Raw genomic sequence first — 230,686 nt, 5'->3', positions numbered from 1 at the left:
AATGTAACACACCTTGTCAAAAGGGGCATCTTCGCGAACTTTAGCGACTGCAATCTCAGGCAACACGGTGTAATTGGAGAATGTAGAAGTGCCCATGTAATGAAATAAGGAATCACCGCCCAGCGAAAAACGGCTGCTGCCGTCAGGCATAACACCACGCCCTTGCGTAGTACGAATTGCCTGACAGAGGTTAGTTTTGCCGCTGGTACAATATTCACATTGGCGGCATTCTGGCGTGTACAAGGGAATAACATGGTCTCCCGACCTTAAAGAAGTAACACCCTCTCCGGTTTCTACTACCACGCCGGCACCCTCGTGCCCAAGTATCGCGGGAAAGAGTCCTTCTGGATCGGCGCCTGACAAGGTAAATTCGTCAGTATGACAAATACCAGTGGCTTTGATTTCCACCAACACTTCACCCGCTCTGGGACCATCCAAATTAACGGTTTCAACGGTAAGTGGTTGCCCAGCGGCAGTTGCAATAGCTGCTTGTGTCTGCATTACTTTCTCCTCTTGTTGATTATGTAGTATCAATCACAACAGGCAATAATTGTAGCCCATTTTAATATTTTATAATGCGTGCTAATCGTCAAAAAGCGTAACTAACATAACGTCAGTCATCAAAAATTCAAAAGCCACTTTATCAATATCCGCAACTAAAAAACAATGGCGATTCAAAGGATTTTTGTCGGGCTTGTAGCTTATCGTCGGTTATCAATGCGATAAGATTTGGCTCAAAAATAGCTGGGTGCGCTCGTTCTGAGGATTATTAAAAAATTCTTCTGGCTCATTTTCTTCCACAATTTGTCCCTCATCCATGAAAATCACGCGGTTTGCCACTGTGCGAGCAAAACCCATCTCGTGAGTCACACAAATCATGGTCATTCCTTCTTGAGCCAATTCAATCATCACGTCCAACACTTCCTTAATCATTTCCGGATCTAGCGCCGACGTCGGTTCATCAAATAACATGATTTTGGGCTTCATGCACAAAGAACGAGCAATCGCCACTCGTTGCTGCTGACCACCCGATAATTGTCCCGGATATTTTTCCGCCTGCTCGGGAATGCGCACCCGCTCCAGATAATGCATCGCAGTTGCTTCAGCTTCCTTTTTAGGCGTGTTGCGAACCCAAATCGGCGCCAAGGTAAGATTTTGCAACACAGTTAAATGCGGAAACAAGTTAAAGTGCTGAAATACCATACCCACTTCGCGGCGGATTTCATCTATGTGTTTAAGGTCATCATTAAGCTCTATACCATCCACCACTATAGAGCCTTCTTGATGTGCTTCCAAGCGATTAATACAACGAATCATTGTAGACTTGCCGCTACCCGATGGACCACACACAACGATGCGTTCACCGGCGTGTACCTTCAAATTAATATCCCGCAATACATGAAATTGCCCATACCATTTGTTAACCTTATCCAAACAAATGCAGGGTTCACCAGAATTCTCAGCTTTTTGCGTGCTTAACATGATTATTGTTCTCTTTCTCTTTGAGTTTATCTTTTGTGACCAGTGTGCAACTTGGCTTCTATGTGCTGGCTGTATTTTGACATACCGTAACAGCACGTAAAATAAATTGCAGCCGAAAACACATAGGCTTCCAACTCGTAGCCTTTCCAATTAGATGAACGGGCCGCTGCTTCGGCCATTCTAAGCATATCAAATAAACCGATAATTAGCACTAACGTAGTGTCTTTAAATAGCTCAATAAACGTATTGACGATTCCGGGAATCGCAACTTTCATTGCTTGAGGCAAAATAATCAATCCGTTTTTCTTCCAATACCCCATTCCCATGGCGTCAGCTGCCTCGTACTGACCGCGAGGAATAGCTTGCAAACCACCACGGATAGCTTCCGCCATATAAGCCGATTGAAACAGGGTAATACCAACCATCGCCCGCGCCACTTTATCAAAATCCACTTCGGCCGGGAAAAACAACGGCAACAGATTGGAGGCCATGAACAGTACGGTAATTAGTGGTGCAGCCCGCCACATTTCAATATAAAACACGCTGATGGTACGAATGATCGACATTTTTGAGCGGCGACCCAGTGCAAATACGATACCCAATGGTAAAGCTGCGACAATTCCCACTGAAGCCAGCATAAAGGTCAGCATGAAACCGCCCCACTGGTCGCTGCTGGCTACTGGTAGCCCTAGCCACTCTCCGTGCACCAGCGCAAAAGCAAAAAATGGAAACACGAAAATAATAATCGCACCCAGCTTCATTTTGTGACGAAACCCGTTAATAAACAGCGGTATTATCAAGGCGATAAGCGATGCAAACATCAACACTGGACGCCAAACTTGGTCGGTGTGACCGCTGTAATATAACCCGAACATCAATTGTAAAAACCGCACCCGAATAAAAGTCCAACAAGCACCTGGTGCGTCTACTTCATTACCGTTAGCGTCGGTGATTTTGCAAGCAGACGAATCGCCACCACTCCAAGTAGCATTAAACAGTAACCAATTGAGTGACACTGGAATAATGTTGTACAACAGCAATAAAGACAGAAAAGTTAGACCGATATTAAGTGGCGTTGACAAAAGGTTAAGGCGAATCCAACCGATTAGTCCGGTTGTAGCTATCGGTGCTGGCCGCGCTGGAAGGGAAATAAAACGAATAGTCACTGTTAACGCTCCTCTAGCTGCACTCGCCGATTGTAGGCGTTAAGCAGTGCAGATGTGAGAAAAGAAAGTAACCAGTACACACCAATTGTCACCATCATAATTACCAGCGCTTGACCAGTTTGATTGAGCGCAATACCCGACCATACGTTGACGAGGTCGGGATAACCAACGGCAACTGCCAGTGATGAATTTTTGGTCAAATTTAAAAATTGGCTGATTGTCGGCGGAACAATTACCCGCATAGCCTGCGGAATTATTATTAATTGCAGAGTAATTCGACGATACAACCCTAAAGAGGAAGCAGCTTCAGATTGCCCATGCGATACGGCGAGAATTCCACCACGTACGTTTTCAGCAATAAAAGCGGCGGTATACACTGTTAGCCCAAACCACAACACAAAAGCCGTTAAAGGCACCCGCCCACCACCGCGATAATTGAGTCCTTTTAGTTGAGGATAATTAAATGACAAATGCTCACCAGCCAGAAAAACACCAGTGGACAAAAACGCGGCAATAATCGCCAGCGATACAAAAAATACTGGAAACATTTTTCCAGTTGTATCTTTCCGTCGTTGAGCCCAACGGCACATAAATACAATCGCGACAATAGCGCTGACAAGAGCGGCAATTAACAATACAGCGCTTGCAATGGAAAATTGTGGTGACGGATAATATAAACCAGCTTTGTTCAGAAAAAACATTTCACCCCAGGTCCAGCTGTTTCTCACCACCGGCGCCAACGGTAAAAATACTACAAAGTTCCAAAATAATAACTGCAATAACAATGGTGTATTACGAAACCATTCAATGTAAAGACCAACAAAACGGGAAACCAACCAGTTAGGAGATAAACGCAACACGCCAACCACAAAACCCAACACAGCGGCAGAAATAATCCCTAAAATGCTAATAAAAACAGTATTTTGAATGCCTATAACAAGCACTTCCCAATACAGGCTTTCCCCTAGCTCAAAGCTCCAAAAAGGAAAGAATTTTTCTGGAATGGCAAACGGCGCGATGTCATCAAAAAAATGAAATCCGGTTTTTATACCGCGTTCTTCCAGATTTTTGTTCGTGTTGTTGGCAATTGTAAAAATTACCCATAGCAAAAAAAGCACCGCCGTACTTTGAAAAAATATTGACCGCACTTTGGGGTCTCGAAGCAAGGGAATACCCGGCGTTCTAAAAAAACGGCTAATTCCTTTGTTAGTAGGTATAGGTGCCATTTTTTTCTCTCTCTCTCTCTAATGGCTGTTGTGCAGAAAAACCCACACAAAAAACGGGCGGCAAAAGCCGCCCGTTCATAATATCAAATAATTAGCGAACAGGTGGGGCGTATATCAAACCGCCACGGCTCCACAAATCATTGGGGCTACCAGCGCGAGTAAGACCGAGCGGAGTATTTTCGCCCACATTGGCCTCATAAATTTCGCCATAGTTACCTACCTGCTTGACAGCTTGATAGAAGCAATCCTTAGAAAGCTTGTCGCTGATTAACTGACAGCTATCGCCTTCTAACCCGAGTAAACGGAGGACGGATGGATCTTCACTGCTTCTCATTTGGTCAGCGTTGGCGGAAGAAACACCCAACTCTTCAGCGTTCATCATTGCCCACAACGTCCATTTAACAGTGTTAAACCAAGCATCATCACCTTGACGAACAACCGGACCCAAAGGCTCTTTGGAGATTGTTTCCGGCAACACTTGGGCACTAGATGGATCGGCCAACTCACTGCGAATAGCCGCTAATTGGGATTTGTCAGATGTCAATACGTCACAAGCACCACCTTCAAAACCCTCGCGTGTTTGCACTGAGGTTTCATAGGCGACTAATTCAAAGTCCATTTTATTGGAGCGGAAGTAATCAGCGAGATTGATTTCTGTGGTGGTACCTGATTGCACACACACACGGGCACCATCCAACTCTTTGGCACTGTTAACCCCGAGATCTTTTTTAGCCATGAAAGCCTGCCCGTCAATAAAATTATAGTAGGTAAAATTAAGACCTAAGGAAGCGTCACGGGTCAACGTGTGCGTCGTGTTGCGGGACAGCACGTCAATTTCACCTGAAGACAGGGCGGTAAAACGCTCTTTTGCTGTCAGTGGCACAAACTTGACACTTTCACGGTCACCCAACACAGCAGCGGCGACCGCATAGCATACGTCTGCATCAATGCCGCGTATTTTGCCTGCGTCATCCGGAGCGGAAAAGCCCGGCAACCCGCCGTCAACGCCACAAATTACGTGTCCCCGATTTTGCACATCTTCCAATGTACCAGCGGAAGCACCACTACTGACTACTAAAGCGCCAGCTGCAAGCCAAGCTTGCCATGTTTCATGTTTCATAATTCTATGCCTTTTGTTTTTTATAGAAATCAAAAATAGGAAACACCGCTTTACCATGCTTCCTCCAAGTTACTCATATTATATAGGAATATTTTACTAAGTCTCCAAATTTTTAGAACATTCAAAAACAGGCATCAGGCACGGCCTTTTGATATCTGAAAATGCTTATTCATATCCGACAGGACTGTTTATTCCTTATATTCGCACACCCTCTGCAGCCAACTTGTTGTAGATTTAAGCGGCTTCTTTGTCTACTTTGCCTTTCACAGCAGTTGTCTGTATAAGCCGGTTCAGGCGACGCTTGACACGCGCAACCGTATTCGGATGCAACATTTCTTTTCTTGCGGCCTTATCGGCAATTGATTGCATAACATGAAAAGCCGCACGACCTTCCTCAGCATTACCCGCGCAAGCACGAACTTTTTTAACAGCAGTACGATAACGGGAGCGAATCGCCTGCCCACGTTTGTGTCTAGTGAGCGCTTGCCGCGCCCGTTTTTCTGATTGTTTAGTATTAGCCATAGTTTAAAAATTTGAAATTCTATCACGCTTCCACTTATTTCCACGCGCTCACATTACTTTTTATGCTCGCATTCGTAACCCACTGGGGTCATACAAAGGTCGCAAAGACGCTTCAGCGACAAACCGCTTACCTGCTATTTCTATTTCATAGGCTGATGACAGCAACTCCGTCGCCGTTTCATTACATCCACAACGCACATAGCCTAATCCAATCGCTGCTCCCAAATGATGACCATAATTACCACTAGTAATGTAACCTGCCACTTCGTCGTCACGCAAGATAGGTTCATTGTGGTACAACAACGGTTGAGAATCACGCAGTTTAAATTGCATCAACCGCCGCGTAAGCCCAGTTTCACGCTTTTTAATGACTGCGTCTTTGCCGATAAAATCACCCAAAGCCGTGCTTGCTTTATCAACACTGACGGCAAAACCCAGTCCTGCTTCCAGCACGTGGTCGCGACCACAAACGTCGTGACCAAAATGGCGGAATCCTTTTTCCAAACGACAAGAATCTAAAGCGTGCATCCCGCACCACATCGCCTCTGTTGGCGCTTTTTCTGTCAGTGTTTCAAATACATGTGCAGCCATGTCCACCGACACGTATAGCTCCCATCCCAATTCACCAGCAAATGATACGCGATGAGCACGAACTACAGTATGACCAATTTCCACTTCCTGTGTGGTGCCAAAGGGAAATGTGTCATCCAACGGTTGCGCTATGGACAAAGACAAAAAATCACGCGCCGCTGGCCCTGTGACGAGTATTACGGCCTCCATTACCGTAGTATCCATCACCATACACTGCGCCTGCGGCGGTGTTTGCTGTTGAATCCAAGCCATATCACGCCGCACAGTTGCTGCCGGAGTTACTACCAAAAATTCATCATAGCTAATCCGAGCAACAGTTACGTCGGATTCCACACCACCATCAACGTTAAGAAACGGCGTGTATGCTATGCGCCCCACCGGCAAAGCGACATCATTGGCGGCGATACGCTGTAACACTGCTTCGGCATCGACCCCGCTCACACGAATTTTACCAAAGCTACTAAGGTCAAATAGTGCCACTCCATTGCGCACTGCATGATGTTCAGCCGCCTGGCGGGCAAACCAATTTTGCCGTTGCCAACTGTATTCGTAGGCTGGTTTTTTCCCAACGCGCAATTCATCAGCAGACAAAAACCAATTAGCTCGCTCCCACCCAGCAAGCTCACCAAAACATGCTCCACGCACCGCTAGTTGTGTATGTAACGGCGAACGTCGTACACCACGGGCGGTCGCAAATTGTCGGTATGGAAAATGGTCAGCGTATAACAACCCCAACGTTTCACTCACCCGCTCGCGCAAATAGCGACAGTTCCGCTGAAAGGGCATCATACGAGCAATATCCAATTCCGTCGCATCTAGCTGAGGACGCCCATCAACCATCCATTCGGCTAACATCATCCCAGCACCGCCAGCGGATTGAATTCCTACTGAATTAAACCCAGCGGCAACGTAAAAATTCTTAAGTTCCGGTGCTTCACCCAGCAAGAAACGGTCATCGGGAGTAAAGCTTTCCGGTCCGTTAAAAAACAATTGAATGCCGGCTTTTTCAAGCATCGGCAACCGCGCGAGCGCTTTTTCCAAAACTGGCTCAAAATGCGCATAGTCTTCGGGTAACGATTCAAAAGAAAAATTTTCAGGTATGCCTTTCATACCCCACGGCTTGGCATCTGGCTCAAAAGCCCCAAGTAAAATTTTGCCTGCGTCTTCCTTATAGTACGACCATTCGTCAGGCACCCGCAACATCGGCAGTTCGCCTACTTCATCAATAGGTTCAGTGACAATATAAAAATGCTCACAAGCGTGTAGTGGCACAGCAACACCAGCCAACTCCCCGACAGTACGCGCCCACATGCCGGCAGCATTTACAACACATTCACAACTTATTGGCCCTTGGTTCGTCATTACGCCAGTTATGCATCCATTGTTGTGGTGAATAGCGGTCACTTTCACCCCCTCCAACAAAGTTGCCCCACCGTCACGCGCAGCTTTGGCAAGCGCTAATGTGACATTCACCGGATCGACCTGCGCATCTTCAGGCAACCAGATAGCACCAGCAATATCATCGGTGCGCAATCCCGGATACAGCGAGGCAATACTTGTCGGCGATCGCTCTTCCGCTGGAACGCCAAACGCCTTAGCCGCCGACACACTACGCCGCAACTCCTCCAGTCGTTCTTGAGTAAGTGCCAAGGCAATAGATCCACGTTTTTTATAACCGATATCTATACCCGTTTCTTTTTCCAGCCGTTGGTACAATTCATGACCATATTGCGCCAATTTTGTCATTGTTTCCGTTGGGCGTAGACGCGGCATCAGCCCAGCAGCATGCCAAGTAGTACCGCAAGAGAACTGCTTACGTTCCAGTAACACAACGTCATGCCAGCCTAATTTGGCCAAATGATAGGCGACTGAACAGCCGACCACGCCGCCCCCGATAACCACTGCCCTTGCCTGTGTTGGGATTTGCACGTTATTTTCCTTTCTATTTAGCGTAGGCAAAATTATACGATTTTTGCTAGGCTGCAGAGGCGTTATACGCAGATAGTAGCCATTACTCAAATGTTAAATTTAAAAATAATTTGCCCTTAGTTTGGCAGCGAAAAAATCAATTAGTTAATTTTTGTTTGAGCAGCCGACTTATGATGCTCATGTCGGCACCGACAAGCGTATTTTTAAGTTGTCCCATTACTTTTCCCATATCACGCATAGAAGAAGCTCCACAGTTAGTAATGGCGGCTTCCACAGCTTGTTCTAATTCTTTTTCGTCCAGTTGCGGCGGCAAAAACGGCTCCAAAATAGTAATTTCTTCACGCTCACGAGCAGCCAACTCATCGCGCCCAGCACTGCCATATTGCGTTGCCGACTCACGGCGTTGTTTGATTAACTTTTGAGTAACCGCGACAAAATCAGATTCCTCCACTGGCTTGCCAGAATCTATTTCTGTTTTTTTAACCGCAGCCAGCAACATACGAAAAACGTCTACGCGTAACTGGTCGCCCGCTTTCATCGCTACTTGCACTTCTTTTTGCAAGCGCTGAGCGGGAGTCGGTGGAGCAGTTGAATCGGAGGAAGCACTCACCGAAAACAGGCAAACTATTGCAAATCAGTATTTGCGGGTAGGAAGAGAACGCATTCGCAATTTGCGACGCAATCGCTTAACGGCGGCAATTTTCAACCGTTTACGGCGAGTAGTTGGTTTTTCAAAGGCCATGCGCATACGCATTTCGGTCAATAGCCCAGAGCGCTCAACCTGCCGTTTGAAACGGCGCATGCCGCCTTCAAACGATTCGTTTTCACTAATACTGACATGAGGCATTCGGTTATTAATCTCCTTTTTCAATAAAAAACCCTTTATTCTACCAGTTGATAGCGTTCAAAGAATATATGAACTACGCAATTTTACTAAAATCTACACAACGGCATTGAATTTAGCAAAACATGTCCAGTCTAAATTCGGAACAGGTAAACCGCTCGCGACGTGAGCTGAAAGTAGAAAATAATTGTCACACCGCACCAGAACGGTGCAGTAAATCGGCAACCGCTTCGGCAATAAGCCTATAACCTTGCGCGTTAGGATGCAAGTAATCAGATTTTAAATTCTCGTCATGCAACACCGATTTTAAAATACTATCTTCTATCCATAAATCGTATGCTGACGCCAACTGCGCATACAACGGATGATTGGATGGCCACAGCGACGGGCGCGGCACACTGATAACGACTACCCGAGCGTTGGTATCGTGAACAATTTGTATCATGCGTTCTAGATTGTCTACTGTGACCTTTTCAGGGTATTTTTTTAAAAAATCATTGCCGCCGCTACAAATAATCACCAGGGCTGGGCGCACTTTCCGCAGTATCTCAGGTAGCCGCTTGAGGGCATCAACAGTGGTTTCACCAGATGCGCCAGCGACAACAACACGGCGACTGATTAGCCCCTGCAATTGTGCCGGATAAGACTCGCCGGCAGACACGCCATACCCAACAGTCAAGCTGTCTCCAAAAGCCAATACCACATCATCATCAGCCAAGAGTGGTAAAGACGGTGGTGAAGTGCAACCGGTTAAAAATATTAACAAGCATGCCAATAACGGATGGACTATTTTCATAGTTACATATTACCAGTTAAAGATATCACTCAATCATTAGTTAGCTGTGAGTTAAAATGCGTTTCATGAAAAAAATTTTCGCTCTGTGCTTGTTAGTTTTACTGACTGGTTGTGCTGTACCAAAAATTGCGCCAACAAAGCACCTTGTCATAACGTGGGAAGCCATGCCCGGCTGGACAACGGATAATCATGCCGCCGCGATACCCGCATTTTTGCGCAGTTGCGAAAAAATTCGGGAACAAAATAAATGGCGCCACATTTGCGCGGCGGCGGCAGCATTGCCGAAAAATGTTGATGATGACACGGCACGATTATTTTTTGAAAAATATTTTATGCCCCAACAACTGCTACAAAAAGACAATTCCGAAATTGGGCTTGTTACTGGCTATTACGAGCCGCTGTTACAAGGTGCACTGCAACCTTCAGCACGTTATCAATACCCGATATACGCCCGTCCCGATGATTTGTTGACCATAGAATTGGGCGTGGCGTACCCATCATTGCAAAAACGCAAATTACGCGGCCGACTGGCAAACGGCAAAATAATCCCCTACCACTCACGCGCCGACATTAATGGCGAAAGCAATCCGCTTGCCGGTCACGAATTACTGTGGGTAGATGATAAAGTAGCTTTGTTTTTTTTACATATACAAGGCTCAGGGCTGGTGCAGCTACCTAATGGCGACATTATTGGAGTTGGCTATACCGACCAAAACGGTCATGTTTATCTCTCAATTGGACGGCTGCTGGCACAACGCGGTGACATGGAATTGGAAGATGTTAACTTGTTTTCCATTCGCCAATGGCTAGAACAAAATCCGCAACGTGCCGATGAACTACTTCACTCTAACCCCAGTTACATTTTTTTCACCCGTCGTGATGCGGTCGCCGAAGGTCCTATTGGCTCACTTGGAGTAACACTCACGCCGGAACGAAGTTTGGCGGTGGATAATGAAAAAATTACACTGGGAGCACCGGTGTGGCTGGATACCGTCATGCCCGACGATGGCAAGACGCCACTACAACAATTAATGATGGCACAAGATACCGGCGGCGCGATTAATGGTGACATCCGCGCCGATGTGTTTTGGGGACGCGGCACCCGCGCCGAAAAAATGGCAGGATTGATGAAAACGCACGGACGTTTGTACGTACTCATACCCAAAGCCGATTTGAATATTAATAAACCTGAATAATTTATCATTCAATGTTAACTCACCTTCCATCAGCGGTAAGGCTTCAATCTATTCGAAATTTGGTTAGCGTTTTATTAATTAGGCAATTAGTTCTGCCGTTTGTATATCTCACTCATTACGCAAAAAATCTCCGCTGCGACCGCCTTGTTTTTTGATTAATCGCACATTTTCAATAACCATACCTTTATCCACCGCTTTCATCATGTCGTATACTGTTAGCAGTCCTGCTTGAACCGCGGTCAAGGCTTCCATTTCCACGCCGGTCTTGGCAGTAGCCGTAACCGATGCTTCACACTCCACCAAGCTATGTTGCGCGTCCAGAAAAAATTCCACCCGCACTGACTCAAGTGGTAAGATGTGGCACAACGGTATCCACTCTGCTGTTCTTTTTGCCGCTTGAATGGCAGCAATTCGCGCCACAGCCAGCACATCGCCTTTGGAAACATTGCCACCAGCAAGCAACTCAAAAGCCTCCACCGACAACCGAATACGGCCACCAGCAACAGCGTGACGACGAGTAACGGCTTTCTCACCAACATCCACCATTTGCGCCTGCCCACGCACGTCCAAGTGGCTAAGTTCTTTTGTCATGATATATAATTTCTTAGTGCCAAAGCAGCTAATTATACTTTTGCTCACTGCTGTTATGACGGTTTCTTTTCCTGCCGCCGCCATCGGCGCCAGAGATTTTTTTCCGCAAAGCGAAATGCCCGCTGCCGTGCGAGAGCGACTAATGAACAAAATTTTGGGGCGAGTGCGCATCACCGATCCGGCTTTTGACGATTATTTCCAGCGCATCAGCATCGAGCTCGCTCCCGAAGATAACTATTTAATTACCACCGCTAACATTGACCAGGTTAACGCTTTTGCCTATTTTGGCGGTTGCATCGTCATAATGAAAGGCATATGGAAATTAGCTAGCAATGAAGATGGTTTTGTAGGCATCGTCGCTCACGAAATGGCACACGTTAAACAAGATCATTTTCGGCGTACCAAAGAAGTACAGGAAACAATCACCGCAATAACGATACCGCTACTCATCGCTGGACTGCTATCAGACAGTTCCGAAGTGCGTAATGCCGTTGTTAGCGGTAGCGCCGGCATTATTACCGGTCAGCTATATGCACATTCACGCGAACTGGAACATGAAGCCGACGTACTAGGATTGGAAATGATGGCTAACTCTGGCCACAACGGACAATATCTGGCTGAGTTACTGGGCAAACTGTCCGGCGGTGGTGCCGAATATGTTTCCACCCACCCAGCGCCGCTGCGCCGTGCTGCATACATCAAAGACCGCCTGCTCTCCTCGCCTATTCGGGGCGAAAAAAACAGTCTGGATTTTCTTTTGTTAAAAGAAAAACTTTCGCTAAGCGGTGTGCCCGAAGACGAAAAAAATACTAAGCAGCGAATGCTGGCGCAAGCAACCAGCGACAAAAAAACCGCATTGCAATTTGCCCTATTGGCACTGGCCATAAAAACCCGCGACAAAGTGCTGGCACAAAGCATGTTTGATTCCTTACAGCCGGTGGCACATCCTTTTGTTGTCGCTGAGCGCGCAGAATATTTAAGCCGTCTCGGCGGTAATAACAAACAAGCACTGGCTATTTTGGCTCAAGCTCGCCGCGATTTTCCCGAGTCGGCCGCGTTGGGTGTGCGGCAGCTTATCGTTATGCGACGGGCAAATGATTATCGCAATTTACTAAAAACCTACAAGGCCATGCCCAAGGTATTGCGCGAGCGTAGCGATACTCTACGCGAAGCTTCGCAAGCGGCAGCAACGCTCAAACAACGAGGATATGCTAATTTATTACTAGCGAAAGCACACGCCGCACAGGGCTATTTTGAGTTGGCCGAGCGACAACTTACCATCGCCGAAAAATACAAAATGAAACCCAATTTGTTGCTAGCAGTTTCAACTCTCAGCAAGCAAATCAAAAAAGAAATAGAAATATTAAAAGAAAAATCGTAAGCGCTATACGAGCTATACGATGGCGCAAACGTTCAACCTAAGCGCAGTCCACCAAAGCATTATCCAAAAACTGGTGCCCGTATTTGAGATGTATTTTGCTTTTAAGGAAAATTCGATACAAATCGGCATCAATTTCTCCTTCATCGCTCATACTTTGCATAATATCAAGCACTCTGGATAGCGTCATTTTTCTACTACGATAGGGACGGTCCGGAGCGCTCAACCCTTCAAAACGGTCAGCAATGCCAAGAATGCGAGAAGGTATGGACAATTCGCTGGCAGACAACCGGTTAGGATAGCCGGCGCCGTTCATTTTTTCGTGATGGTTACCCGCATATTCAACCACCCGAGAATATTTTTTTGGCCAAGGAATGGACGACAGTAGGCGAATTGTGATACTCGCATGCTCTTCCATAATTTTGCGTTCCCGTGGATTGAGCGTCCCACGCAAAATTTGTAAATCTGACAAATCTTTTCTCGCTACCACTTTTTCTCGTCCATCTTGTTCATCATTTTTTTCGGTGGGCGGCTGTGTATGGGCAATAACACGGCTAGAAATGTTTTCTAGCTTGTTCATAACTTCTTCATCCATAAACAAATTGCCGGTGTTAACTTCCTTAAGCAAATCAATATCAGAATTGAGTTGCGACACATCAGACTCCTTGGAGGAAGGCAGCAAATCTTTGCGTCCTGCAGCAATAACATTCTTTTTGAGCGCGTCCAGTTCTTCAGAAATACGCCACATGTGCAACCGATCAATCAAATGCTCAATACGATCGGTGAGTGTGAATAATTTGGTTGGTTTTTCCAAAATATGATCAGGAGTGATGATTTTTCCCACATCGTGCAACAAGGCCGCCATTTTGAGCGCCTCTCGGTCCGATGTTGACATTTCAAAATCGACCATCTCCTGCTCAACGGCGTCAGCCAGCATCATAGTCACCTCGGTCACACGGTAACAGTGACCGGAAGTATGCGGTGATTTTTCATCAATCGCCATACCGACCATGCGCACGATAGCACCGAGCAAATTTTGCCCTTCTTTAATCAGCAAAGCATTATTAAGTGAAATGGTAATGTGACCGGCAAGCGTGTTCAAAAATCTCAAATAATCATCTTCAAAGCACTTCGGGTCCGGGTTAATAACCTGCAGCACACCGATAGGAGTGTCATCCGAGGTGGCATGAAGTGGAAATGCGATGAGGCTTCTAGTCTGATAATTGTTACTTTCGTCAAAGGCTTTCACTCCTGAAAAATCAAACCGCGATTCGGCATTGATGTCAGGCACGGCAATTGTTTGCCTTTGCAAAAATGCGGAGGCGGAAATTTTAGCCGACTGGGTACTATCCCCTTCTTGTAGCGGCACTTCAATAAAACCACTCACTGCCAACGGGTCAAATTCACTTACCACACTGTGAATATCAAGCACTTGGTTAGTCAGCAACACAGCCTTGAGTGTGTTGTATTTATTGTCGTGCATGTAGAGTGTCCCGCCATCGGCACCGCTTGACGCGCAGACAATATTAATTACACTTTGAAATAGTTCAGGGAATTTTTTACCGCTAGATAACTCGTGTGCGACTTCTATGAGGATATTTAGCTGTTTTTCTTTTTCGGAAAGCATAAAATAAGCCTTTTTGAACTAAGTTTAAAAGTCACCGAACGCTATAAGGAGCTAGGCACAGCCAGCACACACAGAAAAATCGCGCATTAGCGCGGCTTTTGCGCTTTTTTGGCACCAAGTTTCTCACGAATACGTGCAGACTTGCCGCTACGTTCACGCAGATAATACAATTTTGAGCGCCGCACATCGCCATGACGCACTATTTGGATACTTTCAATTAACGGCGAATAAGTCTGAAAAGTACGCTCCATTGCTTCGCCGGAAGAAGTGCGGCGAACAATGAAAGATTCGTTGATACCACGGTTACGACGAGCAATTACCATGCCTTCAAAAGCCTGAATTCGGCGAGTGCTACCGTCAACCACATGGGTTCGCACGGAAACGACATCACCGGAGAAAAAAGACGGAATTGTCTTGTTGAGGCGGGTGAGTTCTTCTTGATTGAGTTGTTCAATAATATTGTTCATTAGATAAGATATTAAAAGATGTTAGAGGCTTACCGATTGACAAGTAATTATACGCTAGAAGCCCAAGCTTAGACAACAAAATCCTTCTTCAGTAATCGCAAATCAGTTATGCCTCAAAAAAGGCGCCACAGCAACAATTCGTTTTTGCAACAGTTATAAATTAGGACACATCTACATTCTCGCCGGTCAATCGCCGATGATAGAAAAGATAAGACCGACAATTATTGAATAAGAACATCAACCTACACGTCTGAATAATAATATGACGGACACTCATTCTTACTTTCATACCCGTTCAAATTATGGAGAAAATTTTCCGAATCAATGGCAATAATTCGTGCCAAATGTCATTTTCAAGGCAAAGCACTGTACAATTAGCAGTCAACAATTACTTTTGTTGCATTTTTTGCAGCAGACTTTTTAAATAACAAAGGAAATAAAAATGTCAGAATCAATCTCCGGAACCGTCAAATGGTTCGATGACTCCAAAGGATTTGGCTTTATAGCGCCAGATAATGGGGGGAAGGACGTATTTGTTCATTTCAGAGCTATCGCCAGCAATTCATCCGGTCGCAAAACATTGCGCGAAGGACAAAAAGTTACTATGGATATCAACGAAGGTCCTAAAGGGTTACTTGCTGAAAACGTAACGCCCCTGTAAGTTATCGTCCTGCGGAGTTGCAGCGCGTAATACTTGCGACACCATTCATCTGCGCACCTGTTTGCATTACATAATCGTATTCGGTAGTATTCTATTGCCAACGGAGTCTGCTATTTATGTCCAACTACCAAAACTTCAAAAAAAGCGGTGCCTTTTTTGGTGGCAATGCCCCTTTTGTCGAAGAAATTTATGAGCGCTATGCGCAAGACCCCGCCAGTGTGGACGATTCTTGGCGGCGGTTTTTTGAAAATGTCCGCCCCGACGGCAACATTCCCAGCTATCATTCGCTTGCTAAAAACATTGCCGCACGCTCAACAGAGCGGCTGGTTAACTCCGTTGCTGACAGTACAGACAATGGCAAACAGGCTGCTGTTAACCGACTAACAAGCCGTTACCGCTTTTTGGGAGCCCGCGTTGCCACCATCAATCCGTTGCAATACGACACTCCTGAATTACTTGATTTACAACCGGAAACGCACGGTCTCGGCGGTGCCGACATGGATACTATTTTTGCCACTGATATTCGCGGATTGGGCGGACAAGCATCGTTGCGCAATATTTTATCTATCCTCAAAAAAGCCTATTGCGGCTCTATGGTGGTGGAATTCACTCACATCAGCCGCCAAGACCGCCGAGTTTGGTTGCGCGAACGCATAGAAACACCTCGTCCCACGCTTTCATCTGACAACAAAAAGCGACTACTGGAACGCCTCCTTGCTGCGGAATTACTAGAAAAATACCTACACACCCGCTATGTCGGGCAAAAGCGCTTTTCACTGGAAGGCGGCGATACATTAATTCCCATGTTGGATACGTTGCTTAATCTATCACTTGACGGCGGCATGAAAGAAGTCGTCATTGGCATGGCACATCGTGGGCGGTTAAATGTATTGGTTAACATTCTCGGCAAACATCCCTCAGAATTGTTTATGGAATTTGAGGGCAAGCACAAAGCAGTATCGGGCTCCGGCGATGTGAAGTACCACATGGGATTTTCCAGCGCTTATCGGGCACGCGGCAAGGAAATGCATTTGGCGTTGGCATTTAATCCCTCGCACCTTGAAATCGCCAACCCAGCAGTAGAAGGTTCGGTACGCGCCCGCCAAGATCGGCGCGGTGATGCTCGACGCAAAACCGTATTGCCGGTACTTATCCACGGCGACGCGGCATTTGCTGGTCAAGGCGTAGTCATGGAAACACTTAATTTTTCACAAGTTCGCGGTTTCAAAAACGGTGGCACTGTTAACATTATTATTAACAATCAAATTGGCTTTACTACCTCCACCCCCGATGATGCGCGCTCCACATTCTTTTGTTCCGACGTGGCCAAAATGATTGAAGCACCAATTTTTCACGTGCATTGCGATGATATTGAAGGTGCCGCCTACGCGATTGAGACAGCGCTGGCTTATCGCCAAAAATTTGGTGAAGATGTGGTTGTTGACTTGGTATGCTTTCGTCGCCACGGTCATAACGAACAAGACGAACCCTTCATGACTCAGCCGTTTATGTACCAAAAAATTGCCAAGCATCCAGGCTCACCAGCAATTTATACTCGCCAGTTACAAGAAGAAGGCGTTGTCAGCAAAGATGATATTGAACAAATCAGTAAAACTTATAGAAAACAATTGGAACTCAATGATTCGGCTAGTACCAATGCCATACCCTCTTCCGAGAATAAATTTGTAGACTGGCACGCATTTCAAAAACCCAAGCAAGAGTGGGATTGGGCACCTGCCAAACCAGTGTCAATGAAAAAGATTTCCACTATGGCGCAAAAACTTTCCACTTTGCCGGACAATTTTTCCCCTCACTTACAACTAAAAAAACTTGTCGCCACACGCGCCGACATGGCTGCCGGCAAACGTCCACTAGATTGGGGGATGGCTGAGAATATGGCTTATGCCATGCTGCTGGATGCCGGCTATGCCGTGCGTTTGTCCGGACAAGACTGTGGACGCGGCACTTTTGCCCATCGCCACGCTGTCTGGCATGATCAACAACGCGAAAAGCGCGATGGCGGTGCTTATGTGCCACTACGCAATTTGTTTGCCGATCAGCCAGATTTCTTGGTGATTGATTCCATTCTCTCCGAAGAGGCCGTTCTTGCTTTTGAGTATGGCTATTCCACCACCGACCCCAATCGTCTTGTTGTTTGGGAAGCACAATTTGGCGATTTTGCTAACGGTGCACAAGTAGTCATTGACCAGTTTATTTCTTCCGGCGAAGCTAAGTGGGGACGGTTTTGTAATTTAGTACTATTGCTGCCGCACGGTTACGAAGGACAGGGGCCTGAACATTCATCGGCTCGCATAGAACGTTATCTACAACTGTGTGCTGAATACAATATGCAAGTGTGCGTACCCTCCTCACCGGCACAAATTTATCACTTGTTGTTACGGCAAATGCTTCGTCCACTGCGCTTTCCTTTGGTGGTTATCACACCCAAAAGTCTGTTGCGCCATCCCGAAGCGGTGTCATCACTCAAAGATTTAGCGAACGGACGTTTTATGCCGGTGCTACCGGAAACAGATAAGACCATCAAACCTACCGCCGTCAAACGCGTAGTGCTATGCGCGGGGAAAATTTATTATGAATTACTGGCCACCCGCCGCGAACGCAAAATTAAGAACATCGCGATTATGCGACTGGAGCAGCTATATCCATTTCCGCATGAACAGGTAGAACTCGAAATTGCTCAATACAAAAACGCCGACTATGTAGTCTGGTGCCAAGAAGAGCCCGGCAATCAAGGTGCGTGGCACCGCATTCAGCACTATCTACGCCGACATTTGCGCAAAGGACAATCTCTGACCTATGCTTTGCGCCCGTCAGCAGCATCCACCGCCGCTGGCTATGGCGACATGCACCGAAAACAACAGCAGGACGTCATTGATGCTGCACTTGACATCAACTCTACCGTAGGCTAGTTTATTAATGTTAAAGAAAGACGTCCATGATTGAAGTCAAAGTTCCAGAATTATCCGAATCGGTTTCCGAAGCCGTCCTTTTGGATTGGCAAAAAAATCCCGGCGATGCAGTACACGAAGGCGACGTTTTGATGTCTGTAGAAACCGACAAAATCGTGCTGGAAGTCTATGCCCCGTGCGACGAGTTACGTAACACACACAAAACGGTAGGAAATTCGGTTACCAGCAGCGAATTACTAGCGAGCATCGACGATTCTGCTAAACCCACCTCTGAGCCAATCAAATCCACCACAACCACTAAAAAAAGGAGTTCCCTCCATGATTGAAATCAAAGTTCCAGAATTATCCGAATCGGTTTCCGAAGCCGTCCTCTTGGATTGGCAAAAAAATCCCGGCGACGCAGTACACGAAGGCGATATTTTGGTGTCTGTAGAAACCGACAAAATCGTGCTGGAAGTCTATGCCCCGTGCGATGGTGAGTTACGTAATACACACAAAACGGCAGGAGATTCCGTTGTCAGCGGCGAATTACTAGCAAGCATTGACAACTCTGCCAAACCCACCGCCGAACCGACCACAACTACATCAATAGTTACAAAACCAGCAAAACAAGCTACCCCCGCTATGCCTTCCGCAAAAAAAATTGCTGCCGAACAAGGTGTGGACCTGCGACAAGTTGAAGGAAGCGGCAAGGGAGGTCGCATTACCAAAGGTGATGTGCTCATTGCGACCAGCGGTGGCGGCGCTCGTAATGAACAACGAGTACCAATGACCAAACTACGCACTCGAATTGCTGAACGCCTAATGCAATCACAAAATGACACTGCATCGCTAACGACATTTAACGAAGTAAACATGCAGACAGTAATTGATTTGCGCACCGCCTATCGTGACACTTTTGAGAAAAAGCACGGCGTCAAACTGGGCTTTATGTCATTTTTTGTCAAAGCAGTGGTGCAGGCACTACAACAGTATCCAGTCATTAATGCCTCGGTTGACGGCAATGACATTGTTTATCACGAATACTACGACATTGGTGTCGCAGTCGGCACCCCACGCGGATTAGTCGTGCCTATACTCAAAAATGCCGAGCATCTATCTATGGCAGACGTCGAAAAAAATATTTCCGACTTCGGCGCTCGAGCGCAAACAGGCGCGCTAACGATGGAAGAAATTACAGGCGGCACTTTTTCTATCACTAACGGCGGCGTATTTGGTTCTCTGCTATCCACACCGATTATCAACCCACCACAAAGCGCAATTTTGGGCATTCACGCTACTAAACCGCGACCAATCGCAGAAAACGGTGAAGTAGTGATTCGCCCGATGAACTATCTTGCTTTGTCATATGATCACCGCGTAATAGACGGTCGGGAGGCGGTATTATTTTTGGTTGCCGTCAAAGAGGCCCTAGAAAACCCGGCTCGTATGTTATTAAATGTTTAACCTTAGTTCGCAAAAGCGCCGTCTAGGTGTGTGATTACTACTATTTAAACAGCCGTATTAACTTATGACCTTATGCAAAATTCGCTAGGTCACTCTTATAGCATTCATTGCGCCACTGTTTTTCAAATTTCAAAAAATAGTCTACTGTGCTAATTTTGCGCAAAATTAATTAACTCTTGCATAAAAGCATTTGAGTCATTAAGGATAATTTATTATAAATGACAATCGTTTGCGTAGCTGTTAATGTGCGCGTGTATGCGCTGTTTGACTATATCGTTCCTAGTGAAATTGACACTGCCGTCTCACTAATCGGGCGACGAGTGCGGGTCCCGCTTGGGACTCGCCAAACCGTCGGCATTGTTATGGAATGTAAAAAATATTCTGCCGTGCCAATCACAAAGCTCAAAAAAATATTGGAAACGTATGATGATATGCCACCGCTGCCGACAGCAACGCTTAATTTAATTCGTTTCTGTGCCGAGTACTATCACTGCCCCGTTGGCATTGCCGCTGCTGCTGCCGTGCCAACCTTTTTTCGTCGCCCTAGTGTTTGTCGGCTACCGATGGGTTATCGATTAACGGAAAAAATCATAGCACTGCCGCCACATCGCAAAAAAGCGCTCCACGTATGCGAATGGTTACAAGACAATGGCTGTCAAACAGCGGCAGCGATTGGAGCCGCAACAGACGCTGGAACATCATTATTGTCGCGATTAGTTAAGGAAGGTTTCCTAGAACGCGGTATACATTGGCCGTTACCCCCCCTCGGCACCGCCGACACGCCGCCTACATTAACTTCGGCACAAGCGCGAGTACTGGCGGCGGCACAAGTTAACGGGTGGAACACCCCGCAGTTGCTGTTTGGTGACACCGGCTCGGGCAAGACCGAAGTGTATATGCAACTCGCCGCCAAAGCACTAGACGCAGGTGGTCAAATTTTAATTCTTGCTCCCGAAATTCATCTTACACCGCAAATGGAGGAGAACTTTCGCAGCCGTTTTCCCACGTGTCGCTTATGTATTCTACATAGCGGACTGGCTGATGGAGAACGGGCGCATCGTTGGCTAATGGCATTGTCGGGACAAGCTGATATTGTTCTTGGCACACGATTAGCCGTTTTCACTCCGCTACCTAGACTTAAGTTAATAGTGGTGGATGAAGAGCATGATGAATCTTACAAACAGGATGAGGGGCTACCCTTTTCCGCACGTGATTTGGCGGTGTGGCGCGCTAAACATGAAAAAGCAGCACTCGTTTGCGGTTCAGCAACGCCGTCTTTGGAAAGTTACGAAAATACCCGTAGCGGACGCTACCAATTGTTACGCTTAGATGCCCGAGTACACAAAGCAGACATTCATGTCGCGCTCACGCCAGAGGAAGGAACTTTATTTCACGGCATGTCCCAGCCTTTTTTAGTCGCGTTGGGGGAAGCGCTAAACACCGGCGGGCAAGCACTAATATTTATTAATCGCCGCGGTTATGCTCCAACGCTAGTGTGCGGACAATGCCGCTGGACAGCCTTTTGCGAGAGTTGTGAAACTAATATGACCTTGCACCGGCGCGAAGGACGCCTACTATGCCACCGCTGCGGCGCGGCGCGGCAGATGCCACTACGCTGTGAAGGTTGCGGTAACAGGTTGACAGCGGCGGGTTCCGGTACCCAGCGCATAGAAGAAGCGTTGACACGCCGTTTCGCGCTACCAGTGCTACGGCTAGACAGTGATTCACTCAGCCGCCGCGACAGCTTTGCACAGCAACGTGAAGCTATCGCCAAAGGAAAAGCACCGTTGTTGGTCGGCACCCAAATCGTCGCCAAAGGACACAATTTCCCACATTTGTCATTTATCGGAATTTTAAATGCAGACAGCGGCTTATCATCGGCAGATTTTCGCGCCGAAGAACGGTTATTGATGCTATTGCGCCAAGTTATTGGTCGTGGCACGCGCAACCCCGCGGGCTGCCGAGTGTTAATTCAAACTTGCCAGACCGAACATCCGTTTTATAAAGACTTGCTTGCCGACAATTTAGAATCCTGCTGGAAACGACTACTAACAGAACGAAAACGAGCACAATTACCTCCCTATGCACATATTGCTGTGCTACGTGCCTCCGCAACCACCGAAAAACACGTGTGTAACTTTTTAGACAACGCAGTTATAGCGGCGCGCGCGATTACCTCGTCGCCGGTAATCGTATATGATCCGGTGCCAGCACCAGTTGCAAAAGCAGCAGGACGCTGGCGGTGGCAATTGGCAACACAATCAGTATCTCGCCCAGCACTACATCAATTTTTAAGTGCGTGGATAGAAAACCTTCCTGCCGCCGGTGCGGTACGCTGGCATTTAGATATAGACCCTGCGGCTATTTGAACACAACGTATTACCGCTGACGGTTGTTAGCGGCAAATGGGTGGTACAATATTAATTTTATTATGTTCAATTCATCGCTCACTATGCACGGCACCACCATTCTTTGCGTCCATCGGGACGGAAACGTGGCAATGGGCGGTGATGGGCAGGTCACGCTAGGCGACACCATTATCAAATCATCAGCGAGAAAGGTGCATCGGCTAGCCAATGATACAGTGCTCGCCGGTTTTGCTGGCGCCACAGCGGACGCTTTTACTCTTTTGGAACGTTTTGAAAAACGACTTGAATCTAATCACGGGCGACTCGCAAAAGCGGCAGAAGACTTAGCGCGCGACTGGCGTACCGACCGCGTGCTGCGCCGTTTGGAAGCTATGCTGATGATTGCCGATCGCAAGGATTTGTTGGTATTATCGGGATTGGGCGATGTGCTCTCTCCTGAAGCAGGAATTATTGCTATCGGTAGCGGTGCCGGTTTTGCCGAAGCATCAGCACGAGCACTCGCTGACAATACTGACTTACCGCCAACTGAGATTGTCAAAAAATCTATGGCTATCGCCGGTAACATGTGTGTGTACACCAATGACCATGTTTTGATAGAAACATTAACAACCGATAATTCTTAAATCTCACACCAATATTATTTTGCCTAATATAGAAAAAAATGTGAATGAAGAACCGTTGAGTATGGAAGAACTGACGCCGCGCCGTATCGTGCGTGAGCTTGACCGTTATATTGTCGGGCAAAGTGCGGCAAAACGCACCGTTGCATTAGCGCTACGCAACCGCTGGCGGCGCATGCAAGTAGAGCTACCATTGCGTGACGAAATTGTACCCAAAAATATTTTGATGATGGGTCCCACAGGCGTCGGCAAAACTGAAATTTCGCGACGACTAGCGCGGTTGACGGGCGCTCCGTTTATCAAAGTAGAAGCAACCAAATTTACCGAAGTCGGCTATGTTGGACGCGACGTAGATTCTATTATCCGCGATTTACTGGAAGTAGCAGTGGAAAACGCTCGCGCTGAGTGCGCCGAGGAAGTGCGCGAAAAAGCCGAGCAACGTGCCGAAGAACGGGTATTGGACGCACTATTGCCCGGCAGTGACGAGGATGCGGCAGCAACACGGGAAAAATTGCGCCTCAAACTCCGCCGTGGCGATTTAGATGAGAAAGAAGTTGAAATCGAAATTAGTGCCATGCCTATGGTAGAAATGCAGGCACCACCGGGTATGGAAGAAATGGCTTCACAATTTCAGCAAATGCTACAGTCCGTAGCCCGTGAACGCCGAAAAAAACGCCGCTTGGATGTTGTTGATGCTTTTGACATGATTGTTGAAGAGGAAATTAACGAACTTGTGGACATGAATGACGTCAAAGACATCGCCATTGATAGCGTAGAAAATAACGGCATTGTGTTTATTGACGAAATTGACAAAATCGCTGATAATGATGCGCGATCCGACGTATCACGCCACGGTGTGCAACGCGACTTGCTGCCACTGGTAGAAGGCACCACAGTGTCTACCCGTTTTGGTAATGTCCACACTGACCACATTTTATTTGTTGCCAGCGGCGCTTTTCATTATTGCAGTCCTTCCGACTTGATTCCTGAATTACAGGGACGCTTTCCCTTGCGGGTAGAGTTGGCAGCATTAACGGTTGACGATTTTAAACAAATTTTAGATGGCACCGACGCTTGCCTGACTCGCCAGTATGAAGCGTTAATGGCCACCGAAAAAATCACATTAAAATTCGTCAAAGGCGGTGTGACTAGTCTTGCCGAAACTGCATGGCAAGTCAATGACAACGGTGAAAACATCGGTGCTCGGCGGCTGTACACACTGATTGAAAAACTGCTGGAAGAAGTGTCATTTGAAGCAGACAAAATGACAGGTCAAACTGTGACAGTAGATACGGAAATGGTTAATGATCGGTTAGCCACATTGGCACAAAATCGCGGCCGTGCCCGCTACGTGCTGTAATTCTAGTAACACTAGAATGCCTCCAAATATTAACACCACCTCACACACTGGATTTATTCCTTACATTAAAAATCTCGCTATTGCAGCAGTAACAGCATGTATCAGCGTGTTGCAAAGTGGTGATTTAAGGTTGAACTTGCCCCTAAAAAAGCTTATGATATTTGATGTTTGATAAATTTGAGGCCCTGAAATGAAAAAAACATTAACGTTAATTTTGGCGACGGCACTGTCTGCTTCCATGGTAATTGCGTCTGCAGCAACAGCGGCAACGGCGATGGCCTTGCCTGATTTTACGGCATTAATAAAAAACAGTGCTGATGCGGTAGTCAGCGTCAGCGCAACACGCGAAGTAGCAGCCGGAAAAGGACATAGTAAAGCATTGCCTTTCCCACGCGGATTATTCCCGCCCGACTTGTTCCCCCCTGATTTTTGGGAACGGCAGCAACCACGACGCGGCGCACCTCATCATTTTCAGCACTCCGCCGGTTCCGGATTTATCATTGATGCCGATGGCTATGTGATGACCAATGCTCACGTTATCGCCAACATGGACAAGATTGTTATCACCCTCAAAGACGGCGATGATTATGAAGCCGAGGTGGTAGGCATAGACGAGCGTACTGACATCGCGCTACTCAAAATCGAATCAAAAAAACCGCTGCCGGTAGCACGCATTGGTGATTCCGATGAAGTACAAGTAGGACAGTGGGTAGCGGCACTGGGCTCGCCGTACGGGTTAGACCAAACACTCACCGCTGGCATCATCAGCGCCTTGGGACGACGATTGCCCTCCGAAGCATATGTACCGTTTATTCAAACCGATGCCGCCGTTAATCCTGGTAACTCCGGCGGCCCGCTAATGGATTTGGAAGGTAACGTCATCGGCATTAACTCGCAAATTGTTTCGCCGGTACGCGCCTTTGTCGGTGCATCGTTCGCCATTCCCATCAATGTTGCCATGCGCATCCAAGCACGCCTGCGCACCGACGGTGTGGTACGACGCGGGCGGCTCGGTGTAGCCTATACCGAGGTATCTCCATCAACCGCCGAAGGTTTTGGTCTGGATAAACCGCGCGGTGCGTTAATTAACGATGTAGTCAAAGGCAGTGCCGCCGACAATGCAGGTCTACAAGGCGGCGATATTATTTTACAATTTAACGATGAACTCATAAATTCTTCGGTATCGCTACCCGTCATTGTCGGCGACACCCCACCGGGAACAACGGTAACTATGTCTGTCTGGCGTGATGGTGGCGAATTAGAAATAGTAGCAGTGTTGGATTCGCTGGACGACACGATCCCAAAAACAATTTTGGGACTAACACTGGAAGATCTGGATGATAATTTCAAACGCGAAACCGGGTTGCATTTTGGTGTGCTTGTCAAAGAAATATCCGGCAGCAGAGGCGCACCAGAAGGTATAAATCAATTTCGTCCTAATGACATAATTACGCATTTACTGGTTAACAAACGCCGCCGTCCAATAGAAAACCAATCAGCCCTAGCTGCCGGAATCAAGGAAAATAAAGAATCCGCCATTGTATTTTTTGTTTGGCGCAACGGTCGCAATATTATCTTTACTGTGCAAACTGATAATTAAGATGCGGTAGGCGGCGAATTTTTTCGTCACCACTACTGACCGGCAGGGCAATACAAGTGGTAAAATTCGGCTGCGGGATGGAGCAGACCGGTAGCTCGTCAGGCTCATAACCTGAAGGTCGTAGGTTCAAATCCTACTCCCGCATCCGTTTTGGCTGGCGTTTGATAATCACTCTTACGCCTATCTCTTCAACAACACAAAACCAATACTTTCTTTCGTTTCTTGCACTCAACATCCAATTTTCGTGATTTATGAAAGCGGGTTAATCAATCTTTCATAACTATAGTTGCCTTTTCCTCTAGCGCCCCGCAAGCATCTTGCTGGTTATAGTCAAGTAATATTATTTTTCTTCCTGTCTTATAAGTTATGTGTCAGCAAAATTTAAACGAGCATTGCCACATATCGGTATAATTTCTGCGTTATGGCACGTTATTCAATATTTTCACTAGCGCGCAACGCTATTAATTATCATCAAAACTGGCCTCGTGCTTGGCGCAATCCCGAACCACAATCGTCTTATGATTATGTCATCGTTGGCGGCGGTGGACACGGGTTGGCAACGGCTTATTATCTAGCAAAAGAACACCACGTTGGACGCATCGCCGTCGTAGAAAAAGGCTGGCTCGGTGGCGGCAATACCGGACGTAACACCACTATCATTCGTTCCAATTATCTACTGGATGAATCAGCAGGGCTATACAACCACGCCATTAAACTGTGGCACACGTTGTCAATGGAACTCAATTTTAATGTCATGTTTTCGCCGCGCGGCTTGCTACATTTGGCACACACACTCAGCGATTTACGCGAAATTGGGCGGCGAGGTCATTCCAACTACGCCAACGGCGTGGATGCGGAAATGCTCACCCCCGAACAGGTACAAAAGTGGGTACCGTTTATCAATTTGCATGGTCGTTTTCCAGTGCTAGGCGCCATTTTACAACGACGTGGCGGTATTGCTCGCCATGATGCAGTAGCGTGGGGCTATGCTCGCGCCGCCGATGCTTTGGGCGTAGACATTATCCAAAATTGTGAAGTTACCGGATTTGACACCACTGGCGGAACACTTACCGGTGTCCAAACCACTCGTGGGCGCATCGGCGTAAATAAAGCGGCTGGCGTGGTGCCAGCGGGACACGCCGGCGTGCTAGCTGCCATGGCGGGTTTTCGTTTACCTATAGAAACCGTTCCGCTGCAAGCATTTGTTTCCGAACCGATAGCGCCGATACTTGACTGCGTCGTCATGTCCAACACGGTACATGCCTATATTAGCCAATCAGACAAAGGGGAACTAGTCATGGGTGGTGGTTCCGACCCTTACAATTCCTACACGCAACGCGGCAGTTTTCATCAAATTGAACATGTTGTCGCCCCCATTGTAGAACTGTATCCAATATTTTCCCGCGTCAATATGCTACGCCAGTGGGCAGGTATTGCAGACATTACGCCCGACCGCTCGCCGATTTTGTCAGCAACGCCGGTGAAAAAATTGTTTTTCAACTGCGGCTGGGGAACTGGCGGATTCAAATCTACACCGGGCAGTGGTCATACATTTGCCGAGACACTAGCACGCGGCGAAGCAAGCGCCCTAGCCGCGCCATTTTCTTTAGAACGTTTTATTACTGGGCGACTGGTTGACGAGGCAGCAGCAGCGGCGGTAGCTCATTAACAGCTGGTGGATTTATATCATCACACCTAGTGCCGTGATTATTTTTTTCGCCTAACATCAAGATGATGAATTCTCATCATCGTCATCATAAAATTGTGGCGTGCCGGGCGTGACACGAAACCATTTACCCATATTGGTATAAAAACGTTCGGCCAGCGCTAACGCCAAAAAAAGAATCAACCCAATACTGATAATTAGCCCTAAAGCCGTCCCAAAACTACCTTCTTCGCTCCCCACATCAACAAATTGCGCCGCCACGTACAACAACATTAAAGCGATAATTTCACGCACAATATTATTTCTCTAGTAGTTGATAGTCAGCGGCGGCTTCGTTCCCCAACCAACGACGCAACTGCACAATTTTTGGGATATCCCAAGTACTTTTGAGACCGTACACATAGCAACTTGAATCTGCATTAATTTTAAAATCAAACGGGTCCACTAATCGCTGTTGACGCATATCCTCCATTACTAGCGATGAACGTGCCAAAGCAATACCCTGCCCCTCAACAGCGGCTTGTAATGCCAAATCACTTTGCGTAAAAAAATGCCCCCACCTCAGGTCAACGGTGTCCGCCGCATCAGTGTGCTGCAACCATGTCTTCCAGTTAAGATTGCGACTGCTAGAAACTTCGGTTTCATCATGCAACAAAGTGTGATGTCGCAAATCAGCAGGCTCACGCAACGGCTTATCGATATGCTCAAGATATGCTGGACTGCAAACGGCAAACAACTGTTCACGCCACAACAGCTGCCAACTTAAAGAAGGTGCAACCGGCGGCGACGGCAAATTAACTACCGCCAATTCAGCATTTTCGTGTTCCACATCAATAGTGTGATTAACCGAACGAATAGTCATTTGAATAGAGGGCTCACACGCATAAAAACGATTTAGGCGAGGAATTAACCATTTGGACGCAAAAGAAGCCAACACGCCAAACACAATGCGGTGTGCAATATTGCCCGAAATGATTCCGTTAACAGCGCGGGCAATGGATTCCAGTGCCTCATCAGAAGCCTCATACAAAAAACGCCCCTCTTCAGTAAGCGTCAGTTTGTGCTTTTGCCGCAAAAAAAGCGGCGATCCAATGTGTTCTTCTATTTGCTTGATGCGCTGGCTAACTGCACTTTGCGTGACATTCAAGCGCGATGCCGCTCCAGTAAAACTGTTTTCCTTAACCGCTTCTCGAAAAACACGAATGGCGGTGAGCGGGTATAAGCTTACATGGCGCATTGGATCATTGTCTTTTTTTTCTGTCACGATATTTTTTCAGTATAGCGAGTGGAAGGAATTTTTCACAACTTTCATTTTATATGTTAAATCTCACTTGGTATAAAAATATTGCTGTTAATTCATCGTGCATGAAACGCCTACGTTTTTTAGAATTAACCCGCAAGAGTAAAAAACCAATCTCAACGGAAAAAGTCTATCCCAATTTATTACCATGAAAAAAATTGAATTTCTTTCAGCTGTTCATTAAATTTAACGATAACAAGTGGCGAGAAAGTCTATAAGCCGGATTCTGTCAAGAACGACCATTTATCTGGGAGTACCGTTACCGACACCCTCTTGCGGCCTACCCGAAACGACGCGAGCCGCGCCATAGTTCCTGTTTGGCCTTGCTCCAAATGGGGTTTACCCTGCCACGGGCGTTACCGCTCGTGCGGTGCGCTCTTACCGCACCATTTCACCCTTGCCGCCGCCTTTTCAGACGATGGCGGTTTGTTTTCTGTGGCACTTTCCGTCGCCTCACGGCGCCCGGGCGTTACCCGGCATTTTGCTCTGCGGAGTCCGGACTTTCCTCCCGCGGAAAAAATAACCGCAGGCGGTCGTTTAACTCACTCGCCACAAACATTATAACTGCCGTCGGCAACGGAAAAGAATCACGAAATTGTTTTTATCACACACCGTCACATCAAAACTATCACGCGAGCGTGCATTTAAATTAACCAATTCAGTAATAATTACGGCTCTCTACAATTTACCAAACTGTATTTCTGTAAATAAAAATTACTGGTTGTTAATTTTTCGTGCTAATTGAATAAATCCATCATACAGTAGCGACGCATGGAAGTTCATTTCTCGCATGTTAGTGGTGGCAAGATTGTCAATTTCTGTCAGTGCATTTACGCCGAGTTCTTTTTCTAGCGCACTTTTATATTCTGGTATAGCACCCCAACTGCGCACAGTATCAGCACGAATTTCTACATGAAACTGCACACCATATGCGTGCGACCGATAGCGGAATGCTTGATATTTTGTATTCGATGAAGAAGCAAGTAACGTAACATGCGGATGGTTTTCCAGATTAGAAATTTCATATGAATGCCACTGCAAAGCCTTGACAGATTTGGGGAAAGTGCTAAACAATTTATCTTGCTTAGCTTCGGTGGAAAGATGCACGTCCAACACGCCGATTTCGGGCAGAGTAGAGCGCACGATATCTCCACCCACTGCCTCGCCCAATAACTGACAACCCAGACAAACACCCAAGAAAGGCTTTTGCTGCTCAACAACAAATTCACGTATACGTTGTTTTTCATCTATTAACCATGGATATTCTGCTTCCATCCAAGTATCCATAGGACCGCCCATACATATCATGCCGTCATATGAGTCCAGATGATTAGGTATTTTTTCACCTTCATCCAACTCAACAACGTGCATACGATGATCATCGCGAATCATTAAATCTTTAAGATACCCAAGATCTTCTAACCGTAAGTGTTGTAAAATTAAAAAATTCATCGTTTAATTAATAATCCAAATTTAATTATTCAATCTGTATTTTTATCTGCGTAGATTATAGGTGGTTAATGTCAACGAATCAAATTCTATTTAATCATCAACCGGCTTGTATATTTGTGTAGGCATCGATAAAAATATTCCGCAGGAACGCGTTTGAAAAGTCATTATTCGCACTGTGGAAAATAAAAAAACGCTAATCGCCGTTCATACAAACGCTACAACAATCGCAGCAATAGCGCAAATGCTCATAGCGATAATTTCTAATGGGCGCAGCTTTTCTCGAAAAACAGTGCGCCCCAACACATAAGCTAATGGTAATTCTACCTGTGCCAGCGTTTTCACATAAGCTGGATTCGTAAGCGCAAAAGCCGTCGCCCAACCAATACTACCCAAAAAACCGCTTACTCCGACCGCCAGCGCATGCCCTCTTGCCTGCCACAAACGACGAAACGGCGCACCCGAACGAAAGCACAAAACAATCCCCAACAATAAGGTTTGTAACAACAACATGACTGCTAGCGTCATCGCCGCCGCCGCCAATGGGTCAGCATCACCCAAAGCAAAAATCGCTTGGCGAACGAAAAGCCCTGTAAGCGCAAAAGCCGTTCCGGAGCAAATGCCTATTGCCGCTGTTTGCCAACTGCCACCACGCGGTAACATGAGCGCAATGCCGATACCGCCCAGCGCAACACCGTACATTCCCAACAAAGATAAATCTTCACCGAAAAAAAGCGAGCCCAAAAGTGCAACTTGCACTGCTTCAGTTTTAGAAAACGCCGTGCAAACGGCAAATTCACGCCTCGAAAACAGCGCCACCAACATGATAGTAGCAATAATTTGTAATACTCCAGCAATCGCTGCCGCAGTAAAAAACTGACTATTGACAACGGGTAATGCTAATCCCGATGCTACAAGTAAGACGAGATACAATGGCGCCAGCGGTAGAGCAAAACCGAATCGCGCCCATGTAACCGCGTAATCGTCCATGTCGGTTTTGAGCGCTTTTTGCCAGCCAGTGCGGACAGTTTGCATGGCAGCGGCAAACAACGTGATGGGAACCCATAATTCCATGGCGATTATTTTTTATCTGACAGATTTGTCTACTCTTCGCACAACGCCCGCAATGCCGCCGCTTGTGGTAATGCCAGTCGCCGTCGATAGTACTTATTGTTGGGCTCACCATGAAATAGCCCAGCCAACGCCGACACATATTGCGACCACGTGCGCGGCGGCGACTGTGCCGCTTTTTCCAACATATAACGCAATGCAGCACAACGCTCCGGTGGCGTGATACCAAAGATATTTCGCGCCACCGCTGCCAACATATACGGGCTCCGAACCACGGCGCGGCCCAACATGACGCCGTCCATTTTTATTAAATGTCGTAAAGCTTCTTCCACCGTGTTAATACCGCCGTTAATAATAATTGACTTGTCACCAATGGACTCTTTGAGTCGATACGCCCGCGCATAATCTAGCGGCGGCACTGTGCGGTTTTGCGCTGGATTTAATCCATCTAGCCAGGCACGTCGGGCGTGCACCACCAGTGCTCGTGCACCAGCAGCAAACACCCGACGACAAAAGTCATCCAATGCCGTTTCCGCATCCATATCGTCTACCGCCAAACGGCATTTGACGGTTACCGGGACTTGCACCGCTGCCGCCATTGCCTCCACACATCTCGCCATTAATTCTGGCGTTTTCATCAAACTTGCGCCAAAGTGCCCACACCGTACCCGCGGACTGGGACAACCACAATTAAAATTAATTTCCGCCGCGCCCATGGCTTCTGCAATACGCGCCGCTTCCGCAAGTCGATCCGGAGAAGCCCCACCCAATTGCACCACTACCGGTTGCTGTTCTGCCGGCAATTTTAATAATTGTTCACGCCGACCGTAGATAACAGCTTCCGCCGTTAACATTTCGGTGTATAGCAATGCTGGCGGACACAAAAAACGCCATAATTGGCGTGCTGGAAAATGAGAATACCGCATCATCGGTGCAACGGAGAAACGGTGAGCGACAGCAAGCACAGGTGCTTACTCTTGAACTCGCAAATTACGCTGCCTCTGGCCAACAGCGTCGGCTAGCTGACGCAACATGTCCACCGTCACATCCCAGCCTACACAAGCGTCAGTTACACTTTGACCGTACACCAACTCCTGACCTTGGACAATTTCTTGATTACCTTCCACCAAATTACTTTCAATCATTGCACCAATAATGCGCATGTCGCCGGCATTCATCTGCCGAGCGATGTCAGCGACAACTTCCGGCTGGCGACGAAAATTTTTACCACTGTTGGCGTGAGAACAATCCACCATCACTCGTGCCGGCAGACCTGATTTAGACAGCAATGTTGACGCCTGCTCAATGTGTTCGCTGTCATGATTTGGCTGCCCGTTGCCGCCTCGCAAAATAATATGACAGTGCTTATTACCTTTAGTTGTAGAAATAGCCATTTGTCCTTCTTTGGTCACCGATAAAAAATGGTGAGGTCGGCTAGCAGAACGCACGGCATCAGCGGCAATTTGCATGTTACCGCCAGTGCCATTTTTAAACCCGACAGGACATGATAACCCAGATGCTAACTCGCGGTGACACTGGCTTTCGGTAGTGCGCGCGCCAATCGCACCCCAACTAATGATATCAGCGTAATACTGGGGAGAAATAACATCTAAAAATTCGGTGGCACAGGGCAGATGCATGCGATTTAATTGCAATAAAATATCGCGTGCCAAATGCAACCCTTCATTGATAGCATAAGTACCATTTAGGTGAGGGTCGTTGATTAATCCTTTCCAGCCGATGGTAGTACGCGGCTTTTCAAAATATACCCGCATTATCACCACCAATCGGCGCGACAATTCTGTCGCTAATTCAGCAAGACGAGCTCCGTATTCCAGCGCTACCTCGCGATTGTGAATGGAACACGGTCCAACAATCACAAGTAGTCGATCGTCGCCACCATGAATAATACGTTCCACCGCTTGGCGCGATTGCATAATATGAGCAGCAGTGTCATCATCTACTGGTTGCTTATCTAGCAGCGCACGCGGCGTTACCAACTTTCGCGTGTCGGTAATGCGAATATCGTCTATTTCTGGGTGACTCATCATGCCTCCTGTGCAAAAAATCAATTTTACTCGCTTTGCGGCGGCAATACGGAAAATCCAAAAGGAATACAAACGCAAAATAATATTTATCCGAATCAGCATAGCAAATAAAAATTAATTATTAGAAAATACAAATTACATTCTCTGTGTTGTAAAAACAAAAAATTTTTAGATTAGCAAATTAATAAATTCTTATCCCTTTAAAATTTTGGTATTACAATCACCGTATGACAACAAACTCAAACAATTTTGCAGATTTTTTGATTGCAGCAGCCAAACAAAAAAGGCGGCGCATTGTATTACCTGAGAGTGGCGATTCTCGCGTGCTTGCGGCAGCGGCAAAAGCGCAATTGACAGGTATTGCCGACTGTATATTGCTAGGAGAGACAGCAACCGTATGCCGCCACGCAGATGAGGCGGGAATTGACCTGCCAACAAGTGTCGCCGTTGAAACACCCAATATTGATCAATTGGCGCCATTGTTAGCAAAATGGCGGGCGCACAAAGGACTAACGGAGGAGGCAGCAAGAGTTTGGTTACAAACAGACGCTACCGCCGCCGCCGCCGCTATGGTACGAGCACAGGAGGCCGACGGCATGGTCGCAGGAGCAGCAACCACGTCAGCAGCAGTGCTCAGACCAGTGTTACAAATTATCGGTCCTGCCAAAGATGCTGATTTAGTGTCTTCTTGCTTTCTGATGTGTTTACCGCAAGGCATTAAGATATTTGCAGATTGTGCGCTCAATGTTCGTCCGACCGCAGCACAACTAAGCAGTATTGCCGTGCAAAGCGCGCAAACCGCCGTACATTTTGGTGTTTCACCTGTGGTGGCTTTACTAAGTTATGCCACCGGTGATAGTGCCACAAGCGATGAAGTGGCACGCGTGAGCGAAGCGACCACACTGACGCAAGCACTGCTACCCGATATTCCTGTGGCAGGACCCATTCAGTATGATGCAGCAGTGTCGCCTATAATCGCCTCACAAAAAGCTCCACAATGGAAAGCGGCGGGGAAGGCGACGGTGCTGGTTTTTCCTGACGTAGCTTCTGGCAACATTACCTACAAAGCAGTGCAGCAAACAGCAAAAATTGTCGCCATTGGTCCGCTCATGCAAGGACTAGCGGCACCGGCCAACGACCTATCTCGCGGCGCCACAGTAAATGACATTTGTTACACTATTGCTGCAACGGCGGCGCAGGGATAACCCAATTCATTGCTCAACGAAAAACAACCTGTTTGACTGCGAGAAAGTCATATACAATGATCTTTGCATAATAATACGTAAAGTTAAAAAAGGCATTTTTGCAGATAGTTAGCTATCAAGAAATGCCATAGGAGGTCAAACACGTTGATGATAAAAATATAATAATGGAAATTTTGTGGATAAATTTTTGATTGTAGGTGGCGGTGGCCGAGAGGCCGCTTTTGCACGACAGCTAGCCAAAGACAGTATGGTATACGCTGTGATGGCACACAACAACCCAACGATTGTGGACTGTGCTCAACAAACTGGCGGCGCAGTTTGTTTGGGGAATATTAATGACGGTGAATTGGTGGCAGACTTTGCTGCCGCACAAGCCATTGACTATGTATTTGTCAATGCTGACAATCCGCTTCAAGCCGGCGTGGTTGACACACTACTGGCGGCGGGAATCAGTACCGCCGGCCCCACTCGCGAAGGCGCACGCATTGAATGGGACAAAATTTATGCCATGGAAATTATGGCGCGTTTATTTCCCGAAGTAACGCCATTTTTTAAAATTATCACAACAGCAAGTGATATTGCCGGTGCGCAAAAAAGTTTTGCCGAGGCAGGTAAGGAAATCGTAGTCAAACCGCAGGGATTGACCGGTGGCAAAGGCGTTAAAGTAATGGGTGAGCACTTGTCCGATGAAGCTGCAGCAGCAGATTACACTGCACAATTGCTGGCAACCGGGAACAAAGTGCTGTGGGTAGAAAAATTGCGCGGAGTTGAATTTACCATAATGGGGTTGACCGACGGTAACACTGTAATTGCGGCACCGGCAACTTATGATTACCCCTATCGCTACGCAGGAAACATCGGTGCTGGTACCGGTGGTATGGGTTGCTTTTCCGCTGCCGACGGGTGTCTCCCTTTTTTGTCTCCCACCAACGCGAAAGCCTGTGAAACCATGATGCGCTCTGTTGTTGCCGATATGAGAGCGTACGATTTGCACTTTAATGGCGTAATCAACGGCGGTTTTTTTCTGACCGCAGACGGTATTAAGTTTATGGAATTTAACGCTCGTTTTGGCGACCCTGAGTGCATTAACGTACTGTCATTACTGGAATCTTCATTTACCGATATTATCCGAGCCTTTGCCGACGGCACACTAGCAACAACGAGGATAAATTTTGCTCCACAAGCCAGCGTAGTGAAATATTTAGTTTCTCCCTCTTACCCAGAAAAAGGCGATCCAGTAACATTTACCTTACCAGTAGCACAGTTAGAAGCGCACGGCTTGTCAGTGTTATTTTCGGCGGCGGTAAAAACAGGAGAAACCGCCTATCAAACCGTTTCTTCATCGCGCGTGGCGGCAGTAAGCGCAATGGCTGCCGATATTGCCACTGCCGCCGCGAAAATCAATGACAATCTGGAAACGTATTTTGACGGCACCTTGGACTATCGCATTGATATTGGAACAGCAGAAGATTTAGCAGCGCTAACACGTCAAGTTACGAACTTGCAACTCTAATGCTGATTTTTCCACCTCATTGGCTCACCCAATAACGATTATGCAAGCACTTTTTTTTGCTAATTGGAAAATGCACGGTGATACCGCTTTTGTCAATGAATGGACAGCAAAATTTGTTCCACCACCAAACTGCCAAATTGTGGTTTGCCCACCGTTACCTTATCTCGCCACTGTACGGGCTGCCTTGCCGACAATGGTAGCGATAGGAGCGCAAAACGTCGCCCGCTGGATCGATAATGGCACTTATACTGGAGAAGTCTCGGCACGCATGGCTGCCGATTCAGGATGTCGTTATGCGCTGATTGGTCACTCCGAACGGCGAGTACTGCTGCATGAAACGGATAAAGATTGCGCTGCCAAAATTGCTGCCACCGTTACCGCCGGGATGTGCCCAGTGTTGTGCGTGGGAGAAAGCATCGAAGAACGAGCTGCCGGCAAGACAGATGACGTTATTCATCGGCAACTGCAAGCGCTGTCGGCATCAGGAGTGAAATTAACCGAAGCAGTGATAGCCTATGAACCGGTGTGGGCGATTGGGAGCGGTAATACACCCACAGTTGATGAAATTGCACGAGTGCGGCGACATCTTCGCCAGTGGTTAATTACTGAAAATCCCACGATTGGAGATAAAATACCACTTCTGTACGGTGGTAGCGTTTCGCTCAGTAACGTCGACATGTTAGGACAATCCGACATGAATGGCGGTTTAGTGGGTGGTGCGTCTTTACAACCGACGCTGTTTTCCGATATTTGCGCCCACAGCGGCATTAATAGATAAATCAATGAAAATATTTTTGTTATCAATTACTATTGTTTCTTCCTTACTCATGGTGGGCGTTATCCTTTTACAACAAGGCAAAGGCGTAGGCATGGGTGCCTCGTTTGGACGTGGTGCACAAGGCGGTCTGTACGACACTGCCAGTAAAGCCAATTTTCTTACTCGCACCACTTCCGCACTAGCTACCTTATTTTTGTTGTCATCGCTTGCACTAAGTTTTTATTTGGGCGAAAGCGGCAAAGGAGTACTGGAAGAGTTGCAATCCGGACAGCCAGCAATTGAAGTGCCGGAAGCGGTTGAGGAGCTAACCCCAAAAGAACCCGTAGCACCGGTGGCGCCAGAATAATGACAATATGCCGATGTGGTGAAATTGGTAGACACGCTGTCTTGAGGGGGCAGTGGAGGTTACTCCGTGCCAGTTCGAGTCTGGCCATCGGCACCAACGGCAAATGTTCGCCGTGCGGAAGTGTGTAATTAATCATGTTGGAGGAATATTTTCCTATTCTTGTTTTTCTCGGTGTTGCCCTTGTTATCGGCGTGGCACCGATTATGCTCGGCATGTTGTTGGGGCCGCGACGGGCAAATGCGCAAAAAAATGCACCTTACGAATGTGGTTTTGAACCTTTTGAAGATGCGCGAATGAAATTTGACGTGCGCTATTATCTCATCGCTATTTTGTTTATTTTGTTTGATTTAGAAGTTTTATTTCTTTTGCCGTGGGCCATAGAACTCAAAAGCGGCACGTTGGGTGCGCTAGGTTTTTGGGGAATGATGCTGTTTCTTACTGTATTGATTATTGGCTTTGTATACGAATGGAGAAAAGGCGCACTGGAATGGGAGTAACCACGTTGAGTCCAGAAGACACATTGTCGCCTTCAGCACGACCGCCAGCAGATGTCGGCGCGTTACTTTCAGAGCGCGGGCATTTCACGACCACTGTGGATAGCCTGACTAACTGGGCACGCACCGGTTCCATGTGGCCGATGACCTTTGGTCTTGCTTGCTGCTCCATAGAAATGATGCATTCCGCTGCGTCACGTTATGATTTAGATCGTTTTGGCGTTATTTTCCGCCCCAGTCCGCGCCAATCCGATGTCATGATTGTTGCCGGCACATTGTGTAACAAAATGGCCCCTGCACTCAGACGAGTGTATGATCAAATGAGCGAGCCACGCTGGGTGATTTCCATGGGCTCCTGCGCCAACGGCGGTGGTTATTATCATTATTCCTATTCCGTAGTGCGCGGATGTGATCGCATTGTTCCGGTGGATATATATGTGCCGGGATGTCCGCCCACGGCAGAAGCCTTGCTGTTTGGCATTGTGCAATTACAAAAGAAAATTCGCCGTTCCAACACATTTTCCAGAAGCTAAAAACTAATACAAACAGTGAACCGATACCGAAAAAAATCGGCCAAAACCACCACCGCTACCTCCCATCAAAATAACGGTGGCAAGGGTAACAACCATAATAATGGTGACAATAACGTTAGCAAAAATAACAACGGTACCCACAACAAACAAAATAATGACACTGCGCGAGCGGCACCATTTTTGTATTTTCCGCCAGAACGCGTAGGCTTGTGGCCAACGCAATTTGTTGACGCTGCGGTCAAACCTTACCGTTTGGTACCACGCAATTGGCGACAAGAATTACCGCATGCGCTGTTGGTGTTTTTGGCTGTCGCTTTTTTGTACGGCTATACCACGCCACGATTGGTGGCATTAGAAGACGACGGGCTGTTCATCGCAAACATGCATTATTTTGGCGTAGCACATCCGCCTGGCTATCCCATTCACACTTTCTTAGGCGGAATTTTTTACCATTTACTACCGTTTGGCACTCCAGCGTTCAAAGGGCATTTTTTCAGTGGTTTTACCGGTGCTATCGCCTGTTCGGCTATTTACGCCACTATTGCTATGTTAGTTCGAGGTCGTATCTTTGCGTATTTAGGTGGTCTTGCCTACGGCGCATCCGACACTTTTTGGTCTCAGGCTATTATCGCCGAGGTGTACACACTTAACTCCATGTTCTTTTTTATTGTGCTAGCACTGTGTGTACGCTATGCTGGGCATATCGGACGAGCCGGGCGCAACCACAATCGATTGTTTATGGCCATCACTTTTATTTACGGGCTGGGATTAGCAAATCACTATCCGATTCTAGGACTGGGAAGCATTGGCTTAGGCATGATAGTGTTATCGCAACTTCGCAATATCCTACCGCGTGCAGTTAAGGGCCTCTGTTTTTTGATGTTAGGTGCGTTTCCGCCGTATTTGTGGATGGTATGGCGTTCATTAGATCCGTCGCCAGCTAACTTTTACGGTCCCATTGATTTTTTGGGACTGGTTAAAGAAAAATACCCAGATGCCGTAGATTTTGGTTTCTATGCTTTGCGCAAAGGCTATTCCGGCGTAGACAAACAGGCAGGAGTAGGACTTGAAGACAAACTAATTTTTGGTGAGGCGCTAGGCAATGACATGCTGTGGCAATTTACACCAGTGGGATTTATCTTTGTGGTTTTGGGCTTTTACGCAATGGCGCGATCGCGCTACAACTGGCTGTGGTTATCGCTGCTTACCAGTTGGTTTATGAGCAGTGTGCTGTTGGTATTTTTGCTGGATTTCAAAGCTGGCTACATCTGGTTAGCGGCATTTCGCGTTTACCATTTGTTGGCGTTCGGCATCATGGCGATTTGGCTGGCGTTGGGTGCTGCTTGGCTAGTGGACAAACTGCGTTTTTTACCGGAAATTATGCGCCGACAAATGGGATTTTTAATTATTCTAGCGGTTGTTGGCTCCTCGCTCGTTGCACACTGGGATCTCAATAACCGTCACGATTATCGTTGGGCACATGATTTGGCGATGGCAAAAATCAGCAGCGTAGAACCCAACGCAGCGCTATTTTTATTTGATGATTTGGATTTGCCGGTAGGATATATCCACTATGTAGAGGGCGTTCGGTCAGATTTGGAAGTGTACAACGATCAAGGGCTGGTGTACGGCAAACGTCTGTATTCTCCACTCATTCCAAATACCACCCCCAAAAATCGTCCTGACGTCCGCAGCAAGGCAACTATTGTTCAAGAGTTTGCTCGCAAAACAGACCGCCCTATTTACTACCATACGGCTAGGACCAATCTTCATAAAAACGCACAGGTTGGTTCCGACATGACAGGCTTTTTCCGTCGGGTCAATCGCACCGGACCAGCTGACCGGATTATTCTTTCAGATTCGCTACTAAAATGGCTAAATAGCAATGCCGACTTACATGGCAAAATTACCGACCGCTGGACGCGCCAACAGCATTACAGCACGGTAGCACAGCTGGTAAATGCAGTGCAGGTAGCGGCATATAGCGGTTTTAAAATCAATGACATTTGGCAAGAGGTGATTGATCGATCGCTGGACAAAAACGCCTTAGCACGATTAAATTCTAATCAGCAACGGCTGAATTTTGGTCGCATGGACAAGGAAGGTATGGCGCGCGAGCTAGTGTGGCTGGAACGTTTTGACCCCACCCGAGAAGATTTATTAGAACCTAGAATGCGCGGTCTTTTTTATACGCAAAAAGCGCTGATATCTAGAAATTTGGAGACAGTGGACGATGAGGAATATGAGGCAATTTTGCAACAAGGTATAGCGCAACACGATGCCGCCGACAATCCTGCAGTACAGTATCTACTCTCGCACTACCATAAAAAAGAGCAGCACTGCGATTTCATCCATCTAATTGAGCGCTTGTACCCAAATGCCGAAAATATTCCCAAAAATATGCTACGCCCATTGCGTAAAGCACGCAAAGAAGAAGTTTGTGTTTAATTTTTATTTGGGATACGGATGTCCACGCAAGATACAATCGGCACGAAATATTTGCTCCACAAATACCAACCTTGCCACAGTATGAGCAAACGTCAACGGCGATAACGACAAACACGCGTCAGCCCTTTCGCGCACCAATGGCGGCGGTCCTGACACCCCACCCAGCACAAAAAATAACGGACGCACCTCTTGCATGCGAGTTTCCAAAAAAACAGAAAAAGCGTCACTATCACACTGTCTACCGGCAGCGTCCAACAATATCAATTGCGCGTTGTCCGGCAAACGAGACAATACAATCGCTGCTTCTTTGGCAGGGGGTGCTGGTTTAATAGTCTCTGTATGCAGACGAAATATTTTCAGGCGAACCGCATAGTCTGCCTCCAGTCCCGTCAACCAGCCGGGGACACGTGCCGACACGGCTATAAGATGCACAGCTCTCAGGACGCAGTTTCCTCAAATCCCCATAAATTTTCCAAATCGTAAACTGCACGCGCTTCAGCCAACATCACATGCGCCACTACGCTACCCGCATCCACTAAAAGCCAACTGTGATCGCTGGAATCTTCTTTGTGTTGTCTTTTAACGCCCGCGTTCTTGAGAGCACGGCGAAGTCGTTCCGCCAAAGCTGACGCATGGCGCGATGACGATGCAGTGACAACAACAAGCCAGTCAAATAGACCACCTGACTGCCGAGACGCTGGCAGCACCACAATACCTTCACCTTTACCATCTTCCAGTGTTTGTCGCACGAGCGACAAAATGTCGTTTTCAACCTGCATATAACTCCTGTTGTTGAATTTCTGTCAACACGGACAACGGCAGCAAATGCGTTACCGACTGTCTTTTTTTCAATCGCTGTCGGATGTTGGTAGAAGACACTGCTGGAGCACCAGACCGCCAAAAAAACACCCGCCCGCAATTGCCGATAAGTTGTTGTGAGCGAGTGACCACTCGGCAACGCATGCGCACCATTGACCGTGGGCGAACAGCACCATGGCGCGCGGCCACTACTACATTCGTGAGACTTAATATTCGCTGCCAACACCGCCAACGGTGAAACTGCGCGAATGAATCGGCACCTATGATTAACAACGGAGCTCGTCCATGTCGGCGCCGCAATCGTTGTAATGTACGCAACGTCCAATGAACATTGCTACCCGGCGGCTCATCTCGTCCAACAACCACATCGGCAACATTTTGTAATGCCAGTTCACACATTACAACTCTCGCCACCCATGGCGCTCTTGGCTGGGGACGGTGGGGGGGAACACCGTTTGGAATCACGCGCACCGTTTGCACTGGCAACTCCTGCAATGCTTTCCGCGCTAGCCAAATATGACCATAATGCGGGGGGTCAAAAGTTCCTCCCAAAAAAGCCATTTTTTTAACCATGCATCTCTCCAGACTGAAACGACTCCCATGACAGACAATTGTGGCATTGCCAAGCAAAATTACCCGTCTCATAGCCGCAATTTTCACAACGATAACGCCGTTTGAGAGTGACCGCCTGCGTTAACGCTCGCCATAAATCGCGCTCATCGCCAACGGCTTGTTGTTCTTTCTCTCCGCTCCACGCCGCCGCTGCCGCCAAACCTAACCCATGCTTAAGATTGTCGCCTGCCAGATTTGCTTCCATACCACGCGCCGCCATCGCCTGATAAACAGCTTCAAACAGAAGCGACGATGGATAATGCTGCAACCAACGCAACATTTCGTCAATCCCTGCCGTTATTTTTTGTTGCGATTCGTACGCCGCCATAGCGCCTTCCACAGCGCACCACAAATAACGCGAATTTTGCCCTTCTACCGCAGTATAACGAGCCACCGCAGACTCATAATTTTGTTCCGCAACACTCATATCTCCAAGCATGATACCAGCCCGAGCGCAATTGCTATAAGCAACTAGCGCGGCTTCCAACAATTGACGTTTTTCATCAACGACAGTTTTTCGGCTGGCACATTCACACAAAAGATGCGCCCTTGTCGTCCGCCGCATCAACGATGCTTCTTTAGACATGTTATCCAATACGTCAAGCGCTCCCGAATAATCGCACGCACGCTGACGAATTTCTAGCAACATGCCACCAACGCGCTCACGATAATCGTCATCTTTGATCATAGCAGCATGTTTTTCCGCCACATCCAAAAAACCCATTTGAAAATAATCGCCAGCAAGTTCCCATAGCGCTCGCTTTCGGTCAGCAGCGGAAAGGTCCTCACGCTCACATAATTGTTGATGCACTTCTAGCGCCCGCCGGTACTCACCTCGACGCCGCGATAAATCACCAATCGCAAACTGTAATTCGGCAGATTGCGGATCCAGCGGCTGTGCTCGCAAAAAAGCATCTAGTGCGCGTTTTTTTTGGTCACGCAACAAATGCGATAACCCTTTGAGATAGGCGTGCGGCAATTCACGCCCGCTTTTGCGAATATCCCGAATATCCAGACGAGCTGAAAACCAGCCCAGCAAAAACACCAGCGGCAACGCCAACAAAAACCATTCAATTGCAATTGCCATGCCCGCTACTGAGCGCTACACGCTAAGCTCAACCACGCTGATTGGCTTTTGAACGCAACAACCGACCGGCTCTAAAACGGGGGATTTGCCGAGCCGGCACTTCAACCATCTCACCGTTAAGAGGGTTACGTAACAGACGCACGTCAAAATTAGTGAGAAAAAAACTACCGAATTTTCGAATTTCCACTCGCCGACCCTCAATGAGGGCATTCACAATTAGGGAAAAAATTTTTTGCGTCATGTCGCTGACAACTTCAGCCGGTAAATGAGGAAACTTTTTCCGCATAATATCCACAAGAAACTGCTTGTGTGTGCTCATTCGTCGTCATTTGGCGCCTGTTCCGCCTGTCTTTCTGCTTCTTCTTTTGTTTCCAAAATTTTAGCCTGCAACAAAGCACCTAATGTGTTACCCGCCGGTGACCGTTGTTTACGCTCTTGCGTAGCCAGTTCACGCTGGCGACGACCTTTTTCTTTAAGCGACAAAATAGCTTGACGATTGCGCATGTCAGTATCTATGAGTAGAAATTCGCGCTCTTCGCCCTCTTTAATATGGTCACTCATATTTTCCACATGTTGCTCAGCAATTTCACTAATAGGCAAAAAGCCACGCACACCATTTTCTAGATTAACCTGCGCACCTTTTTCGGCAAAAACAGCAATCGTTCCACGCACCATAGCTCCACGCAAATACTCTTCACAAAAAGCGCCAAAACCACCATCCTGCAGTTGTTTAATGCTCAAGCTAATACGCTCACGTTCGGCATCAATTGCCACCACAACCATTTCCACTTCCTGCCCTTTACTGTAATCGCGTACCGCCTCTTCGCCGCTTTTCTCATACGACAATTCTGACATACGCACTAAACCATCAATATCGCCGGACAGTTCAACAAAAAGACCAAATTCACTAATGGAGCGCACTTTACCGTTAACTTTGTCGCCCTTGCGATAAGCCACAGCAAATTCTTGCCACGGATTAGGCTGGCACTGTTTGATCCCCAAAGAAATACGACGGCGTTCTGTATCAATTTCCAACACCATGATTTCCACTTCATCGCCCGCGCTATACAGTTTGGAAGGATTAGGATTTTTGCGCGTCCAACTCATCTCTGAAGTGTGCACCAGCCCCTGAACTCCGTCTTCCACTTCCACAAAGATACCATACTCCAAAACGCGCGTGACTTTACCGAAAGCGCGCGAATTTACTGGATGGGCACGACTGAAAAATTCCCACGGATTAGGTTGCAAATGCTTCATGCCTAACGATACATGATTTTTTTCCTTGTCAATTGCCAGCACCATAACTTCCACCTCATCGCCACGGCTCAAAACTTCGTTAACTGAAGAGGTGTGTTTCCACGAAATATCGGTGATGTGTAACAATCCGTAAATTCCGGGAGAGATTTCTACAAAAGCGCCGTATTCCACGATCGCGCGCACGGTGCCGGTAAACCGGGCACCTTCTTTTATTTCGGCGATAGCATTGCTGTCTTTGACTTCCAGCATAGTTTGCTCAATAACGGCACGACGCGACACTACAATACTGTTGCGTGCAACATGTACCTTGATAGGGCGAAATTCTAAGCGTTGACCCAAAAGGGAGTTAGGGTCTTCCAGTGGAAAAACATCCACCAGCGAACCGGGTAAAAAGGCTCGCAGACTTTCTATCATCACCGAATAACCTCCTTTGATGCGATTAACCACCACGCCTTCCACCACGCCTTCATTTTCCATCGCTTCCATAATCTTCTGCCACGCGTGTTTGCGGCGAGTCTGACGGCGCGATAGTACCGCTTCACCAAGGCCATTTTCTAAAAGCTCAATTTCCACTTCAACTTGGTCGCCGATAGCAACTTCCAATTGCTCATCTTCAAGATAAAATTCTTCAAGAGGGATGTGCGCTTCGGATTTAAGTCCGGCATTAACTACTACATAATTATCGTTAATGTCACGCACATGGGCGAGAAGATCTGTCCCTTCTTCTAAACGACGTTCTTTGGAAACCGCTTCAAACAGCTCGGCAAAAGTTTGACTCATATTATTATTAATCTCCTTGTGGGAAACAAAATGGCGAAAAAGAGCAGCGCGCAATAAAATCTTTTGCCAGCTGGGAAGCTAACTCTTCCGGTGTACACTGTGTGGAGTCAATCCGTAAAGAATCCGCCGCTGCTCGCAAAGGAGATTGTGCGCGACAGGAGTCCTGCTCATCCCGCCGCCTTAAATCTAAAAAAATGTCTTTCATTGTACCATGCATTCCACATTCCTGTAATTGCTGCCAACGTCTACGCGCTCGTTCGTTAATATCGGCGGTTAAAAAAACTTTCAGCACCGCGTCAGGAAACACCACCGTACCCATATCGCGCCCATCTGCCACCAATCCCGGCGGACGCAACTGTGTCCGCTGTAAAGGCAATAATGCTGCACGTACCCCGGCAATAGCTGCCAATTGTGACGCCGCCGCGCCCACCGCTTCATCACCGATATTAGGACTTTGCATCAGTGATGACAGCGTCGCCTCATTTTTCACCAGCGTCCCCGCTAAATACAGCATATCCGCCTCATCATCCAGTGCAAGATTGCTCTGCAGTGCTAGCATGCCAGCAGCACGATAAATTTTTCCAGAATCTAAACAATTAAAGCCCAAATACTGAGCCAATAACCGAGCTACTGTCCCTTTCCCAGAAGCAGCCGGACCATCAATAGTAATAACCGGCACTAATGCGGCCACAACACCACTCCCCACACCACCATTGCGATAAGGATAGACAAAAATACAGCGGCACTACCGCAATCTTTAGCCTTTGCTGCCAGCGGGTGTTTGTTTTGTTGAGCTACCAAATCTACTGCAGCTTCCAAAGCAGTATTGAGCACTTCCACTACCAATACCAGCAGCACGGTGCCTACGAGCAGCGCCCGCTCCACCGAATCGGACGTCAACCAAAACGCCAACGGCAATAACAACACTGCCACTGCCAATTCCTGACGGAAAGCGGGTTCATCGCGCCAAGTAGCCTGCAGCCCACGCCATGAAAAAATTGCTGCCTTTTTTAGGCGCCGCCCGTTAAGAACGTCCATTGCGTATTGAGGATGTCCAATCATTCCGGAAAGCGTAGGCGCCGGGATCCCCTTCACGACGCATTACGGCAAGCAATCGGCGAGCAGCAGCCGGCGCCATAGATATTCCATAACGCGAATGACCCGTATTGAGATAAAAATTGCACAATTTCGGATGGCGGTCAATTACTGGAATATTATCATGTAGCATCGGTCGCAATCCTGACCACGCGTTAATTGGTGGAGTACGCCGAAGTGCTGGAAATAATTCACAGGCTCTTCGATGCAAGGCAGCAATGACAACAGCAGTAGTACGATTATCAAAACCAACATCTTCGCATGTGGAACCAACCAACAAACCGTCGGAACGCGGCGACAGATATAATCCGTCTTCCTCGCGTAATACGGTGCAAAGCAACGGTTTATCCGGCGCATACAGCAGAATTTGTCCACGCATCGGCGTTACCGGTGGCGCAGGCGGCGGGCACAAAGCTTCACTAGCAGCACCGGCACACAACACATAAGCGCTTCCCTGCAATATAGATCCATCCTGCAACCGCACCACTTTTGCTCTATCGCCAGACACTTCTACTTGTTGCACCGCCGGATAAAATGCCACACCATATTGTCGCAACGTATAACGCAAGGCTTTCAATAGTAATCGCGGTTGCAATTGGGCAATGGCAGGTAGCCACTCCCCATAACCGTCAGTAGCTAACAACGGTGCCAGCCAACGTACCGGCACGGCAGTAGAGTAGTTTTCTTTACGCCAAGCAGCCAATCGCTGTGAATTTTTAGACGGCAAAACCAACATGCCAGCACGATTCCAATTGCAATCAATACCACTTAATTTTTGCACTTCGTTAATAATACTAAACAACATTGTCACACTCGTTTTTATGAGTTCTGACACGGCATCAGCATAACCCCACGGCGGTAACGGCGACAAAATCCCACCTGCCGCCCATGATGCTTGAGGAATACCAGCGTCGGCAACGACAATCCGAGCACCGGTTTTATACAGTTCCAGTGCTGTGAGCATGCCCACCAGACCGCCACCAATAATCACATAATCTGCTTGCCCGCTCAATGCCGTTCCACTATTTTTTGTTGCAGCAAAGATTTCGGCGCCATAAAAACAATATTTTCTTCTGCACCACTCATTTCTTGCACAACACAATTGGAAATGGCATGCAGTTTCAACCAGCGCACCAAATCGCGCACCAATGCATCGGGAGCAGAAGCGCCGGCAGTCACGCCCACTACCGCGACATTACACAACCAATCTTCCTGCATTTCGGCAGCATCATTTACCAAATACGCGTGGGTGCCAGCCTGTTGCGCTACCTCGCACAAGCGGTTAGAGTTAGAGCTAGTTTGCGAACCGACAACCAATATCAAATCACAGCGAGCTGCCATTTTTTTGACTGCGTCCTGTCGGTTTTGAGTCGCATAACAAATATCATCCTGTCGCGGCGCGCGAATGTTGGGAAAGCGGGTACGCAAAACAGCTACCAATCGCGCAGTATCATCTACCGACAGCGTAGTTTGAGTTACATATGCCAACCGTTCTGGGTTGCTCACTTGCAACGCTATCGCGTCTTTTTCATCTTCCACCAAATACACTCCATCATCCGCCTGCCCAAGTGTACCTTCCACTTCTGGATGCCCACGGTGGCCAACCATAATGATTTCATAATCGGCAGCACGCAAACGGCTGACTTCACTGTGGACTTTGGTAACCAACGGACAAGTGGCATCATAAATGTATTGTTGGCGAGCGGCAGCAGTACAACGCACCGCTTGTGAAACGCCATGCGCTGAATACACTAACACTGCACCAAACGGTGCTTCGGTCGGAGTTTCCACAAAAATCACGCCACGCTGCTCAAAGTTTTCCACCACATGTCGGTTATGCACGATTTCATGCTTGACATACACGGGTGCTCCATGCTTTTGCAGCACCCGCTCAACAATATCAATGGCGCGCTCTACACCGGCGCAAAAACCGCGCGGTTTGGCAAGCCATATTTGTTTTAACATAGCCGTTATTGTATGCGTGTCCGCCGCCAGCCGCCAAGCGAAAACGACTTACTCCGCTCACCAAGTCTTGTATAATATTAAATAATTTATTCCTCGATAGCTCAGCTGGTAGAGCATGCGGCTGTTAACCGCACTGTCGTAGGTTCGAGTCCTACTCGGGGAACCACCTGTTTGCACCAGTAGCTAGGCAAGCAGCACAAGCGGTGGCCACGTTTAAACAACCCGCCTCTCCTACCACGGTAGGAATACGTGCCAGTAAGTCGCAATTTTCAACAGTCAACCGCCGCAAACCGCTACCTTCATCTCCAAACACCCAACATATTGGCGACGATGAAGTCGGCGTAGCATCTACCAATGATATTTTTGCGTCTTCACAGGCACCCACCACAAACCAGCCAGCTTGTTTAATTTCCGTTAGTGCACGACGCAAATTAGTTACCCGATGCAGCGGCACAAATGCCGCCGCACCACAAGAAGCTTTTGCTGCCGCTGCTGATAATGGCGCACTACGGCGACTCGGCATGACGACGGCAGCAACGGCAAAAGCCCGGCCTACACGCAATACCGCTCCCAAATTGCGCGGATCGGTTACACCGTCCAACACGACTAACGGCGCTTCGGCCCGCCTCAACAACTGTCGCCAATCAGCGACAGGCGGCTCGGCCAAACCGGCAACACCTTGATGTTGAGAATTATCAGATAATCGCACAAGTTCAACGTCGGCAACTTGGCGAATCGGAATCGATTTTTTTTCAGCCTTATAAAGAATCTCTTGTACTCGGCTGTTACTGGTATGCGTTACCAGCAAGTAGCGCAAACGACCCGCTTCCAGCATGGCACTGACGGTTCGTACCCCGCAGACAGTTATACTGCCGGCATTATCAGATGATGCAGCAAATACTGCCTTTTTTGACCGCGCTCGCATAGGCGCATTCTAACCGTGACGCGCTCACTGTGCTATATTTTTATTAATGAAAGCCATACCAAAAAAACGTGCCGCCTCACGTGAAGAAAAGCAACACAATCAAGTTGTCAACGCACATCATTCATCGCGCCGAGCATTCTGCAGCGGTCTACTCGCAGCAACGGGAGCAATAGCGTTTCCCGCAATCGGAGGTTACAACGCCAAAGTGACTGTGATTGGCGGTGGTTTTGGCGGCGCTATTGCAGCCAAACAATTAAAAATATTGAACCCCAACTTGGCAGTCACACTCATTGAACAACATAAGGCCTATTACACTTGTCCACTCAGCAACTTAGTCCTCGCCGGCGTTGTGCCGGTAAAAACTATTTGCCATAAATATACAACTCTAAGCCAGCACGGTGTACGTGTAGTGCATGGACGAGCTCAAAAAACAGGAAACGGTAGCGTAATATTAACGGACGGATCACAAGTGCCGTATGATCGTGTACTAGTGGCGCCGGGCATTGATTTTTATAATAATCGACTGCCTGGTTATTCGGCTAAAGATACCGCCCGCATCCCTCATGCTTGGCGGGCGGGCGAACAAACCACGATCTTGCGCCGTCAACTGGAAGCAATGCCCGACGGTGGGGTAGTAATCATTATGCCGCCACCACCACCGTACCGCTGCCCACCCGCGCCATACGAACGCACCGGGCTTATCGCTCACTATCTGCAACTCCATAAACCAGCCTGCAAAATATTAATTTTAGACAGCAAAGAAGGATTTTCTCAGCAAACACTTTTTACCGACGGATGGGAAAATTTTTACGGTGATATGATTGAATGGCGTTCGGCGGAAGCCGGCGGACTAGTAGAAGCGATTGACATCAACCGCATGATGGTAAAAACCGAATTTGGCGAAGAACGAGGGGACGTAATTAATTACATCCCACCACAACATGCCGGCGAAATAGCCATTAATTCCGGCCTGACCGACGACAGTGGCTGGTGCCCGATTAATACACTAACCTTTGAATCCACGCAGATTGCAGGAGTGCATGTTATCGGCGACGCCGCCCACGCTGGACGTATGACCAAATCGGGGTATTCAGCCAGCGCCCAAGGCAAAGCGGCAGCTGCGGCCATTGTCAACCTGCTACAAAATAATGCCCCACCAACATCAAATTTGGATAATATCTGCCACAGCCTTGTAACACCAGATTATGGGATTTCGGTAACATCAGCATATCGTGCTGATGGTCAAACCATTGTACCCATAGACAAAGCCACCAGTATGAGTCCCAGAAAAGCAAGCGCTGAGATTCGCCACCAAGAAGCCCGCCAAGCACGTGCGTGGTACGACTCAATTACAGCAGAAATGTTTGGCTAAAACCACCGATAACGTCCCCCATTTTTGATTCGAACATCAACACCGTTAACTCAATATTCACTACTCCCCTACAATACGGACTATGAAAAAAGAACTCAAATCGTTTCAAGAATCATTGATTCGCAGTGTCATTAATACTCGCATTTATGATTTGGTGCGCGAAACACCGCTAACCACAATGCCGGCCTTATCCGCGCAAGTTAGCAATAAGATATTGATTAAGCGTGAAGATATGCATTCCGTTTTTTCTTTTAAAATTCGCGGAGCCTATCATAAAATGACGCGCTTGCCGGCAGCACGGCTCAAAAAAGGAGTGATTGCTGCATCTGCTGGCAATCACGCTCAAGGAGTTGCCTTGTCTGCACAAAAACTGGGCTGCCGCGCTTCTATTTTTATGCCACGCCATGCTCAGCGCATTAAAGTGGAAGCAGTGCGAGCGAGAGGGGCAAAAGTAGTACTAACCGGCGACAGTTTTGATGATGCTAATTTGACGGCGCAACAAACAGCCAGAGAAACCGGCGCCGTGTTTATTCCACCATTTGACGACAAGGATATTATCGCCGGCAATGGCACTATCGCTGCTGAAATTCTGCGTCAACACCCAGCGCCGTTACAGGCAATATTTTGCGCTATCGGTGGAGGCGGTCTGATAACCGGCATAGCGGCTTACGTAAAGGCCTTACGTCCCGATGTGCGCATCATTGGCGTAGAAGCAGAAGAATCGGCTTCCATGCACGCTTCTTTGGTTGCGGGACGACGGGTTCAGCTACCACAGGTTGGCGCTTTTGCCGATGCCGTAGCGGTCAAACAGCCGGGGCGATTACCGTTTGCTTTTGCTCGTGAATTGCTGGACGATGTTATTGTAGTCAACAACGACGCGTTGTGTGCTGCAGTAAAAGACTTATATGAAGACACGCGAGTGATTTTTGAACCTGGTGGTGCACTGGCCATCGCCGGCCTCAAGCGCTATGCTGCCCGAAATCGGTGGCGAAATAAAAACCTGATTGCCTTAGCCTGTGGCGCCAACATGAATTTTGACCGTTTGCGTTTTATTGCCGAGCGTGCAGAAGTAGGAGAACAACGCGAAGCGCTGTTCGCAGTGACGATTTCCGAACGACCAGGCAGTTTTCGCCAGTTTTGCGCCTTACTGGAAAAACGCAATATCACCGAATTTAACTATCGCATGGATGACCCCAATAAGGCGCATATTTTTGTCGGCGTAGAGATTCAAGGTACCGCTGAACGTCGCCAGTTACTACAAAAGTTGCGCGCACACAATCTGCCAACTATTGATTTAACCGATGATGAAATGGCAAAAACACACATCCGCCACATGGTAGGAGGACGCGCTCCCGCTACCAACGAATTGCTGTATCGTTTTGAGTACCCCGAAAAACCAGGAGCGCTGATGAAATTTCTCAACACCTTGGGAATCTCTAGATTTAACTGGAATATTAGTTTATTCCACTACCGCAACAACGGTGCTGATGCTGGTCGAGTTTTGGTGGGAATGCAAGTACCTCCGGCGGAGAGAAAACAGTTTGACAAATTTTTGCGCGACGTGGGTTATCCCCACACGTTGGAAGTAAATAACCCGGCGTACCGACTGTTTTTAGAAGGACAACGTTAATAAAACATTCACTATTCGCTGTCTTTTTTTTCTCCAGCAAAAACCACCAACACCAATACAACTGCGCCAACGGTGATAGCAGAATCAGCAATATTAAACGCTGGCCAATGATACGTGCCAATATGTATATCTATAAAATCTACTACATAACCCTGTCGCACGCGGTCAATTACATTACCCACTGCCCCACCGAGAATCAAAATAAGCGCAGTGATTTCTATCGGACGAGTAGCACGTTGCAACCAAACAAGTAATATCACACAAATAAAAAAAGACGCCGCCAGCAATAACCAACGCCCCCAGTCGCCAACATTAGCGAGAAAACTAAATGCAGCACCGGTGTTTTCGGCGTACACCAGACGCAAAAATGGTGTTAACTCAATCGATTGCTGAGTCAGCGATGAATGCACTACCAACCACTTAGTCCACTGGTCAGCAACGACAATAATCAACACTACCAGCACCGCTCGCCATTGCCACACGCGCATGCGTTTTTGAATCTAATACACTCTAAACAAAACGACGACCACCATCGCTACCACTCAATGTTGCCACGCAGCGGCCACACAATTCTGCATGCACTACGTGTACACCAATATCGGCTTCGTGGTGCCAACAACGCGCGCATTTTGTGTGTGCCGACTTGCGCACCGTAACTGCTGGCGTTGAGTCCGGTTGCTCCACGAAAGATACGGCAGAAACAATAAACGCATGTCGAGCCTCGCTTCCGAGCGATTGTAGTGAAGATAGCGAATCTGCGTCACCAGCAAACTCCACTTCCGCCTCCAATGACGAACGAATGTTACCGGCAGCGCGCTGAACTTCAATTTCACGTAGCGCCAACGCACGCCACTCATCAATCGCCATCCATTTTTTTGCCAATACTTCGCCATCATCTGCCTGCGGCAATGACGCCTCCCACGTATGCAATAGAGGGCTGTCTTCTTCATCACCGACTAACGCCCGCCACGCTTCATCGGCGGTAAAGCACAATACCGGCGCTATCGCTTTAATCAGCAACTCAGTAATGTGATACAACGCACTTTGTGCCGAACGGCGGGAATGAGAATTTTGCGGGCAAGTGTACAACCGGTCTTTGAGAATATCCAAATAAAAGCTACCCAGCTCCACAGAACAAAAACGATGTAACCGCCTAACCGCCTCGTGGAAATCATAATTGTCATAGTGCGCAACAATGGCTTGACGAAATATTTCAGTGCGCCCTAGCATGAGTCGGTCTATTTCCAACATATCATCGGGCACGACAATATCCGCTTGCGGACTAAAATCTGACACATTCACAAGCAGAAAGCGCACCGTATTACGCACCCGTCGATAGATTTCAATCACTCTGTTGAGAATCTCATCCGACAGCGAAATCTCACCGCCGTAATCAGAACTTCCCACCCACAGACGCAAAATATCCGCGCCCTTATCGTTAATAATATCTTCTGGTGACATGGCATTACCCAATGATTTACTCATTTTTCGACCGTCACCAGCAATGACAAAACCATGTGTGAGAACCTGCCGGTAGGGCGCGCGTCCATGCGTTGCGCAACCGGTCATTAGCGAAGACTGAAACCAACCACGATGCTGGTCAGATCCTTCCAGATACATATCAGGGCGAGATGCCTCGTCACCCGTCCAACCCATCACAGCGTAGTGGGTTGCACCGGAATCGAACCACACATCCAGCGTGTCGCGGACTTTGTCATAGTTGTCAGCCTCATCACCCAGCACAGCTTTGGTGCTGATAGCAAACCAAGCTTCAATACCTCCTTGCTCAACAATCCCCGCCGCTTGCTCAACAATCTCAGCGGTGCGCGGGTGCAATTGCCCAGTTTCCTTGTGCAGGAAAAAAGGAATCGGCACATTCCAAAAGCGTTGCCGAGATAAACACCAGTTAGGACGCCCAGCCACCATCGCATCTATACGATTTTTTCCCCACGGTGGACAAAATGTCGTTTCCGCAATCGCCTGTCGCGCGGTCTCGCGTAGTGTGCGGCCTTCGGCAAACGGCACATCCATATCCATAAACCACTGCCAATCGGTACGAAATACAATTGGTGATTTATGCCGCCAACACTTGGGATAAGAGTGTGAATAATTTTCACGTGCTAATAAATGGCCGCTCTGTGCCAGCATATCGGCAATGTGCAGCACCGCATCTTGCGCTTTCATACCCCCAAACAACGGCAGTGAGGCAATAAAATATCCGCCACCGTCTACTGGTGACTCCAACGGTAGCCCGTGTTTGATGCCTACATTAAAATCATCTTCGCCATGTGCCGGCGCAGTATGCACCAAACCAGTACCGACTTCGGCAGTCACGTGCTCACCAGTCAATAACATTGACTCACGTTCATAAAAAGGATGACGAAAAGCTAACCCACCCAACGCCGCACCTTTGGCACGCCCGATAATTGTTGCCGCTGCCATGTTCCAGCGTGCCAGCGATGCCTCGCGTAGGTTTTCCGCAACGATAAACCGGCGCTTATCGGTGGTTTCCACCAGCACATATTCCAATTCTGGATGCACAACAATAGCACGATTGGCCGGTAGTGTCCAGGTGGTGGTAGTCCAGATAACGGCAAATACCGACGTTTTGCTGGCGACACCAAAAACGTGATTAACTGCAACACTATCGGCGGCAGCAAAAGCCACATCCACCGCCAGCGATTGGTGATCTTCGTATTCTATTTCTGCTTCGGCCAATGCTGATTCGCAATTCACACACCACGACACCGACTTTAATCGATGCGAGATAAGACCACGCTTATAAATGTTACCCAGCATACGGATAATGCCAGCTTCGGTAGAAACGTCCATCGTTTTATATGGATTATTCCAGTCACCAAACACGCCCATACGGATAAAACCTGCTTTTTGCCGAACAATTTGTGTTTCGGCAAAGGTGCGACATTGGCGGCGAAAAGCATCTGGGTTCGCGCGGTCGCCACCGCTTTTTTCTACTTGATGCTCAATGGGCAATCCGTGACAATCCCAACCGGGTTTGTAGGGTGCATCATAACCAGCCAGCGTCTTTGAGCGGACAATAATATCTTTGAGTACTTTGTTGACGACGTGACCGACATGCAAATCACCATTGGCGTAAGGAGGTCCATCATGCAATACAAAAGTTTTACGTCCACGCGCAGTTTTTCGTACCTGCTGATATAACTGCCGACGCTCCCAAGCGGCCAGCATATCTGGCTCGCGTTTAGCCAAATTCCCTCGCATGGGAAAAGGCGAATCAAATAGATTGAGAGTTTCGGCGTATTTTTTAGACATGAAGAACGAAATTATAAATCAGGCGTTTCCGGCAGACGGCAACTAATTTTCTAACAATCAACCAGTAACAAAGAAACATCAACCGTTTCACTCATTTCCCACATCATCGTACGCCGAGTGTCCATTATAATTTAGTCTGAGCGCGGGTGTGGTCCAATGGTAGAACATCAGCTTCCCATGCTGAGAGCGAGGGTTCGATTCCCTTCACCCGCTCCAATTTCGAATTAAGGTTTAGTGCTGGGAGGCTCATCTTTGCGCACTCGCAAAAAAACTGGAAACCGCGGCTTACCGTTGTTGGTCAGCCCCTGATATTTGTATGTTACAACAGCACCAACAGGCGGTGGGGACAATCGCTGTTCATTAGAAAAACCGGTTCCCACGTGAAATGTCGTGCCGTTAGGCATCTGCAATCCCAAACTGCCGAGCATGCCCAAAAACTTTCCCTTCCCCGGATGATGCGCAATAACCACCGCCTCAGCGTCATTAAATAACTTGAGCTTAAGCAAGTCATTGCTACGCCCGCCGCGATAAAGTGAATCTTTACGCCGAAGCATCAGTCCCTCGCCGCCAGTGTTTACCACTTGTTTCATACGTTGCATAAGCGTTTTTTTGTCTGCCACTTCGATTTGTTTTACCACTTTCAAATATGGCGTATTAGCAACAGTGACAGTTTCCTGCAACAATTGTAGGCGATTGCTAAAATCACCACCTGCCTCAGGCATGTCAAAAACCATGTAACCAATTTCACTCCAGCCATCATGCGGTTGAACGCGGCGCACCGTACCGCTGATAAAGTCAAATTGCCCGCGACCACTCCACAACTCTCCGTCTAGCGGCGCGTCCGGAAAATTTTTAACAAACCACGTCGGTGCTGTAAACACATTGCCTTTGCGCGAAATCAGTTTTTTACCGTCCCAATAGGCACGCACGCCGTCCAGTTTTTCACTCACATAATAATCGGATAAATTAATGTCATCGCGATAGTTATTTGCTAGCAACAAATCAACCGGTTCACCAGCGGCAACTGGCAACACCAACAATACGACAAAAATACAAAATAATTGCCTTATAACATTGCCGATGCGATACCGCGCTTGTCTAAAGAAAACCCGATTCATCCCGCAAGCATTCTAGCTTAACCGCATATTCACGAATAAAAGATAGAGTAGCAATGAAAATTTGAAATTTTTCTTTCTAAAAAAACACCCCCATACATGCCTGTTAATATCTGGCTCTTTTATAATTTTCACTATATTTGCAACGACTCATTCACCGCCCACCGCGGTTTTACAATTCACTCTCCGAAAATACCGAAGATTACTAACTTCGCTCACCACCGACATTAAGCGCATCCACTCGAATTGTCGGTTGACCCACACCTACCGGCACCCATTGACCGTTTTTGCCGCAATTACCGATACCCGGATCTAACGCAAAATCACTTCCCACCATGGAAATATGCGGCATTATGGCAGGGCCGTTGCCAATAATCGTTGCACCCTTAACCGTCGCACCCAGTTTTCCGTTTTCAATCAATTGTGCTGTAGAACAACCAAACACAAAATTGCCATTGGTAATGTCCACTTCGCCACCGTTGAAATCAGCGGCATACAATCCGCGATCAACCGAAGCGATAATTTCTTCTGGCGCGTGTTTACCTGCCGGCATAAACGTGTTGGTCATACGTGGCATCGGCGGATGCGCATAAGACTCTCGGCGACCGTTACCAGTAGGCGCAGCCTTCATTAGTCTAGCGTTAGCAATGTCTTGCATGTAACGGCAGAGAATACCGTCTTCTATTAGAGTCGTTGCCTGTGTTGGCGTTCCTTCATCATCACACGACAAAGATCCTCGTCGACCGTCAATATCGCCGGCGTCCACTACTGTCACACCAGGAGCAGCCACACGTTCGCCAATTCGCCCAGAAAAAGCGGACTGTTCTTTACGGTTAAAATCACCTTCCAAACCATGTCCAACCGCTTCGTGGAGAATAACGCCAGCCCAACCCGGCCCTAATACAACGGGCATTACGCCAGCGGGGGCTGGCTCGGCTTCCAATTTTTGTGCCGCTTGTTGAACGGCGTGCAAAACAATGTGATGCACCACACTCTCGCTAAAATATTCAAAATTGTGCCGGCCTCCGCCACCGCTACTGCCAATTTCGCGCTTACCTCCACCAGCAATAATAACTTGCACACTCAATCGCACCATTGGACGAATGTCCGCCGCCGCCACACCATCAGCGCGAACCACCAGTACTGTATCGTGTGCCGCCGCCACACTAGCGATTACATTTTCCACTCGCGGATCGGCAGCACGAGCCAAAGCATCAACTTTTTTAAGCAATGAAATTTTGTCAGCATCCGCCGTCATTACTATCGGATTAGTAACGGCAAAACGCGGCGGTGCAGCAGTTGGTTGCTCAACTTCACCCATAACAAGCGTGCCGCCATGGGCTTTGGCAACGCGCGCCACACGACTAATATCAGCGATAGTTGCCCGCGCAATAATGTCACTACTAGCGCAAGCGGTGGTCTCACCATGCAAAGCGCGCAAGCCAATACCACGATCTTCGTTGTAATGTCCCGTTTTAACTTTGCCGTCTTCTAATTGCCAGCCTTCACGAATGCTGTGCTGTACATATACGTCAAGCCAATCCAACCCGTGTGCCTCCATCGCTAATTGCTGCCGCACTTTTTCCACAGTTAAATCAGCGGGAGCCAGTAGTAACGTTTCCGCCTGTGAAAGAGTGTCATTCATTGTTATTCCTTTGTTATTAGTAGGATTAATTTGCTATCAGCCATTATATCGTTATGATCATCGGGCATTTATATAAACAGTGCCGTGTCCGCATTATCCGACAAGCTGATGGAATAGCGCAAATATACGACATTATTTAATTAAGCGATGACTGAGTGCGGGTAGGCGCTGGCGATGCTCTTCGCGCTGGGCCGCATTGATTTCAGAAAAAATAACGCAATTGCTATCACCATCTGCCCGAGCAAGGACATTACCCCAATGGTCAATAAGCATACTATTGCCATAAGTTTTTCTCCCTCCCAGATGAACGCCGGCTTGTGCCGGTGCCAATACATGAGCGAGATTTTCTACTGCCCGAGCACGCAACAAAACCTCCCAATGCGCCGCACCAGTTTCGCGAGTAAACGCAGAAGGAACGATAATAATATCCGGTTGCTCCATAGCTCGAAATAATTCGGGAAAACGTAAGTCATAACATACTGCCAATCCGATGCGTCCCAGCTCCGTGTCCACCACCGTAACCGTGTCGCCCGGAATGATAGTAACGGTTTCATCTATAGTCTGTTTATGTCCAGAAAAACGAAACAAATGTATTTTGTCATAACGCGCCAACCGAGTACCGTCCGGTCCGTATAGCAGACAAGATGAAAAAACACGCCCGCTACCAGCATCGATAGGCAATGTGCCACCAACGATGTACATGCGGTGTGTTGCCGCCGATCGCGACAAAAAGTTTTGTATAGGACCGTCATCATCTTTTTCGGCAATGCTCAATTTAAACGTTTCATCCGCAGCAATAAGCGGAAAAAATTCCGGCAACGCAGCCAATTGTGCACCACCAGCGGCAGCTTGTTGTAACAAGTCATTAGCTAGTGCCAAGTTGGCAGCAACCTCACCGCCGGAATTCATTTGTAAACAAGCAACGGTAACTATTTTTTTCATTCGATAATTGTATCTTGTTGCGTGCCACCGCTGTGATACCTACGATACAAACTGAAACTCAGTGTTGCTTTATTGACATAAAAATCGACTAACGCCTGCGCAATAATAACAATATTATTAATTCTAAAAGGAAATCACAATGATCGAATCAGCCACAAAGAAAATAGTCGTTGCTATTATCGCTGTTAGCGCCTTGGCGGTTGGCGGTGTTGCTACGGCAAAATTCAACAAAAACGGAAACGACAAAATGATATCTCGTGTTTCCGAAAAATTGGATTTGAACGACCAGCAAGAACAACAGTTAGCTAACATTCTAAAAGAAACACGAGAATATCGCCAAAAAATATATGACCAAACACGTGACGAAGTGCGCGCCACACTGAGCAAAGACTCGCTGAGCAAAGAAGACGCCCTAGGGTTGTTGAAAATGCATCAACAGCGACATGATGATATGCAGGAATATATGGCGGAAAAATTATCAGATTTTCACGCTGTTTTGACCAAGGAACAACGTCAGAAAGCCACGGATGTATTACTGTCTTTCGTTTCTCGTGGCCACATGGGACATCACGGTAAGCACGGTAAGCACGGTGATCATGGCAATAAATGGAATCACGAAGAACATTAATTTTATCCCTCCTGGCGGGTGAGCTATTGTAGTCCGCCCGCTTTTTGTCATTCCTTTGAAAAAAATCAATTCCCGATATCCGAAAGTTATTTTTTTTCGCAGGTTACCTAAAGCACATTCATTGATTACCAAATGGTAACGTTTTCTCCTTGCTGCCGCAACTGATCACTACGTTGCTGTAAAAAACGTTGGAATTCCGGCTCACGACGATAAGCACCACTAGCCACATAATCAAGCACAGAGCTCAGATGAAAATCACGCAAATATCCGTCAACACGAAATTGCTCGGTTCCGCTTTCATCCAAAAAAATAATGGCTGGAACAAATGCGACTTGCTTATCAAGTACCCACTGTGATGCCGTTTGGTCGCCGCTCATGGTATTGTCACGACCAAATAAATCTAACCGCACATAAGCAAAGGCTTCGTGCCATTGTTTAGCTTTGTCACTTGACAAAAAATTCTGCCACTCGTTACAAATTGAACAGCTACTTTGGGTAACTAGCACTGCCGTCATTTTTGAGGGCGATGACAAATTATATGGTGGTGCAGAAAATGGTGGCGCCAAATCGGGCAAGGCAGTGACCTTTTCATCTTGTTTTGCCTGCTGTCGCCAATAGTCAGCAAAAGAAACGCCATCTGTCAGATCGCTCAATACATAGTGCAGCGCCGACAAAAAACGTGGTGGCGATTGATAGCCAGCAATGCGCAATACTTCGTTGCCCTCGTCATCCAAAAATAGCAAGGTCGGAGTAAATTGAATATTCAATCGTCGCGCGAGTGTTTTTTCGATGTATTCTTCGCCATCAATCCACACTGCATCCAAATCACCAAACATGTTCACTGCAACCGAATCAAATTTTTCTTTGAGCAGTGAGACAATTTCAGCTTGGTGAAAATTGTCATCATGCAGCTTTTTACAATAAGGACAACCGTCTTGTCCAAAATATACCATCAGCTGTTTGCCCTCCGCCGCTGCCTCGCTAATGTCTTCAGGGAAATCCAAAAAAGACGACTTAAACCAAGATGGAGTATCTCGCGTCACCACATAATCACCCGCCGACTCTTGCGCCGTCGCCAACAATGATATTGCCATTGCCAAGAAAAAACACAACGATTTAGACATACTGTTGCTTCCTGTTTTGTTTAATATAATCAGCGCGACGTTTATCAACCACTTAACTCGTCGCACAGACACTTGCTTTTTTTGATGCCTCACTTCATGCTACAAAAGACATTACTTGTCCAGTCCCACTAAACGCCGGGCACCAACGCCTATCGCCGTCCCGACAAACGCAAAAAATAGCCACAACCAGCCGTGAGCGCTTCCCGAAGACAAAGCACTGATATAGGAACCGATATTACAACCATAGCTGATTTGCGCACCATAACCCATGATAACACCACCGGACAAAGACAATAATAGGCGCTTACCTCCACCAAAAGAAAGAGAGAATTTACCTGCGGCAACCGCGGCAACAACAACTCCCAACAACATGCTAACCGTTGTTACTAGCTGCGTTCCTTCAAACCAACCGCTGTGCAAAGCATCTGAACCAGTTGCAAAACGCGACCAATAATCCCAAAATTCAATGTCTTCGTATCCCAAAATAAATAACGTTTTAGCACCCAATATACTCAGTCCATTGATAATTCCCCACGGCTGTTTTGCCAGCGCAAGCAGTATGATTGATAACAATGCCAAAATAATGGCGCCCACATAAAGCGACATTCGCTTTGGCGGAGGCGCTGATGAATTACTTGGTAACGGTAAGGTCAACGATGCCAAAATAACAACTATCCCCATAGCAATAATAGCTAACGCACCCCAAATACCCCATTCACCATAAAAAGAAAAAGAGGTAGCCGCCGGCAGCTCCTGCCAAAATTCAGCTTGTTCTGCGGCAACAATCGCACCTGCAATAAAGCCAGCAATTGATATGAACGGTACGGTACCGCCTTGACCTGCACCGACAATAGAGCCTGAAGTACAAGCACCACCCAACTGCATACCAACACCAAACAATAAAGCACCAACGGCAATTCCGGTGGTAAGCGGTCGTACATTCATCACGGCGTACACATCGCCGCCGCCGATATTGCCACTCAACCACGCAAAAGGCAAAGCGGCTAACGCAATCCATAACATTTGCGCCCGCAACCCGGTGCCATCCCCCCGCGTAAACAACACTCGCCACGTATAGCTAAAACCAAATTGACAACGAAAAAATACCACGCCGATAGCCAAACCAGTTATAGCCAAAGCAGATTTTTGCCAGCCATAAGCGATATATAAAAAAACAATGAACCCACCGCTCAACATCCACATGGCAATACCAAATAGACGGTAAACCCAGTTAGCTGCTACAAAATCAATTATATTTTTTGATAGTGTTGAGATCATCCGAATAAGTAAGTAATTCGGTATAGCCAAAAATGGCGATAACAAATTTTCATCATATTACAAAAAAATATATTATATTATTTATTTATTCTTTAATGTAATTATTGCTCAATTAATATCCGCTTACCAACCCCGACCACCGATTATCAGCGGTCAATTATTTTTCTGTTGAGTAGAAACTGTGTGCGTTGGCTAGGAGATGCAGCTACTTTTTAGCAATGGCTAAGCCGAACGATACAGCTTAGTCATGACAAATTCGCGATGACCCAATACTTCGGCAGCGGTCAAGCGGCCATTAGCAGTCTGACGAATATTGTCAATCAGCACATCGCCAGCAGCGTCCAATGTCATTTCACGACGTAAAATACCGGAGACATCCACATCAATATGCTCTGACATGGTACGCACGGTGCGCGGGTTCGCACTAATTTTGATTACTGGCACAATCGGGTTGCCGACAACATTGCCTTGCCCGGTGGGAAAGGTGTGAACTACATAGCCCGCCGCCGCCATCAACGTCACACACTCTGCCGCCGCCGATGAAGTATCCATAAAATACAGTCCTGCTCCTTTTGCAGGAGACTCTGCCGGTCCTAACGCATCTATATAGCGAGAGGTTCGTCCGATTTTTTCTAGATTACCCAGCGCTTTTTCTTCAATAGTAGACAGTCCGCCTTCTATGTTGCCCTTTGTCGGTTGTGATTCGGACAAATCGGATATTTTGTGCGCTTCAATAACTTCTTCTTGATAGGCATTGAATATTTGCATGAATTTTTCGCCGGCGGCATCGCTGGCAGCGCGAGCGCGGCATAGATGCTCGGCACCAGTGAGTTCCGACGTTTCGCCGAACACACCATAAATCCCTTTGGGCAGAAGTTTGTCGTACATATTACCCACCGTTGGGCAAGAACCCAAACCGGTGGTTGGGTCGGATTCACCGCATTTGGTGGAAATCCATAATTCGGACAAATCGCACTCTTCACGCAGCTGACCGGTGGCTGCGTGGACAAATTCTTTAGCTTTACGTGAAGCGGCAGCGACGGTATTAATATCGCCATTGCGCCCAATAGAAAAAGCTGCTACTGGTTTGCCGGTTTCAGCAATGCCATCAGCGACGCGCTGCGTCCAGCCAGGCTCAATGCCGATAACAACACAAGCTGCAATGTTGGGATTGCTTCCGGCACCGATAATGGTGCGAAAATGCAATTCCAAATCAGCGCCAAATTGCAAACGCCCATAGGCGTGCGGTAACGCCGTCGTACCTTGAATATGTGCCGCAACTGCTTCACAGGCCGCGTTAGAAATATCGTCTACTGGCAAAATGGCTACCATGTTGCGCACGCCGACACGACCGTTTTCACGCCGATAACCCCAAAATGTTGAATCTGTCATTATTTCTCCTATTTCACCAGCGCTTAGTTTTTAAATTATGCACATGTACATAGCCACCTTTAGTAACATCGGCAGTCATTTTGCCGATATCCTCGCCGTATTTAATAACCGTATCGCCTTGACGCAAGTCAGCAAGAGCAATTTTGTGCCCAAGTGGGGCAGCGGCGGTAACTGTAAGTTTGAATTCAGAATTATCTTCGGTAATCACACAAAGCACTTCGGTGTTAGCAGTCAACTCTTCCGTCACTACCACACCAACGTTGTCTTTATGATGGTGAATAAGCAAATGTGGCACGTTCATTTAATTTAACCTTTCCATATATATTGACCTAGGGGTTGCCAAGGCAGCGTGAAATGATGATTATAATCTATGTCTATTAATGCAGGGATTAGGCGGTCACTAACAGAGTGAACGCTTTTTGTTTAATTTCAATATTTTCAATCTGTATTTCTGTGTTTTGCGCGCATTAAAAGCAGCTAATAACGAAAGCAAAAAGCTTTACTAAATGCAAAAATTGCGTGGTGGAACGCGGAAGCCTATAATTAAAAAATGAGCGAAAAAGCGATTTTTGCTGCCGGTTGCTTTTGGGGAGTAGAAGCAACTTTTCAAAACATAACTGGGGTAAGCGACTCTCGCGTTGGTTATATCGGTGGCACAATTTCTGAACCCACTTATAAACAAGTCTGCGCGGGCGACACTGGTCATGCCGAAGCGATAGAAATTATATTTAATCCGCAAACGGTACCCTATGAGGAGTTGCTGGCGCAATTTTGGCAGCTACATGACCCCACTCAACAAAACCGGCAAGGACCGGATGTGGGCAGCCAATACCGTTCGGCAATTTTTTATTTGACTGATGCGCAACGACGAGCAGCGGAACAATCCAAAATCGCGGCGCAAGCGGGATTTTCGCGCCCGATTGCAACACAAATTACCGCCGCCGACACATTTTGGCCGGCAGAAGACTATCACCAATCTTATGTGCAAAAACGCCGCGGTGGTTTTTTCAGCTGAATATTCCGAACATGCGCGTCACGCCATGCAGCAAGCGCTAGAACTGGCCGTCACTGCGGCAACAGACGGCGAAGTGCCGGTAGGAGCCGTGATTTACGATAACGATGGCACAATTATTGGCGAAGGATACAACCGTGTGATTGCAAACAGTGACGTATCGGCACATGCTGAAATGGCCGCATTGCGAGCCGCCTGCCGGGTGCGGCACAATTATCGCCTACCTGATTGCCATTTAGCGGTAACTTTAGAGCCGTGTGCGATGTGTGCGGGAGCAATATTTCATGCTCGGCTGCGATCCGTCATTTATGCAACGGCCGATCCAAAAACCGGCGCGTTGGGAAGCGTTAGCGCCTTGCACAAAGAACGAAAATTCAATCATCATACCGAGGTTGCGAGCGGACTGTATGCCGATGAGGCAGCAGCAGTACTACGTGATTTCTTCCGGCAGCGACGATGAAAGAAATTGTTATTAATCTGGCAGCACAATCGCTACAATTGTTTGAAAATAATGATTTGCTGCGGCATTATTCTGTATCCACTGCTGCTAACGGCGCCGGAGAGCGCGTGAACAGTTTTCAAACGCCGCGCGGGCGACACACCATTCACACCAAAATCGGCGCTAATATGCCGATAAATACCGTTTTTCGAGGACGGCAACCCACTGGAGAAATTTATTCGCCACAACTAACTAACCAACAACCAGACCGAGACTGGATACTTACGCGCATTTTATGGTTAGCCGGTTGTGAACCAAATAAAAATCAGGGTGGTGATGTAGATACGCTAAGCCGCCATATTTATATTCACGGCACGCCAGATTCAACAACACTAGGCATCCCCAGTTCTCATGGCTGCGTGCGCATGGCAAATTTGGAAATTGTGGAACTTTTTGATTTGGTGGAAACTAGCGTGTCAGTAAATATCGTAGAAGCAGAATAACCTTTATATTTATCAATGTACAGAACAGACATTGACGGTTGCGACACCATTGTTGTCTTCTAATGCATAGCGTCCACCAGCAACAATTTGACCGGCAGCTTCGGCCTGTGCCAGCGGTTCCATAATATGTTCACGGATAAGTCTCTCTAACGGACGGGCTCCCATCGCAGCAGAAAACCCGTCCGCTAGTAGGCGCACTCGCAAGCGGCGGCCAACATTGATATGGATTTTTTTGTCTACTAGCAAACGGTGACTAAGTTCTTTCAAGCGCAGACTCAAAATGCGCGACAACGTTGCCTTACCCAACGGCGTAAACCGTACGACGGCATCTAAGCGATTGCGAAATTCGGGAGAAAGTTGGCGCGATAACGCTTCCGTACCTGCCTGTGCGGCATCATCACGAGAAAAACCGACAGGCGCGCGCTCCCACTGTGCTGCGCCGGCATTAGTAGTCATTACCAAAATAGCACCGGAAAAATCAGCACGGCGCCCAGCATTGTCGGTAAGCACTCCATAATCCATTACCTGCAAAAGTATATTGAGCACGTCAGGGTGCGCTTTTTCAATTTCATCTAGCAATACGACAGCATTAGGATGATGGGAAATCCTTTCCACTAATTGACCACTTTGTTCGTAACCTACATACCCAGGAGGCGCGCCAATGAGGCGCGATACGGCATGCGCTTCCATGCACTCAGACATATCAAATCGCAACAACGATACACCCAAAAAACCGGCCAATCGACGGCTCATTTCGGTCTTGCCGACACCAGTGGGGCCTGCAAACAAAAAGGCGCCAGCGGTGCGAGTGCTATCGTGATAGCCCAGCTGTAATCGTAATACCGCATTGGCGAGCACTTTTGCTGCTTCTGGTTGGTCAATAACGGCAGATGCCAGTTGTTGTTCCAAGCCGCGCAAATGTCGGCCATGGTCAGCGGCGCGCTGTGGCAACCCTGCCGCTGCAGTCGCTGCGGTGGCAATGGCGTCATCGTCAACCGGCGTTTTACCACCCGCGAAACGCCGTTGAGCACCAGCGTCATCCAACACGTCAATGGCTTTGTCAGGCAAAAAACGCGAAGGCAAAAAACGACGAGAATAGTGTACCGCAGAAGCTGCTGCAGTCGGCGCGTAAATGACTTTGTGATGCGCCGACAATCGTTCAATAATACCGTTAAGGATAACTGTCAATTCTGCATCTTTAGGTTCGTCAATATGTATTTTTTGAAACCGCCGCGCCAACGCCGCCTCTTTTTCAAAAATACGGCGATATTCGGAAAAGGTCGTGGCTCCAATACAGCGAATTCCACTACCGCCAAGTACCGGTTTGAGAATGTTGGCTGCATCCAAATTGTTGCCAGAAACAGCGCCAGCGCCAATGAGTGTGTGAATTTCATCAATAAACATAACTGCGTTGGTGTGGGCACGGCATCTTTCTATGAGTTGGTGCAGCCGTTGCTCAAAATCACCGCGGTATTTAGTCCCTGCCACTAAATCGCCGATGGAGACCGAAAACAACTTCATGCCGGCTAGCGCTTCCGGCGCCTGTTGTGCTGCCGCCGCGTACGCTAGTTTGTGTACCACAGCGGTTTTTCCAACTCCCGACTCACCAACAAGCAGTGGATTATTTTTGTATTTACGACTAAGTATGCGTATCAATTCCTGCACTTCTTCTTCACGTCCTAACGGCGCGTCAATTTCACCGGCGGCGGCAAGCGCTACTAGATCATTATCGGTGTTAAGCTTAGTCTCATCGGATTTGAATTTTTCTGCTTGTTCGCTAGTGTGTGCCAGCACCGCCAGCCGTTCTACTCCATTTTTTTTTAAGAAATAGGCAGCATGTGAGCCGGGCTCCGCAAACACCGCCGCCAAAACATGCGCGCCAGATGCCTTGGCATGGGCATGATTGCGCGTTTGCGAAATTGCTCGCTTGAGCACTCGCTGAAAGCTGGCAGTAGGGGAAGGAGAGCATCCAGGCGTGTGCACTACCCGTGATTCCAAAAAATGTTCCAAATCTTGTCGCAAACTTTGCACATCGGCACGGCAAGAAGTTAAGCACTGGCGTACGGATGAATTATCAATTAGTACCAGTACCAAATGCTCAACGGTAATGACTTCTAAGCCACGCCGCCGCGCATCAGCGTGGGTAAAGTTAATGTTTTCTTCTAACTCTTGCGTAATCATAATGTTTTATAAAACAACGTCCGCTATGAGTGGTTGATATAAAACTACTTGCTCTAGCATGTTGGGCACTGACCCTGTCCAAAAAACAAAAACTAGCAAGCGCCGTTTGAGATTAAAGTATAATACATATTTACCGTTGCAAGCTGATTTGTCTCAATAAAAGCCGGTTTCATCGGCAACCATTAACTATGTCATCCATAAATCCCATCAAACGCTTGTCGGCGGGGGCACAGTTACGGCAGGCAGCACAACAGCACGCACCGCTCCTTATGCCGGGCGTGATTAACGGTTATTGCGCTAGGATGGCCGAAAGAGCGGGTTTTGATTCTTTATATTTATCCGGTGGTGGCGTAGCCGCGGCGATGGGACTTCCCGATTTGGCAGTGACAACACTGCAAGACGTGATAATTGACGCCGAGCGTATTACCGCCGCCTCCGAGCTTCCCCTACTGGTAGATGCGGATACCGGCTTTGGCACTTGGCTCAATATTGCCCGCACGGTCAAATCACTCACTCGTTCCGGTGCCGCCGGCATTCACTTAGAAGATCAAGCGCAGGCCAAACGTTGTGGTCATCGCCCTAACAAAACGCTGGTAACAGCGGAAGAAATGACCGACCGGGTGCGTGCCGCGGTAGACGCCCGTCCTGATGATTCTTTTGTCATTATGGCGCGTACTGATGCACTGGCATCAGAGTCGCATACACAAGCATTAGAACGCGCCTGTGCCTATGCCGAAGCCGGCGCCGATATGATTTTTGTTGAAGCTGCCAATACCTTGGACGATTATCGCGCTTTTAAAGAGACCTGCCAAAAACCGATTTTGGCTAACATTACTGAGTTTGGTCACACTCCGCTTTTCACGGCACAAGAATTGGCGGATGCTGGTGTGAACATCATGTTGTTTCCATTGTCGGCATTTAGATCTATGAATAAAGCGGCACTTGATACGTATCGTGTAATTCGCCGCGAGGGCAGCCAGCAGGCGGTTTTAGATGGTATGCAAACGCGCGAAGAATTGTATGATTATTTAAACTATCATGCTTGCGAACAAAAAATGGATAGCCTTTTTGGAGAAAAATAATGACGCGAAATACTGATGGATTACGTGGCGTAAGCGCCGGACGTACAGCAATTGCAACATGTGGGAAAGCCGGTCGTGGATTAACTTACCGCGGCTATTCAATTGAAGAATTAGCAGCACACGCTAGTTTTGAAGAAACGGCGTGGCTACTCTTACACGGCGAATTACCTACAGTAACCGAATTAGTTGCATTCAAAAAGCGCTTGCGTAAACTGCGCGGGCTACCGCCAACAGTACGTGAAACGCTTGAGAAAATCCCCGCCACTGCTCGTCCGATGGATGTTATGCGCACTGCCTGTTCAATATTAGGCACGATAGAGCCGGAAGGTGATTTTTCACGACAAATAGATGTAGCAGAACGCTTGTTAGCTTTTTTTCCAAGTGCTTTGGGATATTGGTATCGTTTTGTGCAACATGGCGAACGCATTGATACCAACACCGATGATGACAATATCGCTACCCAATTATTGCACTTGATTAAAGGCACTCCGCCGCTCGCTGACGAAACGTCGGCGATGGACGTATCGCTAGTACTATACGCCGAGCACGAATTTAACGCTTCCACTTTTTCCGCCCGTGTAGTAACGGCGACGCTATCAGATTTCCATTCAGCAGTAACGGCGGCGATTGGCGCACTAAGCGGACCATTGCACGGCGGCGCCAACGAGTGGGCAATGACACTAATTGAACGCTTTGACTCTCCTGTGGACGCTGTTACTAACATTGACGCCATGCTGGCGCGCAAGGAAAAAATCATGGGTTTCGGTCACGCCGTATACTCGGTGTGCGATCCACGCAACGAAATTATTAAAACGCAATCACAACGATTATCTCAGGGGCATCCAAATGAGAAATTATTTGCCGTGTCGGAAGCTATTGAACAAAAAATGTGGGCTAAAAAGAAAATGTTTCCAAATCTGGATTTTTACAGCGCCTCAGCCTATCATTTTATGGGAGTACCAACGTCGCTATTTACCCCATTGTTTGTAGTTTCACGCATTAGCGGTTGGGCGGCACACATTATCGAACAACGTGCCGATAACCGTTTGATTCGACCAGCTGCCGATTATGTCGGTCCGGATGACCGGCCTTTCATCGCTATTGAACAAAGAGAAAATTCACAATAATGACTTTGACTGACAAAGATAATTACTTATCAAATTCAGTTACCGAATCTGATATTCCCACTGCCACAATTTCTCATCCGCCAGACACCTCGGCAACCGAACTACTAAAAAGCGCGACCCCTACTACCGACGGCGGTCATGAAATAAGAGAGATGAATCCGCCACCGCAAGCGCCAGCCGTAAAGGATAGTCTGCAGAAATGGTGGTATTACGCGATTTTTGCCGCATCGGGTTTTTCAGCTTTGATTTATGAATCACTATGGACTCGTTATCTTAAAATTTTTCTTGGTCATGCTGCTTATGCGCAGGCACTAGTACTGGCGATATTTTTGCTGGGATTGGCCGGCGGCTCGGCATTGGTAGCGCGTTTTAGTACTCGCCTGACACGCCCACTGCTTGCCTATGTTGCGGTGGAAGCGGTGCTGGCCTTGGCAGCAATATATTTTCACCATATTTATGTTGCTACACTGGATTGGGCACTCAATTTTGCACTGCCTGCCACGCAAACCATAGAAGCGGCAACGCTCCTCAAATGGGGACTGGCAGCAGCACTAATATTTCCACAAGCGTTATTGCTGGGTGCCACGTTTCCATTGCTTAGTGCCGGCATGCTTCGACTGTGGGACAAACGACCAGGCGAAATTATCGCCATGCTGTACTTTACTAATTTCCTCGGCGCGGCAATTGGCGTGCTGTGCAACAGCTTTTTATTATTGCCAGCATTAGGGCTGCCCGGCGCCGGCGCCGTTGGCAGCATGATTAATTTTGCCATTGCTGCTCTTGTGTGGATACTCATACTCCGCTACGGAGAAGGCAAACAACCACCACCACCTGCTATCAGTTATCCTTATAAACTTTCTCGTTTAGAATGGATTTTGATTGTGGTTGCGGCCGTTACCGGCTTGTCATCGTTTATTTACGAAATTATGTGGGTACGCATGATTTCCCTGCTGCTCGGTGCTTCTACTCATTCCTTTGAAATTGTGCTAGGAGTGTTTATTGCCGGGTTAGCCTTAGGCAGTTTGTTGGTCAAGCAACGCATTGATAAAGTCGCTGAACCGCTGGTGTTGCTTGGCAGCATTCAAGTAGTTATGGGTTGCTTAGCAATGGTTTCTTTGCTCGCATATCCGTTTTTATTTGAACAATACATTGCTCAATGGTCAACAGAAGCGCGCGATACGACGGCTTATGTCAAGCACCTTTTGTTTGGTGCTGGGTTGGCGACGGCGCTGATGCTACCAGTAACCATTTGTGCAGGCATGACGTTGCCCCTTATTACACGGCTTTTGATGGCTCAGCGCGGCGAAGCGTCTTTAGGTATTGTTTATGCTGCCAATACTATCGGCTCTATTATTGGTGTTTTTCTGGCGGTACACGTGCTGCTTACTCATGTTGGTGTCAAAAACGGCATACTCATCGGTGCTCTGGCCGATGTGCTGCTAGGAATAGGATTGTTTGCTTATGTCGGTCGGCGACTGTTTTCTTTTACGGCGACAAGTTTTACAACAGCGGTACTGGCTGTTACCTTGTTGTTTGGAAATATTCCGCTGCAATACGCCGCCGCTGGGGTCTTCCGCCACGGACAGGCGATAGGAGAAAACCAGAAAATTGTTTTTTATCGCGATGGAAAAACCGCCTCAATATCGGTGTTGGAGCGAACAAACGGACTTAAGAGCGACAAATCTATCCGCACCAACGGCAAAATTGATGCGGCGATTGTATACGATAACCAATCAGACAATTACAGCAGTGACGAGATGACGATGACAATGTTGGGATTATTACCACTGTTAGCACGTCCAGATGCGCGTACTGCTGCCAATATAGGGTTTGGTAGTGGGTTAACTACACGCACTTTGCTGCAATCTTCTAAATTGCAGCGTGTGGACAACATTGAGATTGAACCAATGGTCATAGCGGGAGCTCAACAAATGGGAGAAAAAGTTGCGCCGGTATTTTCTGATCCGCGTAATCATTTTATTATTGATGATGCTAAGAGTGCTTTTATTCGTACCGGGGGGAAATACGATATTATTGTTTCTGGACCTTCCAACCCGTGGATTAGTGGCGTTGCTAGCCTATTTACCAAAGAATTTTATCGCCGCGTGCGCACCTCGCTGGCTCAAGATGGCGTTTTTGTGCAATGGACACCACTTTACGAAAGTTCGCCGCAATTAGTTGCTTCCATTGCCCGCGCATTGAGCGAAGAATTTTCCGATTTTAGAATGTATTTATCCTCAAGTAGCGATTTGGTAATTATCACGGTGGCGGATGGACAAGTGCCACCACTATTATCTGCCATTTTTGCTGACGATAACGCCCGTGAATTTTTTGGATATTATGGATTTCATAGCGCTCCCGATGTTGAGCAATTGTTTGTAGGCGATAAAAAACATATGTTGCCCTATTACGAATCGTTTAATACACCGGCTAATTCTGATTATTTCCCCTATTTAGAACACCATGCTCCTTTGTCTTTCTTTACTAAGACTCACTATATATGGCCAAATGTTCGGTCATTACCGGTGCCAGTAATGGAAATGGCAGGAGACTGGAAAATGTCACCGGAAGCAGTTGCCGCCCTTCCTCGTTCCCCATTGGCAAATGAAATCGCTTCGGCGCGTAAGTTGTTCGCTTCTTTAAAGGAAGAAAACGGCGAGTTGATCCGCCTTATCAATGCAATGCAATCATTATCCTGCTACAGTAATCGTCATGATACAACAGAAAATGAGGAGGAGAACACGGTTATCAAAAGATCTGAACACGGTTCTGACAACCCAGAAAGCAAGGTAGATTTAACCCTTTCTTCCACAAACTCCGAAGAAGAAGAGAATAACGCGGATATGGCCGCCAATAACAATAATGGAAACAACGCCGGCAAATATATGCTGAGTGTCAGCTCGCTCATTACTCGACTAATGCCGCATATTAGCCGAGAAAACATGCTCGTTGTTTGGGAGCTATTGGAAGAAGAAGGGTGCGTTGCTGAACAGTTAGCAGATGCGGGATCAATTGCCGGTATTTACACACAATTTTGGCGAGCGCTTTCCTTACGTGACGCCACCACCCTAGCCGACACGACACAGGAATTATTTTCGTATTCCGACTTCAATACCCAATCAGGGCAAATTGTATTACTGTCAGCAATGGCTGCACAATATCAATTAGGAAATTACTCACGTGTACTATCGCTTATCAACCAATTACCGCTGGTTAATCCTACGATTCACCACGCCACACGATTTATTGCCGCTCAAGCGGCGACAAAAATATAATTTATAAAAAACAATTATGTCTAACCAGTCTGATTCCAATATTCGTCCACAGCCAGACGCCGACATCATTCGTATCATGGACTACGTTTATCGTAGCACACCGTCTGCGCCCGCTTTACAAACAGCACAACTGTGCCTGATGGACAGCATTGGCTGCGCTTTAATGGCGTTGTCGTATGATGCCTGCACGCGCCATTTAGGACCCATCGTGCCGGGAGCAACGCTTGCGGACGGCGCACGAGTGATTGGTACAACGCATCAACTAGATCCAGTAAAGGCAGCCTTTGACAATGGTGCGCTTATTCGCTGGCTGGACTTTAACGATACATGGCTAGCAGCAGAGTGGGGACACCCGTCCGATAATCTAGGCGGCATTTTAGCTACTGCTGATTATCTGTCTCGTCGTGGTGGCGAATTAACCGTAGCCGATGTACTGGAAATGATGGTTAAAGCACACGAAATTCAGGGAGTTCTAGCTCTGGAAAACAGTTTCAATCGTGTTGGCTTAGACCACGTAGTTCTAGTGAAAGTGGCTTCTACCGCTGTGTGTGCCCGCTTGCTGGGCGCCAACAAAGAACAAGCCGTTGCCGCCATATCGCACGCATGGGCTGACGGGCAGTCATTACGCGTGTATCGTCATGCACCCAACACAGGCAGCCGTAAATCATGGGCGGCGGGAGATGCCACTAGCCGCGGTTTGCGTTTGGCACTCATGGCAATGGCGGGAGAAACGTCCATCCCTGGAGCACTGAGCGCGCCAACGTGGGGATTTTCCGATGTATCTTTTGGTGGAAACCCCTTGGTTGTTAATCGAGAATATGGTTCTTACGTGATGGAAAATATATTGTTTAAGGTGTCTTTTCCAGCAGAATTTCACGCTCAAACTGCTGCTGAATGTGCCATGCGGCTGCATACATCCGTCGCTAATAAAATAAACGACATTGCGCGAGTGCGTATTGAAACGCAAGAGTCCGCCGTGCGCATTATCAGCAAAACAGGTCCTCTGCATAACCCAGCAGACCGCGACCACTGCATTCAATACATGACTGCTGTGCCACTGATTTTTGGCCGCCTCACCGCCGCTGACTATGAGGATACAATCGCCGACAATCCATTAATTGACTCTTTACGCGACAAAATGGAAGTGGTGGAAAATACTCAATACAGCCGCGACTACCTAAATCCAGATAAACGCTCCATTGCCAATGCTGTACAGGTATTTTTTAAAGACGGGACAGCGAGCGAACGGATAGAAATAGAATATCCGCTCGGACACAAACGGCGACGGCAAGAAAGCATCCCACACTTACAAGCCAAATTTGCCGGCGCTTTGGAGTCGATTTTTACGCCACCACATTGTGCAAAAATTGTTGGTCTATTTGCCGATGACGCGCGCCTACACCAATTACCAGTACGCGATTTTTGCGATTTGTTGGCGACAGGAAAAAATTAATTCATGCCAATAAAGCGCGCCTATCAGACGCTTTCACACTTTTTTGCGACAGAAATTGCCGGCGGAATTTGCCTATTTATTGCCGCTTTATTAGCTATGTTAATGGCCAACAGCGAGCTCCGTTCCGCTTACGCGCATTTTTTGCACGTGCCGATTGGCGTGGTACTGGGCGAGCAGACTTTTTCTCTTTCTTTGACGCACTTTATCAACGACGGTCTTATGGCGCTTTTCTTTTTGCTGGTGGGATTAGAAATTAAGCGTGAGTTAGTAGAAGGCGAATTGTCTTCACGGGCGCAAGCAATGTTGCCAGCGGTTGCGGCGGCAGGTGGGATGGCAGGACCAGCACTCATTTATGCCTTTTTCAATTGGGATGATTCAATCGCTATGCGCGGTTGGGCAATCCCCACCGCCACCGACATCGCATTCTCGCTGGGTGTATTGTCATTGTTGGGCAAACGAGTGCCATTGGCGCTCAAAGTTTTTCTTTTGGCAGTGGCAGTTATTGACGATTTAGGCGCAATTGCGATTATCGCGGTTTTTTATACCAGCGACTTGTCAACAGTGCCTCTGCTGCTGTCACTATTGATTATTGTCGGTTTGGGGACTCTTAATCGATATGAAGTTTGTTCACGAACACCATATCTGTTGCTGGGAGGAATTTTGTGGGTTTGCGTACTGCAATCCGGTGTACACGCCACGTTGGCTGGGGTAGCTGTTGCTTTTACTGTACCACTACGGATGACTGGAAACAAAAAATCACCATTGCCGAAGCTGGAACACGATTTGCACACAATGGTAACTTTTTTAATTTTGCCTCTTTTTGCCTTTGCCAACGCCGGCGTCAATTTTTCCGGCTTATCACCGTCGGTATTACTCAATCCGCTGCCGTTGGGTATCACAATGGGGCTCTTGGCGGGCAAGGCCATCGGCATCACCGGCACCGTATGGCTGATGGTCAAAAGTGGCGCCGCAACATTACCGCGCGACTGCTCGTGGCTGGCGATGATGGGACTTTCCCTGCTGTGCGGAATTGGTTTTACAGTGTCTTTGTTTATCGGTAACCTAGCGTTTGCCGAAGGCAACCTTGATATGGTGAACTTTGTCAAACTTGGTGTGATTTTTGGTTCATCCATTGCTGGTGTGTTAGGATATTTAATGTTGCGTTTCATCGCTTTACCCAGTTTATCCCTTGATAAATAGCCGACAGCAGAAAATATTAGTAAAAGCCTGAAAAACAAATCTAAAAAAAGCGGTAATATCACCAACCGTACAAGCTCCTTATGCAAAATATTTATTTTTGCCTGCCAGCTGTTAATCGGCAGTTTGACGAATTTTCTCTAGCTCAATATCAATAACCCTCACTTGCTAAGAGATTAACGTCAACGATAAAAATACCAGTACAGCTACAAAGTTATTCAAATACCTATCCTCTTTTTTAAAAATATCTTTCCCGACGCATTTGATAACCCTCAGTATAGCGCTTGTACATAGCCACAGATAGCGCCATGTTGGCGTGAAGAAAAAGCCAAAAAACGCCGCCGACGGTGACCGCTTTCAACCATAGTTCATCAATATCCCAAGGCAGAACGACGGAGGCAAAAACAAGCAACCCATTATTGATAAATAAAGAGCAAAAAATAATTTCTAAAATTTTTGTTTTTGTCAAGTCCATGGCTTCGTGCGTACTTAATTGCCAACCATCGGCGTATGCCGGTATTCTAATGCATGCACGATAAGCATAAATCCATAATGCCACCATGCCAATAATAAAAAATCCAACAAAAACACGAGAACTAAACAGAACAACGATTATTCCCGTTTGATGAACACTATGCTCTTCCTCAATTTTTGCGTTCGCGCGTTGATAAATCAAGTTTTGTGTGAATTCGGACAAAACTTGAGCTCGGTCGGCCATAATCATAATAAGCACGCCCAGCAACAGAAAAAAAATGCCTATGAAAACAAGAAAATCACTATGAGCTCGCTTCCAAAGCAATGTTTCCATAAAAAGAGGAGGAGCATGTGGGTCTAGCATAAGCCGCATGCTGACAAAGACATAAAGGATACCAAAAAATAAAATGATGCAAAAAGCCCCCAACGCCAGTGGTATGGGCGGCATCGACTCATAAACGTGAAAGTAAGCTGCCGCCAAAACGTCAAATACCAGCAGTGTAGGAACCGCGTAATAGAAAGATTTGGCTGCGTTGTAAACGGCAATGTAAATCGTCTGAAAAATAAGCGCTATCATAAAAACCTTTAAAAAAATTTATCCCAATATTTATAAAACAAAAAAATTAATACTCATTAATCGCCACACCCGCAAGATAATTTGCCATGATGCCCCGTCTATTCCGAATACCTAAAACGGTTTGACAACAACCAACCAGACAACAACTAACAACACCAACGGCGGAATTTCATTAAAAATCCGAAAAAATCGCCCACTGTGTGGCGTCCCGCCTATGACAAAACGCCGCACTACAACGCCACAATAAATATGATATAACACCAGCAGCAGCACCAGCAGCAGTTTTATACCAATCCATCCTCCTTGATAATTTGGCAGCAACAACAATCCACAAATTAACGTCACCACCATTGACGGCAACATAATACGCCAATACAATCGCGATTCCATAAGGCAAAAACGCTGGCGGCTGATGTCATCTTCGGCTTCCGTATGATACACAAATAACCGCGGCAAATATAGTAGTCCCGCGTACCAGAAGACAACGGCGGCAATATGAAGCACTTTAATCGTCAACATAAATATTTAAAATAGCTCCTATAGTGGATTTCTTTCGCCCAAAAATACAATTATCATAAACATCAAGACATTAATCGGGTGTATTGCAAGGCGTAAGGTGCAGTGCATCATCATTATAAGGATGCGCATTGGCAACACTTTCGTTCAGTTCTACTCCCAAGCCGGGTGCGGTAGGAACGGTAACATAACCATCTTCCCACTGCAATGGAACACTAAGAATATCGGCATGGAACCCACCAAATGTATGAATACTTTCTAATATAAGAAAATTAGGTATCGCAGCGGCCAAGTGAATATTTGCCGCCGCTTCTATGGGACCACAATAACAGTGTGGTGCCAATTGCGTATAGTAGGTTTCGGCCAAAGCGGCAACTTTTTTCATTTCTCCGATACCACCCATGCGCCCCAACGCCGGCTGCAAAATAGCTGCACCCCCAGCTTCCAGCAGACGGGCAAACTCTTGTTTAGTGCAAAGACGCTCACCAGTAGCAATAGGAATACGTGTCGCCTGCGCTACTTTTGCCATGGCAGTAGGGTTTTCTGGAGGCACTGGTTCTTCCAGCCATAGCGGATCATATGGCTCCAGCCGGCGCGCCAATCTCAGCGCTGCTGCCGGTGTCATTTGTCCATGCGTCCCAATAAGTAAATCGCAAGAATCGCCCACTGCCTCACGCATTTTTCGCACTATCGTTTCAGCGCGACTGAGTTCTGCCAATGACAACTGGCGCGGATCAAAAGCACTATAAGTATCAATCGGGTCAAATTTGACAGCGGTAAAACCGTGCTTGACATATGCCGTCGCTCGTTCGGCAGCTAAATCAGAATCAGTGTACACGCAGCCGGTATCGCCGTCTTCAGGATAAAGATAAGAATAGCTACGCAGCCGTTCGCGCACTGGCCCTCCCAGCAATCGACATACCGGTTGTTCCAGCGCTTTACCAACTATGTCCCAACAGGCAGTCTCCACCGCACTCAATACAGCAACCAACGACGCGTCCGGACGTTGCGTGTAATTACGCGAATACACAATACGGTACAGTCGTTCAGTGGCAAATGGATCAGAACCAAATACATGACGTTCACAAACATCGGCAATCATTGCTTCCAATGCCTGCGGATGAAATGGTGCACCGTACAATTCGCCGACACCGCTGATACCGTTGTCGGTAGTGAGTTTGACAAATACCCAATAGCTTCCTCCCCTTGACGGTGGCGGATTTGCAACAACAAATGTTTTAGCGTCAGTGATTTTCATAAAAAACAGCAACTCAGAAATTATAGTGTGCTGCCAAAAGGCAACCTGTACCACACTACAAAAGCTGCATTATATATTGAGTACAGCTGCCGCCAGGCTAAGCACGCGGTCTTTTCTTTTCCGGATCATAAAAAGGAAATTTAACCACCACAGCCGGAATGCGTTTTTGATGACCGTCTAATTTACCGACTTCTACTTGAGTACCAATGTCCGCATACTCGATGGCGATACGGCACAATGCCAAATTTTTACCCAACAACGGCGAGCGCACGGCACTAGTAACAATGCCCACCTGTTGGCGACCGACGCGCACACAATCACCGTGCAATGCCAATTCTTCTCCCGCCAACTCCAATCCAACAAGTACGCGTTGCGGATTTTCACAGCGGCGCAACAAAGCATCGCGACCAATAAAATCGTCATTTTTTTGCGCAGGTACTGCAAAACCGATTCCAGCTTCATAAGGATCCGTCTGGTCATCAAATTCATGGCCAGCGAAAATCAATCCCGCCTCCACACGAACCATATCTAGCGCCGTCAATCCCATCGGCACGATACCGTGTGGTGCTCCGGCTGCCATAACTTTATCCCACACCGCCGGCGCGTCTGTTGGGTGACAGAAAATCTCATACCCCAACTCACCAGTATAACCCGTACGCGATACCAACACCGGCAATCCGCGCTCATCACCCAACCGCCCTATAGTAAAACGAAACCATGTTAATTCCGTCAACGCTGGTTGATGCGGATGCGTCCATATGATGTCACGCAAAATATCTCGGCTTAACGGCCCCTGTACCGATAAATTGTGCAAATGGTCAGTAGAAGTTTTAACCAAAACATTCAGTTCCAATTTTGCTGCTTGTTTGCGCAACCACTCACCGCCATAATCATTACCTCCAACCCAGCGAAACACATCGTCGCCTAAACGAAATACCGTACCATCATCTATCATCGTTCCGGTGTCATAACACATAGCGGTGTACACCACTTGACCGACAGCAAGCCGCCGCATGTTACGCGTCAGGCAGTACTGCAGCAGTGCTTCCGCATCCGGACCAACAATTTCAAATTTACGCAATACCGATAGGTCAACGGCCACGGCCTTTTCACGGCAAGCCCAATATTCGTCCAGCGCCCCACGAGCAGAAAAACCCGCCGGAAGCCAATAGCCATTACTTTCAACAAATTCCCTCGTCAGTGCTGCCGTACGAGGATGAAATCCAGTCTCTTTTGTCATTTCCGCCTCCGAATCGGGACGCTTGCGAAACCACACCGAACGGCGAGCACGCAACGATTTATCATAAGTACGAAGGTGTATGTCTGTCGGATTCCAGCCGTTGGCTGGATCTATATCATCCGGGCAAGCAGATGACACGCACACCAAGTCAGTCAATGCCCGCAGTAAAACATAGTCACCGGGACGCGACCACGGCTCATCCGAACAAAAATTTTCGCCGCAGTCTATATTCGTATTAAAAAAGAAATTCATCGCCATCCAGCCTTGCCGCGGCTCCACTCCATAAGGCTCAAGCTCAGTATTAAAATTATCAGAACAATTAACGTGCCCAGGATAGCCCATATCTTCATAATATTTAGCACAACAAGCGATACCAAAAGCATCATGGCGGTTGCAAGTGTCCTGCACAATTTCTACCAGCGGCTCAAAATTGTAATCATAATATTTGGCATGCACTCCCGGCGTCGGATATGCGCGCCTCATAAGCGTCCGGCTGACAGTCAAATCCAAACAGCGCTCCTTACCTTTTTCCAATGCTGCCAGAGAGAACGCTTGAAAATCAGCGCATTGGCGACCTTCCACATCAATAAGCTGAATCCAATCGCCCGCATTAACGCGGTAAGCCTTGGCAGTAGCGCTGTGCACGCGGCAATCCAGCTTTGGCTCCGCTAAAGGTTCGGGCAACGGCGGAGAAATATTTTCAGCAGCAGTGTGAGCGCGCTCAACAAACGCCAGCAAAGGCGTAGGTGGATGAGATTCATCCACTATCATGTTATCCCCCGGCGCAGCGATAACAACAAACGCGTCATTACTCGCAACAAAAACAGCTTCGACACCGGCTGGACTTTCTTTGCCAAAGCAATCAATAGAAACAGCACTATTTAAATTAATGCCGGTTTTATCCAACACAGTCTGTAAGCGATTACCATACGCAAGCATTTTTTTTAGCCCCTCGGCACGACCATTAGCTGCGGTGTCAAGCAAGCCCGAATCACAGTCTCCTTGTGGACGAAAGGGCACAATTTCCGCTGGCTGACCACCTTCAACATCTACCAGCCGCAACGTATCGCCACTAAACAAACGTAATACCAACAATCCAGCACCGGCAACTTCATAACGCTCCGTGCCGGTTGGTAACGCCGTAATTCCAGGATGATACACACGTTGTGACTCTCGTATAAAACGAGGCGTGACGGTTTTTTCTAACATAACATAAATAATAGCATAAAGACAGACCCTGCGATTTTCAAAACATTAATGTTGCTTAAAATCTCAATATGTTATCGTGATTTAAGAGTTATATTCCTAACCGCTTAATGGTTTCGTTTAACACACTATTGTCGGGTTCACGCACTGCCGCCTCCTCAAATATTCGTTGTGCTTGATGTTTATTGCCCAGCATCCAATGCACTTCGCCGAGATGAGCGGCAATTTCGGTGGGAGGCGGCGAACCTTTTGCCGCAGCTTGCTGCAAAAAATTAAGTGCTTTCAATAATTTGCCTTGCCGATACAGCACCCAGCCCATGCTATCTAAGATATTTCGGTCATTGCTGTCAATACTCAGAGCGCGTTTGATATATTTTTCTGCTGTTTCTAAATTGCGATTATGGTCGGCCATCACATATCCCAGCGCATTCCAGCCATCAGCGCGTTGCGGATGTAGCCGCGTCATTTCCCGTAGCGTGTCTAAGGCACCATCAATGTCTCCGATGCTTTCTGCAAGCAGCGACTGGCTATAAAGCAAATCAGGGTTCTCCGGTGAGGTTCGACGTGCTGCAACGATGCGGTCGTACGACGCTTTCACGCCTTCCATTTCTTCCAATAAATTCGCTGCCGTCATTTCGCGCAACATAAATTCATGATCGTTAGCGACGGCAGATTTATTGAGAATGTCAAGCGCTTCTTGAAAATTTCCATTATTGCGAGAAATTCGAACCAGTCCCAAACGAGCATGAAAAAACTGTGACGAAATTTTTTCATAATATCTTTCAGCGCGCACCAGCATTCCCAAGGACTCAAAAAATTGCCCAGTCTGCAATGCGGATTCCGATGCAACAACAACAGCTTCCAGCAACGGTTGTCGCCAATTTACATTGCCTTCAGAAAACAGCCGGTAAGCATGGACTAAAGATGCCTCGGTACAACCGTCCGCCCAGCCAGCACAGCCGGAATCACGGTATTTTTCCAATTGCGCTAGCGCCGGAGCGGAATTTCGAGCAGAAAGCCCTGCCAGCCTCGCCCGCAAAAGATAAAAATCTATTTCTTTTCCGCCTCGTTTGAGCCCTTCTGCAATGGCACTTTCCGCCAATGCCCACTCCTCCGCCACAAGAGCCAAATTTACTACAAACAGTCGCCCCTCTACCGTCTGACTCAACTGGCGATTACCAATTGCTGCGGCTTGCTGCTTGTCGGGAGCTCTACGTAATAATTCAAATAATTCTTCATCAGTTGCCTGACCCGCAAGTTTAGCTAAAATCAATTCGGCTCGATGATAGCGTTCCTGCCATAATAAAATAGCAGTTTGCCAATTCAATGCCGCCTTGCCGCCGCCAAAATCTTCCCACTGCCGAGCGTATTTCAATGCTGCTTCAGGCATTTTAGCGCGCCATGCTTCTTGTGAGGCATCGCGCATCAAATTCGCATCTTTCAAAATTTTTCCCAATCGGGCAAAAGTTTCCGCCGCTTCATCGTGCCGACCGTTGGCAGACAAAAACAAAGCACGCATGGCATCCGTCATGTTGTCGCCGCTATTAGCCACTGCCACTGGCGTAAGAAACAACAGAAAAGCCAGCAAAATACGCAACATTTTTTTCATAAAGCGAATAACCCAAAGGTGGCCAAAGACGGATTTGAACCGCCGACACAAGGATTTTCAGTCCTCTGCTCTACCGACTGAGCTATTTGGCCACTTGCCAACAGGAAAATAGTATTATATATTTTTTACTATTCGCTAGAAGGATATACTGAAAAAGACATCCAGATTAGGAAGTTTAGGCATTACCGAAGTAATGACAGCTATGCTGTCTCTTGCGCCAATCTTGCGGCAATACCACAATAATCACGCGGGGTCAGCGCTAACAGGCGCGCTTTAGCGCCATCACTAACTGGCAATTTGTGAATGAACGCCTGTAACCGTTCTTTATCTACGGTTGCACCGCGGGAGAATTCTTTGAGTTGCTCGTACGCATTGTCACCGGCGTTTTCCGCGCGAATAACTGTTTGCACGGCTTCTGCCAACACCTGCCAGTTAGCATCCAAGTCGTTTTCTAGCACTTGCCGATTAAGGGTTACTCTTTGTAGTCCACGCAAAACGGCACTCCAAGCCAATAATGTGTGACCAAAGGCGGTGCCGATATTGCGCAAAACGGTAGAATCGCTCAAATCACGCTGCCAACGGGAAACCGGTAATTTGTCAGAAAAATGTGAAAACAAAGCGTTAGCGACACCGATATTGCCCTCGGCATTTTCAAAGTCAATAGGATTGATTTTGTGCGGCATCGTGGAAGAGCCGACTTCGCCCGCCACAGCCTGCTGAACGAAATAATCTAGTGCAATGTAGCCCCACATATCGCGGCAAAAATCCAGCAAAATAATGTTAACACCGCGCAGCAAACCAAACAAATCGGCTAAGTCATCATAAGGCTCAATCTGCGTGGTGTGAGAAGCAAACCGTAATCCCTGCGATTCCACAAAAGTTTTGGCAATACGCGGCCAATCCAAATCCGCCCGAGCAACAATGTGAGCGTTGTAATTTCCTACGGCGCCGTTCATTTTTCCGGGTAACCGACAAATAGCAATTTTTTGTGCCCGCGGACTCAGACGGGCTGCAAAATTAGCAAATTCTTTTCCCACCGTAGTCGGTGATGCTGGTTGTCCGTGTGTGCGTGCTAGCATTGGCTGGGTAGCACATTTATCAGCGCGCTGTCGCAGTGCACTAATAATATCTGCTAATGCCGGCGACATGGTTTCTTGTAGGGCACCGGTAACCATCCGCGCCAGCGCGATATTGTTAATATCCCACGATGTGCAGCCAAAATGTGTCAGTGGGCACAACTCCGTTAGCCTCAGCTCCTGCAGACGTGTGGTCAACCAATATTCCACCGCCTTAACATCGTGCCGCGTAGTTTTTTCAATGTCCTTAATAGCCGCTGCAGCATTGTCATCCACAACAATGCTATTCAGCTTTGCTAAATCTGTATCGCGAGAAAAATCAAACAGTGGCGCCAGCGTTTTAAGCCACGCCAGTTCAATTCCCGCTCGCTGGCGAATGAGTGCGCTTTCACTAAAATGCGCCGCCAACGGCGCAACTTGTTGCTTATAACGCCCGTCTAAAGGACTGAGTGCACCAAGCAAAATACTCACGATTTAGGCACGTTGTTATTCGCCGCTGGCAATTTTTCTGTATTCGGCGTGATACCACGAACGCTACTGACCAACCGACTACCGGCGGACTCGGCACGTCGTACGCTACGCCACGCTGCACTCACTTGGTCTCCAACTTCGCTAAGACGATTTTCAAAATATTGTGCCTCATGCATGATACCGGAAACCGATTCACTTATTTGCTGTAGCTGCTGTTGCGCTCGATAATCTTTAATAGCCATATTGGCGGTGTTGAGTACGGCCAGCAACGTGGTGGGTGACACCAGCCAAATGCGACGTGAAATTGCCAGTTCAACGGCATCACGATGGTCGGCGTGAATGTCGGCAAAAGCGGCTTCGGAAGCAACAAACAACAACGTGTTTTTAACATCCGCCACACCTTTCATCTGTTCAGCGACATAATGGATACGCTCCGTAACATCCTTTCCAAAAGCCACTCTTTTTTCGTCCCGCACAACAGCGCTAACATCGGCAGCACGGGAATCAATAAAAGTCTGCAACGGCAAATCGGCGTCAATCACAACGGTTTCCCGCGGTTCAGCAAAACGTACCAGCGCTGCCGCCTTGTTGCCATTGGTCAGCGGCGCATCCAGTTGGTAGTGTTCCGAAGGTAGTGTTTGCGCTAGCAAATCGGACAGTTGTTGACGGGCAGGTGGAAGCCCGGCAGTATCATTGCGTACTGCTAAAATCCGTGACAGCGCTTGAACATTATCACCAAAGTCAAGCATGCGAGTACCGGCGGCAGATAGTTCGGACAATTGTTCACGCAAATTGCCAATAGAACCCAATGCTTCCGACCAGCGCTCCCGAATGCCGGCGTCCATCTTGTTTTCTAGCAACGCCAGTTTAGCGTCCACTTCTGCAGTAAGGCGGTCAACCGCCTGCGCCACCGTTTCTGACATGGAAGCTACCGCGGCTTGAAGTTGGTCGCGGTCTTTGCGGGAATCGGCGGCAATGTCCACCAACGCCTTATCTCGCATATCCTGCAACTGTGCACGAATACTTTCTCCAATGGTGGCAAATTGATCATGCAAGTACATTCCTTGCGTTTCCGTATCCGCTTGCAGTTTCTTTAGGGCGTCTTTGACATCGGTGTTTGCTCCCAATTGCCGACACGCATCGGTGATTCCTTCCAAATGTACCTGCGCCCCCTGAAGCATTTGCTGTGTTTTTTCGGTAAGTGCGGTAAGCTCCAATCTTATTTGCTTCGCCTCGCGTTTTTGAGTTATTTCAATTACCGATTTTATTTCCTTGAGGGCATGTACTTCCATTTCATCAATACGCTGGGTAACGGTGGATCTCACTTCTCTCACTTGCACTGAGGCCCTTTTTTCTATGCTGGAAGTCTTGCTAATCAAATACAGTAACAAAAGCAGCAACAAAAGCATACCGCTCAAAGCAAGGGCAGGGAAATTTTCAATTAATCCAATGATAACTTGCATGATATTTTTTGTTCCCCGCACCTAAAAAATGCGGTTTCTAATTTTATACTATGCTGATAACTATTTTCATGATTATGCGGAATCCTTCCACATAATAAATCATAACACCCAAAAGCATGGCGCAATCAAAATACCACATTTCTACTTTTCGGCTTTGACAAAAACATGTGCAAAGTCAACAATTCGTGTCGTAGCATTAATTTAGGAGATAGTTATAGAATACGGTCAATTCTCAATTGGAGATTTATCCTGACAGTCGTGCTAAATTCAAAAACAAAAATATTATGAACAATTTACTTTATAAAATTCATGGTTGCCTTCATCAAAACATTGATATTGCACAAGTGTTACCGATTATTAATAGTATCCTATCCGACGCGCAAATGGATGAAGCATACGCAACCATTTGCCAGTGGGAAAATTATCACCCGACACCGTTGTGTGCATTAGACAATACCGCAGCTCAATTCGGCTTGCGCAAAGTTTATTACAAAGACGAGTCTCTTCGGTTTGATTTGTCATCGTTTAAAGCACTGGGCGGTGCCTATGCGGTAGAAAAGCTCGTCCAACAACACCGTCAAACTGGCGGAACTGACTACACTGTTACCACTGCCACTGACGGCAATCATGGTCGTTCTGTCGCTTGGGGAGCGGCTCGTGCTGGATGCAAAGCTAAAATTTTTGTTCATCGGCACGTCAGCAAGGAACGAACAGCGGCAATTGCCGCTTATGGCGCAGAAATCATCCGCACGGATGGCAATTATGATGATTCCGTCAACGAATGCGCTCGCTTCGCTGCCGACAACGATTGGCAAATTGTTTCTGACACTTCGTGGGAAGGCTATACTGCCGTCCCCACGTTAATTATGGCAGGGTACTCCGTTTTAGTTCGCGAATTGCTGGAGCAACTAGATGCGCAGAAACCAACCCATGTTATTGTTCCCGCCGGTGTTGGTGGATTACTGGCGGCCGTTGCTGCTTGTCTTGCGCGTTTTGTGCAACCGTTTCCACGCCTTATTGCTGTGGAATCCGTTTATGCTGACTGTTTATTGCAAAGCGCCAAAAATCGGGCACTTACAACGGTTGATATTCAACAGGAAACACTAATGGCGGGTTTGTCTTGTGGCTGTCCGTCACTTCTGGCGTGGGAAATTGCGGCTGCTACCACAAGTGATTTTATTTCCATAGATGACGCCGCCATCGGAACAACTATGCGCCGACTGGCAGCTGGTGACTATGGCACACCGCTTGTTGGTGGTGAATGTTCAGCCGGTGGGTTAACCGCTTTACAAGCAATGAGCCAACTTAGCTGGGATGAAAAACGCGAGTTTGCCTTGAATGAGGATTCTGTTGTCTTATTATTCGGCACCGAAGGCATAACTGATGAAAGCGCTTATCGGCAATTAACCCAATAGTGTTCAAACGCGGTTTCACCGAACAAGAGTACCGGCGGCGCTGCGCCGCCGCACAAGAATTTATGACGACTACCGACGTAGACGTTTTATTACTAACAACTGAAGCTGAATTGTTTTATTTCAGCGGTTTTTATACCCCCTTCTGGCGCTCTCCTACCCGCCCTTGGTTTTTGTTACTACCGCGCACCGGCAAACCAATTGCCGTAATTCCATCAATCGGTGAAGCCTTGATGAAAAATTGCCATGTCGAATCTATTTTTACTTGGGTGGCACCACATGCTGACGATGAGGGCATTTCTTTGCTTGCAAAGCAGTTACAACAACAAAACGCTTTGCGTATCGGTATGATGAGCGGCCGACAAAGCCATTTACGAATGCCGCAACAAGATTTTCAGCAACTGCAGCAAAAAATTCCAGACAGTATTTTTATAGATGTTACCGTTGCGATTCATGCTGTTAGGCAGTGCAAATCAGTAGCGGAAATTGAAAAAATTGAGCATGTTTGCGACGTGGTAAGCACCGTGTTTGAACAGGTTCCCGAATGGCTACAAATCGGTATGACAGCACGTGAGGCACACCGGCGGTTCAAAATAGAATGCTTGTTAGCCGGCGTGGATGACGTTAATTATCTTGCTTGCGGCAACGGCGCTGGTGGCTATGTGGACATTATCTCGCCTCCCGATGACACGCTGCTAAAAGATGGCGATATTTTTATGTTGGATGCCGGCTGTGTGATAGATGGCTATTATTGTGATTTCAATCGCAATTACGCTTTAGGACGCATCAGTACCAAAAGCCGCCAAGCCTATGATACGCTGTGGCGGGCGACAGAAGCCGTACTCGCCGCCGCCAAACCCAGTACGCGATGTTGTGATTTGTTTTTTGCCATGAACGACGTCATTCGCGTCGCTGGCTATGACACCGCTAGTGCTGGACGTTACGGACACGGCGTCGGCATAGAATTAACAGAAACACCATCCCTCGTTGAATGGGATAAAACACCACTACGCCCAGGAATGGTTATCGCAATAGAGCCATCGCTGATTTATGCTGATGGGATGACGATGGTGCATGAAGAAAATATTGTCATTACTGATACAACAGCGAGGTTACTGACTCACCGTGCCAGCAAAAAAATGCCGCTTATCTCATCTATCGAGTCAATTTAATGTTAAAGATGAAAAATTTACCTTATCGCCTGACAGAAACGCAGCGACGATTATTGGGATTAATCGTCCTGCAGACAGACGAAACAGTAGAGAGCGACTGTCGGCAATTATTTTCCGCCAACCCAACCGTGAATTTACTACACACTCGTATTGCCGTTAACGACATTGTCTCTGTGGACAATCTGGTGGCAATGAAAACACATCTGACCGAAGCATTAGCATTATTTCCGGAGGGAAAGGCGTTTGATGCTATTGGCTACGCCTGCACGTCGGCGGCAGCCGTCATCGGTGAGGCGGAGGTTGAGCGGTTAATAAAAAACGCCGTTAACACCGCTTTCGTAACCAACCCATTAACGGCAGCCAAAGCGGCGTTGGCACACTTGCAAGCAAAACGCATTGCTTATCTGTCACCCTATACCGAAAATATTTCATTGATGATGTGCCAAGCACTGACCACAAGCGGTTTAGAGATTGTTGCCGCAGGTACCTTTAACCAGCACAGCGACAAAAAAGTTGCTGCTATTGACGCGCCAAGCATCTGCAGGGCAGTGGAGGAACTCACACGTAAAACAGCGGTCGATGTCGTTTTTATTTCTTGCACTAATCTGCAATGTATGGACGTTATTCAGTTCTGTCAAAAACAATTCAAAACAACTGTATTGTCCAGTAATTTAGTTTTAATCTGGCACTTAGCAAAGCTTAGCGGATCGACTCTCCCAAAATTGTGTCAATTCTGAGCAATCTACCGTTATCCCACATTATGATGCCTGGATTAGGTAATAGTTACCCTGCACTAAAAACAATTAATTACGCTCGCAGTGGTAGTCGATAATGTCTTTTTTGTGTTGCTGCATACAGCGCATTGATTAATGCCGGTGCGATAGGAGGCGTTCCCGGCTCACCCACACCGGTTGGCGCCGCTTCCGACGGCACAATATGTACCTCAATATCCGGCATTTGATTAATTCTCAACACCTTGTAGTCATGAAAATTAGACTGAACTACTTTACCGTCTTGCAGCGTAATTTCACCGGTAAGTGCTGCTGCCAAACCATAACCGATGCCGCTTTCCATTTGGGCACGCACAATATCCGGATTAACCGCCAGCCCACAGTCCACCGCGCAGATAACGCGCTCAACGCGAACTTTTTTGTCGTCCGTTAACGATATTTCTACCACCTGCGCAACAACGCTATTAAACGACTCGTGAACGGCAACGCCACGATAACGTCCGGCCACCGCCGGCTTATCCCAACCTGCTTTATTTGCCGCTAAAGCAAGCACAGCACGGTGACGCGGATGCTTAGACAGCAATTGCAATCGAAAATCAATAGGCTCTTTGCCAGCGGCGGCGGCTAGTTCGTCTATAAACGTTTCCGTTGAATAGGCGGTGTGCGTAGATCCGACGGAACGCCACCATAGCACTGGAACACCAATTTTTGGTGAATGCAATTCCACACGTATATTAGGTATGTCATAAGGCAGATTAACCGCTCCCTCAACAGAAGTAATGTCAATGCCGTTTTTAATAACAGAAGTAATGTCAATGTCGTTTTTAATTAAAGAAGTACTGGATGCAATAGATTGCCCGACAATTCGATGCTCCCACGCAATTAACTGCCCATCCTCGTCCAACCCTGCCCGCAATTTGTGAAAATACATCGGCCGATAGTATCCACCACGCATATCGTCTTCCCGAGTCCAAACCAACTTAATGGGAGTCCCCTTTTTGGCTTTGGCGATATTCACAGCTTCTAGCACATAGTCCGATTTTGGATTACCTCGACGACCAAAACTGCCGCCCGCGTAGAGTGTATTAATTTTCACGTTTTCGGGAGGAATGTTTAATAACGCCGCTACCGAATATTGATCGCCCGTCTGCATTTGCCCTCCGTTCCATATTTCACAGGCATTATCTGTCACCAGCGCGGCGCAGTTGAGCGGCTCCATCGCGGCATGAGCTAAAAAAGGAAACTCGTATTCTGCTTCCAGCACGGTTTTTGCCGTCGGCATAGCACTTCCAGCATTACCCACATTAACTGCCAACATACCGGGTTCTTGTGCCATTTTTTTATATTCGGTCATTAGCTGCCCAGAACTTATTTTGACTGCCTCAGTTTCATCCCAATCAATAAGCAACTTATCTCTTCCTTTTTTTGCTGTCCAAAAATCTTTGGCCAACACCGCCACCCCGGAAGCAATGGACACCACATCCTCCACACCCGGAACAGCTTTGGCAGCATCGGCATTAACAGCGCGCACTGTTGCGCCAAATAGCGGCGGATGAGCAACGACTGCAGTCAACAACCCTGCCGTTTTAAAATCCTGCGTGTACAACGCGGAACCATCTGTTTTTCCGGTATCTTTGCGCGAAACGTTTTTTCCAATATAAATAAAATCCTGTGGGCTTTTAAGTTTAATAAGCTCCAGGGGCGGCGGCGATTGTTGCGCCGCTGCTTCCGCCAATTCGCCAAATGTCGCTTGACGTTGTGAAGCAGTGTGGCTAACAAGTCCACGATTAACTAGAATTTGTTCGGGTGAAATGCCCCATTGTTTTGCCGCTGCAGCAACCAACATCGCCCGCATTGCAGCACCTACCTGCCGCATTTGCATAAAAGAATTAGCCATAGCAGTGCTACCACCCGTGCCCTGCATAGGCCCCCAAAGCAAATTGTTATACAACTTGGCATCGGCAGGCGCACCGACAGATTCTATTTGGTCCCAATCAGCATCCAACTCCTCGGCGACAAGAGTCGCAAGCCCTGTATAAGTACCTTGTCCCATTTCCAAATGCTTCATAACAACCGTTACGATGTTATCCACTCCAATACGAATAAATGCAGACGGTTTAACAGCCCCTTCGGTTGCAGATTGAGCCACCGCTAGGCGCGGATAAAAAACGCCCACAGCAAAACCTGCCCCAGCAATGGAAACAGATTTCAAGAAATGACGTCGCCCTGAGTTAACTGAATTAAAAGTGTTGGTTAAATATGCAAGATTTTTCATGTATTCCTTTTCAGGCGTTTTTCAAACTGACAGCAGCTTCTTTGATTGCCTGACGAATGCGTACATAAGTAGCACAACGACAAATATTGCCTGCCATTGCAGTGTTAATAGCCTCATCGGAAGGATTGGCGTTGCCGGCAAGCAATGCCGTTGCCGACATAATCTGTCCCGATTGGCAATATCCGCATTGCGGCACTCGTTCTTTTTCCCATGCGGCTTGCACCGCTTGAGCTTCTTTAGATTGCAGCCCTTCGATCGTACGCACTTTGCGCGAGCCAACTGCAGAAATAGGCGTAACGCAAGAACGTACTGGTTGGTCGTCCAAATGCACCGTGCAGGCGCCACATAGTGCCATGCCACAGCCGTACTTAGTTCCGGTTAATTCAAGATAATCACGTAACGCCCATAGTAATGGCGTATCAGGCGATGCGTCAACCGTATGTTCTTTGTCATTGACGGTTAATGTGACGGGCATATTTTTCTCCACAGTTAATCAAAATTAATCAAAATATTGAAGTCTTCCACAGGCTTCCCTAAAACTATACTCTGACTATAACATAAACGCAAGCGCGTTTGGCTATCATTGAATAATCTACGGAATTTTTTTATTGCTAGATATTAATTGCCTATCTTTTTCATCGCTCTCTATTCTTATTTAATTTGATTTACAAGCCCCATGTATTATGTTTTGATAATTATCTTTATCATTTCAGCAATTTAAGTGTACAGTCAATATTATTACGCATTTTTTTATTACCTCAACGGCACTCTTTTTGTCTTTTTTTAATGTAATTTTTAAACCTTTTGTACAGGAAGTTAATGTGAACGTAGATGACTCGACAACCCAATTGCTGTTCTGATTTTTACCGTGCGTTGTGCTATATTAGAAAGCGTTTTTTTAAATTTATTAGGAGAGATTAACAATGAAAACAATTTTTAACAAATTTATTATCTGCACGGCAGCGGCGGCATTGCTTTATCAACCGGTATTGGCTGACGATTGCAGCACAGTACGCTTTTCCGATGTTGGCTGGACAGATATCACCGCCACCACTGCACTTACCACAGAAGTTCTAGAAGGGCTAGGTTATCAAACTGACGTTAAGGTGCTGTCGGTACCAGTTACCTACAAAGGCTTGGAAAACTCCGACATAGACATATTTTTAGGTAATTGGATGCCCACTATGGAAGGCGACCTTGCGCCCTACCGTGACAAAGGCGCAGTTGACGTACTACCGCTTGCTAATTTAGAAGGTGCGAAATATACCTTTGCCGTACCCGCATATACCGCCGCCAAAGGGTTAAACGATTTTGCCAACATCTCAGATTTCAAAGAGTCGATGGACGGAAAAATTTATGGCATTGAACCAGGCAACGACGGTAATCGCCTGATTTTGGATATGATAGAAAAAGACGCATTTAGCCTTGGTGACTTTGAACTGGTGGAATCATCGGAGCAAGGTATGCTAGCGCAAGTAGCACGTGCCGCTAAAAACAAGCAAGACATCGTCTTTTTGGGCTGGGCACCACACCCAATGAATAATAATTTTGAACTCGTTTATTTATCCGGCGGCGATGATTATTTTGGTCCAAATTACGGCGGCGCCTCGGTGTTCACCAATACCCGCAAAGACTATGTAAAAGAATGCCCCAATGTTGGCGTGTTGCTAAATAACCTGCAATTTACGCTAACCATGGAAGGGGCTATTATGGGAGCGATTTTGGATCACGGTCAAGAACCACGTGCCGCCGCACACGACTGGCTACAACAAAATCCTAATGTGTTGGATGGATGGCTAAAAGGTGTTAAAACAATAACCGGTAACGACGGCTTGGCAGCAGTAAAAACCGCGCTAGAAATCAAATAATAACGATTAGCGAGCGGTCGAGAAAAAGCTATGGCCGAAGAAAACACGGCGCGGTGGCTAACCGATTACAAGCTACCGCTGGGAGACGGTGCCAAAGCCGGCGTCAACTGGCTGACTGACAACGCCGGCACGTTATTTGACTCATTAGCCGTTGCTTTGGAGCATGGCATTGACGCGCTCTTGTGGCTACTCCAAACGCCGTCACCGTTAGCATTAATCACTTTGCTTGCGATTCTGGTGCACTTATTACACCGCCGCTGGTTACTAACGCTCTTTGTGGTGGCGGGAATGTTATTAATTGTTAATCAAGGCTATTGGAAAGAAACCACACAAACTCTAGCCTTGGTTTTGGCATCAGCTTTTATTTGCATGGCTGTCGGCGTGCCGCTAGGTGTTGCCGCCGCGCGGAGACCTTGGTTGTATGCAATTTTGCGTCCGATATTAGATTTTATGCAGACTATCCCCACTTTTGTTTACTTAATCCCAGCGCTAATTTTATTTGGTCTGGGACCGGTTCCAGGGCTTATTGCCACAGTAATTTTTGCCATGCCGGCACCGATTCGCATGACACATTTGGGCGTGTCTTCAACACCCAAAATACTGCTAGAAGTCGGCGATGCCTTTGGCTGCTCACCTTGGGAGCGACTCGTCAAAATAGAATTTCCACACGCATTGCCACAAATGTTGGCTGGACTCACGCAAGCAATCATGCTGTCATTGTCCATGGTGGTCATTGCCGCTTTGGTTGGCGCCGGCGGACTGGGAGTGCCCATACTTAGAGCACTCAATCAAGTCAATATCGGCAAAGGTTTTGAAAGCGGTATTATTATCGTCATCATTGCCATCATATTGGACAGGGCATGCCGGTTGCGACAACCGCGGCGCAATAATTAGATACCAGCTGTTTTTTTAATAATTTTTTCTTTCCCCGCTTTACGGCGGGTTTTGAGCATAGGCTTCAGATATTTTCCGGTCAGGCTTTCTTTAACATCCGCTACTTGTTCTGGCGTACCAGAAGCGATCAATCGACCGCCGCCAGCACCGCCTTTAGGACCCAAATCCAAAATCCAATCAGCGGTTTTTACCACGTCTAAATTGTGTTCTATCACCACCACGGTATTGCCTTCGTCGCGCAAGCGATGCAACGTTTTGAGCAGTAAATCCACATCATAAAAATGCAATCCCGTAGTAGGCTCATCCAATACGTACAGCGTCTTACCTGTGCCTCGCTTAGACAATTCCAATGATAATTTAACCCGTTGTGCCTCACCGCCGGACAATGTAGTTGCCGACTGACCCAACCGGATATAGCTCAGCCCAACGTCATGCAAAGTCTGCAAGCGACGGGCAACGGATGGCACATTAGAGAAAAAAGCCAATCCTTCGTCCACCGTCATATCTAACACGTCATGAATGTTTTTACCTCGATAGCGGACTTCTAAGGTTTCGCGGTTGTAACGCTGTCCCTGACAAACATCGCAAGTAACAAAAACATCGGGGAGAAAATGCATTTCTATACGCATAACACCATCACCTTCACAGTTTTCACAGCGCCCGCCAGCAACATTGAACGAAAATCGCCCTACTGCATAGCCACGCTCACGCGCCAGCGGCAGTCCCGAAAAAAGGTCGCGAATGGCTGTAAAAAATCCGGTGTAGGTGGCTGGATTAGAACGCGGCGTGCGCCCAATCGGACTTTGGTCTACCACCACAATTTTTTCCACCTGTTTAATATTGGTAATGTCACGGTGCATAAGTGGTTCATCGCCGCTGCCGTGCAAATGCCTACGCATAACACGTACTAAAATATCGCGCACCAGTGTGGATTTACCAGAACCGGAAACGCCGGTTACGCACGTCAACAGTCCCAATGGGAAAGTGAAATTTCCACCTTTGAGATTATTGCCACTAGCACCACGCACGGTGAGTTCCGTTTTTGGAGAATGCCGGCGCGCGGGCAAAGCAATATGCCGCACGCCACTCAAAAATTGTCCGGTAAGCGATCGTTTGCACCGAATGATTTTTTCTACCGAACCAGCGGCAACAACCTCACCACCATGCACACCAGCTAGTGGACCCATGTCCACCAAATAATCCGCCGCGCGAATCGCTTCTTCATCGTGCTCTACGACAATCACCGTGTTTTTAAGATCGCGTAACCGCATCAATGTTTGCAGTAAACGAGTGTTATCGTGCTGGTGTAGGCCAATGGAAGGTTCATCCAACACATAAGTTACACCGGTGAGCCCTGAACCTACTTGGCTGGCCAGCCGAATACGTTGTGCCTCGCCGCCGGATAACGTGTTGGCAGCACGTGCGAGCGACAGATAATCCAGTCCGACATTAACCATGAAACTCACGCGCTCACGAATCTCGCGCACTACTCGTTCGGCGATAGCAGCGTCGGTTTTATCTAACTGCAGCGCGTCAAAAAATGCCGCCAGTTCATTGAGCGGCATGGTCGAAATTTCGTGAATGCCACACTCGCCGATTTTTACCGCCAAGGCGTCAGGTGACAGACGGTGTCCCTTGCAAGAATCACAACGACGAGCGGAAATATAGCGAGCAAACTCCTCACGCACGTGATAAGAATCGGTATCACGCCACCGCCGTTCCATGTTAGGAATAATTCCCTCAAAAGGTTTGTTGCGTCGATGTTCACGATTTTTGCGGGCACTCTCGCCACTTTTGAATCGATAAACAGTGGGCACATTTTCCTTGCCACTACCGTAAAGTATGATTTGACGCACTTTGGCGGACAAGTCGTTAAACGGCATTTGTATATCAAAATTGTACTTGTCGGCAACCGCCTGCATCAGAGTGAACAAGTACGGATTGCGGCGATCCCAACCGCGAATCGCGCCGGCAGCAAGAGACAAATCGCCGTTTTCTACTACTAACGCAGGGTCAAACGTAGAGATTGTCCCTAGTCCATCACATTGCGAACAGGCGCTTTTAGGATTGTTAAAAGAAAATAGTTTAGGTTCCAATTCGGGCGGTGCATAGCCGCATTTGGGGCAAGCATGGCGGGTAGAAAAGGTATGAATACCACCGTCTTCCATTTCCAAAACATGTAACCGACCATCACCGAAACGCGCCTCGGTTTCTACTGATTCTACCAACCGTTGTTGGTTGTCAGCGTCTGGACGCAGTCGGTCCACTACAACCTCAATAGTATGCTTGACAGTCTTTGCCAGCGTGGGAATTTCTTCTAAGTCATAAATACGACCATCCACACGCACACGCGAAAAACCTTTGGCGGCAATGTCGCGAAAGATTTCCAAGTGCTCACCGCGACGGTCAATAATAAGTGGTGACAAAATTGCCAGCCGCTTGTTTGTCAATGTAGCGCACAAAAAATCCACCACACGAGCAGTGGTTTGAGCTTGCAAAGCAATGCCGTGGCGTGGACAGTGCGGCTTACCGATACGGGCGTACAGCAAACGTAGATAATCATGAATTTCGGTTATAGTACCGACGGTTGAACGAGGGTTGTGAGAAGCGCTCTTTTGGTCAATGGAAATAGTAGGCGATAGCCCCTCAATGGCGTCCATGTCGGGCTTGTCCATCACTTGCAAAAATTGCCGCGCATAAGCCGATAGCGACTCCACATAACGCCTCTGTCCTTCAGCAAAAATGGTGTCAAAAGCCAGCGAAGATTTCCCAGATCCGGAAACACCGGTAACGACAATCATGCAGTCGCGCGGCAGCTCAACGGTGACATTTTTTAGATTATGGGCACGGGCTCCAACAACGCGAATTTTTTTCATGGGAATCTTTGATTCTAAAATATTAAACCAACATATTCCAAGCGTGCTAGTGACGGGCTGTACAATGGCACCTTATGCTCCCCCGCAAAGAGCTACTGTGTGTTGGCGTTCTCGCTGGTGCAATGTTTTTTCGCATGTTTGGTGTTTTCATCATACTGCCCGTAGCGGCCCTCGCCGCCGCCGCCTTACCTGACGGTAGTAGCGGCTGGATGATGGGTTTGGTGGTTGGCGGTTATGGCATCACTCAAGCACTAATGCAAATTCCCACTGGTGTGATGGCCGATCGTTGGGGGAGAAAACCGGTATTAATAGGCGCGCTACTGGTATTTGCCGCCGGCGGTTTTGTTGCAGCAGCGGCGGACAACGTATGGGAGTTAATTGCCGGTCGTCTATTGCAAGGTAGCGGTGCAGTAGCGGCGGTGGCAGCTGCGTGGATTGCCGACATCACCGCGCCGGAACGGCGCGCGCGGGCCATGCTGGTTTATGGCGCAGCTATTGCGCTGGCTTTTACCGTGTCGTTGCCAGTTGCCCCACCGCTTGCCGGATGGCTCGGCTCTAGCGGACTTTTTGCCTTAGCCGGCATTTTGGGTGTGACATCAGCAGTGGCAGTGTCGTTGTTACCTCCACCAACCGCACAAGCGACGAATTCTGATAAAAATAGCGCCGTTACCGCCGCCGTGTGGCCTTATGCAGCAGGTGCGTTTGTCGCCCACTATGTGTTTTCGTCGCTATTTTTGAGGCTGCCGGCAGCGCTCAATGATTTTTTTCCTCTAGCCGAGCATTGGCGGGTGTATGCGCCGGCATTGCTGGCGGCAATTGTTATCGGTGTCCCTATAGTAATTAAAGAACGTCGATTTGCATTGCCTCTGGCAGCAGTTTTACTATTACCCGGCGCGATAATGACGATAGATAGCTGGCTGGCGGCAACAATTGGTTTGACGATATTTTTCACCGGTTTTATTATTATGGAAGCGCAACTGCCGGCGCGAGCTAGTCGCACCGCACCAGCACAACGACGTGGCGAAGCAATGGGCGTAGTGATGACAGCGGAGTTTTTAGGCTTGTTCGCCGGTGCCGCAATATCAGGATTGATCACCGATGTTGCCGGAGAAACAACGGCACAATGGGTGGCGGCACTATTGATTTTTTGCTGGTTTGCGATAATATCGCGTAAGAAACAGTAAGTGTAAAAGACTTTTCTGTTTAAATTAAACAGTTAATGCTTTTTACACCACTTATTATTAATTGAAACAATCGAAAAACAAGGTACTATCATGGCTGCAAAAGGCACTATTAATAAAGCAATTATTGTTGGTAACATGGGTGGCGACCCAGAGTTGCGCAACCTCCCAGACGGCAGTTCGTTAGTCAATTTTAATTTAGCTACCACCGAGACATTTCCCGACAAACAAAACCCACAGCAAAAAATTGAAAAAACTGAATGGCACCGAGTGGTGTTTTTTGGTCGCGCTGCCGAGTTGATTCACGAATATTGCCGCAAAGGCTCAAAATTGTACGTAGAAGGCACTCTACAAACCCGAAAATGGCAAGACCGCGAAGGCAATGACCGCTATTCCACCGAAATTCGCGGGCGCGATTTTACTTTTCTCAATTCACGCAGTGAAAGCGGCGGCAATAACTATGGCGGTGGTGGTAACCATCAAAGCAGTCGGCCAAGTACAAAAGATAATTTTGACGACATGGATGACGTACCGTTCTAAAGTTTAATGCAACACACACCACATACCGACGGCGATTATCGCCGCAACAGGAGTTTATATGTTTGATTATTTCAATGGATTAACCGATTTTTCGTGGGGCATATTAGTTCTCATTGTTCTTGGCATGACACACATCACCATTGCCTCGGTGACAATATTTTTACACCGCTGCCAAGCACATCGTTCACTTACTTTGCATCCTATCGTGGCGCATTTTTTTCGTTTTTGGCTGTGGCTGACTACGGGCACTATTACCCGCCAGTGGACGGCAATTCATCGTAAGCACCACGCCAAAGTGGAAACCGAAGATGACCCTCATAGCCCGCAAGTGTTAGGAATCTGGAGTGTGTTGTTTGGTGGTGTGCTGTGCTATGTACGCGAAAAAAATAATGCCGATACCATCACACGCTACGGCTATGGCACTCCCGATGACTGGATAGAACACAATGTATACTCGCACTTTCCAAAAACTGGCGTAATTTCTATGCTGGCTTTCAATCTACTGATGTTTGGCTTGCCTGCCGGCTTGATTATGTGGGGAATACAAATGATATGGATACCGTTTTGGGCAGCGGGTGTGATTAATGGCATCGGTCACTATTGGGGATATCGGAATTTTCAGCCTCAGGATGAAAGCCGCAACATCGTGCCACTGGGAGTGTTTATCGGTGGCGAAGAATTGCACAATAACCACCATGCGTTTCCTACATCGGCTAAGCTGTCCAACCGTTGGTACGAATTTGACGTCGGCTGGCTGTATATTCGCCTACTAGAAAAAATGGGACTAGCCAGAGTTAAGCGCGTAGCACCTAAACTATTGTCGTCTGACAGCCGCGCCACTTGCGATTTGGATACCTTGCAAGCTGTCATCGCCAATCGCTTAGAAGTAGTGATGCGTTTTTCACACATCATGAAAAAAACCTGTCACCACGAGCTAGCGGTATTGCGCAACAAGGTCGCCAGCAAAAACCTCCCCAGCAGCAAGGCACTTAATGACTGGCTGCACGGCATGGAAAGTCGGCTAACACAGGTAGACAAAAAAGCAATTGCAACATTACTAGAAAAAAGTGCCGTCATGCAAAAAGTAGCATCTATGCGCAAAGAGCTCACCATGCTGTGGGAAGACCGCAGTCTGACCGCAGAACAAATGATGACGAGTCTGCGTGAATGGTGTGCCAATGCCGAAAAAAGCGGCATCGCGGCACTACAGACGTTTGCCCGAGAATTGCACGGCTATCGGATTAACCAAGCCTAAACGGCGACAACGATACGAGGCGCATTGCTCACACGCCAGCCGTCAAGAAAATTTTTACCCTGTATTAATAAGTAAAAATAAAAAGCGGACGGGCAAATAATTACCCGTCGCTTGTATTTAGCTGATTGCTTACTTGGCAGATTTTTCCTCGAACTGCGCGCTTTCGGTTGAGCCAGACATTGCTGTGAGCGATGACCGACCACCAGCAACAATCTGCGTTACCGTATCAAAATAACCAGCACCAACTTCACGTTGATGTTTAACTGCGGTAAATCCTCGTGCTTGGGCGGCAAACTCTTTTTCTTGTAAGGCAACAAAAGCAGTCATGCCGTTCGCACGATAGTTGTCAGCCAAATCAAACATGCCGTAATTGAGGGCGTGAAAGCCTGCCAATGTGATGAACTGAAATTTGTAACCCATCTTGCCGAGTTCGCGCTGAAAGCGTGCGATATCAGTATCGTTCAAATTTTTACGCCAATTAAACGACGGCGAACAGTTGTAAGCCAATAATTTTCTGGGGAATTTATCATGTACCGCGTCGGCAAAACGTTGTGCATCGGCCAAATTAGGCGTTGCTGTTTCACACCACAGAAGGTCAGCATATGGTGCATAAGAAAGCGCCCGAGCAATGGCGGCATCCAACCCATTACGCAGTTGATAAAAGCCCTCGCTACTACGCGCTTTCTCGCGATTAATGAAAGGCTCATCAGCAGGATCGCAATCGGCAGTAATCAATTGTGCCGCTTCGGCGTCGGTTCGGGCAAATAGCAACGTGGGAACACCAGCGACATCAGCCGCCAGCCGCGCTGCAATCAGCTTGGACACCGCCTCCTGTGTTGGTACCAAGACTTTGCCGCCCATATGACCGCATTTTTTGGCCGACGCTAATTGATCTTCAAAATGTACTCCAGAAGCTCCAGCGTCAATCATTGCTGACATCAGCTCATAAGCGTTAAGCACGCCACCAAAGCCCGCTTCGGCGTCGGCGACAATTGGCAACAGCCAGTCAGTTTTGTCGGCGTTGCCTTCTGAAACATCAATTTGATCAGCGCGTAATAGGCAGTTATTGATGCGTCGCACCACTGAAGGCACACTATCAGCTGGGTACAACGATTGATCGGGATACATCTGTCCGGCATTGTTGGCATCTGCCGCCACTTGCCAGCCGGATAAATAAACCGCCCGTAACCCTGCACGTGCCTGTTGCATTGCTTGATTGCCGGTTAATGCCCCCAACGAGTTGACGTAAGAGTCACCGCCCTCGTTAACGCGTTGCCAGAGTTTTTCCGCACCCAGCCGCGCCAGCGTGTGCTCCACCATAACGCTACCACGCAGGCGCAACACGTCTTCTGCCGAGTAGGGGCGTTCAATATTTTGCCAGCGGGGGTTTTCGCGCCACTCTTGTTGTAATTTTTCAACTGCTTGTTGCATGGTTTTACTTTCTAGATAAATAAAAAACAAAATTATTGCAGTGCAATATACAAGAAAAAGGAAGGAAAATCAAGAAAAAGCGCCCTTTTTTACTTTTTACGCCGTTTTTATTTATAAACTGAATTTAATAAAAACATTAATCTTGCGGCGCAATATAAAATTGGCATTAGTTATTTTTTAGCTAATTTTGGACATGCTCAAACAAAGCGGTGCCGTACCTAGCAATAAGTTGTTGCTCTTCGGCAAACAATTTCTCTTCCCGATAAAAACTTAGCGCTCGCTGTACAACAGCACTTTGTGCATCAGGCAACAATGCAGCAGCTGCAGCGTGATGTTTGATGGCAGTGGACAGCAGGTCTTCATTACGTGGGCTAACAGCAGCATACAAGTCACCTAAAGCAGACAACAACCGCGCCTGATTGCGGCGACTTAACATCCCACTGGCTGCTAGTGTCGCCATTTCATCAACACGACGACGGCTGATAAGTAAATCCGTCTTATCACGCAAAAATTCCACTTCTGCTAATAAACCATGCGGCGTTTGGCGCGTTTCACTTAGCAGTTCCCTCCATTGTTCGGGTAACTGCAGACGTGCTCTCAATTGAAGCATAGTACGGGTAGCGTCTTCAATCGCTTTGCCAGTAAATTCGCGGGCACGCTGATCATTTAATGGATAATCACTATTTATTAACCTACGCAACCACACTACCACTGCAGGATGGTTCACCACCCGTCTTTTTTCGCTCAGGCAGGAAAACAGCAAATGCTCATCTGACTGCCAAGAGGCATCAAACAACACAAACACGTTGTAGCATAAGGCATTGTGGCGGGCATAAACATTGACAGCGCGCACCTCATTTTCATATGCCAATGTGTTTGGTGCGTATAGACGTGGACCGGCATAGTAAACTTCAAACACATAAGGATTTGGTGCTGGTAACACGGCTACATCAGGGCGAATATTTTCGGTAATTTGCAGGTACTTGGCAAACTTGAATTGGGATGGATAAGGTATCCATCCACCAGCAGGCAAAACATCAAAAAAAGCACGAATACCATCCTCAGCTAGCGTATGTTGCCGCCGATCATTGGCGGAAAAATTCAACCCCAACGCCAGCACCGCACAAATCACCGGCGCAAATTGATAATACCGTCGACCCGCAAACGCTAACGCTGACCACACGCAAACAACAGCATACGGTAGCAAGGGATAGACTGAAAAAATTTGCTCTTGCAAGGCATCGTACAATACATCCAACCGCCATATTAATATTACTGTTCCGGTGAGAAACATCACTGTTAGTGCTGTTGCCAGCGACAACGACAATAACCTCCACTGCCTTAAAAAACCGATAACCGCCAAAATACCACCCAACACGCCAATTTCTCCCCACAATACGCGATGCCCAACAAATTGTAAAAAAGCGATTTTGTCCGCCACTCCTGCACCGCCGTGTTTATCACTGGCAAAGTGCACTTGCCGCGACACGATTTGCCAAAATGATTCCCAATCATTAGGTGCAAAGGGCACTCCCAAATATGCTACTGGATGGTGTGCGCGCCAGACAAGATACGCATAAGGTAGCAATCCTAATGCTATTGCAGTAACAGTAGCTGCTAGTGTTTGCGGATGGCACAGCACGCGCCACGCCGACTTGCGAACCGACCACAGCACGAGCGGTAACGCTACCCCTGCCAGCACAAATAGCGGCCAATGGTTAGACAACCCTAACGCACAAACAAAAAACAAAGCCACCATTAATTTTGGCGATTGTGGAACGTCACGCAGCCGCAACGCAAGATAAAACGCAGTCAAAAATAGCAAAGCATTCAGTGCATAAACTTCTTGAATATTCCCCTGTGACCAAAACGTCGCCGACACCCCATACAACACCGCACCACCCCAAGCAACAATAATACAGCCAGATAGCTGGTAAATAATCAAGGCCAATACCACGCACGCCATTGCGGCACATAGCGCCGAAAACAGCATTGCGCCTATCGCAGGATCTATACCAGGGATGTTAGCGAAAGGATAACAAGCGAGAGCATAAAGAGGGTACCCCGGTGCATGCGCGATGTCTGCATTGAGACAACTTAAGGTCAGGAAAACCGAATCTTCAAACCCGATACTCGGCGCAGCAGTAAAAACATATAGCGCTAGTAAGGCAAAACCGATAACAATTAGGGAAAATCGAGGCATGCCAAATTATAAAGTAGTCACCTTAGGCAAATAAAAATTTAATATATAAACATTCATTTATATTCATTTATAATCTATTAAATTATGAAATATTTTCCGTTTTTCTTTGACATGAATGGTCGCCGTACGCTCATTGTCGGAGGAGGCGAGGTTGCCGCAAGAAAATCTGAGTTACTCATTCAGGCAGGTGCGCAACCTTTTGTTGTGGCACCGACAATCATTCCGAAGTTAACTGAAGCCGTACACGCAGCAGGCGGGAGCACATGTCAACGTCAATATGTAGCGACAGACATGAAAGATTGCTCTATTGTGATATCAGCTACCGATGATGAAGCACTCAACCAACAGGTATTTTCTGATGCAAGGGCACAACGTATACCAGTTAACGTAGTAGATAACCCTGCATTATGCGATTTCATTTTCCCCGCTATTATTGACCGCTCGCCGTTAACGGTGGCCGTGTCCTCATCGGGAGCCTCTCCTGTTCTAGCACGACGGATACGTGCGCGTATAGAAGAAATGCTACCCGCAAATATTGGACGATTAGCAATATTTTGTCGCCGTTTTCGCGATACCGTTAAAGTAGCTTTACCCGCCACACGCCGGCGATTATTTTGGGAAAAATTTCTAGACGGCACAGCGGCGGAAGCAATACTCACTGGCAATGAGACAGACGGGGAAAAACAACTACAGAAAGAGTTAGAGCATTTCTCTCGCCGGCATGTTTCCAAAGGCACAGTGTACCTTATCGGCGCCGGCCCAGGAGATCCGGATTTGCTGACTTTTCGTGCCCACCGCTTGCTACAGCAAGCTGATGTGGTTATCTATGATCGGTTGGTATCACCAGCAATATTAGATTTAGCACGACGCGACGCAAAAAAAATATTTGTTGGCAAACAACGTAACTATTGCACTTCAACGCAAGAGGAAATTAATACGCTGCTCAATCACTATGCACAACACGGGCAATGTGTAGCCCGTCTTAAAGGCGGAGATCCGTTTATTTTTGGCCGAGGAGGCGAAGAACTACTAGCGTTGCACGCTGCCGGCATTGAGGTAGAAGTAGTAGCAGGAATTACTGCGGCCAGCGGCTGCGCCGCCGCCGCCGGCATTCCGCTGACACACCGGCAGTGCGCACACGGAGTTCGTTTTGCCACCGCCTATCAGCGCGGCATGGATGATAGCGCCCATTGGCAACGTCTGGCCGAAGATAAAAATTGCACCTTAGTGTTTTATATGAGCGGCACTAACTTGGCATCGATAGCGAAAAAATTAATCCATAGTGGCCGCTCACCGAATACGCCAGTTGCGGTCATTTGCGCCGGTTCCACACCAGCACAAAGAATTATCACAGGGAAATTAGACAATATTAACCAGCGTACACATGCACTATTGACATCACCGACGCTAATTATCATTGGTGACGTAGTCGCCTTACATCAAGCATCAGAAAATAATTCCCATCTTCCCTCCTCTTTTGCTTACAGAAATAATCATGCTATCTTCAAAACATTTGCAAACGGTTGAACACCTCACTGGCCAGCTTAATTCTGACCAGCTAGCATGGTTAAGCGGCTATTTGGCTGGCATCCATAAACACTCCAGCACGACGCTGATCACACCAGACGTCACGACAACACAGACTGCCGACACGCCAGTGGTAACCGTGCTCTACGGCTCCCAAAGCGGAAATGGCAAAACAATAGCTGACGAACTGGTGACCACTATCAACGCCCGTGGCTTAAAAGCAATAGCCTTTTCTTCAATAGATTACAAAACTGCACGCCTCAAAAAAGAACGATTTTTATTGGTCGTTATCAGCACGCACGGTGAAGGAGAACCACCGGACGCGGCAACCGCTTTCTATACCTTTTTGCATAGCGCGCGCGCTCCTGAGCTTCCTGATTTGCGTTACTCAGTGCTAGCACTAGGCGATAGCAGTTATGAGTTTTTCTGCCAAACTGGTCGTGATATCGACGCTCGCCTCTCTGCACTAGGAGCTTCACCACTGACCAAGCGTGTGGAATGTGATGCGGACTTCGAACGTGAGGCAACCTTATGGAAAAAAGAAATTACAGAAGCACTTATCCAAACAACGACACCAACCGCACTACCAAACAGCAGTGCTGATGTACTTACTTTAGAGCAGTCACAATGCATCATTGCTCCCGTATCTGCCTATGATAGGCAGCATCCATTTTCCTCACCTTTATTGGAAAATATCCTGCTCACATCACCGTCACGCCAGACACGTCATTTAGAATTTTCCCTAGAAGGATCGGAACTTCGCTTCACTCCTGGAGATTGCTTGGGAGTGTGGCCACGAAATCCGCAAGCATTGGCCGAACAGACCGCTGCCACATTGAAATTAAATTGGGACGCTGTCGTTATACTGGAAGATGAAAAGGCTACCGCTGCCCAATGGCTACAACAACGGCTAGAAATCACTTTTTTGACTCCAGCTGTATTGGCAAACTATCATACTATTGTCGGAGGAGATACCTTAGCAACACTAGTGAATGATCGCACGGCGGCACTGCGATATTTAAAAGGCCGATATCTACTGGATGTGTTGACTGATTTTCCACCTTCCACCGATGACGGCACAAAGGTATTAGGTTGCCTAAGACGCTTAACCCCACGACTGTATTCGCTGGCTTCCTCTCTGTTCGCCCGAGAAAACGAAGCACATATATTAATTGCACAGGAGCGTTATAGCGGTTTTGATGACAGCTCGCGCACTGGGGTATGTTCTGACCACCTGATACGCCTAACACCTGGAGATACTGCTCAAGTATTCATACAAAAAAACGATAATTTTCGCTTGCCAGCCAATGACAACACACCACTTATTATGATTAGCGCTGGCACCGGCGTGGCGCCTTTTCGTTCCTTTATGGAAGAACGTGAAGAACGCTGTGCTAAAGGTAAAAATTGGCTATTTTTTGGTGAACGCCGCCGCCGCGAAGATTTTTATTACCAAACCGAATGGCAGGAAAAAATAAAAAATGGAGCACTCAACAAATTGAGCGCCGCTTTCTCGCGCGACAACTCCCATAAAACGTATGTGCAAGACAAAATACGCGAGCAAGGCGAAGAATTTTGGAAATGGTTGAAAAGTGGCGCTTACGTTTATATTTGTGGCAGCGACTCACCAATGGCGAAGGATGTCCACCAAGTGCTGACAGACGTTATTGAAGAACACGGCGGTATATCAGGCAGTGATTATTTAGCACACCTACGCGAATCGGGAAGGTACCAACGCGATGTCTATTAAACTCCCTTCCCCTAAACAACCTGACGCGCTAGCAGAAAACCCATCTCCCGTAGAAATCATAAAAGATAGCAGTGATTATCTACGCGGCGATATTACCGACGGCCTTACCGACAATCTTACCGGAGCCATTGGCACGAGCGATCAAACGTTGATTAAATTTCACGGTATTTACCAACAAGATAATCGTGATGTGAGGATGGAGCGAGCAGCGCGCAAATTAGAACCGGATTATTCGTTTATGCTTCGCCTACGCATACCAGGGGGGCTCATTACTCCAGCGCAGTGGCTCGCTGTTAACAGCGTCGCCAACGAATTAACAGAAACCGGTAGTATTCGACTGACTACTCGGCAGACTCTACAATTTCACGGCATTCCCAAAGAAAATTTACGCTCACTTGTAGCCACTTGCGAGCATCGTTTACTAGATTCTATTGCTGCCTGCGGAGACGTTAATCGCAATGTTATGTGTACACCACATGCTGAACTATCGCCGACGCACACTGCAGCCTACGATATAGCAACAGCAATTAGCCGACGACTCTTACCTGCTACACGCGCCTATTACGAAATCTGGTTAGGAGAAGAAAACCTAACTGGCGGCATTACCGAAGAACCGCTTTACGGAAAGCACTATTTGCCGCGTAAGTTCAAAATTGGAATTGCCATACCGCCATCCAACGATATAGACGTCTATTCACAAGATATTGGTTTTGTCTCTGTAGTAAAAAATAACTCACTGCACGGCTTTAATATCATCATTGGAGGGGGGTTAGGCATGACTCACAGCGATACCCGTACTTACCCCCGCGTAGGCGATGATATCGGTTTTTGCACGCCTAAACAGGCAATTGATGTAGCTTGGCACCTCGTCGCTATTCAGCGCGACTATGGTAATCGCAGTGACCGTAAATTATCACGCTTCAAATATACAGTCGCGCGATTGGGAGCAGCGACTATAAAGGCCGAGCTGGACAAAAGGTTGGGATTTGCACTAGAGCCCTCAGTGCCAGTACAGTGGATGCACCGCGGTGATTATTTGGGCTGGCACCGACGGCCAGATGGAAAATGGGATTTGACGCTGTTCGTAGAGAATGGCCGCTTAGCGGCAGAAACATCACTTAAAAATGCCTTGTCTGAAGCGGCGGCGCTTGATTGTTGTTCGTTGCTAATAACTCCCAATCAGAACATCATGCTTATTAATATCGCCGACAGTGATCGTATCCGTGTAGAAGCGGTATTTTCCCGCCGTAAATTATCTATAGAAGATAACACAACATTGTCAGGATTACGTCGCAATGCTATGGCTTGCGTCTCCATGCCTACTTGTCCGCTAGCAATGGCTGAAGCTGAGCGCTATATGCCAACCTTGCTAACCCGTTTAGAAAACGAAGTGACCACACTTAATTTAAGACAGAACGACATAATCATCCGCATGACGGGCTGCCCTAATGGTTGTGCCCGCCCTTATTTAGGAGAAATCGGTTTAGTTGGCAAATCACCTGGACGCTACAACTTGTACTTAGGAGCCTCTTATGGCGGTGATCGTTTATCATCGTTAGTCGGTAAAAACCTTAATGAAGAAGGGATTGTTGCTTTCTTGCGCCCACTGCTTGAAAAGTACGCCAACCAACGGCAAGATGATGAACGATTTGGCGATTTTTTAGTCCGTACGGGTCATGTTAAAGCCCCGCAATGCGGGGCTGATTTTCATCCTTAAAATTTAATACCCCCAAATAATTAACCTGACTTTCTGTACAACCGTTCAAATAAAACAACTTCATTTTTTGGACAGTTCGGAAGTTTTGTTGCCGTGTTCTCCGTACGCAGAAACATGTCGCCTGCCAGAGGTGACTGTTATGAGTAATTTTATACGGCACAGGTCGGCAATGATAAACTCCGCTGCGCCATATCTTATGGATTCCTTTCTTAACTTGCTAAACCCTCACCAACGTGAAGCCGTTTGCCATAATGGCGAAGGCTTGTTGGTACTCGCAGGTGCAGGAACTGGCAAAACGCGAGTACTGACCAGCCGCATTGCTTGGCTTTTATCAGAAGGACACTGCCAGTCTCGCGATATCATGGCGGTAACTTTCACAAACAAAGCAGCAAAAGAAATGCGGGAGCGACTGGAAGTAATGGTAGCGTTTGGCTTTTCTGGCTTGACACTGGGAACTTTTCACGGCATCTGCCATCGGCTATTACGACGCCATGCCGTTGCTGCCGGAGTAGACAAAAATTTTCAAATTATGGACAGCAGCGACCAGTTGACCTTTATTCGCCGACTGTTGCGTGAAAAACAAGTTGATGAAAAAGAATTTCCGCCCACCGAGTGCCGTAGCTACATTAACGCTGCCAAAGAAAACGGAGTGCGCGCTGCCGCCGCGCCAGTACCACACAAGCGCGCTGCCGCTATGCGTGAGTTGTACAGCTGGTATGAAGAATCCTGCCGACGAGAGCACAAAGCAGATTTTGCCGAATTACTGTTGGCGGTGGTGGAATTGTTGCGCAAAGACGCCGATTTGCGCACTCACTATGCCCGCCGTTTTCTCCATATCTTGGTAGATGAATTTCAAGACACCAATGCTTTGCAATATGAGTGGCTAAAATTGTTGGATTCTGGCGACAATCACTTTTTCGCCGTGGGCGACGATGATCAATCTATTTACGCTTTTCGCGGTGCCGACCCGGGTAACATGCTACGGTTTCAAGAAGAATTACGCTCCAACACTATTGTCCGTTTAGAGCAAAATTACCGCTCTACTGGCAATATTTTGCATGCTGCCAATCGTCTTATTGCTACTAACCATAACCGCATTGGCAAGAATCTCAAAACCGATCAAGGCGGTGGTGCGCCAATCAATATTATTCGTGCGACAAAAGACATTGAAGAAGCAGCAAACATTGTCATCGCTACTAAGCAACTACTGGAGACGAACATGGTAGCAGACGAAGTCGCCGTGCTGTATCGCACCAATGCTCAAAGCCGCCTGCTGGAACAAGCAATGATTGAATACGCTATTCCTTACCGCATTTACGGCGGCACCCGTTTTTATGAGCGACTCGAAGTCAAACACGCGCTTGCCTACCTGCGCTTGATAGCAGGAGATGACCGTGATGCTTTAATACGTGTGATTAATATGCCGCCACGCGGCATCGGCACCCGAGCGATAGAAAAATTGCAAGAAACTGCAACCCAAATGGGCAGTAACCTGTTTGCCGCTCTGGAAGCAGTGCAGATTCCTAAAATTGGACAATTTGCCGCTCTATTACGGAAAATCCGCGCCTTGTATGCGAGCGGTGCTGATTTGCCAACATTAGCGCGGGCGGCGATAGAACAAAGCGGCCTGCTAGAGCATTATTCAGCCAAAACCGAAGATACCGAAAGAGCAGAAAATTTACGCGAATTCGTCAACGGCGCCGTGTTGTTTCAAACAAGCGAGACGGACAACGAAGACAATTCACCATTGTTACAATTCATCGCCAATGCCGTGCTGGAATCCGGCGAGGCTCAAGGAGCACCAAGCAACGCCGTCAATTTAATGACCATACACGCGGCTAAGGGATTAGAATTCATGCACGTTTTTGTCGCCGGTTTGGAAGAGGGCTTGTTTCCCACCTCACAAAGTTTAAATTCAATCAATACGGCAGCAATTGAAGAAGAACGCCGCCTTATGTATGTGGCCCTCACCCGTGCGCGCCGTGAATTATCTTTACACTATGCCGGCAGTCGACAAGTGTACGGTGAAACCAAATATCTGCCGCCATCACGTTTTTTGAATGAATTACCCGCAGACTGTCTGTCCACGGATGCGGTAGACACACTGGCTACGCCGGTTCCTTCAATTACTTCTGTGCCACAACCGTCTTTCCAACGCACACGACTGCCACGTCCACCAATGCCGACAGACGAAGACAACATACCAGACATGCGCTATCGCGCCGGCGACACCGTACTTCACCCGCGCTATGGCAAGGGCGTAGTGATTCGACGTCAAGGTAACGGCGATGATTTACAAGTGCAAGTAACATTCAAAAAATTGGGAATCAAGACATTCAAAGCCGCGCTAGCACCACTAAAAAAAATTAGCGGCTAATAGCTTTTTGTTTTTTTGTTGGCGAATGAGTTATATTTGCTTCCTGTTTCTTACGTCCTCTGAAAAAAATAAACTAATGAAATCAACAGCGGTGTCTTCATAATGCTCCCCACTATTTACGCCTCATGAATGCTACTACCATTTTGTCATTACTGCTGGCAGCGACGCTGATAGGAGTTGGCTGGCTATGGCGGCGCAATGGGCAGCTAAGCAAAAAAAACGGCCAGTTGCAAACTGATTTAGCCACATCACAAACGCGACTACAAAACGAAATTCAGCATCGCGAACAAAGTGAAGCAGCAGCAGCGGAATGGTACGAAAAATATGATCAAGGTCGTGAAGCGCAAGCGCAAGCGCAGACGACAGCAAGCAGTGCTGAAGCCAAAGCAGACGCCGCACAACAGCAGGTAGCACTACAAACAAACGAATTGACAGAATTGCGAGAGCGAGTGCATCAGGATACAGCGAAAATATCTCAGCTCAAAACGGAATTGGACAACGCTCGAACGCAGGAAAAAGAAAAAATTGATTTTCTCAGCGAAACAACAGAGCGAATGCAAATACAATTTAAAACCCTAGCACAGGGAGTGTTGGATGAGAAAAGTCGCGTTTTTGATAAACACAGCGAAAAAGCATTGGCGCCATTACGGGAAAAATTGGAACAATTTCGCCGCCGCGTGGATGAAATTTATGGGGAAGAAACTCGCGAACGGGCGGCACTAAAAAACGAAATTAAAAACTTACATGACAACGCCGTTAAAATCGGTGAAGACGCCACCAACCTAACGCGCGCACTCAAAGGCGACAAAAAAATACAAGGAGACTGGGGCGAGCTGACGCTGGCACGGTTGTTGGAAGAATCCGGTTTGCGTGAAGGCGAAAGCTATCGCACCCAAGAATCTTTTCGCGATGAAGACGGCAATTTGCAGCGCCCCGATGTCATTATCGATCTTCCAGAAAATCGACACTTAATTGTAGATTCCAAAGTGTCACTGGTGGACTATATGAACGCCGTTGCTACCGATAATGACAACGACCGCAATATCGCTATTGATCGCCACGTACAAGCAATACGCAGACATGTGGAAGATTTATCAAAACGGCATTATCAGCACATTAAAGACATTCGCACACCGGACTTTGTATTTATGTTTATGCCGCAAGAAGCGGCGTTTTTTGCCGCGCTCAACGCCGATCCGCAATTGTTTTCCGATGCCTACAACAAAAAAATTATTTTCTGCGCGCCAACCACTCTGTTAGCAACCTTGCGCACAGTAGAACGTATTTGGCAATTGGAGCGACAAAATAAAAATGCTGAAGATATCGCGCGGCGCGGCGGCGCCTTGTATGACAAACTGTGTGGTTTTGTGGAAGACATGGAAAAACTTGACAAAACGCTTACCGGTGCCCGCAACGCCTATGACGCAGCACTTGGCAAGCTAAGCAAAGGACAAGGAAACGTCATACGACAAGCCGAACAACTACGCGACATGGGAGTGCGCACGAAAAAACAATTACCCTCAAGTTTTGCTGAAGATGATGAAGGCACAGAAAAATTAAATTAATTTAGATGTAACTGATAACCTGATAGTCGGCTGGGTATTATTTTAGCCACTCGCAAAAGCAGGCACCGGTAAACAATTGCCACCGTTTAATGTACCGTTAAATGATGATTAATGGCACAAAAAGTTAACAACAATCACCAGACAATTTCCTTCCGGCGGTTCTAAAAAAATCACATCTTGAGATTCATCAATCCCCGCACCGCTTGTTGCAAATCAGCCGGTAGCACGACAAATTTGCCATTTTCGGAAGCACCCATAGAACGAATTGCTTCCACATAACGTTGCCCTAGCAAAAATGTTAGCGATAAGGACTCGTCATTGGTCGTTTCGCGCACCAACATAATTGCTTTTTTTGATGCTTCGGCCAATGCCACTTCGGCATCGGCATCACGCTTAGCCGATTCAAAGCGCCCCTCAGCTTCCAAAATAGCCGATTGCTTAGCACCCTCAGCGCGAGTTACCATCGCTTTGCGATCACGCTCCGCTGCTGCTTGCTGTTCCATAGCTTGCTGCATGGATTGCGATGGCTGAATGTCTTGAATTTCCACCGTTTTTAATGTAATACCCCAACCAGTCATGTCTTCGGCAATCATTCCCTGTAACCTAGCTTTGATATGCTCACGCGAAGACAACGCCTCGTCCAGCGTCATTTCGCCAATAATGGAACGTAACGCTGTTTGCACTAAATTGCGGACCGCAATGCGAAAATCCACTACACCGTACATACATGACACCGGATCGGTGATTTTAATAAACGACACAGCGTTGGTCATAATAACAGCATTGTCGGAAGTGATAACTTCTTGTTTGTCAATATCCAAAACAATGTCTTTGGTTATAACGCGGTAGGCCACACGATCAAATATTGGCACAATGAAAGAAAGCCCTGGAGACAAGGTACGCTGATAACGGCCAAAACGCTCCACTATCCATTCCTCTCCCTGCGACACTGTACGCACACCGTTGGCGACAAGCACCAACAGCAAAATAAAAAACCCAATATTGACAATAAGCATATTTTTATTCCTTTTCTTTAGCGACAACCACAGCATCATCACCGACATTGTCAGCCACCACTTTTTCGCCCGGGTGTAGCGGCTGCTGTGACACAAAATTCCACAAATCACGTCCACCAATAGGACGTTGTAGGCGCATCAAACCTTGTCCATCGTTAAATCGCACTACAATTCCAACACAACCAGGCAGTTCACGCTTGGCTTCCTCTATCAACCGTCGGCTGCGCTGCGGACGCAAAAAGAAAATCCACAGCCCCAAAAATATTAATGCAAATATGCCAAACGAAGCAATTTGTGCCGCCATCGACAATTCAGGAAAAAACACCAGCAATATTGCCACTGTCAACGCGCCAATACCAAACCAAATAATGTAGTAAACATTGATAAGTAATACATCAAGCGTCAGCAACAAGCTACCGACAATCGCCCAATGCCACCACAATAAATTAATATTTTCCATTACAATCCAGAGAGTTACCTTTTATTTACCTATTATTACACGATTTCAGATACACTTTATCCTCCAAATAAACACGCAACTGTTCTATCAATTAATAAAATTTCGCTCAATTATTTTTATCAAAAAACTAACCACATCATAAGATTTTTTATTGTACATTCCACGCTTGCCGCATCATACCAATACCTTGACCGCTGTGTTGCTGAGCAACGGCAATATCTGCCACCGTCATGCCACCTAAAGCATATACCGGCAATCCAGCAGTAGTCGCAAATTCAGCAAATCGCTCCCAACCTAAAGGTGTGGCTTTCACGTGAGTCAGTGTTTTGTTTACCGGTGATAACACAACAAAATCCAATCCTAATGTCACCGCCTTAGCAATGTCGGCCTCATGGTGGCACGATGCCGCCGCCCACAAAAAATCAGGGCGTCTATCACACACTGCCAGCTTACCAGAGCTCAAATGCACACCATCTGCTTGCACATCGCGCGCCAATTGCTCATCGTCATTAATTAACAACAGCGCTTGATGTGCTCGGCACAACGTCGCCGCTGTCGTTGCCAAGTGTCGCCGCCCCTCGGCAGAAATATTTTTATCACGTAATTGCACCAACTTCAGCCTATTCGCCAATGCCGCTTGCATGCGTTTTATCATTTCCTCCACACCAAAAATTTCCGCCGCCGTCACAGCGCACACCGATGGCAAAGACAACCATTTCCACAAGGACAGATTAGCCGGCAACAATGGTGACGGCGATTGGGCAAGCAGCGTCCATTGCCATTGCTGACCTTCGGCTGCATACGGAACGCCAGCATAAGCGCGCACATGAAAAAAATGCAACATAACATTACCATGTGGATATTGATGACGACGACGCAGCCACGGCTGTAATGTAGTGACAGTAATACCCAATTCTTCCTGCAACTCCCGACACAATGCTTGCGCAGGTGTTTCGCCGAACTGAATTTTTCCTCCGGGAAATTCCCAGTAACCAGAAAAAGTTTGCTGTGGGCGTCGCCGCTGCATCAACACTTCGTTATCACCGCGCCAAATGATGCCGACAGCGGCGTGCGTATCAGTCACTTTTAGCAGCACAGGCAATAGCAAAGTGGCGCGCCACACGCCCGCTCACGGAACCGCGACGGTCCGCCCACAACCGCGCCTCGCCCAACCGCGCCGCGGTCACAGCGACGCCATACTCGCCGAGCCAGTGGCGCACTAACTGTTCATATTCTTGCACTGTCGGCGCGCAAAACGGTATCCACAAACCAAACCGATCAGAAAGTGAAATTTTTTCTTCATTCGTTTCACCGGGATGAATTTCGTCACCTCCGGAATAACCTTCTAGATTTTCGTCATAGTTTTCTGAAATGAGATGGCGACGGTTAGACGTAGAATACACTCGCAAATTGTCAGTGCCGCTAAATCCGCCTTCAAGAGCGCTTTTGAGACGCTGAAACAAAGTGCTGGTGTTAGACCGACCGAATGACAAATCGTCGCAGTACAGTATGAATTTTTCCCGCCGCATCGCAAGTGCCGGCAAAATTGCTGGCAACTGCGCCAGCCCTGCTGCATCGCATTCAATTAAACGCAACCCACTATCAGCGTGACGAGAAAACACTCCTCGCACCACCGATGACTTGCCAGTACCGCGCGGCCCAGTCAGCAATACGTGACAGGATGGAGCACCACGCAAAAAACAACGAGTATTGGCGTCAACAAGCGCAATTTGCTTGTCCAGCCCACGCAATTTATCAAGCGACTCAAATTGTGGTCGTTCAATTGCAGTTAATCTTCCACCCAACGGCGCCGCTTCCCATCGCCAGCAGCAAGCATTATCAAAATCCTCCGCCCTCGGCGCAATTCCTTGCCGTTCCAATGCGATGGCGATACGCTCTAACACTACTGCAATGCGCGCTTCTTTCATTTCAACTGCGGTAGGCGGCGTTAATTTCAATATAGCGGGCGGTTAAATCGCAAGTTTTGAGCGTCGCCTCATAAGCACCTTTCCCCAAACCAATCACAATCATTATTTCATCCATCGCTAACACTGCTGCCGTTTTTTCTTCACAATATTCGGAATGTAGACCGCCATTGAAAAGTACCGGTGTGCTGTCGACATGCATAGTGACACAATCTGGCACAAAATTACCGCCGGCGTTACCAATAGCCATAAGAAACCGTCCGACATTAGCATCACCGGCCGCCAGTGCGGTTTTGACCAACGGCGAGCAGGCAACCGCGCGAGCAACACGCAAACACGTTTCTTTGTCACTCCCACCATACACGCGAATGGTGACGAGTTTGCTTGCACCTTCGCCGTCACGGACAATACATTCGGCCAAATGAGCGCAAACGCCGGCAATGGCATCACGCACGACGGTGTGATTGCCGTCTCCAGCTTTACCAGTGGCAATGAGCATAAATGAATCATTGGTAGACGTGTCACCATCTACACTGATGGCGTTAAAAGTGTCGTCAACAATGTCACGCTGCCACTGCGCCAATAACGGTGCCGGAATAGCGGCATCGGTGGCAACAAATGCCAGCATAGTCGCCATGTTGGGATGAATCATGCCTGAGCCTTTTGCAATACCGGTTACGGTAATCGTGTTACCGTTAATTTGCACTTGGCGGCTTATTCCTTTGGTCACCGTGTCGGTAGTCATAATGGCACTTGCAGCCGCCAGCCAGTTGTCATGAATTAATTTGCCAGCACAACGCTGTAAGCCGCGCGCATAATTTTCCATCGGCAGCGGTTCCATAATCACACCAGTAGAAAATGGCAAAATTTGCCGCGCCTCACAGCCCAACAAATTAGCAAGCAAGCGGCAAGATTCTTGGGCATCATGCAACCCTCGTCCCAAAGTGCCAGCATTGGCGATACCGGCATTAATTGCCAGACCGCGAATGTCGCCATTCGTCTTGTCCACACCCAAATGCGTACGGCAAACTTGCACCGGCGGTGCTGGATAGCGATTTTGCGTGAATACTCCGGAAACGGTCGCACCAGCGTCTATAGCCAACACGGTCAAATCATCACGATTTTTGGACTTAATCGCCCGCGTTGATGCCAAACGCACTCCAGCGATTGGTTCAAGAACTGACGGCGGTGAAAGATTAACCGCCATATTTGGTGCCCGGAGCCGGACTCGAACCGGCACGCCGTATGAGGGCAATGGATTTTAAGTCCATCGTGTCTACCTATTTCACCATCCGGGCAAGTACATTGGAGGCGGGAGTCGGAATCGAACCGGCGTACACGGCTTTGCAGGCCGCTGCATAACCACTCTGCCATCCCGCCTTAGCAACTGTGAGCGCATAAACATAAAATCTTTCGCGGACAAACATGGAGCGGGAGACGAGATTCGAACTCGCGACCTCAACCTTGGCAAGGTTGCGCTCTACCAGCTGAGCTACTCCCGCCGCGCGCAAATAATCAAAAACGAAATTATAAGTAATATCTACCTACTTGCACAAGCGCCAGTGTCTGACCGTCTTGACTAGCTGACTAACTGCCCGGTACCCAATTAGTCCCCGCCAGCGGCACACCGGCCATCGCCGCCGCCTCAACAGTAACTGCTGCTAAATCTTCGGGCTCTAAATTGTGTACATGTGATTTACCGTTGGCGCGTGCTAACGTTTGTGCTTCCATTGTCAACACGCGTAAATAGTTAGCCAGTCGTCGCCCTGCCGCTTCGGGATTAACTCGCTTCATCAACTCAGCATCCTGCGTAGTAATACCGGCAGGATCTGTGCCGTCTTGATAATCTTCCCAAAACCCAGCCGCCGACCCCAAAGCCTGATATTCTTCATCATACTGTGGCGCATTGTCACCAATAGCAATAAGTGCCGCTGTACCGACAGAAACTGCATCTGCTCCCATTGCCAGTGCTTTAGCCACATCGGAACCGGAACGAATGCCGCCAGCGACAACCAATTGTACCGTGCGATGCATGTTCGCTTCTTTGAGCGCCGCTACTGCCTGCCGTACTGCCGCCAAAGTGGGAATCCCCACGTGCTCTATAAACACTTCCTGTGTTGCCGCTGTGCCACCTTGCATACCGTCCATCACTACCACGTCAGCGCCCGCTTTGACCGCCAGTAGCGTGTCGTAATAGGGGCGGGACGCGCCACACTTAACATAAATCGGTTTTTCCCACGCAGTAATCTCACGCAATTCTCTAATTTTAATAGCCAAATCGTCCGGTCCGGTCCAATCAGGATGACGGCAAGCCGAACGTTGGTCAATACCTTCCGGCAAGTCACGCATTTGTGCCACGCGCGCGCTAATTTTTTGCCCCAGCAACATGCCACCCCCACCGGGCTTGGCACCTTGACCCACAACTACCTCAATAGCATCGGCACGGCGCAAGTCATCTGGATTCATGCCGTAGCGCGACGGTAAATATTGATACACCAATATTTGTGAATGCTCTCGCTCTTCCGTAGTCATACCACCATCGCCGGTGGTGGTAGAAGTACCCATCGCGCTAGCACCACGCCCCAATGCTTCTTTGGCGTTGGCTGATAGAGAGCCAAAACTCATGCCGGCGATAGTAATTGGGATTTTTAAGCGCACCGGCTTTTTGGCGTAGCGCGCTCCCAACGTGACTTCAGTACCGCAATGCTCACGATATCCTTCCAACGGATAGCGCGACATAGATGCACCCAAAAACACTAAATCATCAAAAGATGGAACTGCCCGTTTTGCCCCGCCACCGCGAATGCGATACAACCCTGTTTTTGCCGCCCGCCGAATGTCGTCAATAATTCGACGATTAAATGTGTGCGATTCTTTAAGTGACCAATTATCTGACATATTATTTTAGTATGCGCCTGCGTTATCAATATTGAAATGATATAGTTGGCGCACCGAACCATAGCGTTTAAAATCATCAAGATTAACTTCTGGTGCTCCTGCGGCGGCAAGCAACTCACGCAATTCATCTCGGTGTTCATCTCGCATGTCTTTTTGCACACAATCCGCCCCCAACTTATCAGCCTTGCCACGCACGTAAATGCGCGCTTCGTAAATAGAATCACCCAGTGCTTCACCAGCATCGCCAAACACCACCAGTCGTCCGCGCTGCGCCATAAACATACTCATGTGCCCGACATCGCCAAACACCACAATATCCGCCCCTTTCAGCGAAATACCACATCGTGCCGCCGCATTACCTTCTACCACCAACAAACCGCCGTGCGCGGTCGCACCTGCCGATTGGCTTGCATCGCCCGTCACCCGCACGGTTCCCGACATCATATTTTCGGCAACACCGGCGCCTGCATTACCCTCAATGATGACGGTTGCTTGTTTGTTCATACCAGCGCAATAATAACCAACGTGCCCCGCAATGCGCACAGTCAACGGCGCATTCAAACCACACGCCAGCGTATGAGCGCCTTGCGGACGCAAAATACGAAAATCAGTCACCTTTTCTGGGGCTTGTAACCGACGATTAATGGCGGATAAATCATCCAGTTCCAGCTCCAATATTCCCGACGTAGCGTTCACGCTGCTTGTCCTTCCCAACTGTACACCACTGCCGGTTCTGGCTCCCACAGCTTGGCACTATCGATATTTGGTAAGCTAGAAAGCGCGCGAAATTCGGAACCAAAAGCCACATAATCGTCTGTTTCGGCGAGCACTGCGGGCTTACAGGCAATGGGATCACGCAAAACGGCAAAGCCGCCGCCGGTGCCAGCGACAAAAGTAAAAAAGCCATCCAAATCATTTAAGCTGTCTTCCAGTGCCTGATGCAAGCTTCTTCCTGCCTGCAGTCGGCTGGCGATATAAGCAGCACCCACTTCGGTGTCATTTTCTGTTTTAAAAACAACGCCTTCATGCGCGGTTAATTTTTCGCGTAATCGGTTATGATTAGAGAGCGATCCGTTATGCACCAAACACAAATCATAACCGGTAGAAAACGGATGTGAGCCAGCAGTAGTAACGGCACTTTCCGTCGCCATGCGAGTGTGACCAATGGCGTGTGTTCCCGCCATGCCGGCAACACCAAAAGACTCGCATACGTGCGCCGGCAAGCCGGTCTCTTTGTAAATTTCTATTACATCGCCAACGCCTACAATGTCAATTTGCGGGCAATCTGCGCGTAAAAAATCCGCCAATGCTACAGCATCTGCCGTTTTTAATACCGTGTGAGAGCCACGCTGTCGCACGACAATTTCGGCACCGATTTGCGCTTGCGCACGGGCGACTAACACAGCCCAATCAAAAGCCGCATCCGGGTGGACGCAAGTAACTTTACCGCCATCTGCTGTGTGGGCATGATACACCGCTACACCAGCACTATCGGGGCCGCGATCAGTCATTTCAATTAGCATAGGTGAGAATAGTGCACCCAGCTGTTGTCGCCATGTTTCGTTTTTTAAGAATAACCCAACAATACCGCACATCGTTATGCCGCCCCAAAGCCTCCTCCCGGCAACTCCCGGAAGGAAAAAATTACGTATCCCACGATGTCAGTAGCGGTCTATTGAGCGCGAAACAGCATCCGGCGTCGCACTTGCGATGTCTTCGGCAATTTCGCGGTTTTCACTTTTAATTTGTACGACGTGCCAGCCAATCCAAAATGCCACGCCGATGATGGTCATTAGCACTTCAGAGCCCTGAAATGGATAAATCGCACCAACTTCAGCTAAATCTACCGCCCAACTATCATATCCAATTGTTGACATGTTATGTGTCCTTTCCTATAAAAACTATGATTATTTTGCTGCTTCGTCGTGATCAGCTCGCTTAATTTCGTCCACTGCCTGCTGATAAGCCGCTTCTGAGGAAAAATCAAGTCCCATGATTTCAATTTCACGCGGCACCCGCAACATTCCAAAAGAAGCTAATATTTTAGACACTATAAAAGCAGGTAAGAAGCCCAGCACAAAAAACATAATAATGGCGCCCAAAAATTGCCCCAAAGGATTAATCGTAGCATAGCCCTCATAAGGTGAGGACGGCGCCCCCCAAAGCAAAAAGCCGGCGATGATCAATCCGATGAATCCGGCATAACCGTGTACCGCTACAGCACCGACCGCATCATCTATTTTGTATTTGCGCTCCACCCAATAGTGCATCTTGTAGGCGATAACCACACCAATGGCGGCGACAATCATCGCTTGAATGGGATGATACAAGTCGTTGCCAGCGGATGCAGTAATAACGCCGGCAAGTCCGCCGGAATAAGTCCAAAAAGCATCGCCCTTGGAAACGCAATAAGCAGCCATCAAACCACCCGACAACGACATGAGAAAATTGAAAGTAATCGCGCCCAAAGTAGTTGGTGCTAAATAGATATTGGTTGCTGTCCACGTTGTACCCGTAACTTCACCACCAATGCCTTCGGGAGAGATAAGCGGTACATTACACGCTGCATAAAATCCCCAAAAACCAGTGTAAATCAAAAATAGTCCCACCGTGGCGAACCAAGTATTATGTGGCGGAATATCGCGCGGTGTCCCATCGGCGCTAAATTTCCCGATACGCGGACCAAGTACAACTAGCACGCCCAGTGCAAAACCACCGGCAATGGCGTGAATCACTCCAGACGCATAAGCATCGTGATAGCCTAGAAGTTTAACCATCCAACCGTTAGCACTCCAGCCCCATGCGGCATCAATAATCCACATCACAGAGCCAATGAGCACCGCTAAAATCCAAAAGGCACCAGATCGAATACGTTCAATTACAGAACCGGAAACAATGGATGCTGCTGTCCACGAAAACAGCAAAAATGCTGCCCAAAACACGCCCGTAATACGGTCACCCAGGTGGGCGGACATGTTCTCAGACCACGGCGCATTTGCTGCCGCCGCATCCCACTCCACGCCACCGGTAATAAAAGGACCATTAGGAAAAGCCCAGTATATCCACCAACCAAAGAAGAAAAAGGTAATAGTTATGAGTGGAATAAGCATGGTGTTTTTCATCAAAGTGTGCGCGTGATTACGCCGCCGTGATGCTCCCACCTCGTACATGCAAAATCCGACATGAATTAAAAACATAAAAACCACCGTCACCCAGTAATAAAACTCGGTAAATACGGTTGTCAGTGCATTAATATTAGAATCCATACTGCCTCTCTCTTTCTAAATAAAAAATTATTTGTTAACAATCTAGTGTGTTCTGTCGTTCCCAGTCGGACAAGTGGCGGTTGTATTCATTCCACTCTTCCATTTTGAGTTTGACATAACTAGCAATTACGTCTTTATTAAAAGCACTGCTCAAAACCTTGCTTTGTTTTAAGTTGCGCAAGGCGTCCAGCAAATTTAATGGTAATTGGCGAGCATTTTTTACTTTGTGTCCTTCGGTATACATATTAATATTAAGTTTTTTGCCTGGATTGCGGTCATTTTCCACGCCGTCTAACCCCGCAGCAATGAGTCCCGCTTGGAGAAGATACGGATTGACAGCACCATCCATCAGGCGAAATTCAAAACGCCCAGCGTCGGGAATGCGTACCATGTGAGTACGATTGTTGCCGCTATAAGTAATACTAGTCGGCGCCCACGTAGCACCAGATAACGTACGCGGCGCATTAATACGTTTGTATGAATTCACCGTCGGATTGAACCAACCACACAAAGCTGAAGCCGAGTGCATCACACCGCCCAAAAATTGATAAGCCATCGGTGACAATCCCTCTTCGTCAGAACCAGCAAAATGATTGATTTTGCCTTTTTTGTCCCACACCGACATATGACAGTGGCAACCGTTGCCGGTAAGATTAATAAAAGGTTTAGGCATAAAGGTTGCACGTAAACCATGATTTTCGGCGACAGATTTCACCATAAATTTAAAAAAAACGTGCCGGTCAGCGGTCACTAGAGCATCATCATAATCCCAATTCATCTCAAATTGACCGTTAGCGTCCTCGTGATCGTTTTGGTAGGGACCCCAGCCCAAATCCAGCATGGCATCACATATTTCTTTAATCACGTCATAACGCCGCATCAACGCTGACGAGTCGTAACAGGGTTTTTTCTGTGTGTCGCGAGAATCAGCAAGCGCCGTACCATCAGCATTGACAAGAAAATATTCACATTCCACTCCGCTCATAGGACGCCAATTTTTGGCAGCAGCACGCTTGAGCTGGTTTTTAAGCATTACCCGCGGCGAGGCGACAACTTCTCTTCCTGCCATCCACAAATCCGCCGCCAGCCAGCCAACCTCGGGTTTCCACGGCAGCTGAATCAATGAGGCTGGATCGGGAAGGGCAAACATATCGGGATGAGCCGGTGTCATATCCAGCCAACTAGCAAAGCCTGCAAAACCAGCTCCATTTTTTTGCATATCGGCAATGGCGGCCGCTGGCGCAAGCTTGGAGCGCGCAACGCCAAACATATCAGTAAAACCAATTAAGAAATATTTAATACCACGGCTTTTAGCCTGCTGAGCCAGATCGATTACTCTCTCCTGAATCATCTGTTTTGCCACAAATCTCTCCTCTCTTGGCATTACATTTATTCGGGTTATATCACATTTTCATAAAATTCCACCTGAAAACCAAAAAACATTTCCGTAAAATTCAATTTAATTGAACTTAATTTAAATTAAATTGCTGCAGTTATTTTTCTTGTCCAACCACCTTGCTTTTTACAAAAAAACTCGGCTTTATAAATCAATAACTAACAGGCTCTCTGAAGCAACTATAAAAATAACTCCACGTACAAAACTATTCGCTATTCTAAACCAAGAAATTCAGCGTATTCATAAGCTGAGCGGGTGCAAATGCTATTAAAATAACATTATGCTATCGGACGTATTCCCGCCGGCCAACGCGATGCAATCTTTGCATAATGCCGGCATTTTTCGTCCAATAGATATGCTGCTGCATTTTCCGCTACGCTACGAAGATTGGCAAACGCCGCTTCCGATAGCACACTTGCGTAACGGCGAAACCGCACTAGTAGCAGGAGAAATAACTGATGCTCGCGAACTTGGCCGCCGAGGTGGACGGCGACAATTACTGGTGGTATTGTGTGATGAAGCGGGAGACCTTTTAACGCTGCGCTTTTTTCATGTCACACCAGCCTTGTCTCGCTCCATGACCGTAGGGCGACAACTGCGCGTGCGAGGAGCACCACGTCGCACCGCCGGCTGGGAAATGGCGCATCCGCAAATTCAATCCGCAGCCGCAACCGCTGGCATCATGTCAATGTATCCGGCGCTGGGAAAATTATCACAGCCGCTCTTGCGGCAACTGGTTCCGCAGGCATTGGCGGCAACAGAATGGCGTGAAACCGTTCCTACCGCTTGGCGTAATTTTACTGGCGGCGAATGGACAACAAAAGATGCTTTTGCTGTAATACATCAGCCGTCGCCAAAAGACGTTACCTCCATACAAAAAAGAGAACACCCAGTCTGGCAGCGACTGCGGTTTGATGAATTGCTAGCGCATCAAATTATATTGCGGGCACAATACCGCCGAAATCGCTGCCGCCGTGCACCAGCGCTAAAACCGCCATCAGAATGGGACGCCCCTTTACGTGAAGCATTGCCGTTTACGCTCACCAGCGCACAACAAAAAGCTATCAGTGAAGTTTGCGATGACATTTTCCAAGAGCGCCCGATGCGGCGCTTGCTACAAGGCGATGTTGGTAGCGGCAAGACGGTAGTAGCCGCTTTTGCATGTTTGGCTGCAGCAAAAAGCGGCTTTACCGCAGTACTGCTGGCGCCGACGGAAATTTTAGCAGTCCAACATTACACAACGCTGTCATCACTTTTCGCAACCGCTGGTGTGCAATGCGAGTTATTGACCGGCGCAGTGCGCGGTAAAAAAAGGCGTGAAGCAATGTCACGGTTGCGTTTTGGGCTTTCACAAGTGGCAGTAGGGACTCACGCGTTGTTTCAAGAAGACACCAACATTGAGCGATTAGGCGTGTTGATAATTGATGAACAACACCGTTTTGGTGTAGCACAACGTAGCGCTATTGCGGTCCGCCAGTCGGGCGCTTTACACCAATTAATGATGAGCGCCACACCTATTCCCCGAACGCTAGCAATGAGCATCTTTGCCGATATGGATATCAGCGTGCTGGACGAAAAACCCGCAGGCAGACGCCCAGTGAGCACTTACTTAACAAACCGAGGACGTCGCCATGAGGTGCTAGTACGGGTAGCACAACAAGTTAAAAATGGCGGCGGCGTTTATTGGGTATGTCCGCTTATTGTCGAATCGGAAGTATCGGATTTGCAAGACGTTTCCACTTGGCTGGAAGAAGTCCGCGATAGGCATCCCGAACTTTGTCCGGAAATATTACACGGTCGCATGAAAGCAGAAGAAAAATTAGCAGTGATTGAACGTTTTCGCCAAGGAGAAACGCGCATGTTGATTGCCACTACCGTCATAGAAGTGGGCGTGGATGTGCCGCAGGCAGATATTATGGTGATTGACCACGCCGAACGCATGGGTTTATCGCAATTGCATCAGCTACGCGGTCGTGTCGGACGCGGTGGGCAAGACGGCGTATGTATGTTACTGTATGCGGAAGAATTATCTGACACGGCATTGGCGCGGCTTAAAATATTACGCGCTACTGATGACGGATTTAAAATTGCGCAGAAAGATTTATTGTTACGTGGTCCGGGAGAATGGCTGGGAACACGACAAAGTGGCTTACCAGCACTGCGTGTGGCAAGGCTTAACGAAGACTTAAAATTGATCGCCGCCGCCGGCAAGGCTGCCACTTGGATGTTGGAACATGACCGCAACGGCTGCGCTCACCACGTACGCCGCTGGCTAGGTGGACGACGTAAAACAGCTCCTTAAAATTTCATTCATAGCACCGTTGAAACATCTTCACGCACCGACAGGTATTGCTTTTATTTCCACAACACCAATAATAAAGCGATAACGATTAACACCGTTAACATGATGCGCACAGTCTTGTCGGAAGAACGACGCAACATGCGGCTGGCAAAAGGAATCGCCAGCAAAGATCCCGCCGACATAGTAAGCGCCATAGGATAATTAATTTGCCCACCTTTCGCGTACACCAATGCCGTTACTAACGACAATGCCAGCGCAATAATGACGGAAGAACCCACCACTCGTTTGGGTGACTCAGCAGACAATAAAAATAACGCCGGCACAATCAGCACACCACCACCAATGCCCGTTGCGCCCATTACCAGCCCAATAAAAAACCCGGCAGCAATTAACAGCGGCAACGATGACACCGCCGCCGACTTAGGTTTGAACTGTGCCGCCAGTAAAGAAAACGCAATAACCATCGCCACTACATAGCGCAAAATTTCCTGCATTCGTGGTGCTGATTCGGCAACATTAGAATAATAATTAACTGCCGCAGCGGTGATTAATACTCCCGGAATAGCTGATAGGCTAATGATAACGGCCAACCGCCCACTTACATTGCGAATGCGAATATGTTCTATGCCGGCCATAACTTTAGTCAACGTTGCATAAACGCTAGCGGTGCCAATAGCTACCGACAACGGCAATCCAAAAAAAGCGACAATGACTGGAATCACCAATACGCCACCGCCAACACCGCTGTAAAAAATTAAAAATCCGATTATGATTCCACACAGTAAATGCGGTAGCGCACCAACGACAAACTCTTCCATTAATATGCCATTATCATGTTAAATAATGATTCTAACACTAGCAAAAAATACGTTGTAAGACACTTTGTTCCGTTGATTGAAATATCACCATCCCTATCTCGCCCACTCAATATCGTGCTACCTAAGGGGGTACAATTCCAATTTTCCACTACTTTGCATTTTATTAAACTACAATCGTGAACACTACTTCTGTTACAGGCGTTATTCTTGCCGGCGGCTTAGCGCGGCGCATGGGGGGTGGCGACAAAGGTTTGCTCGTGGCGGGCGGACAATCGCTAACCGCCTGGGTGTTAGCACGTTTACAACCGCAAGTGGATGAAGTACTCATCAACGCCAACCGCCATGTTGATGAATATGCTCAATTTGGTCGCGTAGTTCGCGATGTCGCTCCCGATTTTGCCGGTCCATTAGCTGGCATTCACGCTGGCATGAGTGCCAGCAACAACGAATGGCTACTATCTGTACCTTGCGATTCGCCGTTTTTACCGACACATTTAGCTTCACAATTACGCTCCGCCGTCGACCACGCTAATGCTGATATTGCAATTGCCGCTACTACCGAACGCCCGCAGCCAGTTTTTATGCTAGCACGCTGTGCGTTAGTGGACGATTTGGCAACGTATCTGAACAGCGGCGGACGCAAGATAGACCAGTGGTATCCACGCCATCGTTTTGTGGAATCCACATTTACTGATAGTGCTGCTTTTGCCAATGTCAACACACCGGAAGAGTTGGCAACGGCACACTGTACCCTCACACAATGAAACACGCACCTCCAAACGATAACGTGCCTCGTTGCGGTTGGGTGAAGGGTGGCAACGCGCTATATTATGATTATCACGACAATGAATGGGGCGTGCCGGTGCATGATGACCAACGCCACTTTGAATTTTTAATATTAGAAGGTATGCAGGCAGGTTTAAGTTGGGCGACGGTGCTTAACAAACGAGAAAATTACCGCCGTGCATTCGCTAATTTTATTCCTCAACAGGTCGCACTATTCTCTGATAAAAAAATAGCCTCACTGCTACAAAATGCTGGCTTGATTCGTAACCGGCTAAAAATTCACGCCGCCGTCAACAATGCTCGCTGTTTTTTGAACATTATAGAAGAATTTGATTCCTTTGATGCTTATGTCTGGCGTTTTGTAGGTGGCAAGCCTATCCAAAATCACTGGCAATGCTTGACCGACGTTCCGGCTATCAGCAGAGAATCAAAAGCACTTTCTGCTGACTTAAAAAAACGCGGCTTCAAATTTGTAGGCGACACCATCATATACGCCCACATGCAAGGCGTCGGTATGGTGAACGACCACGAAGTCCGCTGTTTTCGCCATCAGCAGTGTGCAGTAATGGCCTAACTACCACGTGGACATCACAGATGTTTTTGCCGCCGATGGCCCACTGGCACGCGATATAAGCGGCTATCGCCCGCGCCAAGGGCAGATTGAAATGGCTCAGGCAGTGGCAACAATGGACGGAGCGCAGATATTGGAAGCCGGCACTGGCATAGGAAAAACTTTTGCTTATCTAGCGCCAATTATTCAAAACGGTCTATCGGCAGTTATTTCAACCGGCACTCGCGCTCTGCAAGACCAGCTTTATTTGCGTGACATCCCTTTTCTTACCCAAGCGTTGGGACGACGCACCCGCGTAACCATGCTCAAGGGACGGAGAAATTATCTGTGCCGTCACAATCTATCCAGTTCTGGCGCAACACAGCTATTTGATGACGAAAACGGCGATTGGCAGCGAGTTTTACAGTTTTCCGAACAAGATGAAGAAGGTGACATTCGTGGTGTAACCGGTGTGCCGGCGTCTTCTCCGGTCTGGCAGGCAGCGGTTTCCACTCGCGAAACTTGCCAAGTACAAGGGTGCAAATATTTCAATAATTGTTTTTTGTATCGCGCCCGCGCCCGCGCCCGTGAAGCCGACATTGTTGTAGTTAATCATCATTTGTTTTTAGCCGACATGCGACTGCGTGAAGAAGATGTCACCGAATTACTACCGACTCGTGATGTAGCAGTATTTGATGAAGCGCACATGCTACCCGCACTGGCACCATCATATTTTGGTGAGACGTTGTCGTCGGCAAAACTTTTTCGCTTGCTATCCGAAATTGACCGACAAAGCGCTCGCAACGAACTGCCCCCAGGTTTCGCACCACTTTGCCGGCAATGGCGCGAAGCGCTAGGGCTGCTATTAGAAGAAACCTACAAATTTAACGAATTGTCACTGCCGGCGCGTACAGCACTGGCGGCGAACGACTGGCGGCGAGCGGCAACAATTTTACATAAAACAATGGAAACGCTGCGCGATGCCGCAATTAATGATTCTGACAAAAGTGAATGGCTTGCCTCCGTAGCCGCCCGTATCGCCACCTATGCCGCACAACTCGCACGCTGGTTACAGTTATCAGAAGACAGTGTGGCCGACACCGCTCCCGCCGAAGAAGGAGAATTACAAAATGACGCAGTACCTTTCGTCTGCTGGCTACGCCGTGAAGAAAATAATTTATCGTTGCACGCTTCACCAGTGTCGGGACGCGAAATATTTCGCCGCGCGTGGGAGTCTTGCAAAAACGTAGTGCTGACATCGGCAACCCTCACCATCAGAGGCGGCTTTGAAAATTTTCAAGAAGAAATGGGGCTGGAAAATGCACAAACTAAAACGTGGCCAAGCCCTTTTGATTATGCTCGCCGCGCTATATTTTATCAACCGCCCGACATGCCGTTACCAAACGATGTCACTCATACAGCGGCGGTAGCACGCGCCGCCGCACCGCTCATCATCGCTAATGGCGGCCGCGCTTTTGTGCTATTTTCTAGCCTACGCGCTTTGAACGAAGGCGCAGACCGGCTGGCGGAATTGCTGGGCGATAAATACGAAATATTAAAGCAGGGCAGTGCTCCCAATGATGCGCTGTTGCGGCGCTTTTGTGAAACAGATAACGCCGTGCTAGCTGGTAGCTTATCCTTTTGGCAGGGAGTAGACGTCAAGGGCGGTGCCTTATCGTTGGTCGTTGTAGACAAAATCCCGTTCACGCCACCATCCGACCCGTTGCTGTCGGCACGAGATGGCTGGCGGCGGCGGCGTGGTGAAAATCCGTTTTTACACAACCAACTACCGCCGGCGGCTATTTTAATGAAGCAGGTGGCGGGCCGGTTAATGCGCGATTTCACCGATTGGGGTGTTTTTATGGCCTGCGATCCGCGACTGGCAACACGCAACTACGGTCGGGTGATTGTAGATTCTCTACCGCCCATGCAGCGAACGACAAACGAAAAAATGGTTTGTGATTTTTTGCAGGAAATGAAAAAAATTAACGCCGCAAGCTAATACTCTGCTCGCCACATTTTCCCTGTGATGCACTGATACACGATATAAATTCAAAGAATAAAAAATGAAAATAGCCGAATTTATTATCAAAAACGTTCACTGTTTTAATGGGAGAAAACAGCACCGAAAAAAGCACAGTACATAGAATAAAGAAAAGAGACAGCAAAGTAATTGTTAGATCGTTTGAGAATGTAAGCGCTAAGCGAGGTTTTACAACCCTATCAACGGTTATGACAAATTAATAGTAAATCATTTAATTAAAGAAAGCGTTTGAGTAATACTAAAAATAGGCTATAACGAGACTTTCCGCCACAGCAAGAAACATATTGACAGCTATGTAACCGAGGGGAACTAACAAATAAACACAAAAGATAGAAGGAGCAGTTTGTTTGGAAAAAACATTGCTTATAAGAAATTGATAGTTAATTATAACGGCTGAAAAAGAATTAGAAAATACATTAAAGCTGAGTATTTATGACTGAAAAAAAATTATTATGAGAATAAAATAAAAAAGAATAACTCAAGTAACCCAAATTAGATGATATGAAAGCTGTCAAGTTAACGGGATAATCCCCAAAATTTTTATTACCGGAGAAACTCTCATGAACAAACCATGGAAACCTGATGATTGTGGAATTGTCATCCCTTATTTAATCGTTCGCGATTCACTTGCTACCGCCAAATTTTACGAATCCGCTTTTGGATTTGTTCGTCAAAATGTCATGTCCGGACCAAACGGAAAAATCTATCATATAGATATGACTCACTACGGTGAGGCAGTCATCATGTTTTCCCCCGAAGACGCCCCCTATGTTGGTGACAAAAAATCGCCCGCCACCAGCGGAGTTAATTCACCCGCTAATATGTATGTGTATTTTGAAGATGTGGATGCCGCTTTTAAACGCGCCGTTGCCGCCGGTGCCATCGCCGGTTGCGAACCAGCGGATATGTTTTGGGGTGATCGCATATGCAGCGTCACCGACCCCGACGGCTACGAATGGTCGCTAGCAACCAAAGTCGGTGAATTTGACGAGTCCAAAATGCCAAATTTTGACGCCGAATAATCCGCACAACATTCCGTCCACCAAAGAGAAACAGCGGCGGCTTCAAAAGACTAGCGAAACATTGGCAATCTGCGATTACTTTAATTAAAGTAAAAGATTACGCTGGCAACCTCGCACCTCTTGCACTCGCAGCAAACTGATAAAATTGCTTCCTTATGAAACGCTCTGTTTTCTTTATTTCTGACAGCACTGGCATAACAGTAGAAGCACTGGGGCGCAGTGTACTGTCACAATTTGATGGCGTTACGTTTGCCGAACAAACTCTCGCATTTGTTGACACTCCGCAAAAAGCCGCCGATACCGTCCGACAAATCCAAGCCGCCAGCGAACACGATGGTGCCCGTCCGCTTATTTTTTATACTTTTGCCGACGAAATACTGGCTGACGTCATCCGTCAAAGCGGCGCGCTCACCATGGATTGTTTAGAAATTTTTGTTCGTCCCATTGAAGAAGAGCTTGGTATCACTGCTTTACACTCTGCGGGGCGCGCGCATTCTATGCGCGACCGTGACTATCAGCGACGCATTGACGCGCTCAACTTCGCCATGGGCTTTGATGATGGTGCCCGCTTGCAGGGACTACACAACGCTGACATTGTCCTCATCGGTGTATCACGTTCGGGGAAAACACCAACATCGCTGTATTTAGCTCTGCATTTTGGCGTTTTTGCAGCCAACTATCCGTTAGTTGATGAAGACTTGGCGGATGACGCTATTCCCACTACGCTTGCGCCCTATAAAAATAAACTTTACGGCCTAACCATAGAACCAACGCGGCTAACACAAATTCGCGAACAAAGACGCCCCGGCAGCCAATACGCCAAATCCGAAAAATGCGAACGCGAAGTCCGTGCGGCGTTACGACTGTACAAAGCAAACGGCATTCCATATCTAGATACCACTAACCGTTCGGTAGAAGAACTATCCTCCAAAATCCTAAAAGAATCCGCCTTGTTGCGACAAGCGGGTGGATAACATGATAAAACTATCTACACGCGGGCTGCTAGCCGCTGCGGCACCGTTAGCATTACTTGTTATTGTTGCCGGTGCTTTTACCCGTTTGTCCGACGCCGGATTGGGATGTCCTGACTGGCCCGCTTGTTATGGACAACTTATCGGTGTGCCGGATGCCGCTACCGCTGCTGCCCACTCACCAGATTGGCCTCTGGATCCGCGCAAAGCATGGATTGAAGTCGGCCACCGTTATATCGCCGGTCTGCTAGGTTTGGTGTTGTTTGCCGCCGCCGTACTATCTCTGCGCTCTACTCCTACTGGTGGAAAAGTTATGCGCAACTATGCACCAACTGTGCTGGCTGTGTTGGTAGCCGGACAAGCATTGCTGGGAATGCTAACCGTCACCGATAGATTGCGTCCGCTCGTGGTATCGTCACACCTGTTAGGCGGATTATTAATTATTGCCACCATTGCCTATGCGCTAGCAACACGCCCGCCAACTCGCGCACCGACAATTTTGCGTATTGTTGCTGTGTTAGCTGCCGCAACACTAGCAATGCAAATATTTTTGGGTGGCTGGGTAAGCACTAATTATGCAGCACTGGCTTGTCCTGATTTTCCCTTATGCCAAAACGGCTGGACACCACCAGTGTTGGATTGGCGAGGATTTGAATTGGAACGTGCACTACACAAAAATATGGATGGATCTCCCATTAGTAGCGCGGCACTAGCCACCATTCATTGGGTGCACCGCATTGGCGCACTCGTCGCCTCGGTGGTATTGAGCTTTTTTGCAATACTGTTGTGGCGGCACGGCATGCGCGGCGGTGCGGTGGGACTACTCGTGTTGTTGACAGCCCAAATTGCGCTAGGCATTATCAATGTGGTTGCCGGTTTACCAATATGGGCAGCCGTAGCACACAATGGTATTGCCGCCTTGCTTGCCGCCTCCGTGGGAGCGCTTACGGCGAAATTATTTACGCCGTCCACCGCAGCATGATTTCAGCTGCTCTACTAGCGCGTGATTTTTTGGCTCTCACCAAACCACGAGTAGTAGCACTTATCGCTTTTACTGCTGCCGTCGGCTCGGCACTGGCTATGTTGCAACACCCAGCAGACCCAGCTGCCGTGTGCTTAACGCTACTCGGCATTACGCTAGTATCGGCAGCAGCAGCAGCCTGCAACTGCATGGTGGAAAGCTATGTTGACTCAGTAATGAAACGCACCCGTTTTAGACCGCTGCCGGCAGGGCGTATTAACTTGCCGGAGGCGGCAGGCTTTTCTATACTATTAGGCATATCTGGTTTATGGCTAACAGTACGATTTGGTGGCGTGCTGACGGCGTTGATGACAGCGGCGACCTTTTTCGGTTATACGGTGGTATATACCCTGTATCTCAAGCGCGCAACACCACAAAATATTGTTATCGGCGGCGCGTCCGGTGCCATGCCACCGTTACTCGGCTGGCTGGCGGTGTCGGGAACGTTAACCTTTGAGCCGTTACTCTTGTTTCTCATTATTTTTGTTTGGACACCACCGCATTTCTGGGCATTGGCACTGTATCGCGCTGATGATTATGCCCGTGCCGGTCTTCCCATGCTACCAGTCACGCACGGCAAACGCTTTACCGCCACACAAATTGTGCTCTATGGCATCATCCTGCTCGCAGTATCGCTACTGCCATTTATCGCTGGTATGTCGGGCATAATTTATCTATCTGCCGCCGCATTTTTAGGAATACGTTTTATCCGACTGTCGTGGCGGTTGCGACAAACACTAGCCGACGACGACGGGCGACGCTTGTTTTCGTACTCCATCACCTATTTGGCGTTACTGTTTGCGGCAATGTTTGTAGACGCCTTTGTCGGCGCTACTTTTTCATAAAACGATTTTTCCTTCTCCGATAAAGAGACTGCCCTTTTTCAATAAGGTCCTGATTTTTTTGATTTTATGTTTTATAAAATTGGTTAGCTCAACGCGAACCCGTACGGAACCCTATGGAACCGGTCTAAAAAATCAAGCCGAAAAAGAAGAACCGCAACCGCAAGTAGAAGTTACGTTAGGATTGCGAATAACAAATTGAGAACCTTCCAATCCTTCGCGATAGTCAATTTCGGCGCCAATAAGATATTGATAACTCATAGCATCAACCAGCACCGTGACACCATTTTTTTTCACAGTAAAATCATCACTGGCACACTCTTCGTCAAAACTAAAGCCATATTGAAAGCCAGAACAACCCCCGCCTGAAATAAACACCCGCAACATGAGTGCTGGGTTTTGCTCTTCTTCAATAAGTGCTTTAACCTTTTTTGCCGCACTATCGGTAAAGATAACATCAATGGCAACATTAGCAGGCGTGGTGCTGACAGCATCGGTATCGGCATTGTCAATTTTAGGTGTCGGAAAAGACATAATAGAAGTGTTATTGGAAAGACTGAAGAATATTTTTTGACTGTTTCATTCAGCCAAAAAGAAAGAAATACAATTTCGTAATGCTATCAGTAACGAAGTGCATTGTCAATACAGCAAGAAAGCATACTTTCATTAACTTGATAGTTATCGCTCGCCAACAAATACTTTCATAAATATTAATTAGAACAAACACGCCGTATCTTTACCAATTTCTTAGCTTTTTTTCACGTGCCGAAACGATTTTTTAGCTATTTCTTCTTGAGTTATCCATACAAATAAACCCTTCGTCCAAATTCATAAACAGGTGTCGCGTGATAGAATTTAACTGTGCCTGAAAATGCCTTGGAAATATCCAATCTATCGTTCGCATACGATTCCCGTCGGCAAATTTTGAACGACATTTCGCTTGTTATCCCGCACGGTCAAGTGGTTGCCTTCATGGGCGGTAGTGGTAGCGGTAAAACCACGCTGTTACGTAACATTTGTGGTCAAGTCAAATCCGAAGGCGAGGGGGAAGTGACACTGCTAGGACGCCCACTCACTAACATCAGTCGTTCTGACATGTACGAATTGCGCCGCGAAGTGGGTGTTCTGTTTCAATTTGGCGGTCTGTTCACCGACCTGTCGGTGTTTGACAATGTAGCTTTTCCGCTACGTGAACACTTTAATTTATCGCCATCAACGATTCACGATGTTGTCATGCTCAAATTAGAAGGCGTTGGCTTACGCGGTTCAGCACGGCTGTTTCCATCAGAATTATCCGGTGGCATGCAACGGCGCGTAGCATTGGCGAGAGCGGTGGCAATGGACCCTAAATTGATTTTGTACGACGAACCCTTTGCCGGACTAGACCCCATTTCTTTAGCGATAACAGCGCGGTTGATTCACAAGCTCAACGCTGCCCTCAATGCCACTTCCATTATCGTCACTCACGATGTAGCAGAGTCGTTTCGTATTGTAGATTACGTGTATCTTATGTGGCAAGGTGAAATTGTCGCCCAAGGTTCGCCAGCTGAAATGCAAAATTCCTCGCTGCCCTATGTGCGCCAATTTGTTGATGCCAGCACTGACGGACCATTGCCGTTTCACCAACCAGCACCGCCACTGGTACAAGACATGGGATTGCGTAGCAACACATGAGCTCTGACTCAAACTCCCCGCCGAAGGCTGAGAAAAACAACGTAATGCGCGGTCGTGACCGGCGAGATTACAGCATCGCCGGCTATATTCGACGGCTTGGTTGGCCGCTGGTTAGCACGCTTTTTAATTTGGGACAAGCAACACGCTTCGCTCTAACCGTGATCGGTTCTAGCGGCGCAGCACTGCGGCGACCGTCACTAATTATCAAACAACTCAAGGTTAGCGGCGTCAATACGCTGATTATTATTTTAGTAGCCGGTATTTTTGTAGGCTTTGTTCTAGGTTTGCAATTTTATGTATTACTAGCGCGCTACGGGCAAGTGGAAGTCATCGGTGCCGGCGTAGCGCTGACATTATTTCGCGAGCTCGGCCCTGTTAGTTCGGGGCTATTGTTTGTAGGTTGTGCTTGCACATCAATTACCGCTTCCATCGGATTAAAAAAAGCCAGCGAACAAATTGCAGCAATGGAAATTATGGCAGTGGATCCGATTGCCCGCGAATTGAGCCCGCGCCTTTGGGCCGGATTTATCGCACTACCGTTGCTCACAATTTATTTTGATGCCGTCGGCATTATCGGTGCTTACCTCATCGCGGTACCGCAAATTGGCATTGACGAGGGCGTTTTTTGGTCAGAAATGCAGCAACGGGTACTATTTTATGACGATTTTGTTTTAGGCACGCTAAAAAGCCTGTTTTTTGGTTTTGTCGCCACATTCATCGCTATTTACGAAGGCTATTTTTGTTTGCCCACAGCGGAAGGTGTCGCCAATGCCACTACTCGCACAGTGATTAAGGGCTCCTTGGCCGTGCTGGGATTCAACTTTGTTCTCACTGCGTTCATGGTAAACTGAAATCATGCAAACAAAAGCCATGCGCCAACGGTTAGATTTTGCTGTCGGTGCTTTTGTATTGTTTGCTGCTGTGGCAGTAGTGTTTATCGCTTTACGGGCTGCTAATCTCACCAGCATTTCTGCTGATGGCGGCTACCTCGTCAAAGTTCGTTTTGACAATATCGGCTCACTGGTAACGCGTTCTCCGGTCAAAAGTGCTGGTGTCCGAGTAGGGCGAGTTAAAGAAATTAATTTTATCAATGACGAATTTGTTGCCGAAGCAACATTGGTCATTGACAAGCCGTATTTATTTCCCATCGACTCTATTTTTTCTATCGTGTCCAGCAACTTACTCGGTGGGCAGTATATCTCCATTGAACCAGGCAGCGAAGAAGAAAATGTACCCGAAAATTCTACGGTACATGGTAATTCGGCTATTGTGTTGGAACACTTAATTAGCAAATTTTTGTTCGACAAAGCAGGGGAGTAAGCCATGAAATTGGCAAATCGTTTAATAACTTTTTTAGCGGCACTTGTCGTTAGCGTTAGCGCTGCGGCCACCACACCCAAAGAGATTAGCCGCGACTTGGAAACGCGTAATAATGATATGTTGAGCGCACTGATTGAATTGAAGCAAAATGACGCTCTTGACTCCGACGCAGCGTTAGCGCTTATGCGTGAAGAAATATCGCCTCTACTGAATTTTTCTAAAATCACTCAACGGGCACTCGGCAAACACTGGCGACGCGCCAGCAACGAAGAAAAAAAACGCATTATCGCCGCTTTTCAGCAACTGCTAGAAAAAACCTACGCGAAGGTGCTGACAAAATACGATGACCAAAAAACTGAAATAGTAAAAGCCAAACAACAGGAAAATGGCGAAATTTTGGTAGTAATGAATGTGCGCGGCAAGGACAAAAGCGCTCGTATTGATTACCTGTTTGCCGGTGACGAACCGCGGATAATTGATGTTAAAGTTGAAGGAATTAGTCTTATCGCTAATTTTCGGCGTCAATTTGGCAGAATGATTAATAAAGTCGGTTTTGACGGGCTGGCTAAAATGCTAGAAAAAATGGTAGCCCAACCATGAGTTCTGCGATTGTCCGTTATCGCCCGCCAGCCATGCGTTTTGAAAACGCGGAAATATGTTTTAGCGAAGGACGAAAACACATCAACCCTAATTCAACTCTTGAAATAAATGCTTCTAATTTAGAAGACAGTAGCACCGCGGCGGTGTGTGCATTCATTGAGTGGAAGCGAGAGGCACAAAAAAAAAATTGCCGATTAATTTTTTGCAACATTCCACCGCGGTTACGAGACCTGATTAAACTTTACCAACTGTCGGATTTGTTTTCTTCCTAAACCGCAGCTTTACAGCAATGAAGCACTGCGCGGCATGTGAGAAAATCCCCGCCAGCGCCCGGAGATAAGTGATTTTGCAATCCTTATGGATGAATATCGTGTGTTTTATGGAAGGCAGGGTAACTTTAATGAATCTCGGCGATATATAGGTCACCTTTGAAAGATAACAAAGTGGTTTGCCCAGCGAAACTGATTTTAAATATCTCAACACTAGCAATAGACGGAACATCAATGCCATTAGAATTGCCGATAAGTTATGCTGATATTAACACTATCCTACTTGCCTCGCTGCGGAAAACATAACCGTTAGAGATTCTATTTATGAGTAAATTTTTAACTTTGGCATTCTATTTTTTTGCAACATTTCTGCAAGCTGGAACCTATGGTTTGACTTTTCTTCTTCCATTACTATTCCGTGAATTTGGGGCAAATGAAAAAGACGTCGGTAACGTTCTTATGGCAACCACCATAGCCACACTGGTCACTATATATTTCCTTGGTCATGTGACTGCTATGCTTGGACGGGTGAACACCATAGGGTTAGCTTCAATAATTATCGCCGTCTCACTTTTTTTGTTTGGCTATTTGTCAGTCATCGGACCCATGCATTATTTAGCAGGTATTTTTCTAGGGATCGGGTGGGCGATGTTTTACGTCCTAACACCAGTTGTATTAACCGAAATCACCAAAAAATCAGAAAGAATACGCATTTTCACATTATTGTCTATTTTTATTATGGCCGGATTTGGTTTGTCGCCTGTGCTAGGTAACTATCTCGTCAAAGCAGGTTATGCAATCAATATTACTTTCACCATATCGTCGGTATTGTGCCTCATAAGCGGCATTACCTTCATCGGACTTCGTAGGGCACTCACAACATTATCGCACGGTGATAGCGTCAACGATGATAGTGGACTAAACTGGACTTCAATCAAGGCTGTCTTATGTTCGCGCGCTGCACGTCCAATCATTATGGTTGGGCTAGGCGCTTCGGTTTTTGCTGCAGTGACCAATTTTCAAACCATTTACGCGCAACAAAACGGATTGGATTACGCAAATTACTTTCTTGCCTATACTGCTACGGTGATTGTTTGCCGATTTCTATTTGCGGAATTCATTGGCGGTCGATCACCCTATGGCACTATTACTTTGCTATTAGCTGTTATGCTTACAAGCGTGTTGTGCTTTATCTTCTTTACCGATAGCTCATTGCTTTATGTTTTAGGCGCTGTGTTGTTCGGGATTGGCTATGGTGTTTCATACCCGATTGTTAAAGCAATGGCTGCCAATGATTCCGAACCAGAGTTAATGAGCAAAACGATGCAAATATTCGGCTTTTCCTATTTTATAGGTGTTTTTGGCTTCCCTTTCATAGCAGGCTGGATTATCACCACGAAAGGTATGATCTTATTATTGGTAGCAGCAGCTGGTATGTCAGCCTTGGAATGCATTCTCGCAGCTAGGCGATATTTCCGTGACCGTTGGCTGGATAGCATGAAGCAATCTGGCAAATAAATTTAGTGTTTTGAATGCAACAGACTCGATGGCGGCGCAAAAAACATAATCCGACAGATTACGGTCGCACCCGATTGCATTGCATCCAGTGTCAGTTTGGCACGATAAACCGCAGTTTTGCCACGATGAAGTACTGCGCGGCGTGTGAGAAAATCCCCGCATGACATTACCCGCAATAATACGGACAAATAACGTATGCAAGCAATTTGGAGGATTGCAGGCAGTAAGCGGCGTAAGCTTGGAGATTCCTGCCGGCGCAATTACCGGTCTTATCGGTGCCAACGGTGCCGGCAAAACGACGCTTTTTAATATTATTGCTGGGTTGCACAAACCCACATCGGGGCACATTTTTTTGATGGATACCGATATTACCGGACTGGTGCCGCATGAGTTGTATGCTGCCGGCTTGCTACGCACTTTTCAAATCGCCCGTGAATTTTCAAAGCTCACGGTGCTAGAAAATCTATTAGTGGCGGCGGATTCTCAGCTCGGAGAAAGCATTATCAACACTTGGCTTGCACGTGGACGAGTTCGAATGCAAGAAAAAAAATTACGGAAGCAGGCGGCAGAAGTAATGGATTTTTTGCGGCTATCACACTTAGCACACACGCCGGCGGGACAGTTGTCTGGAGGGCAAAAAAAATTGGTAGAGCTGGGACGCACCATGATGACGACACCAAAAATAGTGTTACTGGACGAAGTTGGGGCGGGTGTTAACAAAACATTGCTAGGTGAAATTGCCGATGCCATTGCGCGGCTTAACCGCGAGCGCGGCTATACTTTTTTTATGATTGAACATGATTTAGATTTTTTAGAGCGTTTGTGCTCGTCGGTCATCGTCATGGCTGACGGTGCCGTGCTGACTCAAGGCACTATCAACGAAATCAAAAACAACGAAGCCGTTATCGAATCTTATCTGGGGCGCCAAGGTTGATGCATTTACAAGGCGAAAACCTCACTGGCGGCTACGGCGGCGCCGATATTTTGCGCGGCTGCACTATCGGCGCCAACAAAGGTGAGGTGGCGGTGATTGTGGGACCGAACGGCGCGGGCAAATCGTCAGCGATGAACGCTCTATTGGGGTTGCTTGATTTACGCACCGGCAACGTTACGCTTGGCGGACAAGACATTACTACACTGCCACCACCACAACGAGTGCAGGCGGGCATTGCTTTTGTACCGCAAACACACAACGTGTTTGTAAATATGAGCGTAGAAGAAAATTTGCAGATGGGCGCTTATCTGCGCGATGATGATATTAGCGGCACAATGACCGAAGTATTTGACCTGTTCCCTATTCTTAAACAAAAACGCCGCCAGCCGGCAGGCGAACTCTCCGGCGGTCAACGGCAGCAAGTGGCGGTAGGGCGGGCACTGATGACGCGTCCTTCGGCACTGCTCTTGGACGAGCCGACTGCCGGCGTGTCTCCGTTGGTAATGAATGAATTGTTTGCCCGCATTGTTGCCGTCAGTCGCTCCGGTGTAGCGGTGCTGATGGTAGAACAAAACGCCCGCCAAGCGCTGTCTATTGCCGACAGTGCTTATGTGCTGGTAACCGGCGAAAACCGGCATACCGGAACGGGAGCAGAATTACTGGCGGACTCCGAAGTGCGACGTTCATTTTTAGGCGGTTAAGACAACTACTCATGACGGATTTCGCTAACGCTTTTGTCTTACTCGCTAATTTTGTACTGATACCAGCGGTAACTTATGGTGCTCAATTAGCGCTGGGCGCTTTAGGCGTAACGCTGGTACATGGCGTGCTGCGTTTTTCCAATTTTGCCCACGGCGACACAATGGCGTTTGGCGCGATGTTCACCATTCTCGCCACACAAGCTCTACAAACAGCGGGCATTGGCATAGCGCCTCTCCCCACGGCGCTATTAGCATTGCCCGTCGGCATTGCCTCTACCATTATTTTTGTCATTGCCGCAGACAAATCGGTGTACGCCTACTATCGCCGAAAAAAAAGCCCTCCTATTATTTTTCTCATGGCATCCATCGGAATTATGTTTGTACTCAACGGAATAGTACGTTTAGTTATTGGCGTAGACGATGTGCGTTTTGATGATGGCGAACGCTTTATCATTACTGTCAGCACCTTCAAAGAGCTAAGCGGTTTGCAAGAAGGATTGGCGATTCGTACTTCGCAGGCGCTAACCGTTTTTACTGCAGCACTGTTGGCGGCAACACTATTTTGGTTTCTACGTGCTACCAAAACCGGCAAAGCCATGCGCGCTTTTTCAGACAATGAAAAGCTGGCTCTACTGTCAGGTATTTCGCCAAACCGCATCATTATCATTACGTGGATTATGACCGGCATACTTGCCGCCGTTGCTGGCACACTGTACGGGTTGGACAAAAGTTTCAAACCCTTCATCTATTTTCAGCTACTACTACCGGTATTTGCGGCGGCAATTGTCGGTGGACTGGGCAACCGGCAGGCGCCATCGCCGGCGGATTTGTTATTGCTTTTTCCGAGGTGGGGCTAACCTATGTCTATAAAAAATTTCTCACTTATCTGCTACCCACCGACTGGGCGCCCGCCGGGCTCGTACAACTTTTGTCCACCGAATATAAATTTGCCGTGTCCTTCGTTATTTTAGTGCTAACTTTGCTGATTCGTCCAACTGGCATTTTTCGTGGAAGTGCTCCGTGATACACAAGCGCACACTCATTGCTTATGTTCTCTTTTTTATTCTACTGGCAGCGGTAGGCTGGGGACGCTCGTGGTCGCTGGCGCTAACAGTGCTCAATTTGTGTTTGATTTCGGCACTCATGTCTCTGGCAGTCAATATCCAATGGGGGTACGCTGGATTATTTAATGTCGGCATCATGGGCTTTGCCGCATTGGGCGGTTTAGCGGTAGTACTGGTATCGCACTCACCGGTAGCGGCAGCATGGGAAGCCGGCGGTAACGGATTACTGCAGGCACTTGCTATCATTATCATTTCGGGGGTAATAGCAACGGTTTTACGACGACAACGCAGAAACAAATGGCTGCCAACAGTAATTGTTATCATCGGCATACTAGTTGCCGGACATTTTTATCAAGCAGCGACTAGTGCCATAGAATCGGTGAACTCTGCCAAAACTGGATTTTTAGGTGGCTTGGGTCTGCCCGTGCTGTTATCATGGATTGGCGGCGGACTGCTGGCAGCGGCAGCGGCGTGGCTGGTAGGAAAAATTGCGCTGGGATTACGCGCCGATTATCTGGCGATTGCTACTTTAGGTATTTCAGAAATCATCATCGCCGTACTCAAGCACGAAGACTGGCTCTCGCGCGGCGTGAAAAATGTTACTGGCTTGGCACGACCTGTACCGCGAGAAATTATCCTACAACAAAGTGACACTTTTGTGCGTGCAGTAGAATGGTTTGACCGCAGTGCCCTGAGCGGATTGGACGAGGCAGCGCGAGAAGCAACACTGCACACGCTGGTAATTAATGCTTCCAGCATTGTCGTCAAGCTATGCTACGCCGGGCTATTTTTGGCTGTGTTGTTGACAGTGTTGCTTTTATGCGAACTGGCACTTAATTCACCTTGGGGGAGAATGATGCGTGCGATTCGTGATGACGAAACCGCCGCTGCTGCTTTGGGCAAAGATGTCAAAAAATGTCATTTACAGATATTTATTCTCGGCTCAGCGATTGCCGGCATAGCCGGCGCTATGCTGACAACATTGGATGGACAATTCACGCCGGGCGCTTATCACCCACTGCGATTTACTTTTTTAATCTGGGTAATGGCGATAGTAGGCGGCGCTGGAAACAACTTAGGCGCGGTACTGGGAGGTGCATTTATTTGGTTGATGTGGGTAGAAGCAGAACCGCTGGGGATAAAACTGGTGGATGTGGCGACAATATGGCTGGACAACGATAACGCCTTACGCTTACACTTGCTTGCCAATGCGCAACACATGCGCTTGCTGTTTATGGGACTGGTGTTGCTGCTGGTAATGCGTTTTGCGCCCGGAGGCATTTTGCCGGAGCGTGTACGGCGGGACGATTAACGGCATCATAATAATATTACGAGGTCACGAGTTCGCATGTTTTTAAAAAATTTAACCGGCTAACGATTAAAAACAAGAATAAGTAAAACCTTGATAATGTTTTACTTGGATTATTGTTAAACTACGGTTAGAGAATGCTAGGCATTTTCGCTGCCTAAGTCTTCCTATGCTCTGCCCATGAATCAAGAAAAAACGCCCGCCACTGCTGGTTTTTGGATGCCCGCCGAGTGGGCGATTCATGAACGTTGCTGGATGGCGTGGCCGTGCCGCCAAGAAGCTTGGCCAACAAACATAAATTTGGAAACGATTCGCGCTGCCTATGCCGACGTTGCCCAAAGCATTGCCGCATTTGAACCAGTTACGATGGTGGCGCACCCGCAGGATGCTGATAACGCTGCCCACATGCTGGGCGGCGCGGCGGAAGTACTGCCGCTTCCCATTGACGACTCGTGGCTGCGTGACAACGGCCCCACATTTTTGGTTAGTGATGCCGGCGAATGCGCTGGTATAGACTGGCAGTTTAATGCTTGGGGAAATAAATATCATTCTTATAGTGCCGACAACGCCGTTGCCGGTCACATTTTGCAACATTTACAATTACACCGGTTTGTAGCGCCTCTGGTGATGGAAGGCGGCAGTTTTCACACCGACGGCGAAGGAACATTACTAATAACCGAACAGTGCCAGCTCAATCCCAACCGCAATCCACATTTGTCGCGCGCCGACATAGAAGCGTACTTACGCAATTATTTGGGTGCAAAAAAAATCATCTGGCTCGCGGGTAACACTTACGACGAAGAAACCGACGGCCATGTGGATAATGCCGCCTGTTTCACCGCTGCCGGTACAGTGTTAGCGATGCAGGACGATAATGATGCTCTATTGCAAGAAAATATTCGGCGACTACACAACGCTACGGACGCAGAGGGAAGGCAATTGCGGGTCCTCACACTCCCCCGCCCGCCAATATGTAAAAGAGACGATTTTGCACCTGCGTCTTATATAAATTTTTATTTAGCCAATGGTGGTGTAATAATGCCTTCGTTTGGCATTAAAGAAGACGATACGGCGCACTCTATTATTGCCGAAGCTTTTCCCAACCGCAAAATCACATCCGTTCCGGCTAATGTTATTGTCGCTGGTGGCGGTGGCATTCACTGCATTACTCAGCAACAGCCGGCGGGAAATTAATTTTCAACAATAACCATTTTTCCGCACAAATTATTTTTTATGCGGTAATAAAATAATAAATTCTCACTTTCTCTCTAGCCTTACGCTAGGCGTTTAACTCTTCCAAACGCAGCTGTTGTAGCGAATGTGATACTAGTTTGGACGCCACATCCACCGTGGCAATGACTTGCTGATAACGCATTCGTTTCGGTCCGATAACGCCCAAATAGCCAAGCACCGTACCGTCATCGTCATGCCCCAACGGTGACAACACTAAACTGCATTCGGATAGCGCATCATGACCGCACTCGTTGCCGATAAATACGCAGACATCTTCGGCGCGGCTGCCGCGATCAATAATGCTAAAAAATTCTTTTTTCTTGTTAAAGAGAGCATACAACTGCCGCAAGTTACGCACATCGGCAGTCAACTCGCTTTGATTGAGCAAATTCAGTTCACCAGCTACTTGAATAGTGCCCTCTGCATCGGCAAGCTTGTTATCAATTGTTTTCATCATACCGGCCAGCAACCGTGAAATTTCACCACGCAAATTTTTCATTTCTTCCCGTAATCGATTTTTAGCTTCCTCAAAAGTTAAATCGCAAAGGTAACGGTTAAAAAAACGTGCTGCAGCAGCCAAATCACGCTCCTGCGGTGGCCTCTCGCATTCAAAAATGCGGTTAATAATCTCACCGTCAACCGTTACCACCACGGTAAGCACTCGGCTGGATGATAGCTTGACAAAACGCAATTGCTGAATCCGTAACGTGCCACGCGCCGGAGCGGCAACAAAACCAGCAAACCGAGTAAGCTGGGAGACAGTATTAGCCGCGGCAGCAAGCACATCGGCGGCGGTGTCACCACGTACGTTATCACGCAAACGATTAATTAGTGCTTCGTCGGGTGGCCGAGCAGTAAGCAAATGGTCGACAAAAAACCGAAATCCCTTAGCGCTGGGGACGCGTCCGGCGGATGTGTGCGGGCTCATCAAAAAACCCATATTTTCTAAATCTGACATGATATTGCGCATAGTCGCCGGACTGAGATTGAGATTGGTAATTCGCGATAATGTACGTGAGCCAACTGGCTCACCGCCACGAATATACTCGCGCACGATAGACTTTAATATCGCTTTAGAACGGCTGTTAATGGCACTATCCATGCGATTGATTATAGCCCCCAAAGCCATCTGTCATGCACTGATAAATTTTGCGCTACAAAAAACATGTTTCTCGCCCTCCCAAACATTATCTTACTCATCCATAAAAGACAAAAAATGATAACCAGCACATGCTGGATACGCTATAACTCAACGTCGCAACCAATATCTGCTGTATAAGAATTCGGATGACATTGAAATGTCCGTCAGACCAGTAGCTGTCTTTGTAGCAAGCGTGTACAATTATTTGCTTCTTATCCCAACATAAAGGAAAAATATGGCACTTATTACGTTGCGACAATTATTAGACCACGCTGCCGAGTATGGTTATGGCGTGCCGGCGTTCAATGTTAACAACATGGAACAAATTCAAGCCATCATGCAGGCAGCTGACGCCGTTGACGCGCCAGTTATTATTCAAGCCAGCCGCGGTGCACGACAGTACGCTGGTGATGTGTTTTTACGCCGTCTAATGCAAGCAGCAACGGAAATGTGGCCGCATATTCCAGTTGTCATGCACCAAGACCATGGCAACAATCCGCAAACTTGTCTATCAGCTATCGCTAACAATTTTACCAGCGTGATGATGGACGGTTCTTTGCATGAAGACGGAAAAACACCAGCCGACTATGATTACAACGCCACCGTTACACGGCGCGTATGTAATATGGCACATCTTATCGGCGTTTCCGTAGAAGGCGAGCTCGGCTGCCTAGGATCTTTGGAAACCGGCAAAGGTGATAAAGAAGACGGGCACGGTTTTGACGGCGAACTCAGTCGTGAGCAGCTACTCACCGACCCAGATGAAGCTGAACGTTTTGTCAAAGCGACGCAAGTAGACGCGCTAGCGGTAGCAATTGGCACCTCACACGGCGCCTACAAATTTAGCCGCAAACCGGATGGGAATATTTTAGCGTTGGACGTGGTGCGACGTATTCACGAAAAACTACCAACTTTGCACATGGTCATGCACGGCTCTTCTAGCGTGCCACAAGAACTGCAAGACATTATCAATGAAAATGGCGGCACTATGCCACAAACTTTTGGTGTGCCGGTGGAAGAGATTGTGGAAGGTATCAAATACGGTGTCCGAAAAGTCAATATTGACACTGACTGTCGCATGGCGATTATCGGTCAGTACCGAAAAATTTCCCGCGAACAACCGCAAGAATTTGATCCTCGCAAATTTAACAAGCCAGCTATTGCCAAAATGCGCGAATTGTGCCAATCACGCCTAGAGGCTTTTGGTGCCGCCGGTCAAGCGGTAAAAATCAAACCTGCTTCACTTGACACAATAGCCGAAAAATACGCTACTGGCACACTAATGCATTAAATGGTATAGCATCGGCTTGCATCACAATATTTTTTCCTGCGTGACAAATTCAGCAAACACGGTTAGAATCTATTTTTTGACATTTCGGGGGCATAGCTCAGTGGTAGAGCGTCTGGTTTGCATCCAGAAGGTCGTGGGTTCGACCCCCGTTGCCTCCACCGAATTTTGTTATCTTACTTGATAAATAGCAACCGCCCTCAATGCGTAAGCGGCAGTCATCTAACGATAAAAATTACTATTTATTATCGCCAACTTGTTCTGCCCACTCCCGGCCACCAAACCAATATTCGTGCCGCTCCTGTAGCCAACCGGATTGTTTCTTAATTGCAATCCAATTGTTAAAGAAATTTAGCGCATCAATGTCACCCTTACGTAACGCCATGCCTTGCTGATTGTAGGTTAGCCGCTCGGCAATGGGTTGAAATAATTTGTCCGGATAGTCTAACGCCGAAAACCGCGGCTGTGGTTCTGCCGTTATCCAAGCGTGAGCTCGCCCGTTGAGTACTTCCTGACGAGCTGAAGCATCGTCATCAAACTGTTTGATTTGTGCTTGTGGCAGCGTCTTTTTGACATAAGCGACTGGATAGGTACCGCGCCTTAAGGAAAAAATAACATCCGGACGATTGAAATCGGAAATATTTTTCATACCTCCCGCTAACTCGCGATTAGCCACCAAATCCAACCCATTGCGGTCATAATATTGAGTAAAATTCACCTGTAAATTACGTGCCGACGTGATGTACATACCACTGATAATAATGTCAAATTTTTTCGCCAGCAATGCTGGAATAATACCGTCCCACGCTGTCGGAACAATTTCTAGTTCCACTCCCATATCTTTGGCAACTTCCTTAGCGACATCCACTTCAAAACCGATAAATTCACCATTTTTGGCACGCATCGCCCACGGAACAAAACTACTTAACCCCACACGCAACTTGTTTCTGTCCAGCATGTCATCAATGACGCTATCATTCGCCAACGCCGGCAAGACAGCGCATGCGATAATAACGATTGTGAGCCAGCGAAAGTGGCTTATGAGCGGTTGAATGTGCTTTTTCATAGCATTTACTTTTATTGATGTGACCAATTACCAAAATTAAAAACGGGCAAGAGCGCCTGAAAAAATAACCCGAATCAATAAAACAGAACCGGAATAAATAAAAGTGCATACGATTATAACACGCTCGTTAAAGGCAGCTGAGGTAAAAAACTGGGGTGGGAAACAGCGGTGGCACACAATATTGTCGTTAATATTACTAACAGTTATGGTGATTGCATTTTATCGCGGCGTTGTTGACATGGACTATCGCTGGCGCTGGGGACGCCTGTGGCGTTATATACTACGCGAGGAAGACGGCGGATGGGTTCCGGGGCCGCTATTGTACGGTGCCATGACAACAATAAAAATCTCTCTGCTGGCGGCGGCACTGGCGGTAGTATTTGGTTTATTGACAACCGCAGCACGCGTGTCACCGCAGCGCTCCTTCCGCGGACTGGCTTCGGGATACGCCAACATCATGCGCTGCACACCGTTATTGGTACAGCTTTATCTTTGGTATTTTATTGTTGGTAGCGCTTTTGGATGGGAACAGTTCACCATCGGTGTTTTTGCACTGGCGTTATTTGAAGGTGCGTTTGCTGCCGAAATTTTTCGCGCTGGTATTATCAATGTCCCGCAAGCGCAAATAGATGCCGCACAGGCACTGGGTTTGTCTCGTGCGCGGCGTTGGCGGCTGATAATTATCCCGCAAGCACTGCCACTAGTACTACCACCGCTGGCCAATTTATTTGTGTCACTCATCAAACATTCGTCCATTGTGACTGTTATTGCCATTGCTGACCTTACCGATGCCGCACGCAATTTAGTATCAGAAACTTTTTTAACTTTTGAAATATGGCTTATCGTTGGCGCTCTGTATGTGGCAGTGTGTCTACCACTGGCGCTAATCTTAGGGCGCTGGGAAACCCGTGTTCAAAAAAACAAATGAAAATTCCCGCAGCCCATCGTTGGCAAACGACAGATACGTTTGTGTGCTTGTTCGTCGTTGTCGTTTTTTTCTGGTTACTATACGAAGCCGGTACAGCACTCAACTATATCTGGCACTGGTCGCTACCGCTAGAATACATCGCAACCCACAACAAAGATGGTTGGCACGGCGGGTTGCTACTAGACGGCATGTTAATCAGTGTGCGGTTAATGATTTTTAGCGGTATATTAGCACTACTCATCGGCGGCATCGTGACGGCAGCGGCATTGTCGCCCGTGACGGCGCTGCGTCTTATGGCGAAGCTGTATGTGGAAAGCTTGCGGCATTTGCCTCCAATTGTTTTCATCTTTATTTTCTTTTATTTCGTCAGCTCACAAATTTTTACCGGCGAAATAACACCGACAGACAATACAATTAGCCGCCTGCTATTTGGGGATCCGGCACAAGCAGAAAATTTCATCAGCGGTGTATTGTGCTTGGCGATTTTTGAAGCCGCTTTTGTCACCGAAATACTACGTGCCGGTGTGCTTTCAATAGAACGAGGTCAGTGGAATGCCGCACGTAGCATGGGGTTATCATCATGGCACACACTGCGTTTAGTTATTTTGCCGCAAGCGACAGCACGTACGGCGGCACCATTGACCGGACAATTAATATTACTGGTTAAAGATTCGGCAATCTTGTCAGTAATTTCCGTGCAAGAACTCACGTTTAGTGCTCAAGAAACGGCGGTATCCACACAGCAGATTTTCGAAACTTGGCTATTAGCCGCCGTGTTTTATTTTATGCTGTGCTGGCCGCTACTGTTTTTAGCACGACGACTACAATTAGTGCGAGAATAACGTCGCATTTGCTAGATGTTAAGCATGAATTTCTAAACCTACGTTAGCGATTCAGGTAAGGTCGTTAATGTTTACTCTCCACCCAACTGATTACACACCCAACGGATTGGGCGCATCGGCACTCAATTTATATTTTTTCATTGCCTGTGTCGGCAGCTTGGTCGACACCTTACCGTCGGCGGCCAATGCCACCAGTGCAGCATAAGCAATATAGTATCTGTCGACTTCAAAATGACGGCGCAAGTTCCAACGCGTATCAGAACGACCAAAACCGTCTGTGCCCAGTACTTCATAACGCGTTGGCACAAAAGCGCGAATTTGTTCAGCATACAAACGCACATAATCGGTCGCTGCAACAACCGGCGAAGCATCACCGCCCAACAGTTTTTCCGCATGCGAAACGCGACACTTGTCAGTTGGGTGTAACAAATTCCAACGTGCACAATCGTTACCATCACGCGCCAACAAATTGAAACTGGTGGCGCTGTACGTTGTTGCCGCCACATTAAAATCTTGCGCCAACAAATCCGCCGCCGCCAAGGCTTCCTGCAAAATCGCGCCACTACCCAACAACCGTACCGTCGCTGCCGGTTTTTTAATTTCGCTTACGGCAATGCAGTGCAAGCCACGCAAAATATTTTCATTAGACTTTTCCGGTAGGGCGATGTGGTGATAATTTTCATTAAGTAGCGTGATGTAATAAAACACGTCCTCGCGCTCTTGTAGCATGCGCCGCATGCCGTCTTGCACAATCACCGCCAGCTCGCAGGCAAAGGCGGGGTCGTACGACATACAATTGGGAATTAACTGCGCTTGCACTTGGCTGTGCCCGTCTTCGTGCTGCAGCCCTTCACCATTGAGTGTGGTGCGCCCAGACGTAGCACCCAACAAAAAGCCCCGCGCCCGCATGTCGCCTGCTGCCCACGCCAAATCGCCAATTCGTTGAAAACCAAACATAGAATAAAAAATATAAAACGGTAGCATTGGCAATCCGTAACTACTGTATGAAGTCGCCGCCGCAATCCACGATGACATAGCGCCGGCTTCACAAATACCTTCTTGCAAAATCTGCCCTTTTTTGTCTTCACGGTAAAACATTAATTGGTCAGCATCTTCAGGACGATACAGCTGTCCGTGGCGAGAATAAATTCCCAACTGCCGAAACATGCCTTCCATACCAAATGTTCGCGATTCATCGGGGACGATAGGCACTACTTGCGCCCCCATATTTTTATCGCGCACCAACACCGACAAAATTCGTACAAAAGCCATCGTGGTAGAAATCTCACGCTCACCCGTATCGCTCAGTAAGGCGTTAAAAATCTCCAATGGCGGAACAACAAGCGCCGGAACTTGGCTTTTACGAGCCGGCACACCACCGCCCATAGCTTTTGTCCGCTCTTGCAAATATTGCATTTCTGGTGAACTTGCCGGTGGCTTATAAAACGGCACACTGTCAACATCTTCATCTTTAATCGGCAACCTGAAACGATCACGCGCCCGACGCAACGATTCATCGCTGATTTTCTTTTTTTGGTGGGCGGTGTTGCGCGCCTGACCAGAATCACCCATACCATATCCCTTAATGGTCTTGGCCAAAATAACGGTTGGTTGGCCGCGATGATTAAATGCCTCATGAAACGCTGCATAAACCTTGTGCGGATCGTGACCGCCCCGATTTAATCGCCAAATATCCTCATCGGTCATACTCGCCACCATGGCTTTGAGCTCCGGATATTTACCAAAAAAATGTTCGCGAATGTAGGCACCGCTGTTAGCACGATAGGTCTGATAATCGCCATCCAGTGCCTCTTCCATACGCCGCCGCAGCAACCCTTGATTGTCTTGATACAATAGCGTGTCCCAATACGAACCCCAAATGACTTTGATGACATTCCACCCTGCACCGCGAAAAACCGCTTCCAATTCTTGAATGATTTTGCCATTGCCGCGCACCGGACCATCTAACCGTTGCAGGTTGCAATTGACTACAAAAACCAAGTTGTCCAGCCCCTCACGCGCCGCCAACGAAATGGCACCCAGCGATTCTGGTTCGTCCATCTCGCCATCGCCCATAAATGCCCACACTTTTCGATCAGTTGTCGGAATAAGTTCGCGATTTTCCAAATACCGCATAAAGCGCGCTTGATAAATCGCCATAATCGGTCCCAGCCCCATAGAGACGGTCGGGAACTGCCAAAAATCAGGCATCAGCCACGGATGCGGGTAAGATGGCAAACCTTTGCCGCCAGTTTCGGCACGAAAGTTATCTAATTGTTCCTCACTGATGCGACCTTCCAAAAACGCTCGCGCATAAACTCCCGGCGCCGAATGTCCTTGAAAGTACACTAAATCGCCATATTCTTTAGCTTCATCGGGAGCGTCTGGCAGTGCCCCACGAAAGAAATGATTAAACCCCACATCATAAAATACAGCGGATGATGCAAAACTGGCAATGTGCCCGCCCAAATCGCCCGGTTTGCGATTAGCGCGTACCACCATAGCAAGCGCATTCCAGCGCACATAAGAACGAATGCGGGCTTCGTATTCGTGATTGCCCGGTGACGGCTGCTGACGCGAGGGCGGGATCGTATTAATATAGGCAGTATTCGCCGAATATGGTAAATAAGCACCGCCGCGGCGTGCTTGGTCAATCAATTTTTCCAACAAGAAATGCGCCCGTTCAGGACCGGCAGCAGAAATGACTGTTTCCAGCGCGTCCTGCCACTCTCGCGTTTCTTCGGGGTCAATGTCCGATGAGATGATGTTGTTATTCATAAATGTTTATCTCTTTTATATATTCTAACCCAGTCAGCATCAAGAGGCGGACGGCATCACTGCAAAATGAAATAGGGAACGGTCCAAAAGCGTAAAATACATTTGTAATAATATCCGAAAGGCGACACTAATGAGTACCGACAAACGAAAGCAACTACAAACAGCACTGGACAAAATTGAAAAAAATTATGGCCGCGGCTCCATCATGCGGCTAGGCGACGCCGAACACGCCATCAAAGACATTAAAGCAATTTCTACCGGTTCTTTGGGACTAGATATTGCACTCGGTATCGGAGGACTACCCAGCGGACGAGTGGTGGAAATTTACGGCCCCGAATCGTCAGGAAAAACTACCATCGCCCTACAAGTCATTGCCAGTGCTCAGCGCGCCGGCGGTTTAGCGGCATTCATAGACGCCGAACATGCCTTGGACACAGCCTATGCCAAAAAATTGGGCGTGAACACCGAAGAGTTGTTGCTGTCACAGCCTGACGACGGCGAACAGGCTCTAGAAATTACCGACACACTGGTACGCTCCGGTTCGCTGGATGTGCTGGTAATTGACTCGGTAGCAGCACTCACACCGCGCGCCGAGTTGGACGGCGAAATGGGTGCCTCACTACCCGGCTTGCAAGCACGGCTCATGAGCCAAGCACTGCGCAAATTGACTGGTAGCATCAGCACCGCGGGCACACTGGTTATTTTCATCAATCAATTGCGTATGAAAATCGGCGTAATGTTTGGCAATCCTGAAACCACGACCGGCGGCAATGCTTTAAAATTTTATTCTTCGGTACGACTAGACATCCGCCGCACCGCAGCAATTAAAAAAGGCGACGAAGTTATCGGCAACGATACCAAAGTTAAAGTGGTCAAAAATAAAGTAGCTCCGCCATTTAAGCTCGCATTGTTTGAGATTTTTTACGGCTACGGCGTGTCACAAGAAGGTGAGTTAGTAGACTTAGGAGTGGAGCGCGAGCTGGTGCAAAAATCAGGTGCGTGGTACTCTATGGGTGGCGTCCGCATCGGTCAAGGAAAAGAAAATGCTCGCCAATGGATGCTGGAGCATCCCGACGAAGCCGCTGAGTTACGCCGAAAAATCATGGAAGCTAGCGGCGTTTTTGCGGGAAGTAGTAAAATCACTGAACAGCCTACTAAAAATGATAAATAGTAACCCAACGCAAAAAGAAAAAATGTATTTGTACCCATAAAAACAGTTAAGTATCGGACAAATCACTTTGGGTTTCTCTATATTATATGAAAGCTACTAAGAAAGAAAACACATGGCTTATCTATACCTTTCCATCGCAATAATTGCCGAAGTCATTGGCACCAGCGCGCTCAAAGCGTCCGAAGAATTCACCAAACTGTGGCCAAGCCTACTTGTTATTATCAGCTATGGCGCGTCATTTTATTTTTTGGCTATCGTGCTCAGAACCATTCCCGTCGGCATTGCCTACGCCATCTGGGCAGGCCTGGGGGTCGTGCTTATTGCCATCGTAGGAATGATGGCCTTTAAACAAACACCTGATTTTCCCGCCATTATCGGCATGGCACTTATCGTCTTGGGCGTAGCAATAATCAATTTATTTTCTAAGTCCATTAGCCACTAAAAAAACTTGTCACGTGAGCGTAAAATTCTCACAAAACTATCATCCGAAAATTCCTATCTCCCATACAGCATTTTTTATTATCTGAAAGACGATAGCAACATTAAGTTTAAGCGCGTTGTCTTCAAAAACGCAGGTCTCAACAAGGAAAGTTTGATTCGCTGTGTCAATTGTTAATATAATTTGATAAGATATTGTCATACCCTAAAAATAGCCTATCAAAAAAAACACCATGCACCTAGCTACACTATTAAAAGTAAGCTGTGATTACAATTGCCACAATCAACGATGTCTCCATAAATACCCCAAAAGTATCTGGCGAATCGGCGATGTAAAAGACAATGTCAAATATGCTTTTTTTATGTGTCAAAGTGTTGTAAAAAAAATCCAAAAAATAATTACCGAGCACAAAGCAGGCACACTAAAACAAAAATATCACGACACTGGCAAGCGCGTTAGTTGGGGTGAACAAGCCCTCGTAAGATATAAGAATTTTGCCATTTGATAATATTCACTTTTGTTTATCCTCTCAATGCCAAACACTTCAACTCATGACATAAAAGCACTAGGCAGCCGCATTGAGCACCTTTGTGCTCGTTGTGATGCTCTAGCCCGTGAGGTGCGATTACTGCGTGATGAAAACCGAAAATTGCGCGATAACAATGCCCGAGCTCGTAAAAAAATAAACGACATTATGTTACGTCTACCAGAAAGCCTCTGATGAGCAAATTCACTATCCGTGTTCGCCGCCATGAATTTAACATTACCTGTGACAAGGAAGAAGAAGACATTATGCATGCTGCAGCACAACTGGTAGAAGACAAAATTGACAACATTCGTGCCAAATCACGAGTTTCTGACGGTGAACGCGCTGCTGTCATGGCGGCTCTGCTTATTGCTTTTGAGGCGCAAAAACCGTCAGCTAACAGTTATAATGATAGCAAGTTAATTGGTGAGATGACACAGCGCATAGAAGACGCGCTCAATCGCACCAACGGTCCCCTGCAGGGTCGCGCTATATAGTGGCATGAACCAATGATAAAAAACTGGGTTGCCATTCTCGTTGCGCTATTGAGCGCTTTCCAAGCTGAAAGTGCCTACGGTGTGCGGAGGCGACCATCGTTGAACCGAAGGTCAGCGACCACCGAGCCTTCTCTGCAGGACTTTTTTCCCGCCTGCTGCTCATGCACCGCTGGTTACTAAAGTCAGAACCGGGCGACTACGCCATTGATGACTTAGCGCGCGACAAACGCGATTGGTGGACTGGCATTCGCAATTATCAAGCACGCAATTTTATGATTCACGACATGCACGTGGGTGATGGCGCGTTGTTTTATCATTCCAATTGTGCCGCCCCCGGAGTATATGGTGTCGCCAAAGTCTGCGCTCAAGCAGCGACAGACGACACCCAATTTGCCCCCGACAGTAAATATTATGACTCCAAATCATCACCAGACAATCCGCGCTGGCGGTGTGTACAAATCGCTTTTGTGCGCAAACTCAAAAAACCATTTTTGCTCGCCGATATGCGCCACATTCCTGAACTTGAGAAAATGTTAATTTTGCGGCGTGGCAACCGCCTATCCATCACACCGGTAAGCGATGATGAGTGGCGCTTGATTACCGGCGACAAAAAATAAATCGTATTTAATGACCCTGCCGGATGTTGCTTTGTTTGCCGGCTTGGGGGCATTCGCAGGTTTTTTTGCCGGCTTGCTGGGCATCGGTGGCGGTGCCATTATCACACCACTACTAGTACTGACCTTTGCCAGTATCATGAATCCCGCCATCGCTACTCACGCCGCCATAGGCACCGCAATGGCAGTAATTGCACTAACCTCCATTCCTAGCCTGCTCACCCATGCCCGCCACGGGGCAGTAGAGTGGCGGCTAGGCGGAATGCTCGCTGGCGGGGCAGCAGTTGGTGCTTTTGTCGGCAGCAATTTGGCAAATTTATTTTCCGCAGCTTTGCTTAATTTATTGTTGTCTTTATTTTTATTTTACGTATCGTATGTTATGTTTTTTCCACATCGCCGTTCAAAACCCAAACCCGCTTTGCCACTGCTGGCGCTTACCGGCGTCGGCGGCGTCATTGGAGTACTATCATCATTGTTAGGTATTGGCGGTGGCGCTATGTCTACGCCGTTTTTGTCCAGACAAGGATTATCAATGCAAAAGTCCATCGGTACCTCATCATTTTTCAACAATCCAGTGTCTACCTTTGCCGCCGCCGGCTACATTATTAGCGGCTGGAACAATACCGCCATGCCCGATGGCTCAATCGGTTATGTATATTCTCCAGCACTTATCTACATCGCTATCTTCAGCATGATTTTTGCTATTATTGGCGCTAATCTCACAGCCAAATTACCAGAAAAATTATTACGTTATGTATTTGGCACATTAACCACCATATTAGCCGTGCGCCTGCTCACTTCTTCAGTATTAGCGCAATGGTAAACAAAAACGCACTAACCACCGCAACTGCGTTACTAGCGCGGCGCGAACACTCCCGTCGTGAACTCACACAAAAATTAATACGCCGTTTTACCACTGCCGACATTGAAACCGCCCTCAACCGACTACAAGAAAAAAACTTGTTAAATAATCAGCGTTTTGCTTGTGCTTATGTGCGAGAAGCAGGCAGAAAATTTGGCGACATCAAACTACGCCATTATTTGCGTGAACGTGGTGTGACTGACGACGATATTGACCACGCTCTAAAAACAGAAATCAGTATTGATGAATACGACCGTGCCGCCGGTGTTTTACAAAAAAAATATCGTGTCGCACTTTCAGATGCCAAAACACGCGCACAGGCTAGTCGCTTTTTATTATCTAGAGGTTTTTCTAGAGGAACCGTAACGGCGGTAATCTCCGATCACAAAAATGGCGAACCATTTAGCGATAAAGAATAACGCTAATCACTTACTTTGGAAAGTACTAACAGCGAATTAGTTTACCGCTTTCAACACTTCATCCGCTTGCACATCGGCGTGATACGACGAACGCACCAATGGCCCACAGGCAGCATGAGAAAAACCCAGCTTTTGTGCGTACTTTTGATAATGATCAAATGTAGCCGGCGTTACAAAACGGCTAACCGGTAAGTGCCCGCGTGTTGGCTGCAAATACTGCCCAATAGTTAGCATGTCAATATTGTGTTCCCGCATATCGCCCATGACGGTATAAATTTCGGAATCCTCCTCACCCAATCCTACCATTAACCCTGATTTGGTAGGCGTTTGCGGGTGACGACGCTTGAATTCCTGCAACAATTTGAGTGAATGGTCATAACTAGCACCGGGACGAGCGCTTTTATAAAGACGCGGCACGGTTTCCAGATTGTGATTAAACACATCCGGCGGCGCAACAGCCAAAGCATCCAATGCTTTTTCTCTGCGCCCGCGAAAGTCAGGAGTGAGAATTTCAATTTTTAACTCTGGCGCAGCCTTACGGGCGGCAGCGATACAGTGAGCAAAATGAGTGGCTCCTCCGTCTAGCAAATCATCGCGGTCAACACTAGTAATCACCACGTACGACAGACGCAGTTGAGCGATAACTCGCGCTAAGTTATTGGGTTCATTGTCATCGGGTGGTTGTGGAGAACCGTGACCAACATCACAAAACGGACAACGGCGGGTACACAAATCGCCCAAAATCATAAATGTCGCCGTTCCCTTGCCAAAACACTCACCAATGTTAGGGCACGATGCCTCTTCACACACAGAATGCAAACGATTTTGACGCAAAATTCTCTTAATTTCGGTAAATCGCGGGCTGTTCGGCGCTTTTACGCGAATCCAATCCGGTTTTTTTAACAATGTTTCTACGGGCACAATTTTGATAGGATTGCGTGCCGTTTTTGCTTCACCTCGCTGTTTAACGTGTTCCATGCGCGAATTTTATCATCACACTGAGGTGACATGTGGTCCATCCGCACCCAGCTGCCTACACAATTGCTGTACCAACTTCTCTCGCACTTGCGGCATCTTATCGGTAACATTCAAATCTATCAGCTGAGTGACCGGCAAATCAACAAAGCCGCAAGGATTAATATCGGCAAAAGGCGCCAAATCCATATTCACATTCAAACTCATACCATGATAGGTACAGCCATGTCGCAAGCGTAAGCCCAGCGCAGCAATTTTAGATCCACTCACATACACACCAGGAGCGGTAACATCACCACAGGCACTAATTCCATAATCACTTAACAAAACGATAACCGCTTTTTCTAAACGCCGCACCAACTCTCGCAAGCCCAACCGCCGCCGCCGTAAATTCAGTAATAGATAAACAACAATCTGTCCTGGTGCGTGATAGGTTACTTGCCCACCGCGATCGCACCGTACCAGTGGAATACCGTTATCACGCAACACGTGTTCAGCTCGCCCTGCTTGCCCAAGCGTGTAAGTAGGCGGATGCTCCAATAACCACAACTCGTCTTCCGTGTCATTGGTACGGACATCACAAAAATCTCGCATAGCGCACCAAGTGGCGCGGTATTCCACCAACCCCAGATTTTTAATGCGCACGATAACGCGCGCGCGCGCGCACCAAATCCGCCGGCGTATCTATACCAAAACTAGCAGAATCTCCATCTAACAACGCAATAGAAAAACCATGCCATAACACTCGCAATTGCTCAAGACACTCCGCCAATTCGGTGGGAGCAGGAGACAATGTCAACAATCGCCGCAAAAATGCCATCCGATAAGCGTACAGACCAACATGTGCTCGCGCCATTTTTGGAACTCCTCCCTCCCGTAAATGCGGGATGGGAGCACGACTGAAATAACGCGCCGTTCCATCGGCATCGCCAATAACTTTAACAACTGCAGGATCGTTAAATTCTTCTGTACCGCACAATGGGCGCGCAACGGTGGCACACACACAATCACTACGTCTCGCTAACAGCCCCGCCACATCGCGCACCAATGCCGGCTCCATAAACGGTTCATCACCCTGTAAATTAACAACAATATCGCTATCCAACAACCCACATTGATCTGCCGCTACTGCCACGCGAGCTGATCCCGAATCACACTCGCCAGTCAACACCGCTTCAAATCCCGCCCGACGCACTACATTTACCAGCACCTCATCATCTACCGCCGCCAACACGCGCAATGCGCCGGATGCAGCAGCACACTCCAACACACGCACCAACATAGGCTTGCCGCCGATATCTTCCAAAGGCTTGTCGGGTAAGCGTGTGGAACCGCGCCGCGCCGGCACAATAACTAAAAAAGACATTATTTCCGCGATGTATCTTTGTCCGGTGACACGGTCGCATCATCACTCAACGGCGCCGCCTCTTCTGCCAGCAGTACGGGAATACCATCTTCGGTTATGGGAAACACTAGCCGATCGGCATGGCAGATAAACCGCCTCTCTTCGGGACGGTAATCCAATTTGCCCTTGCACAGCGGGCACACGAGAATTTGTAAAAATTCAGAATCCATATATTTTATTAATTACCGAGTCTATCAACTCCGGCGGTAATACAGCACGAATACACAACACATATAGGCGCTTGTCCTCTTGCGGATATTTTATCGCATCTTTTTCAGTCATCACCACCGCGTCGGCGGCGAGCGTGAAAAAATCGACATCTGCTAAACGACCATGATCAGGCAGCGAACGTTCCAACTGAGTCTGTATCCCCATTTTTTGCAATTTATCAAAAAATCGCTGCGGTGACGCAATACCCGCGACAGCAACAACTCTTTGATCAGCAAAATCCGCAGCAGTTAATTTTTTATCCGGTAACGACGATGCGTAAATACCGTCAGTTTCAATAATTACTCGCGCCATTTTCGGATGATTGAAAGCGACTTCTTCTTCACCGCTAACTGCCACCCAATCGCAGCGGTGTAGCCGGCGGCAACTTTCACGTAAGGGGCCAGCCGGCAACAGCCAACCATTACCCAAGCCAAAAGCACCATTAACAGCACAAATTTCCATGTCACGCCGCAACGCATAATGCTGCAACCCATCATCGCAAAGAATAACATCGCATCCCGCCGCTGACAATTGCCGCACCGCATTAATACGCCGCCGCGCCACACAAACCATCGCTCCAGTACGGCGACGCACAAGTAACGGTTCGTCACCACAACGCCGCCAATCAGTGTCGTCTTCCACCATTAACACACCCTCATTGTTGCCGCCAACACCGCGCGCTGCCACCCCAGGAATCAGCCCCCGCGCTTGCAAAGCCTGCACCAAAGCGATAACAATAGGAGTTTTACCACCGCCACCGGCAACAATATTTCCCACCACAATAACCGGCACTCCTGCCCGTTCCGCCGAAAACACACCGCAACGATATAGTTCACGACGAACCAGTGACACCAATCCAAATATTTCCGCCAACGGCAGCAGAAGCCAATTTATCACCCCCCGACGACGCCAAAACTCTTGAGAAAATATCATCTAGAATAGTATAAAGCGACGGCAAGATTTTTTAAAAAACGCAACCGGTTTGTTTTTAACAGCGCGGGTAAATAATGATAATATTTTTCAATAATTAATCATCCGCTCCTAAATAACCATCGTCACCGACGCTACTCCACGTGCCGTACCAGAATATCGGTTTGAGTTTTGACATAAAAAGAGTTTTCACTTTTTCGCCAAACAAAAACGCGATATTCCTTTGCACATCCTCCCCCTCACCGTCATGGATTTATTGTGCTGCCTTACGAGCCGCTGCTAACCAAGCATCAAAGTCCGCGCGGTTATTTATAATCCACTCTTCTACATGACGGTCAATATCCGCGCTTGAATCTTCACCGTCACGAATTTTACTGTTTTGCAACGACACGTCATTGATATCAATAGTTGCTACTTCAAATAATTTTTCCACTGCAGGGTTGCTTTGCAAAAATGATTCGTTGGCAATCACGCGCAAACTATTAACTGCAAAGCCCAAATTTTTGTCTTGAAATACCGTATTATCTTTGCGATCGTCAGGCAATGAAGAATATGGAACTTCTAACCATTCCACATTGTCACCAGGAATCAATACCCCACTAACCCAATAAGGAGTCCAAGTATAGTAAACAATTGGTTCACCCTGATTGTGACGTGCAATAGTATCAGCAATAATCGCTGAATAAGCACCCTGATTGTGAACAACCGTGTCACGCAATCCGTATTCATCCAGATGATGCTCAATAACTCGCTCACAACCCCAACCCGGCACACAGCCAGTTAAATCGGCTTTGCCATCACCGTCGCCGTCAAACCGCTTGGCAATGCTAGGATTTTTTAAATCACCTAGATTAGTTATACCAGCCTCATAACTTTCCTTGTCCACCAGATAGCCCTGCAATGCACCCGCAACCAGCGAGCCAACACGCCGCAATGTTTTGCCGCCACCAGACTCATCATAAAATGCTTGATGCAAAGGATCCCAATGCACTGCACTAAAATCGTTATCACCAGCACCGATAACCAAATGCATGGTTTGATACTCTACTTCTTGCGGTTCAGCAATTTCGTATCCCAACGCTTCCAACGCACGATACAAAATCCGATGCTGGAATTTTTCTTCAATGTTGGTACCCTCCACCGGTCGTACGGTTATTCCGGAACCAGGCTCATCCGCCACCACCGCCGGTGAAAGCATGAGAGCCAGCGACGCTAATGCACCAACGGCCGTTTTATAAATCTTTGAGTCATTTTTTGTCATGTTTTTTTCCTGTTTAATTGTAAAAAAAGTAACATCGTGCGTACCAGTCCGACTGGACCTTGCTCATACCAATGACGGTTTCCGCGGGCACGTTTAGAAGATCCAAGCCCTTGTGTAATTCGATCTAACACAACTGCCAGTAACACAATGCCAACGCCGCCAACAATGGCCTTGCCCGCATCCAACCGCCCGATAGCACGCAATACTTCGTTACCGTACCCTTTGACCGCAATCATGGAGGCAATAACCACCATAGATAAAGAAAGCATGAGCGTTTGGTTAAGCCCCGCCATGATTGTCGGCGCTGCCATCGGTATTTCCACTTTAAAAAGCACCTGCCGCGGCGTAGAGCCAAATGCGTGCATAGCTTCAACAATATGTGGGTTAACCTGACGGATGCCTAACGATGTTAGTCGAACTAGTGGTGGCATAGCAAACACTACAGTAACAATAACTCCGGGCACATTGCCAATGCCAAGCAACAGCACCACCGGAATAAGATAAACAAAAGCCGGTATTGTTTGCATAGTATCCAGTATTGGTCGCAACACAACATTTACCCCATCGCTTTTACCTGCTAACACGCCGAGAGGAAATCCAACAAGCACGCACAAAATCACTGACGAAATAACAACCGCCAACGTTGTCATCGCCAATCCCCACGACTGAGCCCCAATAACGCCCATCATCGTCAGTGCAGCAACAACAAGCAGACCAACCCTCCAGTTCGCCGACTGCCATGCAACAGCGCCTATAACCAACATAATAACTAACTGGGGAGATGACTGCAATATTGCTTCAATATTGTTAATCATCCAATCCAGTGGTTCACGCAGTGGGCGGAAAAATGAACGATTAGCAAACGCCCATTCTTTGACTCCATCAGCCCAGTCTTCCAACGGAAAATGAATAAAATCAAATGGGTTCAAAAAATCAAATTTTGCGTTTTCAGCCGCCATTGTGCACGTCCTCATCCATCGCACTATCAAAACGCCCTTGAACGCCGCGCAATAGGTTTTTTTGAGTGACTACCCCCAGCGTTTGCTCGCCGGATTTGATGACGATAGGGAACGCCGTGTTAACGGAAATATCAACCAATTCATCCAAACAAGCATCTAGTGGAGCGACCGGCCAATCGCTATAATTCTCAGTAACAGAATCTATCGGGTCCATGATGCGTCCGGCAGTGATGAGATGAAGTTTGGACACATTAGCGACAAAATCGGAAACATAGTCATCGGCAGGTGCAGCAACAATTGCTTCCGGAGTACCTACTTGCACTAATGCACCATCTTTCATAATTGCGATACGATTGCCAATGCGAATAGCTTCATCCAAATCGTGGGTAATAAAAATAGTGGTTTTACGCATTTTTTTTGCCAATTCTAAAAATTGGTCTTGTAATTGCCGGCGAATCAGCGGATCCAAAGCCGAAAATGGCTCATCCATCAAAAGAATATTCGGGTCGGCAGCAAGTGCACGCGCCAACCCTACTCGTTGCTGCATTCCGCCAGACAATTCATCGGGATAGCGCTCCTCCCAGCCGGATAAATTTACCGTCTCCAATGCTCGGTCGGCAACTTCCCGACGCATATGCTTATCTACATTTCGAATTTCCAACGGCAATGCAACATTTTCACGCGCATTACGGTGCGGCAACAGCGCCATGTGTTGAAAAACCATCCCTATTTTTCGAGCACGCAATTCACGCAACGCTTCGGCGGATAATTTCCTGATGTTTTCGCCCTCAATAAAGACATCTCCGGCGGTGGGTTCAATCAGACGGTTAATATGGCGAATGAGAGTTGACTTACCCGAACCGGATAACCCCATGACACAGAAAATTTCTCCCTCATATACATCAAACGACACATCGGCAACACCGACAACACAACCAAAACGTTCAAATATTTCCTGTTTTTCCATGCCTTGCTCACGCACAGCAGATAAAGCGGCGGCCGCTTTATCACCGAAAATTTTCCACAACCGCTGGCAACTAACAACAGGCTCACTCATCTCTTTGTTCAATATACCACTTATAACGAAAAAACCGTTTAAAAATATGAAAATCAATCATTTTTATTTTGTGACGTGCCGCACTATTGCGCCACATAGCCGCCGTCTACCGACAGCAACGCGCCAGTAATATGCGGTTCGGATGCCAAAAATACAATTGCGCGTGCTACTTCATCAGCGGTAGCGACAACCCCTTTGGGGATGAGCGCCGCATTGCGGGCGCACACCGCATCGACGTCGGTACCTGTCGGATATTCAGAATATAACATTGGCGAATCAATCGCCCCTGGACACACCGCGTTAACGGTAATGTCGTCAATCGCGCATTCTAGCGCCATTGCGCGTGTAAGCTGAGCCACAGCACCTTTACTTGTGCAATACGCCGCCAACCCAGACGCCCCCACCAACGACAATGTGGAACCGACGTTAACAATAGCACCACCTTGCTGTTGCCGCATTATCCCTACGGCATTGCGACTGAGATAAAAAACGCCGTCCACATTAACGCGCATGACCCGCGCCCAATCTTCATCTGAAGTTTGCTCCGCCGGACCGCGATGCATGACGCCCGCATTATTGACCAGCACATCCAAGCGACCAAAACGGCTTTGCGTTTCTTCAATTACGCGGCGACAAAAATCAGAATCTCCAACGTCACCGCTTAGCACCATCACGTCAATTTCGGCACCCAGCGAGTCACTCACTCGACATATTTTTTTTTCATCGCGCCCAACTAGTAACAAGCTAGCTCCCGCCACCGCCAACTGTCGGCTAACCGCTTCACCCACACCGCCGCCGGCACCAGTAACAACAGCGACAGCACCGCCCCAGTCGCGCGCTAGCCCAGATAACATTTTCATAACGCCGGCAACGGCAGCCGCGCCGTTCGCCCACCATCGCAGACAACAACTTGCCCGCTAACAAAAGTTGAGGCATCGCTCGCCAACCACAACGCCATTTCGGCAATGTCATCAGGAGTTCCCAACCGTCCAACTGGATGCAACCCACTAATGGCAGCACGCGCCCGCTCTGGGTCTGGATATTGGGAGATTAAATTATCATTGAACGGCGTATCTATCCAGCCCGGCGCAATTGCATTACAGCGAATTCCGTCAGCACCGGCTTCCAACGCAATATTGCGGGTGAGTGCATGCACCGCTCCTTTGGATGCTGCGTAAGCAGCATGGGAAGCATTGGCACCTAACCCTTCAATGGAACCAATATTAACAATAGCGCCTCCGCCACACTTGCGCATAGCGGTAATGGCATGTTTGGCACAAAGAAACACGCCACGAACATTAACCGCCATTACCCTATCCCACTCATCAACGGTAGTGTCCGTTATGGTTTTCTCAACAGCAATACCCGCATTATTAATAAAAATGTCCAATCCACCGGCTTCAACCGCCGTAGCAACGAGTGCGCGAACGCTCTCTTCATCCGCCACATCAGTTTGCTTAAATAAAAAATCTTCCGTTACCGTCGGTGGCTTGATATCTCCGACAACAACACGAGCTCCTGCTCCAATCAAACGCCGCGCAATTGCCAACCCGATGCCTTGCGCCGCTCCAGTAACAACCGCAGTAGTTCCATTTGGCAATTTCATCATTGCGCTGCTCGCACCCGAGCACACTGCTCGCCAAAATTGTTAATCCGCAAGCAAAGCATATCGCCATCACGTAAAAATTGTGGCGGCGACATGCCCAGTCCGACACCCGGCGGCGTCCCAGTAATCATCACATCACCCGGTTGCCACGACATGTACTCAGACACGCGCGAAATTAATTCTGCCACAGTAAAAATCATATCAGCAGAATGGCCTCTTTGCTGCAGTTCACCATTGAGAAACAATTCTAAATGTAAATTTTGCGGATCAGGCACTTCATCACGAGTAACCAGTATAGGACCTAACGGCAAAAAAGTGTCGGCACTTTTACCTTTTGTCCACTGCGTACCGCGGTTCAGTTGATAGTCTCGCTCCGTCACATCATTGGCAACACAATAACCCGCCACATGTGACAGTGCGTCTTCCGGCGCAATATAAGCGCCTCCTTTGCCGATAATAACCGCCAACTCAACTTCCCAGTCAGTATTTACGCTCCCGCGTGGCAAAATAATATCATCGGTAGGACCGTTAATCGCCGTCGGTGCCATCAGGAAAATAATCGGATCAATCGGCACGTCCAGTCCGGCCTCGGCAGCGTGAGCGCGATAGTTGAGTCCAATACCCACTACTTTGCCGACATCACACACTGGTGCACCCAAGCGAGGAGAAGAGTCGACTATCGGTAATTCCTCCATAGCCGCTCGTACCCGAGCAAGCGAATCATCATCCAACGCATTTCCACTCCACTTATCAATAATGCTGGAAGCATCACGCAATACGCCAGTAGCATCTATAACACCGGGCTTTTCCCGCTGGATCTCCCCAAAACGAACAAGCTTCATAAAGTCCCTTTCACTGAAATACCGTATCAATTCTGTTTTCCCCTAACCGACGAGAAAACATCGCCAAAGTTTGTGTCATCCCATCCACAAAATCAATCCGTTCATAATCACCAATATAGGCACGTAGCGGTCTGTCACTCATATCTGCAGGAAACGGCAATGGCTCACCTTCACAACGAATATCCGCCTCCGGATAATGAGAAATAAGCATCTTAACCACGTCGGCAACGGTTTGGGGAGTACCGTTCAGATCAAATACTGCTGCACCACTTCGCTCTTTGGTCGCCGCTTGAATAAATGCTGATGCCGCTTCTGCCGCATAAACAAATCCCACCGTGCCAGTAAAAGGAATCACAAAAGGTTTGCCTGCCACTGCCGCCAACATCGCTTGTGTAGGCTTAGCGCTCATTCCTTGATCACGTGCTGGACCGTACACAACGCTGGGGCGAATGCCTACACTAGAGACACCATTTTCAGACCAGTATACCCTCGCTGTCTGTTCATTACACACCTTGTAAGCGCCATACAATGTTTCCAACCATGACGTTTGTGTTCCCATTGCCGTGGCAGCGACTGAGCTGGCATAAACAACGCGCTTAATGTTGTGTTGCTTTGCCGCTTCAAAAATGTTCACGGTTCCAACCACGTTTACTTGCGCGCCCAACACTGGGTCCGCTTTACAAAAGGGTACTTGCAGCGCCGCTAAATGAATAATCGCCTCTGGCTCAAAACGCGCCACCGCCCGTAGCACATCATCGGCATTAGCAATATTTCCAACTTCCCAAGCGACAGTGCGGGCTTCGGCAGCATCATCACACAGCAACTCCAGCCGCCGCCGATCAGAGGAAATGTCAAACGCCGCAACTTGCTCGCCAGCATCTAGCAACTGTTTGATAATCCAAGCACCAATACAACCGCCTGCTCCGGTTATCAAATACGATGACACCAAATATCCTACTAATGCGGCGATTCGGAACGCAGTTGTGCCGCATAGCAACTAATGTCGGCAATTGCCGCTTCTGTTTCTGCAGCAATGATTTTCGGCGATGCATCCAGCGGTAAAGAATCAATCAGGCGCTGTAACCTGCCACAGGTCTGCCAAGCTTCATGCCGAGCCAATTCGGCAAGCATTCCCGGATCCGCCCATTTACTCATTACCGCTACATTAGTGCCATCATCTTTATCGGCTTCCAAAACCACAAAAGAGGGCAACAGCGTTGTGCGCTCAGCATACGCCAGCAACCGACAAGCGCGATGAAATACCATATTGCCTTGTTGAATAAAGCCATATCCTGCTGCCGGAAAATTCATGCTGCTCACCCGTTCAACGGGCAACCCAGATTGTGTACCGGTTTCGCCACTAACTCCAAGTAATGCCTCTCCCTCCGCTTTAGTCCCATGAAAATATTGAAATTCCCCGCCCTCAAAGGTGGTCGGATCATTGAGCAAAATGACGGAATCAAAAGACACTGAATCCACATGCCATGTATCAATAGCGCGGGTAATATCTTCTGGCGCATAATTAATGCCGCATGCCACTGCCGGTACCGAATGACGCCCCAATCGCACACCAGCAAGTTCGGACAAAAAATCCAACCACTCTGGACAATCGCAAAAGTCACGCACAAATTGCGAACGATAGCCGGCACCGCGGATGTATGAGCCTAGACGGTTGGCACCGGTAGCCGCCGCCTGATTGCGATTGCTTTTCATGCGCATAGCAAGCTCCTGCATTACCGCCACTCCTTCATCGGAAAAAATGCGAAAAGCCGATGTCAATGCCAACGACGAGGGACAAGCGTGAACTTCCTCTTCTTTATATCCCAAATCGTCCAGTGAAAAAACGGATTCCGGCTTGGTTAACGCCAAATGCCGTGTTGCATCAAAGGCAGGCTCATCTTTCAAACAAATGTATTCATCCGGTTTTCCTTGAGGAAAATTCGGCGTGGTTCGCAAACTAGTACTCATGGTCTCTCTCCTAATAAATCAACCGGTATTTATTACTTATGCGAAATATACTCCATTTACATTACCCTCACAAAATTCTTATCGCACAATATAAAGCGCCTTTATTCACACAGTTAAACGGCAGCGACATAGATATTATTCTGACAACATCCGCTTAACTTTGAAACTATAAAAATTATTTAAATACTCTTTTCTCATGCTAAGCATACTCGTGAAATGGTAATTAATTTAATATTATTTAGCACCATATCACACACGCTTGAACGAACTAAAGTTTTAATTTCCACACTCATTGCGCTGATTGTCAAAGTTACAAAACTCCGTGCTTTGTTAAATTGGTGTTGACACTAAAAAGCTTAGCGTTAATTGTTTTCCAATGCCACCAAGTCACTTTTATATATCAGTAGGGTTGAGTCAACGCTCATCTCGCGGTAATAATTTTCCTAAAATATGATCCGCCGCTTTTTCTCCCACCATAATGGAAGGCGCATTGAGATTACCATAGGGAATACGCGGAAAAATTGACGAGTCTACAACTCGCAAATTATTCATCCCCAAAACACGGCATTCCGAATCTACTACCGCCTGCGGATCATCTGGCGCTCCCATTTTGCACGTGCCACAAGGATGATAAGCTGATTCTGCTGATTGGCGCACAAAATCATCCAGTTCCGCATCACTTTCACCGACGGGAGCTAAGCGTTCGCCACAAAACTCGGCCAGTGCTGGCTGGGCAAAAATATCACGCGCCAAGCGAATACAATGGCGAAAATGCCGCCAATCTTCATCGCAAGACATGTAGTTAAAACAAATGCGCGGCGGTGACTCGGGATCGGCATCACGTAATTTTACCCAGCCACGTGAGGCAGAGCGCATGTGACCAACATGTGCCTGAAAGCCATCCGCCGTTGCAGCAGCCTTGCCATCATAACGAATGGCAGCAGGCAAAAAATGAAATTGAATATCGGCGTATGCCGCATTTGGAGAACGCAAAAAAGCACCCGCCTCAAAATGATTCGTCGCGCCATCGCCGTCTTTACGCAACAGCCAGCGAGCACCTATCAATCCTTTAGACAGCAAATCTAATTTTCGATTGAGCGTAACTGGCTTCGTACACGCCTGTTGTACATAAGCTTCCAAATGGTCTTGCAAATTGTACCCGACTCCGGCACGGGCAACCACCACACCGATGCCCAATTTAGTTAATTTTTTAGGCTCGCCAATACCGGACAACATTAATAGTTTAGGTGAATTAATGGCAGACGACGCCAATATTACTTCACGCCGTGCGTGAATCACGTTAATGGCATTTCCTTGGCGAACTTCCACGCCAACGGCATGAGTTTTATTAACTATCACACGTCGCGCCAGTGCTCGTACCAACCGCACATTGGGCAGACGCAAAGCCGGCCGCAAATAAGCGCGCGCCGCCGACCAACGTTGTCCGCGCCAGATGGTTTGTTCAAACTGACAAATACCTTCCTGACATTCACCGTTGTAGTCAGCAGTAAAACCCAGCCCCAACTCTCGCCCTGCAGCAATAAAAGCTTCCGGTAGCGGGTTACGTTGTGCTGCACGAGTGACATGCAAAGGACCATCGGTACCGCGCCAATTCAGCTGTCCATCATGAGCATTCTCCATGCGCATAAAATAGGGCAACACATCGGCAAACGCCCAACCTGCAGCGCCCGCAGTAGCCCAGCCGTTAAAATCTTGAGCATGGCCGCGCACATAAACCATGCCGTTAATGGCAGATGAGCCACCCCAAACTTTCCCCCGCGGACAAGCCATGCTCCGATTATTCATGTGAGCCTCGGGTTCGGTAGCATATCCCCAGTCATAGCGCGGCATGTTCATCGGATAAGGCAATGCTGCCGGCATGTTAATTAATATTCCGCGATCCGGCGCGCCATGTTCTATCACCAACACATCACAACCTGCTTTACCAAGTCGCCACGCCAGCGCACACCCAGCCGAACCAGCACCAACGATAACATAATCCGCGCTGATTGATGAGGATGCCATCACCGTTTGATTATAAAGGATTACGTTAATTTATGGCTATTTGTTTTGTGTTCAACATAACAAAAATACCAAATAAACCTTAAATATTAACCACATATTTTATTGCTAATAAAATATGTCTCTATTGTTTTTATCAAGCACATCAACATCTAAAAAATAGCGTTTCGTAAGAATAAAAAATATTTTTATGATAATAAACTATTTAAAAGTAGCTCCTGTTTTTAAATATTAATCTGCTTAGCGTCTCACGACAACAACCGCCGCCTCGTGAGTACGGTAGCCACCCACAAACCCACAAGTGCATATGCCAATAATACAAAAATCGGCAACAAAAAAGATTCAGGGAATTCTCCAACCAGAAGAGGCCGTGCCAAGTCCACCATATATCGCAATGGCAACACAGCAGAAACCACCTGCAAAGGAGCAGGCATCGCTTCCACTGGAAAAAAAGCGCCGGATAAAATCATCATCGGCGCAATAAATAGCGAAAAGTAAAAAGAGAAAAATTCGTAGCCCGGTGCAATGGAGTTAAATGCCAACGCCATGCCCGAAAACGCTAAGCACGCCACGACCATACACGGAATCACAAGCAATGCTGTCGGATACACTGCCAATTGAAAAATTGAAATTACTAGCAACACAGCAGTACCGGCAAATAGTCCTTTAAGCGCAGCCCACAACCATTCACCAAAAATGACGTCATCCAGCGTCATCGGAGTATTGAGAATAGATTCCCACGTACGCTGAACGTGCATGCGGGTAAACGCCGAATACAACCCCTCAAAACTAGCGCTGTTGAGTACCGTATAGCCTGCCATGCCAGCGGCGATAAACTGCAAATACGATTCTCCGTTAACGTCGCCGATAAGAGAACCCACAAACCCACAAGTGCATATGCCAATAATACAAAAATCGGCAACAAAAAAGATTCAGGGAATTCTCCAACCAGAAGAGGCCGTGCCAAGTCCACCATATATCGCAATGGCAACACAGCAGAAACCACCTGCAAAGGAGCAGGCATCGCTTCCACTGGAAAAAAAGCGCCGGATAAAATCATCATCGGCGCAATAAATAGCGAAAAGTAAAAAGAGAAAAATTCGTAGCCCGGTGCAATGGAGTTAAATGCCAACGCCATGCCCGAAAACGCTAAGCACGCCACGACCATACACGGAATCACAAGCAATGCTGTCGGATACACTGCCAATTGAAAAATTGAAATTACTAGCAACACAGCAGTACCGGCAAATAGTCCTTTAAGCGCAGCCCACAACCATTCACCAAAAATGACGTCATCCAGCGTCATCGGAGTATTGAGAATAGATTCCCACGTACGCTGAACGTGCATGCGGGTAAACGCCGAATACAACCCCTCAAAACTAGCGCTGTTGAGTACCGTATAGCCTGCCATGCCAGCGGCGATAAACTGCAAATACGATTCTCCGTTAACGTCGCCGATAAGAGAACCCACGCCCAAACCAAAACCCAAAAAATAAATCACCGGATCAGCCAAATGAGTAGCAATGGAAGATCCCATCAACTTGCGCCATACTCGTGCGTTACGCGCCACCAATCGCCACATACGGCGGCTGGGCATCGGCGGCAACCAGCGATTCATTCGCGCAAGGCGCGCCCAGTCAAGCGCAAAAACACGTCTTCCATGTTGGCCTGGCGATGAGAAAAACGCAGAGAAACCGCTCGCAAAGAGTCAATTAACGGCGCCGCTTCGTCTACATAACAATACGACAAATAACCAAAATCTTCCCTACGTCCAGTGATGTCGGCGTGTTCATCCAGCCAGTCGTGAGCGGTATCACCATACACTTCAACCACTTCTGACTCTACATTCTCTCGTATTAAAGTGTCAGGCGTGCCGGCAGCAATAATTTTACCTTCGTCCATGACAATCAAACGGTCACACAAACGTTCGGCCTCCTCCATAAAGTGAGTGGTAAGCAACAACGTTTTACCTGCAGCTCGCAGTTGACGTAATCGCTCCCAAATCAAGTGCCGCGCCTGCGGATCCAAACCGGTAGTTGGCTCATCTAAAAAAATAACGTCAGGGTTATTCACCAAAGCTCGCGCCAAAGTCAGCCGCCGCTGCATACCACCCGACAACTGCGTAATAGGCGCCGTTTCGCGAGACGACAAGCCGGCAAAATTCATTAATTCGTCAATTACTCGATCATTGCGCGGCAAACCGAAATATGACATATATACCGCCAAATTTTCAGCGCAGCTAAAATCTGGATCTAACGTATCTTTTTGCGGCACCACACCAATTCGCCGCCGTGCTGCCAACGCTTGTACTGGAATGTCATAATCTAACAATTGTACGGTGCCAGCATCTTGCTCGCACACTCCCAAACAAATGCGCAACAACGTAGACTTACCGGCACCGTTGGGTCCTAAAATACCCAAGCACTCGCCGGCGGCAGCTGTAAAAGACACACCGTCCACTGCGATACGATTACCAAAATATTTACAAACCTGATCCACCCTCATCGCAGGCTTTGCAACCACCGAAGCGGTCATGCGATAGCAGCTTGCAAAGTGTTAGATACCAACATAGCTATAGTCATCGGTCCGACACCACCGGGAACAGGCGTAATAGCACCCGCCACCGTACGCACCGACTCAAAATCCACATCACCAACTAATCCGCCATCTTCACGGTTAATACCAACATCAATTACCGTCGCACCGGACTTAATCATCTCTGCCGTAATTAACCGCGGACGACCAACAGCAGCGATAACAATGTCTGCCTGCTGCACCGTCGCCGCCAATGATGGTGTTTTGGAATTACATACGGTGACAGTGGCGCCCGCATTAATAAGCATCAATGCCATTGGTTTGCCGACAATATTACTACGCCCTATCACCACCGCTCGACTACCTGACAGCGAAACACCAGCGCGCTCCAATAACACCATACATCCGGCGGGAGTACACGGACGTAATCCGGGTAATCCTGCTACCAGCCGCCCTATATTTTCAGGATGAAAACCGTCCACATCTTTGTGAGCGGCAATGGCGGTAAGTACCTTGTCTTCATTAATATGCGCGGGTAGGGGAAGTTGCACCAAAATACCGTGAATAGCGGGGTCAGCATTGAGTTGCGCAACTTTGCCCAATAATTCCACTTCGCTAACGTCGACAGACAAGGCGTATTTTTCTGAATGCAACCCAGCTTTTTCGCAAGCACGAACTTTGTTGCGAACATAAACTTGCGACGCCGGATTATCCCCAACAATGATAACGGCTAGTCCGGGGACAACGTCCCCCTGCGAAATTTTTGTGGCGCACGATGCCAACACTTCATCAGCAACAGCCCGTCCATTAATAATTGTAGACTCCATAATATTTTCTTTTCATTTGATACTTTTAACAATTATAGTATCGCTTCGTGGCAAACTGGGCAGGGCGTAATAATTTACTCGGGGTTCACCTCGCGTTAGGAAGCAACTAACCCTGCTATGATTAACATGGCACAGGATGCCTTGGATTTTCTGGAAACATTTTTTTCACCCATTTAACGTCAGCATTCTCGCCTCCAATATCTCTAACAACCCTTTCAAACTACTTTCAACGGATTATGGAATGCTCTTCTATCACATCAAAAGGGCTAAGTAAATTGTGGCCTACTTCTGTAACTTAATCTTATTTTCAATGCTAACTAACCTATTTTTAATTTCATTTAATAGAATAATTATTCCGTCCCATACGCTCGCAACTATCCGCCATAATCAAAACCCTACAGCCCCAAAAAACATTTAAATCACTGCCTTTGTAAAAAATTCGATTTTCATAACCGAAATCCCATAATAAAATCTCAATGCAAAGACTTAAGCCATCCGCTAAAAGTTTTTTTAGCACAACCACTCTTCCTTGTAAAATTTAAATCAAGCTCTGTAAACTACAGCATGAAGCTTATATTATCAGTCATAGTAAATTGATACATATGCTTATCACCTACAAATTTTTAAAATAATAACAATAGAACCAGATAAGGTTTACTGTTTAACTGGATTCGCGTCAACATTTTGACACTCGTATCTTCGCGCATAACCTGAGCCTCGTTATACTTTTTGAGCGAAAATTTATCAGTAAATTTTTACTCTTTTTATATTTTAACCGTTATTTTTCTACAATGCTATAAAAAAAGCCTCATCTTGTTGAAAAGATGAGGCTAGGGAGGAAAATAATGACTGGCAGCGTCCTACTCTTGCGCGGGCAACCCCGCACTACCATCGGCGATGAGACGTTTCACGTTCCTGTTCGGAATGGAAAGGTGTGGTTCCATCTCTCTATGACCGCCAGACAACTTGTCTGCTTACGCATAACCCGTAATTGATGAACAACAAATAAAATCAATCATATTCACATCATGCTCGCTACAATCGCAACGCGCATGACTATGAGATCAAGCCTCACGGACAATTAGTACTGGTTAGCTTAACACGTTACCGCGCTTCCACATCCAGCCTATCAACCTTGTCGTCTTCAAGGGTCCTTTAGGAGGGTCAAGCCCTCGGGAAGTCTAATCTTGAGGGGGGCTTCCCGCTTAGATGCTTTCAGCGGTTATCCTTTCCGAACGTAGCTACCCGGCAATGCCGCTGGCGCGACAACCGGAACACCAGAGGTTCGTCCACTCCGGTCCTCTCGTACTAGGAGCAGCTCCTCTCAAACTTCCAACGCCCACTGCAGATAGGGACCGAACTGTCTCACGACGTTCTAAACCCAGCTCACGTACCACTTTAAATGGCGAACAGCCATACCCTTGGGACCTGCTACAGCCCCAGGATGTGATGAGCCGACATCGAGGTGCCAAACACCGCCGTCGATATGGACTCTTGGGCGGTATTAGCCTGTTATCCCCGGAGTACCTTTTATCCGTTGAGCGATGGCCCTTCCATGAAGCGCCACCGGATCACTATGACCTGCTTTCGCATCTGCTTGAGCCGTCACTCTCGCAGTTAAGCACGCTTTTGCCATTGCACGTCCAGCGCGATTTCCGACCGCACTAAGCGTACCTTTGCGCTCCTCCGTTACTCTTTAGGAGGAGACCGCCCCAGTCAAACTGCCTGCCATACATTGTCCTCGCTCCGGATAACGGAGCTGAGTTAGAACTTCAAACAAGTCAGGGTGGTATTTCAAGGTTGACTCCACGAAGGCTAGCGCCCTCGCTTCAAAGTCTCCCACCTATCCTACACAAACCTGTTCAAAGCTCAATGTAAAGCTGCAGTAAAGGTTCACGGGGTCTTTCCGTCTAGCAGCGGGTAGGGTGCATCAGCACACTCATTTCAATTTCACTGAGTCTCGGGTGGAGACAGTGTGGCCATCGTTACGCCATTCGTGCAGGTCGGAACTTACCCGACAAGGAATTTCGCTACCTTAGGACCGTTATAGTTACGGCCGCCATTGACCGGGGCTTCGATCCGGAGCTTCGCTATCCGAAGACAGCTAACCCCATCAATTAACCTTCCGGCATTGGGCAGGCGTCACACCCTATACGTCCACTTGCGTGTTTGCAGAGTGCTATGTTTTTAATAAACAGTCGCAGCCACCGATTCTCTTCGACCCTTTACTGCTCCACCCGCGAGGGGTTTCACATTATCAGGGCATACCTTCTCCCGAAGTTACGGTATCATTTTGCCGAGTTCCTTCACCCGAGTTCTCTCAAGCCCCTTAGAATATTCTTCTTACCCACCAGTGTCGGTTTGCGGTACGGTTCTCGCACAACTGAAGCTTAGAGGTTTTTCTTGGGAGCTCGCATGACTGGCTTCTCCTCCCTAAAGAGGATCGTCGTCACTTCTCACCGTCCCTTTCCGGATTTACCTAGAAAGATCAAACGGCTACCAGCTTAAACCGGGATGTCCAACACCCGGACCAGCTAGCGCTCTCCGTCACCCCATCGCATTGTGCGAAAGTATCGGAATATTAACCGATTTCCCATCGACTACGCATTTCTGCCTCGCCTTAGGGACCGACTAACCCTGCGATGATTAACATTGCACAGGAAACCTTGGGTTTTCGGGGAACGGGTTTTTCACCCGTTTTAACGTTACTTATGTCAGCATTCTCACTTCCGATACCTCCAGCAGCCCTTTCAAACTGCCTTCAACGGCTTACGGAACGCTCTCCTACCGCGTCAAAAGATTGAATAAAATAAATTTATCTTTTGTCAAAAAAATGTAACCACAAAGATATTTTAAAAACATCTATATATGATCCGGACAAAATAGACAGAGCGCGGGTAAACGCTTGTCACTTCAATTTACTTTACTCAATCTTCTGACACTCGCGTCTTCGGCGTATAACTTGAGCCCCGTTACATCTTCCGCGCAGGGGGACTAGACCAGTGAGCTATTACGCTTTCTTTAAATGATGGCTGCTTCTAAGCCAACATCCTGGCTGTGTATGCCCCCCCACTTCGTTTCCCACTTAGTTATATCTTGGGGGCCTTAGACGGCGATCTGGGTTGTTTCCCTTTTGCCACCGGACGTTCGCACCCGGCGACTGACTCCCATGCTTGCACTTATTGGTATTCGGAGTTTGCCTTGGTTTGGTAAGTCGAGATGACCCCCTAGCCAAAACAGTGCTCTACCCCCAACAGTGATATACATGAGGCACTACCTAAATAGTTTTCGGAGAGAACCAGCTATCTCCAGGTTTGATTGGCCTTTCACCCCTATCCACAGCTCATCCCCTGATTTTGCAACATCAGTGGGTTCGGTCCTCCAGTTCGTATTACCGAACCTTCAACCTGGCCATGGATAGATCACCTGGTTTCGGGTCTGCGCCCGACGACTATGTCGCCCTATTAAGACTCGATTTCTCTGCGGCTCCCCTATTCGGTTAACCTTGCCGCCGAGCGCAACTCGCTGACCCATTATGCAAAAGGTACGCGGTCACACCACAAGGGTGCTCCCACTGTTTGTATGTACGCCGTTTCAGGTCTATTTCACTCCCCTCCCGGGGTGCTTTTCACCTTTCCCTCACGGTACTTGTTCACTATCGGTCGATTGTTAGTATTTAGTCTTGGAGGATGGGCCCCCCATGTTCAGACAGGATAACACGTGTCCCGCCCTACTCTTCGTCCACCCGTCGATTGTTTCTTCGCATACAGGGCTATCACCTTCTATGACCCGTTTTTCCAAACGGTTTTGCTAAAACTTTCGACTTGATGTGGACACGGACTGTTCCCATTTCGTTCGCCACTACTTTGGGAATCTCGGTTGATTTCTTTTCCTCCGGTTACTTAGATGTTTCAGTTCACCGGGTTCGCTTCATACACCTATGAATTCAATGTATGATGCCCGCACAAAGCGGGCGGGTTTCCCCATTCGGAAATCCTCGGATTAAAGCTTGTTGTCAGCTCCCCGAGGCTTATCGCAGACTACTACGTCCTTCATCGCCTTCAATCGCCAAGGCATCCACCGCGTACATTTGGTCACTTGATCCCATAGTCTTGCGCGCTTGGAAAGACCTGCCAAATTGGCATGAAATATAACGCGAAAACACAAGGATAAAAAATATGCTGACCTTACCCGTTGTTCATCTAAATTGTTAAGGAACACTAAGCCCTAGCGGGCAAAGAGATTCGGATTATAGCGGATTATTTGCAGTTAACACAGCTTATTTGATTTTTTTATAAAAAAACTTGGTCGTCTCCTATTTTTTATGAATATTAGAAGTCAACGACGTGCTTAAATAAATGTAAATCCCCCCCTCGCATAACATTTTCTGCAACGGCGGATACAAGTTAGCATATTCTCAGGCCTTTTCTATATAATTTTCCTAAATTTAACGGAGAATAAAATGGAATTTTATATTTTTTTAGGTATTGTAGCGGTAGTAGTTATCTATGCCATTGTCATCTACAATAATTTGGTTCAATACAAAAATCGCGGCGAAAACGCCTTTTCTCAAATTGATGTACAACTCAAACGCCGCTACGATTTAATACCCAACCTGGTGGAAACCGCCAAGGGATACTTGTCACACGAGCGCGAAACCTTAGAGGCAGTTATTGCCGCCCGCAACGATGCTGCCGGGACGTTAGGGAAACTAGCAGGTAACTTGACCGACACAAGTTCAATGCAGTCACTGGCTGCTGCTGAAACTGCCTTGGGTGGCGCATTGGGACGCATGCAAATTGCGGTAGAAGCTTATCCCGATTTAAAAGCATCGGCCAACATGACGCAACTGTCTGAAGAACTCACCTCCACCGAAAATAAAGTGGCCTTTTCACGCCAAGCCTATAACGACGCGGTGACGGCATACAACACCTACCGGCAAAGCTTTCCCCCGCTGATATTCGCCAGCATATTTGGTCACAAACAAGACCTCAATATGCTGGAATTTGCAGATAGAGAAAAGCTAGAAGAAGCGCCAAAGGTGGCGTTTTAACCCAAATCAGGCACTGGATTAGCGCATAAATAAACTTTTTCATAATATATTCTTTTAAATATTAAATGTAATAAGGCACTTTATGGAAACAGTCAGCAAAAATTTGTGTTTTGGTGGGGTACAGAGCATTTGCCAACATCAATCTGAAACCGTCGGCACCGCCATGCGCTTTTCTGTGTACTCACCCCCGCAGGCGAAAAAGTCCTCTGTGCCAGTGTTGTGGTGGCTATCCGGACTAACTTGTACCGAAGAAAATTTCACATTCAAAGCTGGTGCACAACGTTATGCCGCCGAGCATGGCTTGCTATTGGTAGCGCCAGACACTAGCCCACGCGGTGCTGATATCGATGGTGAAAATGACGCTTATGATTTTGGCACGGGAGCTGGTTTTTATGTAGACGCCACTGTTCCGCCTTGGGACAAAAATTACCGCATGTTTTCTTATGTAAGCAACGAATTGCCTCAAGTAGTCAGCAACCATTTTCCAGCAAACATTGAACAACAGGGAATTTCCGGTCATTCCATGGGCGGGCATGGCGCGCTCATTATTGCACTTAAAAATCCAGGACAGTACCGTTCTGTCTCCGCTTTTTCACCGATATGCAATCCCACAGAATGCGCTTGGGGGAAAAAAGCACTGAGCGGCTATCTGGGCAAAGACTCTGCCGCGTGGCGACAATGGGACGCCACAACGCTAATTGAAGACGGTTATCGCTGTCCAGCGCCACTGATTGATCAAGGCACAGCAGATGAGTTTTTACACAATGGTCAATTACGCCCCGATGCGTTGCAGTCAGCGTGCAACAAACACGGTCAGCCATTAGATTTGCGTACCCAGCCCGGATGCGATCACAGTTATTATTTTATTGCCAGTTTTATTGGCGAACACATTGCTCATCACGCCGCCGCTTTGCGCAGTTAAACATTGAAAATATACGGATTCTCCACACAACAAACAAACTACCCGATAGCGTTTTAAATATTTTGTTTGCTTATTAGGCCTCAACTTGGACATTAGACAACGGAATAACGCCATCAAACACGTGCGTAATAGGACCTTCCAACCACGCCGGCGACGATGCCCCCTCCCAGCCGCAACGCAATTCAACGCCGCGCATACACACCTGCACTGGAGTGTGCACAAAACCGGCCTGCATTGCCGCCACCGCAGCAGCAACGGCACCGCTACCGCAGGATGGTGTTTCGCCCACACCGCGCTCGTAAACGCGCAACGCCAATGTACACGCATCAATCACACGACAAAAACCAACATTCACACCGACCGGAAATAATTCATGAGCGCGATTAAAAGCAAATCCAATTTCCCTTACTGCGGCAGCAGTTTCATCAGAAACAAAAAACACCGCGTGCGGGTTGCCCAAAGACAGGGCTGCAAAACGACCAGCGTCAATAACGTTATCAGCAGTATAGGTATCATTCTGCTTATCACACAGTAGAGGAATATTCGCCGGCGCAAATTGTGGCACGGCAAGCTCGGCTCGCACTATGCCATCACCGACGCCCGTAGTAGTGATAACCGTGTGGCTAGTTTGCAGCCGCAAACATTTTTTGTCCGTTAACCCCTGTCGCTGCGCAAACACATGAGCACAACGAGCACCGTTACCGCATTGCCCAACTTCACCGCCGTCGGCGTTGATAATGCGATATTCAAAATCTGCCGCCGGCGTTTTTGGTGCTTGCAAAATCAAAATTTGATCGCATCCCACACCATCTCGACGAGCGGCAAGGTGACGAAAATCCAATGCCGGTAGCAATCGATGCACGGCATTAACAATGACAAAATCATTGCCACCGCCATGCATTTTAGAAAAGGGCAGCACAGCTTCAGTCATACCGGTGCCTCTCACCAACTGGATGGGTTTTAAATCGGCGATGTAGCCAATAATACTGTGCCGGCTGCGCGCGTACATGCCTTTCAATAAGTTGGTTAATGCGAGTAGCATTAGCAGTGGCATTTGCTATGAGAAAATCTTCCACCGGCTCCAAACGCACTTCGTAACCTTGCGGCGTCATTGTCGCCACACAAAGTGCCACGCGGGAGCCAGTAAGTGCTGCCAGCCGGCCAATGACGGTAGTCGTGGCCGTTTGCGCCACACCCAAAAAGGGCACAAATACTGTACTTTTCCGTGTCTTGGGGTCGGTATCGGGCAGATAAAAAAGACAACCTTCTTTCTGCAAATGGCGCGCACACAACCACATAGCGTTGGTCTGCGTTGCCGCCACCCCAGCCGCCTGCCAACGTCCGCGCAACCGTTGATAAAAAATGTCCCAAAACTGGCTATGCATAGGTCTGTGATGAAATAAATAGCGCGGTAGCGATGCCCCCTCCGGCACTGTCGCTGATATGCGGACACCACCCACACTCACGCCGACAAAATGCGGTGCCACCAATATCAACGATGACGACTGACTCAACTCACCTTCTTGCGCGATCGTGACAAACTGCCGCAACCGTTCTTTGGACATAGTCAACAACGCACATTCATCCAGCAACGTCGCCCCCAGCAACCGAAAATGCTGGCGCAAAATATCCCGCCGCGCCCGTGGCGTCAACTCTGGAAAAGCCAGCTCCAAATTGCGCTGCGCAATTCGCTGGCGACCGACAAAAATGCGCGCTAAATCGCCCAGTATTTTTCCCAACAAACGACGACAGCACAACGGTAGCCGTCCTAGCAAAGCTAGCGGCAGCAACGACATCGGAATGGTCATTAAAATAATTCCTGCTCTTCTTCTAGCGCTGCGGGCGGTGCACCAATAGCGGGCAAATATTCTTGATAAAAATATTCACGCCGCGCCTCAGTGGTTTCGTCCACCGATAATAATTGCCCGCTGTCAGGATTGATATCAGCAGTAACAATACCCGCCGGCGGTAAATATTCTACTTCTGGCGTGTTGGCAAGTGCTTCGACCATAAAAGATGTCCAAATGGGCAACGCTGCACGCGAACCTGTTTCTTTTGTGCCCAATGATCGCACTTGGTCATAGCCAATCCATGACACAGCGACAATATTGCCTCCAAAACCGGCAAACCAAGCATCAACGGTGTCATTGGTAGTGCCAGTTTTACCGCCAACATCGCGGCGGTTGACTGTACTCAATACCTGCCTACCGGTTCCTTCACGCACAACACTCTGTAATAGCGATGTCATGATAAAAGCATTACGCGGGTCAATAATGCGCTTCCGTGATTCAAAATCCAGTTCATTAACAATGAGATTACCGTCATAATCTTCCACGCGGGTAATGAGATAGCCGTTAACACGATAGCCGCCGTTAGTAAAAGATGCATAACCACACGCCATTTCTAACGGCGTGGAGGCACCGGCACCCAACCCCATGGTGAGATAAGCGGGATGGTCCTCTTTGCGAAAGCCAAAGCGCAACAGATAATCTTGCGCATATTCGGTGCCAATAAATTTGAGTAAATGCACAGTCGCAAGATTTTTGGATTTAGCCAGTGCTCGTCGCAATAAAATCGGTCCGCTAGCGACACCGTCATAATTTTTTGGTTCCCAAGAATTACCACTACCCGTTTCTTTAGCAGATAGATAAATTGGCGTATCCGGTAGTTCACTGGCAGGAGTAAAACCTTTTTCCAACGCTGCAGAATAGATAAATGGCTTAATTGCCGAACCCGGTTGCCGCCGTGCCTGAGTAACGTGATTGAATTGGCTGTGGTTAAAGTCAAACCCACCAGCCATAGCCAATATGGCACCGTCTTCGGGTGAAAGGGCAACTAGCGCCGCCTCGGCCCCCGGCAAAGACGCTACTTGCACTTCTTCACCGCCACCAACCAACCGCAACATCGCACCCGAAGCCAGCGTTGGTTTTTTGCTACCGCCGGGCAGATAACGTCGCGCTGCACCCAAATTTTTCCCATTCACCACATAGCGCTCACCGTCTTTTCCGAGTAACGTTAGCGATTTTTTATCGGCAGCCAGCACCACTGCTGGCTGTAACCCGCCGTACACGGCTTCATCGTTTAGCAGTGCGGCAATTTTATTTTGTGGCAATCCGCTAATGTCAAAAAACTTCTCCGGCCCCGCGTATCGGCGGCGCGCCTGATGCGTCAGCAAACCTTTACGCACAGCCTGAGCTGCGGCACTTTGAAGGCGTGACTGGATGGTCGTGTAAATATTAAGACCGCGCTCATAAGCTTCATCACCAAAATGTTCAAACATCAGCCGCCGCACCTCTTCCGCAGCGTACGCGTTATCTCCGGCAACCTGCCGCGCCGGGCTGCGCAAAGACGGTAGCCCGGCAAGAATCAATTCTTCATGCTCTTCGGCGCTGATAACGTCGCTCGCCAGCATACGCCCCAACACATGCGCCTGACGAGTTTGCGCACGAGTACGATGACGCCTCGGGTTATAGCGGCTAGGCGCTTTTGGCAAACCGGCAAGTAAGGCGATTTCACCAGTTGTTAATTCATCCAAATCTTTGTCAAAATAAATGCGCGCTGCAGAGCCAAAACCAAAACTACCTTGCCCTAGATAAATTTGATTCATATAACGCTCTAATATCTGCTGCTTAGTAAAGTGCCGCTCAATTTCCAGCGCTAACATTGCCTCAGTAATTTTGCGCACCAAAGTGCGGTCACGAGCAAGATAAAAATTGCGCGCTACTTGCATAGTAATGGTACTAGCACCTTCGCGCCGGCCTTCCAACCAGCCCAGAGCTGCCCGCCCGATACCGACAAAATCCAATCCCACATGCTCAAAAAAACGCACATCTTCGGTAGCCAACAAGGCACCCACCAGCTGCTGCGGAAAATCTTGATAAGTGCGATAGGCGCGTTTTTCCTCGCCAAATTCACCTATGATATCGCCTTCGGCACTGTAAATACGCATCGGTAAACGTGGGCGGTAATCAATTAACACATCCAGCGACGGTAATTTTTGATACAGCACCGACAGCCCCACAACCGAGAAAAAAATAATATTGATTACGCCAAACATTACGCTCCAAAATAAAAATTTTAATAATCCAATCATTTATTCATTTCTCCACAGCGCCAAGCAATACGACAGCATAGACCATACCGAAAGTGCCGCTGCAGCCCACAGCAACCATACGCCTACCGCCAGCGTATTGAGCGCCCACAAATCACCCGCATAAAATAAAAATGGCACTGCTGTCATTTGTAGCCCTGTCTTCCATTTACCAACAGCGATTACACGTACTGTTGAGCTTTTACCATTTTGCGCCACCCATTCACGCAATGCTGACATCAACAATTCGCGCCCGACAATAAATATACAAGCACCTACCGGTGCCCGTTCAGCATCCAAAAGCAATAACAGCGCAGTAACAATTAATAATTTATCTGCTAACAAATCTAATAACGCGCCCAGTGACGTGCTTTGATTTATACGACGGGCAATAAAACCATCCCAAAAATCGGTAGACGCGGCGAGTAAAAATAATGCCGTAGCGGCAATGTTGGCTATATTTTGATTTTCCGGCACCAAAAAAACGAGCGCCAACAACGGCGCTGTTGCCAGCCGAAATAATGACAGAAGATTAGGAATGGAAAAAGTCACTGGTTATTCATGAAAAAAATGATAGATGCGGCGGGCCATTTGTACGCCCACACCCTCAATTTTAATCAATTCTCCTTCACCCGCAGCTTTAAGTCCGCGTAATCCACCAAAATGCTGCAACAATCTGCGCCGCAACTGCGGCCCAACGCCCTCAATATCTTCCAAAGTAGAAACGCGTCGCTTTTTATCGCGCCGCTTCCGGTGGCCATCTACGGCAAAACGATGCGCCTCATCGCGTACCGCCTGCAATAAATGTAGTGCTGGATCATCAGGGGGCAATTGCATGACTTCACCGTCCGCCATAATTAATGTTTCTTCACCTGCCTTGCGTGCCGCTCCCTTGGCCACGCCCAGCAAAAAAATCGTCGTCGGCACCTCTTGTAGCGCCGCTTGTGCCGCCCGTACCTGTCCCACTCCGCCATCAATAATTAACAAATCAGGCAGTACTGCATTTTCACTTACAGCGCGACGGTAACAACGTCTTACCGCTTCGTGCATGGCAGCACAATCGTCACCGCCCGCGGCAGCAATTTTGTAACGGCGATATTCTGCCGTTTGTGCTGCACCATCTACAAACACCACGCGTGAAGCTACCGGTTCTTCTCCCATACTGTGACTAATATCAAAACATTCTATGCGCCGTGGCACCTTTGCCAATGTTAATCTGTCTGCCAGCGCCTGCATTTTGTCCGCCGCCGCCAACTGGTGCGAACGTTGTAGCGCCAACGCCAGTCGAGCGTTGGTGGCAGCTTGTTGCGCTCGCATTTTGGATTCGCCCCGCGGCGAGCGAATAACGGCACTCGCCAGCGGCAATGGTAAGGATGTCGGACGATGGCTAAGCACAATTTTTGGCGGCGACGTGCTACCGTAGTGTTGTGCAATAAAAGCTGCTAACACTTCGCTTTCCGTCGCGCCGGCAGCATGAACAGGAAAAAAACGCCGCTCGCCAACACGCCGCCCACCACGTACCATGACCACATTCACACAAGCACCGTGCTCGTCGCAACAAGCTCCCACATAATCGGCATTCGGCGTTTTACGATCATCCACAAAGTGCCGCTCACGCAGCACCGCCAATGCCCGCAAGCGATCACGCAACACAGCAGCACGCTCAAAGTCTTCTTCTTCAGCAGCTTTTTCCATTCGCGTGCGTAAATCACGCTCAACCGTACGACTGTCACCAGTCAAAAGCGCCCGCGCACTGGCGACATCCGATGCATAATGCGCCGGTGTAATGCGATTAACACACGGCGCACTGCAGCGACCAATGCCGTACAACAAACAGGGACGAGTGCGATTGGCAAAAACCGTATCGGCGCAAGTACGTAACCGAAACAGTCGCTGAATCATGTCAATAGTTTTGCGCACCGCATCAGAATCGGGAAAAGGACCAAAACAATCATCATCACCTGCCACACCACGATAGTGAAGCACCTGAGCGTATGGTTGCCGCGTTAATCGCAAAAACGGGTAGCTTTTATCGTCCCTAAACAAAATATTGTATTTAGGTTTTAGCGACTTAATAAGATTATTTTCTAATAACAATGCAGCGTTGTCGGAGGCGGTAACGGTAACCTCTACATTGTGCACAACAGTCAGCATCAGTCGGATACGCGGAGAAAGGCGCGTCTTTTGAAAATAAGAGGTAACACGTTTTTTGAGGTTTGCTGCCTTACCCACATACAATGGAGCGCCTCCGCTATCAACAAAACGGTACACTCCGGGTAGTGGAGGAATTTGTGTTATTACCGCTTTATGATTGAATGTTCCCATCGTTTTTCAATTGTACGCTCACTCGTGAAACACCGCCAGCTATTGCACGCATTTTGCGGCAGACAAAATCAATAATATTCAGAAAAATTTTACCTTTTTATAAAATCAGATCAGTGCTTTATCCGACTAATTTATCTACCTCAAAATAAAATGACGCTAGCGGCACAATTTTTTCAAAGCGACAGCGCAAGCAGCATCCAACGGAGGTAAAGAAATATTGTCAAATGTAGCAAACCGTTGCCGGAGTTGCCGATATTGTTCCCATTTTTTATCACGCGCTAACAACTGCAATAAATCTATTGCAGCCAGATTTCCGGGTGATGGATCAATGTCAACAGACTCTTCTAATTTTTGGTAAGCAGCCTGCCATTGACCAGCGCCGATATACAATATCGCTTCCATATGCGATAACTGTCCACGCCACGCAGGCAAAAAATCGTCCGAAATATTGCGCAGAACAGTCAAATATTCTCGTATTTCCACATGTTTTACAGGATTTGCCCATCCTAATGTTCGAGCCATCAGCTCGCCAAACAATCCTTCCGGCGTTTGCCTAACCACCTCACGCACTGCTTGAGCGGAAAGTGCCAATGTTTGTCGGTGAGCAGCAGTAGCCAGCATACGGGACACATCAAACAATGCCGTACGCATAAAAATTTTGTCCCACTGCCGAGTATCTTCATCAAAATCATTATAAATTGTCGGCAAGGTAGCATAAAAATCTATTAATGCAGGAGCAATATACGCTTCTACTTTGCCATCGGCTTGTGTTGGTAACAATTCTCCCATGATACCCCAATCGTGACGAGCGTAATTGTCAAAAGGTGCGGCAATATAAAATAGGCGCCGTTTTCCTGTTAGTGCCAATAAATTATTTTCGGAACGGACAAACTTAATATCAGGGCGCTCTCCCAATGCATAATGGCGGTAAATTAACGGAAAGCCAGAATCTCGACCGCAATATATTGCCGCATTTTGTGGCAGTGCTTTCATTATTGCTATTGAATAATTTTCTGCCAACGTATCACTGCTGCGATCATTAGTTGACCAATTAACAACTCCCACTACTGCCATCAACAAAAAAGCCACCACGCTTCCCAATGGCTTGGGCAAAACAGACAATCCGGCAGCGACAAAAATCATCAAAAATAACATTGCTGGTAGCGGATACGCGGCAAAAACGGTACGTGCAACACCACCTTCACTATCACCGCACAACACAACGCCAAGCAATGGAGCAGTAGCTACCAAACCCCAAAGCATGGCAACAGTCCACATTACGGGGCGGCGGCGACAAAATCGCCAAACCCCAAACACTGCCGCCAGTGCTCCTAACGAAGCATATTCCCATATCAATAACTGACCTCCCCACAGAGTGCTGTCAACACAATGCTCAATATTAGGCACTTCCTCTTTTTTATAAGCTGCACGAGCAACATAATCAACAATATGCGTCCAGTCTTCCAGACCTGTAAAAATAGACAACGGTGGCGGCTCTATATGCGGACGCACAATTAAATACAAGTAGGGTGCAAGCCCTAACACCAACGCGCCTGCCCCGGCTGTCCAGACAAACGGCTTATTCTTTAGTCCGCGCCAACCGCCAGCAAAAAACAGCAAAATAAAAGCCGGCGCATTAGCCACATATAGTGGCCAGTGATTAGCCAAACCCAACCCGCCAACAAAACACAGCCATAAAAAAATATGAATTCGCTGTGGCGCACGCAATAATCGCAGTAACAATAATAAAGTCAACGCTACCAACAAGACGTTGAGCGTATACACTTCGGGAATAATTGCTTGTGACCAAAATCGCGCGCCCAATCCCAACGTCAACGCCGACGCCGTTGCCAACAGACGGAAGGCAAACAAACGGCTTGCAATTTCATAAAACAGTGCCGCTGCGATAGCGGCAGTAGCCGCAGAAAACAGCGCGGTTGCCTGAGCCGGATTGATGGGCAGAATATCTGCCAACCTCGCTACCGGAATACACAGTAGCGTGTATAGCGGGTAGCCCGGTTGATGCTGAATACCGGCGTTGTAGCACACTGCAGAAATTATTCCAGTGTCTTCAAATGTCACACTCGGCGGCATGGAATGCCAATACACTGTCAGCAGCATAACAATAATGCAAGCGCCTACAGGCCACTCCTGTCGCCACGAAAAGTAATGCAATTTCCGTTTCATAAAACTAATTTTTCCGAGTGAAATGTCTATAATAATTTGTGTTACGAGGTTTGTTCTTTTAAATAATAAAAGGCGAGATTCATTTTCATAAAAACGGCATTTTTTGAAATGCGGCTACAATCAAAAATGAAAAAGACCAAACCCGCTATCGTTTATAAGTTGCATGTGTTATTGGTTGAGCAGTGCCGCTGCCTGCGGCGCAAAATAAGTCAAAATCCCGCACGCCCCAGCACGTTTGAAAGCTAATAATGACTCCACCATACATAAATCGGCATTTATCCAGCCGTTAGCTGCGGCAGCACACAACATTGCATATTCCCCTGACACCTGATAAACAAAAATTGGCGCATCAAAAACGTACGCTGCCTCCCGTACCACGTCTAAATATGGCATGCCGGGTTTGACCATCAACATGTCCGCCCCTTCCTCCAGATCCAGCCGCATTTCTGCCAACGCTTCACGACGGTTGGCGACACTCATTTGATAAGTTTGCTTATCTGCCTTGCCCAACGTTCCTGCCGAACCTACGGCATCCCGAAACGGTCCATAAAATGCCGAAGCATATTTGGCCGCATAGGATAATATTTTGACATTGGAAAAACCTTCCGCTTCCAAAGCGTCCCGCAATACACCAATGCGTCCGTCCATCATATCCGATGGCGCCACAATATCGGCGCCGGCGGCCGCTTGAGTGAGTGCTTGTCGTCGCAATAAGGAAACGGTTTCATCGTTAAGCACCATACCCGCGTCGTTGATAACGCCGTCTTGTCCATGCGAGGTGTACGGGTCTAATGCCACATCGACAATCACTCCTAACTCCGGGAAACGCGATTTTAATCCACTCACAACGCGTGGAATCAATCCTTTCTCATTCCACGCTTCGGCACCATCAGATGTTTTTTTCTCCTCCGAAATAACCGGAAACAGTGCTACCGCTGGAATGTTTAATGACAACGCCTGCTCGGCAGCACGCCACAAACCATCACTATCTAACCGCGCCACGCCGGGCATAGACGCTACTGCCTCTTCGCCACAGCCATCGTGAACAAACAATGGCCAGATGAGATCGCTTACCGACAAGGTGTTTTCTGCCGTCAAACGCCGCATCCAATCATCGCTACGCATACGGCGCATACGGGTACGCGGATAACTCATCGCATTTCCTCTATAGTCTGGCGCACCGGCGTTTCATCGTCAATTTCTATCGTCCGTGCCCGTCCCACTGCTTCCATGACCACAAAATGCAATTTGTTAGCAGCATGTTTTTTATCCGCCCGCATGGCACACAATAACGTGTCGGTGTCAATATTGGGAAATGCATACGGCAGTTGCAGACGCCGTAACAAAGCAATGATACGGGCAGTATCGGCAGCAACAAACCCACACATTTTTTCGGAAAGCCGCGCCGCCGCAACCATGCCAACCGCCACCGCCTCACCGTGCAGCCAAGCCCCATAACCAGCGACGTTTTCTATACCGTGAGCAAATGTGTGCCCCAAATTCAACAATACCCGCAAATCACCAATCTCATGCTCATCAGCGGCAACAATCACCGCCTTAGCACGCACCGATGTCTCCACCACGTGACGCACAGCAGTCGGCTCCTGAGCTAATAGTGCTACAACGTTATCTTCCAACCACACAAAAAAGGGCGCGTCACCAAGCAAAGCATATTTCACGATTTCAGCCAACCCCGCCACATATTCACGCGACGGCAACGTCGCCAGCGTACTAGTGTCACAAACCACCGCAACAGGCTGATAAAAAGCACCAACCATATTTTTACCGTGCGGACGGTTAACGCCAGTTTTGCCACCGATAGCTGCGTCAACTTGTGCCAGCAAGGTCGTCGGCATATGCAGTAGCCTTACACCGCGCATATAAGATGCCGCCGCAAAGCCAGCCGTATCGCCGATAACACCGCCACCCAAAGCGATAACCGTTCCATCGCGACGCATCTCCATAGCAGCCAATTCGTCCAGCGCAATTTCTAATGTTTTGAAATTTTTATGTTCCTCACCATCCGGCAAAATGACCGTCTTTGCCTTCACTTGTTGCGTCATCCCATCACCGTGTAGCGACAACACCCTGTTGTTACTTATCACTGCGACTTGACCAGTGCCAACAAAAGGCTTCCAGATATCTCCCCGCGCCAACAACCCACTGCCACAAAAAACCGGATACGCCCCTTTTGCTAGCGACACATCTATACGCGTATAAGTCATGTCGTTATTATAGATATGAGTGAAAGTAATATTCTGATTTAAGTATTTAAATGGCGTTTGATTTTAATAAAGTTCTGTCAATCATGCGTTACGTATCGCAAGCCAACATGTATCTTTTCGGCAATTTGCTGCGGCGTATCATCCGCCGCCTGTGCTACTGCCAGATGCGCCAGACGTTGATAAAAAATTTCCCGTCGCTGCAACATATTGGCCAATGTTGCCGACAAATCCTCACTGTCTAACAATGGTCGCTTTCCTTTATCAGCGGTAAGCCGTGCTTCCAGTAAAGGCAACGGAGTTTGCAGATATACCACCCAGCCTACTTTTCGCATCTGCGAGCCATTAGTATCAGACAACACCGTACCGCCACCGGTCGCAATCACCCGCCAGTCCTTTATTGTCAGCGTTTCCTTTAACGTCGCTGTTTCTATCGCACGAAAAGCGGTTTCTCCTTGTTGAGAAAAAATATCGGATATAGACAACTGTTCCCGCCGCTCAATATCCGCATCAATATCCATAAACTTCCTTTGCAAAAGCAGTGCAAGTGCTTTCCCTACCGTCGTTTTACCGCTGCCGGTCATGCCAATTAATATAATATGCCCATTCATGGTTGTAAAAACATACTTTGCCACGGCTGCGCCGATGACGCGCGCTCAAAAACCAACCGCTGATGCAGGCGACAGTGACCATCTTGCCAGAATTCCAATCGCAATGGCACAAGCATGAATCCAGTCCAGTGCGGCGGTAATGGCGGTTTTTTATTGGCGTATTTTTTCTCTTCTGCCGCCACTTGAGCGCGGAATACGGCATAAGACTCTACCGGTTGTGATTGACGACTGGCCCAAGCACCAATACGGCTTTGTCTTGGGCGAGTGTGATAATAAACAGCGGTTTCCTCACGTGGCAATTCGTGCACAACGCCTTCCACCAACACTTGACGCGACAACGGTGGCCAGTAAAACGTAAGAGCTGCCTTGGGACACGTCTGTAGCGCCTTACCCTTGCGTCCGTCACGATGGGTAAAAAACTTAAATACTTCATCACCGGCAGCAAATGTTTTAAGCAGCACAATACGTGCCTGTGGCATGCCGGTGCTGTCCACAGTCGCTAACGTCATAGCATTAGGATATTCCATACCAGTATGTTCGGCAGCGACTAACCAGTCAGCAAAAATCGCCATTGGCGAACGCCAACGCATAGCGTCAAAAACGGCATCATCGCTTTTAACTGTCGCCGCCCGAATGTAATTACCGTCGCTCATAATAGAAAGTAATTATAGCGACACAGTTGTTTAACAAATTAATTGCCGGAATGCCTTCACGCAGCGTGCTGCCCATTAAAATCTCATCCGCCAGCACCAGCGCACTACCGATATTAAATCCATTTTTTTCATCGACTGTTGCTGACGAGGCTATCACACAACACAAGATTGAACATATCAATAAAATTGTTCGAAAAATTACCTTTTTCATATTTTCATAATAACACGCACCATACCAGTGTTAAACTGTCTAACCTTTACAAAAAACAGGAACTGCTCAATGCACAAACCCGCACAAACTTCCGAACCCATTCATCCGTTACTAGCCAGCCGCTGGAGTCCACGCGCTTTTAGTTCGTCCCCAGTTGCCTCCGAGACGCTACAAGCACTTATGGAAGCAGCACGCTGGGCTCCTTCGTGTTTTGGCGCAGAACCGTGGCGCTTTGTATTGTGCGACAAAGAGCGTAACCCTGCTGCGTGGCAAAAAGCGCTGGATTGTCTGGTTCCTGACAATCAAACATGGGCACAACAAGCAGCAGCACTTATTTTGGTTTGCGCCGATACTGCTTTTGCGCACAATGGTAAGAGCAATACATTTCACGCCTACGATACTGGCGCGGCAGCAATGTGTCTGGTCCTAGAAGCTGAAAATCAAGGATTGCGCGCCCATCAAATGGGAGGTTTTGACGCCGAAGCGGCACGTGCTGCCTTTGCCGTGCCACAAAATTGTGCTTGTCTGTCATTCATTGCCGTTGGTAAACAGGCAGAAGCGGCAACACTAAAAGATGACGACATGCGGGCACGTGAAGAGACACCGCGCCAGCGTCAAGCACTGGTAGATAATTTTTTTGACGGCGCTTGGAGCGTCCCAGTTAAAGTAATGTGAGCCATTCAGATTATTTAAAAAAGTTCATCCGCGATGTGCCAGACTTTCCTCATCCTGGCATTTTGTTTCGGGATATCACGCCACTGTTGCGCGATGCAAGCGCCCGCCGCAAAGTGGTAGCAGCATTGGCAACTCTGGCGCCAGCGCACCTAGATGCGGTAGTGGCAGTGGAAGCACGTGGTTTTTTATTTGGCGCGCCGCTGGCCGACATGTTGAATGTGCCACTGGTATTAATTCGCAAACCGGGAAAATTGCCGGGCGAAACCCGAGCAGTGAATTACGCACTAGAATACGGCAATGGCACCCTGCAAATGCAAAAAGATGATTTGCCGACAGGAGCACAAATATTTTTGGTTGATGATTTATTAGCAACCGGTGGCACTCTGGCAGCAGCATGCGAATTACTAGAAGAAGCAAACGCAGAAATAGTACAGATTGCCTGCCTAATAGAATTATCTGAACTGGAGGGGCGCGCCAAATTAAAGGAGCGGACATTTGACGCCCTGTTAAGCTATTAACAATCTTTGTCAACTATCGCCTCAAATATTATCTTAAGAAGTAAAGGAGAGTGAGTATATATTTTATGAAAATATTAAAAAAGCCCTAGCTGTAGGCGCGCTTTTTCACTAGCCAACTGCGCAATTGCGCAACAAAATACTCCCCTGCGACAATGGATGAAAATAAACAACGTGGCGCTGCCCAACACAATTAACTATGATGATTTTGCTGCTGCGGTATCATTTGAAGAAATGCAAGTTCCTATGACAGAGGAGGCGAACGACCGCTATCTGCGCCACGCCGATTCGCTAAAAGCCTGCGGAAGCGACTGCACTCCTAATCACGGCTTGGGCGAATTACTAACGTCGTTGGTAGTACGAAAGCATAGCAACCATTGAAAGTCTGCTTACTCACTGTTGAGGGCGTGCTAACCGCATCTGGCAGGTTAGTCATTGTTTATTGCAGCAAGTAAAATAACATCAAACAATACGAATTTTACATATTGCTAATTTTTCTTGGTTTCTGTCTAAGCGCAAGTCCTCCAACCATATCGGACGCTACTATACAACGGACAGAAAAATGACCAACGGATTAATTCGCAACGGACACTGTGTGTGGGACTTCAGCTATCGTGATACGGCGCACCATCTAGCACCTTTAGGGTTTGGTAAAAAACTAGGCACGCAAAGAATGAATGATTATTTACTGGCGGTGGCGCGGCAGTTTAATCCCGATTTAATCCTGTTGGGTCATTGTGAATTACTAATGCCAACTACGCTAGCCGCGTTAAAAGACTGCCTGCCAACATGCAAAATTGCACAATGGTGGGTGGATCTGTTTCCCAAACATAAACTGCCACACTTACGCGCAAAGCAACCGTACTTAGACGCCTTTTTTGCCACTATGGCACCAGAATACTACAGTCCTCTGATTGCCGTCACACAATCGCCACCACTATATTATCTGCCAAACATTGTTGACTCAAGCATTGAAACTGGGCGCGCATTTGCCGCCAAACAACATAATTATGACGTGTTTTTTATTGGCTCTAATGCGCTCGAGCGAAAAAACATATTGCAATGTTGGAAAATATTTCTGATGTACGCTGTGGGTTTTTCGGTTTTGGCGACAATCCATTATTAAATAGCGCAGAATTAAGTACGTTCATTAGTAAAAGTAAAATGGGATTAAACCTCAGTCGTGCGACGGATATCCCACTGTATTCGTCCGACCGTTTAGCACAGTTAGCGGGAAACGGCTGCCTAGTATTGACACCTAATAATGAAAGTATGAAAGCATTGTTTGCCGAAGACGAAGTTTCGTACTTTAGTGACGAAAAAGAATTGATAGAAAAAATCAAACAATTTACAAAAGATGACGTAGCTTGGCGCACCACTGCCGAAGCCGGATGGCGGCGAGCGCATAGCGATTATAATGAACAGCGCGTAGCAAAATTTGTCGTAGAAGCCGCTTTTGGCAATGATTTTAGCAATAATTATAAATGGCTGTTTACATCTTTGCCTGCAGGAATCATTAAGAGCCAAGCAAGTTAAGCTAACAAGAATAATTTTTAGTAATCATTGTTTCAATAAAAAATTTAAAGCATGACTCACTTCACAATATTTATTTCGCCAAGTAATAACTTACCGCCCGCTGACACCTTAGATTTTTTATACAAGCGTGCTGGCTTTCATATCCTAGCATATGTTAATGATGTATCGGCAAAAGCTATTTCTTTTGGTATTACTAAAGGAGAAAAATTAACGGCGATTTTGGCTGTTGATATTATGCCTCTAGACACGGCTGGCGAAATTGAAAATCCAAGAATAATAAATATTCAAAGAGAATTAAGAAAAACACAAAATAGACAACAGTACATTGCTATTTCAAAGTGTCAACAATTCGCAAAAAAATTGGCAAAATTTTTACTGCCCGCCTCGGAGTACAAAAATATTTTTTCCACACTTGAACATCTGGAAGCAGAATATAAGACAAATGCCGCTGTCACCACCATCCTGACAAATGGCTCGTACAACAAAGCTGAAGTTATTTGTAAAAATAAAATATATAAAATAAAAAAAACCTTTCGCTGTTGGCAACCTTCCTGTTTGGAAAGAGAAATTAAAGCACGTGAAGCACTTTCTCATCTCCATGAAATTTCGCCAATAGAAGAAGTTACAAAAAATAGTATTACTCTGCCATTTTATAAATCAAGTTATACGTGGGAAAAAATAGCGTTACTCCATATCCCATACATCACGCAAAAAAAGTTTTTAAGGCGTTGCACAAAATATGGGAAAGTGGCTGGAGCATGATTGATAATCATCCGGGAAATTTTATTTTCACCGACAAGAACGAATTAAAAATTATAGATTTTGAATTTTCTCGAAGACACGACTCATCATCTTCATGCTTTGAGCAATCATGGGACATAGCTGGAGCCCCGGACTCGCTTTTATCAGAAATGGCCATGGCTCCTAATCATACTTATCGGAAATCTTGGCTGCCGGCTATTGGGTTAGGCTATCACTCTTTAATGAATGCCCCCGACAACACAAAAAAACAGGCATATCAATATCTTCACTTATTGTTATTTAGCTCTCCCCGAATACTTAGTAAAAAAATATGGGATAAAAAATTCTCTTCACGACAAAAAAAGATACGATCAGAAAACCAATGGATTTATCTTCCCTTGAATAAAAAATACCGTTGAAACAATTTGATTATTCATCAATAATAATATCTGGCGCAATTTCTTCAATATACTCAGCAGATTCGTACACGTTATCACATCCGTGTAGCCACGGTTTTTTACGTGTTTTATTTCTTTTATCCAAAACTTAGTATAAATGCACCAACATATTTTTCTTTTCACAATTGATTTGGGGAAAGAAATATGATTGCACCCATTCATTTCTAATTGATAATCTGGCTAATTTATCAATAGGTGGTCGCCAGTCATTATGGGAAAGAAATAACTCAAGAGACTCCATATCTAAAGATACATCTATTCCCAACTTAGTCGCCTGTTTTGAAATTTCGTTATAAAGTTTCCCTCTTTGATTTTGATTACCGTAAATAGATGGAAGGTTAGAATAAAATCCTTTTTGATATAAGGCGTGATAAATCAAAGACATAAACGCTTGCCATGGCGCCGGCACCTTACAGCCACACGTGCCATCCATTTTGCTTTGCAATATTTCTCTCGCTTTTTCTGGCTCATAATAAGTAACACTAGCAGATGAATGTTCTATTCCTGATACCGTGTACACATCTAACACCCGCCCGCCATTTTTTCCCGCGTCAATGTAATTAATAAAATAGTGATGATGTTCGTTACTTGTTAAGATATTAATGTCATCATTATATGGAAGATTCGGCAATCGTTCCCACCAACGCAATACCACGTAATTAATTTTTTCTTGGTCAAGTCTTGCAAATAAATCTGTAGCTTCCCATTTCTTAGGCAGATAAATTCTTACTGCTCCTTTTTTCTTTTTGTCGCAGCATGTCGAACTACAACGTGAAACCAAAGCTGATCATTCATTTTAAGGGCTACTGGCGCATACGCTATTAATCTTCGCCCTGAAATAAAATAACGCAAAAAACAGACAACTGCATAAGCTAGACAGATTGGGTGATGGCGGGAAAAAATCCTTTCATACTTCCTAAAAAAACAATACTGGCTAAGACACTTAATAGCATTACCTTCGGCAAAAAGAACGTCTCCGTCAATAGTTTTCATTTGCTCTAATCCGGCATACACACCAATTTTTCCATATTTTCTTACTTCTACCTTCCTTAAAATATCTTCATTTTCAAAATATATCTCATATTCTTCAATACCCATTAATTCCAACCATGCAGGGAATTTCGGGTTTTTTATTCCGACTCCAATAATGCGCTGTCCAAAGAGAAAATGTCGCATATGGTTTGTCTTTCTGTTCTCTATCATAAATATAAAAATTGCGCTTGAAATTATAATTTATTTTGTGTAACTTCATCCTAAACATCCGCTCAAGAAATCGTATAAGAGCTAGCAGAAAAACCAATCAACAGCATTTTTACGCCCTTTCAAATTATCAGGCACAGGCATCTATCAACATTTGGCACTAAACATAAGAAAATTTTTACTCCACGCAAACAGTTTGTTGCGAAAATCAGCGCTGGAAGAAATGCCATATCGCTCTTGGTTCCCTTGTTCAGTAGACTTTGATTTAACTTTGCGGCTAAAAAAACTCAATTAGCATGGATGCCTGCTTGTCTTTATGAGCATTATCTACACGATGAAGGACATTTATTTTTTCATGATTCAAAAATATATAACTATGGTGTGGTCGCAATTATCTCTGCAAACAATAGAGAATACAAAATAGACACAGGAGCGAATTTAGAAAATGTGCTTCTTGATGGTTTTTCTCGCCTGCCCGATGATATTTAGAAAAGACCTGCTTTGGAGATACCGCAAACCAGCTAAACTCATGTTATTGGCTAAAAGTTATGAAGAAATTGATAATATGCTGACACAATGCGTTAGTATGACGAACCCATGTGATAACCCAACGTTCAAAAAATTAATAAGACGAATTAATTGATGGGCGTTTGCCTACGCAAGATTTGGCTATTTCTTAAGCAAGCGAACATAAAACATCAACAACATCTAGCCTTTATTTGCATTCGGAATTAATTTACTACATTCCATCAAGTACGCAAATGATTTTAATATCATCTAGTTACCTATATAGAAAAATCATTTCACTGTTCGTTCAAAATAAAAATCTTTTCCTATATGAAAAATCATCTTAAAGCTTTTACCACAAATAATTAATTGATTTACAGTTTTCGGCAAACATCTCAATTTGCAAAAATATTGTTTTACGAAAATAATTTTTCCACTCCTATCAACGCATGCAACTCATGATCTTCAACGTCCATTTATCTCCAAGCACTGACTTTGATTAATGACAATTCTCTGTAGTAAAAATGTTAGTCAATGTAAATAACAACGCGGGTAAAATATCGTAACCGAAATGAAACACATCCTCATATTCATCGGCACTCGACCGGAAGCCATTAAGCTGGCACCGCTGGTTGCGGCGTTACGCGCTCGTCCAACGGATTTTAAAACGACTGTGTGCGCAAGTTCGCAGCATCAACAGATGCTGGAGCAAGCGCTGCGTTGGTTTGATTTACAGCCTAATGAAAATTTACAAGTCATGCACGAAGGACCGCAGTTGTCCAACTCGGTCGCCGCCGTGCTACGTGGTGCCGGAGAGGTTATTGAGCGATTGCGCCCTGATGTGACGGTGATTCAAGGCGACACTACCACAGCGTTAGCTGGTGCGCTTGCCGCTTTTTATGCCGGCACGACTATCGCTCACGTGGAAGCAGGCTTGCGCAGTGGTAACCGACACGCCCCGTGGCCAGAAGAGATTAATAGAGTTTTAATTAGCAAGCTGGCTAATTTGCATTTTGCTCCCACCGCTAAAAATGCCGCCATTTTGAAAAATGAGAACGCCTCCGGTGAGGTGCATGTAGTAGGCAATACAGTGCTGGACGCGCTACTGCTCATACGCCGGCGATTGCGAGAAGACGTTGCCATGCGCACTGTTGTGAAATCCGAATTGACTGCTGCCGGTTATACGCCCACCGATGAGCGACACTTTGTTTTGGTGACGGGACACCGCCGCGAGAGTTTTGGTGAAGGATTACAAAATATTTGTCGGGCACTGGTGCAGTTGGCAACGATGCACCCACACATTGACTTGGTATACGCGGTGCATTTGAACCCGCAGGTACATGAAACCGTACGCCAGATGTTAAATAACATTAGCAATATATTTTTACTCCCCCCGTTAGATTATGGTGCTTTTGTAATGTTGATGGACCGTTGCCACCTCATATTGACTGACAGCGGTGGAGTACAAGAAGAAGCACCATCGCTGGACAAACCAGTGCTGGTGATGCGCAATGCCACCGAGCGCCCAGAAGTGCTGGAATCTGGTGCTGCACAATTGGTAGGCACGACGATAGATGGTATTGTTAGTGCCGCTACGCAAGTGCTGGATAACGAAGCCGTTTATGCACACATGGCGGCGGCGTCTAACCCTTACGGCGACGGCTTGTCTGCCCCACGTATTGTAGATATTCTGGCGAAAAACGCATAATGCGCCGCAAGCCACGATTGTTCAAAAAAATAGCGATGCGCATTAATGCTTGGGCGCAAGAACGCACTATGCGCAAGAATGGCATTGCTTTTGAGCGTGAAGGAATTCCTTTTTCTGCAGATAGCAAAAACGGTATTACGGTTATTCTTAACGCCTATAAACGCCCCGGCTATTTGCAACAACAAGTCGCAGCGTTGCGGGCACAAAGTGTACCGCCGGCACAAATTTGGGTGTGGTGCAATGACAGTGAAAAGCCAACACCAGATTTTTCGTCTTTGGTTGACCGAGTGTTGGTATCCAATTTTAACTGGAAGTTTTTCGGTCGTTTTACCTTGGCATCGTTGGCACAAACTACTTATGTAGCATTTTTTGATGATGACATTTTGCCACAGCCACTGTGGTTTGAAAACTGTATTAACACAGTAACAACCGGCTATGATGGCATATTGGGCGGTAGTGGCGTACTCTTGCCGACAGAGGGATATTCAGCCAAACAAAAAATTGGTTGGAACGGCGCGCTGCTGTCACAGCCAACTACGGTAGATTTGGTTGGACACGCTTGGTTTGCACGCAAGGCTCACTTTTGCCATTTGTGGCGCGAAGAGCCCTATTCGTGGGACAACGGTGAAGACATCCATTTAAGTTATACAGCTCTCAAATACGGTGGCGTTAAAACGTATGTACCGCCACATCCGCCGGATGACATAAAGTTGTGGAGTTGTGACCCCGATTTCGGCAAAATTGCTGGCGGTGGTGCCGTGGCAACGTACAAACGCTCTGACCACTTGCCAATTCGCAACGCTGCTGTGGCTTATTACCGAAAAAGTGGCTGGCGGATATTGGCAGACAACGAATAAAAATTAAGTCGCTGTCCTCGACAGTTGTTTTGATGATACTGCTGGCTTTGAGATACTTTGCTAATCTTAATCCGAGCTTTTGGGAAATCGTATAACGGCAGTTATTTTTTTATGTGACGGCGGTAGTAATCGTTGGCATCGCCACCGCAGAATTGTGCCGCCAGTGACGCTGCTCGCCGCCGCGGTAATTCAGCAGCTAATGCCGTAAACAAAGCATCTCCCACCGCCGCCAACGGATTGCGTCCGGGTAACTCCACCAACAATGTAAACTCTCCGCGTGCCGGCACACTACCTTCCGCCAGTGCCTGCTCAAGATTTTCCAACGAAATATCCACCACCTGTTCATGCGTCTTGGTAAGCTCACGTCCCACTACAACGCGTGTATTGCTGTCCAATACTGCAAGCAACTGCGACACGGTGTCGGACATTCTCGTTGGTGCTTCAAACAGCACCGCAGAACCGGACAGCAATAGCAATTTTTCAAAAAAATCCCGCCGCCGCACCGCAGCTCGTGGCGGGAATCCAAAAAAATGCACCGCACTCTCGGGAACCCCAGCCACCGACAACAACGCCGTCAAAGCACTCGCTCCCGGCACTGGTGACACTCGTACTCCCGCCGCCCGAGCGGCTCGCACCAAGCGCGCACCCGGATCGCTGATACTGGGGGTGCCAGCGTCGGATAAATATGCAACGGTGCCCAGCTCAAAAGCGCCAGCCAGCAGTGCCTCAGCGGCATGATTTTCGTTGTGCGCACGCAAAGAAAGTAACCGTTTACCATAAATACCGTGAGCAGCCAGCAAGCGACGCGCCACACGAGTATCTTCCGCGCCCAAAAGCGACACCGACGACAAAATATCCAAAGCACGCTGTGAAATATCACGTAGATTTCCAATTGGCGAAGCAATCACATATAAAATCGGGGAATTATGCATAAACAAAAATGGTGGTGCGCGCTTCTGGCGCTGGCAACAATAACAACACAGGCGGAAAACAATCCGATTATAGATTTGCTTAATCACCGTGATTATGACCGCGATGCTATTTTACGGCAAGCTCCTTCGGACCGGTCACCGACGGACGTACAAGAAAAATCACAACCACCTATAGATACTGATAACTCTATTTTTTTACCTCTGCGTGCACCCAGTATTGGCAAGGATATTAAGCCCACAGCACTGGCTCTGGTACTACCTACAAAAGCGGGCAAATTAGCTGGTCGCGCCGCAAATAGCTTTCACCGCGGTTGCCTGCACGGCATACAAAAATCGCAACAGGCTGTAGAAATAGACTTGTACGCCACCGACGGCACAGCCGAGTCGGTGTACGCTAATTATGCGGCGGCGGTACGCAATGCAGCACAATTTGTCGTCGGTCCCATGCTCAAAAGCGGGGTAAAGGAATTGCTAAACCGACAGCCACAAGCGTTAGTGCCTACATTGTTGCTACAACCGTCCGCCGGTGAAGGATATTACGTGATGACACTGGACGCCGGTCAAGAGGCCACCGATTTAGCGCACTTGTTGCACGCACAAGGCATAACCAACGTGCGTGTCATAGAACAACCGGGGCAACGCGGCAGCCAACAACGAAAGGCTTTCGAGCAAGCGTGGATTGCTGCCAGCGGAAAAATTTCGGGGCGTTTTTTGGTTCGCGACCCAGCACGTGACTGGCAGCGATTGTTTGATGATCTCAAAGAATTACCAGACGAAAAGGGAGGCCTTGTACTTTTTGCCGCCGGCAACGGTGACTTTGCCCGCAAAGCACGCAAGTTTGTTCCGCAACAATATTCAGTATTTGCTGTCAGCATAAACAACAATCAAGCTTCCGGCTCTCTGCTTAGCGAAGGTCTGCGTTTTATGGAAATGCCTTGGTTTTTTACTCTGCCAAACGAACATACAATTTTTGACGCGCCGCAAACGCGAACGTTGCCAATCATCCGTCAGCGCTTTTTTGCCTTGGGCATAGACGCCTGCCTCGCGGTGCTGAACTCACCGTTATGGGATGAAAATTGGTTAATGAACGGCATAAGCGGCAACTGGCAACTCAAAAATGGCACTTTTTCCCGCGCTGGCAAGCTGGCATTCTATCGTGGCGGTCGGCTGCGGGAGTTGACACCATGAACACTGCCGGACAGCTCGCTGAACAAATGGCGGTAGCTCATCTGAAAAAACATGGATTGCAGGTAGCTACAACAAATTATCGTTGTCGGCGGGGAGAAATTGACATTATTGCCGAAGACGGCAGGACCTTAGTATTTGTGGAAGTGCGGCAGCGCAAAAATCTAGTCGCTGCCGCTGAAAGCATTGACTATCACAAACAGCGGCGGCTAACGGCGGCCGCAACACATTATTTAGCAGCCAACGGCGAACCTCCGTGTCGCTTTGACGCCGTACTGGTAGACGTTGACGGCAACGTACGCTGGCTGCGTAACGCTTTTGATGCGACAAATTAAGGTACAATCATTTTGATGAAGAAAAAATTTTCCTGCCTATTTTTTGCCTGTATTGCGCCCTTCTTATTGTCTGGTTGTCCAGCGGCAGTCGTCCTTAGCGGTGCCAGTGGTGCCGCAGTAATCAATGATGAACGTTCTACCGGATCTTTTGTTGAAGACTACGCGATTGAACTAAAAATGCGGGTGCAACTGTCGTCCGATATTGATAGTAACGTTAATATCAGCATTACTAGTTATAACCGGCGGCTATTGCTCACCGGTCAAGCACCTACCGAAGCGTTGCGCCAACAAGTAATTGACATCGCAGAAAATATTGAAAATGTCCGCGAAATTCTCAATCAAATTGAAATCGCCGGTGCCGCATCATTGAGTTCGCAAGCCTCGGACAGCGCACTCACCGCACGAGTCAAAGCAGCATTGTGCAGCATCCAAATAGAAGATTTTTCTTGTTTGGATGTCAAAGTCGTCAACGAAAAAGGCGTTGTTTATCTACTTGGGTTAGTGAACAAAAAACAAGCGGCCACTGCTATTAATACGACACGCAAAATACGTGGCGTCGTTAAAGTGGTTAAAGCATTTGAATTTCGCGAGTAGGGAAGGATGGCAGCTTAGAGCAGCCCCCCACTTTTACACTTCGGTCATTTCAAAATCTTCTTTGCGGGCTCCGCATTCAGGGCAAGTCCAGTTAGGAGGAACGTCTTTCCAGCGGGTGCCGGGAGGCAGTCCTTCTTCTTCGTTTCCTTCTTCTTCACTGTACGTCCAGCCACAAATCTGGCATATAAAGGTGCAGTATGGTTGTGTTTCGCTCATAAGGGTTAATTGTACATGAGCGCGCGCCCACTAGTAGCCGTGTTTGCTGGCGTTGACGGTACCGGCGGCGCCGGATTAATCGCCGATACGCGCGCGATTGCCTGTGGTGGCGGTCAAGCGCTAACAATAACAACAGCAGTAACCGCACAAAATTTAAACGGCGTAAAGGCTTGCTGGCCGTTACCGACAGCGCGAGTGCGGACGCAATTTTCCACTTTGTGCGCCACATCAGTGGACGCGATCAAAATCGGCGTTTGTGGCAATGCCGCCAGCGTTATTATTGAAAGTATCCGCCATTGGCGCGCGCCCACAGTGTGGGACCCGGTACTGTCGCCTACTGCTGGCACCGCTTTTATTTCTCCAACGCAACGGGTGCAGCTCGTACGACGGTTACTCCCACACACCTGTGTCATCACACCAAATCGCCAGGAATTGACGGAACTTAGCGAACGACGACAAGTGATTGACGGCGTCGCAGTGCTATTGGATGCTGGCGCACGGCACGTGTTAATAACCGACTGCAAAAAAGGAGCGACAGTGCACCATGCACTTTACGGCAACAATCGACAATTGCTATGGGAAACGGCAACAAAGCGCCGACCAGGGAATTATCACGGCAGCGGCTGTTTCTTTTCCTCTCTTCTAGCGACACGACTAGCTTTTGATGATACGCCGGCACAAGCCGCTGACACCGCTCATCAACGAACGTTGGAAGCAATTGACAACGCCTTCAGTGTGCCAACACTGGGAAAGCAAAAATTGCTGTCATTGGCACCGTAGCGGGTAGCACAACGGCGATGATAAAATTAATGTATGTCACGCCGAATTCTCATGACTGCCGCCTTGCCTTATGCTAACGGCGATATCCATTTAGGGCATTTAGTTGAATACATACAAGCGGATATTTGGTGTCGGTTTCAAAAATCACGTGGGCACGAATGTATTTATGTCTGCGCCGATGATGCACACGGAACGCCAGTTATGTTGCGCGCTGAATCCGAAGGCATCAGCGCTGAAGCGTTAATCAAAAAAACACGCGACAATCACGTACGCGATTTTGCCGCCTTTCATATTGCGTTTGATAATTATTACAGCACTCACTCACCAGAAAACAAAGCGCTTGCCAGCAGTATATTTTTGCAATTACGCGAAAGCGGTCATATTGCCGAACGCGAAATTGAGCAATTACAGGATGCTGAAAAAGGCATTTTTTTGCCCGACCGCTATGTACGTGGTGACTGTCCCAAGTGCGGCACAGCCGAACAATACGGCGACTCTTGTGAACACTGCGGCGCAGCGTATGCGCCAACTGAACTTAAAAACCCACGCTCCTCGTTGTCTAACACCCCGCCAGTGCTTAAGACATCAAAACACTATTTTTTGTGCTTGAGTGCCATGCGCGATGAACTGCGCGAATGGACGCAAGGCGACGAAATTAATCCTGCCGCCCCTGACACTCGCGTAACGCGCCTGCAAAAAGGGGCAGCCAACAAATTAATGGAATGGCTGGAACGCGACTTGCATGACTGGGACATTTCACGTGACGCGCCTTATTTTGGCTTTCGCATTCCTGAAGTGCCCGAAGAAAAATATTTTTATGTGTGGTTAGATGCACCTATTGGCTACATGGCGAGCTTTAAAAATTTGTGTGCCCGTACCGGTATGAATTTTGATGATTTCTGGCGTCCCGGCGGAAATACCGAGCTATATCACTTCATCGGTAAAGACATTTTGTATTTTCACGCGTTATTTTGGCCTGCAGTACTACACCACAGTGGTTACCGACGACCCACACGGATTTTTGCTCACGGCTTTTTGACAGTTAACGGCGAGAAAATGTCCAAATCACGCGGCACCTTTATCACCGCCGAACATTACCTAAATTGCGGGCTTAATCCCGAATGGCTACGCTACTATTACGCCTGTAAACTCAATGACCGAATGGAAGATTTAGACTTAAGTTTAAATGATTTTAATTTTCGGGTGAACAGCGACTTGGTCGGCAAGTTAGTTAATATCCCCAGTCGTGTAGCGCCGTTTTTGCACAAATTATTTGATGGCGGTTTAGATGAATGTGACAGGGGCGGCACTGATTTTGATATCATGGTGCGCCCACTTTTGGATGTAGAAGAACAAGTAGCAACGGCATACGAATCTCGCCGCTATCAGGAAGCAATGCGGCTACTCATGCGCGCCACAGATACCATTAATGCCCATGTGGACGCCGCCGCACCGTGGGCAATCGCCAAAGACACAGCTCGCCGTGAAGAATTACACGCAGTTTGTTCCGCCGCTACACGCGCCTTTCATTTGTTAATGTTAATGCTAACGCCAGTGTTGCCGCTGTTGGCAACGAAAGCCGGAGAGTTTTTAAATACCGATATGCATTGGGGCGAAAAATTGCATCCGCTGGCGGCGAAGCACGTGATTAATAAATATAAACACTTAATGCAGCGCATGGATAACAAACAATTAGAGCGATTGGCACAGTCAAAAAAAACGCCGGATAAATCTCCGCCGCCAACAAAAGACGAACCCGCTAACAAATCTCCCATCGCTATTGAAGACTTTGCCAAAATGGACTTACGATTGGCTACAATCACAGCGGCAGAAGATGTAACAGAAGCCCAAAAACTTCTTAAACTCACGCTAGACGTCGGTGATACACGGCTGCGACAGGTATTTGCCGGCATTAAGCAACATTATGCGGCGGAAACGCTCGTGGGGCGACAGGTGTTGTATCTAGCTAATCTCAAGCCAAGAAAAATGCGTTTTGGTGAATCAGAAGGTATGGTACTCGCAGCAACCGATGGCAAAGGCGATTTGCAATTACTCACCGCCGCTGACATGCCAGCGGGAGCAAAAGTAAGCTAATGCGCATTGTCATTTTTGGCGGCGGCGGCTTCATTGGCCGGCACCTGACAGCATCACTGGCTACTGCTGGGCACGAACTTGTATTGCCGGTGCGCGATCGTGAAAAAGTAAAAAATGACCTGATTTTGCTTCCCAATACAGACGTTATCGCTTGTAATCCAGCCAACATACAAAGCGTATTGCAGCCACTGGACGGAGCGGACGCAGTGGTCAATTTGGTAGGCATTTTGAATGAGCGGCAACGTGGTGATTTTGAGCGCACTCACTGCGAATTTGTTCGCATATTGATTAATGGCTGTATTGATCGCAGGATATACCGATTTGTACATCTGAGCGCCCTCAACGCGGCGGCAGCCGCACCCAGCGCCTACCTACGCAGCAAAGCCAAAGCGGAACAAATCATAAAAGAAGCGTCTTCCATTCGCCATGTTATCGTGCGTCCTTCTGTGGTGTTCGGCGAAGGCGACCAATTTATCAATCTTTTTGTGCGGTTAGCGCGGCTCACGCCAATAGTAGTATTGCCCTGTGCTACGGCAAATATGCAACCGTTGGCGGTAACGGACTTGGTACAAATTTTAGCGCGAGTGCTAAAAAGCGGCGAGGCCGATAACAAAACACTTTCCGTCGGCGGGCCAGAAATCTTGACACTCGCCGATATAGTGCGTCACACATTTGCCGCTGCCGACATCAAACGGTCGCTCATTGGACTTAACCCAGCTTCGTCTTACCTAGTCGCCGCCATTGCCGAATATATCCCAAAAGTAAATTTTCTCAGCCGCGACAATTGTCTGTCTGCCAAAATTCCCTCAGTCTGTGGAAGTGTGAATGATGCCCAAGAATTGTTAGGAACGCTCACTACGTTGGATGCCGGTCTCGCTGCTATGTTTGCGCCACACACCGATGCTGCCTATTCCGGACTCAGGGAACACTCTCGCCGTTAAATCCGTGCGCGCCTATCTTGTTGGCGGCGCGGTACGTGATACTTTGCTGGGCAGATCGGTCGGCGATCGCGATTTTGTCGTTATTGGAGAAACCCCAGAAAACATGTTAGCCGCTGGTTTTATGCCTGTGGGCGGAGAATTTCCGGTTTTTTTACATCCCAAAACCAAAGAAGAATATGCGTTAGCACGAACCGAAAAAAAACACGGGAAAGGCTATCATGGATTTGTTTTTTATGCCGCGCCCGATGTATCGCTGAAGGATGATTTACGCCGCCGCGACTTGACGGTTAACGCCATTGCGCAGGACGAAAACGGAAAATTAATTGATCCTTGGGGTGGCATAAATGACTTGACCGCCAAAGTGTTGCGCCATGTATCACCAGCATTTTCGGAAGACCCTGTGCGACTGCTGCGTGTCGCCCGCTTTGCGGCGACGCTACCTGATTTTTCCATAGCCGCCGACACAATGGCACTCATGCGGCACATGGTACAACGTGGGGAAGCCGCTAACTTAACCGCAGAGCGAGTATGGCGCGAGCTAGCACGCGGACTTACTGCAGCTTGTCCCGCGCGCATGATTGAAGTGATGAATGATTGTGGGTTACTAGAAGTAATATTGCCTGAAGTTGCCGCACTGCGGGGAGTTCCAGAACGACGAGATTATCACCCCGAAGGAGAAACTTACATACACACGTTGATGGTCTTAGATGCCGCCGCTGATTTGCACCTAAGTGCGGCAGAATGTTTTGCCGCTCTGGTACACGATATTGGCAAGGCACAAACACCAGCCACCATACTACCCAGCCATCACGGTCATGAAGCACGCAGCCGGACTTTAGTTGAATCTTTGTGCCAACGACTAAAAACACCGCAAGAATTTTCCTCTCTTGCCCTCACTGCCGCCGCCGAACACGGCAATGTTCACAACGCCCTTGTATTGCGGTCAAGCAAAGTGGTTGATCTGCTCATGCGACTAGACGTTTTTCGTCGCCCGACCCGTGCCGAATCAGTATTGCGCGTGTGCGAAGCCGACTATGCCTATTGGCCAGCGCGACGTGGCACTCGCTACCCGCAAGGCGAATTTATACGCCTTGCCATAGAAGCAGCAAAAACTGTTGATTCTGGTGCCATTGCCTGCACAACACAAAAAAAATATGGTCATACGCCGTCCAAGATTGCCGAACAAATTCGTTATGCTCGCATTCGCGCAGTGCGAACACTATCGGCAACTTCAAAATTATAATTACGAATAGCATTCTTATGGCGAGTAAAGACATCGTCAATTTTAGTATTTTTTCGGAAGACCATTTTTCTCGTTGAACGGTCACCTAAAAAGACATTATCTGCCCTTATAATTCAATTTCACTGTTTCTTGAGCCCAATCACATGACAACCCATCCCCGCCTGCCTGACGCTATACAATGGTTACGTGAGCTTGTGGCTTTTGACACTATCCCTTCGCACAACAACATTAATTTAGTGCGCTATGTGGAAACAAAATTGCGAGAAATTAATATTAATAGCACCATTTGCCCGACTAATGACGGCGGCAAAGCCAGCTTACTGGCAACCATCGGTCCCACTGTTGATGGCGGCGTAGTGCTTTCTGGCCATACTGACGTAGTGGACACAGCCGGGCAGCAATGGGCAACACCGCCGTTTGAATTATGTGAGAGCAACGGGCGGCTATATGCACGCGGCTCTTGTGATATGAAAGGTTTTGTCGCCTGTGCCTTAGCCATGGCACCGGTATTTTCTGCAGCGACACTGTCCCGTCCTATTCATTTGGCTTTTTCTCGGGATGAAGAAACCGGTTGCCTTGGCAGCGCAGATATACTAGCACTGCTCAAAGATAGTGGAATGAAGCCAGCGGCAGCTATCGTCGGCGAGCCAACACACATGAAAATAATTGCCGGTCACAAATCAGGAGTAAGCGTAAAAACCATTTTTCATGGCGTTCCCGCACACAGTGCCACGCCAGCAGCAGGTATAAGCGCTATTCGCTTTGCCGCACGCTTTATCACGCATTTAGAATCTTTAGAAACAGACTTGCGACGACGAGCTCCCGCAGATAGCCCTTTTGTACCGCCTCATGCTACTGTCAACACCGGTGTTATCACAGGTGGTACAGCACTCAATATTATTGCTGCCCGTTGCGAAGTCAACTGGCATTATCGCGGCATGCCCAGCGATAAACCAGAAGATTTTGTTGCCCAAGTTGAAGATTTTTTACAAAACACACTTTTGCCGGAAATGCGAGCAAGCGGACATCCAGCAACTATTGAAAATATCGTAAATTCATTTGAGCCAGCTTTGGCACCGCGTCCCGACTCCCCAGCACACCAAATAGCCGTTAAATTAACCGGCAACACCGATAGCGATGTGGTACCATTTTGCACCGAAGCCGGACACTTTCAACAAGACGGCATATCCGCCGTCGTTATTGGCCCCGGCGACATTGCACAAGCGCACAAGCCCGATGAATACATAGAAATATCCCAATTAGCAGAATGCCTTCACTTTTTGGACAATCTGTGTACGCACCTGACCACATAACTAGGCGCAAAATCTATCTACGGTTTGTCATGTGCGCTTTTGCCACAGTCGCCCATCAATTAACGACAATCCAACGCCAATACCAAACAAACCTATAAAATGAATCAATTCCAGTCTTTCTTCTAAAAACACTGAACCGAGAAAAATCGCCGACACTGGAACTAAAAACGTCGTCAACGACAAATTTGTCGCCCCTGCCGATGCCAGAATGCGAAAATATAACATGTATGCCAATGCGGTTGACATCACGGCAAGCCCCACAATGGCACCACACACCGCCATATCCGGCATAATTCCGGCAAGAGGACGCTCAATAAGCAATGCCAACGGAATTAATATCAGTGAGCTTCCTGTCACTTGTCCCGATGCAATAATGATGGGATTAATTCCCATCGTTTTGAACCGACGTCCGTATACGCCAGCAAAAGCATAAGAAAGTGCCGCAACAAGTATGGCTAACTGGGCGATGACATTATCGTTCGTTCCCTCTATTAGCGTCGCCACATCTAACATCACCACCACACCGACAAAACCAATAATCACACCTGCTATTTTTTTTGCCGATAGTCGCTCATCAGCAAGCAAAATGCCAGCAACAACAACAGTAAACAACGGCGTTGTAGCGTTCAAAATAGAAGCAAGCCCTGAAGCAATGTACATCTGCCCCCAGATAATCAGCGAAAAAGGGATAGCATTATTTAAAAGCCCCATAACAATAAATGCCCACCACGTGCGCATTGAGCTCGGCAGACGTAAGCCCATAGCGAATGCAACAATCCAAAGTGTGATGGCAGCCAGCGAAACTCGCAAAGCAGCAATTGTCAACGGCGGCAACCCTGACACCGCAATGCCAATAAAGAAAAATGAACCGCCCCAAAGAACAGACAACGTGATGAGCATTGCCCATACACGACTGTTCATTCTGGCGCTAATGGATGAATTCATATCTTGTTGGGTTCGTTAATAAAAAATCAGTTTTAATAACTATCGATTAAACCGCTATTTATTGCATAAGGGTACCTTTTCGCACCCTATCGCTACCTTCTTCTTGTTTATTTTTTCAACTGTTCTTCAATTATATCCACCAATCTTAATCGTTGCACCTTACCCGACGGCCCCTTGGGCAACGATTCCATAAAATGCACCCGCTCCGGTGCCTTAAACGCACCCACTTGGTGGACACACGAATCAATAAGTTCTTGTTCGCTATGGATTTGCGGCGATGACAAAACTACAGCGGCTTCCACCCGCTGGCCGTACACCTTACAAGCACAGCCAAACGCTGCTGCCTCCACCACGCCGGCAGACTGATACAACGCATCATCTATCTCGCGCGGAGCAATATTTTCACCACCTTTAATAATTAACTCTTTACGCCGACCAGTAATAAATACAAAACCATCCTCATCCATGCGTCCTAAATCGCCGGTACAAAACCAACCATCAGCGGTAAATGCGGCAGCTGTATCTGCTGGCGCGTTGAGGTAGCCGCGCATCACGTTGTCGCCACGAACGGCTATTTCGCCTTCCGCATTGCGCGGTGTCTCCTGCCCCTTAGCATCCAAAACCGTCACTTCGTTGCCAAAAGCAATTCCCGGCGATCCGTATTTAATCTGCTGTGGTGGCATCGGATTAGATAAAATTTGTGCTGCCGTTTCGCTAAGTCCCATTGTTTCATAAAGGTTAACACCAAAGCGCTTTTCAAATTGGCGGTGTGTTTCTGGTGCCAACGCCGATGACGCCGAACGCCCAAAGCGTAATTTGGGTAAGGATATTGCCGGAGCGACATTGTGCAACAAATGCGACACAATCGTTGGCACCACACTAAACCAAGTGCATTCCATTTTTTCCAACCACTGCCAAAAACGACTCACACTAAACCGATGTGGCACCACCACGCTGCCACCGCTAACCAGCGGTGCCATGACAGTCACACACTGGGCATTAATATGGCACAACGGCAGCACACACAATGCTCGGTCAGCAGCGGTAAGCCGATGCGCCAGTGCGGTGTTGGCACCACCAGCAAGCAAACTGCCGTGCGTGTGCAATACGCCTTTGGGCTTGCCAGTGGTGCCGCTGGTGTATATTAGCAGCGCATCATCCTCGCGCGACACTAGTGGTGGCAATGTGGCGGGCTGATTATTTTCAATTCCTCGGTCACGATCCACTGGCACAATCATTATTTCCACACCAGCAGCAACAACCATATCGCACAGTGCGTCAATATTGTCGGCGTCGGCAAAAATCAATTTGCACCCACTGTGAGTCAACGTGTAAATAATATTGTTTCTACCAGCAGCCAAATTAATCAACATCGCCCGCCGACCGTGATACGGTGCCGCTAATAAAAATTGCGCTACCGCCCAACCGTTACCGGCGAGGATTCCTACCGTCTCTCCCCGCGGTACAGTTGCTAATGCCTCGCCACAGCCGCACAATGACTCTCGCAACTGAGCATAGGTTATACAAAGCCCGCTCTCCAACGACAAAAAAAATGGTTGCGCTGGCGTCTCCTCGGCACGCATATCAATAAGGCTTTGTAACGTGTGCTGCTGAGCCGTCATTAATGCTGACATTTCGTCACTCATAATAATTAATCTGGATAATCAGAATAAATATCTTCTATCGTCGGCTCTTGTGCAGGGATAGCGCGAACCACTCTCACTGTGTTGATGAAGTGGCGAAAATTAAGATTGTCACTAATAGAATTTCCTCCCCAAGTGCCGCAACCCATAGATAATGAAAACGGCATTCCATTGTCAAAATTACCTCCATTAGCAAAACAGTGTGCCTGATTAACAATTATGCGACACGCCGGCAATTCTAATCCCAATTCTAGTGGTCGAGCCTCGGTCTGTGTGTGAATACCCAACGAATGTCCGGCACCTTGGTACGCCAGCAACGCCGCCGCCTGCACCTTGGCAGCTGAAAAGTCAGCGGCTTTATACAAAGTCAGCACCAGCGACAATTTTTCACCGGAAAACGGATAAGCATCACCCACGCCATTTTCTTCCACCATCAAAAATGCCGCTTGCTCGGCAGTAGCTCCCAGTCCGGCGCGATCGGCAAATACCGCCATGTCACGGGCGATGAGATCACGGTTAAGTGCGCCGTTCACCCACAATTGCGACTGCAATTGACGCTTGTCAGAGTCATCCAATAATACTCCGCCTTCACGGCGCAACGCTTCCATCATAGCGTCGTACACACTGGCAACAATTATCAAATGATTTTCCGATGAACAGGAAGTAGAATTATCAAAAATTTTAGAAGTACGGATACGAGCGGAAGCTTGCCCAACATCAGCAGTTTCGTCAACGATTACCGCCACATTACCGGCACCTACGCCAATTGCCGGCGTGCCACTAGCATAAGCGCCACGCACATTACGCTGAGAACCGGTCACCACTACCAAGTCAGCTTGACGCATGAGTGCCACCGTCGCCGCTTTAGATGGTGGCAGCAACATTTGCACCACATCCGGCGGCGCGCCAACGCGCTTCAATTCAATGCGCATAAGTTCTAGCAATGCAGCACCGGTACGAGCAGCAGCCGGCGGCGGAGCCAACACGATAGCATTACCACCTTTGAGAGCATTGACAGTTTTATTTACCGGCGTCGCCACCGGGTTAGTGGACGGCGTCAGTGCCGCCACAACGCCTACAGGGCGAGCAATTTCTGTAATTCCTTGGGCTGGATCATCACGCACTACTCCGACTGTTGACTGTCCGTGAATATCATTCAACAATCCCAACGTCTTGCGCATATTTTTGCGCATTTTGTCGGCGGCATTGCCGATTCCAGTCTCCTCCACCGCCATCTCACACAACCGACGATTATCCTCGGGACGCATCAGAGGGCGCGCCGCAGCCAAACAGGCTAAATCAATATCTGCTTGCGAGCCGGTGGCAAATACGGCTTGCGCGCGTCGCGCGCGCGCGACAATATCAGCGATAGTTGAATCTACCGCCCCATCCGGCGCGACAGCCATTACTGTACTAAGTCTTTGAGCAAGTCTGTTAAATATACTTGGCGTTCTTTCCACATGGCTTGCACTTCTTCGCGGCTCATAATTCGCACAGGTGATCCACTGGATTTCATTTTCTTTTCCACTCGCTTTTTGTTACCAAACATCAATGGCACTCGCTCGGCAAGATAAGCGATGATTTCCGGTGGAGTTCCCTTGGGCGCCATAATACCGCGAAAATTCACACTGGAGTCGTCTATATCTACGCCTTGCTCTTTAAATGTCGGCACATCAGGCAAAAAATCGTGACGCTGCAAATCAGCTATCGCAAGAATTTTGAGATTGTCTTTGGAGCGAAAAGCATCGGACAAATTATTAAATCCAGCCTTGACCTGACCTCCCATTACATCTTTGAGTGCACCAGCACCACCTTTGGGATGGGGAATGTAAGTCATTTTAGCGTCCGTCGCTCGCGCCAGCTGTAAAAAAGCGATATGATGCCCAACAAATTTACCGGCACCGTTAACAGTCAATTTGCCCGGATTCTTCTTGGCAAAATCAACTAATTCTTGTGCACTGTTAAACGGGCTGTCCTTAGGTACGATAAGTACTGCCGGATCGGCACCCCAGTTACCAATCGGCTCTAGATTGCCAATATTGTATTTGACTTTACCCGGAAAAGCGATGGATTGAGCAATAAAATGCGGAACATTGTAAGCGGACAGTTCATAACCGTCGGATTTGGCTTTGTTAACAAAAGCATTCCAACCTTTTTGACCGCCAGCACCGGGCTTGTTAATAATATAAATGGGCTGACCGAGATAATCTTCCTGTGCCGACATCATAGTGACAATGCGCGCCTGAAAATCTGTCGCGCCGCCAGCACCATAAGCCACCACGACGCCAATGGGCCGCTCAGGATAAGCCGCCTGTGCAGCTGGCGCCACAGCCAACATAACGGCCGCCATTGCGGCAGCCAGTTTTTTGAAAGAATACGTTTTCATTTTTTTCTCCTCTTTGATGAATGATTTTAAGTTTAATAACTTTTCCATTATAAGAAAAATTCCCGCGGAACCTGTACTCGCAATAACAACGAAAATAAACTATACAGCACAGCAACCACCGCGCCGGTAACAATAAACACTTGTTTCCGATGCGTTGCAGCACCGTACAGCAACGACAATGTCGCAAACACCACCGCCGCCGCCAGATAAAAGCCTACCGTTTCTGCTGTTAATATATACACACAGATGACAGCCGCGCCGGGCGCGATTTTTTTGAGTAATACTGCATCCAGCGGCGGTTTGCCGGCAAATTGTGTAACGGCGCGACGAACAAAATTAATTCCACAAAAAACCAGCATTAATATTGATATAAGCTGCGGAAACACATAAGCTTCAGGCTCGTCCGCCGTGAACGAAGCCCACACCGCCATCAGCGCAAACAGCAATGCGGCCACATCACCGCTTGCCGCTGCCAATCCATGCCGCCAGTTCATGCCACAACCAATGATGATTTGCGCCGAGCACGCATTTCCAAAACAGCGCTACCTAGCACCGACAAAATGATAAGAGTCACCAGTGCAATATTTAATCCGCCGCCAAAGAAATAAGGCAAAATACCATCGCCGGCTTCGGCGATGGTGCGTCCATAAACAAAGTTTTGTTCGGCAATGGGGCCTAATACAATGCCTAATACTAAAGGGGCCGCACTAAAACCATATTTTTCAAAAAACCACATGCCGCCACCCAAAGTCGCCATAATGAGCACGTCTGAATATGAATGTTGCACACTGTAAGTGCCAAACACCGCCAGCACTACCACTGCGGCAGCTAGGTAATGTTCGGGCAGCATAATGACTTTTGCCGCCAACCGGGCAAGCGCCAACCCCAACACAACCATCAACACTTGTCCAACCAACAGGGAATTAATAAACGTCCAAGACACCTCTGGATAATCGGTGAACAATGATGGCCCCGGGAAAATACCGTGTATAAGCAAGCCTCCCAACAGCACGGCAGCAGTGGGGCTGCCGGGAACACTCAGCGTCAGCAACGGCACGAGCGATGGTCCAACCATAGCATTATTGGCGGTTTCCGCAGCGATAAGCCCTTCTGGCTCGCCCTTGCCGTAAGTCTCCCGTGTTTTACTAAATTTGCGCGATTGGTCATAAGCCACCAGTCCAGCAATTTGTCCACCCGCTCCGGGCACCAACCCAACAACAATGCCCACAATAGAGCCAATTGTTAATGTTCGCGGCTTACTCAACACCTGCCGCACGGCTTGTAACAACGAATGCGGTTGTACGGTTTTACTCATATTCTCACCGCTACCACCACCTCTACTGCGCACCAGCATGTCAATAACTTGTGGGATGGCAAACAGCCCCACCAACGCGGCGATGATGTGAATGCCACCGTCCAAGTGGGAAGTAAAAGAAAACCGGTGTACACCGTGCACCCCGTCATAACCGATTGAGGAAATCCACAAACCGATACAACCGGCGGCAAGCCCCTTAATCATAGAATTTGTCGCCAGCGAGGCAATAACAGTCACTCCCAATACCGCAAGCCAAAACAAATGTGAGGGGCCGAAATTTAACGCCCACCGTGCCAACACTGGTGTAAAAAAAATCAGCACCAAAACCCCCAACACACCACCCACGCCAGAAGATAAAAAACTTAATTGCAAAGCTTGCGCGGCGCGACCCTGACGTGCCATCTGGTGACCGTCTAACGTGGTAGCAATGTTAGCCGGGGCACCAGGAATTTTGAGCAAAATAGCACTGACTGCACCGCCAGCAACCGTAGCGGTGTACACCGACCCCAGCAATATTAACCCGCTGGTTGGTTCCATATGAAAAGTAAACGGTATCAAAAGTGCTACCGCCATAGTCGGACTAAGACCGGGCAAGGCGCCTAAAATCAACCCACCAGCGGTTCCCAAAAGTAAAATTGAAAAGTTAAACGGTGCAAAAACGTTGCCTAGATAATTCAAAAACTCTGGCAAGATAACTCCTCTCTGTCTCTCTACCAAATTATATTAACATTAAAAAATTATTTGCCTAAGCACATACATTGATGCACTACGGCAGAGTCAATTTTATGATTGCAAAAAATATCAAAATACCGATGGCCTAACTAACCACGCCAGCACAACATAATTCTGTTTGGTCAAAACGTCATTTCCAACAACATCAACTATTGTCAAATTTTGTTTTTCATAAAATTTAGCCTCCGCGAATCACCTTTCTGCCATGACATAAATTAATATATGAAATTGACAATAAAAACAATGTTTGCTATCATTGAAAACATGTTTACTAATCGGCAGTCGCTTTTATTTTCTCTTTCGCTGCTTCTGCTGCGCCAACCGGCGCGCTAATTCTTTCTCTTTTTTCCACCCTCACTTTTTTATTTTTTTGATATTTTTCCGCTCACTGCAGCGGGAGGTTCACGATGAGCAATGACAATTTAATTATTTTTGACACGACATTGCGCGATGGCGAGCAAAGCGCCGGTGCCGCGATGAGCGCAGAAGAGAAACTAAAAATCGCCCTACAGTTGGAGCGATTGCGAGTAGATGTGATTGAAGCTGGCTTTCCAGTATCTAGCGCCGGCGATTTTGCCGCAGTTAAACAAATCGCCGAAAATATTACTGACAGTATCGTCTGTGGATTGGCACGCGCCAACGAAAAAGATATTCACGCCGCCGGTGAAGCAATTGCTCCCGCCCGCCGCAAGCGGTTGCATACCTTTATCGCCACTTCGCCCATTCATATGCAAAAGAAACTTAACCTTTCCCCCGATGAGGTTTTAGCGCGCGCTGTAGCGGCAATCAAAATGGCACGCAAATATACCGACGATGTAGAGTTTTCCCCCGAAGACGCTGGACGTTCGGAAGAAGATTTTTTGTGTCGTATCGTAGAAGCAGCCATTGCCACCGGCGCGACAACGATTAACATTCCCGACACTGTCGGCTACACGGTACCACACCAATTTAGCGAAATTATTAAGCGATTGCGCGAGCGCGTGCCCAACGCGCACAAAGCTGTGTTTTCGGTACACTGCCACAACGATTTGGGTATGGCTACAGCAAACTCACTAGCCGCGGTGCTAGCAGGTGCGCGGCAAGTAGAAGGCACAATTAATGGCATCGGTGAACGCGCTGGCAACACAGCGTTGGAAGAGGTTATTATGGCCGTGCGTACGCGGCGTGACGTGTTTTCGTGCGACAGCCGCATAGAAAGCCGTCAACTAGTGACAGCCAGCAAATTGGTTTCATCAGTGACCGGCTTTCCGGTACAACCAAACAAAGCCATTGTTGGAGCAAATGCTTTCTCCCACGAATCGGGCATCCACCAAGACGGCGTACTCAAACATAAAGAAACTTACGAAATCATGTCGGCGGAAAGTGTGGGCTGGTCTTCCAATCTAATACGCTTGGGTAAATTATCGGGGAGAAACGCTTTCAAAACACGATTAGTTGAACTCGGTGTAACTTTTGAAAATGATACATTGCTCAACAACGCCTTTGAGCGATTTAAATCGCTGGCAGACAAAAAGCGCGACATTTATGATGATGACTTACTTGCCGTTGCTGCCGGAACCGAAAGGGATGAAGACAATCGCTACCGCCTATTATCTTTTTCATCCACGACCGGCAGTGACAGACAAGCACGAGCAACAGTGGTTTTTTCCGTTGACGGCGAAGCGCACACGGCAGAAGCAAATGGCGACGGACAAGTAGATGCGGCTTTTTGTGCAGTTGAATCAAAAATACAAAGTGGCGCATCATTGGCATTATATGCAGTCCGCAATATTACCGCCGGCAGCGACGCCCAAGGTGATGTGTCGGTACGATTGCAAAAAAATGGAGCTGCGGTTACTGGTCACGGAGCCGACACCGACATCGTTATTGCTTCGGTTAAGGCTTACCTCAACGCTTTAGGACGACTAGAAGGCAACGCTTCACGCACACACCCGCAACAGCAGACAATATAAAGCAAAGTTAATAAAAGACATTCTCCTGTTACGGCAGCAAACGTGCGGGAAGCGAATACCCTAACGTTGCCATCAATTTAGGCAGCTTAGCAGAGCTTTATTCTTAGTGCTCATTCTGCTTATTTTTACCTATTTATCTGTTCTTTTATTTCTTTAACCTAATGCAATCCTTGTTAATTGCAAGACGCAATCTTGTTTACACCTTTGCCCATTTTACTATTGCCGACTCATATTTATCGTCGACGCCAAACGTGTTGAACGGTCGGCAACTCGAGCATACGAGCGGATAAATAAAATGGAAGAAAAAAACGTAGTGATACAAAAAGAAGCCGCCCGTAACGCAACAAGAGAAGAAATCAAAGAAATAGAACGATGCATCGCTAAAATCAGTGCACTCAACCAATAAGTCACTCACGGCAAAACATCAACCACGAACAACGTAACGAGGTTGATAAAATAGCGGTTATGTCCGATATTTACATTACCCTACCAGATGGTGCCACGCGCCATTTTGCTGCTGGCATCACCGCCGATGAAGTCGCCGCCAGCATTGCGCCATCACTCGCCAAAAAGGCGGTCGCCTGCGCTGTTGATGGTGTCTTACAAGATATTTATTTGCCGCTAGAAACAGACTGTACAGTGGAATTTATCACCCGAGACGATAGCGCGGCGTTGGAGTTAATTCGCCATGATTGCGCGCATGTGCTGGCACAAGCGGTGGGACAACTGTTTCCTGACGCACAGCCAACGATTGGACCAGTCATAACCAACGGTTTTTTTTATGATTTTTATCGCGAGACACCATTCACACACGACGATTTACAAGTAATTGAGTCCCGCATGCGTGAACTTATAGCGCAAAAAATTCCCTTACGGCGCGAAGTCCGAACGCGCGCCGATGCTCGCGCCCATTACGAGAAGTTAGGCGAGTCGTTTAAGGTTGAATTAGTAGATGCCATTCCCGATACCGAAACAGTATCTTTTTACCGACAAGGAGATTTTCTGGATTTGTGTCGCGGACCACACATGCGCCACACCGGCAACACTGGCACAGCATTTCAGCTTACGCACGTCGCTGGAAGCTACTGGCGTGGCGATTCTCGTCGCCCGCAGCTGCAACGCATTTATGGCACTGCTTGGCGAACCGACAAAGAACTACGCACTTATCTCAACATGCTCGCCGAAGCCGAACGGCGCGACCACCGCCGGCTGGGACGTGAAATGGGGTTGTTTCATTTGCAAGAAGAAGCCGCAGGCACAGCTTTTTGGCACGATAAAGGCTGGACGCTGTACCGCACGTTGGAAACCTATCTTCGCCGCCGGCAGCGTGCTGCCGGTTATATTGAAGTTAAAACACCGCAACTGATAGACCGCAAGTTATGGGAAGCTTCCGGTCATTGGGATAAATTCCGTGAAAACATGTACATCGCTGAAAACGAAGAAGGCCTACGCAATTATGTAGATAACCCACAAGAAGCGCGCATTTTTGCATTAAAGCCAATGAACTGCCCCTGCCATGTAGAAATTTACAAGCGCGGAACCAAAAGCTACCGCGATTTGCCACTGCGCATGTCCGAGTTTGGTTCCTGCCACCGTGCCGAGCCATCGGGCGCGTTACACGGCTTAATGCGCATGCGCCATTTTGTACAAGATGATGCGCATATCTTTTGCACCGAAGCACAGATTGCCGATGAAACGGTGTCTTTTATGGCACTACTGTCACAAATATACCGTGATTTGGGTTTTGATAAATTCGTTGTCAAATTTGCCGACCGACCGCCGCAACGAGCCGGCGACGATACCGTATGGGACCGCGCCGAAGCCGCCTTGCGTGAAGCTTGCGACAAAGCCAATGTGCAATGGACGCTCAATCCCGGCGAGGGTGCGTTTTATGGTCCCAAGCTAGAATTTGTACTGTGCGATGCCATTGGTCGAGAATGGCAGTGTGGCACTTGGCAGGTGGACTTTGTATTGCCGGAACGGCTGCATGCCGAATACACCGCAGCCAGTGCTGAACGGCTGCGGCCAGTAATGTGCCATCGTGCTATTGTCGGTTCTTTTGAACGCTTTATCGGCATTCTTATTGAACATCACGCAGGGCGACTCCCACTGTGGTTATCACCACTACAAGTGATAGTGGCAACGATTGTATCGGACGCCGACGAACATGCGCGACAAGTGTGCTCAACATTACAGGCGGCAGGATTGCGAGCCGAGACAGACTTACGGAACGAAAAAATAAATTACAAAGTGCGCGAGCATTCGGCAGCAAAAGTACCTGCAATATTGGTAGTTGGCAAGCGCGAAGCCGAACAAAACAGTGTGGCAGTACGACGGTTGGGGGACAATCGCAACATCGCCATGTCCGTGGATGCAGCAGTTTCCTCATTGCGGGAAGAAGCCCAACCGCCGGATTAATTTAACTCGCTAACCCTTGCTGTTTTTATGAAATACAGCTTTATCGTTTACAGCCAGTACACCACTATAAACAAAAACAGCCAGACAACATCTACAAAGTGCCAATACCAAGCGACAGCTTCAAAACCAAAATGCTTGTCAGGCGTAAAATGTCCGGCCATACAACGCCCCAAAATCACGATGAGGCTGATGGTGCCGATAGTTACATGCAACCCGTGAAATCCGGTAAGCATGAAAAAAGTGGACCCGTAAATACCTGAGTCCAACCTCAGATTAAGGTCGTTGTAGGCATGTACGTACTCTTGCACCTGAAAGGCTAAAAAAATCACTCCCAGCAATACGGTTAACGCCAACCCGATATTGAGTTGGCGACGTTTGTTGAGTTTTAGCGCCCAGTGTGCCCACGTCACCGTAACGCCGGAAGTAAGCAAAATAAGCGTGTTCACTAACGGCACGTCAAAAGCCGGAATCGTTTCAAAATTATCAGGAAAATACGGTCCAGCAGTTGGCCAAATAGCCTCAAACTGTGGCCAGATAACTTTGCTGTCTAACCCGCCCAAATCTGGCACAGCTAATACTCGAGCGTAAAACAAGGCGCCAAAAAACGAAACGAAAAACATGACTTCAGAAAAAATAAACCAGCCCATGCTCCAACGAAAAGACATGTCTTCCCATTCTTTATACTTACCGCCTTCGCTTTCTACGGTAACATCACGCCACCAGCCCACCATGCAGTATGTCAGCGCCAAAAATCCTGCACCAAAAACAGCGTAGGCGCCGGACAGTTCATTAAAAATGCAGATAAAACCACTAACTACCAAAAACATGGAAAGCGAAGTGTAGATTGGCCATTTGGAATTAGCCGGAACAAAATAATGAGAAGAATCGCTCATGGTTGTCGCCTGTGTGTATGAATTTTCATGGAATTAACTTGTATTAAACACTATTTTAACTGACGTTAATGACAAGCAACCATTCTTCCCCAATGCCCATTGTTGCTCTCTGTCATTATCCGGCATATTTTTGAATTAAACTTTCCAAATGAACACAAAAAACACCGCTTTTGCCACCGCCATCATTTGCTGGCAAAAAAGATACGGTCGGCACAACCTTCCGTGGCAATGTGATAATCCATACCATATTTGGCTGTCGGAAATTATGCTGCAGCAAACACAAGTGACAACTATGTTACCTTATTATCAGCGTTTTTTGCGGCGCTTCCCCGATGTCCACCGTTTGGCCCGCGCCCACACCGAAAGCGTTATGGCAGTGTGGAGCGGACTTGGTTATTATGCTCGCGCCCGCCACCTTCATGCAACGGCAAAAATCATCGCCTGTAAAGGCTTTCCACAAAACGCTGCCAGCTGGCAGACTCTACCCGGCGTAGGAAAGAGCACAGCGGCGGCTATTACCATTTTTGCCGGTGGTGGGCACCATGCAATTTTGGACGGCAACGTCAAACGAGTACTAACCCGCGTTTTTGCCATTGAGCAACCAACTAATAAAGCTGCCACTATTCACACACTATGGAAACTGGCTGATTCATTGCTTCCCACACACAACATCAAACCTTATACGCAGGGGCTGATGGATTTAGGCGCGACTGTCTGCGTACGCGTCTCTCCACGTTGTGAGGCTTGTCCACTAAGCAAACAATGCCTCGCACGCCAGCGCGGGATTGAGCGACGGCTACCACATCGCTCCCCTCGCCCCATTAAATCCGTGCGTCACATAGCAATGGCACTCATTTACCACCACAATAAAGTGTGGTTACAAAAGCGTCCACATGCTGGCATTTGGGGCGGTTTATGGTCTTTACCCGAGAAAGAAGCAACGGCGGACTTACGCGATTATTGCTGCAAAAAATTCGGCGACACGCTCACACCACGCGAAGAAATGGCGTTCACGCATACATTTACGCATTATCATCTCCATGCAAAAGTGTTGTGTTACGCATGCTACAAACCTCCTACCTCCTCTCCAACAGCCAAGTGGATGCAAAAAGGCGCGCTCGCAGATGCCGCCTTGCCAGCACCTATCAAAAAATTATTGCTTGCTTTTTTTGCCCCGTAACACGGCGATGCTGTCGAACAGTAAAATTCCCGCCACAAAAACTATAACCGCAACGCTATCACCGTAATTATTTATCCAAGTTATGGACGTTAATTTGATAGCCATGCGACTGATAAAAACGATAACGTGTCCGCCCCGAATCTTTCCCCTCAGTCGGCACAATATCAATCAGACAAGCAAATCGAGGGAAAAAAGACTGCGTTTCATGTTGCCACGACACCAATGTGTCTGCGTGAAAATCATCCGCCAAGGTACCGGCGGTGATGAGTACCGGCGTTTCCGTTGCCGCATCATCTTCCAGCCGTACGTGAGGCACAAAACCACCAGGCACCGCTGTCCACAGATAGTTATCTACTTTCGCCACTTCCGCCTCATCAGCGGCAGCGATGAGCACACGCATGTTGTGCGGCAACAGTTTTTTGCTGAGCAGTCCTAACAAAAAACGTAATTTATCAGACACGCCGATATACATGATGACGTTGGTCATGGTCTTTTATTCAATTTTTGTAGCTTGACCAATAGCACTTTTTTCTGCCTCTCTCCAAAACGAAATAGGCCATTTCCTAAACAAAAATATATCAAATTACTTAACAATACCGGCGCGGCGCATGAGAAACCGGGTAAGCAACGGCACAGGACGACCGGTAGCACGTTTTTGAGTTGTCCAAGCAGTGCCGGCAATGTCCAAATGTGCCCAGTGCTTACATTTAGTGAATTGTGAAAGAAAAGCCGCCGCGGTTATCGTTCCCGCCGAACGCCCACCAATATTGGCTAAATCGGCATAGTCACTCTTGAGTTGGTGCGAATATTTATCGCCCAACGGTAACCGCCAACATGGATCTCCAGACTCTTCGCCGGCTGCCACCAGCTCTGTCGCCAACTTATCATCATTTGCCGTCATACCGCTAACGTGATGTCCAAGCGCGATCACACAAGCGCCTGTGAGTGTCGCTACATCCACCACCACCGCCGGCTTGTAGCGCTCAGCATACGTCAATGCATCAGCAAGAATCAAACGTCCTTCGGCATCGGTATTGAGTACTTCAATAGTCTTGCCATTCATTGCGGTGATAACGTCACCCGGCTTAATCGCCGCACCGCCGGGCATATTTTCGCAAGACGGCACGACACCAACAACGTTTAACGGTAATTTCATGCGCGCACAAGCAAGCAGCGCACCAAACACCGAAGCAGCACCGCACATGTCAAATTTCATTTCATCCATCGCCGCTGCCGGCTTGAGTGAGACGCCACCGGTGTCAAAAGTTACGCCCTTACCCACCAACACAACTGGCGCACCACGACCACCACGGTGTTCCAGCGTAATCAACCGCGGCGCTTCTCGACTGCCCTGTGACACGCCCAACAAAGCGTACATTTTGAGCTTACGCATTTGTTTTTCATCAATAACCGTGGCTTTCAGAGTAGTATCTTTAGCTAACTGAGTAGCCGTTTTGGCTAAAAATCTCGGGGTACACACATTGCCAGGCTGCTCCGCCAAATGCCGTGCTAAACGAACGCCTTCAGCAATGGCACCACCATGCACCAACATAGCGGAATTAACCACCGGCATCCAGCGCACTTCTTTGAGCGAGGTTGTTGCCGGCTTGCTCGCCCCCAATTTATATTGATAGGCTCCCGCTCCAACGGCTGCCACAACGGCTGCAAGATCAGCGGCTCCGGCATCTTCTGGCGGCACGACACCTAAAATGGTCGTTTTTTTCATCCCCCCAACAGTTGCTACCAAGATCTGCGTGTGCTCCGCTATTGTTCCTTCACCAATGCCAACAAGCGTCACGCGCATCCCGTCTTGCGCGTGCAAGGTCAGCGTATCGCCGGCACCGGCAGAAAAATCACCGCGCTTGCACAGTGTACTGAGCAAGCCGTTCAGTACACCGTCAACCGCCTGTGCCGTTGATGACAGCATTGGCTTTCCCTTTTTAGCGGCAAGAATAACAAGCAAGCTGTCACACTTTCCCTCTGAAAAGCTTTTTTTGGTGATGGAAAATTTAGGCATAGCAACGCTCCGAACACTGTTTTATATTGTTGATTTTTTAATAAATAATGCCTCGCAGGCAATCGCGGCATTATACTCTCGGCTATGATTTACCAAGGTGCCCACATTCGTGACTGCGCGCGTCACATGAGCATTGTTTTTCCCATTGTACTCATCATCAGCAGCCTGATTTTTTTATCGCGGCTGCTACCCGACACCGTGGCACAAGCATTGCCGACATTTTCGTTATGGCATTTTTTGAGTCTTACCATTCTCAAATATATACCGCAACTGCTTACTGTGTCGGTTTTTACCGGTGTGTTACTTGCCATTGGTCGCTCCTTTCACGAACGCGAAATGGATGTGTGGTTTGCTTCCGGCATCGGGTTACGGCATTTTGTTCTGCCGGAAATATTATTTGCTCTACCCATTGTACTGGCGATTGCAGGCGCGTCACTGTATTTGTCACCATGGTCGGTACGCACCGCCGACGCGCTACGAGCACAGCTAGTTAGCGATGTTAATCCCGAAAACATTCGTGCTGGTGAATTTGGCACCACGCCGGGCAATATTTTTACTTATTTTTTTAACGGTGACCGAGAAGATGCCGGTAACATTTTTATTGCCCGCAATGACGGCAATTTTCATGAAATTATTATCGCCGCCAAAGCTCGTCGCGATACGGCTAATGACGTTGAGCTACTGGCCTTAGAACATGGTGTGCTTTATCGGCTACCACGGCTAGCAGACACCGGCGTTGCCGAAGCCACTGGCTTCGAGCGCATGCTAATTAATCTCCCGGCGACACAAATCGCCTCAGATAGTCCTCGTGGAGCCACCACCAAATCGTTAAATTGGCGTGATGCCACAGAGCGTGCAGAAATCATCTGGCGCATTCATCAACCGCTGGCTGCACTGTTTTTAGTACTACTCGCACCGTTTATTGCCCGTTCACACCCACAGCTGGGGAGAGGAATAGGTTTTCTTATCGCGTTGTTGCTGTTTTGCATTTATTTAAATTTGTTGTACTTTGTCCGTGGCGGCGTAGCCGGCAAAGATATGTCTACTATTATCGCGCTGTTGTTGCCACCGCTGGCGGTATTTGCTGTCGCGTGGCTGATTGAACGCCCTCTACGCCGATGAATATTGCCACGCGCTATATTATCCGTCGCGTTACCGCTACCGTCAGCGTGTTATGGCTGATTCTCACCATGCTCATCATCATGCTGGAGTTGCTGGCCAACCTTTCTGTCGCCTCTCTGAGTCTCGCACTGTTGCAGGCTGCACTTAACGCACCGCGGCTGGCGCTAGAAACACTACCTTTTGCCTGTGCTATCGGCGCCGCTACTGCATTGCGCCGTATGGAAGAAAATCGTGAGCTACAAGTCATGCGAGCAGCAGGCATGTCGCTGAAATATTTAACCATGGCCGCAGCGGGCGGCGGTCTCGCTTTTTCGTTGGCATTGCTAACACTCAGCGAAATCGTATTGGAGCCAGCGGAAACGGTAGCACGCGCCGCACGAGGAGATTTTTCAGCAAACGACGGCATCTGGTTGCAAAATAAAGATTCTTATTTTCATGCTAAACAGCTAAAAGCAAATGGCAATATGAGCGACATCACCATTTACCGACCCACCGAAGATCAACTAATGGTTCTCCGTGCCAGTGCCGCCATCCGCCAAGGCAACTCTTGGAAGTTAATAAACGGCAACATGACGACACTAAATCGAGGAGATAACTCGTTCACCGCACCATCCATGCAACATCGCACTTTCGTATCTCGTGGTTGGGATTTTCCCGCTGCCGCTACTGCTGCTGCGCTTAAGGCCGTCGCGCGTCGTCCGAGGGAAATGTCCATGCGTAGCTTGCTAATTGCCGTTACATTAGAAAAAAATTCGGGCGGCACACAGTTTATCGGCGCTTTATGGAAGCGGTTGTGGTCACTGCCAGCACCATTGTTGCTAGCCGCCTCTGGTGTATGGTTTGTCGGTCACACGCGGCGACGGCGCATTCTCGCCACGGCGCTTGCCGCTACCGGCATGGTTGGCGCTTATTATTTTTCTGCTATCCTTTGTGCGCAGTTGGCAACATTATTGCGTTTACCTCTCATTAATGCGCTACCGACATTATTACTAATTGGCATTATTTTCGTCGGTGCTAGGCGTCGCTTCGCCTAAAAATAAATCCGTCACACCGTAGCGTAATTTTTCCAATCCTCTTTTTTTAAGCGCGGAAAAAGTCAACACGGTGCTTGCCATCGGAAGGGTTGCCAGTGTTGATTTCGCTGACTCAACGCAATCACGTAATGCTGCACGTCCGAGCTTATCGGCTTTATTCATGAGCACCAACGCCGGCAGTCGTGAGGCGGCATGAAGCAGTGCCATATCTCGTTCTTGCAACCCACGTCGGCAATCCACCACCAGTACCAACCCACACAAACACGGCGCTTTAATAAAATACATCAATTTGCTGCTCCACGTACGCTGTTCTTCTTTAGCAACTACTGCATAGCCGTAACCAGGTAAATCAGCTAATATTTGACCACGCTGCAGTGCAAATAAATTAATAGCACGAGTACGTCCCGGCAGACGTGCAGTACGAGCAAAACGCCCACCACATAGGGCGTTGAGCACACTAGATTTGCCAGAATTAGAACGTCCGGCAAAAATCACTGTGGCAGCATCAATATCGCGCGCAGTCCATGTAGAGCGCAAAAAATTTGGATTTTGAAAATTTAATAATTCCATTATTCGCTATTGTACAAACGACAAACCATTATTGGAATAATTCGCCTCTATTTTTCTATCAAAAATAAATGCTCATTATTGATTTTCTTATTGTCGTCCACCCACTCGTTACGCCAGCGCATCCCCGCCATAACATTTTTTTGATAGTCAAAATTTATCCACTCGTAACTACCAGCAGATGATACGGCATCCAGCAATTCATCGGGAACTTTCTCACCGCCGGCACTATACGATAATACAATATAGCGGCAGTCGGCAGCAACCAACAATCGTTGCACCGCATTGATGGATAGCGGCCTGTCATCATCATCTTTTCTAAAATCTTCAAAAACGCAATAAGCCTCCGTGTCTGCCGAGTCTTGGCGACGACGAGCAGCACCAAATAACGCAGGCTTGTCGTTGAGAATAACGGTTTTCCACAAATGATAATAGGACGCATAGCGAACTCGCGACGGTGGCATTTTGACATTGTTAGCACCGTACGGCGGATCAAAATAACAAGCATCAAAATGACGGCCACGCATCGCATCAAACACATCACCTTTAATAATCTCATGTACTTGCTCATTAACTCGCATCTCTGGAATCTCCAAACGCAGCTCGCCACACGATCTTGCCGACCAATTTTTTAGATATGACACATAGTGCCCAAGAGTATTGTCCACTTTTTCCAGCGCCAATATCAGGGAAGTTAATGCAACGCAATGCTCAATTTCGGACAGTTTCAACCGGTCTATTTCATCACGAATGGCGTCTAATTTTTGCGTGTTGTGGATTTGAAAAGGTTTTTTAAACCCATCTTCCTGTACCGAATTACCATCGTTGACACCACCGCCGTAGTGCTCAGTAAACCAGCCACTGCATGGCTTAACATTATTTAAATGATGAATTAAATCGGTATACGCCTGTCGCTCACTTTTGCTTTTGAGATAGCAAACACCGAAGACGTAAGACCATGTCGATATGTCATTGCAAGTCACAACGTAACCCATGCTTGAAAACGCCTGCGACACCCGCGTCGTACCGGAAAAACCATCTAATACAGTTTCCACACCGTTCATTTTTTCAAACAAACGACATATGCGAGGAATTATTTTTAATTTTGAGCCTGCGTATTTAATGCCTTGTGTCTTTAAATTAACCGCCAAATCAGCCATGTCATCAAATAATACATTATTCCTATATAAAATTATTAATTCTTTTTTATAGTTAGCAACGTATTAAGTCCTTCTTGCTCTGCTTAATTTATTTGAAAAATAAGAGCTTTATTGCCAACAGTTCTTTTCACACCGAAAATCATAATGTGGCAAAAGAATATTGCCTCGACCTTTAAAGTCAATCGGAAAATTTTCGTTTATTGCTCGTTTAAATATTTGAAATGCTTTGTACCTTTTATATTCACTTATCCTACAAGCAATAATCCAAGTTGATACCCGTCAATTCATCTTAAACACACGCCAACATCCGCTCCAAAGCAATCTTAGCTTGTGCGGCATCGGCACTCGGCACTTTGATTTGGTTAACTACCGTGCCGTCGGCTAGTGACTCTAAGCACCACGCCAAATGCGGTGGATCAATTCGTGCCATCGTGGAGCACATGCACACCATCGGTGACATAAAGCGCACGATTTTTCCGTCCGGTTTGAACTCTTCAGCAATACGCTGCACCAAATTAAGCTCGGTACCCACCAGCCAACGGGTATTGGCCGACGCAGCGGCAATAGTTTTTATAATGTATTCAGTAGAACCTACGTAATCGGACAATTCGCACACCTCTTCACAGCATTCAGGATGTGAAATAACAAAGCCTTCGGGGTATTTTTGGCGGAAGGCACGTATGTGCTCGGAACGAAACATCTGATGCACTGAACAAAAACCTTTCCACAAAATAATTTTGGCTCGGCGAATAGCAGCCTCGCTAAGCCCTCCCAACGGCAAGTTAAAATCCCACACCGCCATATCATCAGGAGCCATCCCCATGGTGCGCGCAGTCCATCGTCCTAAATGTTGGTCAGGGAAAAATAATATTTTTTCGCGTTGCGCATAACTCCAACGCAAAATAGCAGCGGCATTGCTGGATGTGCACACCGTACCGCCGTGACGGGCGCAAAACGCTTTCAGGTCGGCAGCAGAGTTGATGTAAGTAATAGGCGTGATGTATTCATCGGGGTTGAGCACTTGTGCTAATTCACGCCAAGCACGCTCTACTTTGGCCAGCGAAGCCATATCGGCCATGGAACAACCAGCAGCCAAATCGGGCAACACCACGGTTTGACTGTCAGCGGTAAGAACGTCGGCAACTTCAGCCATAAAGTGCACACCGCAAAATACCACGATTTCGGCATCGTTAACGGCAGCGAGGCGGGAAAGCTTAAGCGAATCGCCAGTAAGATCGGCATGACGATAAACATCGGCACGCTGATAATGATGCGCCAACAGGCAAGCACGCTTACCCAGTCGTGCTCGTGCATCGACAATGCGTGCCTGACAATCATCATCCGGCAGCGCGGCAAATTGGGAAAAATTAACAACAGTTTCTTGCATGAAACAATTATATAAGGATGCTTGGTTAAATCACAGGAAAAAGACGGAAAGCATCGCGG

208 protein-coding genes, 9 tRNA genes, 2 rRNA genes, 1 other RNA gene and 2 pseudogenes (1 of these 222 cut by a window edge) are annotated in these 230,686 nt (G+C 47.7%); 102 read left to right on the top strand and 120 right to left on the bottom strand.

All coding sequences use genetic code 11. The annotated features are described in order from the left end of the window. From NQX30_02255 to NQX30_02210, 10 genes are all read right to left on the bottom strand, one after another. A protein-coding gene (locus NQX30_02255) for an S-(hydroxymethyl)glutathione dehydrogenase/class III alcohol dehydrogenase (GenBank protein ID MDM5147200.1) crosses the window boundary here: on the bottom strand, positions 1-501 show its beginning. It extends 609 nt beyond the left edge of the window; 501 of the gene's 1,110 nt are visible here — the first part of the coding sequence; it begins with the start codon at positions 499-501; its stop codon lies off the left edge, out of view. 213 nt (positions 502-714) lie between these two features. After that, a complete protein-coding gene (locus NQX30_02250) occupies positions 715-1,482 on the bottom strand; it encodes an amino acid ABC transporter ATP-binding protein (protein ID MDM5147199.1) in 768 nt (255 codons plus the stop codon). 26 nt (positions 1,483-1,508) lie between these two features. Further along, entirely contained in the window at positions 1,509-2,648 is a 1,140-nt protein-coding gene (locus NQX30_02245; GenBank protein MDM5147198.1) for an amino acid ABC transporter permease, read from the bottom strand. Positions 2,649-2,650: 2 nt separating this feature from the next. Continuing rightward, positions 2,651-3,874, bottom strand: coding sequence for an ABC transporter permease subunit (locus tag NQX30_02240; GenBank protein ID MDM5147197.1), 1,224 nt, complete (start codon positions 3,872-3,874; stop codon positions 2,651-2,653). Positions 3,875-3,965: 91 nt separating this feature from the next. Beyond that, positions 3,966-4,994, bottom strand: a complete 1,029-nt coding sequence (locus NQX30_02235) for an amino acid ABC transporter substrate-binding protein (protein MDM5147196.1) — start codon at positions 4,992-4,994, stop codon at positions 3,966-3,968. Between the two features lie 234 nt (positions 4,995-5,228). Continuing rightward, complete coding sequence (gene rpsT, locus NQX30_02230) at positions 5,229-5,516, bottom strand: 30S ribosomal protein S20 (GenBank protein MDM5147195.1); 288 nt, start codon at positions 5,514-5,516, stop codon at positions 5,229-5,231. Positions 5,517-5,576: 60 nt separating this feature from the next. Next, complete coding sequence (locus NQX30_02225) at positions 5,577-8,036, bottom strand: FAD-dependent oxidoreductase (protein ID MDM5147194.1); 2,460 nt, start codon at positions 8,034-8,036, stop codon at positions 5,577-5,579. A gap of 136 nt (positions 8,037-8,172) precedes the next feature. Continuing rightward, a complete protein-coding gene (locus NQX30_02220) occupies positions 8,173-8,646 on the bottom strand; it encodes a GatB/YqeY domain-containing protein (protein MDM5147193.1) in 474 nt (157 codons plus the stop codon). 24 nt (positions 8,647-8,670) lie between these two features. Then, entirely contained in the window at positions 8,671-8,883 is a 213-nt protein-coding gene (gene rpsU, locus NQX30_02215) for a 30S ribosomal protein S21 (protein ID MDM5147192.1), read from the bottom strand. Positions 8,884-9,070: 187 nt separating this feature from the next. After that, a complete protein-coding gene (locus NQX30_02210; GenBank protein MDM5147191.1) occupies positions 9,071-9,676 on the bottom strand; it encodes a GDSL-type esterase/lipase family protein in 606 nt (201 codons plus the stop codon). Positions 9,677-9,741: 65 nt separating this feature from the next. On the opposite strand from NQX30_02210, the gene NQX30_02205 reads away from it, so the two are divergent. Continuing rightward, positions 9,742-10,872 (top strand): murein transglycosylase A, encoded by a 1,131-nt coding sequence (locus NQX30_02205; protein MDM5147190.1) that lies wholly within the window; start codon positions 9,742-9,744, stop codon positions 10,870-10,872. A gap of 108 nt (positions 10,873-10,980) precedes the next feature. Here NQX30_02205 and moaC read toward each other — a convergent pair whose 3' ends face one another. Further along, positions 10,981-11,463 (bottom strand): cyclic pyranopterin monophosphate synthase MoaC, encoded by a 483-nt coding sequence (gene moaC / locus NQX30_02200; GenBank protein MDM5147189.1) that lies wholly within the window; start codon positions 11,461-11,463, stop codon positions 10,981-10,983. Between the two features lie 40 nt (positions 11,464-11,503). On the opposite strand from moaC, the gene NQX30_02195 reads away from it, so the two are divergent. Beyond that, entirely contained in the window at positions 11,504-12,844 is a 1,341-nt protein-coding gene (locus NQX30_02195) for a M48 family metalloprotease (GenBank protein ID MDM5147188.1), read from the top strand. A 37-nt stretch (positions 12,845-12,881) separates the two neighbouring features. Here NQX30_02195 and NQX30_02190 read toward each other — a convergent pair whose 3' ends face one another. Next, positions 12,882-14,468, bottom strand: a complete 1,587-nt coding sequence (locus NQX30_02190) for an HD domain-containing protein (GenBank protein MDM5147187.1) — start codon at positions 14,466-14,468, stop codon at positions 12,882-12,884. Positions 14,469-14,554: 86 nt separating this feature from the next. Further along, on the bottom strand, positions 14,555-14,935 hold the full coding sequence (gene rplS / locus NQX30_02185; protein ID MDM5147186.1) for a 50S ribosomal protein L19: 381 nt from the start codon (positions 14,933-14,935) through the stop codon (positions 14,555-14,557). Between the two features lie 442 nt (positions 14,936-15,377). Between rplS and NQX30_02180 the strand changes: the two genes are divergently transcribed. The 10 genes from NQX30_02180 (at position 15,378) to NQX30_02135 (ending at position 27,590) form a co-directional block, all read left to right on the top strand. Then, on the top strand, positions 15,378-15,596 hold the full coding sequence (locus NQX30_02180) for a cold-shock protein (GenBank protein MDM5147185.1): 219 nt from the start codon (positions 15,378-15,380) through the stop codon (positions 15,594-15,596). Positions 15,597-15,712: 116 nt separating this feature from the next. After that, the gene (locus NQX30_02175) at positions 15,713-18,526 is read left to right on the top strand and encodes a 2-oxoglutarate dehydrogenase E1 component (GenBank protein MDM5147184.1); all 2,814 of its coding nucleotides are present in this window, start codon (positions 15,713-15,715) and stop codon (positions 18,524-18,526) included. Positions 18,527-18,552: 26 nt separating this feature from the next. After that, positions 18,553-18,852 carry a hypothetical protein gene (locus NQX30_02170; protein MDM5147183.1) on the top strand — a complete coding sequence of 100 codons (300 nt, stop codon included), beginning with the start codon at positions 18,553-18,555 and terminating at the stop codon, positions 18,850-18,852. Then, the gene (odhB, locus tag NQX30_02165) at positions 18,845-19,972 is read left to right on the top strand and encodes a 2-oxoglutarate dehydrogenase complex dihydrolipoyllysine-residue succinyltransferase (protein MDM5147182.1); all 1,128 of its coding nucleotides are present in this window, start codon (positions 18,845-18,847) and stop codon (positions 19,970-19,972) included. The genes NQX30_02170 and odhB overlap by 8 nt, the downstream gene beginning before the upstream one ends. 218 nt (positions 19,973-20,190) lie before the next feature. Beyond that, positions 20,191-22,341 carry a primosomal protein N' gene (priA, locus tag NQX30_02160; protein ID MDM5147181.1) on the top strand — a complete coding sequence of 717 codons (2,151 nt, stop codon included), beginning with the start codon at positions 20,191-20,193 and terminating at the stop codon, positions 22,339-22,341. 83 nt (positions 22,342-22,424) lie between these two features. Continuing rightward, complete coding sequence (gene hslV, locus NQX30_02155; protein MDM5147180.1) at positions 22,425-22,964, top strand: ATP-dependent protease subunit HslV; 540 nt, start codon at positions 22,425-22,427, stop codon at positions 22,962-22,964. Positions 22,965-23,025: 61 nt separating this feature from the next. Next, the gene (gene hslU / locus NQX30_02150; protein MDM5147179.1) at positions 23,026-24,321 is read left to right on the top strand and encodes an ATP-dependent protease ATPase subunit HslU; all 1,296 of its coding nucleotides are present in this window, start codon (positions 23,026-23,028) and stop codon (positions 24,319-24,321) included. A gap of 190 nt (positions 24,322-24,511) precedes the next feature. Further along, complete coding sequence (locus NQX30_02145) at positions 24,512-25,921, top strand: Do family serine endopeptidase (GenBank protein ID MDM5147178.1); 1,410 nt, start codon at positions 24,512-24,514, stop codon at positions 25,919-25,921. A 71-nt stretch (positions 25,922-25,992) separates the two neighbouring features. After that, positions 25,993-26,066 (top strand) — tRNA-Met (locus NQX30_02140). Between the two features lie 276 nt (positions 26,067-26,342). Continuing rightward, the gene (locus NQX30_02135; GenBank protein MDM5147177.1) at positions 26,343-27,590 is read left to right on the top strand and encodes a sarcosine oxidase subunit beta family protein; all 1,248 of its coding nucleotides are present in this window, start codon (positions 26,343-26,345) and stop codon (positions 27,588-27,590) included. Between the two features lie 57 nt (positions 27,591-27,647). Here the strand turns inward: NQX30_02135 and NQX30_02130 are convergent, their stop codons facing one another. From NQX30_02130 to NQX30_02100, 7 genes are all read right to left on the bottom strand, one after another. After that, entirely contained in the window at positions 27,648-27,881 is a 234-nt protein-coding gene (locus NQX30_02130) for a hypothetical protein (GenBank protein MDM5147176.1), read from the bottom strand. A gap of 4 nt (positions 27,882-27,885) precedes the next feature. Beyond that, entirely contained in the window at positions 27,886-28,851 is a 966-nt protein-coding gene (locus NQX30_02125) for a LysR substrate-binding domain-containing protein (GenBank protein MDM5147175.1), read from the bottom strand. Between the two features lie 235 nt (positions 28,852-29,086). Beyond that, an RNA gene (gene rnpB / locus NQX30_02120) (RNase P RNA component class A) lies at positions 29,087-29,436 on the bottom strand. Positions 29,437-29,601: 165 nt separating this feature from the next. Beyond that, positions 29,602-30,339 carry a type 1 glutamine amidotransferase gene (locus NQX30_02115; protein MDM5147174.1) on the bottom strand — a complete coding sequence of 246 codons (738 nt, stop codon included), beginning with the start codon at positions 30,337-30,339 and terminating at the stop codon, positions 29,602-29,604. Between the two features lie 204 nt (positions 30,340-30,543). Beyond that, entirely contained in the window at positions 30,544-31,410 is an 867-nt protein-coding gene (locus NQX30_02110; GenBank protein MDM5147173.1) for a hypothetical protein, read from the bottom strand. A gap of 29 nt (positions 31,411-31,439) precedes the next feature. Continuing rightward, a complete protein-coding gene (dusA, locus tag NQX30_02105) occupies positions 31,440-32,372 on the bottom strand; it encodes a tRNA dihydrouridine(20/20a) synthase DusA (GenBank protein MDM5147172.1) in 933 nt (310 codons plus the stop codon). Between the two features lie 6 nt (positions 32,373-32,378). Next, positions 32,379-33,455 carry a 3-deoxy-7-phosphoheptulonate synthase gene (locus NQX30_02100; GenBank protein ID MDM5147171.1) on the bottom strand — a complete coding sequence of 359 codons (1,077 nt, stop codon included), beginning with the start codon at positions 33,453-33,455 and terminating at the stop codon, positions 32,379-32,381. A 227-nt stretch (positions 33,456-33,682) separates the two neighbouring features. Here NQX30_02100 and NQX30_02095 point away from each other — a divergent pair, with 227 nt between their 5' ends. The 8 genes from NQX30_02095 (at position 33,683) to NQX30_02060 (ending at position 40,772) form a co-directional block, all read left to right on the top strand. Next, positions 33,683-34,660: a phosphate acyltransferase gene (locus NQX30_02095; protein ID MDM5147170.1), complete on the top strand. Its 978-nt coding sequence runs from the start codon at positions 33,683-33,685 to the stop codon at positions 34,658-34,660. Between the two features lie 175 nt (positions 34,661-34,835). Continuing rightward, the gene (locus tag NQX30_02090; GenBank protein MDM5147169.1) at positions 34,836-36,173 is read left to right on the top strand and encodes a hypothetical protein; all 1,338 of its coding nucleotides are present in this window, start codon (positions 34,836-34,838) and stop codon (positions 36,171-36,173) included. A gap of 40 nt (positions 36,174-36,213) precedes the next feature. Next, positions 36,214-36,951, top strand: a complete 738-nt coding sequence (tpiA, locus tag NQX30_02085) for a triose-phosphate isomerase (protein ID MDM5147168.1) — start codon at positions 36,214-36,216, stop codon at positions 36,949-36,951. A 4-nt stretch (positions 36,952-36,955) separates the two neighbouring features. Further along, positions 36,956-37,297 (top strand): preprotein translocase subunit SecG, encoded by a 342-nt coding sequence (secG, locus tag NQX30_02080; protein MDM5147167.1) that lies wholly within the window; start codon positions 36,956-36,958, stop codon positions 37,295-37,297. Between the two features lie 9 nt (positions 37,298-37,306). Further along, positions 37,307-37,393 (top strand) — tRNA-Leu (locus tag NQX30_02075). Between the two features lie 35 nt (positions 37,394-37,428). Continuing rightward, positions 37,429-37,794, top strand: a complete 366-nt coding sequence (locus NQX30_02070) for an NADH-quinone oxidoreductase subunit A (GenBank protein ID MDM5147166.1) — start codon at positions 37,429-37,431, stop codon at positions 37,792-37,794. Next, complete coding sequence (locus tag NQX30_02065; GenBank protein ID MDM5147165.1) at positions 37,764-38,324, top strand: NADH-quinone oxidoreductase subunit B; 561 nt, start codon at positions 37,764-37,766, stop codon at positions 38,322-38,324. The genes NQX30_02070 and NQX30_02065 overlap by 31 nt, the downstream gene beginning before the upstream one ends. Before the next feature lie 15 nt (positions 38,325-38,339). Then, entirely contained in the window at positions 38,340-40,772 is a 2,433-nt protein-coding gene (locus NQX30_02060; protein MDM5147164.1) for a DUF2723 domain-containing protein, read from the top strand. A gap of 3 nt (positions 40,773-40,775) precedes the next feature. On the opposite strand, the gene NQX30_02055 is transcribed toward NQX30_02060, so the two are convergent. From NQX30_02055 to ispH, 10 genes are read right to left on the bottom strand one after another with little or no spacing between them, the layout of a single operon-like run. Continuing rightward, on the bottom strand, positions 40,776-41,204 hold the full coding sequence (locus tag NQX30_02055; protein MDM5147163.1) for a 23S rRNA (pseudouridine(1915)-N(3))-methyltransferase RlmH: 429 nt from the start codon (positions 41,202-41,204) through the stop codon (positions 40,776-40,778). Positions 41,205-41,209: 5 nt separating this feature from the next. Beyond that, complete coding sequence (gene rsfS / locus NQX30_02050; protein MDM5147162.1) at positions 41,210-41,551, bottom strand: ribosome silencing factor; 342 nt, start codon at positions 41,549-41,551, stop codon at positions 41,210-41,212. Continuing rightward, complete coding sequence (gene nadD / locus NQX30_02045; protein ID MDM5147161.1) at positions 41,541-42,164, bottom strand: nicotinate (nicotinamide) nucleotide adenylyltransferase; 624 nt, start codon at positions 42,162-42,164, stop codon at positions 41,541-41,543. The genes rsfS and nadD overlap by 11 nt, the downstream gene beginning before the upstream one ends. Then, a complete protein-coding gene (locus tag NQX30_02040; GenBank protein ID MDM5147160.1) occupies positions 42,157-43,290 on the bottom strand; it encodes a hypothetical protein in 1,134 nt (377 codons plus the stop codon). The genes nadD and NQX30_02040 overlap by 8 nt, the downstream gene beginning before the upstream one ends. A gap of 28 nt (positions 43,291-43,318) precedes the next feature. Further along, on the bottom strand, positions 43,319-43,609 hold the full coding sequence (locus NQX30_02035) for an integration host factor subunit beta (GenBank protein MDM5147159.1): 291 nt from the start codon (positions 43,607-43,609) through the stop codon (positions 43,319-43,321). Further along, a complete protein-coding gene (locus NQX30_02030; GenBank protein ID MDM5147158.1) occupies positions 43,606-45,327 on the bottom strand; it encodes a 30S ribosomal protein S1 in 1,722 nt (573 codons plus the stop codon). The genes NQX30_02035 and NQX30_02030 overlap by 4 nt, the downstream gene beginning before the upstream one ends. 7 nt (positions 45,328-45,334) lie before the next feature. Then, the gene (gene cmk, locus NQX30_02025) at positions 45,335-46,018 is read right to left on the bottom strand and encodes a (d)CMP kinase (protein ID MDM5147157.1); all 684 of its coding nucleotides are present in this window, start codon (positions 46,016-46,018) and stop codon (positions 45,335-45,337) included. Then, positions 46,006-46,389 (bottom strand): diacylglycerol kinase, encoded by a 384-nt coding sequence (locus NQX30_02020; protein MDM5147156.1) that lies wholly within the window; start codon positions 46,387-46,389, stop codon positions 46,006-46,008. The genes cmk and NQX30_02020 overlap by 13 nt, the downstream gene beginning before the upstream one ends. Continuing rightward, positions 46,352-47,434, bottom strand: a complete 1,083-nt coding sequence (locus NQX30_02015; protein MDM5147155.1) for an FAD-dependent oxidoreductase — start codon at positions 47,432-47,434, stop codon at positions 46,352-46,354. Before NQX30_02015 ends, NQX30_02020 begins: the two co-directional genes overlap by 38 nt. Next, complete coding sequence (gene ispH / locus NQX30_02010) at positions 47,431-48,387, bottom strand: 4-hydroxy-3-methylbut-2-enyl diphosphate reductase (GenBank protein MDM5147154.1); 957 nt, start codon at positions 48,385-48,387, stop codon at positions 47,431-47,433. The genes NQX30_02015 and ispH overlap by 4 nt, the downstream gene beginning before the upstream one ends. A 90-nt stretch (positions 48,388-48,477) precedes the next feature. Here ispH and NQX30_02005 point away from each other — a divergent pair. Further along, a tRNA-Asn gene (locus NQX30_02005) sits at positions 48,478-48,553 on the top strand. On the opposite strand, the gene NQX30_02000 is transcribed toward NQX30_02005, so the two are convergent. Continuing rightward, on the bottom strand, positions 48,539-49,312 hold the full coding sequence (locus tag NQX30_02000; GenBank protein MDM5147153.1) for an RNA methyltransferase: 774 nt from the start codon (positions 49,310-49,312) through the stop codon (positions 48,539-48,541). The genes NQX30_02005 and NQX30_02000 overlap by 15 nt on opposite strands. Before the next feature lie 46 nt (positions 49,313-49,358). Between NQX30_02000 and NQX30_01995 the strand changes: the two genes are divergently transcribed. Both NQX30_01995 and ilvA read left to right on the top strand, forming a co-directional pair. Beyond that, positions 49,359-50,684 carry an NAD(P)/FAD-dependent oxidoreductase gene (locus tag NQX30_01995; GenBank protein MDM5147152.1) on the top strand — a complete coding sequence of 442 codons (1,326 nt, stop codon included), beginning with the start codon at positions 49,359-49,361 and terminating at the stop codon, positions 50,682-50,684. A gap of 82 nt (positions 50,685-50,766) precedes the next feature. After that, positions 50,767-52,314 (top strand): threonine ammonia-lyase, biosynthetic, encoded by a 1,548-nt coding sequence (gene ilvA, locus NQX30_01990; GenBank protein ID MDM5147151.1) that lies wholly within the window; start codon positions 50,767-50,769, stop codon positions 52,312-52,314. An 11-nt stretch (positions 52,315-52,325) separates the two neighbouring features. Here ilvA and lspA read toward each other — a convergent pair whose 3' ends face one another. Together lspA and ileS are read right to left on the bottom strand one after the other, a co-directional pair. Beyond that, on the bottom strand, positions 52,326-52,802 hold the full coding sequence (gene lspA / locus NQX30_01985) for a signal peptidase II (protein MDM5147150.1): 477 nt from the start codon (positions 52,800-52,802) through the stop codon (positions 52,326-52,328). A gap of 22 nt (positions 52,803-52,824) precedes the next feature. Next, entirely contained in the window at positions 52,825-55,608 is a 2,784-nt protein-coding gene (gene ileS, locus NQX30_01980) for an isoleucine--tRNA ligase (protein ID MDM5147149.1), read from the bottom strand. A 142-nt stretch (positions 55,609-55,750) separates the two neighbouring features. Here ileS and NQX30_01975 point away from each other — a divergent pair. After that, a tRNA-Gly gene (locus tag NQX30_01975) sits at positions 55,751-55,824 on the top strand. 8 nt (positions 55,825-55,832) lie between these two features. On the opposite strand, the gene NQX30_01970 is transcribed toward NQX30_01975, so the two are convergent. From NQX30_01970 to NQX30_01960, 3 genes are all read right to left on the bottom strand, one after another. Next, positions 55,833-56,726 carry a DNA ligase gene (locus NQX30_01970; GenBank protein MDM5147148.1) on the bottom strand — a complete coding sequence of 298 codons (894 nt, stop codon included), beginning with the start codon at positions 56,724-56,726 and terminating at the stop codon, positions 55,833-55,835. Positions 56,727-56,928: 202 nt separating this feature from the next. Beyond that, positions 56,929-58,368, bottom strand: coding sequence for a metalloprotease TldD (gene tldD, locus NQX30_01965; GenBank protein MDM5147147.1), 1,440 nt, complete (start codon positions 58,366-58,368; stop codon positions 56,929-56,931). A gap of 132 nt (positions 58,369-58,500) precedes the next feature. Continuing rightward, positions 58,501-59,310, bottom strand: a complete 810-nt coding sequence (locus NQX30_01960) for a carbon-nitrogen hydrolase family protein (protein MDM5147146.1) — start codon at positions 59,308-59,310, stop codon at positions 58,501-58,503. Positions 59,311-59,449: 139 nt separating this feature from the next. On the opposite strand from NQX30_01960, the gene NQX30_01955 reads away from it, so the two are divergent. Beyond that, complete coding sequence (locus tag NQX30_01955) at positions 59,450-59,938, top strand: Spy/CpxP family protein refolding chaperone (protein ID MDM5147145.1); 489 nt, start codon at positions 59,450-59,452, stop codon at positions 59,936-59,938. 125 nt (positions 59,939-60,063) lie between these two features. Here the strand turns inward: NQX30_01955 and NQX30_01950 are convergent, their stop codons facing one another. From NQX30_01950 to NQX30_01935, 4 genes are all read right to left on the bottom strand, one after another. Next, positions 60,064-61,062 carry a thioredoxin family protein gene (locus tag NQX30_01950; GenBank protein MDM5147144.1) on the bottom strand — a complete coding sequence of 333 codons (999 nt, stop codon included), beginning with the start codon at positions 61,060-61,062 and terminating at the stop codon, positions 60,064-60,066. A gap of 111 nt (positions 61,063-61,173) precedes the next feature. Beyond that, entirely contained in the window at positions 61,174-62,340 is a 1,167-nt protein-coding gene (locus tag NQX30_01945; GenBank protein MDM5147143.1) for a YeeE/YedE family protein, read from the bottom strand. 222 nt (positions 62,341-62,562) lie between these two features. Further along, a complete protein-coding gene (locus NQX30_01940; protein ID MDM5147142.1) occupies positions 62,563-63,732 on the bottom strand; it encodes a UxaA family hydrolase in 1,170 nt (389 codons plus the stop codon). Between the two features lie 13 nt (positions 63,733-63,745). Further along, entirely contained in the window at positions 63,746-64,033 is a 288-nt protein-coding gene (locus NQX30_01935; protein ID MDM5147141.1) for a UxaA family hydrolase, read from the bottom strand. Between the two features lie 249 nt (positions 64,034-64,282). On the opposite strand from NQX30_01935, the gene msrA reads away from it, so the two are divergent. Genes msrA through NQX30_01920 form a run of 3 tightly spaced genes read left to right on the top strand, consistent with a single transcriptional unit; the run spans position 64,283 to position 65,686 of the window. Next, positions 64,283-64,747, top strand: coding sequence for a peptide-methionine (S)-S-oxide reductase MsrA (gene msrA, locus NQX30_01930; protein MDM5147140.1), 465 nt, complete (start codon positions 64,283-64,285; stop codon positions 64,745-64,747). After that, entirely contained in the window at positions 64,713-65,204 is a 492-nt protein-coding gene (gene tadA, locus NQX30_01925; protein ID MDM5147139.1) for a tRNA adenosine(34) deaminase TadA, read from the top strand. The genes msrA and tadA overlap by 35 nt, the downstream gene beginning before the upstream one ends. Further along, complete coding sequence (locus NQX30_01920) at positions 65,201-65,686, top strand: L,D-transpeptidase (protein ID MDM5147138.1); 486 nt, start codon at positions 65,201-65,203, stop codon at positions 65,684-65,686. The genes tadA and NQX30_01920 overlap by 4 nt, the downstream gene beginning before the upstream one ends. A 12-nt stretch (positions 65,687-65,698) precedes the next feature. On the opposite strand, the gene NQX30_01915 is transcribed toward NQX30_01920, so the two are convergent. Then, positions 65,699-67,867 carry an AAA family ATPase gene (locus NQX30_01915; protein MDM5147137.1) on the bottom strand — a complete coding sequence of 723 codons (2,169 nt, stop codon included), beginning with the start codon at positions 67,865-67,867 and terminating at the stop codon, positions 65,699-65,701. Positions 67,868-68,055: 188 nt separating this feature from the next. Here NQX30_01915 and prpB point away from each other — a divergent pair, with 188 nt between their 5' ends. From prpB to nhaA, 5 genes are read left to right on the top strand one after another with little or no spacing between them, the layout of a single operon-like run. Continuing rightward, a complete protein-coding gene (gene prpB, locus NQX30_01910) occupies positions 68,056-68,949 on the top strand; it encodes a methylisocitrate lyase (GenBank protein ID MDM5147136.1) in 894 nt (297 codons plus the stop codon). Beyond that, positions 68,949-70,076 (top strand): 2-methylcitrate synthase, encoded by a 1,128-nt coding sequence (prpC, locus tag NQX30_01905; GenBank protein MDM5147135.1) that lies wholly within the window; start codon positions 68,949-68,951, stop codon positions 70,074-70,076. Before prpB ends, prpC begins: the two co-directional genes overlap by 1 nt. Next, a complete protein-coding gene (locus NQX30_01900) occupies positions 70,076-73,351 on the top strand; it encodes a hypothetical protein (GenBank protein ID MDM5147134.1) in 3,276 nt (1,091 codons plus the stop codon). Before prpC ends, NQX30_01900 begins: the two co-directional genes overlap by 1 nt. A gap of 16 nt (positions 73,352-73,367) precedes the next feature. Continuing rightward, positions 73,368-74,804 (top strand): bifunctional 2-methylcitrate dehydratase/aconitate hydratase, encoded by a 1,437-nt coding sequence (locus tag NQX30_01895; GenBank protein MDM5147133.1) that lies wholly within the window; start codon positions 73,368-73,370, stop codon positions 74,802-74,804. 3 nt (positions 74,805-74,807) lie between these two features. Further along, a complete protein-coding gene (gene nhaA, locus NQX30_01890) occupies positions 74,808-76,004 on the top strand; it encodes a Na+/H+ antiporter NhaA (GenBank protein ID MDM5147132.1) in 1,197 nt (398 codons plus the stop codon). A gap of 235 nt (positions 76,005-76,239) precedes the next feature. Here nhaA and NQX30_01885 read toward each other — a convergent pair whose 3' ends face one another. The 8 genes from NQX30_01885 to NQX30_01850 all read right to left on the bottom strand — a co-directional run bounded on the left by NQX30_01885 (position 76,240) and on the right by NQX30_01850 (position 85,891). Further along, positions 76,240-77,052, bottom strand: a complete 813-nt coding sequence (locus NQX30_01885; GenBank protein MDM5147131.1) for a hypothetical protein — start codon at positions 77,050-77,052, stop codon at positions 76,240-76,242. A gap of 111 nt (positions 77,053-77,163) precedes the next feature. Then, positions 77,164-77,577 (bottom strand): CopD family protein, encoded by a 414-nt coding sequence (locus NQX30_01880; protein MDM5147130.1) that lies wholly within the window; start codon positions 77,575-77,577, stop codon positions 77,164-77,166. Between the two features lie 64 nt (positions 77,578-77,641). Beyond that, on the bottom strand, positions 77,642-78,826 hold the full coding sequence (locus tag NQX30_01875; protein MDM5147129.1) for a mandelate racemase/muconate lactonizing enzyme family protein: 1,185 nt from the start codon (positions 78,824-78,826) through the stop codon (positions 77,642-77,644). Positions 78,827-78,923: 97 nt separating this feature from the next. Beyond that, positions 78,924-81,275, bottom strand: coding sequence for an aminomethyltransferase family protein (locus NQX30_01870; GenBank protein ID MDM5147128.1), 2,352 nt, complete (start codon positions 81,273-81,275; stop codon positions 78,924-78,926). Between the two features lie 88 nt (positions 81,276-81,363). After that, positions 81,364-82,881, bottom strand: coding sequence for a tetratricopeptide repeat protein (locus NQX30_01865; GenBank protein MDM5147127.1), 1,518 nt, complete (start codon positions 82,879-82,881; stop codon positions 81,364-81,366). A 19-nt stretch (positions 82,882-82,900) separates the two neighbouring features. Next, positions 82,901-82,973: transfer RNA gene (locus NQX30_01860), tRNA-Phe, on the bottom strand. A gap of 108 nt (positions 82,974-83,081) precedes the next feature. Next, a complete protein-coding gene (gene purB / locus NQX30_01855) occupies positions 83,082-84,431 on the bottom strand; it encodes an adenylosuccinate lyase (protein MDM5147126.1) in 1,350 nt (449 codons plus the stop codon). Beyond that, positions 84,425-85,891, bottom strand: coding sequence for a DNA recombination protein RmuC (locus tag NQX30_01850; protein MDM5147125.1), 1,467 nt, complete (start codon positions 85,889-85,891; stop codon positions 84,425-84,427). Before NQX30_01850 ends, purB begins: the two co-directional genes overlap by 7 nt. Before the next feature lie 284 nt (positions 85,892-86,175). On the opposite strand from NQX30_01850, the gene NQX30_01845 reads away from it, so the two are divergent. The 3 genes from NQX30_01845 to NQX30_01835 are packed head-to-tail and all read left to right on the top strand — an operon-like array spanning position 86,176 to position 89,212. Further along, a complete protein-coding gene (locus NQX30_01845) occupies positions 86,176-87,306 on the top strand; it encodes a diaminopropionate ammonia-lyase (protein MDM5147124.1) in 1,131 nt (376 codons plus the stop codon). Beyond that, complete coding sequence (locus tag NQX30_01840) at positions 87,306-88,475, top strand: Xaa-Pro peptidase family protein (protein MDM5147123.1); 1,170 nt, start codon at positions 87,306-87,308, stop codon at positions 88,473-88,475. Before NQX30_01845 ends, NQX30_01840 begins: the two co-directional genes overlap by 1 nt. Positions 88,476-88,483: 8 nt before the next feature. Then, positions 88,484-89,212, top strand: a complete 729-nt coding sequence (locus tag NQX30_01835; protein MDM5147122.1) for an Asp/Glu racemase — start codon at positions 88,484-88,486, stop codon at positions 89,210-89,212. A 70-nt stretch (positions 89,213-89,282) separates the two neighbouring features. Here NQX30_01835 and NQX30_01830 read toward each other — a convergent pair whose 3' ends face one another. Both NQX30_01830 and NQX30_01825 read right to left on the bottom strand, forming a co-directional pair. Then, on the bottom strand, positions 89,283-91,481 hold the full coding sequence (locus NQX30_01830; protein ID MDM5147121.1) for a xanthine dehydrogenase family protein molybdopterin-binding subunit: 2,199 nt from the start codon (positions 91,479-91,481) through the stop codon (positions 89,283-89,285). A gap of 10 nt (positions 91,482-91,491) precedes the next feature. Further along, a complete protein-coding gene (locus tag NQX30_01825; GenBank protein MDM5147120.1) occupies positions 91,492-91,956 on the bottom strand; it encodes a (2Fe-2S)-binding protein in 465 nt (154 codons plus the stop codon). A gap of 448 nt (positions 91,957-92,404) precedes the next feature. Here NQX30_01825 and NQX30_01820 point away from each other — a divergent pair, with 448 nt between their 5' ends. Together NQX30_01820 and choW are read left to right on the top strand one after the other, a co-directional pair. Beyond that, a complete protein-coding gene (locus NQX30_01820; protein ID MDM5147119.1) occupies positions 92,405-93,349 on the top strand; it encodes a choline ABC transporter substrate-binding protein in 945 nt (314 codons plus the stop codon). A gap of 30 nt (positions 93,350-93,379) precedes the next feature. Next, positions 93,380-94,243, top strand: coding sequence for a choline ABC transporter permease subunit (choW, locus tag NQX30_01815; protein ID MDM5147118.1), 864 nt, complete (start codon positions 93,380-93,382; stop codon positions 94,241-94,243). Here choW and uvrA read toward each other — a convergent pair. Next, a complete protein-coding gene (gene uvrA, locus NQX30_01810; protein ID MDM5147117.1) occupies positions 94,240-97,119 on the bottom strand; it encodes an excinuclease ABC subunit UvrA in 2,880 nt (959 codons plus the stop codon). The genes choW and uvrA overlap by 4 nt on opposite strands. A 74-nt stretch (positions 97,120-97,193) precedes the next feature. Here uvrA and NQX30_01805 point away from each other — a divergent pair, with 74 nt between their 5' ends. From NQX30_01805 to NQX30_01795, 3 genes are all read left to right on the top strand, one after another. Next, positions 97,194-98,303, top strand: coding sequence for an MFS transporter (locus NQX30_01805; GenBank protein ID MDM5147116.1), 1,110 nt, complete (start codon positions 97,194-97,196; stop codon positions 98,301-98,303). Between the two features lie 90 nt (positions 98,304-98,393). Next, positions 98,394-98,840, top strand: coding sequence for a single-stranded DNA-binding protein (gene ssb / locus NQX30_01800; protein MDM5147115.1), 447 nt, complete (start codon positions 98,394-98,396; stop codon positions 98,838-98,840). Positions 98,841-98,898: 58 nt separating this feature from the next. Then, positions 98,899-100,095: a fatty acid desaturase gene (locus NQX30_01795; GenBank protein ID MDM5147114.1), complete on the top strand. Its 1,197-nt coding sequence runs from the start codon at positions 98,899-98,901 to the stop codon at positions 100,093-100,095. 129 nt (positions 100,096-100,224) lie between these two features. Here NQX30_01795 and aceA read toward each other — a convergent pair whose 3' ends face one another. Both aceA and NQX30_01785 read right to left on the bottom strand, forming a co-directional pair. Further along, entirely contained in the window at positions 100,225-101,526 is a 1,302-nt protein-coding gene (gene aceA / locus NQX30_01790; protein MDM5147113.1) for an isocitrate lyase, read from the bottom strand. A 181-nt stretch (positions 101,527-101,707) separates the two neighbouring features. Then, complete coding sequence (locus NQX30_01785; GenBank protein ID MDM5147112.1) at positions 101,708-103,729, bottom strand: DUF2723 domain-containing protein; 2,022 nt, start codon at positions 103,727-103,729, stop codon at positions 101,708-101,710. 84 nt (positions 103,730-103,813) lie between these two features. Here NQX30_01785 and cysG point away from each other — a divergent pair, with 84 nt between their 5' ends. The 5 genes from cysG (at position 103,814) to rmuC (ending at position 112,665) form a co-directional block, all read left to right on the top strand. Beyond that, entirely contained in the window at positions 103,814-105,256 is a 1,443-nt protein-coding gene (cysG, locus tag NQX30_01780) for a siroheme synthase CysG (protein ID MDM5147111.1), read from the top strand. Further along, complete coding sequence (locus NQX30_01775; protein ID MDM5147110.1) at positions 105,225-107,006, top strand: flavodoxin domain-containing protein; 1,782 nt, start codon at positions 105,225-105,227, stop codon at positions 107,004-107,006. The genes cysG and NQX30_01775 overlap by 32 nt, the downstream gene beginning before the upstream one ends. Then, on the top strand, positions 106,996-108,723 hold the full coding sequence (locus tag NQX30_01770) for an NADPH-dependent assimilatory sulfite reductase hemoprotein subunit (protein ID MDM5147109.1): 1,728 nt from the start codon (positions 106,996-106,998) through the stop codon (positions 108,721-108,723). Before NQX30_01775 ends, NQX30_01770 begins: the two co-directional genes overlap by 11 nt. 169 nt (positions 108,724-108,892) lie before the next feature. Further along, positions 108,893-111,100 carry an exodeoxyribonuclease V subunit gamma gene (locus NQX30_01765; GenBank protein MDM5147108.1) on the top strand — a complete coding sequence of 736 codons (2,208 nt, stop codon included), beginning with the start codon at positions 108,893-108,895 and terminating at the stop codon, positions 111,098-111,100. Positions 111,101-111,225: 125 nt separating this feature from the next. Further along, entirely contained in the window at positions 111,226-112,665 is a 1,440-nt protein-coding gene (gene rmuC / locus NQX30_01760) for a DNA recombination protein RmuC (protein ID MDM5147107.1), read from the top strand. A 170-nt stretch (positions 112,666-112,835) separates the two neighbouring features. Here the strand turns inward: rmuC and NQX30_01755 are convergent, their stop codons facing one another. The 14 genes from NQX30_01755 to glnT all read right to left on the bottom strand — a co-directional run bounded on the left by NQX30_01755 (position 112,836) and on the right by glnT (position 123,581). Beyond that, positions 112,836-113,681, bottom strand: a complete 846-nt coding sequence (locus NQX30_01755; GenBank protein MDM5147106.1) for an SPFH/Band 7/PHB domain protein — start codon at positions 113,679-113,681, stop codon at positions 112,836-112,838. Between the two features lie 4 nt (positions 113,682-113,685). Beyond that, on the bottom strand, positions 113,686-114,141 hold the full coding sequence (locus NQX30_01750) for a hypothetical protein (GenBank protein MDM5147105.1): 456 nt from the start codon (positions 114,139-114,141) through the stop codon (positions 113,686-113,688). 148 nt (positions 114,142-114,289) lie between these two features. Next, a complete protein-coding gene (locus NQX30_01745) occupies positions 114,290-115,225 on the bottom strand; it encodes a Nudix family hydrolase (protein ID MDM5147104.1) in 936 nt (311 codons plus the stop codon). After that, positions 115,218-116,069, bottom strand: a complete 852-nt coding sequence (locus tag NQX30_01740) for an ATP-binding protein (protein ID MDM5147103.1) — start codon at positions 116,067-116,069, stop codon at positions 115,218-115,220. The genes NQX30_01745 and NQX30_01740 overlap by 8 nt, the downstream gene beginning before the upstream one ends. A 1-nt stretch (position 116,070) precedes the next feature. Further along, the gene (gene argJ, locus NQX30_01735) at positions 116,071-117,273 is read right to left on the bottom strand and encodes a bifunctional glutamate N-acetyltransferase/amino-acid acetyltransferase ArgJ (protein ID MDM5147102.1); all 1,203 of its coding nucleotides are present in this window, start codon (positions 117,271-117,273) and stop codon (positions 116,071-116,073) included. A gap of 3 nt (positions 117,274-117,276) precedes the next feature. Further along, a tRNA-Leu gene (locus NQX30_01730) sits at positions 117,277-117,364 on the bottom strand. A gap of 8 nt (positions 117,365-117,372) precedes the next feature. Further along, positions 117,373-117,446 (bottom strand) — tRNA-Cys (locus tag NQX30_01725). 46 nt (positions 117,447-117,492) lie between these two features. Further along, positions 117,493-117,568 (bottom strand) — tRNA-Gly (locus NQX30_01720). Positions 117,569-117,653: 85 nt separating this feature from the next. Next, the gene (locus tag NQX30_01715) at positions 117,654-118,964 is read right to left on the bottom strand and encodes an FMN-binding glutamate synthase family protein (protein MDM5147101.1); all 1,311 of its coding nucleotides are present in this window, start codon (positions 118,962-118,964) and stop codon (positions 117,654-117,656) included. Between the two features lie 6 nt (positions 118,965-118,970). Beyond that, positions 118,971-119,609 (bottom strand): hypothetical protein, encoded by a 639-nt coding sequence (locus tag NQX30_01710; GenBank protein MDM5147100.1) that lies wholly within the window; start codon positions 119,607-119,609, stop codon positions 118,971-118,973. Between the two features lie 47 nt (positions 119,610-119,656). Further along, positions 119,657-120,559, bottom strand: a complete 903-nt coding sequence (locus tag NQX30_01705; protein ID MDM5147099.1) for an amidophosphoribosyltransferase — start codon at positions 120,557-120,559, stop codon at positions 119,657-119,659. A gap of 66 nt (positions 120,560-120,625) precedes the next feature. Further along, entirely contained in the window at positions 120,626-120,841 is a 216-nt protein-coding gene (locus NQX30_01700) for a hypothetical protein (GenBank protein MDM5147098.1), read from the bottom strand. A gap of 30 nt (positions 120,842-120,871) precedes the next feature. Further along, complete coding sequence (locus NQX30_01695; GenBank protein MDM5147097.1) at positions 120,872-122,230, bottom strand: ammonium transporter; 1,359 nt, start codon at positions 122,228-122,230, stop codon at positions 120,872-120,874. Between the two features lie 34 nt (positions 122,231-122,264). Further along, the gene (gene glnT, locus NQX30_01690; GenBank protein MDM5147096.1) at positions 122,265-123,581 is read right to left on the bottom strand and encodes a type III glutamate--ammonia ligase; all 1,317 of its coding nucleotides are present in this window, start codon (positions 123,579-123,581) and stop codon (positions 122,265-122,267) included. A 358-nt stretch (positions 123,582-123,939) separates the two neighbouring features. Between glnT and NQX30_01685 the strand changes: the two genes are divergently transcribed. Next, entirely contained in the window at positions 123,940-125,928 is a 1,989-nt protein-coding gene (locus NQX30_01685) for an ATP-dependent DNA helicase RecG (protein MDM5147095.1), read from the top strand. Between the two features lie 53 nt (positions 125,929-125,981). Here NQX30_01685 and NQX30_01680 read toward each other — a convergent pair whose 3' ends face one another. Further along, a complete protein-coding gene (locus tag NQX30_01680) occupies positions 125,982-126,746 on the bottom strand; it encodes a sulfite exporter TauE/SafE family protein (GenBank protein ID MDM5147094.1) in 765 nt (254 codons plus the stop codon). A 173-nt stretch (positions 126,747-126,919) separates the two neighbouring features. Here NQX30_01680 and mobA point away from each other — a divergent pair, with 173 nt between their 5' ends. From mobA to cyoE, 7 genes are all read left to right on the top strand, one after another. Continuing rightward, positions 126,920-127,510, top strand: a complete 591-nt coding sequence (mobA, locus tag NQX30_01675) for a molybdenum cofactor guanylyltransferase (GenBank protein MDM5147093.1) — start codon at positions 126,920-126,922, stop codon at positions 127,508-127,510. Then, a complete protein-coding gene (locus NQX30_01670) occupies positions 127,507-128,106 on the top strand; it encodes a DNA-3-methyladenine glycosylase I (protein ID MDM5147092.1) in 600 nt (199 codons plus the stop codon). The genes mobA and NQX30_01670 overlap by 4 nt, the downstream gene beginning before the upstream one ends. 7 nt (positions 128,107-128,113) lie before the next feature. Next, positions 128,114-130,084, top strand: coding sequence for an ATP-dependent DNA helicase (locus NQX30_01665; GenBank protein ID MDM5147091.1), 1,971 nt, complete (start codon positions 128,114-128,116; stop codon positions 130,082-130,084). Positions 130,085-130,686: 602 nt separating this feature from the next. Then, positions 130,687-131,148, top strand: a complete 462-nt coding sequence (locus NQX30_01660) for a VOC family protein (protein MDM5147090.1) — start codon at positions 130,687-130,689, stop codon at positions 131,146-131,148. Positions 131,149-131,303: 155 nt separating this feature from the next. Beyond that, complete coding sequence (locus NQX30_01655; protein ID MDM5147089.1) at positions 131,304-132,122, top strand: kinase/pyrophosphorylase; 819 nt, start codon at positions 131,304-131,306, stop codon at positions 132,120-132,122. 1 nt (position 132,123) lies between these two features. Next, positions 132,124-133,101: a COX15/CtaA family protein gene (locus NQX30_01650; GenBank protein ID MDM5147088.1), complete on the top strand. Its 978-nt coding sequence runs from the start codon at positions 132,124-132,126 to the stop codon at positions 133,099-133,101. Beyond that, positions 133,098-133,985 (top strand): heme o synthase, encoded by an 888-nt coding sequence (gene cyoE, locus NQX30_01645; protein ID MDM5147087.1) that lies wholly within the window; start codon positions 133,098-133,100, stop codon positions 133,983-133,985. Before NQX30_01650 ends, cyoE begins: the two co-directional genes overlap by 4 nt. Before the next feature lie 132 nt (positions 133,986-134,117). Here the strand turns inward: cyoE and erpA are convergent, their stop codons facing one another. After that, on the bottom strand, positions 134,118-134,516 hold the full coding sequence (gene erpA, locus NQX30_01640) for an iron-sulfur cluster insertion protein ErpA (GenBank protein MDM5147086.1): 399 nt from the start codon (positions 134,514-134,516) through the stop codon (positions 134,118-134,120). Positions 134,517-134,843: 327 nt separating this feature from the next. On the opposite strand from erpA, the gene NQX30_01635 reads away from it, so the two are divergent. From NQX30_01635 to NQX30_01585, 11 genes and pseudogenes are all read left to right on the top strand, one after another. Further along, positions 134,844-135,656: an ABC transporter ATP-binding protein gene (locus NQX30_01635; protein MDM5147085.1), complete on the top strand. Its 813-nt coding sequence runs from the start codon at positions 134,844-134,846 to the stop codon at positions 135,654-135,656. Positions 135,657-135,700: 44 nt separating this feature from the next. Then, on the top strand, positions 135,701-136,507 hold the full coding sequence (locus NQX30_01630) for an MlaE family lipid ABC transporter permease subunit (protein MDM5147084.1): 807 nt from the start codon (positions 135,701-135,703) through the stop codon (positions 136,505-136,507). 4 nt (positions 136,508-136,511) lie between these two features. Next, complete coding sequence (mlaD, locus tag NQX30_01625) at positions 136,512-136,976, top strand: outer membrane lipid asymmetry maintenance protein MlaD (GenBank protein MDM5147083.1); 465 nt, start codon at positions 136,512-136,514, stop codon at positions 136,974-136,976. 3 nt (positions 136,977-136,979) lie between these two features. Then, entirely contained in the window at positions 136,980-137,576 is a 597-nt protein-coding gene (locus NQX30_01620) for an ABC transporter substrate-binding protein (GenBank protein ID MDM5147082.1), read from the top strand. Continuing rightward, complete coding sequence (locus tag NQX30_01615) at positions 137,573-137,848, top strand: STAS domain-containing protein (GenBank protein MDM5147081.1); 276 nt, start codon at positions 137,573-137,575, stop codon at positions 137,846-137,848. Before NQX30_01620 ends, NQX30_01615 begins: the two co-directional genes overlap by 4 nt. A 321-nt stretch (positions 137,849-138,169) precedes the next feature. Continuing rightward, positions 138,170-139,363: an MFS transporter gene (locus tag NQX30_01610; protein ID MDM5147080.1), complete on the top strand. Its 1,194-nt coding sequence runs from the start codon at positions 138,170-138,172 to the stop codon at positions 139,361-139,363. A 160-nt stretch (positions 139,364-139,523) separates the two neighbouring features. Next, positions 139,524-140,297 carry an ABC transporter ATP-binding protein gene (locus NQX30_01605; GenBank protein MDM5147079.1) on the top strand — a complete coding sequence of 258 codons (774 nt, stop codon included), beginning with the start codon at positions 139,524-139,526 and terminating at the stop codon, positions 140,295-140,297. Continuing rightward, positions 140,297-140,998 carry an ABC transporter ATP-binding protein gene (locus tag NQX30_01600; protein MDM5147078.1) on the top strand — a complete coding sequence of 234 codons (702 nt, stop codon included), beginning with the start codon at positions 140,297-140,299 and terminating at the stop codon, positions 140,996-140,998. Before NQX30_01605 ends, NQX30_01600 begins: the two co-directional genes overlap by 1 nt. Positions 140,999-141,009: 11 nt before the next feature. Then, positions 141,010-142,022: pseudogene (locus tag NQX30_01595) on the top strand (branched-chain amino acid ABC transporter permease). Further along, positions 142,022-143,374, top strand: coding sequence for a branched-chain amino acid ABC transporter permease (locus tag NQX30_01590; protein ID MDM5147077.1), 1,353 nt, complete (start codon positions 142,022-142,024; stop codon positions 143,372-143,374). The pseudogene NQX30_01595 and the gene NQX30_01590 overlap by 1 nt, the downstream one beginning before the upstream one ends. Positions 143,375-143,551: 177 nt before the next feature. Continuing rightward, positions 143,552-144,565, top strand: coding sequence for an agmatine deiminase family protein (locus NQX30_01585; GenBank protein ID MDM5147076.1), 1,014 nt, complete (start codon positions 143,552-143,554; stop codon positions 144,563-144,565). 85 nt (positions 144,566-144,650) lie between these two features. Here NQX30_01585 and hrcA read toward each other — a convergent pair whose 3' ends face one another. Next, positions 144,651-145,733, bottom strand: coding sequence for a heat-inducible transcriptional repressor HrcA (hrcA, locus tag NQX30_01580; protein ID MDM5147075.1), 1,083 nt, complete (start codon positions 145,731-145,733; stop codon positions 144,651-144,653). A gap of 247 nt (positions 145,734-145,980) precedes the next feature. On the opposite strand from hrcA, the gene fba reads away from it, so the two are divergent. Together fba and NQX30_01570 are read left to right on the top strand one after the other, a co-directional pair. Beyond that, positions 145,981-147,036, top strand: a complete 1,056-nt coding sequence (gene fba, locus NQX30_01575) for a fructose-bisphosphate aldolase class II (GenBank protein MDM5147074.1) — start codon at positions 145,981-145,983, stop codon at positions 147,034-147,036. 86 nt (positions 147,037-147,122) lie between these two features. Beyond that, positions 147,123-147,194, top strand: a tRNA-Ala gene (locus NQX30_01570). A gap of 77 nt (positions 147,195-147,271) precedes the next feature. Here NQX30_01570 and NQX30_01565 read toward each other — a convergent pair. Beyond that, the gene (locus NQX30_01565) at positions 147,272-148,099 is read right to left on the bottom strand and encodes a transporter substrate-binding domain-containing protein (GenBank protein MDM5147073.1); all 828 of its coding nucleotides are present in this window, start codon (positions 148,097-148,099) and stop codon (positions 147,272-147,274) included. Between the two features lie 205 nt (positions 148,100-148,304). Between NQX30_01565 and NQX30_01560 the strand changes: the two genes are divergently transcribed. Then, complete coding sequence (locus NQX30_01560) at positions 148,305-149,027, top strand: amino acid ABC transporter permease (GenBank protein MDM5147072.1); 723 nt, start codon at positions 148,305-148,307, stop codon at positions 149,025-149,027. Beyond that, positions 149,024-149,869, top strand: coding sequence for an amino acid ABC transporter permease (locus NQX30_01555; protein ID MDM5147071.1), 846 nt, complete (start codon positions 149,024-149,026; stop codon positions 149,867-149,869). The genes NQX30_01560 and NQX30_01555 overlap by 4 nt, the downstream gene beginning before the upstream one ends. 90 nt (positions 149,870-149,959) lie before the next feature. On the opposite strand, the gene aceE is transcribed toward NQX30_01555, so the two are convergent. After that, positions 149,960-152,647, bottom strand: a complete 2,688-nt coding sequence (gene aceE / locus NQX30_01550; GenBank protein MDM5147070.1) for a pyruvate dehydrogenase (acetyl-transferring), homodimeric type — start codon at positions 152,645-152,647, stop codon at positions 149,960-149,962. Positions 152,648-152,777: 130 nt separating this feature from the next. Between aceE and recA the strand changes: the two genes are divergently transcribed. The 8 genes from recA (at position 152,778) to NQX30_01510 (ending at position 157,175) form a co-directional block, all read left to right on the top strand. Then, positions 152,778-153,818 (top strand): recombinase RecA, encoded by a 1,041-nt coding sequence (gene recA / locus NQX30_01545; protein MDM5147069.1) that lies wholly within the window; start codon positions 152,778-152,780, stop codon positions 153,816-153,818. Between the two features lie 112 nt (positions 153,819-153,930). After that, complete coding sequence (locus NQX30_01540) at positions 153,931-154,260, top strand: SMR family transporter (protein MDM5147068.1); 330 nt, start codon at positions 153,931-153,933, stop codon at positions 154,258-154,260. Between the two features lie 529 nt (positions 154,261-154,789). Beyond that, complete coding sequence (locus tag NQX30_01535) at positions 154,790-154,978, top strand: hypothetical protein (GenBank protein MDM5147067.1); 189 nt, start codon at positions 154,790-154,792, stop codon at positions 154,976-154,978. Further along, on the top strand, positions 154,978-155,280 hold the full coding sequence (locus NQX30_01530) for a cell division protein ZapA (GenBank protein ID MDM5147066.1): 303 nt from the start codon (positions 154,978-154,980) through the stop codon (positions 155,278-155,280). The genes NQX30_01535 and NQX30_01530 overlap by 1 nt, the downstream gene beginning before the upstream one ends. A gap of 12 nt (positions 155,281-155,292) precedes the next feature. After that, a complete protein-coding gene (locus NQX30_01525) occupies positions 155,293-155,460 on the top strand; it encodes a hypothetical protein (protein MDM5147065.1) in 168 nt (55 codons plus the stop codon). Next, a complete protein-coding gene (locus tag NQX30_01520) occupies positions 155,442-155,897 on the top strand; it encodes an EVE domain-containing protein (GenBank protein MDM5147064.1) in 456 nt (151 codons plus the stop codon). Before NQX30_01525 ends, NQX30_01520 begins: the two co-directional genes overlap by 19 nt. A 10-nt stretch (positions 155,898-155,907) precedes the next feature. Further along, positions 155,908-156,717: a sulfite exporter TauE/SafE family protein gene (locus tag NQX30_01515; protein ID MDM5147063.1), complete on the top strand. Its 810-nt coding sequence runs from the start codon at positions 155,908-155,910 to the stop codon at positions 156,715-156,717. Beyond that, entirely contained in the window at positions 156,711-157,175 is a 465-nt protein-coding gene (locus NQX30_01510) for a recombination regulator RecX (protein ID MDM5147062.1), read from the top strand. The genes NQX30_01515 and NQX30_01510 overlap by 7 nt, the downstream gene beginning before the upstream one ends. Before the next feature lie 36 nt (positions 157,176-157,211). Here NQX30_01510 and lipA read toward each other — a convergent pair whose 3' ends face one another. The 20 genes and pseudogenes from lipA to NQX30_01410 all read right to left on the bottom strand — a co-directional run bounded on the left by lipA (position 157,212) and on the right by NQX30_01410 (position 177,876). Beyond that, a complete protein-coding gene (lipA, locus tag NQX30_01505) occupies positions 157,212-158,153 on the bottom strand; it encodes a lipoyl synthase (GenBank protein ID MDM5147061.1) in 942 nt (313 codons plus the stop codon). Between the two features lie 15 nt (positions 158,154-158,168). After that, a complete protein-coding gene (gene lipB, locus NQX30_01500; protein MDM5147060.1) occupies positions 158,169-158,744 on the bottom strand; it encodes a lipoyl(octanoyl) transferase LipB in 576 nt (191 codons plus the stop codon). A 40-nt stretch (positions 158,745-158,784) separates the two neighbouring features. Then, the gene (gene kdsB, locus NQX30_01495; GenBank protein ID MDM5147059.1) at positions 158,785-159,528 is read right to left on the bottom strand and encodes a 3-deoxy-manno-octulosonate cytidylyltransferase; all 744 of its coding nucleotides are present in this window, start codon (positions 159,526-159,528) and stop codon (positions 158,785-158,787) included. Then, positions 159,516-159,725, bottom strand: coding sequence for a Trm112 family protein (locus tag NQX30_01490; GenBank protein MDM5147058.1), 210 nt, complete (start codon positions 159,723-159,725; stop codon positions 159,516-159,518). The genes kdsB and NQX30_01490 overlap by 13 nt, the downstream gene beginning before the upstream one ends. Beyond that, positions 159,715-160,662 (bottom strand): tetraacyldisaccharide 4'-kinase, encoded by a 948-nt coding sequence (gene lpxK / locus NQX30_01485; GenBank protein ID MDM5147057.1) that lies wholly within the window; start codon positions 160,660-160,662, stop codon positions 159,715-159,717. The genes NQX30_01490 and lpxK overlap by 11 nt, the downstream gene beginning before the upstream one ends. 286 nt (positions 160,663-160,948) lie before the next feature. Further along, the gene (proX, locus tag NQX30_01480) at positions 160,949-161,956 is read right to left on the bottom strand and encodes a glycine betaine/L-proline ABC transporter substrate-binding protein ProX (protein ID MDM5147056.1); all 1,008 of its coding nucleotides are present in this window, start codon (positions 161,954-161,956) and stop codon (positions 160,949-160,951) included. Further along, complete coding sequence (locus NQX30_01475) at positions 161,953-162,915, bottom strand: ABC transporter permease subunit (protein MDM5147055.1); 963 nt, start codon at positions 162,913-162,915, stop codon at positions 161,953-161,955. The genes proX and NQX30_01475 overlap by 4 nt, the downstream gene beginning before the upstream one ends. Then, on the bottom strand, positions 162,905-163,972 hold the full coding sequence (locus NQX30_01470; GenBank protein ID MDM5147054.1) for a glycine betaine/L-proline ABC transporter ATP-binding protein: 1,068 nt from the start codon (positions 163,970-163,972) through the stop codon (positions 162,905-162,907). The genes NQX30_01475 and NQX30_01470 overlap by 11 nt, the downstream gene beginning before the upstream one ends. Before the next feature lie 83 nt (positions 163,973-164,055). Further along, positions 164,056-164,832, bottom strand: coding sequence for an SDR family oxidoreductase (locus NQX30_01465; GenBank protein ID MDM5147053.1), 777 nt, complete (start codon positions 164,830-164,832; stop codon positions 164,056-164,058). Next, entirely contained in the window at positions 164,829-165,581 is a 753-nt protein-coding gene (locus tag NQX30_01460) for a glucose 1-dehydrogenase (protein ID MDM5147052.1), read from the bottom strand. The genes NQX30_01465 and NQX30_01460 overlap by 4 nt, the downstream gene beginning before the upstream one ends. Next, positions 165,578-166,420, bottom strand: a complete 843-nt coding sequence (locus NQX30_01455; protein MDM5147051.1) for a fumarylacetoacetate hydrolase family protein — start codon at positions 166,418-166,420, stop codon at positions 165,578-165,580. The genes NQX30_01460 and NQX30_01455 overlap by 4 nt, the downstream gene beginning before the upstream one ends. Positions 166,421-166,430: 10 nt before the next feature. Next, positions 166,431-167,366, bottom strand: coding sequence for an NAD(P)-dependent oxidoreductase (locus tag NQX30_01450; GenBank protein ID MDM5147050.1), 936 nt, complete (start codon positions 167,364-167,366; stop codon positions 166,431-166,433). Positions 167,367-167,377: 11 nt separating this feature from the next. Then, a complete protein-coding gene (locus NQX30_01445; protein ID MDM5147049.1) occupies positions 167,378-168,388 on the bottom strand; it encodes a hypothetical protein in 1,011 nt (336 codons plus the stop codon). A 414-nt stretch (positions 168,389-168,802) separates the two neighbouring features. Beyond that, complete coding sequence (locus NQX30_01440) at positions 168,803-170,398, bottom strand: choline dehydrogenase (GenBank protein ID MDM5147048.1); 1,596 nt, start codon at positions 170,396-170,398, stop codon at positions 168,803-168,805. Positions 170,399-170,658: 260 nt separating this feature from the next. Then, on the bottom strand, positions 170,659-171,291 hold the full coding sequence (locus tag NQX30_01435; GenBank protein MDM5147047.1) for an ABC transporter permease: 633 nt from the start codon (positions 171,289-171,291) through the stop codon (positions 170,659-170,661). Between the two features lie 86 nt (positions 171,292-171,377). After that, positions 171,378-171,992 (bottom strand): annotated as a pseudogene (locus NQX30_01430) (ABC transporter permease). Between the two features lie 32 nt (positions 171,993-172,024). Beyond that, positions 172,025-172,945 carry an ATP-binding cassette domain-containing protein gene (locus NQX30_01425; GenBank protein ID MDM5147046.1) on the bottom strand — a complete coding sequence of 307 codons (921 nt, stop codon included), beginning with the start codon at positions 172,943-172,945 and terminating at the stop codon, positions 172,025-172,027. After that, positions 172,942-173,772, bottom strand: a complete 831-nt coding sequence (folD, locus tag NQX30_01420) for a bifunctional methylenetetrahydrofolate dehydrogenase/methenyltetrahydrofolate cyclohydrolase FolD (GenBank protein ID MDM5147045.1) — start codon at positions 173,770-173,772, stop codon at positions 172,942-172,944. The genes NQX30_01425 and folD overlap by 4 nt, the downstream gene beginning before the upstream one ends. 847 nt (positions 173,773-174,619) lie before the next feature. Further along, a 5S ribosomal RNA gene (rrf, locus tag NQX30_01415) occupies positions 174,620-174,734 on the bottom strand. Between the two features lie 98 nt (positions 174,735-174,832). Next, positions 174,833-177,876, bottom strand: a 23S ribosomal RNA gene (locus tag NQX30_01410). Positions 177,877-178,234: 358 nt separating this feature from the next. Between NQX30_01410 and NQX30_01405 the strand changes: the two genes are divergently transcribed. Both NQX30_01405 and fghA read left to right on the top strand, forming a co-directional pair. Beyond that, a complete protein-coding gene (locus NQX30_01405) occupies positions 178,235-178,825 on the top strand; it encodes a LemA family protein (GenBank protein ID MDM5147044.1) in 591 nt (196 codons plus the stop codon). Positions 178,826-178,907: 82 nt separating this feature from the next. Further along, entirely contained in the window at positions 178,908-179,747 is an 840-nt protein-coding gene (gene fghA / locus NQX30_01400; protein MDM5147043.1) for an S-formylglutathione hydrolase, read from the top strand. A gap of 73 nt (positions 179,748-179,820) precedes the next feature. Here the strand turns inward: fghA and dapF are convergent, their stop codons facing one another. From dapF to NQX30_01345, 11 genes are all read right to left on the bottom strand, one after another. Then, the gene (dapF, locus tag NQX30_01395; GenBank protein ID MDM5147042.1) at positions 179,821-180,678 is read right to left on the bottom strand and encodes a diaminopimelate epimerase; all 858 of its coding nucleotides are present in this window, start codon (positions 180,676-180,678) and stop codon (positions 179,821-179,823) included. After that, positions 180,671-181,555 carry a hypothetical protein gene (locus NQX30_01390; protein ID MDM5147041.1) on the bottom strand — a complete coding sequence of 295 codons (885 nt, stop codon included), beginning with the start codon at positions 181,553-181,555 and terminating at the stop codon, positions 180,671-180,673. The genes dapF and NQX30_01390 overlap by 8 nt, the downstream gene beginning before the upstream one ends. Continuing rightward, on the bottom strand, positions 181,555-183,840 hold the full coding sequence (locus NQX30_01385; protein ID MDM5147040.1) for a PBP1A family penicillin-binding protein: 2,286 nt from the start codon (positions 183,838-183,840) through the stop codon (positions 181,555-181,557). Before NQX30_01385 ends, NQX30_01390 begins: the two co-directional genes overlap by 1 nt. Beyond that, on the bottom strand, positions 183,841-184,389 hold the full coding sequence (gene pgsA, locus NQX30_01380; protein ID MDM5147039.1) for a CDP-diacylglycerol--glycerol-3-phosphate 3-phosphatidyltransferase: 549 nt from the start codon (positions 184,387-184,389) through the stop codon (positions 183,841-183,843). A 3-nt stretch (positions 184,390-184,392) separates the two neighbouring features. Further along, positions 184,393-186,162 carry an excinuclease ABC subunit UvrC gene (gene uvrC, locus NQX30_01375; protein MDM5147038.1) on the bottom strand — a complete coding sequence of 590 codons (1,770 nt, stop codon included), beginning with the start codon at positions 186,160-186,162 and terminating at the stop codon, positions 184,393-184,395. A gap of 156 nt (positions 186,163-186,318) precedes the next feature. After that, positions 186,319-188,349 (bottom strand): DUF2723 domain-containing protein, encoded by a 2,031-nt coding sequence (locus NQX30_01370; GenBank protein MDM5147037.1) that lies wholly within the window; start codon positions 188,347-188,349, stop codon positions 186,319-186,321. Between the two features lie 168 nt (positions 188,350-188,517). Further along, complete coding sequence (hemB, locus tag NQX30_01365) at positions 188,518-189,504, bottom strand: porphobilinogen synthase (GenBank protein ID MDM5147036.1); 987 nt, start codon at positions 189,502-189,504, stop codon at positions 188,518-188,520. Continuing rightward, complete coding sequence (aroB, locus tag NQX30_01360) at positions 189,501-190,574, bottom strand: 3-dehydroquinate synthase (GenBank protein ID MDM5147035.1); 1,074 nt, start codon at positions 190,572-190,574, stop codon at positions 189,501-189,503. Before aroB ends, hemB begins: the two co-directional genes overlap by 4 nt. A 77-nt stretch (positions 190,575-190,651) precedes the next feature. Further along, on the bottom strand, positions 190,652-191,182 hold the full coding sequence (locus NQX30_01355; protein ID MDM5147034.1) for a shikimate kinase: 531 nt from the start codon (positions 191,180-191,182) through the stop codon (positions 190,652-190,654). After that, positions 191,179-191,835, bottom strand: coding sequence for a pyridoxamine 5'-phosphate oxidase (gene pdxH, locus NQX30_01350; protein MDM5147033.1), 657 nt, complete (start codon positions 191,833-191,835; stop codon positions 191,179-191,181). The genes NQX30_01355 and pdxH overlap by 4 nt, the downstream gene beginning before the upstream one ends. Further along, the gene (locus tag NQX30_01345) at positions 191,822-191,992 is read right to left on the bottom strand and encodes a hypothetical protein (protein MDM5147032.1); all 171 of its coding nucleotides are present in this window, start codon (positions 191,990-191,992) and stop codon (positions 191,822-191,824) included. Before NQX30_01345 ends, pdxH begins: the two co-directional genes overlap by 14 nt. A 123-nt stretch (positions 191,993-192,115) precedes the next feature. Here NQX30_01345 and NQX30_01340 point away from each other — a divergent pair, with 123 nt between their 5' ends. The 7 genes from NQX30_01340 (at position 192,116) to NQX30_01310 (ending at position 195,932) form a co-directional block, all read left to right on the top strand. Beyond that, positions 192,116-192,721: a nitroreductase family protein gene (locus NQX30_01340; protein ID MDM5147031.1), complete on the top strand. Its 606-nt coding sequence runs from the start codon at positions 192,116-192,118 to the stop codon at positions 192,719-192,721. Next, positions 192,718-193,239, top strand: a complete 522-nt coding sequence (locus NQX30_01335) for an adenine phosphoribosyltransferase (GenBank protein ID MDM5147030.1) — start codon at positions 192,718-192,720, stop codon at positions 193,237-193,239. Before NQX30_01340 ends, NQX30_01335 begins: the two co-directional genes overlap by 4 nt. A 156-nt stretch (positions 193,240-193,395) precedes the next feature. After that, positions 193,396-193,617, top strand: coding sequence for a hypothetical protein (locus NQX30_01330; GenBank protein MDM5147029.1), 222 nt, complete (start codon positions 193,396-193,398; stop codon positions 193,615-193,617). A 181-nt stretch (positions 193,618-193,798) separates the two neighbouring features. After that, positions 193,799-194,362, top strand: a complete 564-nt coding sequence (locus NQX30_01325; protein MDM5147028.1) for a hypothetical protein — start codon at positions 193,799-193,801, stop codon at positions 194,360-194,362. A gap of 38 nt (positions 194,363-194,400) precedes the next feature. Further along, on the top strand, positions 194,401-194,772 hold the full coding sequence (locus tag NQX30_01320) for a glycosyltransferase (protein ID MDM5147027.1): 372 nt from the start codon (positions 194,401-194,403) through the stop codon (positions 194,770-194,772). Between the two features lie 51 nt (positions 194,773-194,823). Continuing rightward, on the top strand, positions 194,824-195,534 hold the full coding sequence (locus NQX30_01315; protein ID MDM5147026.1) for a hypothetical protein: 711 nt from the start codon (positions 194,824-194,826) through the stop codon (positions 195,532-195,534). Next, the gene (locus NQX30_01310; protein ID MDM5147025.1) at positions 195,531-195,932 is read left to right on the top strand and encodes a hypothetical protein; all 402 of its coding nucleotides are present in this window, start codon (positions 195,531-195,533) and stop codon (positions 195,930-195,932) included. The genes NQX30_01315 and NQX30_01310 overlap by 4 nt, the downstream gene beginning before the upstream one ends. A gap of 127 nt (positions 195,933-196,059) precedes the next feature. Here the strand turns inward: NQX30_01310 and NQX30_01305 are convergent, their stop codons facing one another. Next, positions 196,060-196,626 carry a hypothetical protein gene (locus NQX30_01305; protein ID MDM5147024.1) on the bottom strand — a complete coding sequence of 189 codons (567 nt, stop codon included), beginning with the start codon at positions 196,624-196,626 and terminating at the stop codon, positions 196,060-196,062. Positions 196,627-196,697: 71 nt separating this feature from the next. Continuing rightward, positions 196,698-197,147 carry a hypothetical protein gene (locus NQX30_01300; GenBank protein MDM5147023.1) on the bottom strand — a complete coding sequence of 150 codons (450 nt, stop codon included), beginning with the start codon at positions 197,145-197,147 and terminating at the stop codon, positions 196,698-196,700. Positions 197,148-197,471: 324 nt separating this feature from the next. Between NQX30_01300 and NQX30_01295 the strand changes: the two genes are divergently transcribed. The 3 genes from NQX30_01295 to NQX30_01285 all read left to right on the top strand — a co-directional run bounded on the left by NQX30_01295 (position 197,472) and on the right by NQX30_01285 (position 200,243). Beyond that, entirely contained in the window at positions 197,472-197,660 is a 189-nt protein-coding gene (locus tag NQX30_01295; GenBank protein ID MDM5147022.1) for a hypothetical protein, read from the top strand. A 589-nt stretch (positions 197,661-198,249) separates the two neighbouring features. After that, positions 198,250-199,386, top strand: coding sequence for a UDP-N-acetylglucosamine 2-epimerase (non-hydrolyzing) (gene wecB / locus NQX30_01290; GenBank protein ID MDM5147021.1), 1,137 nt, complete (start codon positions 198,250-198,252; stop codon positions 199,384-199,386). Continuing rightward, positions 199,386-200,243, top strand: a complete 858-nt coding sequence (locus NQX30_01285) for a glycosyltransferase family 2 protein (GenBank protein MDM5147020.1) — start codon at positions 199,386-199,388, stop codon at positions 200,241-200,243. Before wecB ends, NQX30_01285 begins: the two co-directional genes overlap by 1 nt. Positions 200,244-200,344: 101 nt before the next feature. Here the strand turns inward: NQX30_01285 and rsmI are convergent, their stop codons facing one another. Further along, positions 200,345-201,151 (bottom strand): 16S rRNA (cytidine(1402)-2'-O)-methyltransferase, encoded by an 807-nt coding sequence (rsmI, locus tag NQX30_01280; protein ID MDM5147019.1) that lies wholly within the window; start codon positions 201,149-201,151, stop codon positions 200,345-200,347. 18 nt (positions 201,152-201,169) lie between these two features. Between rsmI and NQX30_01275 the strand changes: the two genes are divergently transcribed. The 3 genes from NQX30_01275 to NQX30_01265 are packed head-to-tail and all read left to right on the top strand — an operon-like array spanning position 201,170 to position 203,289. Further along, complete coding sequence (locus tag NQX30_01275) at positions 201,170-202,363, top strand: penicillin-binding protein activator (GenBank protein MDM5147018.1); 1,194 nt, start codon at positions 201,170-201,172, stop codon at positions 202,361-202,363. After that, a complete protein-coding gene (locus NQX30_01270; protein ID MDM5147017.1) occupies positions 202,360-202,695 on the top strand; it encodes a YraN family protein in 336 nt (111 codons plus the stop codon). The genes NQX30_01275 and NQX30_01270 overlap by 4 nt, the downstream gene beginning before the upstream one ends. A gap of 15 nt (positions 202,696-202,710) precedes the next feature. Beyond that, entirely contained in the window at positions 202,711-203,289 is a 579-nt protein-coding gene (locus NQX30_01265; protein ID MDM5147016.1) for a BON domain-containing protein, read from the top strand. Positions 203,290-203,322: 33 nt separating this feature from the next. Here NQX30_01265 and NQX30_01260 read toward each other — a convergent pair whose 3' ends face one another. Further along, positions 203,323-203,505, bottom strand: a complete 183-nt coding sequence (locus NQX30_01260) for a rubredoxin (protein ID MDM5147015.1) — start codon at positions 203,503-203,505, stop codon at positions 203,323-203,325. 15 nt (positions 203,506-203,520) lie between these two features. Here NQX30_01260 and NQX30_01255 point away from each other — a divergent pair, with 15 nt between their 5' ends. The 5 genes from NQX30_01255 to argE all read left to right on the top strand — a co-directional run bounded on the left by NQX30_01255 (position 203,521) and on the right by argE (position 209,876). Next, the gene (locus NQX30_01255) at positions 203,521-204,285 is read left to right on the top strand and encodes a PfkB family carbohydrate kinase (protein MDM5147014.1); all 765 of its coding nucleotides are present in this window, start codon (positions 203,521-203,523) and stop codon (positions 204,283-204,285) included. 33 nt (positions 204,286-204,318) lie between these two features. Continuing rightward, positions 204,319-206,379, top strand: a complete 2,061-nt coding sequence (metG, locus tag NQX30_01250) for a methionine--tRNA ligase (GenBank protein ID MDM5147013.1) — start codon at positions 204,319-204,321, stop codon at positions 206,377-206,379. Beyond that, complete coding sequence (locus tag NQX30_01245; GenBank protein ID MDM5147012.1) at positions 206,379-207,320, top strand: NAD(P)H-binding protein; 942 nt, start codon at positions 206,379-206,381, stop codon at positions 207,318-207,320. The genes metG and NQX30_01245 overlap by 1 nt, the downstream gene beginning before the upstream one ends. A 4-nt stretch (positions 207,321-207,324) precedes the next feature. Beyond that, on the top strand, positions 207,325-208,563 hold the full coding sequence (locus NQX30_01240; GenBank protein MDM5147011.1) for a multifunctional CCA addition/repair protein: 1,239 nt from the start codon (positions 207,325-207,327) through the stop codon (positions 208,561-208,563). Positions 208,564-208,706: 143 nt separating this feature from the next. Continuing rightward, complete coding sequence (gene argE, locus NQX30_01235; GenBank protein ID MDM5147010.1) at positions 208,707-209,876, top strand: acetylornithine deacetylase; 1,170 nt, start codon at positions 208,707-208,709, stop codon at positions 209,874-209,876. 27 nt (positions 209,877-209,903) lie between these two features. Here argE and NQX30_01230 read toward each other — a convergent pair whose 3' ends face one another. From NQX30_01230 to NQX30_01205, 6 genes are all read right to left on the bottom strand, one after another. Continuing rightward, positions 209,904-210,821, bottom strand: coding sequence for a DMT family transporter (locus tag NQX30_01230; protein MDM5147009.1), 918 nt, complete (start codon positions 210,819-210,821; stop codon positions 209,904-209,906). Between the two features lie 107 nt (positions 210,822-210,928). Then, complete coding sequence (locus NQX30_01225) at positions 210,929-212,467, bottom strand: AMP-binding protein (GenBank protein ID MDM5147008.1); 1,539 nt, start codon at positions 212,465-212,467, stop codon at positions 210,929-210,931. A gap of 5 nt (positions 212,468-212,472) precedes the next feature. Next, a complete protein-coding gene (locus NQX30_01220; protein ID MDM5147007.1) occupies positions 212,473-213,870 on the bottom strand; it encodes an aldehyde dehydrogenase family protein in 1,398 nt (465 codons plus the stop codon). Next, positions 213,870-214,850, bottom strand: coding sequence for a tripartite tricarboxylate transporter substrate binding protein (locus tag NQX30_01215; GenBank protein ID MDM5147006.1), 981 nt, complete (start codon positions 214,848-214,850; stop codon positions 213,870-213,872). Before NQX30_01215 ends, NQX30_01220 begins: the two co-directional genes overlap by 1 nt. A gap of 47 nt (positions 214,851-214,897) precedes the next feature. After that, complete coding sequence (locus NQX30_01210) at positions 214,898-215,344, bottom strand: tripartite tricarboxylate transporter TctB family protein (protein MDM5147005.1); 447 nt, start codon at positions 215,342-215,344, stop codon at positions 214,898-214,900. Continuing rightward, a complete protein-coding gene (locus tag NQX30_01205; protein ID MDM5147004.1) occupies positions 215,341-216,855 on the bottom strand; it encodes a tripartite tricarboxylate transporter permease in 1,515 nt (504 codons plus the stop codon). The genes NQX30_01210 and NQX30_01205 overlap by 4 nt, the downstream gene beginning before the upstream one ends. A gap of 449 nt (positions 216,856-217,304) precedes the next feature. Here NQX30_01205 and NQX30_01200 point away from each other — a divergent pair, with 449 nt between their 5' ends. Beyond that, positions 217,305-218,849: a 2-isopropylmalate synthase gene (locus NQX30_01200; GenBank protein ID MDM5147003.1), complete on the top strand. Its 1,545-nt coding sequence runs from the start codon at positions 217,305-217,307 to the stop codon at positions 218,847-218,849. A gap of 465 nt (positions 218,850-219,314) precedes the next feature. Next, positions 219,315-221,267 (top strand): threonine--tRNA ligase, encoded by a 1,953-nt coding sequence (gene thrS / locus NQX30_01195; protein MDM5147002.1) that lies wholly within the window; start codon positions 219,315-219,317, stop codon positions 221,265-221,267. 47 nt (positions 221,268-221,314) lie between these two features. Here the strand turns inward: thrS and NQX30_01190 are convergent, their stop codons facing one another. Further along, positions 221,315-222,160: a cytochrome c oxidase subunit 3 gene (locus NQX30_01190; protein ID MDM5147001.1), complete on the bottom strand. Its 846-nt coding sequence runs from the start codon at positions 222,158-222,160 to the stop codon at positions 221,315-221,317. Positions 222,161-222,308: 148 nt separating this feature from the next. On the opposite strand from NQX30_01190, the gene mutY reads away from it, so the two are divergent. Continuing rightward, positions 222,309-223,340: an A/G-specific adenine glycosylase gene (gene mutY, locus NQX30_01185; GenBank protein ID MDM5147000.1), complete on the top strand. Its 1,032-nt coding sequence runs from the start codon at positions 222,309-222,311 to the stop codon at positions 223,338-223,340. A gap of 67 nt (positions 223,341-223,407) precedes the next feature. Here mutY and NQX30_01180 read toward each other — a convergent pair whose 3' ends face one another. Together NQX30_01180 and NQX30_01175 are read right to left on the bottom strand one after the other, a co-directional pair. Then, positions 223,408-223,827, bottom strand: a complete 420-nt coding sequence (locus tag NQX30_01180; GenBank protein ID MDM5146999.1) for a DNA polymerase III subunit chi — start codon at positions 223,825-223,827, stop codon at positions 223,408-223,410. A 96-nt stretch (positions 223,828-223,923) separates the two neighbouring features. Then, positions 223,924-225,357, bottom strand: a complete 1,434-nt coding sequence (locus NQX30_01175) for a leucyl aminopeptidase (GenBank protein ID MDM5146998.1) — start codon at positions 225,355-225,357, stop codon at positions 223,924-223,926. Positions 225,358-225,441: 84 nt separating this feature from the next. Here NQX30_01175 and NQX30_01170 point away from each other — a divergent pair, with 84 nt between their 5' ends. Both NQX30_01170 and NQX30_01165 read left to right on the top strand, forming a co-directional pair. Next, complete coding sequence (locus tag NQX30_01170) at positions 225,442-226,479, top strand: LptF/LptG family permease (GenBank protein ID MDM5146997.1); 1,038 nt, start codon at positions 225,442-225,444, stop codon at positions 226,477-226,479. Beyond that, on the top strand, positions 226,476-227,513 hold the full coding sequence (locus NQX30_01165; GenBank protein MDM5146996.1) for an LptF/LptG family permease: 1,038 nt from the start codon (positions 226,476-226,478) through the stop codon (positions 227,511-227,513). Before NQX30_01170 ends, NQX30_01165 begins: the two co-directional genes overlap by 4 nt. Here the strand turns inward: NQX30_01165 and yihA are convergent. The 3 genes from yihA to nadA all read right to left on the bottom strand — a co-directional run bounded on the left by yihA (position 227,469) and on the right by nadA (position 230,627). After that, positions 227,469-228,083, bottom strand: a complete 615-nt coding sequence (yihA, locus tag NQX30_01160) for a ribosome biogenesis GTP-binding protein YihA/YsxC (GenBank protein MDM5146995.1) — start codon at positions 228,081-228,083, stop codon at positions 227,469-227,471. The two genes, NQX30_01165 and yihA, sit on opposite strands and share 45 nt — an antisense overlap. Before the next feature lie 47 nt (positions 228,084-228,130). Then, positions 228,131-229,240 carry a DNA adenine methylase gene (locus NQX30_01155; GenBank protein MDM5146994.1) on the bottom strand — a complete coding sequence of 370 codons (1,110 nt, stop codon included), beginning with the start codon at positions 229,238-229,240 and terminating at the stop codon, positions 228,131-228,133. A 289-nt stretch (positions 229,241-229,529) separates the two neighbouring features. Beyond that, the gene (gene nadA, locus NQX30_01150) at positions 229,530-230,627 is read right to left on the bottom strand and encodes a quinolinate synthase NadA (protein MDM5146993.1); all 1,098 of its coding nucleotides are present in this window, start codon (positions 230,625-230,627) and stop codon (positions 229,530-229,532) included. Positions 230,628-230,686 lie beyond the last annotated feature (59 nt).

Source organism: Candidatus Persebacteraceae bacterium Df01, assembly GCA_030386295.1.
Classification (GTDB): Bacteria; Pseudomonadota; Gammaproteobacteria; order Tethybacterales; family Persebacteraceae; genus Doriopsillibacter; species Doriopsillibacter californiensis.
The sequence above is the reverse complement of the archived record's forward strand: the minus strand, read 5'-3'. Positions and strand labels throughout refer to the sequence as shown.

Coding starts and splice junctions, on each gene's coding strand:
- nadA (MDM5146993.1), bottom strand. CDS start 230,627: ATGCAAGAAACTGTTGTTAATTTTTCCCAATTTGCCGCGCTGCCGGAT.
- NQX30_01920 (MDM5147138.1), top strand. CDS start 65,201: ATGAAAGAAATTGTTATTAATCTGGCAGCACAATCGCTACAATTGTTT.
- aroB (MDM5147035.1), bottom strand. CDS start 190,574: ATGACTTATACGCGTATAGATGTGTCGCTAGCAAAAGGGGCGTATCCG.
- NQX30_02205 (MDM5147190.1), top strand. CDS start 9,742: ATGAAAAAAATTTTCGCTCTGTGCTTGTTAGTTTTACTGACTGGTTGT.
- NQX30_02040 (MDM5147160.1), bottom strand. CDS start 43,290: ATGGCAATTGCAATTGAATGGTTTTTGTTGGCGTTGCCGCTGGTGTTT.
- NQX30_02145 (MDM5147178.1), top strand. CDS start 24,512: ATGAAAAAAACATTAACGTTAATTTTGGCGACGGCACTGTCTGCTTCC.
- NQX30_01265 (MDM5147016.1), top strand. CDS start 202,711: ATGAAGAAAAAATTTTCCTGCCTATTTTTTGCCTGTATTGCGCCCTTC.
- lipB (MDM5147060.1), bottom strand. CDS start 158,744: ATGCGAGATTTTTGTGATGTCCGTACCAATGACACGGAAGACGAGTTG.
- NQX30_01510 (MDM5147062.1), top strand. CDS start 156,711: ATGGTAAACAAAAACGCACTAACCACCGCAACTGCGTTACTAGCGCGG.
- NQX30_01190 (MDM5147001.1), bottom strand. CDS start 222,160: ATGAGCGATTCTTCTCATTATTTTGTTCCGGCTAATTCCAAATGGCCA.
- NQX30_01875 (MDM5147129.1), bottom strand. CDS start 78,826: ATGAAAATCACTGACGCTAAAACATTTGTTGTTGCAAATCCGCCACCG.
- NQX30_01275 (MDM5147018.1), top strand. CDS start 201,170: ATGCATAAACAAAAATGGTGGTGCGCGCTTCTGGCGCTGGCAACAATA.
- NQX30_01535 (MDM5147067.1), top strand. CDS start 154,790: ATGCCAAACACTTCAACTCATGACATAAAAGCACTAGGCAGCCGCATT.
- NQX30_01805 (MDM5147116.1), top strand. CDS start 97,194: ATGCTCCCCCGCAAAGAGCTACTGTGTGTTGGCGTTCTCGCTGGTGCA.
- hslU (MDM5147179.1), top strand. CDS start 23,026: ATGGAAGAACTGACGCCGCGCCGTATCGTGCGTGAGCTTGACCGTTAT.
- dapF (MDM5147042.1), bottom strand. CDS start 180,678: ATGACTGAAGCTGTGCTGCCCTTTTCTAAAATGCATGGCGGTGGCAAT.
- NQX30_01230 (MDM5147009.1), bottom strand. CDS start 210,821: ATGAATTCATCCATTAGCGCCAGAATGAACAGTCGTGTATGGGCAATG.
- NQX30_02250 (MDM5147199.1), bottom strand. CDS start 1,482: ATGTTAAGCACGCAAAAAGCTGAGAATTCTGGTGAACCCTGCATTTGT.
- NQX30_01210 (MDM5147005.1), bottom strand. CDS start 215,344: ATGAACTGGCGGCATGGATTGGCAGCGGCAAGCGGTGATGTGGCCGCA.
- wecB (MDM5147021.1), top strand. CDS start 198,250: ATGAAACACATCCTCATATTCATCGGCACTCGACCGGAAGCCATTAAG.
- msrA (MDM5147140.1), top strand. CDS start 64,283: ATGAGCGAAAAAGCGATTTTTGCTGCCGGTTGCTTTTGGGGAGTAGAA.
- NQX30_01960 (MDM5147146.1), bottom strand. CDS start 59,310: ATGAAAAAAATAGTTACCGTTGCTTGTTTACAAATGAATTCCGGCGGT.
- moaC (MDM5147189.1), bottom strand. CDS start 11,463: ATGACAAAAGAACTTAGCCACTTGGACGTGCGTGGGCAGGCGCAAATG.
- fba (MDM5147074.1), top strand. CDS start 145,981: ATGGCACTTATTACGTTGCGACAATTATTAGACCACGCTGCCGAGTAT.
- NQX30_01475 (MDM5147055.1), bottom strand. CDS start 162,915: ATGGCGGCTGAAAACGCAAAATTTGATTTTTTGAACCCATTTGATTTT.
- rmuC (MDM5147107.1), top strand. CDS start 111,226: ATGAATGCTACTACCATTTTGTCATTACTGCTGGCAGCGACGCTGATA.
- NQX30_02180 (MDM5147185.1), top strand. CDS start 15,378: ATGTCAGAATCAATCTCCGGAACCGTCAAATGGTTCGATGACTCCAAA.
- aceE (MDM5147070.1), bottom strand. CDS start 152,647: ATGAATAACAACATCATCTCATCGGACATTGACCCCGAAGAAACGCGA.
- NQX30_01465 (MDM5147053.1), bottom strand. CDS start 164,832: ATGAAAATGTTATCTGGGCTAGCGCGCGACTGGGGCGGTGCTGTCGCT.
- ileS (MDM5147149.1), bottom strand. CDS start 55,608: ATGTCTAAAAAATACGCCGAAACTCTCAATCTATTTGATTCGCCTTTT.
- tadA (MDM5147139.1), top strand. CDS start 64,713: ATGTGCAAAAACGCCGCGGTGGTTTTTTCAGCTGAATATTCCGAACAT.
- lspA (MDM5147150.1), bottom strand. CDS start 52,802: ATGCGCGTGTGGCAATGGCGAGCGGTGCTGGTAGTGTTGATTATTGTC.
- NQX30_01750 (MDM5147105.1), bottom strand. CDS start 114,141: ATGGAAAATATTAATTTATTGTGGTGGCATTGGGCGATTGTCGGTAGC.
- thrS (MDM5147002.1), top strand. CDS start 219,315: ATGTCCGATATTTACATTACCCTACCAGATGGTGCCACGCGCCATTTT.
- NQX30_01870 (MDM5147128.1), bottom strand. CDS start 81,275: ATGTTAGAAAAAACCGTCACGCCTCGTTTTATACGAGAGTCACAACGT.
- NQX30_01620 (MDM5147082.1), top strand. CDS start 136,980: ATGAAATTGGCAAATCGTTTAATAACTTTTTTAGCGGCACTTGTCGTT.
- ispH (MDM5147154.1), bottom strand. CDS start 48,387: ATGTTAAAACAAATATGGCTTGCCAAACCGCGCGGTTTTTGCGCCGGT.
- mlaD (MDM5147083.1), top strand. CDS start 136,512: ATGCAAACAAAAGCCATGCGCCAACGGTTAGATTTTGCTGTCGGTGCT.
- NQX30_02235 (MDM5147196.1), bottom strand. CDS start 4,994: ATGAAACATGAAACATGGCAAGCTTGGCTTGCAGCTGGCGCTTTAGTA.
- NQX30_02095 (MDM5147170.1), top strand. CDS start 33,683: ATGACAACAAACTCAAACAATTTTGCAGATTTTTTGATTGCAGCAGCC.
- folD (MDM5147045.1), bottom strand. CDS start 173,772: ATGGAGTCTACAATTATTAATGGACGGGCTGTTGCTGATGAAGTGTTG.
- NQX30_01900 (MDM5147134.1), top strand. CDS start 70,076: ATGACTTTGACTGACAAAGATAATTACTTATCAAATTCAGTTACCGAA.
- lipA (MDM5147061.1), bottom strand. CDS start 158,153: ATGGAACACGTTAAACAGCGAGGTGAAGCAAAAACGGCACGCAATCCT.
- NQX30_01940 (MDM5147142.1), bottom strand. CDS start 63,732: ATGACAGATTCAACATTTTGGGGTTATCGGCGTGAAAACGGTCGTGTC.
- NQX30_01605 (MDM5147079.1), top strand. CDS start 139,524: ATGACATTACCCGCAATAATACGGACAAATAACGTATGCAAGCAATTT.
- NQX30_02020 (MDM5147156.1), bottom strand. CDS start 46,389: ATGATTGGACATCCTCAATACGCAATGGACGTTCTTAACGGGCGGCGC.
- rsfS (MDM5147162.1), bottom strand. CDS start 41,551: ATGCAGGTTGAAAACGACATTTTGTCGCTCGTGCGACAAACACTGGAA.
- NQX30_01715 (MDM5147101.1), bottom strand. CDS start 118,964: ATGTCAGATAATTGGTCACTTAAAGAATCGCACACATTTAATCGTCGA.
- NQX30_01390 (MDM5147041.1), bottom strand. CDS start 181,555: ATGACCATTCCGATGTCGTTGCTGCCGCTAGCTTTGCTAGGACGGCTA.
- recA (MDM5147069.1), top strand. CDS start 152,778: ATGAGTACCGACAAACGAAAGCAACTACAAACAGCACTGGACAAAATT.
- NQX30_01795 (MDM5147114.1), top strand. CDS start 98,899: ATGTTTGATTATTTCAATGGATTAACCGATTTTTCGTGGGGCATATTA.
- NQX30_01520 (MDM5147064.1), top strand. CDS start 155,442: ATGCACCGCTGGTTACTAAAGTCAGAACCGGGCGACTACGCCATTGAT.
- priA (MDM5147181.1), top strand. CDS start 20,191: ATGACAATCGTTTGCGTAGCTGTTAATGTGCGCGTGTATGCGCTGTTT.
- NQX30_01770 (MDM5147109.1), top strand. CDS start 106,996: ATGTCTATTAAACTCCCTTCCCCTAAACAACCTGACGCGCTAGCAGAA.
- hrcA (MDM5147075.1), bottom strand. CDS start 145,733: ATGGCTTTGGGGGCTATAATCAATCGCATGGATAGTGCCATTAACAGC.
- NQX30_01300 (MDM5147023.1), bottom strand. CDS start 197,147: ATGCGACATTTTCTCTTTGGACAGCGCATTATTGGAGTCGGAATAAAA.
- NQX30_01775 (MDM5147110.1), top strand. CDS start 105,225: ATGCTATCTTCAAAACATTTGCAAACGGTTGAACACCTCACTGGCCAG.
- NQX30_01955 (MDM5147145.1), top strand. CDS start 59,450: ATGATCGAATCAGCCACAAAGAAAATAGTCGTTGCTATTATCGCTGTT.
- NQX30_01385 (MDM5147040.1), bottom strand. CDS start 183,840: ATGATTGGATTATTAAAATTTTTATTTTGGAGCGTAATGTTTGGCGTA.
- argE (MDM5147010.1), top strand. CDS start 208,707: ATGACAACCCATCCCCGCCTGCCTGACGCTATACAATGGTTACGTGAG.
- NQX30_01740 (MDM5147103.1), bottom strand. CDS start 116,069: ATGAAAGAAGCGCGCATTGCAGTAGTGTTAGAGCGTATCGCCATCGCA.
- NQX30_01405 (MDM5147044.1), top strand. CDS start 178,235: ATGGAATTTTATATTTTTTTAGGTATTGTAGCGGTAGTAGTTATCTAT.
- NQX30_01935 (MDM5147141.1), bottom strand. CDS start 64,033: ATGAACGTGCCACATTTGCTTATTCACCATCATAAAGACAACGTTGGT.
- NQX30_02110 (MDM5147173.1), bottom strand. CDS start 31,410: ATGGAATTATGGGTTCCCATCACGTTGTTTGCCGCTGCCATGCAAACT.
- NQX30_02065 (MDM5147165.1), top strand. CDS start 37,764: ATGGAGAAAAGGCGCACTGGAATGGGAGTAACCACGTTGAGTCCAGAA.
- NQX30_01585 (MDM5147076.1), top strand. CDS start 143,552: ATGAATCAAGAAAAAACGCCCGCCACTGCTGGTTTTTGGATGCCCGCC.
- choW (MDM5147118.1), top strand. CDS start 93,380: ATGGCCGAAGAAAACACGGCGCGGTGGCTAACCGATTACAAGCTACCG.
- NQX30_01705 (MDM5147099.1), bottom strand. CDS start 120,559: ATGTGCGGTATTGTTGGGTTATTCTTAAAAAACGAAACATGGCGACAA.
- NQX30_02030 (MDM5147158.1), bottom strand. CDS start 45,327: ATGAGTCAAACTTTTGCCGAGCTGTTTGAAGCGGTTTCCAAAGAACGT.
- NQX30_01340 (MDM5147031.1), top strand. CDS start 192,116: ATGCACAAACCCGCACAAACTTCCGAACCCATTCATCCGTTACTAGCC.
- NQX30_01970 (MDM5147148.1), bottom strand. CDS start 56,726: ATGAATCGGGTTTTCTTTAGACAAGCGCGGTATCGCATCGGCAATGTT.
- NQX30_01515 (MDM5147063.1), top strand. CDS start 155,908: ATGACCCTGCCGGATGTTGCTTTGTTTGCCGGCTTGGGGGCATTCGCA.
- NQX30_01245 (MDM5147012.1), top strand. CDS start 206,379: ATGCGCATTGTCATTTTTGGCGGCGGCGGCTTCATTGGCCGGCACCTG.
- NQX30_01225 (MDM5147008.1), bottom strand. CDS start 212,467: ATGAGTGACGAAATGTCAGCATTAATGACGGCTCAGCAGCACACGTTA.
- NQX30_01295 (MDM5147022.1), top strand. CDS start 197,472: ATGCCTGCTTGTCTTTATGAGCATTATCTACACGATGAAGGACATTTA.
- NQX30_01455 (MDM5147051.1), bottom strand. CDS start 166,420: ATGAAGCTTGTTCGTTTTGGGGAGATCCAGCGGGAAAAGCCCGGTGTT.
- yihA (MDM5146995.1), bottom strand. CDS start 228,083: ATGGAATTATTAAATTTTCAAAATCCAAATTTTTTGCGCTCTACATGG.
- aceA (MDM5147113.1), bottom strand. CDS start 101,526: ATGCAACAAGCAGTTGAAAAATTACAACAAGAGTGGCGCGAAAACCCC.
- NQX30_01835 (MDM5147122.1), top strand. CDS start 88,484: ATGAAAAATTTACCTTATCGCCTGACAGAAACGCAGCGACGATTATTG.
- NQX30_01895 (MDM5147133.1), top strand. CDS start 73,368: ATGTCTAACCAGTCTGATTCCAATATTCGTCCACAGCCAGACGCCGAC.
- NQX30_01670 (MDM5147092.1), top strand. CDS start 127,507: ATGAAACACGCACCTCCAAACGATAACGTGCCTCGTTGCGGTTGGGTG.
- rpsT (MDM5147195.1), bottom strand. CDS start 5,516: ATGGCTAATACTAAACAATCAGAAAAACGGGCGCGGCAAGCGCTCACT.
- NQX30_01560 (MDM5147072.1), top strand. CDS start 148,305: ATGGTGATTGCATTTTATCGCGGCGTTGTTGACATGGACTATCGCTGG.
- NQX30_01915 (MDM5147137.1), bottom strand. CDS start 67,867: ATGATTACGCAAGAGTTAGAAGAAAACATTAACTTTACCCACGCTGAT.
- rpsU (MDM5147192.1), bottom strand. CDS start 8,883: ATGCCTCATGTCAGTATTAGTGAAAACGAATCGTTTGAAGGCGGCATG.
- NQX30_01660 (MDM5147090.1), top strand. CDS start 130,687: ATGAACAAACCATGGAAACCTGATGATTGTGGAATTGTCATCCCTTAT.
- NQX30_01260 (MDM5147015.1), bottom strand. CDS start 203,505: ATGAGCGAAACACAACCATACTGCACCTTTATATGCCAGATTTGTGGC.
- fghA (MDM5147043.1), top strand. CDS start 178,908: ATGGAAACAGTCAGCAAAAATTTGTGTTTTGGTGGGGTACAGAGCATT.
- NQX30_01285 (MDM5147020.1), top strand. CDS start 199,386: ATGCGCCGCAAGCCACGATTGTTCAAAAAAATAGCGATGCGCATTAAT.
- NQX30_01155 (MDM5146994.1), bottom strand. CDS start 229,240: ATGGCTGATTTGGCGGTTAATTTAAAGACACAAGGCATTAAATACGCA.
- NQX30_01995 (MDM5147152.1), top strand. CDS start 49,359: ATGAAAGCCATACCAAAAAAACGTGCCGCCTCACGTGAAGAAAAGCAA.
- NQX30_01460 (MDM5147052.1), bottom strand. CDS start 165,581: ATGATGAAATTGCCAAATGGAACTACTGCGGTTGTTACTGGAGCGGCG.
- NQX30_01320 (MDM5147027.1), top strand. CDS start 194,401: ATGGGATTAAACCTCAGTCGTGCGACGGATATCCCACTGTATTCGTCC.
- cyoE (MDM5147087.1), top strand. CDS start 133,098: ATGATTTCAGCTGCTCTACTAGCGCGTGATTTTTTGGCTCTCACCAAA.
- NQX30_02135 (MDM5147177.1), top strand. CDS start 26,343: ATGGCACGTTATTCAATATTTTCACTAGCGCGCAACGCTATTAATTAT.
- ssb (MDM5147115.1), top strand. CDS start 98,394: ATGGCTGCAAAAGGCACTATTAATAAAGCAATTATTGTTGGTAACATG.
- NQX30_01215 (MDM5147006.1), bottom strand. CDS start 214,850: ATGAAAACGTATTCTTTCAAAAAACTGGCTGCCGCAATGGCGGCCGTT.
- NQX30_01615 (MDM5147081.1), top strand. CDS start 137,573: ATGAGTTCTGCGATTGTCCGTTATCGCCCGCCAGCCATGCGTTTTGAA.
- NQX30_01530 (MDM5147066.1), top strand. CDS start 154,978: ATGAGCAAATTCACTATCCGTGTTCGCCGCCATGAATTTAACATTACC.
- NQX30_02100 (MDM5147171.1), bottom strand. CDS start 33,455: ATGAGTCACCCAGAAATAGACGATATTCGCATTACCGACACGCGAAAG.
- NQX30_01540 (MDM5147068.1), top strand. CDS start 153,931: ATGGCTTATCTATACCTTTCCATCGCAATAATTGCCGAAGTCATTGGC.
- NQX30_01220 (MDM5147007.1), bottom strand. CDS start 213,870: ATGGCTGTCGCGCCGGATGGGGCGGTAGATTCAACTATCGCTGATATT.
- NQX30_01950 (MDM5147144.1), bottom strand. CDS start 61,062: ATGTCTAAATCGTTGTGTTTTTTCTTGGCAATGGCAATATCATTGTTG.
- hemB (MDM5147036.1), bottom strand. CDS start 189,504: ATGAGTTATCCGCGTACCCGTATGCGCCGTATGCGTAGCGATGATTGG.
- metG (MDM5147013.1), top strand. CDS start 204,319: ATGTCACGCCGAATTCTCATGACTGCCGCCTTGCCTTATGCTAACGGC.
- NQX30_01600 (MDM5147078.1), top strand. CDS start 140,297: ATGCATTTACAAGGCGAAAACCTCACTGGCGGCTACGGCGGCGCCGAT.
- NQX30_02175 (MDM5147184.1), top strand. CDS start 15,713: ATGTCCAACTACCAAAACTTCAAAAAAAGCGGTGCCTTTTTTGGTGGC.
- NQX30_01695 (MDM5147097.1), bottom strand. CDS start 122,230: ATGGATTCTAATATTAATGCACTGACAACCGTATTTACCGAGTTTTAT.
- NQX30_01885 (MDM5147131.1), bottom strand. CDS start 77,052: ATGATAGCGCTTATTTTTCAGACGATTTACATTGCCGTTTACAACGCA.
- NQX30_01680 (MDM5147094.1), bottom strand. CDS start 126,746: ATGGAAGAGTTTGTCGTTGGTGCGCTACCGCATTTACTGTGTGGAATC.
- NQX30_01565 (MDM5147073.1), bottom strand. CDS start 148,099: ATGAAAAAGCACATTCAACCGCTCATAAGCCACTTTCGCTGGCTCACA.
- rplS (MDM5147186.1), bottom strand. CDS start 14,935: ATGAACAATATTATTGAACAACTCAATCAAGAAGAACTCACCCGCCTC.
- NQX30_01785 (MDM5147112.1), bottom strand. CDS start 103,729: ATGCCTCGATTTTCCCTAATTGTTATCGGTTTTGCCTTACTAGCGCTA.
- mutY (MDM5147000.1), top strand. CDS start 222,309: ATGAACACAAAAAACACCGCTTTTGCCACCGCCATCATTTGCTGGCAA.
- NQX30_01490 (MDM5147058.1), bottom strand. CDS start 159,725: ATGGATTCTGAATTTTTACAAATTCTCGTGTGCCCGCTGTGCAAGGGC.
- argJ (MDM5147102.1), bottom strand. CDS start 117,273: ATGGCGGTTAATCTTTCACCGCCGTCAGTTCTTGAACCAATCGCTGGA.
- NQX30_01945 (MDM5147143.1), bottom strand. CDS start 62,340: ATGATCTCAACACTATCAAAAAATATAATTGATTTTGTAGCAGCTAAC.
- NQX30_01270 (MDM5147017.1), top strand. CDS start 202,360: ATGAACACTGCCGGACAGCTCGCTGAACAAATGGCGGTAGCTCATCTG.
- NQX30_01425 (MDM5147046.1), bottom strand. CDS start 172,945: ATGACCGCTTCGGTGGTTGCAAAGCCTGCGATGAGGGTGGATCAGGTT.
- NQX30_01355 (MDM5147034.1), bottom strand. CDS start 191,182: ATGAATGGGCATATTATATTAATTGGCATGACCGGCAGCGGTAAAACG.
- pdxH (MDM5147033.1), bottom strand. CDS start 191,835: ATGAGCGACGGTAATTACATTCGGGCGGCGACAGTTAAAAGCGATGAT.
- erpA (MDM5147086.1), bottom strand. CDS start 134,516: ATGTCTTTTCCGACACCTAAAATTGACAATGCCGATACCGATGCTGTC.
- NQX30_01165 (MDM5146996.1), top strand. CDS start 226,476: ATGAATATTGCCACGCGCTATATTATCCGTCGCGTTACCGCTACCGTC.
- prpC (MDM5147135.1), top strand. CDS start 68,949: ATGACGCGAAATACTGATGGATTACGTGGCGTAAGCGCCGGACGTACA.
- NQX30_01685 (MDM5147095.1), top strand. CDS start 123,940: ATGCAATCTTTGCATAATGCCGGCATTTTTCGTCCAATAGATATGCTG.
- NQX30_01850 (MDM5147125.1), bottom strand. CDS start 85,891: ATGCAAGTTATCATTGGATTAATTGAAAATTTCCCTGCCCTTGCTTTG.
- NQX30_01630 (MDM5147084.1), top strand. CDS start 135,701: ATGCGCGGTCGTGACCGGCGAGATTACAGCATCGCCGGCTATATTCGA.
- NQX30_01555 (MDM5147071.1), top strand. CDS start 149,024: ATGAAAATTCCCGCAGCCCATCGTTGGCAAACGACAGATACGTTTGTG.
- NQX30_01525 (MDM5147065.1), top strand. CDS start 155,293: ATGATAAAAAACTGGGTTGCCATTCTCGTTGCGCTATTGAGCGCTTTC.
- NQX30_01330 (MDM5147029.1), top strand. CDS start 193,396: ATGAAAATAAACAACGTGGCGCTGCCCAACACAATTAACTATGATGAT.
- uvrC (MDM5147038.1), bottom strand. CDS start 186,162: ATGGGAACATTCAATCATAAAGCGGTAATAACACAAATTCCTCCACTA.
- NQX30_01200 (MDM5147003.1), top strand. CDS start 217,305: ATGAGCAATGACAATTTAATTATTTTTGACACGACATTGCGCGATGGC.
- NQX30_01655 (MDM5147089.1), top strand. CDS start 131,304: ATGAAACGCTCTGTTTTCTTTATTTCTGACAGCACTGGCATAACAGTA.
- NQX30_02210 (MDM5147191.1), bottom strand. CDS start 9,676: ATGAAAATAGTCCATCCGTTATTGGCATGCTTGTTAATATTTTTAACC.
- NQX30_02240 (MDM5147197.1), bottom strand. CDS start 3,874: ATGGCACCTATACCTACTAACAAAGGAATTAGCCGTTTTTTTAGAACG.
- prpB (MDM5147136.1), top strand. CDS start 68,056: ATGTCATCCATAAATCCCATCAAACGCTTGTCGGCGGGGGCACAGTTA.
- NQX30_02190 (MDM5147187.1), bottom strand. CDS start 14,468: ATGCTTTCCGAAAAAGAAAAACAGCTAAATATCCTCATAGAAGTCGCA.
- NQX30_01830 (MDM5147121.1), bottom strand. CDS start 91,481: ATGAAAAATCTTGCATATTTAACCAACACTTTTAATTCAGTTAACTCA.
- NQX30_01370 (MDM5147037.1), bottom strand. CDS start 188,349: ATGAAACGGAAATTGCATTACTTTTCGTGGCGACAGGAGTGGCCTGTA.
- tpiA (MDM5147168.1), top strand. CDS start 36,214: ATGCAAGCACTTTTTTTTGCTAATTGGAAAATGCACGGTGATACCGCT.
- ilvA (MDM5147151.1), top strand. CDS start 50,767: ATGAAAAAAGAACTCAAATCGTTTCAAGAATCATTGATTCGCAGTGTC.
- NQX30_01170 (MDM5146997.1), top strand. CDS start 225,442: ATGATTTACCAAGGTGCCCACATTCGTGACTGCGCGCGTCACATGAGC.
- NQX30_01255 (MDM5147014.1), top strand. CDS start 203,521: ATGAGCGCGCGCCCACTAGTAGCCGTGTTTGCTGGCGTTGACGGTACC.
- NQX30_01310 (MDM5147025.1), top strand. CDS start 195,531: ATGATTGATAATCATCCGGGAAATTTTATTTTCACCGACAAGAACGAA.
- NQX30_01315 (MDM5147026.1), top strand. CDS start 194,824: ATGACTCACTTCACAATATTTATTTCGCCAAGTAATAACTTACCGCCC.
- NQX30_01470 (MDM5147054.1), bottom strand. CDS start 163,972: ATGAGTGAGCCTGTTGTTAGTTGCCAGCGGTTGTGGAAAATTTTCGGT.
- NQX30_01820 (MDM5147119.1), top strand. CDS start 92,405: ATGAAAACAATTTTTAACAAATTTATTATCTGCACGGCAGCGGCGGCA.
- cysG (MDM5147111.1), top strand. CDS start 103,814: ATGAAATATTTTCCGTTTTTCTTTGACATGAATGGTCGCCGTACGCTC.
- NQX30_02115 (MDM5147174.1), bottom strand. CDS start 30,339: ATGAATTTTTTAATTTTACAACACTTACGGTTAGAAGATCTTGGGTAT.
- NQX30_01700 (MDM5147098.1), bottom strand. CDS start 120,841: ATGTCAACAATTGGATATGATAGTTGGGCGGTAGATTTAGCTGAAGTT.
- proX (MDM5147056.1), bottom strand. CDS start 161,956: ATGACAAAAAATGACTCAAAGATTTATAAAACGGCCGTTGGTGCATTA.
- NQX30_01755 (MDM5147106.1), bottom strand. CDS start 113,681: ATGCTTATTGTCAATATTGGGTTTTTTATTTTGCTGTTGGTGCTTGTC.
- NQX30_01610 (MDM5147080.1), top strand. CDS start 138,170: ATGAGTAAATTTTTAACTTTGGCATTCTATTTTTTTGCAACATTTCTG.
- NQX30_01825 (MDM5147120.1), bottom strand. CDS start 91,956: ATGCCCGTCACATTAACCGTCAATGACAAAGAACATACGGTTGACGCA.
- nhaA (MDM5147132.1), top strand. CDS start 74,808: ATGCCAATAAAGCGCGCCTATCAGACGCTTTCACACTTTTTTGCGACA.
- NQX30_01175 (MDM5146998.1), bottom strand. CDS start 225,357: ATGCCTAAATTTTCCATCACCAAAAAAAGCTTTTCAGAGGGAAAGTGT.
- hslV (MDM5147180.1), top strand. CDS start 22,425: ATGCACGGCACCACCATTCTTTGCGTCCATCGGGACGGAAACGTGGCA.
- NQX30_02170 (MDM5147183.1), top strand. CDS start 18,553: ATGATTGAAGTCAAAGTTCCAGAATTATCCGAATCGGTTTCCGAAGCC.
- NQX30_01865 (MDM5147127.1), bottom strand. CDS start 82,881: ATGAAAAAAATGTTGCGTATTTTGCTGGCTTTTCTGTTGTTTCTTACG.
- NQX30_01765 (MDM5147108.1), top strand. CDS start 108,893: ATGATAAACTCCGCTGCGCCATATCTTATGGATTCCTTTCTTAACTTG.
- glnT (MDM5147096.1), bottom strand. CDS start 123,581: ATGATTCAGGAGAGAGTAATCGATCTGGCTCAGCAGGCTAAAAGCCGT.
- NQX30_01845 (MDM5147124.1), top strand. CDS start 86,176: ATGAACAATTTACTTTATAAAATTCATGGTTGCCTTCATCAAAACATT.
- NQX30_01180 (MDM5146999.1), bottom strand. CDS start 223,827: ATGACCAACGTCATCATGTATATCGGCGTGTCTGATAAATTACGTTTT.
- NQX30_01325 (MDM5147028.1), top strand. CDS start 193,799: ATGACCAACGGATTAATTCGCAACGGACACTGTGTGTGGGACTTCAGC.
- tldD (MDM5147147.1), bottom strand. CDS start 58,368: ATGAATGACACTCTTTCACAGGCGGAAACGTTACTACTGGCTCCCGCT.
- odhB (MDM5147182.1), top strand. CDS start 18,845: ATGATTGAAATCAAAGTTCCAGAATTATCCGAATCGGTTTCCGAAGCC.
- uvrA (MDM5147117.1), bottom strand. CDS start 97,119: ATGAAAAAAATTCGCGTTGTTGGAGCCCGTGCCCATAATCTAAAAAAT.
- nadD (MDM5147161.1), bottom strand. CDS start 42,164: ATGGTTAAAAAAATGGCTTTTTTGGGAGGAACTTTTGACCCCCCGCAT.
- NQX30_01445 (MDM5147049.1), bottom strand. CDS start 168,388: ATGAGTACTAGTTTGCGAACCACGCCGAATTTTCCTCAAGGAAAACCG.
- NQX30_01650 (MDM5147088.1), top strand. CDS start 132,124: ATGATAAAACTATCTACACGCGGGCTGCTAGCCGCTGCGGCACCGTTA.
- NQX30_02000 (MDM5147153.1), bottom strand. CDS start 49,312: ATGCGAGCGCGGTCAAAAAAGGCAGTATTTGCTGCATCATCTGATAAT.
- secG (MDM5147167.1), top strand. CDS start 36,956: ATGAAAATATTTTTGTTATCAATTACTATTGTTTCTTCCTTACTCATG.
- NQX30_02035 (MDM5147159.1), bottom strand. CDS start 43,609: ATGAGCACACACAAGCAGTTTCTTGTGGATATTATGCGGAAAAAGTTT.